This is a genomic window from Pseudomonas sp. B23(2017) (assembly GCF_002113725.1).
Classification (GTDB): Bacteria; Pseudomonadota; Gammaproteobacteria; order Pseudomonadales; family Pseudomonadaceae; genus Aquipseudomonas; species Aquipseudomonas putida_Z.
In genome coordinates this window covers 112717-285373 of the sequence record NZ_NEJM01000007.1, presented here as the reverse complement: position 1 = coordinate 285373, position 172657 = coordinate 112717, and the positions used below count along the sequence as shown (strand labels likewise).

The window sequence follows — 172657 nt, the reverse complement described above, 5'->3', positions numbered from 1 at the left end:
CTGCACATGCAAAGCCCGCCCGGCGCCCAGGCCGAACACGATGGCCCCCACCCCCAGCACGGCAAAGATCCACCCCACTGCCGCCCAGCCCCCGGTCAGGTCATGCACCAGCCCCACCGCAAACGGCCCCATCGACGCCAGGGTATAACCCACCCCCTGCGCCATGCTCGACAGGTTCGCCGCCACATGGGCATCCTTCGAGCGCAGCACGATCAAGGTCAGCGCCAGGGCAAAGGTACCGCCCTGCCCCAGGCCCAGCACAACCGCCCAGCCCCACAGCCCGGAAAGCGGCGCATACAGGCAACCGAACAGGCCGGCCAGGGTAATCAGCATGACCAGCACGATCGCCAGGCGCTGGTCCTTGCCGCGAGTGGCCAGCCAGGGCGCACTGAGCGAACTGACCAGCTGCACGATCACCGACCCCGACAGCACCAGCCCCGCCTCGGTCGGGCTCAGGCCGCGACCGATCAGGATCGATGGCAACCAGCCAAAGACGATGTAGGCCAGTGACGACTGCAGGCCCATGTACAGGGTCACCTGCCAGGCCAGCGGATCACGCCACAGCCCACGCACGCGATAGGCCACCTTGTGCAGGCCATGACCTTGGCGGGCCTGCGGCAGCCATACCAGCATGGCCAGCAGAGCCGGCAACATCCAGAAGCCAAGCCCCAGCGCCCAGCTGCCGTCGAAATGCTGGGCCAGGGGCACCGTGGCGCCAGCCGCCATGGCGGCGCCCAGGCACAACGCCATGGTGTACACGCCGGTCAGCGTGCCAGCGTGCTGCGGGAAATCGCGCTTGACGATGCCCGGCAGCAGCACGCCAATGATGCCAATGCTGGCCCCCGCCATGAGGCTGCCGAGGAACACCCCGGCAGCCCCCAGGCTACTGCGCACGACAATGCCGAGCGCCAGGGTGGCGAGGATGCCGAGGATCACCCGCTCGCTGCCAAAGCGCCGCGCCAGCATCGGCGCCAAGGGGGCGAACAGGCCCAGGCACAGCACTGGCAAGGTGGTCAGCAAACCGGCCTGCGAGGCGCTCAGCCCCAGGCCTTCGGACACCTGGCCCAGCACCGGCGCCATGCTCGACAATGCCGGGCGCAGGTTCAAAGCCACCAGCACCAGGCCGAGCAACAACAGCCAAGGCCGCTGTATCTGTACCGGCTGCTGTTGGACCTTCTCGTCGTCAGCCTCGGCGTCGATCAGCAACTCTTCGAGGTCCCGCTCGCTCGGTGGGGTGTTACGGGTGATGGAATCAGCCATGGCCTTCTCGGAGTCAGGATTCGATAAGGGTACGGCTCAGGCGCTTGGCCTGCTCCGCATCGCGTTGCTCGATGGCGGCAAGGATCTGCCCATGCAGGTCGAACGTGGCCTGGCAGCGCGGCACGGTCGCCATGTTGTGCTGCAGCGCGGCAGCCACCACCCCGGAAAAGTACCGGTACAGCTCACTCAAGGCCGGGTTGTGGGCGGCATCGACCAGCCGCTGGTGAAACACCAGGTCGCAGGCCACATAAGCATCGATATCACCGTGAAAATGCCCGGCACTGTTGGCCAGGGCATCACGCAGCGCCTGCAGATCGGCGTCGGTTCGGCGCAGTGCGGCCAGGCCGATGGCCTCGGCTTCGAGGATGTGCCGGGTTTCACGGGCCTGCTCGGGCGTGCAGCGTGACATTGCCTGCACCGCCTGCAGCGGGTCCTGGGCCGTGCGCAGGTAGCTGCCGTCGCCCTGGCGGATCTCCACCAGGCCACTGAACGCCAGCACACGCATGGCCTCGCGTACGGTGTTGCGGCTTATGCCCAACTGCAGGGCCAGTTCCGGCTCGGTCGGCAAGCGCTGGCCAACCTGCCAGTCGCCCAGCACGATGCGTTCGCGCATGCGCTCGACGGCCAGTTCGACCAGGGAGCGCTTGGTCAATTCGGTACTCATGCTACTCAACCAATCATCCGATGAATTGGCGCAGCATACCGGTGGGCAAAGTGTTTGTCATTGAAGAGAGCAGCAATTAGAAACCTGGCGCGATTTTTTGTAGGAGCGGCCTTGTGTCGCGATAGGGCCGCAAAGCGGCCCCAGCAGTTTTTGCATGTGCGCTGAAATCCAGGGGCCGCTTTGCGGCCCTATCGCGACACAAGGCCGCTCCTACAAGGACCGCGCAGGGCAGTGGATGGCGTCAGTTCAACGCATCGAGCAGCGCCTGGTTCATCTCTGGCGTACCGATGGTGATGCGCAGGAACTGGGCAATGCGCGGCTGCTTGAAGTGGCGCACGATCACGCCCTGCTCGCGCAGGCGTGCAGCCAGCTCACCGGCATCTTGTTGCGGATGGCGGGCAAAGATGAAGTTGGCCGCCGACGGCAGCACTTCGAAGCCCTTGGCCTGCAGCTGCCCGACCAACACCTCGCGGCTGTCGATCACCTTGCGGCAGGTTTCCTCGAAGTACTCGCGGTCCTCGAACGCCACCGCCGCGCCGACGATCGCGGCACGGTCCAGCGGGTAGGAGTTGAAGCTGTTCTTGATCCGCTCCAGCGCCTCGATCAGGTCCGGGTGCCCCACCGCCAGGCCAACCCGCAGCCCGGCCAGCGAGCGCGACTTCGACAGGGTCTGGGTGACCAGCAGGTTGTCGTAGCGGTCCACCAGGCTGATCGCCGTTTCGCCACCGAAGTCGATGTAGGCTTCATCGACCACCACCACCGAATCACGGTTGGCCTGCAGCAACTGCTCCACCGCCTGCAGCGGCATCAGGCAACCGGTCGGCGCGTTGGGGTTGGGGAAGATGATGCCGGCATTGGGCTTGTTGTAGTCCTCGATGCGGATCTGGAACTGCTCGTCCAGCGCCACCTGCTCGAAGGCGATACCGTACAGGCCGCAGTAGACCGGGTAGAAGCTGTAGCTGATGTCAGGGAACAGCAGCGGTGCGTCGTGCTGGAACAGGCCGTGGAAGATGTGCGCCAGCACCTCGTCCGAGCCGTTGCCGACGAACACTTGTGCCGGGGTCACGCCGTAGTACTCGGCCACCGCCTGCTTCAGCCGGTCACCGTTCGGGTCCGGGTACAGGCGCAGGTTGTCGTTCAGCTCGCCGCGCATGGCCTCCAGCGCCTTGGGCGACGGGCCGTAGGGGTTTTCGTTGGTGTTCAGCTTGACCAGGCGGGCCAGCTTGGGCTGCTCGCCCGGCACGTAAGGCACCAGGTCCTTGACGAAGGGGCTCCAGAATCGACTCATGCTCAGTTCCCCTTCTCTTGGGTCAGGATGCGGTATTCGGCGCTGCGGGCGTGGGCGGTCAGCGACTCGCCACGGGCCAAGACCGAGGCGGTGTGGCCCAGCTCGGACGCGCCCTGCTCGGAGCAGAAAATGATCGACGAACGCTTCTGGAAGTCATACACCCCCAGCGGCGACGAGAAACGCGCGGTGCCGGAGGTCGGCAGCACGTGGTTGGGCCCTGCGCAGTAGTCGCCCAGCGCTTCGCTGGTGTGACGACCCATGAAGATCGCGCCAGCGTGGCGGATGTGCGGCAGCCAGGCCTGCGGGTCGGCCACCGACAGTTCCAGGTGCTCGGGTGCGATGCGGTTGGCCACTTCCATGGCCTGCTGCATGTCACGCACCTGGATCAACGCACCACGGCCATTGATCGACTTCTCGATGATCTCGGCACGTTCCATGGTCGGCAACAGCTTGTCGATGCTCGCGGCAACGCGGTCGAGGAAGGCGGCGTCCGGGCTGACCAGGATGGCCTGGGCATCTTCGTCGTGCTCGGCCTGGGAGAACAGGTCCATGGCGATCCAGTCCGGGTCGGTCTGGCCGTCGCACACCACGAGGATTTCCGACGGGCCGGCGATCATGTCGATACCCACCTGGCCGAACACGTGGCGCTTGGCGGTGGCAACGTAGATGTTGCCCGGGCCGACGATCTTGTCCACCTGCGGCACGCTTTCGGTACCGTAGGCCAGCGCGGCAACAGCCTGGGCGCCACCGACGGTGAACACACGGTCGACACCGGCGATGCAGGCAGCCGCCAGCACCAGCTCGTTGACCTCGCCACGCGGGGTCGGCACCACCATCACCACTTCGGCCACACCGGCGACCTTGGCCGGAATGGCGTTCATCAGCACCGACGACGGGTACGACGCCTTGCCACCCGGCACATACAGGCCGGCGCGGTCCAGCGGGGTGACCTTCTGGCCAAGCACGGTGCCGTCGGCCTCGGTGTACTGCCAGGAATCCTGCTTCTGCCGCTCGTGGTACATGCGCACACGGTTGGCAGCCTTTTCCAGGGCTTCGCGCTGGACCGGGGTAATGCGGGTCAGGGCCAGTTCCAGGCGCTCGCGACCGAGGATCAGGTCATCGATGGACTTGGCATCGACACCATCGAAACGCTGGGTGAATTCCACCAATGCCGCATCGCCACGCTCGCGCACGGCCTTGATGATGTCGAGCACGCGCTGGTTGACCGCGTCATCGGACACACTTTCCCAGCTCAGCAGATGATCCAGATGTCGGGCGAAATCCGGATCAGCAGCGTTGAGACGGGCAATTGCAGTGGACACGGTCATGGCGAGGGCCTCGATTATTAGCGAATGCTCAGGCGCCCTAGGCTACCAGTCCATCCGCGCGGGCACCCGAGAAAAATGGCTATGACGCGGATAGACGGGCGCGGCAGCGAAGGCCGCGCGCAGTCGGTAGAGAGTCAGCCGCGGTGTCGCGATTCGACCGCTCCGCGCAGCGTGTCGATCAGGCTCTGGATACGGGCGTGCTGCATTTTCATGGAGGCCTTGTTGACCACCAGGCGCGAGCTGATCGTGGCGATCAGTTCCTGGGGCTCCAGACCGTTGGCACGCAGGGTGTTGCCGGTGTCGACCACGTCGATGATCTTGTCGGCGAGGTTGATCAGCGGTGCCAGTTCCATCGAGCCGTACAGCTTGATGATGTCGACCTGGCGGCCCTGTTCGGCGTAATAGCGTTTGGCTACGTTGACGAACTTGGTAGCCACGCGCAGACGGCCCTTGGGCTCGGGTGCGCCGACCACGCCAGCGGTCATCAGCTTGCAACGGGCAATCTGCAGGTCCAGGGGCTCATAAAGGCCCTGGCCGCCGTACTCCATCAGCACATCCTTGCCGGCCACACCCAGGTCGGCGGCACCATGCTCGACATAGGTCGGCACGTCGGTGGCACGCACGATCAGCAGGCGCACATCGTCCTGCGTGGTGGGGATGATCAGTTTGCGGCTCTTGTCCGGGTTCTCGGTCGGCACGATACCGGCCTCGGCCAGCAATGGCAGGGTATCGTCGAGAATACGGCCTTTGGAAAGCGCGATGGTCAACATTGGAACGTCGGTCCTTAAGCGGCTACTGCCGGCCGGGCGTCGAGCCCGACCGCATTTGATTCATTGTGGGAGCGGGCTTGCCCGCAAAGCAACCATCGCGGTGCATGGCACCGGCTCTGCCGGTATTCGCGGGCAAGCCCGCTCCCACACGGTATGCCGAAGGGCTACTAGCCCGGTACGCGACGGATCTTCGCGCCCAGCATCTGCAGTTTTTCTTCGATGCACTCGTAACCACGGTCGATGTGGTAGATGCGATCGATCAGGGTATCGCCTTCGGCTACCAGCGCCGACAGCACCAGGCTGGCGGAAGCACGCAGGTCGGTGGCCATTACCGGGGCACCCTTCAGCGCCTTGACGCCAGTGACGATGGCAGTGTTGCCTTCGACCTGGATCTGCGCGCCCATGCGGTGCATTTCGTAGACGTGCATGAAGCGGTTTTCGAAGATCGTCTCGATCACTGCACCGGTGCCTTCGGCAATGGCGTTGAGCGAGATGAACTGCGCCTGCATGTCGGTCGGGAACGCCGGGTACGGGGCGGTACGCAGGTTGACGGCTTTCGGCCGCTTGCCGTGCATGTCCAGCTCGATCCAGTCTTCGCCAGTGTTGATGTCGGCGCCGGCTTCCTTGAGTTTTTCCAGTACGGCTTCAAGGATGGTCGGATCGGTGTCCTTGACCTTGACGCGGCCGCCGGTCACGGCAGCGGCAACCAGGTAGGTGCCGGTCTCGATACGGTCCGGCATCACGCGGTAGTTGGCCGAGTGCAGGCGCTCGACGCCATCGATGGTGATGGTGTCGGTACCAGCGCCCTGAACCTTGCCGCCCATGGCGTTGATGAAGTTGGCCAGGTCGACCACTTCCGGCTCGCGCGCGGCGTTCTGCAGCACGCTGCGGCCCTTGGCCAGGGCAGCGGCCATCATGATGTTCTCGGTACCGGTCACGCTCACGGTGTCGAAGAAGAAGTGCGCACCGCGCAGGCCACCCTCAGGCGCCTTGGCCTTGATGTAGCCGGCTTCGACTTCGATCTTCGCGCCCATGGCCTCGAGGCCACGGATGTGCAGGTCGACCGGGCGCGAGCCAATGGCGCAACCGCCAGGCAGGGCCACTTCGGCCTCACCGAAACGGGCGACCATCGGGCCCAGCACCAGGATCGAGGCGCGCATGGTCTTGACCAGCTCGTAAGGCGCGACCAGGGTCTTGATGGTGCGAGGGTCGATCTCGACCGCCAGCTTTTCGTCGATCACCGGTTCGATGCCCATGCGGCCGAACAACTCGATCATGGTGGTGATGTCGTGCAGGTGCGGCAGGTTGCCCACGGTGACCGGGCCGTCGGCCAGCAGGGTCGCCGCCAGAATCGGCAGGGCTGCGTTCTTCGCGCCCGAAATGCGGATCTCGCCATCAAGGCAAGCGCCGCCAGTAATAATCAGTTTGTCCATTGGAATCTCGCCGCCACGTTGGCTCAGGTGCGCTCAGCCCAGGCTGCGCTGCTGAAAAATTTCATGGTTACCGCATGGATGCTGCCATTGGCGATCCACGGATTCAGGTGAGCATAGATCGCCTGCTGGCGTTTGACCGGGCTCAGGCCAGCCAACTCGTCGCTGATCACGTTCAACTGGAAGTTGCAGCCTTCGCCTTCAACTTCGACCCGGGAACCCGGCAATTTCTCTTCAAGGAAGCTTTTAACTTCTACGGCCTGCATGCTCAACCTCAATCGGCGCCCGATGCGCACGGGTCGGCCATCATACAAAAAAGCCCCTCGCCTGCGAAGCCCAACGAGGGCTTCGCTAACCGAGGGGCCATCATCCGTGCCAGGCCATCAGGTTGCCAGCACTTCATCGAGGTCATAGACCTCGGCAATTTCCCGCATGTCGTCGGGCATGCTGCGCACCTGGCAACCCTTGCCGGCGGCCTGGGCATCACGCATGAATGCCAGCAGCAACGACAGGCCGACACTGGTAGAGCGCTGCACTGCCGAGCAATCGAGCACCAGCTGCGCCTCGCGGCAGGCCGCGATCAGCGCCTTGCCCTGCTTGCGCAGGGCCGGCCCGCTGCGGTAGTCCAGCACGCCGGCCAGGCGCAGCACGCCCGGCTCGGCCATGCTTACACCGGCCTCACTCATTTGACGGTCTTCTCTGGCGAGTTGTCGGCGGCCTGCTTGGCCTTGGCCACTTCGCCGGCCCAGCCGTCGATGGTCTTGTCCAGGTCGTTGCCATTGCGCTGCATGGCGTCGGCGAACTGGTCGCGGAACAGCTTGCCGATGTTGATGCCGTTGACGATCACGTTACGCACCTTCCACTCGCCGCCGATGTTTTCCAGGGTGTACTGCACCGGATACACGGCACCGTTGTTGCCGGTGACCTTCATGCCAACGCTGGCGCGCTTGCCGTCATCAGCCTTGGCCGGGTCGACGGTGATGCCCTGGTTGTTGTACTCGAGCAGGGCATTGCCATAGAACTGCATCAGGCTGCGCTTGAAGTTTTCCTGGAAGCGCTGCATCTGCTCGGGGGTAGCCTTGCGCGAGTACTTGACGGTCATGATGCTTCTGGAAATACCGTCAGCGTCCACCACCGGGCCGAGGATGCGGTTCAGCGCATCGTAGAAGGCGTTGGGGTTGGACTTGTACTGTTCCTTGTTGGCCTTGAGGTCGCCCAGCAGTTCAGTGGTGGTGCCCTGAACCACATCGTGAGGCGTCTGCGCAGCCATGGTCAGCAGGGGGAAGGCCGCCAGCAGGACCAGCAGGCCACGTCGCAGGATGGAAATCATGGAAACTCCTTAATTAGCCGGTTGCGCTTCTTTCGGTTCCTTGCCAACGGAGTTGAGCAGGAACTTGCCAATCAGATCTTCCAGCACCAGCGCCGACTGGGTGTCGTGGATGGTCCCGCCGTCCTTGAGCACCTGGTCCTCACCGCCCACGCTGATGCCGATGTACTTCTCGCCAAGCAACCCGGCGGTCAGGATCGAGGCAGTGGAGTCGGTCGGCAGGTTGTCCACCGACTTGTCCAGCTGCAGCGTCACCCGACCGGTGTAGGAATCACGGTCCAGATCGATGGCGGTAACCTTGCCGATGGTCACACCGGCCATGGTCACTTTAGCTCTGACCGTCAAACCGGCGATATTGTCGAAGTAGGCATAAACTTTATAGGTATCGCTGCTCGGGCTGGCCGACAGCCCGCTGACACGCAGGGCGAGCAGCAGCAGCGCCAGGATCCCGGCCAGGAGGAACAGGCCGACACCGATTTCCAGGGTGCGGTTTTGCATCAGAAATCTCCAAACATCAAGGCGGTCAGAATAAAGTCCAGACCCAGCACTGCCAACGAGGCATAGACCACGGTCTTGGTGGTGGCACGGCTGATCCCTTCTGAGGTGGGCTCACAGTCGTACCCCTGGAATACGGCGATCCAGGTCGTGACGAAGGCAAATACCAGGCTCTTGATCAGCCCGTTGAGCACGTCGTCGGTGAACGAAACACTGTTCTGCATGTTGGCCCAGAACGAGCCCTCGTAGACGCCCAGCCAGTCCACCGCCACCCACGAGCCACCCCAGATGCCGACCACGCTGAAGATCAGCGCCAGCAACGGCAGCGAGATGAAACCGGCCCACAGACGCGGCGCGACGATGTACTTGAGCGGGTCGACGCCGATCATTTCAAGGCTCGACAACTGCTCGGTGGACTTCATGTTGCCGATTTCTGCGGTCAGCGCCGAACCGGCACGGCCGGCGAACAGCAATGCCGTCACCACCGGGCCGAGCTCACGCAGCAGGGTCAGGGCAACCATCTGCCCCACTGCCTGCTCCGAGCCGTACTTGGTCAGGATGCTGAAGCCCTGCAGCGCCAGCACCATGCCGATGAACACGCCGGACACGACGATGATCGCCAGCGACAGCACGCCCACCGAATACAGCTGCTTGACCAGCAGCTGGAAGCCGCCACCGATGCCGCCACGGCCGATCAGCGCATGGAACAGGAACAGACAGGAGCGCCCCAGCACCGCCAGCACGTCGATGGCCGAGCGCCCCAGCAGGCGGACACGTTCGAGTAAGGATTTTCTGCGCATCAACGCGCTCCCAGCAGGTCGGCGCGGTAGTCAGGCGCAGGGAAATGGAAAGGCACCGGGCCGTCCGGGTCGCCCTTCATGAACTGGCGAATGCGCGGGTTGTCCGAGCCCATCAGCTCGTCAGGCGTACCCTGGCCCAGCACCTGGCCATCACCTACCACATAGATGTAGTCGGCGATGCTGGCGGTTTCCGCCAGGTCGTGGGAAACGACGATGCTGGTGATACCCAGGGCGTCGTTGAGCAGGCGGATCAGACGCACCAATACACCCATGGCGATCGGGTCCTGGCCGACGAACGGTTCGTCGTACATGAGGATCTGCGGGTCCAGGGCAATCGCCCGGGCCAACGCCACTCGGCGTTTCATGCCACCGGACAGCTCGTCGGGCATCAGGTCGATGGCTCCGCGCAGCCCCACGGCCTGCAGCTTCATCAGCACGATATCGCGGATCATCTCGTCCGACAGCTGGGTGTGCACGCGCAGCGGGAACGCGACGTTCTCGAACACATCGAGATCGGTGAACAGCGCGCCGCTCTGGAACAGCACCCCCATTTGCTTGCGGGCGTCGAACAGGTCGCTGCGCGACAGCGTCGGCAGGTTTTGCCCGGCAACCCAGACCTCACCGCTGGAGGGGCGCAACTGCGCGCCCATCAGGCGGAGCAACGTGGTCTTGCCGCAACCCGATGGCCCCATGATACCGGTGACCTTGCCGCGCGGGATGCGAATGTCGACGTTGCTGAAAATGCTGCGCGAACCGCGTTTGAAGGTAACCCCCTTCAACTCGACCGCGTAGGCGCTATCCACACTCATCTAGACTCCTTGCTAGTGCAGCCTCGTCCTAATGGACGTCGGCCTCCATCTGGAAGGCACAAGCGCCCCTGGCAGGCCGAATAGCGGCGAACTATAGCACCGCTGACAGCGCCGCCCCAAGGTCGGCTAACGAGTCGTTCAGCCCTGCGACAGGCTGGCGAGACATTCACCACGGCAATCGAAAGCGTGAGGGTTTCTTTCATTGCAGCTATAATCGCCGCCTTTTCATCAGGCATTGCTTTTTCGACATGAGCCAATCCAGCGAGCTGATCCAATCCGCCCAACGCACCCTGCGCCTGGAACTCGAGGCCGTAGAGGCCCTGCTGGCGCGCATCGACGACAATTTCGTCAAGGCCTGCGAACTGATCCTGGCCAGCAAGGGCCGGGTCGTCGTGGTCGGCATGGGCAAGTCCGGGCACATCGGCAACAAGATCGCCGCCACCCTGGCCAGCACCGGCACGCCGGCGTTTTTCGTGCACCCGGCCGAAGCCAGCCATGGCGACATGGGCATGATCACCCGCGATGATGTCATCCTTGCCCTGTCGAATTCCGGCAGCACCGCCGAAATCGTCACCCTGCTGCCGCTGATCAAGCGCCTGGGCATCAAGCTGATCAGCCTGACCGGCAACCCGGACTCGCCCCTGGCCCAGGCTGCCGAGGTCAACCTCGACGCCCGCGTCGAGCAAGAGGCCTGCCCGCTGAACCTGGCCCCCACCTCCTCCACCACCGCATCGCTGGTGCTGGGCGACGCGCTGGCCATTGCCCTGCTCGAAGCCCGCGGCTTCACCGCCGAGGACTTTGCCTTCTCGCACCCGGGTGGTGCACTGGGCCGCCGCCTGCTGCTCAAGGTGGAAAACGTGATGCACGCCGGCGACGAACTGCCCCAGGTGCCCCGCGGCACCCTGCTCAAGGACGCACTCCTTGAAATGTCCCGCAAAGGCCTGGGCATGACCGTGATCGTCGAAGCCGATGGCAAGCTGGCAGGGATCTTCACCGACGGCGACCTGCGCCGCAGCCTGGACCGCAACATCGACGTCCACACCACCCTGATCGACCAGGTAATGACCGTGCACGGCAAGACGGCCCGCGCCGAAATGCTTGCGGCCGAGGCCCTGAAGATCATGGAAGACCACAAGATCGGCGCCCTGGTGGTGGTGGACCGCGAGGACCGCCCCACCGGCGCCCTGAACATGCACGACCTGCTGCGCGCCGGCGTGATGTAAAGGAGCGATGGAATGAACCAGGACCTCATGCAACGCGGCAAGAACATCAAGCTGGCAGTGTTCGACGTGGACGGCGTGCTCACCGACGGGCGCCTGTACTTCCTCGAGGACGGCAGCGAGTTCAAGACCTTCAACACCCTCGACGGCCAGGGCATCAAGATGCTCATGGCCTCGGGCGTGACCACCGCGATCATCAGCGGGCGCAAGACCCCGGTGGTCGAGCGCCGGGCGAAGAACCTCGGCATCCCGCACCTGTACCAGGGCCGCGAGGACAAACTGGTGGTGCTGGACGGCCTGCTCGCCGAACTGGGCCTGAGCTATGCTCAAGTGGCCTACCTGGGCGACGACCTGCCCGACCTGCCGGTAATCCGCCGGGTCGCCCTGGGCATGGCAGTGGCCAACGCCGCGCCGTTCGTTCGCCAGCACGCCCATGGCGTGACCCAGGCACGTGGCGGCGAAGGCGCGGCCCGTGAATTCTGCGAACTGATCATGCAGGCCCAGGGCACCCTGGACGCTGCCAACGCCAACTACCTGTAAGGCTGCCCATGTTCAGCAAGAAAGCCCGCAACATTGCGCTGCTCGCAGTGATCGCCGCCCTGCTGGTGGCGATCGGCTACTGGAATGTCAGCCCGGAAAGCTTCCTCGACAAGCCGGTGACCCAGGTCGACGAAAGCGCCATCGACTACTACGCGGTCAACGCCCACAGCGTGCAGTTCCTGCCCGACGGCAAATTGCAGTACGAAATGACCGCCGACAAGGTCGAACACCTCAAGGCCAGCGAAATCACCCTGCTGACCACGCCGGACCTGCACCTGTACCGCGGTACCGAATACCCGTGGCATGTGCAGAGCACCCGCGCCGAAGTCAACCCGGACGGCAGCGAAGTCGAACTGATCGACAACGTACGGGTCGCCCGCACCGACGAAAAGCAGCGCGAAATGATCATTACCAGCTCACGCATGACCGTGTTCCCGCAGAAGCAATATGCGCAGACCGAGCAAGCCGTTAGAATCGACGGCGCCGGTGGCACAACTACGGGCAAAGGAATGAAAGCGTATTTGAAAGAAGGCAAGATGGACTTGCTCTCTAACGTAAGAGGACAGTATGAGGCTCGTTAAAACCCTCCCCCTTTTGCTCAGCCTGAGCGCAGCACTGGGAAGCGCGAGCGCCCTCGCCCTGCCGAACGACCGTGACCAGCCTATCCGCATCCAGGCCGACAACGCCCACCTGGACGACAAGCAGGGCGTGGCCACCTACACCGGCGACGTGATCATCACCCAGGGTTCGATGATGATCAAAGGCAACACCGTGACCATCACCCGCTCCGCCTCCGGCGACATCGACGTGGTGACCTCGGTGGGCAACCTGGCCTACTTCGAGCAGCAGCAGAGCGCAGCCAAGCCAGACAAGATGAAAGGCTGGGCGGTGACCATCCAGTACCAGTCGCAGAAGGACATGGTGATCCTCACCGACCGCGCCAAGGTCGAGAACGAGGGCAACACCACCGAAGGCGAGAAGATCGTCTACAACACCCAGACCCAGGTGGCAACCGCCGGTCGCGGTGGCAACGTGACCTCGCCGCGTCAGCGTATCGACATGGTGATCCAGCCCAAGAAGAAGGCCGAGTAAATGGCAACCCTCAAAGCCCAGCACCTGGCCAAGAGCTACAAGGGGCGGCAAGTCGTACGTGACGTCAGCCTGTCGATCGACAGCGGCCAGATCGTCGGCCTGCTCGGCCCCAACGGCGCCGGCAAGACCACCTGCTTCTACATGATCGTCGGCCTGGTCCAGGCCGATCAGGGGCGCGTGCTGATCGACAACCTCGATGTCAGCCACCAGCCCATGCACGGTCGCGCCCGCGCCGGCATCGGCTACCTGCCGCAGGAAGCCTCGATCTTCCGCAAGCTGTCGGTGGCCGACAACATCATGGCCATCCTCGAGACCCGCAAGGAGCTCGACCGCGACGGCCGGCGCAAAGAGCTGGAAAGCCTGCTGCAGGAGTTCCACATCAGCCACATTCGCGACAACCTCGGCATGAGCCTGTCCGGTGGTGAGCGCCGCCGCGTGGAAATTGCCCGCGCGCTGGCGACCGCACCCAAGTTCATCCTGCTGGACGAACCGTTTGCCGGTGTCGACCCGATTTCGGTCGGCGACATCAAGCAGATCATCCATCACCTCAAGGCCAAGGGTATCGGTGTACTGATCACCGACCACAACGTGCGTGAGACCCTGGATATCTGCGAAACCGCCTATATCGTCAACGATGGCCGGCTGATCGCCGAAGGCGACGCCGAAACCATCCTGGCCAACGACCTGGTCAAAGAGGTTTACCTGGGCCACGAGTTCCGGCTCTGAGCCCGGCACGCGCCTGGAGTACTGGCAAATCGCCCTGAAACCCGGGGTAAAGTGTTACGGTGCTCTAGGCAAACGCTACAATTTAAGGCATAAAACTTGCTTGATCTGGCGCCCCGGCGCCCTCGTGTAGTGGATGGCGCATGCGCGCCGGCGAACAAGGTATTAAGCCCCAGCCATGAAACCATCGCTCGTCCTAAAAATGGGCCAGCAACTGACGATGACACCGCAGTTGCAACAGGCCATCCGCCTGCTCCAGCTCTCCACCCTGGACCTCCAACAGGAAATCCAGGAAGCGCTGGAGTCGAACCCGATGCTCGAACGTCAGGAAGACGGCGACGACTTCGACAACAGCGACCCGATGGCGGACAACGCCGAGAACAAGCCGGCCGCCGAAGTCCAGGACAACAGCTTCCAGGAAAGCACCACCAGTGCCGACACCCTGGAAGACGGTGAGTGGAGCGAGCGCATCCCCAACGAACTGCCGGTCGACACCGCCTGGGAAGACATCTACCAGACCAGCGCCAGCAGCCTGCCGAGCAACGACGACGACGAGTGGGACTTCACCACCCGCACATCGGCCGGCGAAAGCCTGCAAAGCCACCTGCTGTGGCAACTGAACCTGGCTCCGATGTCCGACACCGACCGCCTGATCGCCGTCACCCTTATCGACAGCATCAACGGCCAGGGCTACCTGGAAGACACCCTCGAAGAAATCTGCGCCGGTTTCGACCCGGAGCTGGATATCGAGCTGGACGAGGTCGAAGCGGTGCTGCACCGCATCCAGCAGTTCGAGCCAGCCGGCGTTGCCGCCCGCACCCTGGGCGAATGCCTGTTACTGCAACTGCGCCAGCTGCCCGCCAGTACCCCGTGGATGGCCGAAGCCAAGCGCCTGGTCACCGACTTCATCGACCTGCTCGGCAGCCGTGACTACAGCCAGCTGATGCGTCGCATGAAAATCAAGGAAGACGAGCTGCGCCAGGTCATCGAACTGGTACAAAGCCTCAACCCGCGCCCCGGTTCGCAAATCGAGTCCAGCGAGCCCGAGTACGTGGTGCCCGACGTCATCGTGCGCAAGGACAGCGACCGCTGGCTGGTGGAGCTGAACCAGGAGGCCATTCCGCGCCTGCGCGTCAACCCGCAGTACGCCGGTTTTGTGCGCCGGGCCGACACCAGCGCCGACAACACCTTCATGCGCAACCAGCTGCAGGAAGCGCGCTGGTTCATCAAGAGCCTGCAAAGCCGCAACGAAACCCTGATGAAGGTGGCCACGCAGATCGTCGAGCACCAGCGCGGCTTCCTCGACCACGGCGACGAAGCGATGAAGCCGCTGGTACTGCATGACATCGCCGAAGCGGTGGGCATGCACGAGTCGACCATTTCGCGGGTAACCACGCAGAAATACATGCACACCCCGCGTGGCATCTACGAACTGAAATACTTTTTCTCAAGCCACGTCAGCACCTCCGAAGGCGGAGAATGCTCGTCTACGGCGATCCGCGCGATCATCAAGAAACTGGTTGCGGCGGAAAATCAGAAAAAGCCATTGAGTGACAGCAAGATCGCTGGTTTACTGGAGGCACAAGGCATCCAGGTAGCCCGTCGCACCGTCGCCAAGTACCGCGAGTCACTCGGCATCGCACCGTCGAGCGAGCGCAAGCGACTGATGTAGCCCCTGAGATGTGCCACAGCGTTTGTGGGGCAGGTGCAAGACCTGCCTCTTTATGCACGGGCAACAAAGGAGAAGCTGTATGCAAGTCAATATCAGTGGACAGCATGTAGAAGTCACCCAGCCACTGCGCGATTATGTGCTTGAAAAGCTCGCTCGCGTGGAAAGTCACTTCGACAAGATCACCAACGTGCAGGTCATCATGAAAGTCGAGAAGCTGCAGCAGAAGGTCGAGGCGACCTTGCAGATTCCCGGCGGCGAAGTGGTTGCCAACGCCGAACACGAAGACATGTATGCAGCGATCGACGCCTTGGCCGACAAGCTCGACCGCCAACTGAAAAAACACAAGGAAAAACAGCAAAGCCTGCTGCAAGGTGCAGCTGCCCGCTGATCCCCCTCATCCATGATCCGACTTGAAACCATCCTGACCCCCGGCCGTTCCCTCGTGAACGTGCCGGGCGGCAGCAAGAAGCGCGCCCTGGAAAAGGTCGCCACCGTCATCGCCGATCAAGTGCCCGAACTGGAGATGCAAGACGTCTTCGAAAAACTGGTCGCCCGGGAAAAACTCGGTTCGACCGGTTTCGGCAACGGCATCGCCATCCCGCACTGCCGGCTTGAAGGATGTTCCGCTCCGGTCAGCGCCCTGCTGCACCTGGAAGCCCCTATCGACTACGACGCCATCGATGGCGCGCCGGTGGACCTGCTGTTCGTCCTGCTGGTGCCAGAAGCCGCCACCGATGCCCATCTGGAACTGCTGCGCCAGATTGCCAGCATGCTCGATCGCAAGGAGGTCCGTGATCGCCTGCGTGCGGCCACCAGCAGCGAGGCCCTGTTCCAGGTTGTCCTGGACGTACAGAACGAGCACTGAACATGCGCCTGATCATCGTCAGCGGCCGGTCCGGCTCCGGCAAGAGCACCGCCCTCGATGTCCTGGAAGACAACGGTTTCTACTGCATTGACAACCTGCCCGCCGGGCTGCTGCCACAGCTGGCGGAAAATGCACTGATCAATACCGAGTTGCTGCAACCCAAGGTCGCCGTGTCGATCGACGCGCGCAACCTGCCCAGCCACCTGACGCGTTTCCCCGAGTTGCTCGAAGAAGCCCGCGCCCGGCATATCCAGTGCGACGTGCTGTACCTGGATGCCGACGAAGACATGCTGCTCAAGCGCTTCTCGGAAACCCGCCGGCGCCACCCGCTGACCAACGCCAACCGCTCGCTCGCGGAAGCGATTCGGGTGGAAAGCGAATTGCTGGGGCCGATTGCGGACCTGGCCGACCTGAAGATCGATACCACCAGCCTGAACCTGTACCAGTTGCGTGATTCGATCAAGCTGCGCCTGCTCAACCAGCCCGAGCCTGGCACCGCGTTCCTGGTCGAGTCGTTTGGCTTCAAGCGCGGAATGCCGGTCGATGCCGACCTGGTGTTCGATGTGCGCTGCCTGCCCAACCCCTACTGGAAACCCGAGCTGCGTGAGCATTCCGGCCTCGACCAACCGGTAATCGACTACCTGGCCGCACAGCCAGATGTCGAAGAGATGTTCAACGACATTTCCAGCTACCTGCTCAAGTGGCTGCCCCGCTTCGCCGCCAGCAACCGTGCCTACGTCACCATTGCCATTGGCTGCACCGGCGGTCACCACCGCTCGGTGTACATCACCGAACGCCTTGGCCAGCTGCTGCAGCAATCCCTGAAAAACGTCCAGGTCCGCCACCGCGACCTCTAGCCCAAGGATCCGCCCCACGATGCCCGCCCGTGAAATCACCATCATCAACAAGCTGGGTCTGCATGCCCGGGCGGCAGCCAAGTTCGTCGGCGTTGCCGGCCGCTTCCCCTGCCAGGTCAGGGTTGGCCGTGCGCCGGACAAGCTGGTGGATGGCAAGAGCATCATGGCGGTGATGATGCTGGCGGCCGGCAAAGGCACCCAGGTGCACCTGCATACCGAAGGCGAGCAGGACGTTGATGCCATGGATGCGCTGGTCGAGCTGATCAACAACTTCTTCGACGAAGGCGAATGAATTTCGCTGGCTCATTCGCAAGCGGTACGCGTACCCTGTGGGAGCGGCTTTAGCCGCGAAGAAACCAACGCGGTGCATGGCACCGGCTGCGCCGGTGTTCGCGGCTAAAGCCGCTCCCACAGAGTCCCCGCTAATTCAATGAGTCATGTGCCGCTCCCACAGCGAAGCCGGTGAACACCCCATCATCCGGCGCAAACCGATGCACAGCCCCAAGCTGGCCAGGCCAGGTCCAACCAGGCGAAGCCGCGCGCCAATAGCAGCGCAGTGCCTGCCAGCAACAGCAAAGTCCCAAGCGCCAGGCGAAACAGGCGAAACAGGCGAAACAGGCGCACACGGCTGACAGACATCATCTGGGAGCGCATACCGGGGAAACTCACTTCAGGGTTTCGAGGTAGCGGCGCTCCACTTCCGCCCAGTCAATGACGTTGTAGAAGGCACCGATGTATTCCGGACGACGGTTCTGGTACTTCAGGTAGTAGGCATGCTCCCACACGTCCAGGCCGAGGATTGGCGTGTTGCCGTGCATCAGCGGGCTGTCCTGGTTGCCGCTGCTTTCCACTACCAGGGTTTTCTGCGGGGTCAGGCTGAGCCAGGCCCAGCCACTGCCGAAGCGGGTCAGCGCAGCCTTGGTGAAGGCCTCCTTGAAGGCATCGAAGCCGCCCAGTTGGGCGTCGATGGCCTGCGCCAGAGCGCCCTGCGGCTCTCCCCCGCCCTGCGGTGACATCACGGTCCAGAACAGGCTGTGGTTGGCGTGCCCGCCGCCATGGTTGGTCACCGCACCACGCAGATTTTCCGGCAGTTGCCCGACCGCGCCGAGCAGTTTTTCCACCGGCCACTCAGCCCACTCGGTGCCTTCGATGGTGGCGTTGAGGCCATTGACGTAGGTCTGGTGGTGCTTGGTGTGGTGGATTTCCATGGTCTGCGCGTCGATGTGCGGTTCCAGCGCAGCGTAGGCGTAAGACAGTGCAGGCAAGGTATGGGGCATATCAGTGAATTCCGTAGGCATGGGTTGGGCGATGACCAACACGGCCACCGCTGGCGCTTGGGCCGTGACTCAGTGTCAGATACCACCGGCGGTGAGCTTCTCCGGGTCCAGCAGCGCTTCCAGCTGGTCACGCGACAGGTCGGTGTGCTCCAGCGCCACGTCGATGATCGGACGGCCCTGCTTGTAGGCGGTCTTGGCGATTTCGGCGGCCTTGAGGTAGCCGATGATCGGGTTCAGCGCCGTGACCAGAATCGGGTTGCGTGCCAGGGCTTCCTTGAGCTTGCTTTCGTTGACCTTGAAGCTGGCGATGGCCTTGTCGGCCAGCAGGCGGCTGACGTTGGCCATCAACTCGATGCTTTCCAGCAGGTTGCGGGCGATCACCGGCAGCATCACGTTCAGCTCGAAGTTGCCGGACTGGCCAGCGATGGCGATGGTGGCGTCATTGCCGATCACCTGGGCGGCGACCATGGCGGTGGCCTCCGGAATCACCGGGTTGACCTTGCCCGGCATGATCGAAGAGCCCGGCTGCAGGCCTTGCAGCTCGATTTCGCCCAGCCCGGCCAGCGGGCCAGAGTTCATCCAGCGCAGGTCGTTGGCGATCTTCATCAGCGCCACGGCGGCAGTCTTGAGCTGGCCGGACAGGGCCACCGCGGTGTCCTGCGAGCCGATCAGGGCGAACAGGTTCTGCCCGGGGGTGAACTCGACCTGGGTCAGGCCGCTGAGCTGGCGGGCGAAACCGGCAGCGAACTGTGGGTGGGCGTTGATGCCGGTGCCCACGGCGGTGCCACCCTGGGCCAGCGCCTGCAGGCTCGGCAGGGTCGCTTCGATGTGTGCCTTGGCGCCATTGATCTGCGCCCCCCAGCCATCCAGCACCTGGCTCATGCGCACTGGCATGGCGTCCATCAGGTGGGTGCGGCCGGTCTTCACGTACTGATGCACCTGCGCCGACTTGGCCTCGATCACCTGTACCAGGTGCGCCAGGGCTGGCAGCAGTTGCTCGTGCAGGGCCAGGGCGGCGCTGACGTGAATGGTGGTCGGGATGATGTCGTTGCTGCTCTGGCCGCAGTTGACGTGGTCGTTGGCGTTGACGGCCTCACCCAGCACGCGGCTGGCCAGAGTCGCGATCACCTCGTTGGCGTTCATGTTCGAGCTGGTGCCGGAGCCGGTCTGGAACACGTCCACCGGGAAATGCTGGATGAAGTCACCCGCCAGCAGTTGCTCGACTGCGGTTACGATGGCCTGGCCCTGCGCGGTCGACAGCTGTTCCAGTTCGACGTTGGCCTTGGCCGCGGCAGCCTTGGCCAGCAGCAGCGCACGAATGAACTGGGCCGGCATGCGCTGGCCGCTGATCGGGAAGTTGTCGACCGCGCGCTGGGTCTGGGCACCGTACAGGGCCTGGGCCGGCACCTGCAGTTCGCCCATGCTGTCACGCTCGATACGGGTATCACTCATCATCAAATCCTTGCATCAGTTCATCGGGAGAAATCGACGGCAGCAGGCGGCAATTGGCCAACTGCAGGGCGTAGGGCTGCCAGCGCTGGTTCTGGGCCTCGCGGTCGAGGTTGCGCAGGTCCAGCAATGGGCGCCAGGCCTGGTCCAGGCACAGGCAGCGCCAATGCCAGGGCAGCATGCGGTCGCAGGCGGTATCCAGCAGCAGGCGGAAGGAGGTCAGCGCCACCGTCCATGGCGAGACCTCGGTGCAGCACACCAGGTAACGGCCTTCAGCCAGGTAATGCTCGATCAAGCGCGGCTCGTCGGGCTCGAGCGCACAGCGGATGCGTCGGCTGAGCCAGCGCCAGTTTTCCAGGTAGGGCAGTTCGCGGAGGACGGGTTTCATGAACATCATCGCCGGGTTACTGGATAATGATATTCATTATTAAGTGATAAATAGAATCACTTCAAGAGAAAGATGATGAAACAAAAAACCCGGCATGGGGGCCGGGTCTTCGGTTTCATTGAAAATTCTCTATAGCCTGCACCGGCCTCTTCGCGGGTAAACCCGCTCCCACAGGAATCGCACAGGGCTCAAGTCTGGTGCAGCACCTGTGGGAGCGGGTTTACCCGCGAAGAGGCCGGTACAGGCTGTGGATCAGCTACCCGCCACAGTCATCCGCTCGATCAGCACCGACCCGGTGTGAATGTTGCTGCGGGTCTCAAGATCGCTGCCAATCGCGACAATCTGCTGGAACATGTCTTTCATGTTCCCGGCAATGGTCACTTCCTGCACCGCGTGCTGAATCTCGCCATTCTCTACCCAGAACCCTGCCGCGCCACGGGAATAATCCCCCGTCACCATGTTCAGGCCATGCCCCATCAACTCGGTCACCAGCAGCCCGCGGCCCATGCGCCGGATCAGCGCCGCCTGGTCTTCGACACCATGGCTGACGAACAGGTTGTGCACGCCGCCGGCGTTGGCCGTGCTTGGCAAACCCAGCTTGCGCCCGGAATAGGTACCCAGCAGGTACGACACCAGCTCACCCTTGTCGACGAACGGCTTGGCATAGGTAGCCAGGCCATCGCCGTCGAATGCGGCACTGCCCAGTGCCCGCGGAATGTGCGGGCGCTCGTCGAGGGTCAGCCAGGTGGGGAACAGGCGCTGGCCGATGGTCCCCTCCAGGAACGACGACTTGCGGTACAGGTTGCCGCCGGAGATGGCCGACAGGAAGCTGCCGAACAGGCCACCGGCCAGCTCGGCCGAGAACAGCACCGGCACCTCGCAGGTCGGCACCGGCCGCGCACCCAGGCGGCTGGCGGCACGCTGGGCAGCGCGCACGCCGATGCTACGCGGGTCTGCCAGCAGGTTGCCCTGGCGGTTCACGTCGTACCAGTAATCACGCTGCATCTGGCCGTCGCCTTCGGCGATCATCACGCAGCTCAGGCTGTGCCGGGTCGAGGCGTAGCCACCGATGAAACCATGGCTGTTGCCATACACGCGGCAGCCCTGGTGGGTATTGAGGGTGGTGCCGTCGGCATTGAGGATACGCGGGTCGGCGTCGAACGCCGCCGCCTCGCAGGCCAGGGCCATCTCGATGGCCTTCTCCGGCTCGAGGCTCCAGTCGTGGTACAGGTCCAGGTCCGGGATCTCGCGGGCCATCAACGCTGCGTCGGCCAGGCCGGAACATTCGTCCTCGGAGGTATGCTTGGCAATCGCCAAGGCCGCGGCGACGGTTTCGCGAATCGCTTCCGGGCCACTGGCCGAGGTGCTGGCCGAGCCTTTGCGCTGGCCCACATAGAGGGTGATGCCAAAGCCCTGATCGCGGTTGAACTCGACCGTTTCGACCTCTCGCTGGCGTACCGTGGTGGACAGGCCCTGCTCCAGCGACACCGCCACTTCGCAGGCACTGGCCCCCTGGCGGCGCGCTTCGGCGATGATCGCCTCGACCTGCTCCTGCAATGCTGGCAGGTCCTTCGGACCTACGCTCTGGACTGCACTCATGGTTCTCTCCACTCAAATTCTGCGTTCGGCGAGGGTCATTCTACGACCGGGCCGGACAAGCGGCCCCCGACTGGTTATCATGGCGGCGATTTCTAGCGGACTGCCACCATGGTTGATTCAAACGACGACGCCTTCGACGGCGAAAAAAGCAAAACCCAGATCAAGCGCGAGCTGCATGCGCTGGTCGAACTCGGCGAGCGCCTTACCACGCTCAAGGCCGATACCCTGGCTCGCCTGCCGTTGACCGACGAGCTGCGCAAGGCCCTGGCCGAAGCCAGCAAGCACACCGCTCACGGTGCCCGCAAACGCCACATGTCGTTTGTCGGCAAGCTGATGCGCGTGCAGGACCTGGATGCCATCCACGCCTTGCTCGAACAGATGGACAGCTCGACCCGCCAGTACAACGAGCGCTTCCACGGCCTGGAGCGCTGGCGCGACCGGTTGATCGACGGTAACGACGAAGACCTCGAGCGCTTCGTCAGCGAATACCCCGACACCGACCGCCAGCAGCTGCGCTCGCTGGTACGCCATGCCCAGCACGAGAAGGCGCGGAACAAACCGCCTGCCGCCGCGCGCAAGGTGTTCAAGTACATCCGCGACCTCGACGAGCTGCAGCGCGGCTTGCGCTGATCACCCTGGGGCCGCTTTGCGGCCCAATCGCGACACAAGGCCGCTCCCACAGTAAGTGCGCAGCCATTTCTGCATGGCGCAATCCCTGTGGGAGCGGCCTTGCGTCGCGAAAGGACCGCAAAGCGGTCCCAGATGGCCATCACGCCCCTGTACCGCCCACGGTAATCGCATCCAGCTTCAAGGTCGGCTGCCCGACCCCCACCGGCACCGACTGCCCGTCCTTGCCGCAAGTCCCTACCCCGCTGTCCAGCGCCAGGTCGTTACCGACCATCGACACCCGGCTCATCGCCTCCGGGCCGTTGCCGATCAGGGTCGCCCCCTTCACCGGCGCGGTAATCTTGCCGTCTTCGATCAGGTAGGCCTCACTGGTCGAGAACACGAACTTGCCGCTGGTGATGTCCACCTGGCCACCGCCGAGGTTGGCGCAGTAGATGCCCTTCTTTACCGAAGCGATGATTTCCTGCGGGTCGCTTTCGCCGGCACGCATGTAGGTGTTGGTCATGCGCGGCATCGGCAGGTGCGCGTAGGATTCGCGGCGGCCGTTGCCGGTCACCGCCATGCCCATCAGGCGCGCGTTCAGCTTGTCCTGCATGTAGCCCTTGAGCACACCGTTCTCGATCAGCGTGGTGCACTCGGTCGGGGTGCCTTCGTCATCCACGCTCAGCGAGCCACGGCGGCCTTCGAGGGTGCCGTCGTCGACGATGGTGCACAGGCTCGATGCCACTTTCTCGCCAATGCGGCCGCTGAACGCCGAACTGCCCTTGCGGTTGAAGTCACCTTCCAGGCCATGGCCGACAGCCTCGTGCAGCAGCACGCCCGACCAGCCCGAACCCAGCACCACCGGCAGGGTACCAGCCGGTGCCGGGATCGCCTCCAGGTTCACCAGGGCCTGGCGCAGCGCTTCGCGGGCATAGCCCATGACCCGCTCTTCGGTGAAGAAGCGGTAGTCGGTACGCCCGCCACCGCCCTGCCCGCCACGCTCGCGGCGGCCATTCTGCTCGACGATGACGCTGACGTTGAAGCGCACCAGCGGGCGCACGTCGGCGGCCAGGCTGCCATCGGCCGCAGCGATCAGGATGCGTTCCCAGACCCCGGCCATGCTCACACTGACCTGCTGGATACGCGGGTCCAGGGCACGGGTGGCGGCGTCGACACGCTTGAGCAGGTCGACCTTTTCAGCACGGCTGAGCACATCCAGCGGGTTGTCCGCCGGATAAAGGGCAGTCACGTCCTGGCTGCGGAAGGCCTGCACCTTGCCGTTCTGCCCGGCACGGGAGATCGAACGGGCGGCACGGGCGGCCGAGGTCAGCGCTTCGAGGTTGATTGCGTTGCTGTAGGCAAAGCCGGTCTTTTCACCGGACTGGGCACGCACGCCCACGCCCTGGTCGAGGTTGAAACTGCCCTCTTTGACGATGCCGTCTTCCAGCGCCCAGGTTTCCGAGATCTGGCCCTGGAAATACAGGTCGGCGGCATCGATGCCGGGGCCGGCCAACTCACCCAGCACGCTCTGCAGGCTGTCCAGGGTCAAGCCGCCTGGGGCCAGGAGCTGCTCGCTGACGGTGGATAACATCTGGCTCATAGTCACTCCGAGGTGTGCGCAGGCCGCAACGCGCCCTGCGAGAAAAAGCGCCGGTGCGATACCACCGGCATGCGCGCCCGGATGGACGCTTGTTCGTCAATGTCGCGCTCGGCGAGCAGTACCGCTTCACCTTGCGCCTGTTCCGCGACGATGCGCCCCCAAGGGTCGACGATCGCCGCATGGCCATGGGTTTCCCGCGGCCCCGGGTGAGTGCCGCCCTGTGCCGCAGCCAGCAGGTAGCACTGGGTCTCGATGGCCCGGGCGCGCACCAGCACTTCCCAGTGCGCTGCGCCCGTTACCGCAGTGAAGGCGGCCGGCGCAGTGATCAGTTCCGCACCAGCGGCGCGCAGTGCGCTGTACAGTTCGGGGAAGCGCAGGTCGTAGCACACGCTCAGCCCCAGCCGCCCCACCGGCGTATCAGCCACCACTACCTGCGCGCCGTGAGCATAGTCGTCAGACTCGCGGTAACGGCCACGGTTGTCGGCAACGTCCACATCGAACAGGTGCAGCTTGTCATAGCGTGCCGCTACCTCACCGTGTTCGTCGATCAACAGCGAGCAGGCATGCGCCTTGGCTTCGGGCTGGCCGACCGGTGGCAATGGCAAGGTACCGGCGACAATCCATAACTTGAGGTCGCGGGCGGTACGTTTCAACCATGGCAGGATCGGCCCTTCGCCCAACGCTTCGGCGCGGCCGATGGCAGCGGCGTCCTTGCGGCCCATGGCGGCGAAGTTTTCCGGCAGCACGGCCAACCGTGCACCGCCAAAGGCGGCCTGCTCCAGCAGGGCACCGGCGCGCTGCAGGTTGGCCAGCACATCGTCCTGGCTGACCATCTGGATTACAGCTGCCTTCATGGGCACTCCTAGCGGGATTTCTCGAAAGGTTTCACAAATGTGATTCTAGGCTCTTTCACCGGACCTTCGACACGGTAGTGCACGCTGGCGAAGCGCGACACGCGGTCGCCGATCAGCCGGTCGACCAGGAACAGCGCCCCGCCCACGGCCGGCGCGCCGACAATCAAGGCCGCCAGCGGCAGGTTGTTGGTCACTGGCAGGCTCACCTGCAGATTGGCATCGACCCGGTCGCGTACCAGGTCCAGGGTACCGTCCAGCTCGAAGTTGCTCGACGGGCCAGTCACGGCGATTGGCTCGCGGGTCACATAGACACCGTTACTGGCCACCAGCAAGCCTTTGACCCGGTCGTAGGCCAGGCCCTTGTCGAACAGGTCGGAGAAGTCCAGGCGCAAGCGCCGCCCGATGGAGTTGAAGTTCAACAGGCCGAACACCCGCAGCGCCTGGGCACTGCCTTCGACCTCGACGAACTGGCCGGTGCGCAGCGCTGCGTCCATGCTGCCAGAGAAGCGCTTGAGGCTCACCGAGGCCGGCGAACCCGGCCAGCGGCCATCCACATCCAGGCGGAAGTCGCGGCTGGTCACGGTCGGGGCAAAGCCCCAGGCCTTGAGCACATCCGCCAGGTTCTTGCCGTCCAGGCGCCCTTTGTACCAACTGCTGGTGCTGCCCGGTTCGCCTTCCCAGCCGCCGCCACCATCGATACGCAGGCCTTTGAAGTCGAGGTCGATGTCGCTGGCGGTCACGCCACGCGCGGTCGGCCGCAGCTTGAGCGAGGCACTGCCGTACAGGTCGTCACCGCGATAGAGCTTGTCGATGCTCAGGTCCAGCGCCGGCACCTTGCGCGGGTCGAACGAGGCCAGCGGGTCGGGGCCCTCCTCTGCCTGTGCCTCGGCCTGCTTTTCAGCAGCGCTGGCGGCGGGCAGGCGCAAGGTCTGCATGCGCACGACCATGGGCGCGCCCTTGGCATCCGGCACCCGGGCGTTGCCGATGACTTCCTTGCTGTCGAGGCGCAAATCCCAGGCGGGGCCACCACGGGCCAGGCGCACCACGGCCTGGTTCAGGTCCAGGCCAAAGGCTTTCAGCTGGCCGATGCTCAGGTCGACGCCTTGCAGGTTCTGCCGCGCGCTTCCGCCCGGGTCGTTACCGGCCAGGCGCGCCGCCTGTTCCTGCCAAGGCCCCAGGTCCAGCGCCTCCAAGTGCCCGCGTACTCGCAGGCCTTGGCCGGCAGGTACCTGGGCGTCACCGGCGCCCAGCAGCAACTCGCCACGGCCCTGCCCCAGCTTCTCGGCCGGCGCGGCGTAGGCAAAGCGGGCAAGGTCGGTGTAGGCGACATCGAAGCGCCGCTCCGGCCCCTGCAGGGTCATGCTGAAACGGGTGTCACGGGTATCGGACGCTGCCTTGCCAAAGGGTGCTGGCAGGTCGATGGCCAGGCCCTTGAGGCTGGAATTGACGCTCAGGCGGTTGTCCCGGCTACCCAGGCTGACCTGCAACTGGTACGGCAGGTCGCCGGAAGCCGGCAAGGCCTGGTTGAACTGCAGCCAGTCGGTCAGTGCCTTGAGCGACACCTGGCCGCTGGCGTTGACGCGTGTCTGCATCTGCCCGGGCTGGCCTTCGGCGGTGATTTGCGCCGTCACCGGCTTGCCGAAGGCCTGCAGGCTGATGCCCTTGCCGCTCAGGCCCTTGTCCAAATCAAAACTGAAGTCACCCTTCAGGCGGCTCAAATCCAGGCTCGGCGGCGCGACCTTCAGCCGCGCATCGTCGGTGGCAAAGTCCACCTGCACTTTCGGCCGCTGCCCGTGGGCCAGCGGAATGTCGAGCTTGACCTTGCCCTTGAGCGGCCCCTCGCCCTCCCAGCCAGCGAAGATCTCGCCAGTGCCGATTGGCGCTTCCTTGAGGATCTTCAGGCCATCGCCCAGGCTGCCGTCGAAGTCGCCATCGAGGTACAGGTGGCTTTGCTGGCCCTGGTCGACATGCGGGATATCGACGCTCACATCACTGACCTTGGTGTCGAGCAGTACGCCACGCTGAGCCTTGATGCGCACACCGCTGTCCTCGATGAACACATCGCCATCAACGTGCTGCACCTGCGGCCAGCCCGGCTGGAAGTCCAGGGCCGCATCACGCACCTTGAAGAACAGGCTGATGCTGCGGGCTTCCGGCGCGACGCCATGGTTCAGCGAGCCCTGGTACTGGAAGTAGCCTTCGTCCACCGTGCCTTTGACGATCGCACTGCGCAGCCATTCGTCGAGGGCTGGGCTGAGCACCTCGGGCAGGTACTTGGCGGTGTAGCGGCCATCGCCTTCGGTCAGGCCGACGCGCAGGTCCATGTAGTCCTCGCGGCCCTCTTCGAACAACAGGCGAATGAGGAAGTCACCGGCGATCTTGCCCTCCTCGCCGAGTACCTTGAGGTAAGGCGCGACCAGGGTGAAACCTTCCTTGTCCAAGGCCCAGGTCAGGCGCGCATTGGCCTTCTGGTAGTGCCAGGGTTTGGCGAAGATCGGGTACAGATGCAGCATGAACGCATCGGTATCAAGGCGCAGTTCGCCATGGCCAAGGTCACCGCTGATGCTGCCGCTGACGTTACCGGCTGCAGGAGCATTGTGATAGGCATCGAAACCGACCTTCTCCAGGTTGGCTTCGAACTGCAGGCGCTGGTCACCCTCGGCCTTGGGCCGGGCCTCCAGGCGCACATTGCGCAGCGCGCCGGTCACCTTCAGGCCATCGACCACGGCCATGACCTTGTCCGGCAGCGGCGCCAGGGCATCGATCAGCGGGGTCAACGGTGTGAGGTCGAGGCGGTCGGCCTGCACTTGCCAGCTTTCCGCGGCAGCGTCCTCGCCTGGACGCTGCTGCAATTGCAGGTGCGACTCCCAACGGGTCTTGCCGACATCCATGGCCAGGGAGTCGACCACCACATCGAAGCCTTGCTCCCGGCGCTGGAACCAGGCGCCCAGGGCCAGGTTGTTCAGCTTGGCCGCCTTGCGCCCGGCATAGGCGCCCTGCAGCTCCGGTGCATTGAGGCGTACGACGGCCTGCTGCAACTGCCCCTTGCGCCAGTCGACCCAGAACTCGCCGCCCGCCCGCAGCGCGTCGGCATGCCACTGGCCCAGCAGGCGTGGTGGCAGCCAACGCGCCCAGTCACTCTGTGGCAGGCTCAGGTAGGCTTCGACCTGGCCGTCGCGCCAGGCGTTGGCCGAGGCACGACTGCGCAGGTTCAGCGACAGGGGCTGGCCATCGGGCAGGGTCGCGCGCAGGTCCAGGGCATGGCGCGAAGCCCCGGCCTGCAGGCCGACACTCACATAAGTCAGGGTCAACGGGTCGCGCTGCCAGGGGTGCAGGGTGACCTGGCTGTCGAACACATCGATGCGGCCCAACTGGCGCAGGCGCTGCAACAACTCGGCGGGGTCGAGCGGCGTATCGTCCTTCTTCGGCAGGCCTTCGAGGCTCCAGGCGCCCTGCTCGTTCTCGCGCAGGATCAGTTGCAGGCCGCCCAACTGAATGCGTGCCAGGCGTACCTCGCGGGCGGTGAGGCTGGCCCAGACATCGGGTACCACCTTGACGTCGTCCAGGCGCAGGGCCGTGGCCCCCTCGCCCAGTTGCAGGTCGCGCACCCGCAGCACCGGTGCCAGGCCGCTCCAGCGGCCTTCCAGGGCACCGACGTGCACGGGCAGGCCCAAAGCCTGTTCGGCCTTGCTTTCCACATCGGCGCGGTACTCGGCCACCAACGGCACCAGTTCGCGGCCGAGGCTGACATACAGCGCCACCAGTACCGCCAGCAGGGCGCAAACGCCCAGCCCCCAGCGGGTCAAGGCGACAAGAACGCGGGTCAGACGTCCCATGGCCATGGCCCTCCAGGTCGTTTATCCATGATGGCCCGTCGTCCCGGTTTTGCCAGCCCGGGCCACCCGCGGCGCGTTTCAGAAGGCCTCAGAGCAGCACCACATCGTATTGTTCCTGCGAATACATCGACTCCACCTGGAAACGAATGGTTCGGCCGATGAAGGCCTCCAGTTCCGCGACGTTACCGGACTCTTCATCCAGCAACCGGTCGACCACCTTCTGGTTGGCCAGCACGCGGTAGCCTTCGGCCTGGTAGGCACGGGCCTCGCGCAGGATCTCGCGGAAGATTTCGTAACAGATGGTCTCGGGGGTTTTCAGCTTGCCACGGCCCTGACAGGCCAGGCAGGGCTCGCACAGCACCTGTTCCAGGCTTTCCCGTGTGCGCTTGCGGGTCATCTGCACCAGGCCCAGCTCGGTGATGCCGATGATATTGGTCTTGGCGTGATCGCGCTCCAGCTGCTTTTCCAGGGTGCGCAGCACCTGGCGCTGGTGCTCCTCGTCTTCCATGTCGATGAAGTCGATGATGATGATGCCGCCGATATTGCGCAGGCGCAGTTGCCGGGCGATGGCTGTGGCGGCCTCGAGGTTGGTCTTGAAGATGGTCTCTTCAAGGTTGCGATGGCCGACGAAGGCGCCGGTGTTCACATCGATGGTGGTCATCGCTTCAGCGGGGTCGACCACCAGGTAGCCACCGGACTTCAGCGGTACCTTGCGCTCCAGCGCGCGCTGGATCTCATCCTCGACGCCGTACAGGTCGAAGATCGGCCGTTCGCCCGGGTAGTGCTCGAGGCGGTCGGCGATTTCCGGCATCAGCTCGCCAACGAACTGCGTGGTCTTCTGGAAGGTTTCCCGCGAGTCGATGCGGATCTTCTCGATCTTCGGGTTGACCAGGTCGCGCAAGGTACGCAGGGCCAGGCCCAGGTCCTCGTAGATGACCGTGGGCGCGCCGCAGGTCTTGATCTGGGTGCCGATCTGCTCCCACAGGCGGCGCAGGTAGCGAATGTCCTGCAGGATCTCTTCAGCGCGTGCACCTTCGGCGGCGGTACGCAGGATGAAGCCACCGGCGTCCTTGATGTTCTCGCTTTCCATGCAGTCGCTGACCACCTGCTTGAGGCGCTCGCGCTCGGCTTCGTCTTCGATCTTCAGGGAAATGCCGACATGGCTGCTGCGCGGCATGTACACCAGGTAGCGCGACGGGATCGACAGCTGGGTGGTCAGGCGCGCGCCCTTGGTGCCGATCGGGTCCTTGGTCACCTGCACCACCAGGGCCTGGCCCTCGTGCACCAGGGCGGTGATGTTCTCTACCGCCGAGCCTTCGCGCTGGGATATTTCCGAGGCATGGATGAATGCCGCGCGCTCCAGGCCGATGTCGACAAAGGCCGCCTGCATGCCCGGCAGCACACGCACCACCTTGCCTTTGTAGATATTGCCGACGATGCCCCGGCGCTGGGTGCGCTCGACATGCACTTCCTGCAGCACCCCGTTTTCCACCACCGCCACGCGCGACTCCATCGGGGTGATGTTGATCAGGATCTCTTCACTCATGGCAGGCTCTCGTCAAAGGTCTTGGATAATGATGGATGGCGTATGCAGTGCTGGCTACCGCTGGTTTGTTACCTCTGGCGTATGCGCGGGCGATTGCCAGCAGGCAATGCCGAATTGGCCGAGCAGTTCGGCCGTTTCACTGAGGGGCAAGCCGACCACCGCCGAGTAGCTGCCGGAAAGGCCGGTGACGAACACCGCGCCCAAGCCCTGGATGGCATAGCCGCCGGCCTTGTCCGCGGGCTCGCCGCTGGCCCAGTAGCGTTGCGCTTCCTCGGCACTGATCGCACGGAAGCGCACCTTGCTGGTGACGCACAGGCTGTGCACGCGCTGGCCATCGCTCAGGGCGACCGCGGTCAAAACCTGGTGCTCGCGGCCCGAAAGGTTGGCCAGCATGGCCAGGGCATCTTCGCGGTTTTCCGGTTTGCCGAGAATACGACCATCGAGCACCACGGCAGTGTCTGCACCCAGCACCACAGCCCGATTTTCCAGGGCCGCGGTGTGGCTATTCGCGGGCGCGCCCGCTCCCACAGGGACGGCGCTGCCCTCCAGGCCATCATCGGACCTGTGGGAGCGAGCATGCCCGCGAATGGCCTGCACTGGATGTTCCAGGCTGGCCAGGCCGGCGGCAGCCTTGGCCCGGGCCAGGCGCTCGACGTAGGCCGGGGCGCTTTCATCAGGCAATGGGGTTTCATCGATGGGGGCACTGACGACGCTGAACGGTACACCGATCTGGGTCAGCAGTTCACGACGACGGGGCGAGCCGGAGGCCAGGTATAGCGGGGTCATGCAGACATCTCCCTGTCAGTCGCGGCGGCGCCGTCAGTTGATATGCAAGCGTCGGCGCAGGTCGCGCAGGGCGAAGCTGATCCACGGCCAGAGCAAGGCACTGATCACCGCCGACCAGACCAACGCCAGGGTGGGCAGGCGGTTGCCGGTCAGCGCGCTGAGCCACAGCTGGATCAGCTGGGCAATGCCGAAGATCACCAGGATCACCAGACTCTGCTGCCACATGGGGAACATACGCAGGCGCTGCTGCAACGACAGCACCAGGAAGGTGATGAGGGTAAGGATCAGCGCGTTCTGCCCCAGCAGGGTGCCGTACAGCACATCCTCGGCCAGGCCCAGCACGAACGCGGTGGTCATGCCGACCTTGTTCGGTACGGCGAGGGTCCAGAACGACACCAGCAAGGCCAGCCACATGGGCCGGAACACTTCCATGAACTGCGGCATGGGCGAGACGCTGAGCAGCAGGCCGATGGCGAAAGTCAGCCAGATGACCCAGCCGTTGTTGCGGCGTGATGCAGCCATCATTGCCTCCGGGTGTGAGCGGGTGCGGCAGGCGCGGCAGCCGGCGTGGCAGGTGCGGCCGCCGGAGCTGCAGGCTGCGCAGCCGGGGCTGCCGGGGTCGCTGGTGTGGCCGCTGGTGTGGCCGGCGTGGCAGGGGCGCTGCCAGCTGGTGCGCCCTGCTCGCCCGTCGTGGCTGGCTGGCCTGCGGTCGAGGTGCCCTTGCGGTCAGCCTCTTCCTGGGCAATGGCGGCATCGGTGGCGCGCTGTTCCGGGCTGCGTCGGTCGCTGAACACCAGCAGCATGTAGCGGCTACGGTTGAGCGCGGCGGTGGGGATGGCACGAACGATGGCGAACGGCTGGCCGGAATCGTGGATCACTTCGTTGACCGTGGCCACCGGGTAGCCGGCCGGGAACCGTTGCCCCATGCCGGAACTGACCAGCAGGTCGCCTTCCTTGATGTCGGCGGTATCGGCCACATGGCGCAGCTCCAGGCGCTCCGGGTTGCCGGTGCCGCTGGCGATGGCGCGCAGGCCGTTGCGGTTGACCTGCACCGGGATGCTATGGGTGGTATCGGTCAGCAACAGTACCCGCGAGGTGTAGGGCATCAGCTCGACCACCTGGCCCATCAGGCCACGGGCATCGAGCACCGGCTGGCCAAGAAACACGCCATCACGCTCGCCCTTGTTGATCAGGATGCGGTGGGTGAACGGGTTGGGGTCGACACCGATCAGCTCGGCCACCTCGACCTTTTCGTTGACCAGCGCCGAGGAGTTGAGCAGCTCGCGCAGGCGCACGTTCTGCTCGGTCAGGGCCGCCAGCTTCTGCAGGCGCCCCTGCAGCAGCAGGGCTTCGGTCTTGAGCTTTTCGTTCTCGGCGATCAGTTCGGTGCGGCTGCCGAACTGGCCGGCCACACCTTGCCACGCACGCTGCGGCAGGTCGGTGATCCAGTACGACTCCATGAGTACCAGGCCCATCTGGCTGCGCACTGGTTTGAGCACGTCGAAGCGCGCGTCGACAACCATCAACGCGACCGACATCACCACCAGGACGAGCAGGCGAACGCCCAGCGAAGGGCCCTTGGAGAAAAGCGGTTTAATGGGCCGTTCCTCGTGGACGACTCAGGAGGTCATTGGACATGGGACAACGCACCAGCCTGGTTGCGGGTTGATGGATACGGCGCCCCGAACGGGCGCCAGCCCAGCACATACAGGTAGCACTGTGCGTACTACCTGTAAACCGGGGCTCGTGAACAGCGAGCGGAATCACTCGCTGGAGAGCAGGTCCATCGCGTGCTTGTCCATCATCTCCAGGGCGCGACCACCGCCACGGGCGACACAGGTCAGCGGGTCTTCGGCGACGATCACCGGCAGGCCGGTTTCCTGGGCCAGCAGCTTGTCCAGGTCACGCAGCAGGGCGCCACCACCGGTCAGCACCAGGCCACGCTCGGCGATGTCCGAGGCCAGCTCGGGCGGCGATTGCTCCAGGGCACTCTTGACCGCCTGGACGATGGTCGCCAGGGACTCCTGCAGCGCTTCGAGCACTTCGTTGGAGTTCAGGGTGAAGGCACGTGGTACGCCCTCGGCCAGGTTGCGGCCACGCACGTCGACTTCGCGTACTTCGCCGCCCGGGTAGGCGGTACCGATTTCCTGCTTGATGCGTTCGGCGGTGGACTCGCCGATCAGGCTGCCGTAGTTGCGGCGCACGTAGGTGACGATGGCTTCATCGAAGCGGTCGCCGCCAACGCGGACGGATTCGGCATAGACCACGCCGTTCAGGGAGATGAGCGCGATTTCAGTGGTACCACCACCGATATCGACGACCATCGAACCGCGGGCTTCTTCGACCGGCAGGCCGGCACCGATGGCGGCGGCCATCGGCTCTTCGATCAGGAACACTTCACGGGCACCGGCACCCAGCGCCGATTCGCGAATGGCGCGGCGCTCTACCTGGGTCGACTTGCACGGCACGCAGATCAGCACACGCGGGCTCGGCTGCAGGAAGCTGTTCTCGTGAACCTTGTTGATAAAATATTGCAACATTTTTTCGCAGACGCTGAAGTCGGCGATGACGCCGTCCTTCATCGGACGAATGGCAGCAATGTTGCCAGGCGTACGGCCCAGCATGCGCTTGGCTTCGGTACCGACGGCGACGACGCTTTTCTGGTTGCCATGGGTACGGATGGCAACAACCGAGGGCTCATTCAGGACGATACCGCGCTCACGCACGTAAATAAGGGTGTTGGCAGTACCCAGGTCGATGGACAGATCGCTGGAAAACATGCCACGCAGTTTCTTGAACATGGGAAAGTGACCCTGGGGAAAGCGTGGGTAAAAAAGTGCGGCAAACTCTAACAATGGCAGGGATTTTGGGCAAGGAGCCAATATGTTAAATTGGCTGTTTTTCCGAGCACGCCAGCAGAATTTCGCGGCCGTTAGACCGCCAGAAAGCTGACATGTTCCTCACTGCGGACCCAAATTCCGGTCTTTGTTTCCCCTGGAGATCCCCATGGCGCTTGAACGCTGCGACGTGGAAAAGATCGCCCATCTGGCCCGTCTGGGCCTGAATGATGGCGAACTGCCACGCATTACTGACGCACTGAACAGCATTCTCGGGCTGGTCGACCAGATGCAAGCGGTCGACACTACCGGCATCGAGCCACTGGCCCACCCCCTGGAGGCCAGCCAGCGCCTGCGTCCCGACCAGGTCACCGAAAGCAACCAGCGCGACGCCTACCAGGCCATCGCGCCGTCGACCGAAAGCGGTCTGTACCTGGTTCCCAAAGTCATCGAGTAAGGGATAGAGCCTGCCATGCATCAATTGACCCTGGCCGAGATCGCCCGCGGACTCGCCGACAAGTCGTTTTCCTCCGAAGAGCTGACCGGCGCCCTGCTGGCGCGCATCAAGCAGCTCGACCCGCAGATCAACAGCTTCATCAGCGTCACCGAAGACCTGGCCCTGGGCCAGGCGCGTGCCGCCGACGCCCGTCGCGCCGCCGGCGAAACCGGCGCGCTGCTGGGTGCCCCGATCGCCCACAAGGACCTGTTCTGCACCAACGGCGTACGCACCAGCTGCGGCTCGAAGATGCTCGACAACTTCAAGGCGCCGTATGACGCCACCGTGGTTGCCAAGCTGGCCGAAGCCGGCATGGTCACCCTGGGCAAGACCAACATGGACGAATTCGCCATGGGTTCGGCCAACGAATCCAGCCACTACGGCGCGGTGAAGAACCCATGGAACCTCGAGCACGTCCCGGGCGGCTCGTCGGGCGGTTCGGCCGCGGCAGTGGCTGCGCGCCTGCTGCCAGCCACCACCGGCACCGACACCGGCGGCTCGATCCGCCAACCGGCGGCACTGACCAACCTCACCGGCCTCAAGCCGACCTACGGCCGCGTGTCGCGCTGGGGCATGATTGCCTACGCCTCAAGCCTCGACCAGGGTGGCCCGCTGGCCCGTACCGCCGAAGACTGCGCCCTGCTGCTGCAAGGCATGGCCGGTTTCGACGCCAAGGACTCCACCAGCATCGAAGAACCGGTGCCGGACTACAGCGCCAACCTGAATGCTTCGCTGCAGGGCCTGCGCATCGGCCTGCCGAAGGAGTACTTCGGTGCCGGCCTCGACCCACGCATCGCCGACCTGGTCCAGGCCAGCGTCAAGGAGCTGGAAAAGCTCGGCGCGGTGGTCAAGGAAATCAGCCTGCCGAACATGCAGCACGCCATCCCGGCCTACTACGTGATCGCCCCCGCTGAAGCCTCGTCCAACCTGTCGCGCTTCGACGGCGTGCGCTTCGGCTACCGCTGCGAAAACCCGAAAGACCTCACCGACCTGTACAAGCGTTCGCGTGGCGAAGGTTTCGGTGTCGAAGTGCAGCGCCGCATCATGGTCGGCACCTACGCCCTGTCGGCCGGCTACTACGACGCCTACTACGTGAAGGCGCAGCAGATCCGCCGCCTGATCAAGAACGACTTCATGGCCGCCTTCAACGACGTCGACCTGATCCTCGGCCCGACCACGCCAAACCCGGCCTGGAAGCTCGGCGCCAAGAGCAGCGACCCGGTCGCCGCCTACCTGGAAGACGTCTACACCATCACCGCCAACCTGGCGGGCCTGCCGGGCCTGTCGATGCCGGCCGGCTTCGTCGATGGCCTGCCGGTCGGCGTGCAGCTGCTGGCGCCATACTTCCAGGAAGGCCGCCTGCTCAACGTCGCGCACCGCTACCAGCAAGTGACCGACTGGCACACCCGCGCCCCCAACGGCTTCTGAGGAATTCACACATGCAATGGGAAGTTGTGATCGGGCTGGAAATCCACACTCAGCTCGCCACCCAGTCGAAGATCTTCTCCGGCAGCGCCACCACCTTCGGTTCCGAACCGAACACCCAGGCCAGCCTGGTTGACCTGGGCATGCCTGGCGTACTGCCGGTGCTGAACCAGGAAGCCGTGCGCATGGCGTGCATGTTCGGCCTGGCCATCGATGCCGAGATCGGCAAGCGCAACGTGTTCGCGCGCAAGAACTACTTCTACCCGGACCTGCCCAAGGGCTACCAGATCAGCCAGATGGACCTGCCGATCGTCGGCAAGGGCCACCTGGACATCGCCCTGGAAGACGGCACCATCAAGCGCATCGGGGTAACCCGCGCGCACCTGGAAGAAGACGCCGGCAAGAGCCTGCACGAAGATTTCAGCGGCTCCACCGGCATCGACCTGAACCGTGCCGGCACCCCGCTGCTGGAAATCGTCTCCGAGCCTGACATGCGCAGCGCCAAGGAAGCCGTGGCCTACGTCAAGGCGATCCACGCGCTGGTGCGTTACCTGGGCATCTGCGACGGCAACATGGCCGAAGGCTCGCTGCGTTGCGACTGCAACGTGTCGATCCGCCCGAAAGGCCAGGCCGAGTTCGGCACCCGCTGCGAGATCAAGAACGTCAACTCGTTCCGCTTCATCGAGCGCGCGATCAACAGTGAGATCCAGCGCCAGATCGACCTGATCGAGGACGGCGGCAAGGTGGTACAAGAAACCCGCCTGTACGACCCGAACAAGGACGAGACCCGCTCCATGCGCAGCAAGGAGGAAGCCAACGACTACCGTTACTTCCCCGACCCGGACCTGCTGCCGGTGGTGATCGAGGACAGCTTCCTCGAAACCGTCCGCGCCGGCTTGCCGGAACTGCCGACGCAGAAGGTCGAGCGCTTCCAGAACCAGTACGGCCTGTCGGCCTACGACGCCAACGTGCTGGCATCCAGCCGCGAACAGGCGGACTACTTCGAGGAAGTGGTGAAGATCGGTGGCGATGCCAAGCTGGCAGCAAACTGGGTCATGGTCGAGCTGGGCAGCCTGCTGAACAAGCTGGGCATCGAGATCGACCAGGCGCCGGTCAGCGCCACACAGCTGGGCGGCATGCTGCTGCGTATTCGCGACAACACCATCAGCGGCAAGATCGCCAAGACCGTGTTCGAGGCCATGGCCGCCGGTGAAGGCGATGCCGACAGCATCATCGAAAGCAAAGGCCTGAAGCAGGTCACCGATACCGGTGCGATCGACAAGATGCTCGACGAAGTGCTGGCGGCCAACGCCGAGCAGGTCGAACAGTACCGCGCAGCCGACGAGGCCAAGCGTGGCAAGATGTTCGGCTTCTTCGTCGGCCAGGCGATGAAAGCCTCCAAAGGCAAGGCCAACCCGGGGCAAGTGAACCAATTGCTCAAGGCCAAGCTCGAAGGGTGATTGTTTTACCCCTGTAGTCCTGCGAGGGCTTCGCCCTCGTTCGCGGCTAAAGCCGCTCCCACAGGTACAGCGCCGCTCGCCAGTGCAGCGCCGTACCTGTGGGAGCGGCTTTAGCCGCGAATGGCCGCACCGGAGCATTCGAATTGCTAAAGCGATCCCTGAGCACCCTCGCCCTCTTCTCCCTGCTGGCCGGCTGCGCCAGCCAGGACATCGACGTCGACCCCGACGGTTACGACAAGACCGGCACCGCTTCCTATTACGGCGCGCGCCACCACGGCAAACGCACCGCCAGCGGCGAACCGTTCAACCAGCATGGCCTCACCGCCGCCCACCGCAGCCTGCCCTTCGGCACCCGGGTACGGGTTACCAACCTGGCCAACCAGCGCAGCGTCGTGGTGCGCATCAACGACCGCGGCCCACATACCCGCGGCCGCCTGATCGATCTTTCACGTGCCGCCGCAGAAAAAATCGGCATGATCCGTAGCGGAACCGCGCGCGTGCGAGTACAAGGGCTTAGCGACTGACGCGACAGGAGTCCGACCATTTTCGACCTGGCTACCCTTCCCACCTTCAGCCTCTTGCAACTGGGCATCGCCTTGCTGTTGCTGGTCGGCGGTGCCGAACTGCTGGTACGCGCAGCCCTGCGCCTGGCCCAGCGCCTGCACGTACGCCCGCTGATCATCGGCCTGAGCCTGGTGGCCTTCGGCAGCACTGCCCCGCAAATGACCGTGAGCCTGCAGGCCGCCTACCAGGGCGCGCCGGACGTGGCGGTGGGCAGCGTGATCGGCAGCAACATCTTCAACGTACTGGTCATTCTCGGCCTGGCCGCACTGATCATCCCGCTGCGCGTGTCGCGGCAACTGGTGCGCCTGGACATTCCACTGATGATCATCGCCAGCGGCCTGGTCTACGGGTTATCCGCCAACGGCCACCTGGGCCGGGTCGAAGGGGTGTTGCTGCTGACCGGGCTGGTCGGCTACCTGGCTATGCTTTGGCACCAGTCGCGCCACTACGCCCGCACCTACCCCGCTCCGGCCACCGTCACCAGCAGCACCGGGCGCTTCTGGTCGGGCACGCTGCTGCAGGTGCTGGCCGGCCTGGGCCTGCTGAGCCTGGCGGGTCACTTGTTGCTGGAAGCTGCCGTGGAGGTGGCCACCGACCTGGGGCTGTCCGAGCGCATCATCGGCCTGACCGTCGTTGCCATCTGCACTTCCCTGCCGGAACTGGCCGCTGCGCTGATCGCCGCCCTGCGCGGTGAACGGGAAATCGCCGTGGGCACGGTGATAGGCAGCAACCTGTTCAACCTGCTGGCGGTGCTGGGCCTGACAGCACTGGTCACTCCCGAGCCGCTGTCGATCTCGCCCAACGCCTTGGCCTTCGACCTGCCGGTAATGCTGGGTGTTGCTGCGCTGAGCCTGCCGGTGTTCTATTCCGGTTACCGTATCACCCGCGCCGAAGGCCTGGTGTTTCTCTGCCTGTACCTGGCCTATGGGCTGCACGTGGCGGCGTTCACCATGGGCATGCCACTGGCCGGCCGCCTGGAGCGGTTGATGCTGTTCTACGTACTGCCGGTGCTCGCCATGGTGTTGCTGTACACCACCGCACGAGCCTGGCGTCGCCAACACTAAGGAAAACAACATGGCTGATAGCAAGAAAACCGGCGAACAGATTCGGCGCCAGGTGATGGGCGATGCGTTCGTCGACCGCGCCTTGGGCAATGCCACCGACTTTACCCAACCGCTGCAGGACTTCGTCAACGAACATGCCTGGGGCAGCGTGTGGGCCCGCGACGGGCTGCCGTTGAAAACCCGCAGCCTGATTACCCTGGCCACGCTGACCGCACTCAAGTGCCCGCAAGAGCTCAAGGGGCATGTGCGCGGGGCGCTGAACAATGGCTGTACGGTGGAGGAGATTCGCGAAGCGCTGCTGCATTGCGCGGTGTATGCGGGGGTGCCGGCGGCGATTGACGCGTTCCGTGCGGCACAGGAAGTGATCGACAGTTATCAATAGGTAGCCTGTACCGGCCTCTTCGCGGGTAAACCCGCTCCCACAGGTACTGCACAGGTTTCAGTGCCTGTGGAGCCCCTGTGGGAGCGGGTTTACCCGCGAAGAGGCCGGTACTGTGTTACCTATCTGGCCTGGCGAGCCTTCTTCATCTTGAAGGCCACCCACAGCACCAGGATCCACCCCGGAATCAGCATCACCGAGATGCGAATCGGCGGGGTCAGGTACATCACCACCAGGATCAGCACGATGAACGCCAGGCACAGGTAGTTGGTGACCGGGTGCCCCCAGCTTTTGTAGAACGGGGTAATCCCGGCCGCCAGCTTGGCCTTGCGGAACTTCAGGTGGGTGATGCTGATGCTCGCCCAGTTGATCACCAGCGCCGACACCGCCAGGGCCATCAGCAAACCAAAGGCTTCACCCGGCATCAGGTAGTTGATCAGCACGCACAGCCCGGTGGCGAAAGCCGACACACCCAGCGCGGTCAGCGGCACGCCGCTACGGCTTACCTTCAGCAACTGACGCGGTGCGTCGCCCTGGCTGGCCAGGCCAAACAGCATGCGGCTGTTGGCGTACACGCAGCTGTTGTACACCGACAGTGCGGCCGTCAGCACCACGATATTGAGGATGGTCGCCACCAGGTCACTGTCCAGTTCGTGGAAGATCATCACGAACGGGCTGCCACCCTGCACCACCTTCTGCCACGGGTAAAGCGACAGCAGCACCGCCAGGGCACCGATATAGAAGATGAGGATGCGGTACACCACCTGGTTGGTGGCCTTGGGGATGCTCTGACGCGGGTTGTCGGCCTCGGCGGCGGTAATGCCCACCAGCTCCAGGCCACCGAACGAAAACATGATCACTGCCAGTGCCATCACCAGGCCGGAGACGCCGTTGGGGAAGAAGCCGCCGTACTGCCAGAGGTTGGCCACGCTGGCGTCCGGGCCGCCATGGCCGCTGGTCAGCAGCCAGGCGCCGAAGCCGATCATGCTGACGATGGCCACCACCTTGACCAGGGCGAACCAGAACTCCATCTCGCCGTAGACCTTCACCTGGGTCAGGTTGATCAGGTTGATCACCACGAAGAAGATCGCCGCCGTGGCCCAGGTGGGGAAGCCGGGCCACCAGTACTGCACGTAGATACCCACCGCTGTCAGTTCGGCCATGCCGACCAGTACGTACACCACCCAGTAGTTCCAGCCCGAGACGAAGCCGGCGAACTCGCTCCAGTACTGGTGGGCGAAGTGGCTGAAGCTGCCGGCCACCGGCTCTTCCACCACCATTTCGCCGAGCTGGCGCATGATCAGGAAGGCCATCAGGCCGGCAATGGCGTAGCCCAGCAGGACGGAAGGGCCGGCCAGCTGGATGGTCTGGGCGATGCCCAGGAACAACCCGGTACCGATGGCCCCGCCCAGCGCGATCAGCTGGATATGGCGATTCTTCAGCCCGCGCTGTAACCGCTCGGGCGTGCTCTGGTCTTGCATGAAGTGTCCTTTAGCTCAGTGAGGCTGTGTTTTTTGTGTTGTTTGCAGTCAAGGATCTAGATCCATCCGCCCCACTGCAAGATGAAAATACCAATGTTGGTGGTGATCGCCGCCATTAGCGTGGTAATCACGATGATCGAGGCCGCCAGCTCATGGTTGCCGTTGGCCGCCCGCGCCATGACGTAGCTGGCCGCTGCGGTCGGGCTGCCGATGTACAGGAACAGGATGCCCAGCTCGGCCCCGCGGAAGCCGCATAGCCAGGCACCGAGTGTGCCGAGCAGCGGTAGCCAGACCATCTTCACCAGGCTGGCGTCGATGGCCAGCCTGCCACTGTCGCGCAGTGCCGCCAGCGACAGCGTGCCACCGATGCAGATCAGCGCCAGCGGCAGGGTCATCTGCGCCAGGTAGTCGCCCGAGGTCAGCAGCCAGTTGGGCAGCGGCACCTGGCCGTACGCCATGGGCGTGGCCACCAGCACACTGATGATCAGCGGGTTGCTGAGGATGCTCTTGCAGATGCTCCACGGGTCGGACTTCAGGTCCGGGCTGTACACCGCCAGCACCACTGCCGACAGCGAGTTGTACATGAGGATGACCAGGCCGGCGAGCACCGCACCCAGGGAGATGCCGTAGTCGCCATAGAGACTGGCGGCCAGGGCCAGGCCGATCACGCCGTTGTTGCCGCGGAATGCGCCTTGGGTATAGATGCCCCGGTCGGCCAGCGGGCTGCGCCAGATGGCCAGGCCCCAGGCAATGGCGAAGCCGGCCAGGGTGGCGACGATGAAATAGAGAAGGACCCCGGGTTTGACCGCCGTGGCCAGGTCGGCGTGATAGATACCGAGGAACAGCAGCGCCGGCATGCACACGTTGAACACCAGCTGCGAGGCGACGCGGTTGAAATTGTCGTCGATCAGGCGGATACGTTTGAGCAGCACGCCCATGAACAGCATGGCGAAGACCGGGGCCGTGATGTTCAGTGTCTGGATAAGAAGGGCGAGCATGCGCAAGCGATCCTGGAGGGGGTTGCCGTTAGGGGGCTAATGATACGCCAACGGCCGGGACTTGCGGGGATCGCGGGGTGATAAAGAGAAGTTTCTGTCAGTTACGGCCCTTTCGCGGGTAAACCCGCTCCCACAGGTACTGCACAGGTCTTGAGGCTTGTGAAATACCTGTGGGAGCGGGTTTACCCGCGAAGAGGCCGGTACTGCCAGTACTGAATCAGCGCCGAACCGGGCGCTTCTGCAGTTTGCGCTGCAAGGTCCGCCGGTGCATGCCCAGCGCCCGGGCGGTGGCCGAGATATTGCCTTCGTGCTCGTTCAGCACCCGCTGGATGTGTTCCCACTGCAGGCGGTCGACCGACATCGGGTTTTCCGGCACCAGGGTGTCCAGGTCGGTGTGCTCCGACAGCAGCGCCGCCAGCACATCATCGGCATCGGCCGGCTTGCACAGGTAGTTGCAGGCACCGCGCTTGACCGCTTCCACCGCGGTGGCAATGCTCGAGTATCCGGTCAGGATCACCACGCGCATTTCCGGGTCCAGTTCCAGCAGCTTGGGCAGCAGCACCAGCCCGGAGTCGCCGTCCATCTTCAGGTCCAGCGTGGCGTAGTCCGGCAGGTCCTGCTGGGCCAGGATCAACCCTTCTTCGGCAGAGCTGGCGGTGCTCACGCGGAAACCGCGGCGGCTCATGGCACGGGCCATGACCCGGGTGAAGGTGGCATCGTCATCCACCAGCAGCAGGTGCGGCAGCTCTTCGCCTTCGACCTGGTTTTCTTCGCTCATCATTCATCTCCTCGCTTGCCATAGGGCAGGCGCAGTTCGGTCAGGGTGCCACCCTGTTCATGACTATAGAGTTTCACCGAACCGCCCGCACGGGTCACGCTGGCCTTGCTCAAGAACAGGCCCAGGCCGAAGCCTTTGCCTTTGGTGGTAATGAAGGGTTTGCCGATGGCTTCGGCGATGGCCGGCGGCACGCCGGGGCCATGGTCACGGATGCTGATGACGATGTCATGGGCGTCCCAGTCCAGGCGCACTTCAAGGTCATCGGGGCAGGCATCGGCGGCATTGTTCAACAGGTTCAACAGCGCCTGGGTCAGGTCCGGCGGCGGGGTCAGGCGCGGCACCTGGCCGTCACGCAGGCGCTGGAAGCGGTAGCTGGCTTCCGGGCGCATCAGGTGCCAACGGTTGAGCGCTTCGTCCAGCCAGGCCGTCACATCCTGCTCCACCACGGCCAGGCGGCGGTTGGCTTCGGCGGCGCGTACCAGCTGTTGCAGGGTTTCCTTGCACAGCTTCACCTGGTCCTGAAGGATCTGCAGGTCTTCCTGCAGCAGCGGGTCGGCGTGGTCCTGGCGCATTTCATTCAGCAGCACGCTCATGGTCGCCAACGGCGTGCCCAGCTCATGGGCGGCACCGGCGGCCTGGGTGGCCACGGCCAGCAGCTGCTCGTCGCGCAGGCTTTCTTCACGCCGCTCGGACCGCAGCTGCTCCTGGCGGCGCAGCTCTTCGGCCATGCGCGCGGCAAAGAAGGTGATCACTGCGGCGGCCAGGGCAATGCTCAACCACATGCCATAGACCTGCATCTTGTCCCGCGCCATTGGCAGGCCTTCGAGCGGGTAGAACTGCACCAGCAGCAGGCTGTAGGCGGTCAGGGCAATGCCCGAGAGAATCAGCGAATACAACCACGGCAGGGTCACCGCGGCGATCGCCAGCGGCACCAGGTAATACGACACGAACGGGTTGGTCGAGCCGCCGGAGTAATACAGCAAGGCACTGTGGATCAGCAGGTCGCAGGCCAGTTGCAGGGCGTACTCCAGCTCGGTGACCGGCAACGACAGGCGCAGGCGCAGGGCCGTGAAGGCGCACAGCAGCGAAGACAAGGCCAAGGTGCCGGCCAGCGACAGCCAGGGCAAGGGCAGCAGTTCGGTCCAGTAGGCGACGCCCACGGAGCCGGCCTGGGCAGCCAGGACCAGGACCCGAATGACGGTCAGGCGCCAGAGGTTCTGGCGAGTAGCGGACAGCGGTTGTACGGCGGCGAGCATGAGCTCTCCTGATGAGTGCTCCAGAAAAATCGGCTGGAGTATACCGAAGCCAGGCGCCTCGCTGCAGCGATGCGGCAAAGCGCCACACTTTGTCACAGGTTGATGATGGCACTTTTGAACCCACTACACTGTTGCCGGTCTGATGGGCCATGCGTGGAATGGATGACCACAACCCACGCCTTATATTGCCAAGGAGTACCACATGCAAATCCCACGTCGCGGCACCGCCCTGATCCTGTCCTGCGGCCTGCTCGCCAGCCTGCCGGCGCTGGCTGCCGATGAGCCGCGCTACAACCAGGTCTCGCTGCGTGCCGAAGTCAGCAAGGAAGTGGCGCGTGACCTGATGGTCGTTACCCTGTACAGCGAAGCGCAGAACACCGACCCGGGCAAGCTTGCCAAGCAGATCACCGAAACCATGAACAAGGCCGTACAGCAGTCACGCCAGGTCAAGGACGTGAAGATCAGCCAGGGCAGCCGCAACAGCTACCCGGTGTATGACAGCAAGGGCCAGAAGATCACCGGCTGGCGCGAGCGCGCCGAGTTGCGCCTGGAAAGCGCCAACTTCCCGGCCTTGTCGCAGCTGACCGCCGACCTGCTGCAAGAGCTGAAGATGGGTGGCATGGACTTCTCCATCGCCCCGGCCACGCGCAAGGCCAGCGAGGATGCACTGCTCAAGGATGCGGTGGATGCCTTCAAGGCGCGCGCCCAGCTGGCTACCGAAGCGCTGGGTGGCAAGGGCTACAAAGTGGTCAGCCTGAACCTCAACAGCAGCGGTTACCCACGCCCGTACCTGCGCAGTGCACCGATGGCGATGAAGGCCATGGGGGCTGATGAGTCGGCACCGGCGCCGGATATCGAGGCCGGGACCAGTGAAGTGAGCATGAATGCCGATGGCCTGATCGAAGTGCAGATGCCTTGAAGAGTCCTCGAAACACCTGTGGGAGCGGGCTTGCCCGCCCTCATGGAACTGCACATAACACATTGAATTAGCAGGGACCCTGTGGGAGCGGCTTTAGCCGCGAACACCGGCGCAGCCGGTGCCATGCACCGCGTTGGATTCTTCGCGGCTAAAGCCGCTCCCACAGGGTACGCGGATCGCTTGCGAGTCCAGTTGTTTGTCAAATCAGGATTTTCGGAAATTTCCTACGCACCAAATAGGTGCTTCCTACACTAACCCCGCCTCGAAACATCCCGCAAAAAGCCATCATTTTGCCTGCGCAAACGTTTAACTTCCCTGGAAGTTATATCAATGCGACATCCATGTACGACCGTACCACTTTTCTGGCGTCAACTATCCCTCCGCATATTGCATTGGGAACAGCCCCTGCATAAGTATCCGCAGGTCGGCTCACGAGGCCACCTCAATCGAAAAATGACAACAATGAGGCCACCATGCTCAAACACGCAGTCATTCCGTTCCTGCTAGGCGCAGGCTTGCTCTCCGGCGCACCGTCGGCCCTCGCCGCGTCCAACCTGGTGTTCTGCTCCGAAGGCAGCCCGGCCGGCTTCGACCCAGGCCAATACACCACAGGGACTGACTTCGACGCCTCGGCCGAGACCGTGTTCAACCGCCTGACCCAGTTCGAACGTGGCGGCACTGCAGTCATCCCGGGTCTGGCGACCAAGTGGGAAGTCTCCGACGACGGAAAGACCTACACCTTCCACCTGCGCGAAGGGGTCAAGTTCCACACCACCGACTACTTCAAACCCACCCGCAACTTCAACGCCGACGACGTGCTGTTCACCTTCAACCGCATGCTCGACAAGAACCACCCGTTCCGCAAGGCCTACCCCACCGAGTTCCCGTACTTTACCGACATGGGCATGGACAAGAACATCGCCAAGCTGGAGAAGCTCGACGAGCACACGGTCAAGTTCACCCTCAACGAAGTCGACGCCGCGTTCATCCAGAACCTGGCCATGAGTTTCGCCTCGATCCAGTCCGCCGAATACGCCGACCAGCTGCTCAAGGACGGCAAGGCCGCCGATATCAACCAGAAGCCGATCGGCACCGGCCCGTTCGTGTTCAGCAAGTACCAGAAGGACGCGCAGATCCGCTTCAAGGGCAACAAGGACTACTGGCAACCCGATGACGTGAAGATCGACAACCTGATCTTCGCCATCACCACCGACGCCTCGGTGCGCATGCAGAAGCTGAAGAAGAACGAATGCCAGGTCACCCTGTTTCCGCGCCCGGCCGACATCCAGCCGCTGAAGCAGGACCCCAAGCTGCAGATGCCGCAACAAGCCGGCTTCAACCTCGGCTACATCGCCTACAACGTGATGGACAAGGTCAAGGGCAGCAACGAGGCCAACCCGCTGGCCCAGCTGAAAGTCCGCGAGGCGCTGGACATGGCCGTGGACAAGAAAAAGATCATCGAGTCGGTCTACCAGGGCGCCGGCCAACTGGCGGTCAACGCCATGCCGCCGACCCAATGGTCCTATGACGACAGCATCAAGGACGCCTCGTTCGACCCTGAGAAAGCCAAGCAGCTGCTCAAGGAAGCCGGCATCAAGGAAGGCACCGAAATCACCCTGTGGGCGATGCCCGTGCAACGCCCGTACAACCCCAATGCCAAGCTGATGGCCGAGATGCTGCAATCCGACTGGGCCAAGGTCGGCATCAAGGCGAAGATCGTCAGCTATGAATGGGGCGAGTACATCAAGCGCTCCAAAGGCGGCGAACAAGGCGCCATGCTGATCGGCTGGAGCGGTGACAACGGTGACCCGGACAACTGGCTGGGCACCCTGTACGGCTGCGACGCCATGAGCGGCAACAACTTCTCCAAGTGGTGCTACAAGCCCTACGACGACCTGATCAAGCAGGCCAAGGCCACCTCCGACCAGGCCAAGCGCACCGAGCTGTACCAGCAGGCACAGCACATCCTCAAGGAGCAGGTGCCGATCACCCCGATCGCCCACTCCACCGTGTACCAGCCCATGAGCGCCAAGGTGAAGGACTTCAAGATCAGCCCGTTCGCGCTGAACTCCTTCTACGGCGTCAGCGTGGACAAATAGGCTAGCCAAGGCACCCGTCGAGCGGCGGGTGCCCCGCCATCCTCGTACCCTTTCATGTCGTCCCGCCGCCATCCGCAGCGGGGTCGGCGACCTGTTGCCGCCATTCGTACCCTGAGGCGGTGCAAACAGACGTAAAAGGACTTTCCATGCGCCATACCACCCGCCTTTCCGCCCTGCTGGCCCTGGGCCTGATCAGCCAGTCGCCGGCCCTGCTGGCCAACAATCTGGTGTTCTGCTCCGAAGGCAGCCCGGCCGGCTTCGACACCGCCCAGTACACCAGCGCCACCGACAACGATGCCGCCGAACCGCTCTACAACCGCCTGGTCGAGTTCGAACGCGGCGGCACTGCCGTGCACCCTGCCCTGGCGACCCGCTGGGAGGTGTCCGAAGATGGCCTGCGCTACACCTTCCACCTGCGCGAAGGGGTGAAATTCCACAGCAACAAGGCCTTTGCACCGAGCCGCGACTTCAACGCCGACGACGTGCTGTTCACCTTCAACCGCATGCTCGACAAGAACCACCCGTTCCGCCAGGCCTACCCGACCGAGTTCCCCTATTTCATCAGCATGGGCCTGGACAAGAACATCGCCCGTGTCGAAAAGACCGACCCACTGACCGTGGTGTTCACCCTGAACAAGGTCGATGCCGCGTTCATCCAGAACCTGGCCATGAGCTTCGCTTCCATCCTGTCTGCCGAATACGCCGAACAGCTGATGGCCAGCGGGCGCCCCAGCGACATCAACCAGCAACCGATCGGCACCGGCCCGTTCGTGTTCCAGCGTTATCAGAAGGATTCGCAGATCCGCTACAAGGGCAACAAGGCCTATTGGTCACCGCAGGACGTGAAGATCGACAACCTGGTGTTCTCGATCAACATCGACCCTTCGGTGCGCATCCAGAAGCTGCGCCGCAACGAATGCCAGGTCACCCTGCACCCGCGCCCCGCCGACCTGCCGGCGCTCAAGGCCGACAGCAAACTGCAGGTGCTGCAGCAACCTGGCTTCAACCTCGGCTACATCGCCTACAACACCCAGCACCCACCGTTCGACCGCCTGGAAGTGCGCCAGGCGATGGACATGGCAGTGAACAAGCAGGCGATCATCCAGGCCGTGTACCAGGATTCCGGCCAGCTGGCCGTCAACGCCATGCCGCCGACCCAGTGGTCCTATGACGACAGCCTCAAGGATGCCCCCTTCGACCCGGAAAAGGCCAAGCAGCTACTGCAGCAGGCCGGGGTCAAGCCGGGCACCGAGATCACCCTGTGGGCCATGCCGGTGCAGCGCCCGTACAACCCCAACGCCAAGCTGATGGCGGAAATGCTCCAGGCCGACTGGAGCAAGCTCGGCTTCAAGGTGCGCATTGTCAGCTACGAATGGGGCGAGTACCTCAAGCGCATGAAAAGCGGCGAGCACGATATCGCCCTGATCGGTTGGACCGGGGACAACGGTGACCCGGACAACTGGCTGGGCACCCTCTACAACTGCGATGCCATCGGCAGCAACAACTACTCGCTGTGGTGCGATCCGCAGTACGACAGCCTGGTCAAGCAGGCCAAGCAGGTCACCGACCGCACGCAGCGCACCGCCCTGTACCAGCAGGCCCAGCAGCGGCTCAAGCAACAGGTGCCGATTACCCCGGTGGCGCACTCCACGGTCAACCAACCGCTCAGCGTCAAGGTTTCCGAGTTCAAGGTCAGCCCGTTCGGGCGCAACGACTTTTCCGGTGTGAGTGTTGATTGATCTTTAGCCCTCAAGGGCCTCTTCGCGGGTAAACCCGCTCCCACAGGTACGGCGCACATGCCGAAACCTGTGGTGCCCCTGTGGGAGCGGGTTTACCCGCGAAAGGGCCGGCACAGCCAACACAACGCCCCGATTCTGCCCGGTGACCCCGGGCAACCCTGGCAACACCGCAGCAGGAAGCCCGGCCCACAAGGCCAGGCAATAACTAGAAGAACAGAAAGGGAGCTTTAACCTTGAGACTATTCACCTTGACCGCACTGGCGTTATCCATCAGTGCCTTATCCACCGTGACCCAGGCCGACCCGCAAAGCCAGGAATACGTGCCCATCACCCTGAAAGGCAGCAGCGAGCAGGAGCAGGCCAGCGGCTTCATCGACGGCCAGAGCCTGTCCGGCAGCACCCGCAACTGGTACGCCCGCGAGCGCGCCACACGCGCCCCGCTGTGGAAGTACTACAAGAGCGACGGCACCCGCCACGACACCCACAGCCGCGAGAACTGGGTGCAGGGCACCATCCTCAACTACAGCTCCGGCTTCACCCAGGGCACCGTCGGCTTCGCCGTCGAAGCTGCCGGCTACAATGCCATCGCCCTGCAACAGAACCGCGAGGACGTCGCCGGCCCCAACAACCGCACCCTGACCCACAGCGACGGCGACCCGGTCGGCCAGTGGAGCAAGATGGGCCTGGCCAACGTCAAGGCGCGGGTGTCCAACACCACCCTCACCGTCGGCCGCCAATCGGTGGACACGCCGATGATTGCCTACATCGGCAACCGCGCCCTGCCCTCGAGCTTCCAGGGCGCGTTCCTGCACAGCGCCGAATTCGACAACCTGAGCTTCGACCTGGGCACCTTCGACCGCGTCTCGCCCCGTACCGAACAGAGCCTCAGCAAGTTCCGCACCGAGTACAGTGCCACTGGCGTGGAAACCGACCGCGCCAGCACCGCCGGCATCAACTACCAGCCGTTCAAGAGCCTGAGCACCAGCCTGTACGCCACCAAGGTCGACGACTTCTGGAACCAGTACTACTTCGGCGCCAACCACGTGCTCGGCGACAGCGCAGTGCTCAGCCTGAGCACCGGCCTGAACTACTACAAGACCGTCGACGCCGGCAGCAAGAAGATGGGCGATATCGACAACGACACCTACAGCCTGTCGTTCGGCCTGACCCACCAGGCCCACACCCTCAGCGCCTCCTGGCAGCAGGTCAACGGCAACGAGTACTTCGACTACCTGCACGAAACCAACGGCATCTACCTGGCCAACTCGCTGCTGTCGGACTTCAACGGCCCCAACGAGAAATCGCTGCAGATTTCCTACGTGCTGAACATGGCGCCGTACGGGGTGCCGGGCCTGAAGTTCAACCTGTACAACGCCCGCGGCTGGGGCATCGATGGTACCCATTACCGCGGTACCGCCTACGACGTGAACGGCCTGGATGGCGAAACCCACTACGAGTGGGGCTTCGGCACCAGCTACGCAGTACAGAGCGGGCCGCTGAAAGACACCAGCATCCGTGCCACCTACACCGCGCACCGCGCCAGCAAGGCTCAGGGCGATGGCAGCCTGGATGAGTTCCGGGTGGTTACCACCATTCCATTCAACATTCTCTGACCGCCGGCGCCACGGCCTGCTTCGCTGCGGGCCGTGGCGGCTACGCTGGAATCAATGCAAGCAGGGAGTTTCAACCCATGCAGAGAGCTTTCATGAAATCGCGGCCACTGCGCCTGGCCCTGGCCGCACTGCTTCTGGGCGGTGCCACGCAACTGGCGGCCAAACCATTGGTGGTGTGCACCGAGGCCAGCCCGGAAGGGTTCGACGTTGTCCAGTACACTACGGGGGTCACCTTCGATGCCACCTCCGAAGCGCTGTTCAACCGCCTGGTCGACTTCAAGCCTGGCACCACCGACGTCCAGCCGGCCCTGGCCGAACGCTGGGACATCTCACCGGACGGCCTGACCTACACCTTTCACCTGCGCCAAGGGGTGAAGTTCCACAAGACCGACTACTTCACGCCCACTCGCGAATTCAACGCCGATGACGTGCTGTGGAGCCTGCGCCGTCAGCTCGACCCGGCGCACCCGTGGCACGACAAGACCAGCGTCGGCTACCCGTACTTCGAAAGCATGTCCTTCAAGAGCCTGCTCAAGTCGGTGGAAAAGACCGATGACCACACCGTGGTGATCACCCTCACCCGCCCGGAAGCACCGTTCCTGCGGGACATGGCCATGGGCTTCACCTCGATCTACTCCGCCGAATACGGCGACCAGTTGCTCAAGGCCGGCAAGACCGCCGAGCTGAACAGCAAGCCGATCGGCACCGGCCCGTTCATCTTCCAGCGTTACAACAAGGACGCCCAGGTCCGCTTCAAACCCAACCCGGACTACTTCCGCGGCAAGCCCCCGGCCGACGCCCTGATATTCGCCATCGCCACCGACAGCAACGTGCGCCTGCAAAAGCTGCGCGCCAACGAATGCCAGGTGGCGCTATACCCCAAACCGGAGGACGTGCCGACGATCAAGGCCGACCCCAAGCTCAAGGTCGCCGAGACCGAAGCGCTGGTTACCGGCTATATCGCCATGAACACCCAGCACAAGTACCTCAGCGATGTGCGCGTGCGCAAAGCCATCAACATGGCCTTTGACCGCCAGACACACGTCGACCAGCTGTTTGGCAAGGACAACGCGCTGGTGGGCGTGAACCCGTACCCGCCGACCATGCTCGGTTACAACACCACCAACCAGAACCCGCCTCGGGACCTGGCCAAGGCCCGCGCCCTGCTCAAGGAAGCTGGCGTACCGGAAGGTACCGTGATCACCCTGTTCACCCGCAACGGCGGCGGCATGACCAACCCCAACCCCCGCCTGTCCGCCGAGATGCTGCAGGCCGACCTGAAACAGGTCGGCCTGAAGCTGGATATCCGCGTGATGGAGTGGGCCGAAATGCTGCGTCGTGCCAAGAACGGCGAAGCCGACCTGGTCTCCACCGGCTGGGCAGGCGACAACGGTGACCCGGACAACTTCCTCACCCCGCTGCTGAGTTGCGAGGCCGCCAAGAACGGCGAGAACTACGCCCGCTGGTGCAATCCGCAGTTCCAGGAACTCATCACGCGCGCACGGCAGATGACGGATGACAATGAGCGCCGATGGGTCTATGCCGAGGCTTTAAGGGTGTACGATGACGACCAACCCTGGATCAGCATGGCCCACCCCAAGGTGTTCGCCGCCATGCGTGACAACGTGGAGGGCTACGTGATCAGCCCTCTGGCCAACAACAACTTCGCCACCACCAAGGTGAAGTAGAACAACAACGACCGCCGGCAACCCACACGGGGACCGGCGGCACCCCGTAGCGTGCTGCTAGCCGCACGGCCTGATGAGGTAACCCAGACAATGTTGAGCTTTATTGCCCGGCGCCTTGGCCTGCTGATACCGACCTTTTTCGGTATCACCTTGCTGACCTTCGCGCTCATACGCCTGATCCCCGGCGACCCGGTGGAAGTGATGATGGGCGAGCGCAGGGTCGACCCCGAAATGCATGCCCAGGCCATGGAGCGCCTGGGGTTGAACAAGCCGCTGCCGGTCCAGTACCTGGACTACGTCGGCAAGCTGGCCCAGGGTGACCTCGGTGAATCGCTGCGCACCCGCGAGAGCGTGTGGAGCGAGTTCCTCACCCTGTTCCCGGCCACCCTGGAACTTGCCTTTGCCGCCCTGTTGTTCGCAGGCATCGTCGGCCTGCTGGCCGGGGTGATCGCTGCGCTCAAGCGCGGATCGCTGTTCGACCACGGGGTGATGGGCATTTCCCTGGCCGGTTACTCGATGCCGATCTTCTGGTGGGGCCTGATCCTGATCATGTTCTTCTCGGTAAGCCTGGGCTGGACCCCGGTGTCCGGGCGCATCGACCTGCTCTACGACATCGAGCCGAAGACCGGCTTCATGCTCATCGACACCCTGCTCAGCGACGAGGAAGGCGCGTTCAAGGACGCGGTGATGCACCTGATCCTGCCGGCCATCGTGCTCGGCACCATCCCGCTGGCGGTGATTGCCCGCATGACCCGCTCGTCGATGCTCGAAGTGCTGCGCGAGGACTACATCCGCACCGCCCGCGCCAAAGGCCTGTCGCCGGCCCGCGTGGTGTTCGTGCACGGCCTGCGCAACGCGCTGATCCCGGTACTGACCGTATTCGGCCTGCAGGTCGGCACATTGCTGGCCGGTGCGGTGCTGACCGAAACCATCTTTTCCTGGCCGGGCATCGGCAAGTGGCTGATCGAAGCCATCGGTGCCCGTGACTACCCCGTGGTCCAGAACGGCATCCTGTTGATCGCCTGCCTGGTGATCCTGGTCAACTTCGTCGTGGATATCCTCTACGGCCTGGCCAACCCACGCATCCGTCATCAGCGCTGAGGCCTTCGCCATGACTAGCCCGATTCCGAAATCCGTCACACCGGTCAGCCCGGTGGACCAGAGCCTGCTCTACCCCTCGCCATACAAAGAATTCTGGCAAGCCTTCGCCCGCAACAAAGGCGCGGTGATGGGCCTGGCCTTCATGTGCCTGGTGGTGTTCTGCGCGCTGTTCGCGCCGTGGGTCGCCCCGCATGACCCGAGCGAGCAATACCGCGAATTCCTGCTGACCCCACCAGTGTGGCTCGAAGGTGGCAGCTGGCAGTTCATCCTCGGCACCGACGAGCTGGGCCGCGACCTGCTTTCGCGGCTGATCCAGGGCGCGCGACTGTCGCTGCTGATCGGCCTGTCGTCGGTGGTGATGTCGCTGATCCCTGGCATCCTGCTGGGCCTGCTGGCCGGTTTCTTCCCGCAACTGCTCGGCCCGTCGATCATGCGCCTGATGGACGTGATGCTCGCCCTGCCCTCGCTGCTGCTGGCAGTGGCCATCGTCGCCATCCTCGGCCCAGGCCTGATCAACACCGTGATCGCCATCGCCATCGTGTCGTTGCCATCCTACGTGCGCCTGACCCGCGCCGCCGTGATGGGCGAGCTGAACCGCGACTACGTAACCGCCGCACGCCTGGCTGGTGCCGGGCTGCCACGGCTGATGTTCGTCACCGTGCTGCCCAACTGCATGGCACCGCTGATCGTGCAGGCCACCCTCAGCTTCTCCTCGGCCATCCTCGACGCCGCCGCCTTGGGCTTCCTCGGCCTTGGCGTACAGCCGCCGACCCCGGAGTGGGGCACCATGCTGGCTTCGGCCCGTGACTACATCGAGCGCGCCTGGTGGGTGGTGAGCCTGCCCGGCCTGACCATTCTGCTCAGTGTGCTGGCAATCAACCTGATGGGCGACGGCCTGCGCGATGCGCTGGACCCGAAACTCAAGAACGCCGCCTGAGGAGAACGCCATGTCACTGTTGCAGATCAACAACCTGAACGTGCGCTTCGGCGACGCCAATGCGGTACCGGTGGTCGATGACCTGGACCTGACGGTGGAGGCCGGCGAGATCCTGGCCATCGTCGGCGAATCCGGCTCGGGCAAGTCCGTGACCATGATGGCCCTGATGGGCCTGATCGACGCCCCCGGGCGCATCACCGCCGACTCGCTCACCTTCGACGGCACCGACATGCTCAAGCTCAGCGGCCGCCAGCGACGCAAGGTGGTGGGCAAGGACATCGCCATGGTCTTCCAGGACCCGATGACCGCGCTCAACCCCAGCTACACCGTGGGCTACCAGATTGAGGAAGTGCTGCGCCAGCACCTGGGCCTGAAGGGCAAGGCCGCGCGCCAGCGTGCCCTGGAGCTGCTGAAAAAGGTCGAGATCCCGGCTGCGGAAAGCCGCCTGGACGCCTACCCGCACCAGCTGTCCGGCGGCATGAGCCAGCGCGTGGCGATTGCCATGGCGATTGCCGGCGAGCCCAAGCTGCTGATTGCCGACGAACCCACCACTGCGCTGGACGTGACCATCCAGGCGCAGATCATGGAGCTGCTGGTCAACCTGCAGAAGGAGCGCAACATGGCGCTCATCCTGATCACCCACGACCTCGCCGTGGTCGCCGAAACGGCCAGGCGGGTGTGCGTGATGTACGCCGGCCAGGCCGTGGAAGTGGGCCAGGTGCCGGAGCTGTTCGACGTGCCCGCCCACCCCTACAGCGAAGCGTTGCTGGCGGCGATCCCCGAGCACAGCATCGGTGCCGAACGCCTGGCCACCCTGCCCGGCATCGTCCCCGGCCGCTACGACCGCCCCGTGGGTTGCCTGCTGTCACCGCGCTGCCCGTACGTGCAGGACAACTGCCGGCGCCAGCGCCCGCCCCTCGATCCCCAGGCCCATGGCCTGGTGCGTTGCTTCTACCCGCTGAACCAGGAGGTGGCGTGATGGCCGTCGTTCTATCCGCCCGGGAGCTGACCCGGCATTACGAAGTCTCCCGCGGGCTGTTCAAGGGCCACGCCCTGGTCCGCGCGCTGAATGGCGTGTCGTTCGAACTGGAGGCCGGCAAGACCCTGGCCGTGGTCGGCGAGTCCGGCTGCGGCAAGTCGACCCTGGCCCGCGCACTGACCCTGATCGAAGAGCCGTCGTCCGGCTCGCTGCAAATTGCTGGCACCGAAGTGAAAGGCGCCAGCAAGAGCGAGCGCAAGCAACTGCGCCGCGACGTACAGATGGTGTTCCAGAGCCCCTACGCCTCGCTCAACCCACGGCAGAAGATTGGTGACCAGCTGGCCGAGCCGCTGCTGATCAACACCTCGCTGAGCAAGGCCGAGCGGCGAGAAAAGGTGCAGAAGATGATGGAACAGGTCGGCCTGCGCCCCGAGCATTACCAGCGCTACCCGCACATGTTCTCCGGCGGCCAGCGCCAGCGTATCGCCCTGGCCCGGGCAATGATGCTTCAGCCCAAGGTGCTGGTGGCGGACGAACCGACCTCGGCGCTGGACGTGTCGATCCAGGCCCAGGTACTGAACCTGTTCATGGATTTGCAGAAGGAGTTCAATACCGCCTACGTGTTCATCTCGCACAACCTGGCGGTGGTGCGGCATGTGGCCGATCAGGTGCTGGTGATGTACCTCGGCCGGCCGGCGGAGATGGGGCCGAAAGAAGATATCTACGAAAGGCCGTTGCACCCGTATACCCAGGCGCTGCTGTCGGCGACGCCGGCGATTCACCCGGACCCTTTGAAGCCGAAGATCCGCATTGCCGGGGAGTTGCCCAACCCGCTGAACCCACCGGATGGGTGTGCGTTTCACAAGCGTTGCCCGTATGCGACCGAGCGGTGTGCCAAGGAGGTGCCGGCACTCAGGCAGGTGAGTACCCGGCAGGTGGCTTGTCACTATGCCGAGCAGTTTCTTTAGCCTTTTAGATTGCCGGGGCTGCGTTGCAGCCCATCGCGACACAAGGCCGCTCCTACAAGGGACCGCGATCTCCTGTAGGAGCGGCCTTGTGTCGCGATGGGCCGCAAAGCGGCCCCAAAAATCTCAATGCATGAAGAACCAGATCAGGATAATCACCGGAATCGGCACCCCAATCATCCAAAGCAGTATCGAGCGCATGGCCTTTCTCCTTGTTCGATGTTGAACAGACCGGTGCACTCGCCATGCCATCCCTATCAAAAAAACACTCTCAACCGAATCAACGGCTTACTGCCCAAGCCGCTTGGCAAAACCGTGCAATATGCCGGATCCGCACCCTTGCAGCTGGGTGTTCTGCAATGCACTATCAGGCTCATGACCGCCACCACCCTCCCCGACGGCCCCGAGCAGACCCCGCTCACCGCCGACACCGTGCTGCGCTACCACCTGTGCTGGAAGCACCGTGACCTGGACGGCGTCATGGCGCTCTACCACCCCGACATCCAGTACCACGACTTCTTCCAGAACCGCGTGCTCAGCTACCAGGAACTGCGTGACTACGTGCGCGCCTGCCTGCCCCATGAAGCCGGCGAAGATATCGTGCACAGCGACCGCATCCGCGTCGACGGCTGTACCGCGTTCATCCAGTACCAGGTCACGGTCCAGGGCGGCGACGGCCTGGTGGCGTTCCAGTCCAGCGAGGCGATTACCGTGAAGGACGGCCTGATCTGGCAGGTCAACGAGTACGCCACGCTGGTCCGCCGGAGCAGCAGTGGCCATGCCAGCAGCGGCCCGCGCCCGGCCACCAGCCGCCTGGGCCTGTCACCCCGACAGCTGTCGACCATGGCCCAGGACCTGGAACACTACTTCCAGCGCCAGCGCCCCTACCTGGACCCGGAGCTGGACCTGCAGCAGGTGGCCGACGCCAGCGGCTACAGCCGCAACCAGATCTCCTACCTGCTCAACCAGGTGCTCGGGCAAAGCTTCTACCGCTACGTCAACCAGGCCCGCCTGCAGCACTTGATGGCCAGCCTCGACGACGACAGCATCGAAGCCACGATCGACGAGCTGGCGTTCAATGCCGGTTTCAACTCGTTGTCGGCGTTCTACAAGTGTTTCCGCGAACACACCGGGCTTACGCCCAAGGCGTACCTTAAGCAAATTTCCCTGCGTGCACGCACGTAGGACAGCCGCCCGCCGACACCACTAGGATCGCCCACAGACCTTGACGGATGTGGAGCCGAACCCGATGCAACCCCTGCGCACGCTCAGCCTGTGGATGGACCAGCTCGACGAGCCGTTGTGCGCCCGCCCGGCCCTGCGCGAGGACCTGGACGCGGATGTATGCATCATCGGCGCTGGCTACACCGGCCTGTGGACCGCCTACTACCTCAAGCGCCAGGCGCCACAGCTGAACATCGCGGTAATCGACGCCAACATCGCCGGCTTCGGCGCCTCGGGGCGCAACGGCGGCTGGCTGATGGGCAACCTGCTCGGCGAAGACCGCCTGCTGGCCACGCTGTCGCCGCAACAGCGCCGCGCCAGCATCGACCTGCTGCATGACATCCCCGATGAAGTACACCGCGTGCTGCATCGCGAGAGCATCGACTGCGACTACCGCAAAGGCGGCGTGCTGTACTGCGCCGCGCGCTACCCGGAACAGGAGCGCAGCCTGCGCGCCTACCTCGACGACCTTTATCGCCAAGGCATGACCGAGGACGACTACCGCTGGCTACGCCCCGAACAGCTTGACGCTCAGTTGCGGGTCAGCAATGCCTATGGCGCCATCTACAGCCCGCACACCGCAACCATCCAACCCGCCAAGCTGGCGCGTGGCCTGGCCCGGGCGGTAGAGGCGCTGGGCGTACCCATCTACGAAAACACCCCAGCCATCGACTGGCAGCCGGGTGAGGTGCGTACCCCGTTGGCGCGCATCCGTTGCCAATGGATGGTACCCGCCGTGGAGGGCTACGCCGCCAGCCTGCCGCCACTGGGCAAACATCAGCTGCCGGTACAGAGCCTGTTGGTGGCCACCGAACCACTGCCGGAGGCCACCTGGGAACAGATCGGTCTGAACCAGGGCCAGGCGTTCAGCGAAAGCAGCCGCCAGGTCACCTACGGCCAGCGCACCGCCGACAACCGCCTGGTATTCGGCGCCCGTGGCGGCTACCGCTTCGGTGGCCGCCTGCGCGAAAACTTCAACCTCGACGAACAGGAAATCGAGCTGCGCCGCTACCTGTTCAGCGAGTTGTTCCCGCAGCTGAAGCACGTGCGTATCACCCATTCCTGGGGCGGCAACCTGGGCATGGCGCGGCGCTTCCGCCCGCACATGCTCTGCGACCGCCAACGCGGCATCGCCCTGGCGGGCGGCTACGGCGGCGAAGGCGTCGGCGCCACCAACCTGGGCGGGCGCACCCTGGCGGCGCTGATCCTGAACCAGCACAACGAACTGACCGCGCAACCCTGGGTGCTCGACAACCGCCCGCTTTCAAGCCTGGCCAGTTGGCCACCCGAGCCCTGCCGCTGGCTGGGCTACAACGCAATCATCCAGAGCTTCGTCCACGAGGACCGGACCCTCGCCAACCCCGCCAGCGCGCCTTGGAGGCGGCGCCTGGCCAGCAATCTTGCAGACTTCATGGAAGGCTTCATGCACTGACCTCCCTTTCCCCAACACAGGATTTACCGGTCATGAGCATCACCCATTTCAAGAACACCAACAGCGCCGTGCTCGATAGCTCCAACCCCGTTGCGGTACCACTCGGCGAGCCCGTGGCGGTAACGTCGGTCACCTGTGTGGAGCGCAGCGACGGCGTCGAAACCGGCATCTGGGAGTGCACCCCCGGGCGCTGGCGTCGGCAGATCGTGCAGCAGGAGTTCTGCCATTTCACCAAGGGCCGCTGCACTTTCACCCCTGACGGTGGCGAGCCGCTGTCCATAGAAGCCGGAGACGCACTGATGCTACCGGCCAACAGCACAGGCACCTGGGACATCCAGGAGACCGTGCGCAAGACCTACGTCCTTATTTTCTGATCCGCTGATCGCCTGCCTTCGATAACAACACACAAAGCAAGGTAACCCCGACATGCGCACGCTCCTTCTCGCCCCCCTGATGCTGGCCGCCAGCGTGGCCGGTGCCGCCGAAACGGTGAAGATCTACAACTGGTCCAGCTACGTTGCCCCCGACACACTGAAGAACTTCCAGCAAGCCAGCGGTATCGTGCCCACCTACGACGTTTACGACAGCAACGAAACCCTCGACGGCAAGCTGATGACCGGCAACTCCGGCTACGACGTGGTGTTCCCGTCCAACCACTTCATGGCCCGTCAAATCCAGGGCAAAGCCCTGAAGCAGCTGGACAAGTCGCAGCTGCCCAACTGGCACAACCTCAACCCGGTGTTGCTCAAGGCACTGGAGGTCAATGACCCGGGTAACCAATACGGCTTCCCGTACCTGTGGGGCAGCACCGGCATCGGCTACAACGTCGACAAGGTCAAGGCGGTGCTCGGCGACAGCGCGCCAATAAACTCGTGGGACCTGATCTTCAAGCCTGAGTACATGAGCAAGCTGAAAAGCTGCGGCGTCGCCGTGCTGGACAACGGCCCCGAGCTGTTACCGATCGCCCTGCACTACCTGGGCCTGCCGCACCACAGCCAGAACCCGGCGGACTACGACAAGGCCAAGGCGCTGCTGATGCAGGTGCGGCCATACATCAGCTACTTCCACTCATCGAAGTACACCGGCGATCTGGCTAACGGCGATATCTGCGTGGTGGTGGGTTTCTCGGGGGATGTGTTGCAGGCGAAGAATCGTGCCGAGGAGGCGAAGAACGGGGTGAACGTGGGGTATTCGATACCCAGGGAAGGCGCACCGATGTGGTTCGACATGGTTGCCATGCCGGCCGATGCACCGGATGAGAAGGCCGGGTATGCCTACATGAACTACCTGCTGCAGCCGGAGGTGATGGCCAACATCAGCAACCATGTGCAATACGCCAACGGCAACCTTGAGGCGGACGGGCTGGTGGATCCGGCGATGAAGGGTAATACGATGGTTTACCCGAGCGAGGAAGTGATGGGCAAGCTGTATGCGCTGGAGGCGATGCCGGCCAAGATCGACCGTATTCGCACGCGGATCTGGACCAGTATCAAGGCAGGAAACTGAGTGCGGCCGTAACGCGGTCACTGTGGGAGCGGGTTTACCCGCGAATGCGATGTTGAATTCACCGACGCATTCGCGGGTAAACCCGCTCCCACAGGGGGCAGATGCAAGCTTTCCGAATCAGTGGTGCTCGCGGGTAGCGCGGAACTTGATGTCCGGCCAGCGCTCTTCCATCAGCGACAGGTTGACCCGGGTCGGCGCCAGGTAGGTCAGGTGCCCGCCACCGTCGATGGCCAGGTTCTCCATGGCCTTGTTCTGGAATTCCTCGAGCTTCTTCTTGTCGTCACAGCCGATCCAGCGGGCCGACCATACGGTGATCGGCTCGTAGGCGCACTCGACCTTGTACTCTTCCTTCAGGCGGCTGGCGACCACGTCGAACTGCAGCACACCGACTGCACCGAGGATGATGTCGTTGCTGCGCTCTGGGAAGAACACCTGGGTAGCACCTTCTTCGGCCAGCTGTTGCAGGCCCTGGCGCAGCTGCTTGGATTTCAGTGGGTCCTTCAGGCGCACGCGGCGGAACAGCTCCGGGGCGAAGTGCGGGATACCGGTGAAGCCCAGCGCCTCGCCTTCGGTGAAGGTGTCGCCGATCTGGATGGTGCCGTGGTTGTGCAGGCCGATGATGTCGCCGGCATAGGCCTCTTCCAGCTGCTCGCGCTCGGAGGAGAAGAAGGTCAGCGCATCGCCGATACGCAGGTCCTTGTTGATCCGCACGTGGCGCATCTTCATGCCCTTCTCGTACTTGCCCGAGCAGATACGCATGAAGGCGATGCGGTCGCGGTGTTTCGGGTCCATGTTCGCCTGGATCTTGAACACGAAACCGGTGAACTTCTCTTCCACAGGCTCCACGGTGCGCTCGTGGGCAACACGGCCCAGCGGGCGCGGCGCCCAGTCGACGACGGCGTCAAGCACATGGTCGACACCGAAGTTGCCCAGCGCGGTACCGAAGAACACCGGAGTCAGCTGGCCGTTGATGAACTCTTCCTGGTTGAACTCGTGGCAGGCGCCCTGCACCAGCTCCAGCTGTTCGACGAACGAATCGTACTGGTCGCCCAGGTGGGCACGGGCTTCGTCCGAGTCCAGCTTCTGGATGATCTTGGCTTCGGTGCGCTCGTGGCCGTGGCCCGGGGTGTAGACCACGATGTAGTCACCGGTCAGGTGGTACACGCCCTTGAAGTCGCGGTAGCAACCGATCGGCCAGGTGATCGGCGCGGCCTTGATCTTCAGCACGGCTTCGATCTCGTCCAGCAGCTCGATCGGGTCGCGGATGTCGCGGTCGAGTTTGTTGATGAAGCTGACGATCGGCGTGTCGCGCAGGCGGCACACGTCCATCAGGGCGATGGTACGTGGCTCTACACCTTTACCGCCGTCGAGCACCATCAGCGCCGAGTCCACCGCGGTCAGGGTGCGGTAGGTGTCTTCCGAGAAGTCTTCGTGGCCGGGGGTGTCGAGCAGGTTGATCATGTGCTCGCGGTACGGGAACTGCATCACCGAGGTGGTGATGGAGATGCCGCGCTGCTTCTCCATTTCCATCCAGTCGGAGGTGGCGTGGCGGTCGGACTTGCGCGACTTCACGGTACCGGCGACGGCAATGGCCTTGCCCATCAGCAGCAGCTTCTCGGTGATGGTGGTCTTACCGGCGTCGGGGTGGGAAATGATTGCGAAAGTGCGGCGCTTCGCGACTTCGGCGGCCTGGTTGGTCATGGGAAATCGCCTGACTGGGGGATTTAAAAGGGGCGATATCATACCTGAAGTTGGGCCGGGACCAAAATTTGCTGAACCGGCGGTGCCTGTTCCGGCCTCTTCGCGGGTAAACCCGCTCCCACAGGTATCACACCGTCTTTGAAACCTGTGCAGGACCTGTGGGAGCGGGTTTACCCGCGAAAGGGCCCGCCCAGAGGCCACAAATTCGCCAGGCAATCGCTTTATCACGACAAATGGCCCAAGAGCAGTTATTTCAACGCCTACAGCACATTAACCCGCTGCTTTTTCTCGTCAATTTTCCAACCAACCAGTGATTAACGCTGGCCAAATGCCGCCCCAGATGGGAACCTTTACGCCCACGGAGACGTCCACTCCCCTGCAACCCGCTTCGGTTGGGGAGCTGGTTTCATCAGCATTTTCGGGCCCGACGGGGTTCGGCTCATGGCCTGATCGCAGCCTTCGGCCTGCATCACGCTGCTACTCGCGAACACACCACCCGCCGCCAGGACTGGCCGGCAACCAAGAAGTGTGCTCGCCGACTACACAAGGAGTCCGCCTGTGGCTGAACGCTACGGAAAAGGGCTGTTGGGATGGGCCGCCGTGCTCGTCATCCTGGCCCTGCTGGTCCACTGGATCGGCATCGACACGATCGCGCGGTATCGCGACGATCTTGGGTTCTACCTGCAAGCGCACCTGGTACTGGTGCTGGCTTCGATGGCGGCGGCGCTGGCCGTGGGCATCCCCGCCGGCATTGCGTTAAGTCGACCGCACCGGGTCGACAAAGCCGAGCGCTTCATGCAGTTGTTCAACGTTGGTAACACCATCCCTCCCCTGGCCGTTCTGGCCATCGCCCTGAGTATCCTGGGCATCGGCGCCGGGCCCGCGATCTTCGCGCTGTTCCTCGCCTCCCTCCTGCCCATCGTGCGCAACACCTACGAGGGCCTGAAAAACGTCCCCGCCTCGCTCAAGGAAGCCGCCACCGGCATCGGCATGACCCCGCGCCAGCAACTGTGGCAGGTGGAGCTGCCCAACGCCGTGCCGATCATCGTTGGCGGTGTGCGCGTGGCCCTGGCGCTGAACGTCGGCACCGCACCGCTGGCGTTCCTGATTGGCGCCAACAGCCTGGGCAGCCTGATCTTCCCCGGCATCGCCCTGAACAACCAGCCACAGCTGCTGCTGGGGGCTGCCTGCACTGCACTGCTGGCGCTGGCGCTGGACGCGGCGGTGAGTTTTTCCAGCAAGCGCTGGCTGGAACGTGGCCTGGCCCAATAAAGATAGGGAACGTATGAACAAGAGAATCGCCTTGCTGCTGGGCGCGGCCCTGCTGTTCGCAGGATTTGCCCAGGCGGCGGACAAACCGCTGATCCGCATCGGCGCGCGGGTGTTCACCGAACAGACCGTACTCGCCGAAATCACCGCGCAATACCTGCGCGCCAACGGCTATGATGTGCGCGTCACCACCGGCCTTGGCAGCAATATCGCGCGCCAGGCCCAGGAAACCGGCCAGCTCGACCTGATGTGGGAATACACCGGCGTGTCGCTGGTGTCGTACAACCATATCGACGAGCGCATGCCCAGTGCCGAGGCAACCTTCGCCAGGGTCAAGGTGCTGGATGCCAAGAAGGACCTGATCTGGCTGACCCCGTCGAAGTTCAGCAACACCTACGCCCTGGGCCTGCCCAAGCAGGTGGCCGAGGCCTATCCGCAGGTCAACACCATCAGCGACCTCAACCAGGTACTGCGTGACGAAAGCCACCGCAACCACCTGGTGGCGCTGGACACCGAGTTCGCCAACCGCCCCGATGGCCTGGTCGGCCTGCGCGAGATGTACGGCCTGCCGCTGGACCGCCGCAATATCCGCCAGATGGACGGCGGCCTGGTGTACACCGCGATGCGCAACAACCAGGTGTTCGCCGGGCTGGTGTACACCACCGACGGCCGCCTGAACGCCTTCGACCTCAAGCTGCTGGAGGACGACAAGCACTACTTCCCCGACTACACCGCCGCGCCGGTGGTGCGCAAAGCCGTGCTCGACGCCAACCCGCAGCTGGCCGGCCTGCTCAAGCCACTGGCCGAACAGCTGGATGACGCAACCATGCGCCAGCTCAACGCCAAGGTCGATGTCGAGCACCAGAACCCGACTGCCGTGGCCGCCACCTTCCTGCGTGAGCACCCACTGAACAGCGAGGGCCAGCCATGAACCTGATCGATACCTTCAACCACCTGGACTGGGCCCAGGTGCTGCAACTGACCTGGCAGCACATCATGCTGGTCGGCGTCGCCGTGGGCCTGGCGATCGTCGTCGGCGTACCGCTGGGCATCCTGATGACCCGGTTCCCGGCCGTCGCCGGCCCATTGCAGGCCAGCGCCACGGTGTTGCTGACCATCCCCTCGATCGCCCTGTTCGGCCTGCTGCTGCCGTTCTACTCCAAGTTCGGCCAGGGCCTCGGGCCGCTGCCGGCGATCACTGCGGTGTTTCTCTACTCACTGCTGCCGATCATGCGCAACACCTACCTGGCCCTGACCAACGTCGAGCCCGGCATCCGTGAAGCCGCGCGCGGCATCGGCATGACCTTCGGCCAGCGCCTGCGCATGGTCGAACTGCCCATCGCCGTGCCGGTGATCCTCGCCGGCGTGCGCACCGCCGTGGTGATGAACATCGGCGTGATGACCATCGCCGCCACCATCGGCGCCGGCGGCCTTGGCGTACTCATCCTCACCTCCATCAGCCGCAGCGACATGTCGATGCTGCTGGTCGGCGCCGTGCTGGTCAGCCTGCTGGCGATCATCGCCGACCTGCTCCTGCAAACCCTGCAACGTGCCCTGACTCCAGAAGGACTGCGCTCATGATCGAACTGAAGAACCTCAGCAAAACCTTCAACGTCAACGGCAAGGACGTCAAAGCCGTCGACTCGGTAAGCCTCACCGTCAACGAAGGGGAAATCTGCGTATTCCTCGGCCCCTCGGGCTGCGGCAAGAGCACTACCCTGAAAATGATCAACCGCCTGATCACGCCCACTTCCGGCCAGGTGTTCATCAATGGCGAAGACACCACCGGGCTGGACGAGGTCACCCTGCGCCGGCACATCGGCTATGTCATCCAGCAGATCGGCCTGTTCCCCAACATGACCATCGAGGAGAACATCACCGTGGTGCCGCGCCTGCTCGGCTGGGACAAACAGAAGTGCCATGAACGCGCCCGCGAGCTGATGCACATGATCAAGCTGGAGCCCAAGCAGTATCTGCAGCGCTACCCGCGCGAGCTGTCCGGCGGACAGCAGCAGCGTATCGGCGTGATCCGCGCCTTGGCGGCGGAAGCGCCGGTGCTGCTGATGGACGAGCCGTTCGGCGCGGTCGACCCGATCAACCGCGAGATGATCCAGAACGAGTTCTTCGAGATGCAGCGGGCATTGAACAAGACCGTGATCATGGTCAGCCATGACATCGACGAAGCGATCAAGCTGGGCGACAAGATCGCCATCTTCCGCGCCGGCAAGCTGTTGCAGCTGGACCACCCGGACACCTTGCTGGCGCACCCGGCGGACGAGTTCGTCAGCAACTTCGTCGGCCAGGACAGCACCCTCAAGCGCCTGCTGCTGGTGCGTGCGGAGGATGCGGCAGACAACGCGCCATCGGTAAGCCCGCAGACGCCGGTGAGCGATGCGCTGGAGCTGCTGGACGAGCACGACCGCCGCTACGTGGTGGTGACCGATGCGCAGAACAAGGCACTGGGCTACGTGCGCCGGCGTGACATGCATCGCCAGCAAGGGACTTGTGGCGACTTCCTGCGGCCGTTCAATGCCACGGCGTCGCATGATGAGCATTTGCGCATCCTGTTGTCGCGGATGTACGAGTTCAACCGGGCGTGGCTGCCGGTGCTGGATGCCGAGCAGGTGTTCCTGGGCGAGGTGACGCAGGAGTCGATTGCGGCGTACCTGAGTTCGGGGCGCTCGCGGGGGGCCAAGACCAGCATTGTCTCGCCGGCCGAGGCGGTGATTTCGTAAACGCCGGGGGCGCGCTGCGCCCCTTTCGCGACGCAAGGCCGCTCCTACAGCAGATCGCGTTCCTGTGTAGGAGCGGCCTTGTGTCGCGATGGGCCGCAAAGCGGCCCCGGCAATCTAGGCTCAAAACCCAGGTAATGGATTGCCTGTGCCGGCCTCTTCGCGGGTAAACCCGCTCCCACAGGGTCGATGCAAGGCTAAAGACCTGCGCGGTACCTGTGGGAGCTGGTTCACCCGCGAAGCAGGCGACGCGATGTCAGAACCCTACACTGGCCTGCACATAGAAGGTCCGCGGCTCACCCACATAGATGCCGGCATTGTTGTCGCTGGAGCGGGTGAAGTACTGCTTGTCGAACAGGTTCTTCACCCCCGCCGCCAGCTTCAGGTTGGACATCTGGGGCCCGAACTCATACCCGCCACGGGCATGCCAGGTCACGTAACCCGGAATATCACCGTACTGCCCATCCGCACTGGGCTCGGTGATGTAGTCGCCGTTGAAGCTGCCATCGGCATTGATCCCGGTACCCGGCGCGCGCTGCTTGGATTGGGCGTAGGCATCCAGGTTCCAGGTCCAGTGGTTGACCGCGTAACGCACCCCGGCAGTAGCCACCTGGCGTGAATAGAACGGCAGGTCACGGCCCTCGAAGCCAGGAATGTCCCCTTCATAAGTAGCGCGGGTATAGGTATAGCCACCGCTCACCGACAACCCTTCCAGGCGCGGGTCCAGCCCGTCCAGGTCATAGCGCACCGAGGCCTCGATACCCTGGTGCTTGGTCGCGCCGAGGTTGGTCCAGCCCACGTCGTTGCTGATGTACTGCAGTTCGTCATCGAAGTCGATGTAGAACGCCGTCAGCTCACCGGCAAAGCCGCCATTGTCATAGCGGGTACCGATCTCGTAGGTCTTGGCCTTTTCCGGCTCCAGGCCATTGGCCGTGCTGTCGCCAGTACCACCCTGGCCCAGCTGGAAGTACTGCAGGCTGCCGAACGAGGTCTCGTAGTTGGCGAACACCTTCCACGCATCGGAGATGTGGTACATCACGCTCAGCGCCGGCAGTGGCTCGTTGCTGGTGATGCTGCGCTTCTTCTCCGGCACCGGCTGGCCGTTGGCACCGAGCACCGGGCGGTCGCGCCAGTCGGTGTTGATATGCTCGAAGCGGATACCTGGGGTGATGGTCCAGTTACCCACGTCGATCTTGTCGTCGATGTAGTAGGCGCTGGCCTCGGTACCACCGCTGCGGTCCTGGAACACATGGCCGTCGGAGGTCGGGGTCGGCGTCGGCACGTTGTCGATCAGCGCCAGGCGGGTCGACTGCTCACGCATCGCTTCCTTCAGGTAGCGGTAGCCCACGCTGACTTCCTGGGTGGTCGGGCCGGCGAAGAAGATCCGCGACAGCCGCGGCTCGATGGCAAAGGTATGGTAGTTGCGCGGGTACGACGACAGGGTCTTCATGTCGCGCGAGGCAATGGCGCTGCCGCGGAAGCTGTCGGTGTAGTAGGTCAGCACTTCGAACTGGGTGGCGTCGTCGAGCTGGCGCTGCCACTTGAACGACACGTCCTTGCGCCGGCCGGCGAAGTAGTCGTAGTCGCGCAGCGACTGGTACGGGTTGCTGTCGTATTGCGCCTGGGTCAGGCCGCCAGGCATGTCGGCTCGGCCGTCGTAGTAGTGGAAGTTGAGCCAGAACTCGTCAACGTCGGTCGGCGCCCAGTGGGTCTTGAGGATGACGTCGTCGATGTCGTTGCCGTTGTTGCTTTCACGGTAGCCGTTGCCATTCACCCCGGTGTACAGCAGCGCCACGCCCATGCCGTTGTCCGCCGTGCCGCCGACGAAGGCCGACTCGGTGTGTTTCCAGCCACCATGCTGGGAGGTTTCCAGGGTGGTGGACAGCTCGGCCGAGGCCTTCTCCGGGATAGCCCGGGTAACGAAGTTGATCACCCCGCCGACGTTCTGTGGGCCATAACGCACGGAGCCGGCGCCACGCACCACGTCGATGCTGTCGAGGTTGCCCGAGGAAATCGGCGCCATCGACAGCTGCGGCTGGCCATAGGGCGCGAAGGCGGCCGGGATGCCGTCGATCAGCACCGTGGAGCGTGGCGACAGGCGCGAAGTCAGGCCGCGAACACCCACGTTCAGCGACAGGTCGCTGCCGCCGGTGCCGTTGGAGTCCTGCACCTGCACGCCCGGGATGCCGCGCAGCACGTCGCGCACGTTCATTGCGCCCTTCTCCACCATCGCTTCGCGGCGTACCACGGTGCGCGCGCCGGGGTGGTTCTGCACCACGCTCTGCTGGGCATCGCCCAGCCAGTCACCCACCACCTTGATGTCGGTGGGCGCCAGCTCCAGGCTGCCGGTGGTGAGGGTGCCATCGGCCTGGGCCGGCTTGACCACCACGGTGCCCTGGGACATCTCGTAGGTCAGGCCGCTGCCTTGCAGCAGCTGCTGCAGCGCCTGCTCGGGCGCCAGCTGGCCGGACACCGCCGGGGCCTGCTTGCCGGCCACCAGCTCGGGGCTGAAGAACAGCTGCAGGTTGGTCTGCTGGCCCAGCTGGTTCAGCGCCGAAGCCAAGGGTTGGGCCTGGATCTGGATGGTGCTGCCGGCCTCTGCGGCCTGACTGTTGACGGCCACGGCGCTGACCGCCAGGGCCAGCGCCAAGGCGCGGAAGCGTGGGAAGGGCTTGTTGTTGTTCACGTCGTCGAAACTTCCTGGAATACGGAATAAACGCCAACCGCATGCAAATGGAAATGCTTGGCAGTTGCAGCTGGCGGGGAAGACGAACGAGCGGAAAAAAACCTGAATCTATTTCGCGATTATTTCGCGCGAGCCATCTTCATGGGCCTTGATGGCCACCGGCAGGATGCTCGGCAAGGCACGCAGCAGCGCGTCGGTGTCGTCGGTGCTGAAGGTGCTGGACAGCCGCAGCTGCGAGACTTTGCCGGGGGCGACCCGCAGCGGCTGGCTGCGGTAGCGCGAGGCTTCGGCCACCACCTCGGCCAGGGTGGCGTTGTCGAACACCAGCCTGCCTTGGCGCCACGCAGTCAGAGCGCCGGTATTCACCGCATAGGGCGCCGCCACCTGGCCTTGTGCATCTATATGCGAGCCCTGGCCCGCCGTGAGCTGCGCCAGCGAGGCGCCCTTGCCCTGCACACGTACCGAGCCCTGCTCCACCGCCACGCGGGTGCTGGCCGGGTCCAGGCGGACGTCGAAACGGGTACCGGTGACAGTCACGCTGCCCTGGGCGGTGTCGACCACGAACGGCCTGCCACTGTCGTGGGCGACGGTGAACATCACCTCGCCCGCCATCAGCCGGACATGCCGCTGGCCGGCGCTGAAAGCGACCTGCACTTGCGTGCTGCCGTTGAGTTCAAGGTGCGAACCATCCGGCAGTTCGACCTGGCGGCGTTCGTTGAAGGCGGTCTGCAAGCTGCCCTGGTGATTCAGTTGCTGGTAGTGCCAGCCGCCCCAGCCCAGGCCCAACGCCAGTGCGGCCACGCTGGCGGCCAAGGCCTGGCGCACGAAGCGCCGACGTGGCAACTGGCGTACCGGTGCCGGCTGGCACAGCGCTTCCAGGCGCTGGCGCGGGATGAAGTCGGTGGCCTGCCACAGACGGGCGAGCTGCTGGTACTCATCACGGTGCCGTGCATCGCCTTCCAGCCAGACGTGCAGCTGCGCCTGCAGCCCGGCATCGCGAGGCGCATCCTGCACCCGGGCGAACCACGCGGCCGCCTGCTCGCGGACGGTATCGGTACCGTGCTGTTTCATCGAAAAGGTCTCCTGACTCATCATGCCGACACATCCAGGTGCTCACGCAGATGCCGGAGCGTGCGGATCATATACTTTTCGACCATGTTCTTGCTCAACCCCATGCGCTCGGCGATCTCGGCCTGGGTCAGGCCTTCGAGCTTCTGCCAGATGAACACCTGCCGGCAATTGAGCGGCAGTTCGGCCAGCGCCCGCTCGACACTGTCGGCCAGCTCCAGCGCATGCACGTAGGCCTCGGGGTCGCCACTGCCGGCCACGCCTTCGTCGAAGGCTTCCAGCTCCAGGGCCTGGCGGCGGTCCTCGCGCCGGAAACCATCCACGGCAATATTGCGGGCGGTCTGGTGCAGGTAGGCGCGTGGCTGCTCGACCTGCTCGCGCGGGTTTTCCAGTACCCGGACAAAGGCATCGTGGGTGAGGTCCTCGGCCTGCTGTCGACTGCGCAACTTGCGCGTCCAGGTGCCGATCAGCTCATGGTAGTGGTCGAGGAAGCCTTTGGGTCCGGACACGGTCGGGGTCATCAGGGAGGCAGACAAGGGTGCGAATAGTAATGTTTCGCATCAAACACGGCAATTCCGCCAGTCGGTAACAAAAAATTTATCGTCTTTTTCATGCACGGCGGTGCCAGCGAAATGTGGCCATAAATATGAACACCTGAGGCCCTTTCGCGGGCACGCCCGCTCCCACAGGAACCGCGAGATGCCTGTGGGAGCGGGCGTACCCGCGAAGGAGCGAACGCGCTCCATTCCACTATTTTTTACGCTTGAAACACTCCGGGGAACATCAGCCGGTCACATGGGTCGGTTATTCAAATGGCAGGTCGTCGATCCGCGTCGATCACGCCCGGATTGCCTGTTGATTCTGCATTCTTCACGCCCTAAAGTGCGCGCCGAACGTCCATGCTGGAAACGATCCATCCGGCTCAAGTACTGAGTAGGCGAACCAAAGTGGGGATACGGAGGACGTTCAGTTTGCAGCCACTTAAATTTTCAGTTTGCCCATGGAGTCCCTGAGCATGTCGATCCAGGTCGAAGACTATTTCGCGCGTGACACCTTCCAGAAAATGAAGGCGTTCGCCGACAAGCAGGAAACCCCGTTCGTACTCATCGACACCCAGATGATCAGCCAGGCCTATGACGACCTGCGTGCTGGTTTCGAATTCGCCAAGGTGTACTACGCGGTCAAGGCCAACCCGGCCGTGGAAATCATCGACCTGCTCAAAGAGAAAGGTTCGAGCTTCGACATCGCCTCGATCTACGAGCTGGACAAGGTGCTGGGCCGCGGCGTCAGCGCCGACCGTATCAGCTACGGCAACACCATCAAGAAGTCCAAGGACATCCGCTACTTCTACGAGAAGGGCGTGCGCCTGTATGCCACCGACTCGGAAGCCGACCTGCGCAACATCGCCAAGGCCGCGCCGGGTTCGAAGGTGTACGTGCGTATCCTCACCGAAGGCTCGACCACTGCCGACTGGCCGCTGTCGCGTAAATTCGGCTGCCAGACCGACATGGCCATGGACCTGCTGATCCTCGCCCGCGACCTGGGCCTGGTGCCTTACGGCATTTCCTTCCATGTTGGCTCGCAGCAGCGCGACATCAGTGTGTGGGATGCTGCCATCGCCAAGGTCAAGGTGATCTTCGAGCGCCTGAAGGAAGAAGACGGCATCGAGCTGAAGCTGATCAACATGGGTGGCGGCTTCCCGGCCAACTACATCACCCGGACCAACAGCCTGGAAACCTACGCCGAAGAGATCATCCGCTTCCTGAAGGAAGACTTCGGTGACGACCTGCCGGAAATCATCCTCGAGCCGGGCCGTTCGCTGATTGCCAACGCCGGCATCCTGGTCAGCGAAGTGGTCCTGGTTGCACGCAAGTCGCGCACCGCCGTCGAGCGCTGGATCTACACCGACGTGGGCAAGTTCTCCGGCCTGATCGAAACCATGGACGAAGCCATCAAGTTCCCGATCTGGACCGAGAAGAAAGGCGAGGCCGAAGAAGTGGTCATCGCCGGCCCGACCTGCGACAGCGCCGACATCATGTACGAAAACTACAAGTACGGCCTGCCGCTGAACCTGGCCATCGGCGACCGTCTGTACTGGTTGTCGACCGGTGCCTACACCACCAGCTACAGCGCAGTGGAATTCAACGGCTTCCCGCCGCTGAAGGCTTACTACCTGTAACGCAAGACGGGGCCGCAAGGCCCCGTTTTCATTTGTGCTTTCCTGTACCGGCCCTATCGCCGGCACAGGCAACCTCAGTTCCCTCGCCGTTCGATCTCCTCGGCATACCGCGCCGCAAAGGCCATCAACACCGGCCCCGCCCCCTGCAAGGTCACCAGCGCGCTGCGCAGGAAATTCATGTTCCCCTCGACCCGCGCCCGCTCCAGCCAGGGCCCGGCTTCCGCCACCTGCCCGCGCTCGACCAGCACCAGCCCCAGGCTGAACATGCCTCGAAAGTCCCCCGCCTCGGCCGAACGCCGATACCAGCGCACCGCCCGTGTCGGATTGGGCGCCGTGGCGATGCCTTGCTCCAGGTAACGCCCGTACAGGTTCATCGACTTGGCATGCCCCATGTGCGCGGCCTTCTCGTAGCACATCAGCGCCTGCGCCTGGTTGGCCGGTATTCCGCGCCCGGTGGCCAGCAGGTTGCCCAGGTTGTACAACCCCCAGTCCAGCCCGGCATCGGCCGCTCGCGCATAGTGGATGGCCGCCTGTGCCTGGCTTGGCTCACCGCCCCAGCCATGCTCCAGGCAACGCCCCAGCATGTTGTGCGCCATGGCACTGCCGCCCTGCGCGGCGATGCCGAACCAGCGCCTGGCCACGGCGGCATCCGCCTGAATGCCGCGCCCGTCGAGCAGGATCTGCCCCAGCAGCAACTGTGCCTCCACCGCGCCCTGCCCGGCCGCCGCCAGGATCGCCTGGGCGGCCTTGCCAGGGCTTTCTTCCAGCATGGCCTGCAAACCGGCCACATCAACCACTTCCTCACGCCGCAACTGATAGGACACGGCTCAGACCTCGGCCCAGCGGCGCAGCAGGTTGTGGTAGGTGCCGGTCAGCTGTAGCAGTGATGGATGATCCGGCACATCGGCAGTCAGTTGCTGGATGGCATTGTCCATCTCGAACAGCAACGCCCGCTGGCTGTCCTCGCGCACCAGGCTCTGGGTCCAGAAGAATGCGGCGTAACGCTGGCCACGAGTAACCGGGTTGACCTTGTGCAGGCTGGTGCCGGGGTACAGCACCAGGTCACCGGCGGCCAGCTTGACCTGCTGCACGCCATAGGTGTCCTGGATCACCAGCTCGCCGCCGTCGTAGCTGTCCGGATCGCTGAGGAACAGTGTGGAAGAAAGATCGGTACGCACCCGCTCCGGGCTGCCCTTGGGCTGGCGCAGGGCGTTGTCGATGTGGAAGCCGAAATTGCCGCCTTCGCGGTAGCAGTTGATCAGCGGCGGGAACACCTTGTGCGGCAAGGCTGCAGACATGAAGCGCGGGGTCTGCCACAGGCGGTCGATCAGCGCACTGCCGATCTCCTTGGCCAGCGGGTGGCCTTCCGGCAACTGCAGGTTGTGCTTGGCCTTGGCCGACTGGTAGCCGGCCGTGATCTTGCCGTCGGCCCAGTCGGCCTGCTCCAGCGCCTCGCGGATACGGGCCAGTTCATCGGCGTGAAACAGGCCGGGGATGTGAAGCAGCATGGCGGCAGCACCGTTGGAAAATGTAAAGGCGCCAATGATATTGATTCCCTTTTGCGCTTCACAAGCCCCATTCGCCGCTTAAGACGTTTCAGCTTGATGAAACCGTAAAGGCAAATTGTAAAGATTGTAAATTCTTCACGAATGGTAACGACTCTCAATTGTGAGTCACAATTGCTTACATTAAGATCCGCGGCCTTAACACCTTGGGGAAGGTCCTTAGCAATGCGCCAGTACGTACCATCTGCAGTGAGTTCACCACGCCTGATCGTGTCTGCCATCGGCGTCGCCCTCAGCGCTTCGTCAGCCTATGCCGCTGACCCGGCCGCCAGCAGCGCTATCACCCTCGACGCCACCAGCGTCAACGGCAAGGCTGAACAGGCCAGCACCGATTACAAGGTCGACAAGGCCTCTTCGCAGAAGTACACCGCACCGCTGGTAGATACCCCGCGCTCGATCACCGTGATCCCGCAGCAAGTGATCAAGGACACCAGCGCCCTGACCCTGCAGGATGCACTGCGCACCGTGCCGGGCATCACCATGGGTGCCGGCGAAGGTGGCAACCCCTCCGGCGATCGCCCATTCATTCGCGGCTTCGACAGCCAAAGCTCGATGTACCTGGACGGCGTGCGCGATACCGGTTCGCAAACCCGCGAAATCTTCGCCATCGAGTCGGTGGAAGTGGCCAAGGGCCCGAACTCCTCGATCGCTGGTCGCGGTGCTGCTGGTGGCACCATCAACATGGTCAGCAAGCGTGCGCACCTGGGCAACTCGCTCGACGGCGCCTGGACCTGGGGCAGCGATCAGACCCAGCGCTACACCCTGGATGGCAACTATCAGTTCAGCGACAGCGTCGCTGGCCGCCTGAACCTGATGACCCACAAAAGCAACGTCGCCGGCCGCGATGAGGTCAACTACGACCGCTGGGGCGTGGCACCTTCGCTGGTGTTCGGTCTGGGCACCGATACCCGCGTGAGCCTTGACTACTACCACGTGGAAAGCGACGACCTGCCGGATTCGGGAATTCCCTACAGCCTGCGCTCCGGCAGCTCGGCCGCTCGCACCTCGGCCAACCCGGACAAACCGACCCACGGCGGTGGCAGCAGCAGCAACTACTACGGCCTGGTCGGTCGCGATTTCTCCAAGAGCCGTGCAGATATCTCGACCATCAGCATCGAGCACGACCTGAGCGACTCGCTGACCTTCAAGAACACCTTGCGCCATGGCAACACGCTGCAGGATTACATCTACAGCCAGCCAGACGACAGCAAAGGCAACATCCTCAACGGTGAAGTCTGGCGTCGCCCGAACAACCGTGTCGCCAACACCCGCACGACCACCAACCAGACCGACCTGTATGGCGATTTCTACGTTGGTGGCATGAAGAACAGCTTCTCCACCGGTATCGAACTCAGCCGGGAAACATCGGTGAAATCGGGCTACGACGTCACCGGTTTCGGCGCTGGCAACTGCTCGAGCGCAACAGGCCAGATCTCCGGTGTCTGTACCTCGTTCCCGAACCCCAATCCGCATGAAGAGTGGGACGGCACCATCAGCCGCACCGAAGCCGGTGCCGATACTTCTGGCAACACGCGCGCCATCTACTTCACCGACACGCTGGAGCTCGACCCGGCCTGGTTGCTGACCATGGGCCTGCGTTACGACCACTTCGACACCAAGGTCAAGACCAAAGCGGCCAACGGTTCTACCAGCTTCAAGACCGAAGACACCAGTGAGTTCGTCACTGGCCAACTGGGCCTGACCTGGAAGCCTGCCGAGAACGGCAGCATCTATGTGTCCTATGCCACCTCCGCCACCCCGCCTGGCGCCTCGCTCGGCGAAGGTTCCGACGGCAACGCGCTGGTCACGGCCACCACCACCAGCGAGCTGAAACCGGAAAAAACCACCAACTACGAAATCGGTACCAAGTGGGATCTGCTCGACGAACGCCTGGCGTTGACCGCGGCCATTTTCCGCACCGAGAAGGAAGACGCTCGTGTACTGGTGGATAACAACACCTACCAGAACATCGGCAAGACCCGTGTCGATGGCCTGGAGCTCAGCGCCAGCGGCAAGCTGACCGACGCGTGGCAAGTATTCGCCGGCTACACCTACCTGGATGCCAAGCTCGTCGACGGCGGCGCGCAGCGGGTCGGCACGGTGTTCATCGATGGTTACAACGATGGCAACCAGCTGCCTAACACGCCGAACAACAGCCTGACCCTGTGGACCACCTACAACGTCACGCCGAAGCTGACCATTGGTGGTGGTGCCTTCTACGTCGATGAAGTGTTCGGCAACACCACCAACAGCGTGATGGTCGACTCGTACTGGCGCTACGACGCCATGGCCAGCTACAAGCTGACCAAGCACGTCGACCTGCAGTTGAACGTGCAGAACCTCACCAACGAGGTCTACTACGACAAGGCCTACAGTGGGCACTATGCCAACCAGGCCGCCGGGCGGACTGCGCTGTTGACCACCAGCTTCCACTTCTGATGCCGGGATGGGGTTGATCTGTTGAATGGGCTGCGCCTGTGCCGGCCCTTTCGCGGGTGAACCCGCTCCCACAGAGATATCACTGGACCTGAGGTCAGTGCAGTACCTGTGGGAGCGGGTTCACCCGCGAAGAGGCCGGTACAGACAACACAAGCCTGACTGACGAGCCCACCCTGCCCCGTTCATTCCCGTGAGCGGGGCATTTGCGTATCAAGGCATAATGCACGCCGCGCAGTGTGCGGCAGAAACACAAGGTGATCATGTGGTGAAGAAGACGCTGTTCCAATTGCACTGGTTCTTTGGCATCACCGCTGGCCTGGTGCTGGCCTTGATGGGTATCACCGGGGCCTTGTACTCGTTTCAGGAAGAACTGCTGCGCGCGCTGAATGCCGATGTCCTGAAGGTCCAGGTGCGCCCGGAGGGCGTGCTGCCCCCGGCCGAACTGGTCCAGCGGGTCGAGGCCCAGCAGCACGACAAGGTGGCGATGCTGTGGGTCGATGTACGCGAAGGCAACGCCGCACGCGTCTTCTTCACCCCACCACCAGGCGAGCGCCGTGGCCAGTTGCGCTATGCCGACCCGTACACCGGCGAACTCAAGGGAGAAGTGGCTGGGCAAGGCTTCTTCAACCTCATGCTCAACCTGCATCGCTTCCTGGCCATGGGCGACAGCGGCCGGCAGATCACCGGTGCCTGCACCCTGATGCTGGTGTTCTTCTGCCTCTCCGGCCTGTACCTGCGCTGGCCGCGCAAGGCGCTGGACTGGCGCACCTGGCTGACCTTCGACTGGGCCAAGAAAGGCCGCGCCTTCAACTGGGACCTGCACGCGGTGGCCGGCACCTGGTGCCTGCTGTTCTACCTGCTGTTCGCCCTGACCGGGCTGTTCTGGTCCTACGAGTGGTACCGCGAGGGCCTGAACAAGCTGCTGGCCGACGCGCCGGCCGCCGGCCAGCAGCAAAAGCGCGGCGAAGGCCGGGGCCGCCACGGGCCGCAGAAGATCGACAAGAACGCCCCGCCGCTGGTGGTCGACTACGACGCGATCTGGGCCAACCTCAAGGACGCTGCCGGCCCGGGCCTGGCCATGTACAACCTGCGCCTGCCACCGGTAGGCGGCCAGCCGGCCAACCTGTTCTACCTGCTGGACAACGCCGACCACCCACGTGCCTTCAACACCCTGGTACTGGACCCGGCCAGCGGCCAGGTGAAAAGGCATGACCGCTACACCGACAAATCCTTCAAGGCCCAGTTGCTGCAGAGCGTCTACGCCCTGCACGTGGGCGAATACTTCGGCCTGCCGGGGCGCATCATCGTCACCATCGCCAGCCTGACCATGCCGCTGTTCTTCGTCACCGGCTGGCTGCTGTACCTCGACCGCCGTCGCAAGAAGCGCCAGGTACGTGCCGCCCGTGGCAACGTCACCAGCAACACCACCAGCGGCGACAGCTGGCTGATCGGCTTTGCCAGCCAGAGCGGGCTTGCCGAACAACTGGCCTGGCAGAGCGCCGGGCAGCTTCAGGCCGCCGGCCTGCCCGTGCAGGTACGCGCCCTGGCAGAACTGGGTGAAAGCGACCTGCGCCAGGCCCGCCGTGCGCTGTTCGTGGTCAGCACCTTCGGCGACGGCGAAGCCCCCGACAGCGCCCGCGCCTTCGAGCGCAAAGTGCTCGGCCAACCTTGGGCGCTGAACAACCTCAGCTATGCCCTGCTCGCCCTCGGTGACCGCCAGTATCCGCACTTCTGCGGCTTCGCCCGCCGCCTGCAGGCATGGCTGGGTGAACGCGGTGCCAGCAGTGCGTTCAGCCCAGTGGAAGTGGACAACGCCGACCAGGCCGCGCTGCAGCAGTGGCAGCAGCAACTGGCGCAACTGACCGGCGCCCAGCCAGTGGCCGCCTGGCAGCCGCCGAGTTTCGGCAACTGGTCGCTGGTGCGCCGCGAACTGCTCAACCCGGGCAGCCAGGGCCAGCCGGTGTACCTGCTGGGCCTGCGACCGGAACAGCCCGCCAGCTGGGAAGCTGGCGACCTGGTGGAGATCCTGCCGCTCAACGGCCAGCCGAGGATCGACGCCTTCCTCGATGGCATGGCGCTGGACGCCGGGGCCAAGGTGCAAGTGAATGGCCTGAGCGAAACCCTCGCCCAGGCCCTGGCCGGCCGCCAGTTGCCGACCCGTCGCGATCACCTGATCGGCCTACAGCCGCAAGCACTGGTCGACGCACTGGTGCCGATCGGCAGCCGCGAGTACTCGATTGCCTCGATCGCCAGCGATGGCGTGCTGGAGCTGATCGTGCGCCAGGAGCGCCATGCCGATGGCAATCTGGGCCTGGGTTCCGGCTGGCTGACCGAATACCTGCCGCTTGACGGTACGCTGAGCCTGCGTTTGCGGCGCAACAGCAGCTTCCACCTGCCGGAAACGGCTGCACCGCTGGTGTTGATTGGCAACGGTACCGGCCTGGCCGGCCTGCGCAGCTTGCTCCGCGCGCGGGTGAATGCTGGCGAGCAGCGCAACTGGCTGCTGTTCGGCGAGCGTAACCGGGCGCATGACCTGCTGTGCGGCAACGAGCTGCAAGGCTGGCTGGACAACGGCGACCTGGCACGCCTGGACCTCGCATTTTCGCGGGATCAGGCCGACAAGGTGTATGTGCAGGATGTGTTGCTGCAGCAGGCTGAAGAGTTCAAGCGCTGGGTCGCGGATGGTGCCTGTGTGTATGTATGTGGCAGCCTGCAAGGCATGGCTGCCGGGGTGGATGCGGCGCTCACCGGCATCCTCGGGGAAGCGGTAGTGCAGCAGCTGATCGAGGATGGGCGGTATCGGCGGGATGTGTACTGATCGGAAACTGATGTAACCAGCACCGGCCTCTTCGCGGGTAAACCCGCTCCCACAGGGTCCTCACAGATTTTGAATACTGTGCGGTACCTGTGGGAGCGGGTTTACCCGCGAAGAGGCCGGTACAGACTGTCAGTGCAGCTCGAAGGTGTCAGCATCCAGGTTGGCCGGGAACTTGGCCCGGTAGGCCGCCAGCTCCGCCGCGCTCAACACCGCGGTGAACACCCCGTCGGCCTCCCCGGCACTGAGCAGGCTCTCGCCCTGGAAGTCCAGCACCTGGCTGTCGCCGGAATAGGCAAAGCCCTTGCCGTCGGTGCCCACCCGGTTCACCGCCGCCACATAGCACAGGTTCTCGATACCCCGCGCCGGCAACAGGCGGTTCCAGTGCTGGCGGCGCGCAGCCGGCCAGTTGGCGGTGTATAGCAACAGGTCGGTGTCCTGGGCATCACGGCTCCACACCGGGAAGCGCAGGTCGTAGCAGATCAGCGGGCGGATCCGCCAGCCCTTGAGCTCGAACTGCACCTGGCGCTCGCCCGGGGTGTAATGCTTGTGCTCACCGGCCATGCGGAACAAGTGGCGCTTGTCGTAGTGCAGGATCTCGCCATCCGGCCGGGCCCACAGCAGGCGGTTGCGGTGGCTGCCATCGGCGGCCTGGATGATCACGCTGCCGGTAATTACCGTGTTGTACTTCTTCGCCTGGGCCTTCAGCCATTTGTAGGTCGGGCCGTTTTCCGGCTCGCACAGGCTTTCCGATTGCATGGAAAAACCGGTAGTGAACATTTCCGGCAGGATCACCAGGTCCACCTCGCCCACCTGCTCCAGCAGCACTTCGAAGTGCGCATAGTTGGCCTCGCGGTCGTGCCAGGCCAGGGTGGTCTGCACCAGGGCGACTTTCAGGTTCGGCAGTGTACTCAGATCGCGCATAGTTTTTCCGCTGCCTGACGCAGCGTCTCCTCTCGTTTGGCAAAGCACAGGCGGACCAGGCGTTGCTCGGGGATGGGTTGCTGGTAGAACACCGACACCGGGATGGTCGCCACGCCGTGCTCACGGGTCAGCCACAGCGACATGTCGACATCGTTCAGGTCCGGGCGGATCTGCGAATAGTCCACCAGCTGGAAATAGGTACCCGCCGTGCGGGTGAAACGGAACCGCGAACCCTCCAGCAAGCCGCAGAACAAGTCTCGCTTGGCCTGGTAGAAGGCCGGCAGTTCATCGATATGCTCGGGGTGCTCAGCCATGAAATCGGCCAGGGCGCACTGCAGCGGGGTCACCCCGCAGAAGTTGACGTACTGGTGTACCTTGCGCAGCTCGGCACTCAGCGCCGGCGGGGCGATCACATAGCCGGTCTTCCAGCCGGTGACGTGATAAGTCTTGCCGAACGAGCTGACCACGAAGGCGCGCTGGTACAGTTGCTCGTGGGCCAACACGCTGGCATGGCGTACACCGTCATAGACCAGGTGCTCGTAGACCTCGTCGCTGACCAGGTAGATATCGCGGTCAGCGATAAGCCGGGCCAGTTGGTCCAGGTCTTCTCGGGTAATCAGCGCACCGCTGGGGTTGTGCGGTGAATTGAGGATCACCATGCGCGTGCGCGGGCTGAGGGCATCGCTGAACTTCTGCCAGTCGATGCGGAAATCGCCGTCGCTCAGCTGTACATGCACGCAGCGCCCACCGGCCAGTTCCACGGACGGCTCGTAGCTGTCGTAGCAAGGGTCGAAGACGATTACCTCGTCACCGGCATGCACCACTGCCTGGATGGCGCAGAAGATCGCCTCGGTGGCGCCAGGGGTGATGGTCACTTCCTGGTCGGCATCCACCTGCGCGCCATACAGCCGCGCGACCTTGGCCGCCACCTGCTGGCGCAGGGCCGGCAAGCCGGTCATCGGCGAATACTGGTTATGCCCGGCGGCCACATGCCGGCCGACTGCATCGAGCAGCGCCTGCGGGCCATTGAAGTCGGGGAAGCCTTGCGACAGGTTGAGCGCGCCCGTCTGCACGGCGAGCTGGGACATGGTGGTGAAGATGGTCGTGCCGACATTCGGCAGTTTGCTGCGGATCATGGAGCCCTCTTTCCTGGGGTGTATCCGGCACGGGGTGGAGTCCGAGCATAGCGGATCGAGCGGTCAGGAAAAAGGTTGAAACAATAGGGGGATTTGCGCTGGATCAAAGGGCCTCTTCGCGGGTAAACCCGCTCCCACAGGTACTGCACAGAATTCGAAAACTGTGGAGACCTGTGGGAGCGGGCAAGCCCGCGAAGAAGCTGACGCGGAATCAGCGCTTGTCGCGGCGCTTCTTCTCGGCCTTCTTGTGGTGCGACATCAGGCGGCGCTTCTTGTTGACCTGGCGATCAGTGAGGGTGTTCTTCTTGCCCTCGTACGGGTTCTCACCGCCCTTGTACTCGATGCGGATCGGCGTACCGACCAGCTTCAGCACGCGGCGGTAGGTGTTCTCCAGGTAACGCGAGTACGACTTCGGAATCTTGTCGGTCTGGTTGCCGTGGATCACGATCAGCGGCGGGTTGGCACCACCAAGGTGGGCATAGCGCAGCTTGATGCGGCGGCCGTTGACCAGCGGCGGCTGGTGCTCGCTCACGGCATCTTCGAGGATCTGCGTCAGGCGGCTGGTCGGCCAGCGGGTTACCGCCGACTTGAACGCGGCCTGCACCGACTTGTACAGGTGGCCCACGCCGGTGCCGTGCAGGGCGGAGATGAAGTGGATGTCGGCGAAATCGACGAAGAACAGCCGGCGCTCCAGCTCGGTCTTCACGTAGTCACGCTCGCCCGGCTCCATGCCGTCCCACTTGTTCAGGGCGATGACGATGGCACGGCCGGCTTCCAGGGCGAAGCCCAGCAGGTTCAGGTCGTGGTCCACCACGCCTTCGCGGGCGTCCATGACGAAGATCACCACGTTGGCGTCCTTGATCGCCTGCAGCGTCTTCACCACCGAGAACTTCTCGACTTCCTCGTGGATCTTGCCGCGCTTGCGCACGCCGGCGGTGTCGATGAAGGTGTACTTCTCGTCATCGCGCTCGAACGGGATGTAGATACTGTCGCGGGTGGTGCCCGGCTGGTCGTACACCACCACGCGCTCTTCGCCGAGCATGCGGTTTACCAGGGTCGACTTGCCGACGTTGGGGCGGCCGATGATGGCGATCTTGATGCCATCCTTCTCGCTCGGGCCCGGGATGCGCACCGCTTCCTCGCCTTCGGCGACTTCGGCATCCAGCGCTTCCTCGACCTGGTCGCGTGGCAGGTGGCCGAGCACGGCCTCCATCAGCGCATTGATGCCGCGGCCCTGGGAGCCGGCCACCGGGATGGCGTTGCCCATGCCCAGCGGCGAGAACTCGGCGCGTGCCACATCGGCATCGATGTTGTCGATCTTGTTGGCAACCAGGATCGCTTCCTTGTTCCGCTTGCGCAGGTGCTCGGCGATCATCTGGTCGGCAGCGGTCATGCCGGCACGGGCATCGACCAGGAACAGCACATAGTCGGCTTCTTCGATGGCCATGAGCGACTGCTCGGCCATCTTCTCGTCCATGCCCACTTCGTCACCGGTTATACCGCCGGTGTCGATCAGGATGAAGGAGCGACCCTGCCAGCTGGCATCACCATACTGGCGGTCACGGGTCAGGCCCGACAGGTCACCGACGATGGCATCGCGGGTCTTGGTCAGGCGGTTGAACATGGTGGATTTGCCGACGTTCGGGCGGCCCACCAGGGCGATTACGGGAACCATTCGGCTCTCCACTCTTGAATTCTTGAAAATGCAAAGGCCGCTGCAAGGCAGCGGCCGGAGTTCGGGCGGCGTGTCCTACGCCGCGGCTTGAAGCCCGCCAAGGCTTCAAGCATAGCTTCAGCGGATGGTCAGTGCCTCGAGCTTGCCGCTGTTGCCGAAGACGTAGATGGTGTCGCCGACCACAAGTGGGCGGGCACGCAGGCCATCACTGTCGATACGCTCACGGCCGACGAAGCGGCCATCGACCTGGCTCAGCAGGTGCAGGTAACCCTCGAAGTCGCCCACCGCCACGTAGCTGGAGAACACTTCAGGCGCGGTCAGCTGGCGGCGAGCCATGGTGTCGTTGGTCCACAGGGCGCTGGACGAGCGCTCGTCGACGCTTTCGACAGTACCGGAAGCTTCGCTGACATAGACGTTACCGTAGCCCTGGGCGACACCCACGTAGCTGGAGGCATCACGCTGCCACAGCACGCGGCCGCTTTCCAGGTCCAGGCCCGCGACGCGGCCCTGGTAGGTGCTGACGTACAGGGTACCACCCGACAGCAGCAGGCCGCCGTCGATATCGACCACGCGGTCCAGCTCGGAACGGCCCTGCGGGATTGCCACACGGCTTTCCCACACCGGCACGCCGTTGTTGATGTCCACCGCCACCACCTTGCCGGTGGACAGGCCGGCGACGGCCAGGCGGTTGGTGGCGATCGGCGCGCCGGTGCCACGCAGGGTCAGCACGGCCGGGGTGTTTTCGTAGATCCAGCGACGGTCGCCAGTGGCGGCATCCAGGCCGATCAGGCGATCGTCCTGGGTCTGCACTACCACCACCTCACCGTTGTTGGCAGGCGGGGCCAGCACTTCGCTGGTCACGCGGGAGCGCCAGCGCTCCTCACCGGTGCTGGAGTCCAGGGCGATGACTTCACCCTTGAGGGTACCGATCATGACCAGGCCGTAGCCCACGCCTACAGCACCGGATACCGGCAGATCGAGGTCCTTCTTCCACACCACGTCGCCGGTGATGCGGTCGAGGGCGAAGACTTCGCCGTTGACGTCGGAGGCGTAGATACGGTCGTTCTCGATGGCAGGTACCAGGGTGTTGTAGGTCTCGCCCTGGCCGTCACCGATCGAACGGCTCCACTGCTTCTTCAGCACCACTTCCTCGGTGAACTTGGTCAGCTCGGCCGGAGGCAGTTCCTTCTTGCTGTTGCTGCTGCAACCTGCGGCCAGTACGGCCAGGGTCAGCACTGCTGCATGTTTCCAACCGATCACTTACGCGTCCCCTTTGGCCAAGTCATCCAGCTTCAATTGCAGGCCACCGACCGCCGCCTCATCGGACAACGCAGCCTTGGCTTTCTCGTAAGCGCTGTGCGCGTCGTCGGCGCGACCCAGTTGCACCAGCAGGTCACCTTTCAACTCTTCGCGGCTGGCCAGGAAGGCTTTGTCGGCGTCGCCGTCGAGCAGCTTGAGGGCGTCCTCGGCCTTGTTCTGGGCAGCCAGCACACGAGCCAGGCGCTGACGCGAAATTTCGCCCAGGGTGGCATCGGCCGGCTTGTCCAGCACGCTCTTCAGCTCGGCAGCAGCGTCGTCGAGCTTGCCGGTCTCGACCGCGACCTTGGCCACGAACAGGCTGCCGTACTGGGCGTAGGCGGTACCGCCGAACTCGCTCTTGAGCTTGCCGGCCAGTTCCGCGACCTTGGTCGCGTCAGGCTGGCCAGTCGGCGTCAGGCTGGTCTCCAGCAAGGCCTGGTACAGCTGCGAGGCACCTTGCGACTGATTGTTCTGGTACTTGTGCCAGGTATTCCAGCCCAACACCACCACGCCAGCCAACAGGGCACCGGTCAGCAGCGGCTTGCCGTTGCGGTTCCACCAGTCCTTGACCCCTGCCAGTTCATCATCGGTACTCGACACCCCAATACTCCTTTTCGCCTATTCGCTTGTTGAACCGCGTTACGCCTGAGCGATCGCGGTTTCCAGGTGCTCAGCCAGAGCATCCCAGGCAATGTTCTGTTGTTCGCCCTGACCACGCAGGGGCTTGAAACCGATCTCTTGCTTGGCCAGTTCGTCGTCGCCGAGGATCAGGGCGAACAGCGCGCCGCTCTTGTCGGCTTTCTTGAACTGGCTCTTGAAGCTGCCACCGCCGGCGTTGACTGCCAGGCGCAGGCCCGGCAGGCGGTCGCGCAGGCCTTCGGACAGGCGCAGGCCGGCCAGTTCCGCCTGTTCGCCAAAGGCGCACAGATAGACGTCGATCTGGCGGCTGATGGACTCGGGCACCTTGCCCAGGGTTTCCAGCAGCAGGATCAGGCGCTCGATGCCCATGGCGAAACCTACGCCCGGGGTCGGCTTGCCGCCCATCTGTTCGACCAGGCCGTCGTAACGGCCGCCGGCGCAGACGGTGCCCTGGGCGCCGAGCTTGTCGGTGACCCACTCGAACACGGTCTTGCTGTAGTAGTCCAGGCCACGCACCAGCTTGGTGTTGATCACGAACGGAATGCCGGCAGCGTCCAGGCGGGCCTTGAGGCCCTCGAAGTGCACGCGCGACTCTTCGTCCAGGTAGTCTTCCAGCTTCGGCGCACCGACCAGCACCGCCTGGGTGTTCTGGTCCTTGCTGTCGAGGATGCGCAGCGGGTTGCTCTGCAGGCGGCGCTGGCTGTCTTCGTCCAGTTGCTCCAGGCGCGCCGAGAGGAACTCGACCAGCGCATCACGGTAGCGTGCACGGGCTTCGCTGGTGCCCAGGCTGTTGAGTTCCAGCTTGACCGCGTCCCGGATGCCCAGCAGGCCCCACAGGCGCCAGGTCAGCATGATCAGCTCGGCGTCGATGTCCGGGCCGTCCAGGTTGAACACTTCCACGCCAATCTGGTGGAACTGGCGGTAGCGGCCCTTCTGCGGGCGCTCGTGGCGGAACATCTGGCCGATGTACCACAGTTTCTGCACCTGGCCGTTGCCGGTGATGCCATGCTCGAGCACGGCACGCACGCAGGCGGCAGTGCCTTCGGGGCGCAGGGTCAGCGAATCGCCGTTGCGGTCCTCGAAGGTGTACATCTCTTTTTCGACGATGTCGGTCACTTCACCGATGGAACGCTTGAACAGCTCGGTGAACTCGACGATCGGCGTGCGGATCTGGCTGTACCCGTAGGTGTCCAGCAGGCCGGCCACGGTGCCTTCGAAGTAGCGCCACAGCGGCGACTGTTCTGGCAGGATGTCGTTCATGCCACGGATGGCTTGCAGCGATTTGCTCACGAAAAGTCCTTACGAATTCTGTGTGTCAGCCACGGACGATCAGCGCCGCGTCGGCTTCGGCCTTTTCGGCCGCTTTCTGGCGGATGAGCTTTTCCAGCTCATCGACCAGGTTGTCGTTGGTCAGCTTCTGCGCCGGCTTGCCGTCGATGTAGATCAGGTTCGGCGTGCCGCCGGTCAGCCCCACATGGGCCTCCTTGGCTTCGCCCGGGCCGTTCACCACGCAACCGATCACCGCCACGTCCAGCGGCACCAGCAGGTCTTCCAGGCGCCCTTCCAGCTCGTTCATGGTCTTGACCACATCGAAGTTCTGCCGCGAGCAGCTCGGGCAGGCGATGAAGTTGATGCCGCGCGAACGCAGGTGCAGCGACTTGAGGATGTCGTAGCCGACTTTCACTTCTTCGACCGGGTCGGCCGCCAGCGAGATACGGATGGTATCGCCAATGCCTTCGGCCAGCAGCATACCGAGGCCGACAGCGGATTTCACCGTCCCCGAACGCAGGCCACCGGCTTCGGTGATGCCCAGGTGCAGCGGCTGCACGATCTGCTTGGCCAGCAGGCGGTAGGCTTCGACGGCCATGAACACATCGGAGGCCTTGACGCTGACCTTGAAGTCCTGGAAGTCCAGACGGTCGAGGTGCTCGACATGGCGCAGGGCCGACTCGACCAGCGCCGCCGGGGTCGGTTCGCCGTACTTCTTCTGCAGGTCCTTTTCCAGGGAGCCGGCATTGACGCCGATACGGATCGGGATGCCCCGGTCGCGGGCGGCATCGACCACCGCGCGCACACGGTCTTCACGGCCGATGTTACCCGGGTTGATACGCAGGCAGTCGACGCCCAGTTCGGCCACGCGCAGGGCGATCTTGTAGTCGAAGTGGATGTCGGCGACCAGCGGCACGCTGACCTGCTGCTTGATGCGGCCGAACGCCTCGGCGGCGTCCATGTCCGGCACCGAGACGCGCACGATGTCCACGCCGGCATCGACCAGGCGCTGGATTTGCGCCACGGTGGCGGCCACATCGTTGGTGTCGGTGTTGGTCATGCTCTGCACCGCGATGGGGGCATCACCACCCACCGGTACATTGCCGACCCAGATTTTGCGGGATTCGCGACGTTTGATCGGAGATTCGCCGTGCATGATTACTGTCCCAACTTCAGGCGAGCGGTCTCGCCACTGGTGAACGGGGCAACATCGACGGCCTGGCCGTTGTAGCTGACCTGGGCGCCACGGGCAAAGCCCAGGCGTACCGAGAACGGCGGCTTGCCGGTCAGCTCGAGGTTGTCCCCCTTGCGCTTGATGGCGCTGAACAGCACCTTGCCGTTGCCGTCGGTGACCTGGGTCCAGCAATCGGCGACGAACTGGATGGCTACCTTGGCGCTGCCAGCCGGCACTGCGGCGGGGGCGGCAGGCTCGGCAGTGGCCACGGCCGCTACCGGCGTAGCAGGTGCAACAGCCGCCGGGGCCGGAGCCGGGGCAACCGGTGCTACCGGCGCAGGCGTGGCAGCAGGGGCGCTGGCGACCGGTGGCACAGGCGCCTGCTGGGCCGGTGCCGGCACTGCGGCAGCGGTAGCGGCAGGTGCCGGGCTTACCGGTGCCGGTTCGGCGGCGGCAGGCTGCTCGGCAGCGCCCTGCTCCAGCGGCAGCGGCGCGCTCTCGGGCTGCTGCCCAGCGGAAACAGCCTGGTCTTCAGGCTCATCGAGCGGGTGAATCTGGGTGGTACCGTCGGCGCTTTCGACTTCGACGTGCTCCAGGGCGATCTTGGCCAGGTCCTTGCCACGCAGGCTGCCCTGGTCCTGCCACCAGACGAAGCCGCCGCCGACCACGGCCACCAGCAGCAGCAGGCTGACGCCGCGCAGGATATTGTGCGACAGGCGCACCGGCTCTTCGATACGGCCCAGCGAGTGCACGTCGCTGCCTTTGGCGTGGGTGCCGGTGTAACGGTCGAAGGCCTCCACCAGGGCAGCCTGGTCCAGGTCCATCAGCTTGGCATAGGCGCGGATATAACCACGGGCGAAGGTATGCCCCGGCAGCTTGTCGAAGGCGCCGGTTTCCACGTGGTTCAACGAACTGACAGTGAGGTTGAGCTTGCGGGCCACCTCGGCTTGTGACCAGTCCCGGTTCTCACGGGCCTGACGCAAAAGCTCACCGGGGTTCTGGCCAGGCGCTACTGCTACTTCGGGATGCGCGGCTTTCATCGTTGCTCCGACAGGTATTGCTGATATTCCGGCGTACCGGGATAAAGTCGTTGTAATTGCTGGCCCAGCTCGGCCAGTGTGCCCTGCTCGCCGAATACCCTGGCAAGGCGGCTGCCCAGCAGCAGGCTACGGGCATCGTGGTCGCTCAACTGGCTGAAACGATCGTAGTAGTCCCGGGCCGGCACATAATGCCTGTTTTCGTAGGACAACTCAGCCATTTCCAGCAACGCTTTCGGTTGCCGCTGGTTGAGTTGCAAAGCTTTCAGCAGATACGCATGCGCCTGGTCGCGGCGCTCGAGCTTCAGAGCCGTCAGGCCCAGGTTCTCGTACACGCGTGAGCGCTCAGGATACAGGGTATCGGCGCTGGCCAGGCGAAACATCTGCTCGGCCTCGGCAAATCGCCCCTGAGCATAAAGGAAACTGCCGTAATTGTTGCGAATTCGGGTGTCGCCCGTGCGTGCCTGCAGCGCCTTGCGAAAGTGCGTTTCGGCCAGCGCCGGCTCGCCTTCGGCCTGGAAGACCAACGCCAGGGCGGCGTGTGCATCGGCATCACCGCCATCCAGGGCCAGGGCCTTGCCCAGCGGCGCCTTGGCCTGCTCGGTCAAACCCTGTTGCAAATAACCCAGCCCAAGCTGCACATAGGCCCGCCCCGCCTCTGCCCTGCCCTGGCGGCTGGCCAGGGGGTCGCTCGCGCCGCCCGACACGCAGCCGGCCAGCAGCGAAAGCGCAAGGATCGACAGCGCGGCGCGCAGGCTCATGGGCAAGGTCCCGGTCAGTGGCTGGCGGGGCTGTCTTGCAGCTCGGCGTCCGCGGACAGCTGGCGCACAGCGATGTAGCGCTCGCTGCGGCGGGTGCGGTCGTTGACCTGGCCGACCAGCTGACCACAGGCAGCGTCGATGTCATCACCACGGGTGGTACGGGTGGTGACGTTGAAGCCACCGTGGTGCAACAGGTCCTGGAAGCGGCGGATGGCGTTGTTGCTCGGCCGCTCGTAGCCGGAGTGCGGGAACGGGTTGAACGGGATCAGGTTGATCTTGCATGGCACGTCGCGCAGCAGCTCGATCATTTGCGCAGCATGCTCCGGCTGGTCGTTTACATCCTTGAGCAGGGTGTACTCGATGGTCAGCACGCGCTTGCCACCCAGGGTGGACATGTAGCCCATGCACGATTCCAGCAGCATCTTCAGCGGGTACTTCTTGTTGATCGGTACCAGCTTGTTGCGCAGTTCGTCGTTCGGTGCGTGCAGCGACAGGGCCAGCGACACGTCGATGTGCTTGGCCAGCTCGTCGATCATCGGCACCACGCCCGAGGTGGACAGGGTGACGCGACGCTTGGAAATGCCATAGCCCAGATCTTCCATCATGATCTTCATGGCGGCGATGACATTGTCGAAATTCAGCAGGGGTTCGCCCATGCCCATCATGACCACGTTGGTAATGGCGCGGTCGATCTTGGCCGGAACGGTCCCGAAGGATTTGTTGGCAAGCCACACCTGGCCGATCACTTCGGCGGCGGTGAGGTTGCTGTTGAAGCCTTGCTTGCCGGTGGAGCAGAAGCTGCAGTCCAAGGCACAGCCGGCTTGCGACGACACGCACAGGGTGCCGCGATCGTCGGTGGGGATGTAGACGGTCTCGACGCAGCTGCCGGAGGCAACGCGGACCACCCACTTGCGAGTACCGTCGGCGGAAATGTCTTCACTGACCACTTCCGGGCCCCGAATCTCGGCAACGGCCTCGAGCTTTTCGCGCAAGACCTTGCCGACGTTCGTCATGGCGGCGAAATCATCGACGCCAAAATGGTGAATCCATTTCATCACCTGACCGGCGCGGAAGCGCTTCTCCCCGATAGAGTCGAAGAATTGTTCCATTTCCGGCAGGGTCAGACCCAGCAGGTTGATTTTGCCAGTAGATGTCGTCATGGATTCACCCTCACCCGTAAGCTTTCGCTTAGCGAGTGGTTACCTCGGTAGCAGCGAAGAAGTAAGCGATTTCGCGAGCAGCAGCAGCTTCGGAGTCCGAACCGTGAACGGCGTTGGCGTCGATCGACTCGGCGAAGTCAGCACGGATGGTGCCTGGAGCAGCTTCTTTAGGGTTGGTAGCGCCCATCAGCTCACGGTTCAGAGCGATGGCGTTTTCGCCTTCCAGAACCTGAACAACGACCGGGCCGGAAGTCATGAAGGCAACCAGGTCACCGAAGAAGCCACGAGCGCTGTGCTCGGCGTAGAAGCCTTCGGCTTCGGCTTTGGACAGTTGCTTGATTTTCGAGGCAACGATTTTCAGGCCAGCTTCTTCGAAGCGAGTGGTGATCTTGCCGATGACGTTTTTGGCAACGGCGTCAGGCTTGATGATCGAGAAAGTACGTTGAACAGCCATGGAAAACTCCAGAATATGAGTGTTACGAAAAATTAAACCCGCGAATTATACGCGGGTTCCGGGGGATTGCCTAACCTGCAGATGACGCTTAGTCGGCTTCATCGATCCAGGCGGCCTGGATTGCCTCGAGCACTTTCTCACCGCCGCGTGACGGATCGTCGCTGAATTCTGGCAATGCCAGCACCCAGCTGTGCAGGTCGACGAAATTCACATAACGAGGATCGACTTCCGGCTTGCTTTCTGCAAGCTGGATGGCGATCTCAAGTACATCAATCCATTTCAGGCTCATGGGGCAAACCTCAGTGCGGCGCTTCGGCGGCGTGGTTGAGCGAATACTTGGGGATCTCGATGACCAGGTCCTGGTCAGCGACGACCACCTGGCAGCCGAGGCGCGATTGAGCCTCCAGGCCCCAGGCCTTGTCCAGCATGTCCTCTTCCAGTTCGTCGGCTTCTTCGAGCGAGTCGAAGCCCTTGCGCACGATGCAGTGGCAAGTGGTGCAGGCCTTGACGCCGCCGCAGGCGCTTTCCATCTCGATGTGATGGTCGTGGGCCAGCTCCAGGATGTTGGTCCCGGGCTCGACTTCCACGGTCAGCCCCTCGGGGCAGAACTTCTCGTGCGGCAGGAATGTCACCAGCGGCATCGGTTACTCCTCGATCTCATTCAGGTTGCGCCCGGCCAGTGCGGCTTTGACCGTCGAATCAAGGCGACGGGCGGCAAATGCGTCGGTCACCTGCGACAGACGCTTGGTCTGTTGCTCGATGGCTGCGCCATCGGTGCCGGCCAGCAAATCACGTAGTTCTTGCATCTGGAATTCGATGGCGTCGCGCTCGTCACTGCTGAGCAGGCGCTCGCCGTCGGCGTCCAGGGCGCCCTGTACCGCTTCGAGCAGGCGCTCGCCGTCCACCTGGTGCTCGCGCAGCTGGCGGGCCTGCTTGTCGGAACCTGCGTGTTCGAAGGAATCCTTGAGCATGCGGGCGATTTCGCCGTCGGTCAGGCCGTAGGACGGCTTGACCTGGATGCTGGCTTCCACGCCCGAGCCCAGTTCGCGGGCGGCGACGCTGAGCAGGCCGTCGGCGTCGACCTGGAAGGTGACGCGGATTTTTGCCGCACCGGCGACCATGGCCGGGATGCCACGCAGCTCGAATCGCGCCAGCGAGCGGCAGTCGCTGATCAGCTCGCGCTCGCCCTGCAGCACATGGATCATCATGGCCGACTGGCCATCTTTATAGGTGGTGAACTCCTGGGCACGCGCCACCGGGATGGTGGTGTTGCGCGGGATCACCTTCTCCATCAGCCCGCCCATGGTCTCGAGGCCAAGCGACAGCGGGATGACATCCAACAGCAGCAGTTCGCCACCTTCGCGGCGGTTGCCGGCCAAGGTATCGGCCTGGATGGCGGCACCGATGGCCACCACCTGGTCAGGGTCGATCGAGGTCAGCGGGGTGCGGCCGAACAGTGCTCCGACGGCTTCACGCACACGCGGTACGCGGGTCGAACCACCGACCATGACCACGGCGCTGACTTCTTCCAGCTCGATACCGCTGTCACGCACGGCGCGACGGCAGGCCTTGAGGCTGCGGGCAACCATGGGCTCGATCATGGCTTCGAAGCCGGCGCGGCTCAGCTCGCCCTGCCAGGCGCCATGGCTGACGCTGACCACGTCGGCGTCGGTCAGGGCTTCCTTGGCGGCGCAGGCGGTCTGCAACAGCGCGCGCTGGGTGGCCGGGTCCAGGTCGGACGACAGCCCGGCCTGCTCGATGATCCAGCCAGCGATGGCGTGGTCGAAGTCGTCACCACCCAGGGCGGTATCGCCACCGGTGGCCAGCACTTCGAATACGCCGGCAGTCAGGCGCAGGATGGAAATGTCGAAGGTACCGCCGCCCAGGTCATAGATGGCCACCACGCCTTCGGCGTTCTGGTCCAGGCCATAGGCCACGGCAGCGGCGGTCGGCTCGTTGAGCAGACGCAGCACGTTCAGGCCGGCCAGGCGCGCAGCGTCCTTGGTGGCCTGGCGCTGGGCATCGTCGAAATAGGCCGGCACGGTGATCACCGCACCCACCAGCTCACCACCGAGGGTGGCTTCGGCACGCTCGCGCAGCACCTTGAGGATATCGGCGGACACTTCCACCGGGCTTTTCGGCCCCTGCACGGTGTCGATGAACGGCATGTGCGACTCACCGCCAACGAAGCGGTACGGCAGCTGCTCGCCCAGTTGCTTGACGTCGGCCAGGCCGCGCCCCATCAGACGCTTGACCGACAGCACGGTGTTCAGCGGGTCGCTGGAAGCGGCATCGCGTGCAGCCTGCCCCACTTCGTTGCGCCCTTCGAGGTAGCGCACCGCGGACGGCAGAATGACATTGCCCTGCGCGTCGGGCAGGGGCTCGCTACGGCCGCTGCGCAGTGCGGCGACCAGGGAGTTGGTGGTACCCAGGTCGATCCCCACCGCCAGGCGGCGCTGATGCGGCTGAGGGCTTTGACCGGGTTCGGCAATCTGCAGTAGGGCCATGCTTATCTGAATACCTTAGGTGCCATCACGGGCAGCACCGGGTTAATCGTCGAGGCGCTCTTCCAGTTGGCGCACTTCTTGGGCGAGCTTGTCGAGGAACTGCATGCGGCGCATCAGGCGTTCAGCCTTGTCGCGCTCGCCTGGGGCGTCCCAGCAGGCGGCAAAGTCCTCGTTCAGCGTGTCCTGGGCAACCTTCAGGCGCTTCTTGAACACGGCCACGCCATCGAGGTCGGCTTCGTCCTGCAGCTCTTCGAGCTCTTCACGCCACTGCATCTGCTGCAACAGGAAGTCAGGGTCGTGGACCGTGACCTCCTGAGGCACTTCGTGGCCGCCGATGGCCAGCAGGTAGCGGGCGCGACGCGGCGCGCTGCGCAGTGTCTGGTAGGCGTCGTTGAGGGCCGCGGACTTTTCCAGCGCCACGCGCTGCTCGCGCTCGGAGGCGTCGGCAAAGCGGTCGGGATGGACTTCGCGGGCCAGCTCGCGATAGCGAGTGGCCAGCTTGTCGAGATCCAGGCGGAAGCTTGGCTGGAGGTCAAACAATGCGAAATGACAAGGAGTACCCACAGCCAGCCTCAAACGTTGAAGCTTTCGCCGCAGCCACACTCACCGCGCACGTTGGGGTTGTTGAACTTGAAGCCTTCGTTCAACCCTTCCTTGACGAAGTCCAGTTCGGTGCCATCGAGGTAGACCAGGCTCTTGGGATCGATGATCACCTTGACGCCATGGTTCTCGAACACCTGGTCTTCGTCCGCCAGCTCGTCGACAAACTCCAGCACGTAGGCCAGGCCCGAGCAACCGGTGGTGCGCACGCCCAGGCGAATGCCTTCGCCCTTGCCGCGCCCTTCCAGGGAACGCCGCACGTGGTTGGCGGCGGCTTCTGTCATGCTGATAGCCATCAGGACTCCTTACCTCGCAACAGGCGACTTAGATCAAGCCTTTCTTCTGCTTGTAATCGCGTACGGCTGCCTTGATGGCATCTTCGGCGAGTACCGAGCAGTGGATCTTGACCGGCGGCAACGCCAGTTCTTCGGCCAGCTGGGTGTTCTTGATGGTTTCGGCTTCGTCCAGGGTCTTGCCCTTCATCCACTCGGTGGCGAGGGAGCTGGAAGCGATGGCCGAACCGCAGCCGTAGGTCTTGAACTTGGCGTCTTCGATCACGCCCTGCTCGTTGACCTTGATCTGCAGGCGCATCACGTCACCGCAGGCCGGCGCGCCGACCATGCCGGTACCGACGTCCGGGTCTTCGGCGTTCATCTTGCCGACGTTGCGCGGGTTTTCGTAGTGGTCGATGACCTTTTCACTGTATGCCATGGTGCAATTCCTTCCTCATCAGGGAGCCGCTCTTGCCGGCGACTGCTTAGTGGGCGGCCCACTCGATCTTGGAGATGTCAACGCCGTCTTTGTACATGTCCCACAGCGGCGACAGCTCACGCAGTTTGTTCACCGCCTCGCAGACTTTCTGCGCGGCGTAGTCGACTTCTTCTTCGGTGGTGAAGCGGCCGAAGGAGAAGCGGATCGAGCTGTGCGCCAGCTCGTCGTTGCGGCCCAGGGCGCGCAATACGTAGGACGGCTCGAGCGACGCGGAGGTGCAGGCCGAACCGGACGATACGGCGATGTCCTTCAGCGACATCAGCAGCGATTCGCCTTCGACGTAGTTGAAGCTCAGGTTCAGGTTGTGTGGTACGCGGGCAGTCTTGCTGCCGTTGACGTACAGCTCTTCGAGGTCCGAGACCTGCTTGAAGAAGCGGTCGCTCAGGGCCTTGATGCGTACGTTTTCCGCGGCCATTTCCTGCTTGGCGATGGCGAAGGCTTCGCCCATGCCGACGATCTGGTGGGTAGGCAGGGTGCCCGAACGCATGCCGCGCTCATGGCCACCGCCGTGAATGATGGCTTCCAGGCGTACGCGCGGCTTGCGGCTGACGTACAGCGCGCCGATGCCTTTCGGGCCGTAGACCTTGTGCGCCGAGAACGACATCAGGTCGACCTTCAGCTTCTGCAGATCGATTTCGACCTTGCCGGCCGACTGCGCGGCGTCAACGTGGAACAGCACGCCGCGCGAGCGGGTCAGTTCACCGATGGCGGCGATATCGTTGATCGAGCCGACTTCGTTGTTCACGTGCATCAGCGAAACCAGGATGGTGTCGTCGCGCAGCGCCGCCTCGACCATGGCCGGGGTGACGATGCCGTCTTCGCCTGGCTCGAGGTAGGTGACTTCGAAACCTTCACGCTCCAGCTGGCGAGCGGTATCCAGGACCGCCTTGTGCTCGATCTTGGAGGTGATGATGTGCTTGCCCTTGGTCTGATAGAAGTGCGCGACGCCCTTGAGTGCGAGGTTGTCGGACTCGGTGGCACCGCTGGTCCAGACGATTTCGCGCGGATCGGCGTTGATCAGTTCGGCAACCTGGCGACGACCGTTCTCGACCGCTTCCTCGGCTTTCCAGCCAAAGACGTGGGAGCGCGAAGCCGGGTTACCGAAGTTCCCGTCGACCAGCAGGCAGTCGGCCATCTTCTGGGCCACGCGTGGGTCGACCGGGGTGGTCGCGGAGTAATCGAGGTAGATCGGCAACTTCATTTGTCTCTCCTATCAGGCGGTGGCGTCGCTCGTCGTCCCGGTGGGATCAATCGACGGCGGACGTCTCAATCTTGTCCAGCTGGGCGGTTCGGCCTGCGACACGACGCAGGTCCTGGCGCTGGGCAACTTCCTGCACCTCACGGCGCATGACGAGGTCGGCCAGGCTTATACCGCTGAGGAATTCATGGATCTGCTGGCTGAGGTCGCACCACAGGTGGTGGGTCAGGCAGGTGTCACCGGCATGGCAGTCCCCGAGGCCCTGGCAACGGGTGGCATCGACCGATTCGTTGACCGCATCGATGACCTGGGCCACCTGGATGGTTTCCATGCCCCGCGACAGCTGGTAGCCACCGCCTGGACCACGCACGCTGGAGACCAGGCTGCTGCGGCGCAGCTTGGCGAACAGCTGTTCCAGATAAGAGAGGGAAATGCCCTGGCGCTCGGAAATGTCGGCCAAAGACACCGGCCCATGCTGCGCGTGCAACGCCAGGTCGAGCATGGCGGTCACGGCGTATCGGCCTTTGGTAGTCAGTCGCATGGCTATTGGGTACCACGGGAGTTACAGGATGTGAGCGAGTATGCGATTCCCGAGCATTTAAGTCAACTATTAGACCTAGTGCTTTAGTCGGGTTTGCATCGGGGAGGCGGGCGCGATTGTAGCAGACAGGGGGCGTGAGCACACGCCCCGTATGTCACCATGATTTCAGCGCGGCGCAATCAATGCGACTGAGTGTCGCGCTGAGCCACCTGGGCAACTTCCGTGAAGTCATCTTCCGGCAGGGCTGGCAGTTCCTTGGCGCAGTAATCGCTGCCCATCTTGGTCAGGGCGCCGCACATGCCCTCCAGCCGCTCGTCGACTGCCTGCAGGTGGTCGAGCATCTGGCCGATGGCACGGGCCACCGGGTCGGGCATGTCGCCACTTACACCATAGGCATCGAAGCCGATCTTCTCGGCCATGGCCTTGCGCTTGGCCTCGACCTCATTGTCTTCGCTCTTGACGATGATGCGCCCAGGGATGCCGACCGCCGTGGCGCCGGCCGGCACCGCCTTGGTCACCACCGCATTGGAACCGATCTTGGCCCCGGCACCGACGGTGAACGGGCCCAGCACCTTGGCCCCCGCCCCTACCACCACGCCGTTTTCCAGGGTGGGGTGGCGCTTGCCTTTGTTCCAGCTGGTGCCGCCCAGGGTCACGCCCTGGTAAAGGGTGACATCGTCGCCGATCTCGGCGGTTTCGCCGATGACGATGCCCATGCCGTGGTCGATGAAGAAGCGCCGGCCGATGGTGGCGCCGGGGTGGATCTCGATGCCGGTCAGCCAGCGGCCGAAGTTCGACACCAGGCGGGCCAGCCACTTGAAATCACGCTTCCACAGGGCATTGCCCAGGCGGTGCAGCCAGATGGCGTGCATGCCCGGGTAGCAGGTCAGCACCTCGAAGGCGTTGCGTGCAGCCGGGTCACGGTGGAATACGCTTTGAATATCTTCACGCAGGCGTTCGAACATCTGTCAGTCCTTCCGTTTATGCGGCTCGCCCCGGACCACTTTCTGGGTCTCGGTGAGGATGCCGCGCAAAATGCTCATTTCCGAACGTTCGACCGCCACCCGCCCATACAGCCGGCGCAGGCGCGGCATCAGGTGCTTGGGCTTTTCGGGGTCGAGAAAGCCGATACCGACCAGGGTCTTTTCCAGGTGGTCGTAGAACAGCTCCATTTCGTCCATGGTCGCCAGCTCGCTGGCGTCAACCTTCTCGACCTTGCCCGGCGCTGCACCGGCGGCCAGCCAGGCCATGCGCACCTCGTAGGAGAGCACCTGGACAGCGGCGGCCAGGTTCAGCGAGCTGAAGTCGGGGTTGGAGGGAATGTGCACGTGGAAGTGACATCGCTGCAGTTCTTCGTTGGTCAGGCCGGCGTGTTCACGCCCGAACACCAGGGCGATTTCCTCGCCACCATTGGCATGCTCCACCGCCTTGGCCCCGCACTCGCGCGGGCCGATCAGCGGCCAGGGGATGCTCCGCTCGCGGGCGCTGGTGCCCATCACCAGGTTGCAGCCGACCAGCGCCTGCTCGAGGCTGTCGACCACCTGGGCGTTGTCCAGCACATCGTCGGCACCCGAGGCTCGGGCGCTGGCATCCACGGCGGGGAACTCTTTCGGCTGCACCAGCACCAGACGCGACAAGCCCATGTTTTTCATGGCACGTGCAGCGCCGCCGATGTTGCCGGGGTGGCTGGTATTGACCAGAACAACACGAATATTTTGCAGCAAGGTGTTGTGCTCACAGATGCAGGAATCAGGGCCTTCGATCTTACAGAACCGACAGACGTAACGCCATGAAAGCAAATGTGACACTTCTGCCGCCAAAGTTTTCTGCTAGAATGATCGGCTTTCTTCTTTAACATCTCCAGGTGACCCGCCCATGCAGCCTATGCTGAATATCGCCCTGCGCGCCGCTCGCAGCGCCAGTGAACTGATTTTCCGCTCCATCGAACGCCTGGATAGCATCAAGGTCGATGAGAAAGAGGCCAAGGACTACGTCTCCGAAGTCGATCGCGCCGCCGAGCAGAGCATCGTCAACGCCCTGCGCAAGGCCTACCCGAACCACTCCATCCAGGGCGAGGAAACCGGCCTGCACGCGGGTAGCGGCGAAGAAGGCAAGGATTACCTGTGGATCATCGACCCGCTGGATGGCACCACCAACTTCCTGCGTGGCATCCCGCACTTCGCGGTCAGCATCGCCTGCAAATACCGTGGCCGCCTTGAGCACGCCGTGATCGTCGACCCGGTTCGCCAGGAAGAGTTCACCGCCAGCCGTGGCCGTGGCGCCCAGCTCAACGGTCGTCGCCTGCGTGTCAGCTCGCGCACCAGCCTGGAAGGCGCCCTGCTGGGTACCGGCTTCCCGTTCCGTGACAGCCAGATGGCTGACCTGGACAACTACCTGGGCATGTTCCGCGCCCTGACTGGCCAGACCGCCGGCATCCGCCGCGCCGGCTCCGCCAGCCTGGACCTGGCCTACGTGGCCGCCGGCCGTTTCGACGCCTTCTGGGAGTCGGGCCTGTCCGAATGGGACATGGCGGCCGGCGTGCTGCTGATCCAGGAAGCGGGCGGCCTGGTGAGCGACTTCAACGGTGGCCACGACTTCCTCGACAAGGGCCATATCGTTGCGGGCAACATCAAGTGCTTCAAGGCCGTGCTGACTGCTATCCAGCCGCACCTGCCAGAGAACATGAAGCGCTAAGCGCGGATTGCCGGCAAACAAAAAAGCACCCCTCGGGGTGCTTTTTTTGTGCCTGTAGAAGCCATGCGCAATCGGCTTTTTGTGGGAGCGGCCTTGTGTCGCGAAAGGGCTGCATAGCAGCCCCGGCGATCTCTAAAGGTTCACAGACCCAGGGGCCGCTGCGCGCCCCTTTCGCGACACAAGGCCGCTCCCACAAAAAGAGCAGACCCCATGCGGCCTTACTGCCCGGCTTCGCTCAGGATCAGCTTGCCATTCTTGTCCAGCGGAATGGTCGACCCGGGCTCGTGATCCATCTTCACCTGCCCCACCTTGTCGCCAATGGTGTACTTCACGTTGTAGCCCACCACTTTCTCACTGATGTCGTTGACCGTATTGCAGCGGGTTTGCGTGGTGGTGTAGGTGTCACGCTCCTGCATGCCTTCCTGCACCTTGTTACCGGCATAACCACCACCGACCGCACCGGCCACGGTGGCGATCTTCTTGCCGCTACCACCACCAATCTGGTTACCCAGCAGGCCACCGGCAATGGCGCCCACCACGGTACCTGCGATCTGGTGTTGGTCCTTGACCGGCGCCTGCCGCGTCACGGCGACGTCCTTGCAGACCTCACGGGGGGTTTTTACCTGTTGTTTGATCGGTTGCACGTCGGTGACCTGCGCATACTCAGGCCCCTTGTTGACCAAGCTGTAGGTCGCGACAGCACCTCCGGCAGTCACACCGACAGCACCCAGTACCGCACCCACAAGCATTGATTTGTTCACATGAACCTCCTGATCATAACCCGCGGGTCCGACCCGCCTTCTCCCAGCCTTGGAGTAAAAAAAAAGGCGCGAGTTCAACACTCGCGCCTTTTTGGCCGCCAAACGGCGTGGAGCACGCCTTACGGACGGTCGTCCACACCGTCGGTCTTGGCCGGCGGGATCAGGTCTTCACTGCTCAGGTTCAGCCAGATCAGTACCACGTTGGCGATATAGATCGACGAATAGGTACCGGCCATGACGCCGATGAACAGGGCCAGCGAGAAGCCGAACAGGTTGTCGCCACCGAAGAACAGCAGCGCGGCAATGGCCAGCAAGGTCGAAACCGAGGTGGCGATGGTCCGCAGCAGGGTCTGGGTGGTGGAAACGTTGATGTTCTCGATCAGCGAGGCCTTGCGCATGACGCGGAAGTTCTCGCGCACCCGGTCGAACACGACGATGGTGTCGTTCAGCGAGTAGCCGATGATCGCCAGTACCGCCGCCAGCACCGTCAGGTCGAAGGTGATCTGGAAGAACGACAGGATACCCAGGGTCACCACCACGTCGTGGATCAGCGAGACGATCGCGCCCACGGCGAACTTCCACTGGAAGCGGAAGGCCAGGTAGATAAGGATGCCGCCCAGTGCCAGGAGCATGCCCATGCCACCCTGGTCGCGCAGCTCCTCACCCACCTGCGGGCCTACGAACTCGACACGCTTGACCTTGGCCGGGTTGTCGCCACCGGCCTTCTGCAGGGCTTCAGCAACCTTGTTGCCCAGCTGTGGGTCATCACCCGGCATGCGCACCAGCAGGTCGGTGGTGGCGCCGAAGCTCTGCACCACCGCCTCGTGGAAGCCGGAATTGACCAGCTCGGCACGCACCGCCTTGAGGTCGGCCGGGCGCTCGTAGGTCAGCTCGATCAGCGTACCGCCGGTGAAGTCCAGGCCGAAGTTCAGGCCCTTCTGCCACCAGCTGAACAGCGCCAGCACGGTGAGGAGCACGGTAATGGCGAACGCGACATTGCGCACGCCCATGAAGTTGATGGTTTTCATCGCAGCTCCCTCAAACCCACAGCTTCTTGATGTCACGCCCGCCGCAGGTCAGGTTGACCATTGCACGGGTCACCATGACGGCGGTGAACATCGAGGTGAAAATCCCGAGGGACATGGTGACCGCAAAGCCCTTGACCGGGCCGGTACCCATGGCGAACAGGATGCCGCCGACCAGCAGGCTGGTCAGGTTGGCGTCGATGATCGCGGTGTAGGCGCGGTTGAAGCCTTCATGAATGGCGCGCTGCACCGACATGCCGGCGTTCAGCTCTTCGCGGATACGCGAGAAGATCAGCACGTTGGCGTCCACCGCCATACCCATGGTCAACACGATACCGGCAATACCCGGCAGGGTCAGGGTCGCGCCCAGCAGCGACATCAGCGCCAGCAGCAGGACCATGTTGCCCGCCAGGGCGATGGTGGCGATCACACCGAAGGCGCGATAGATGGCGATGATGAACAGCGAGACGAACAGCATGCCCCACAGCGATGCATCGATACCCTTGGTGATGTTGTCGGCACCCAGGCTTGGGCCGATGGTACGTTCTTCAGCGAAGTACATCGGCGCAGCCAGGCCACCAGCACGCAGCAGCAGGGCCAGTTCGGACGATTCGCCCTGGCCGTTCAGGCCGGTGATGCGGAACTGGCTGCCCAGCGGCGACTGGATGGTCGCCAGGCTGATGATCTTCTTCTCTTCCTGGAAGCTCTGTACGGCAACGTCCTTCTCGACGCCGTCGACGGTCTGCTTGACGTAGCGGGTGACCGGCTTCTGCTCGATGAAGATCACCGCCATGCTGCGGCCGACGTTGCTGCGGGTAGCGCGGGTCATCAGCTCGCCACCGTGGCCATCCAGGCGGATGTTCACCTGCGGGCGACCTTGTTCGTCGAAGCTGGCCTGGGCGTCGGTTACCTGGTCACCGGTGATGATCAGGCCGCGCTCGACCGCGGCGGAACGGCCGCCCTCACGGAACTCGAACACCTCGGTAGTGGCCTTGGAAGCGCCCGGCTCGGCACCGAAGCGGAACTCCAGGTTGGCGGTTTTACCCAGGATACGCTTGGCTTCGGCAGTGTCCTGCACGCCTGGCAGCTCGACCACGATGCGGTTGGCGCCCTGGCGCTGTACCAGCGGCTCGGCCACACCCAGCTCGTTGACCCGGTTGCGGACGGTGGTGAGGTTCTGCTTGATCGAGTATTCGCGGATCTCGGCGACTTTCGCCTGGGTCAGCGCCAGACGCAGCACCGCGAGCTCGTTGCGCTCGGTGGTGGTCAGGTCGAAGTCATTGAAATTCTTCCGGATCAGGGCACGAGCCTGTTCGCGGGCAGCATCGTCAGCGAAGCCCAGCATGATGCCGCCATCCTGCTGAGGCAGGCTGCGGTAGCGGACGCGCTCTTTGCGCAGCAAGGTCTTGACCTCGCCTTCGTAGACTTTCATGCGGGCGTTCATGGCCTTGTCCATGTCCACTTCCAGCAGGAAGTGCACACCACCGGACAGGTCCAGGCCCAGCTTCATCGGGCTTGCGCCCAGGTTGCGCAGCCATTGCGGGGTAGTCTGGGCCAGGTTCAGGGCCACGACGTAATCATCGCCCAGTGCCTTGCGCACTACATCCTTGGCTGGCAGCTGGTCTTCCTGATTGGTCAGGCGGATCAGCCCGCTGCCTTTCTCACCCAGGCTAGCGCCCTTGACGGCGATCTTGGCATCGCCCAGCGCCTTGCTGACGCGGTCGAGGTCGGCCTGGTTCACCTGCAGCGCCGAGCTGGCACCACTGATCTGTACCGCCGGATCATCCGGGTAGAGGTTGGGAGCGGAATAAATGAAACCGACCACCAGTACCAGCACGATCAGTGCATATTTCCACAGAGGGTATTTGTTCAGCATCACGCCGCCCGTTCAAGACGCGGGGCGCGTTGCGCGCCCCGACTGGAAAGAAAAACCGGTAACTCAGATAGCCTTGAGCGTACCTTTTGGCAGGGTGGCCGCGATGGCACCCTTCTGGAACTTCAGCTCGACGTTGTCGGAAACTTCCAGTACCACGAAATCATCGGAAACCTTGACGATCTTGCCGGCGATGCCGCCGTTGGTGACAACTTCGTCACCCTTCTGCAAGTTGCTCAGCAGGTTCTTCTGCTCTTTTGCACGCTTGGCCTGCGGGCGCCAGATCATCAGGTAGAAGATGACCAGGAAACCGACCAGGAAAATCCACTCGAAGCCGGTACCGGCTGGGCCGGCGGCGGGTGCTGCGGCGTCCGCGTATGCGGCGGGGATCAAGAAGCTCATTGGGCACTCCTAATGTAATTTTCTAATAATGGATGCGGACAGTCAGTCCAAAGGCGGCACAGGAAGCCCGCGCTTGGCGTAGAAGGCGTCGACAAAGGCGGCCAATTTACCCTGTTGAATAGCCTCGCGTAAACCGGCCATCAAGCGCTGGTAATGGCGCAAGTTGTGGATGGTATTCAGCATGCTGCTCAGCATTTCGCCGCACTTGTCCAGGTGATGGAGATAGGCGCGGGAGAAGTTGGTGCAGGTGTAGCAGTCACAGGTCGGATCCAGCGGCGAATCATCGTGGCGATGGAACGCATTGCGGATCTTGATCACCCCTGTATCGACGAACAGATGACCGTTGCGCGCGTTACGCGTCGGCATCACACAGTCGAACATGTCGACGCCGCGGCGCACACCCTCAACGAGATCTTCCGGTTTGCCTACCCCCATAAGGTAACGAGGTTTGTCAGCAGGCATCTGACCCGGCAGGTAATCCAGCACCTTGATCATTTCGTGCTTGGGCTCGCCCACCGACAGGCCACCGATGGCCAGGCCGTCGAAGCCGATGTTTTCCAGGCCTTCCAGCGAGCGCATGCGCAGGTCCTGGTACATGCCACCCTGGACGATACCGAACAGCGCCGCGGTGTTGTCGGCGTGGGCGTTCTTCGAGCGCTGGGCCCAGCGCAGCGACAGCTCCATGGACGCGCGCGCCACATCGTGCTCGGCCGGGTACGGGGTGCACTCGTCGAAGATCATCACCACGTCCGAGCCCAGGTCACGCTGCACCTGCATCGACTCTTCCGGGCCCATGAACACCTTGGCGCCATCGACCGGCGAGGCGAAGGTCACGCCCTCTTCCTTGATCTTGCGCATGGCGCCCAGGCTGAACACCTGGAAGCCACCGGAGTCGGTGAGGATCGGGCCTTTCCACTGCATGAAGTCGTGCAGGCCGTTGTGCTTCTTGATCACCTCGGTGCCCGGGCGCAGCCACAGGTGGAAGGTGTTGCCCAGGATCATCTCGGCGCCGATGGCCTCGATGTCGCGCGGCAGCATGCCCTTGACCGTGCCATAGGTGCCCACCGGCATGAACGCCGGGGTTTCCACGGTGCCGCGTGGGAAGGTGATGCGGCCACGACGGGCCTTGCCGTCGGTGGCCAGCAGTTCGAAGGACATTCGACAGGTGCGACTCATGCTTGATCCTCGGGCCCGCGTGGCGCCGGATTGCGGGTGATGAACATGGCATCACCGTAACTGAAGAAGCGGTACCCCTGCTCGACCGCCGCCGCGTAGGCGGCCATGGTCTCGGGGTAGCCGGCGAAGGCCGAGACCAGCATCAGCAGCGTGGACTCCGGCAGGTGGAAATTGGTGACCAGCGCGTCGACCACATGGAACGGCCGGCCTGGGTAGATGAAGATGTCGGTGTCGCCGCTGAAGGCCTTGAGCACGCCATCGCGCGCGGCGCTCTCCAGCGAACGCACGCTGGTGGTGCCGACTGCGATTACCCGGCCACCACGGGCGCGGCAAGCCTCGATGGCATCGACCACCTCCTGGCTCACTTCAAGCCACTCTTTATGCATGTGGTGGTCTTCGATCTTGTCGACCCGCACCGGCTGGAAGGTGCCCGCGCCCACGTGCAAGGTGACGAAGGCACGCTCTACACCCTTGGCGGCAATCTTCTCCAGCAACGCCTCATCGAAGTGCAAGCCTGCGGTCGGTGCGGCGACTGCACCGGCTCGTTCGGCGTACACAGTCTGGTAGCGCTCACGGTCGGCGCCCTCGTCGGGGCGGTCGATGTACGGCGGCAGCGGCATGTGGCCGACACGGTCGAGCAGCGGCAGCACCTCTTCGGTGAAGCGCAGCTCGAACAGCGTGTCATGGCGCGCGACCATTTCGGCCTCGCCGCCGCCATCGATGAGGATGACCGCGCCTACCTTGGGCGCCTTGCTGGCGCGCACATGGGCCAGCACCCGATGGCTGTCGAGCACGCGCTCGACCAGCACTTCCAGCTTGCCGCCGGAAGCTTTCTGGCCGAACAACCGCGCCGGGATCACCCGGGTGTTGTTGAACACCATCAGGTCGCCGGGGCGCAGGTACTCGAGCAGATCGGGGAATTGCCGGTGCGCCAGCGCGCCGCTCGGTCCATCGAGGACCAGCAGACGGCTGCCATGGCGCTCGGCCAGTGGGTGGCGGGCGATCAGGGAATCGGGGAGTTCGAAGGAAAAATCGGCGACGCGCATGATGATGTTCGGTTCGGCAGGGCCGGGAAGTTTAGCCCAATGTGTGAAAATTGACCATGAAAGCCGATTGACCGACCAGCGGTGGCTCTCTATACTGCGCGCCACATGCCCTGATGGCGGAATTGGTAGACGCGGCGGATTCAAAATCCGTTTTCGAAAGGAGTGGGAGTTCGAGTCTCCCTCGGGGCACCAAGATCCGGAAAAAACCGACCTTATGGTCGGTTTTTTTTTCGCCTGCGATTTGGGCGCGCCGACCTGTGGGAAACCGCCCAGCCCTTTGAGCTGCGCTGTCGCACAGGGAGCAATGTTCGAGAGCGTGTCACATTCCCAGCAGCAAAAGCATCATGTCGCCAGGATAAAGTCCGTCTGATCGATACCTGCACTGTCAACACCGACTAGGCGAATCGTGTCCACCCCAATCCCGACCACTGTGTCCGCTCCGTCAGCCGCAATGCTCACGTTGGCCGCGAACGTCTCGCTGCTGATCCCCAGCCCCGCTATATTCAGCAAGTCCTGCCCTCCGGCCGGATTGATATCGAAGCCCTGGATCGAGTCGTTGCCGAAGTCCGCCGCAGCAAACACGAAGGTATCGTTACCAAGGCCGCCGATGAGCATGTCGTTGCCCAGCCCACCGACGAACAGATCGTCACCCGCACCGCCAACCAGAGTGTCGTTGGCCAGGCCACCCAACATCGTGTGATTTGCCGCCGCAGCATCGTAGGCCAGCTCACTGCCGCTGCCCTCGGCGTTCGCCTGCAAACCCGCCGCCGCGTATTGGCCATTCATCGCGACGTGTGTCAAATGAGCACCGTCGCTCAGGGTCAGCATGCCGCCGGTGCCTGTGTCATTCGCCGCATAGGTGATCTGCGTATTGGCGCCGAACGCAACATCGCCGAAGGCCAGCTTGTCACCCGCGGCAAAACCGCTGATGCTGCCGCTGAACGCCGTCGACTTCTCAAGCTTGAGCATTCCGGCCGCGCCGCTGTCGAATGTCACATGCTGATCGGAGGCAGCACCGAACTCAAGGATCGCCGAACCGCTGATCGTCGCCCTTCCCGCGCCACTGGCATCGGCGTGGACAGTGATGTTGCCATCGTTCGCCCACAGGCTGCCGCTGTTGATGAGCGCACTTTCAATCACCAAGCCGCCGCTGCCGTTGGCTTGCAGCACACCTGTGTTGATGACGGCGCTACTACCGGTATCGATCACCAGCGCATTGACGCCGCTGGCCAGGATCTGGCTCGAGTTGACCAGCATCATCTGCCCCGCGCCCAATTGGCCGGCACCCGAGATGGTGTTGTCGGCATTGGTGAGCACCGTGTCCGCGCTGCCACCAAAGATCATGTTCTGCGCGCTGTCGGACAGCACCACTTGCCCGCCACCGCTCAACGTCGCACCACGGAACAGAATCTCGAGATCGGTCCCGCTGCCGGTGGAGCCGAGCGCTATGGTGCCGCTGTTGTCGATGCGGCCACCGAACGGCATGATCGCGCCGTCGGCAATGGTGATGGTGCCCGTATTGGTTGTAATCGGGTCCACATCGAACATTAGGTTGGCCGCGCTCAACGCCGCCGCATCCACGCCGTTGACCGTAATCGTCTGGTGATCGCTGATGCTTAGCACGGCATTGCCGCTCGCGTCGTTGGCGATAGTCACATCCGCAAAATCGTTGACGCCTGTGAAGCCGATCAAATCGATCTTGTCCGCCGCCGCGTCGAAACTGTAAATGACGTTGTCGCCGATCGGCTGGGCGAACACGAAGGTGTCGGCACCGGACGAGCCAGTCAGGTTGTCGTCGGCGGACAAGGCGAAGATCGGTGCACCTGGGGCATAGATTTCGACGTTGTTGTACACATAGGCGCTGGCGCTGCTGCCGTCGCTGTTATTCCAGTACATGTTGACATCGAGCACCAACGCACCGGCGAATTCGCTTGGAGTTGTCACAGTCAATGCGCCGGGATCGCTGGTCTGCACGGTCCAGGTGCCATCGCCATTGTCGGCTCCTGCATTGAATACCCAACCCAAAGGAGCACCGCTGATGGTCACCGTCACAGGGCCGCTGATATCGGCCCGTGGAACGTTGAGGGCCAGATTGACGGGTTCGCCGGCAACGCCTGCCGGAAGGTTTGCACTGCTCCCGGCCGCACCAGAATTACCCGCCAGATCGGTGTAGCTGTTCGCGGCAACGTCGACTTTTATGCTACCGCCCAGGGTTCTGGTCAGTGTTGCCGTGTAGGTATCGCCGTCAACCTGGGTAAAGTTACTGAAGGTGCCGCGTGGCGTTCCGCTCGTTGTCGTCATCGCTACATCAGACAGGCTGAAACCGCTCACCGTCTCACTGAACTGGAATGTGACCGTCGACGTTGCCCCCACCGAACTGCCCAACGCAGTTCCTGTCACTATCACCGTTGGTGCCACGGTATCGACGGGCGTCTCAACGACGTTCTGCACGTTCACCGTAATCGACTGCGTGTCGATTCCGCCATTGCCGTCTGACACCTGAACGTCCACAACGTAGGCGTTGTCGCCGTCGGTACCACCGACATCCTGGGGATTCTCGTAATCGGGTGCAGAGTTGAACGTCAGCACCCCGCTCGAACTGATCGAGAACTTGCTGAAGTCCGTCCCGGCCGTGTTCAGCAGCGAGTAGCTCAACGTCTGCGCCGGCAGATCGGCATCGGTCGCCACCACCGTGGTAACCGCGGTGGTGTTCTCCGCCACATTGACCGAAGCCGTCGCACCACCACCGTTGGAGGTGACCACCGGGGAGTTGTCGTTGACGCCTGTCACGGTTACCGCGATTGCCTGGTCGTCAAACAGCGTGCCGTCCGACGCCCGTACAATCAGGTCATAAACGTTGTTCGTTCCCGAATCAGTCGGTGCTTCGAAGTTGGGTGCAGAAACAAAGCTCAGCACGCCTGTGCCCGAAACGATCGAGAACTTCGCGGCATCCGCTCCGCCGACGATGCTGTAGCTCAGCGTTTGTGCCGGAAGATCAATATCGGTCGCCGCCACTGTCGAGACCGCCGTGGTGTTCTCCGCCACGTTGATCGAAGCCGTCGCACCGCCACCGTTGGAAGTGATCGTCGGTGCGTCGTTGCTGCCGGTGACGGTGATGGTCACCAGTTGGGTATCTACGCCGCCCAGGCCGTCGCTGACCTGCACCGTGAACACCTCGTTGTGACTCTCGCCGGCCTTCAGCGACTGCACGGCACTGGCAACGCCATCGCTGCCGTTGGCCAGGGTGTAGGTCCATTGGCCGCTGTTGTCGACGGCGATCGAACCGTAGGTGCCGGTATTTGACCCGGCAATGCTCCAGGTCCCCGTGGCGTCGTGATCGATATCGGTCGAGCTGAACTGGCCGCTGACGCTGAGGGTGGTGTCCTCCTTCACGGCGCCGGCATCATTGCCGGCGGCGAAGCTGAGCACCGGCGCGTCGTTGCTGCCGGTAACGGTGACGGTCACCAGCTGGGTGTCGACGCCGCCCAGGCCATCGCTGACCTGCACCGTAAACACCTCATCGTGACTCTCGCCGGCCTTCAGCGACTGCACGGCACTGGCAACGCCATCGCTGCCGTTGGCCAGGGTGTAAGTCCATTGGCCGCTGTTGTCCACGGCGATCGAGCCGTAGGTGCCGGTATTTGACCCGGCAATGCTCCAAGTAGCGGTGGCATCGTGATCGATATCGGTCGAGCTGAATTGGCCGCTGACGCTGAGGGTGGTGTCTTCCTGCACGGTACCGGCATCATTGCCGATAGCGAAGCTGAGCACCGGTGCGTCATTGCTGCCGGTGACGGTGACGGTCACCAGCTGGGTGTCGACGCCGCCGAGGCCGTCGCTGACCTGCACCGAAAACACCTCGTTGTGACTCTCGCCGGCCTTCAGCGATTGCACGGCACTGGCAACGCCATCGCTGCCGTTGGCCAGGATGTAGGTCCATTGGCCGCTGTTGTCCACGGCGATCGAACCGTAGGCGCCCGTTGGCGAGCCATTGATGCTCCAGGTGGCCGTGGCGTCGTGATCGATGTCGGTCGAGCTGAATTGGCCGCTGACGCTGAGGGTGGTGTCTTCCTGCACGGCGCCAATATCGTTGCCGGTGGCGAAGCTGAGCACCGGTGCGTCATTGCTGCCGATGACGGTGATCGTCACCAGTTGGGTGTCGACGCCGCCGAGGCCATCGCTAACCTGCACGCTGAACACCTCATCGTGACTCTCGCCGGCCTTCAGCGATTGCACGGCACTGGCAACGCCATCGCTGCCGTTGGCCAGGATGTAGGTCCATTGGCCGCTGTTGTCGACGGCGATCGAACCGTAGGCGCCCGTTGGCGAGCCATTGATGCTCCAGGTGGCCGTGGCGTCGTGATCGATGTCGGTCGAGCTGAATTGGCCGCTGACGCTGAGGGTGGTGTCTTCCTGCACGGCGCCAACATCGTTGCCGCTGGCGAAGCTGAGCACCGGTGCGTCATTGCTGCCGGTGACGGTGACGGTCACTAGCTGGGTGTCGACGCCGCCCAGGCCGTCGCTGACCTGCACGCTGAACACTTCGTTGTGACTCTCGCCGGCCTTCAGCGACTGTACGGCACTGGCAACGCCATCGCTGCCGTTGGCCAGGGTGTAGGTCCATTGGCCGCTGTTGTCCACGGCGATCGAGCCGTAGGTGCCCGTTGGCGAGCCATTGATGCTCCAAGTAGCGGTGGCGTCGTGATCAATGTCGGTCGAGCTGAACTGGCCGCTGACGCTGAGGGTGATGTCTTCCTGCACGGCGCCAACATCATTGCCGGTGGCGAAGCTGAGCACCGGTGCATCGTTGCTGCCGGTGACGGTGATCGTCACGGACTTGGTCACTGTCGCCCCGAAATCGTCAGTCAGCGTGACCGTGAACACTTCGGTCTTGGTCTGGCCCTCAGCCAAGTACTGCGCCGCGCTGTTGTTCAGCGTATAGGTCCAGCCCACGGTGCCCGCCGCGTCGCCGGTGCTCTCGTCGCTGACATTGGCCACCAGCGTACCCAGCGCACCGGATGGCGCGCTCACGCTGGTCACATGGGCGTCATCGGCCAGGTCCACATCGCCGAAGGCGAAACTGCCGCTGGCCACCGTGGTGCCGTCTTCGGTCACCGCACCGTTTTCGATTTCCGCCGCCGACACCGTTGGCCCGTCATTGGTGCCGGTGATAGTGATAGTCACATTCTGCGTTGCCGACGAACCATGCCCATCACTGATAGTGACCAGGTAGGTTTCGGTGACTGTCTGTCCCTGGGCCAGGTACTGCGCCGCCGTATTGCTCAGGTTGTACGTCCATTGCACTGATCCGTTGGCCGCATTCGCGGCTTCGCTTACCGCCGAGAGCACGAACGTACCAAGATGAGTAGTGTTGCCCTGCGCCGCCGCGAAAGTCGCCAAGTGCGTGTCACTCAGGTCGACGTCGTTAAAGACAATCGTGCCGCTGGTCGTCAGCGAGTCGGTCGTGTTCGCAGTGGTATCGGCGTCTTCGGTCACTGTGCCGGCCTGCGCGCCAAGGCTGATTGTCACACCATCATTCACGCCCGAAAACTGCACTGTCGCGGTGGCCCAACTGAGCGTTCCATTGCCGAGACGTATCGCATAGGTAAAGCTGTCCGTCAGCAACTCGCCAGTAGCAAGCGCCTGGAGTTGTGCCTTGAAAGCAGAGGTGAAGGTAGCGGCGTCGTAGCCGACCTTACCGTCCGAAGTGATCCAGATCTTTGCACCATTCAAACTGGTGTCAGAACTCGTCGCCTCAGCCCTCGCCGAATCCTGAGTCAGGAGATCGGCCGGAGCATAAGTCTTGGTGGAAGTAGAAAGACTGTCCGCATTGTCGATTGACCAGAGTGTCTTCGCGTTACCGCCGAGGTCATTGGACATGACGTCCCAATACATGATCCCCAGCAGATTTTCAGTGGTTGTGAAGACGTCGTCCTTCGCCTGCGGCGTGTTGGAAAACGACGTAACGGTCCCGCCACTGGTAGTTGTAGTGCTAGCCATGTCTTTCTCCCTAGAGTGTCACCCTGAGTGAAAAACCGCTGCGGGCCGCTATCAGCCACGAGCCGATTCTTCCTCCAACCACGAACACCTCAATCCATCGGTACCAGCCGGCTGGCCAGCAACTTCACGCCCACCCCAGTCCTGCCGCCCTGCGGTTCAATGCGCACGATTTGTCCTTGCGCCTTGAACTTCATGGGGCCGCCGGGGGTGTCGAGTTCGATCTCGAAGTCAATCACGCTACCCACCTGCTGCTCGTAATCGGTTTCGAAATACAAACCGGAGGCGCTGATGTCACGGGTGACACCGCTACCCCCGCCGATTAGTTGCAGCGACAGGGTGACTTGTTCTCGGGGCTCAATTCGGTGTGCGTCCTTCATGACGGCAGTCTAAAAACGACTGCTGTTTTCTACATGAGCGCGCTATCCCTTTTTTCTAGGAGTCAATCCGCCCTAAAACCGTGCTTCCATAGGACAAATGTCATGGGAGGGATTGCCTGATGCGTTATGGAAAAAGGCGACAGGCAGCAACGATTGCTATCCTGATCAGCTAACACAACCCGCTTAAAGAGGCAGCGAGCCGCATGCCAATTCAGGTCCTGTTAGTCGCTCTACCGCTCGTAGCCTGGGGCCTCGAGCGTCTGGTCGAAAGCGCTCAACCGAGGTTGGCGCTGGCGGGTTCGACAGCGTCGGTGGCGCAATACCTGCTTTCGCTGCACCAATACGCACCGGATGTGGTGGTATTGGACCTGGACAGCGAGGACGGTATCGAGTCGCTGGCCGACCTGCACAGCCGGACCAAAGCCAGAATTCTGGTAGTGACAGGGTCGAGTGACTCGGCACTGCATGACAGTGCAGTGCTGGCGGGCGCACGTGGCGTGGTGGATAAACGGGAATCGGCATCGGCCTCAATATTGCTCAAAGCCATAGAAAAAGTGCATGAAGGCGAACTGTGGATTGACCGCAACGCGACCAGCCGTATCTTCCTTGAACTGGCGCGCAAGAAAACCGAGCGCGATTTTGATCCGGAGCAACACAAAATCGCCAAGCTGACGCGCCGCGAACAGCAAACCATTGCATCGTTGGCCAAAGACCCCTCTGCCCCTGGCAAGTTGGTGGCCGAGAAGCTGCACATCAGCGAGCACACGCTGCGCAACCATTTGACATCGATTTACAGCAAGCTGGGCCTGACGAACCGCGTGGATCTCTACGCCTACGCACACAAGCATGGGCTTTCCACAGGCGACTGAGAGCTGCGGCAACACGCCCGATCTACGCCATCCATCGCCTGCACAGGACCACGGAGGGATGCACTGCATCCGTCCAATCGGCGGGGGTCGCTGGTCAGCCCCGTTTCTGTGAGGGCATTGAAATCGAAGATATCGTTGCGGCTCCGCCGGTGGGAACATCCTTGCCCATACCACCTTGTGAGGAGCAACTGCCTTGCACAATATCCAAAAGCTTGCACCATCCCTGTAGGAGCGGGTTTACCCGCGAAGAGGCCAGTTCAACCAGCGCAAAAGGACCTGCCATGCACCTGACCCACCGCCCCGTCCAGCCCAGCGACATCCCCGTCATCTGCACCTTCCCGCAGAGCCCGGACGAGCTGTTCTACATGTTTCCCAAAGCCACCCATCCCCTCACCCCCGCCCAGTTGACCGACGCCATCGCCCAGCGCAGCGGCTCCACGGTGGTGGAAGGCAACGGCGCCATCATGGCCTTCGCCAACTTCTACAAGGCCGAACACGGCGGCGTGTGCGCCCTGGGCAACGTGGTCGTGGCCCCCAGCGCCCGTGGCCATGGCGTGGCGCGCTACCTGGTAACTGCCATGATCGGACTCGCTCGCCAGCACTACGCCGCCCGGGAGGTCTGGGTGTCGTGCTTCAATCACAACACCGCAGGCTTGCTGCTTTATCCACAGCTGGGCTTCGTGCCGTTCGGCATCGAGGAACGGCAGGCGTGGGATGGCACGCGGGTGGCATTGGTGCAGATGAAACAGCTGATGTAACGTAAGCGCTCCATGAACCCCACATTCAAAGCGCTTACCTGATCCCCGATGCTGTGCTCCCGATTTCTTTCTGGAGTTCGCCGACCATGATGCGACCCGACGCCAAAGTCAAAAAAGTGTACCTCTACCCCAAGCCCGTCGACTTCCGAAAGTCCATCGATGGCCTGGCTGCGCTGGTCGAAATCGTCCCGATGCAGATTCGCGTCATCAAACATGTTCGCAAGGTTTATGGCTGCCGCGACTGCGAGTCAGCGCCCGTAACGGCGGACAAGCCTGCCTAGGTGATCGAGAAGAGCATGGCTAGCCCGAGTGTGCTGGCCATGCTGCTCACCACCAAATACGTAGACGGCCTACCGCTTCATCACTTCGAAAAAGTGTTGGGGCGCCACGGTATCGATATCCCGCGCCAAACCCTGGCACGCTGGGCGATTCAATGCAGCGAGCACTTTCAGCCGCTGCTGAATCTGATGCGCGAAAGCCTGTTAGACAGTCGAATCATCCACTGTGATGAAACCCGTGTTCGCGGGCACGCCCGCTCCCACGGTGTCCCTGCTAACTCAATTAGTTATGTGCAGTTCCATGAGGGTCCGGGCTGACATTGATGCGCTTTCCGGGCATATCTGCAATCAGCGCCAGCGATCCAGCTGCCCCTGGGCACGGCTGCTGAAAGTCGTCAGCAGCTCGCTCAATGTATGCGGTGACGGTTCGGCAGTGCGGGTCACCGCATACAAGGTAATCGGCAGCGCCGGGGCCAGCGGCCTGATCGCGGTCGCCCCAGGCGCCGCGCCAAGTGCGGTGAAGGGATCGATCACCGCCAGCCCAGCACCGGATTCGACCATCGCCCTGGCCAGTGAATAGGTTTGCACCGCGATGCTCACCCGTGGCGGCGGCTCCACCGCCTTGAGGTAGCTTTCGAGGCGCACCGACAGCGGGTCGGCGCTGGACAGCCCGATCATGGGCGCACCGGCCAGTGCCGCCAACGGCAGCGGCTTGCCTTCATCTTCCAGCGGCCAATAACCTGCCGGTGCCAATGCCACCAAAACTCCGCTGGCCAGCGCCTGAGCCTTGAGCGCAGGGTGATCTGGCTGTTGCAAGGTCAGGGCGACATCGATCTCCCGCATCAACAGGTTCTGCACCAGTTCGCGACTGTGGGCGCTGGACAACTCGCAGGCGATATCCGGATAACGCTGGGTCCATTCATGAATGGCCGGCGGCAGCAGCGACAGGGCCAGTGCCGGGGTCGCACCGATCCGCAGGCTGTGGCCTGGCGCGCGACGCAGGCTTTGCGCAAGGCGTCGCACCCCTTGCAGGCTCTCCGTGACCTTGTCGACCTCACGCTCCAGTTCCAGCGCTTCGGGCGTGGGCTGCAGCTTGCCGCGCACCCGCAGGAACAACGGGAAGCCCAGTTGCTGCTCGGCGTGCTGTAGCACCTTGGTCACGGCAGGTTGGGAAACGTGCAGCAACTGTGCGGCACCGCTGACCGAGCCGGTCTGGCGGATGGCCTGGAAAATCTCGATATGGCGAAGGCGCATGGCAAGTCCATAACCTTTGTTTATGGCTCAGCGATCTTTATTCATTTTTCGCCACCTGTCACCTGGCCCTAACCTCAGCCTCGTTCCAACAAAGAACAAGGACTGACATGGCTCAGCATGTATGCATCATCGGCGGTGGCGTCATTGGCCTGTCAACCGCTTATGCACTGGTACGCGACGGCTTTGACGTGACGCTGATCGAGGCTCGCGATTCGTTGGGCAGTGAAACCAGCTTCGCCAACGGCGGCCAGCTGTCCTACCGCTACGTGGCGCCCCTGGCCGACGCCGGTGTGCCATTGCAGGCACTTGGCTGGATGCTGCGCGGTGAATCGCCGCTGCGATTGCGCCCGCGCTTCGATCGTGCGCAGTGGCGCTGGATGGCAGCATTCCTGGGTGCTTGCCGCTCCTCGGTCAACCGCGCCAACGCCGGCCATCTGCTGCGCCTCGCGCTGATGAGCCAGTCGACCTTGCAAGCCTGGCGTGAGGAGGACGGCCTGGGTGGTTTCAACTGGCGACGCAACGGCAAGCTGGTCACCTTCCGCAAGGCCAGCAGCTTCGAGCATGCGCGCAAGAACCTTGCCGCACCCCAGCAACAACAGGTGCTGTCGCAAACCGACTGTGCCCGTCTGGACCCAGCGCTGGCAGAGGCGCCCTTTGTCGGCGCCATCTATACCCCGGATGAAGAAGTCGGCGATTGCCACAGCTTTTGCCAGCAACTGGCGGCGCGCTTGCAGGCGTCGGGACGCTGCAAGTTCCGCCTGGGCCAGGCGGTGTCCGGAATTCGCCATGCGCATGGCGTGGTGAATGCGATTGAACTGGACGACGAAGTGCTGCCGGTGGAGCACCTGGTGGTTGCGGCCGGCCATCGCAGTGCGTTGCTGGCACTGCCGGGCATCGACCTGCCGCTGTATCCGCTGAAGGGTTATAGCCTGACAGTACCGATCGGCGCCCAGCACCGGGCGCCGGACCTGAGCATCACCGACTACGACCGCAAGATCGTCTACGCCCGGATAGGTGAACAGTTGCGCGTGGCGGCGATGGTCGACATTGTCGGTTTCGATCCGTCTCTGGACCCCAAGCGCCTGGCCTTGCTCAAGCGCCAGGCCCGCGAGACCTTCGCCAATGCCGGTAATTACGACTACGCCATCGAATGGGCCGGCATGCGTCCGGCCACGCCTAGCGGCGTGCCGCTGCTGGGCGCAACGGCGTATCGCAACCTGTGGCTGAACCTCGGCCATGGTGCGCTGGGCTTTACCCTGGCCTGCGCCAGCGCACGTCTGCTGAGTGAACTGATCGGCCAGCGCCGCCCCTCCATCGACCTGCAGGGTTTCACCGCCCATGTGGCTGGTGGAAATAACCGTACTGCAGCATGTCTCTGATCCCCTCACCTACAACGGAGAATAACAATGCGAAAAATCACGTTGATCGGCTGCACCCTTGGCCTGTTGCTAGGCACCCAGGCCCATGCTGACGAAGCAGCGCTGGGGCCTACCCTGAGCAAGATTGCCAGAGCCAACAGCATTACCTTGGGCTATCGCGATGCTTCAGTACCGTTCTCCTATGTGGGCGACCATTCGGGGCAACCCATGGGCTACTCGGTAGACCTGGCGAACAAGATCGTCGAGCGGGTACAGCAGAAGCTGGCATTGCCCCAGCTCAAGGTGAAATACAACCTGGTGACATCGCAAACCCGCATTCCGCTGGTGCAGAACGGTACCGTTGATCTGGAGTGCGGCTCGACCGGCGTCACCGCAGAGCGCCAGAAACAGGTGGCGTTTTCCTATGGGTTCATCTATGTCAAAGGCCAGTTGCTGACGGCCAAAGACAGCGGGATCAAGAGTTTCGCCGACCTGCGCGGCAAGAATGTGGTGACCACCGCCGGCACCACCAACGAACGCTATCTGAAAAGCTACAACGTCGATAACAAGATGGACATGTACGTGATCAGCGCCAAGGACCACGGTGAGGCCTTCCAGATGTTGCAGTCCGGTCGGGCGGCGGCGTTCTACATGGACGATGCGCTGCTTTACGGCGAACGCGCCAAGGCTCGCGATCCGCACAACTGGGTGGTGGTCGGGGAAGAGCAGTCGCGGGAAATCTACAGCTGCATGGTGCGCAAGGATGACCCGCAGTTCCTCGCGCTGGTGAACGCGTCGCTGGGCGAGCTGTACAGCTCAGGGGAAATCAACGGGATCTACCAGCGCTGGTTCGAACAGCCGATTCCGCCTAAAGGCTTGAACCTGGAGTTCCCGATGACCAGCGAACTCAAGGCCATCTTTGCCAAGCCGGTGAGTGACCCGGTGGAGTAGCATCCAGACGACCAGCCCCTCTGGCTCACGGCCTCGCAAAGTACTGGAGGCAATGGCCTCGGCCGCTCCGACCGCGCCCCGTTGCCAGCGCAGGAATGACCTGCCATGAAGCTGACCAACCGCCCCGTTCAGCCCTCCGAAATCCCTGTTCTGCTAGCGGGGAACTACATGGGGCTGAACGAGGAGGTCGACACCCAAGGCACGAATGACTTTCAGCACAGTGTCAAAGCGTGGTTTTGCGCCTGGACTGAGTGCCTTGTACAGACTTTCCCTTCCCAACCCACTCTCGGTGGCGATCTGCGTTATTCCCCGTGCGCGAGCGATATGGCCAAGTGCCCGAATTATTTCCTCGGTATCGCCATCTGCGAGGACCTGACTAAGGTACTCAGTGATGGCCTCATCACTACTCAACAAGGCCGCCATATCAAACGGGATCAACTTTTCGCTCATTTCACACCCATTCAAGTGTTGAAGCGGCCCACTCTGTCGCCTTACCCCTTATATGGGAACTCAGGCATTTCCCATAGCGGGGTCAGACTTTTCTCTTCACGGTCATAAAAAACCTGCAACATTCAACACCCGAACCTTCGCCGCGCCTCGACGTCCGATCCTGCATCACCCGCGTTTCGAGGTACCCCCGCGTGAAAGACATCATCACCCGCAAGTACCGCCTGGTCGTGAAGACCGTCGGCTACATCGGCTGGTCGCTGTTCTGGCTGCTGATCTGGGATGTGCTGGTCACCATCGATTTCATGCTGTTCTTCAACAGCAAGTTCACCCTGCCACTGATCCCGTTGACCTTGCTGGGCTCGGCGCTGGTGGTGCTGGTGAGCTTTCGCAACAGCAGCGCCTACAACCGCTGGTGGGAGGCGCGCACATTGTGGGGGGCGTTGGTGAACAGTTCACGCAGCTTCGCGCGGCAGGCGCTGACCCTGATCGATGACCCGGATGATGGCCTGAACCCGATAAAGGCTACCTTGCTGCGTCGGCATATCGCCTATGTGAACTGCCTGGCGGCACACTTGAAGGGTGAGCGCTGCCCGGATGAACTGATGGCATTCATACCGCCAGCGGAATTCGAGCGGCGCAACCGTTCGAACAATTTCGCCAACGACATCCTGAGTGGTTCGGCGGCGTTGCTGGCGCGAGAATACCAGGCCGGGCGGCTGGACAGCATTCGCCTGGCAAGGCTGGAGTCGACGCTGGTGGACCTGTCCAATGCCCAAGGTGGCATGGAACGGATCGCCAATACGCCGCTGCCCTACCCTTACGTGTACTTTCCGCGGCTGTTCATCACCCTGTTCTGCCTGATCGTACCGGTGGGGCTGGTGGAATCGCTGGGCTGGTTCACGCCGCTGGCTTCGACGGTGGTGGGCTTCATGCTGCTGGCCATCGAGCGGATCGGGACGGATTTGCAGAGCCCGTTCAGATTCAGTGAACACCAGATCCAGATGGACAGCATTTGCGAGACGATCGAGCGGAACCTGGAGTCGATGCAGCGGGAGGCGCAGTGTGGGGAGTTGGCTTAGTGCCAGACCTCAACGGCCCTATCGCCGGCAAGCCAGCTCCCACAGGGGCCGTGGAATCCTGTGACCTTGCACCGTACCTGTGGGAGCTGGCTTGCCGGCGAAAGGGCCGCAACGCGGCCCCAGCTATCCATCAGGCCCGCACATAACGCTGGCGCAACACATCACTCAACGCATCCACCAGTAACACCAGCACCAGCATCCCCATGATCACCGTGCTGGCCTGGGCCTCCTGGAACAGGCTCAAGGTGGTGTACAGCATCTGCCCCAATCCACCTGCACCGACAAACCCCAGCACGCTGGCCATGCGGATATTGTTCTCCCACCGATACAGGCTATAAGCCAGCAACTGCGGCCACAGATTGGGCAAGGTGCCAAAGCAGAATGCCGCCACCTGGCTACCGCCCTGCAAGCGGATGGCCGCCGCCGGCTCCGGCGGTGCGTTCTCCAGCGCCTCGGCAAACAGCCGCCCCAGCACGCCAGCGGTGTGCAGCGCCAACGCCAGGGTACCGGCGTTCGGCCCAAGCCCGGCCGCCAGCACCGTCAGTGCGGCCCACACCAGTTCCGGGATGGCCCGCAGGGCATTCAGCAACAACCGCGCACAGGCCTGCAGCGGCCAACCGAACCGGCCAGCGGCCGGCAGCGCCAACAGCATGCCCAGCAGCATGGCCAACAAGGTGCCCAAGCCCGACATGGCCAGGGTTTCCAGCGCCCCGTGCGCAACCGCGCGCAGGTGCCCGGCAGACAGGTCCGGGGGCAGGAAACGCCCGGCATATTCGCCCATCTGCCCCAGCCCGCCGTTGCCGACCAGCGCCTGCAAGTCCAGCTCCAGGTATGTGAACGATGCCATCACCGCAGCCACGATGGCGCCTAACACCAGCCAATTGATGACCCGGTTCATGCCAGCCTCCAACGCAGGAAGCGGCTGAGCAGGTCGGCCAGCATCACCAGGACCAGGAACGTCAGCAGCATGCTTGCCACTTCCGCTCCAGCGAACATGCGCATCGACAGGTCGATCTGCTGCCCCAGCCCACCAGCACCGACAAAGCCCATCACCACCGAGGCACGTACAGCGCACTCCCAGCGGTACACGGTGTAGGACACCACTTCGGACACCGCACTGGGCAGGATGCCGTAGAAAAACGCAGCCAGGCGGCCACTACCCGCCTGCAGCAAGGCATGCGCCGGGCGCTGGTCGACCGACTCGAAGATCTCGGCATAGACCTTGCCGAGCATGCCACTGTAGGTGATGGCAATGGCCAGTACGCCCGCCGTCGGCCCCAGCCCCACGGCCCGCACGAACAGCAACGCCCAGACGATTTCCGGCACACTGCGCAGGAAAATCAGCAACCAGCGCACCGGCAGGCGCAGCAACCGCGACCATAACCCGGCGCGACCGCCACGGGAGGCTGCGCGCAGCGACAGGGCACGGCTGGCCAGCAACCCGGCAGGGACCGCCAGCAGCAACGCCAACGCCATGCCGGCCGTGGCCACGGCCAGGGTCTGCAGGGTGGCTTCATACAGCAGCGAAAGGAAGTCGGCATCGTGTGCCGGTGGCCAGAAGGCACTGGTGAAACTGGCGATCTGCTGGCGATTCTCTGCCTGCAGCAGCACCCCGGGGTTCAGTTCGCTCAACCGGATACCAGGCCATAGCACCGCCACCGCCAGCAGGGTCAGCAGCAACCGCGGCAGCAGCGCCGGGTCGCGGGCATCAAGCTTCAGCATCGCGGAATCTGCACGGTCAGGGTCGGCCCCTGGCTTGGCGGTGAAGCCAGTTGTTCGTTGGCGTACAGCGCATCCAGCAACTGCTCGGTCACCGCTTGCGCCGGGCAGTCGAACGCCACCTGCCCTTCGCGGATACCAATCACCCGCGGGAAGTGCGCCAGCGCCAGGTCCACGGCGTGCAGGCTCGCCACCAGGGTCACACCATTGGCCTGGGCGTGGCGGTTTAGCAAGGCCAGGCTGTGGTCGGCCAGCACCGGGTCCATGGCCGACACCGGCTCGTCAGTCAGCAACACCTGCGGCCGCTGGTACAACGCCCGGGCAATACCTACCCGCTGCAACTGGCCACCGGACAATTGCCCGCACTGCACGAACAGTTTGTCGGCCAGGCCCAGCTCGGCCAGGGCTTGGCGCGCCCCCGGCACATCACTGGGGTACAGCAGGTTGAACAGGCCGCGCAGCACACCCCACTGCCCCAGGCGGCCGGCCAGCACCGCCGTCACCACCCGCTGGCGCGGTGGCAAGGGCGGTGCCTGGTGCACCAGGCCTACCCGCGCACGCAGGCGCTGGCGGGCCCTGGCGGACAGCGCCCAGGGCTGTTCGCCGAGCAGCTCCAGGCGCCCGCTGCTGGGCTGGACGGCAGTCGCCATCAGGTGCAGCAAGCTGGACTTGCCCGCCCCCGAAGGCCCGATGATGGCGACGCGCTCACCCTGGCCGATGCTCAGGCTCACGGCATCAAGCGCACGCACCTGGCCATGGCGCAGCCCGGCCCCGTGCAGATGAATAGCCACGTTGGAAGCCACTGTCGATGTCACTTGAGCAGGCCGGCCTCGCGTGCAGCCTGTTCGGTGCCCACGTAGTTCTCAGGTTTGGTCTCGATGAAGCGGCTGGCGGCCTGCAGGTCGAGGATCGCCTTGTGCTCCGGGTTGGCCGGGTCGAGGCCGAGGAAGGCTTTCTTGATCTTCTCTTTCAGCGCCGGGTCCATGTTGCCGCGCACGGTCCAGTTGTAGTCGAAGTAGGTCGGGGTGGTGGCGAACACCTTCACCTTGGCGGTATCGACCTTGCCGGCATCCACCAGCTTCTGCCACACGCTGGCGTTGAGCACGCCGCCATCGACCTTGCCGGCCTGCACCCAGGCCACGGTGGCATCGTGGGCGCCGGAGTAGGCGACGCGGCCGAAGTAGTCTTCAGGCTTGATGTTGTCCTGCTTGAGCATGAAGTAACGCGGCATCAGGCTGCCCGAGGTAGACGAGATGGAACCGAAGGCAAACGACTTGCCCTTGAGGTCGGCCAGGCTCTTCACATCAGGGTTGGCGGTGATGAACTTGGAAGTGAACTGCGCATCCTGTTCACGCTGAACCAGCGGCGTGGCGGCAGGGTCCTTCAGGTGCACCTGCACGAAAGTGAAGCCCCCCAACCAGGCCAGGTCCAGGCGGTTGGAAGCCAACGATTCGACTACCGCCGGGTAATCAGACACCGGCACGAACTTCACCTCCATGCCCAGCTGCTTGGCCAGGTACTCGCCCAAAGGCTTGAACTTGCGCTGCAGTTCAGTCGGTGCTTCGTCAGGGATGGCGCTGACCCGCAGGGTGTCGGCAGCCTGGGCGACAACGGCACAGCAAGACAGCACGAGGCCGGCGGCGAGCGCCAAAGGGCGTTTGAGCATGGGTGTTCTCCGGTTCAATAGCGGGGAAAGGCCGGCTTATGCGCCGACGACGGGAATTATAAGAGGCGCAGGCGCAAAGGCCAGCTTTGCTACAATCGCGCATCAAATTGACCTCCTGAGGTGCACATGAGCGAGCCGATTCGCCTGACCCAGTACAGCCATGGTGCCGGCTGTGGCTGCAAGATATCCCCCAAGGTGCTGGATGTGATCCTCGCTGAAAGCGGCGCCCAGGCCCTGGACCCGAAACTGTGGGTGGGCAACGCCTCGCGCGACGACGCTGCCGTGTACGCGCTGGATGACGAGCGCGGCGTGGTCTCGACCACCGACTTCTTCATGCCGATCGTCGATGACCCGTATGACTTCGGCCGCATCGCCGCCACCAACGCCATCAGCGACATCTACGCCATGGGCGGCGACCCGCTGATGGCCATTGCCATCCTCGGCTGGCCGGTCAACGTGCTGCCGCCGGAAGTGGCCCGCGAAGTGATCCGCGGTGGCCGAGCGGTGTGCGCCGAAGCCGGCATCCCGCTGGCCGGTGGCCACTCCATCGACGCGCCCGAGCCGATCTTCGGCCTGGCCGTCACCGGCGTGGTCAGCAAGCGTCACCTCAAGCGCAACGACACCGCCAGCGCAGGCTGCCACCTGTACCTCACCAAGCCGCTGGGTATCGGCATCCTCACCACCGCCGAGAAAAAGGCCAAGCTGCGCACCCAGGATCAGGGCCTGGCCCGCGACTGGATGTGCACCCTCAACACGCCCGGCAGCCGCTTCGGCAAGCTTGACGGGGTCAAGGCCATGACCGACGTCACCGGTTTCGGCCTGCTCGGCCACCTGGTGGAACTGGCCGAAGGCAGTGGCCTTACCGCACACCTGGACTATGCCGCCGTCCCGCGCCTGCCCAGCGTCGACCACTACCTGGCCGAGGGCTGCATCCCCGGCGGTACCCTGCGCAACTTCGACAGCTACGGCCACAAGATCGGCGCCCTGAGCGACGACCAGAAGCACCTGCTGTGCGACCCGCAGACCAGCGGTGGCCTTCTGGTGGCGGTTACCCCGGAAGGTGAAGCCGAGTTCCTGGCGGTGGCCGCCGAACTGGGCCTGCAGCTGGCGCCGATCGGCAAGCTGGTCGAGCGACAGAGCCACGCGGTCGAGGTGATCTGATGCGCCCCGACTGCACCGACTTCCGCCAGTTGTTCCTCGACGATGTGCCGATGATGGACATGCGTGCACCTGTCGAATTTGCCAAGGGCGCCTTCCCCGGTGCCGTAAACTTGCCGCTGATGAATGACCAGGAGCGGCAAAAGGTCGGCACCTGCTACAAGCAGAAAGGCCAGGCTGAAGCCATCGTTCTGGGCCACAAGCTGGTCAGCGGTGAGATCAAACAGGCACGTCTGGAGGCCTGGGCAAAGTTCGCCGAGGATCACCCGGAAGGCTACCTGTACTGCTTCCGTGGCGGCCTGCGCTCGCATCTTGTGCAGAAAGTGCTGCGCGATGAGAAGGGCATCGACTACCCCCTCGTCGAGGGCGGCTACAAGGCCATGCGCCACTTCCTGCTGGAGACTACCCAACAGGCGGTCGCGCAATGTGATTTCGTGCTCGTGGGCGGCCTGACCGGCACCGGCAAGACCGACGTGCTGCACCTGCTGGACAACGAGCTGGACCTGGAGGGCTACGCCAACCATCGCGGTTCCAGCTTTGGCAAGCGCGCCACTGCACAGCCAGCGCAGATCGACTTCGAGAACAGGCTGGCCATAGACGTGTTGAAAAAACGCGCCCGGGGTATCGAGCAGTTCGTGCTGGAAGACGAAGGCCGAATCGTGGGCAGCTGCACCGTACCGCTGGAGTTGTACCAGGGCATGCAGCAATACCCGCTGGTGTGGCTGGAAGACAGTTTGGCCAACCGCGTGGAGCGTATCCTGCGCGACTACGTGATCGACCTGAGCGCCGAGTTCGTCAGCCTGCATGGTGAAGAAGATGGCCTTCGACTGTTTGCCGAGACGCTTCTGCAGAGCATGGGCAGGATTCACAAGCGCCTCGGCGGCGAGCGCCATCAACGGCTGTCGGAAATCCTGCGCCAGGCGCTGGACGAGCAGCAGCGCAGTGGTTCGGTGGAGTTGCACCGGGTCTTCATCGAAAGCTTGCTGAGCGAGTATTACGACCCGATGTATGCCTACCAGCGTGCAGCGAAAGCAGAGCGTATCGAGTTTGCCGGGGATGCGGTGGAAGTGCGCGAGTACCTCAAGGCCCGGGCGCTGCGCGAACCGCGCAAGTAGAAGCGCGGTGGATGGCACCGGCGTTGCCGGTGTTCGCGGGTAAACCCGCTCCCACAGGTACAGCGTGATCCCAAAGCCTGCGAAATACCTGTGGGAGCGGGTTTACCCGCGAAGAGGCCAGTACAGACAACCTCACTGCCCAGGGCTGAGCACCCGCTCCACCTCCGCCGCGCGGTCGCGGGTCATGTCCATCACACAGGTCCCACCTTCCAGCTGCGCCATGGTCCCGCCACTGGTCTGCACATGGAACCCGCAATTGTCATCGCGGTAGGCAAGCCAAATACTTGGTCATAAACCCTGCTTGTGGGTATCACAGCGTCTGTGGCTGTTCCGGCGGCATCAGTACCTTGCCCGGTTCGAAGCGCAGCGACGGCATCTGCGTTGCCGCATACAACGCCACGCCAAGCGCCGCGATCAACACCACATCCAGCCAGCTCCAGCCCGGCATGTCGTCGGCGCTACGTGCCCTCCAGCAATGCCAGGCCTGGCCCACACAAAACACCACCATCGCCGCCAGCCACAGGTAGAAACCGGCACCGAAACCGGCCAGCTCATGAAATTCATAGCTCTGATTGTCCGGCAGGCGGTCAATTCCAAAGCTGCTGGCCGCCAGATACACAGCCACCAGCCCGACCAGCAATGCCAGCCGGCGAAAGCGTCGATGAGCAAGGACCGCCAGGGCCAGCAACGGGTTGGCAAACCACTGGTACAGACCGAAGGGCATGCCCCAGGGCCCATACAACAGCATCTGCAGGGCCGGCATGTGGCGGTCGCCACTCATCAGCGCGCCATCGAAGAACAGTGCGAGCAGATACAGCAGCAGGCTGAAACTCAGGTAGAAAACGGGCAAAAGATTTACTTCCTAGGCAACCGGGGGCTCTAGCAGAAGGCCATAAATACCCGAATCGGACAACTCGCCGGCAACGCACCAACGCGCACGCAATGTGCCTTCCAGTACGAAGCCCTGGCGCTCCAGAGTGCGTGCCGAACCTTGGTTGCGCGGGTCGATCTCGCCTTCCAGGCGGCGCATGTGCAGGGTGTGGGCGAGGTAGTCGATGAAGCAGGTCAATGCTTCGTCCATGTAGCCCCTGCCCTGCACCGCGCTGGCGAGGCAGTAGCCGATTTCACCACGGCGGGATACATCGTCGATGTTGAACAGCTGGACCATGCCGATCAGTTCGCCGTTGTCACGGCGGTACATGCCAAGCTTGAGCTGGTCGCCATTGGCATAGGCTTCGCGGTCGGCGGCCAGGGCGCTTTCGGCTTCGGCCAGGTTTTGCCAAGGTGCATGGTGCCAGTAGCGCATGACCTCGGGGTCGGCCATGATCGCCAGCCATTGCGCGGCATCGGCATGGCGCATGGGGCGCAATTGCAGACGCGGGCTGTCGAGGCAGAGGTCACTGGGGAAACTGCGGGGTGGGGTCACGCCGGATCTCCTGTCCATTGCTGAGGAGATGACAGTTTAACGTCAAGCGATCGGTTCAAGCATCCCGGGGCTGCTTTGCAGCCCTTTCGCGACACAAGGCCGCTCCCACGGTTAATCACTGCGCATGAGGCCTGTGGAGACCTTGTGGGAGCTGGCTTGTCGTGGCGACGAACCGCGTCGATGGGCCGCAAAGCGGCCCCAAAAATCGTTCAGGCGCCCCGATTCAATCCCAGTTCCATGTCATTGACCAACGCCTTGGCCATGGCACTGAGAATACGTGCCGCGCTGCCGGCGATCTTGTCGCCCTCCATCTCGGCCTCTTCGTTCAAATGCTTGATACAGCCGATCAGCACCGACAATTCATCGAATGCCAGATCAAGCGGTACACCCGGCTCTATCCGGTACAGCTCAAGGAATTTCTCCGCACCTACGGTGGTGCGGGATTTGAGGTGGTCGCTCATGCCTGGGCCTCCTGCGCCTTTATGTGGGCTAACAAGGCGTGCAACAGGGCAGTTTGCGTCGACATGTTTTCGAGAAGAGTGGAACGCAGGTCCGGGGCTTCTGCGTCGAGGTATTGGAGGATGGTGTTGGAGAGAATGTCCATGACCTGGGTAGCCTGGGACTTCGCGGCTTGGTAAGTAAGGTCAGTAATGGGTGGATCAGGTACAAGTTTTTTCATAGTCATCTCGGAAATATTTTCAGAGGCAACCACTCGCATCCTTCTCACAGATAAGGTGGCAGCCGTACGCGAGGTGAGAAGACCAGTGTCCGAGGCACCGGCCAGACCGAAGTCTGCACGCGCACGGCTGCCATAACTGGCAAGCCATCTCGAAACACCGGGCTTCTCACACCCGATCGCCAATTGTGACGACGCCGAAACGTTATCTCTGAGGTAGCTACTTGCCTATCAGACGGCATCCGACTGAGGCCGTAGGATAATTCCTAATCCCTGGCAACCTGAAGCATTTGGTTGCAAGCTCAGAATCTTCTTACAGCTGATGGCCCTTTCGCGGGTAAACCCGCTCCTACAGGGTACGGTGATACCTGTGGGAGCGGGTTCACCCGCGAAAGGGCCGGTACAGGCTAACGAAATACGATCAGGCCACCTCAGCCCCATCATCCGGCCAATGCGGCTCGTTGGCCCCGGGCGGGGTCAGCGGTGGCAGGCCATACGCCGCCCGCGCATCGTCGCAGCTGGGGTTATGCACCCCACCCTCCCACGACGCCTCGAACTCGCGGCAGGGGCTGGAACGGTTGGCGTAGATGGTGCACGCCACCTCCTGGCCGATCTCCCCCTGCAGGCTGATGCAGCGGCAGGGTTTGGCATCGGTGCCGATCATGGCAACACGGGTGGGGTTGATCTGTACCACCAGGTCGTCCGGTACAAGGCCCCCGGCAGACTGGCATTCGCCCCAGAAAAAGGACACACGGAAGTACCCGCAGCAGGCGCCGCAGTCAAGGCAAGGGTTGTATTCGGACATGATGGCACGAAGGGAAGGTTGTTGTTATCGGGGCTGGCCCGCGGCGCCATTTTCAATCCAAGCCGGGGCGGCTGGATAGAGGGGGAATGCAAAAATATTTGCCGCTGATCCGGCAATTGAACACAGGCGACCAACGTCTTCCCCGGCCGCCCGTTCAATTTAGCGTAATGCCTTGTAGGTGGTGACATCCCAGCGCTGCTGGCCAAGGCCCTCGGTCGGCTCATAGCCATCACCACACACCTTGCTGAAGGGAATGCAGGCCTCGCCGCAATACACCAAGCGGTCGTCATCTTCGCCCTCGGTAAGTACGGTATACGACTCGCTACGCATGGCCTTGTAACGCCCTTCGGCAGCGGCCATGACCATGTGATATCGCATCAACTGGCGGTCACTCAGGGACAGGCGCTTGTCCAGTTGCACACCCCAGCGGGTCAGGCAGACCTCGGCAAAATGGCGAACGATCAACCCCGGCTCCGCCAGTACCTTGCCGTCACCCGCACCGTCGACGGAGGCGTTGCCCACCAGCGTGGCATGCCGGCCTGGCATGGGGTAGATGCACATCCGCGTATCCGGTTCGACCGAGGGGATCACACAGGCGAAACCTTTCGATCGTTCGTCCCGCGAATAGAAACCCACGTACTCGCGGACATTGCCCGCCAGGGTTACCCGCTGGCTTTGCAGGTTGCCGATGCCTGGCACCGGGTCGATGACGAAGATATTGACGGGTATATGCCGTAATACAGGGTCCTGCGCCATGGCGTTGGCCAGCATGTGGCAACTGATGCCTCCCCTGCTCCAGCCCACAAGGTTCACCTGGGTCGGCAAGCGCGGCTTGCGGAACAAGCTGATGATGCGCTCCTGCAACTCCTGCGGTGTTGGATGGCGCTCGCCGTAGTCGTAGGTGCGCCAGAACCAGGAGGCTGTGGAAGAAACATCCGGAACGGGTACGCCAGCATTCTTGAGGCGCTCGTACTCCTCCTCGCTCAGCTTGGTGCGCTGCCAGCTGCTTTCACCCTTGATCAACTGCAGCACATGGTTGACGTTCTCTTCCCACCCGCGGCCGAACAACTGGCCGGTCCAGTTGAAGTAGCCGCCGGGCTCGACGAACAGGTTGTCGTCCTGGAGGTTGCCGCTGCCGGGGCCGTCAACGGCGATCCAGTGGGCAAATTCGCGGCCCTGGTCATTGCTGGCCAGGGTCGAGACCAGCTCGCCATTCCAGAAGTTGGGGTTGGCGTCGTCGAAGCGGTGGGAACCGGTGCCGCAGAAATAGGCGGTGAAGACACTCATTTGTGGGTCTCTGTGGTGAGAAATGAGTGCAGAAAAATAGGTAGGCAGTTCGGTGGAGTGCAGGCGGAAAGTTCGCCCTTGAGTCAGTCGGGGCTGCTTTGCAGCCCATCGCGACACAAGGCCGCTCCTACAGGGACCGCGCAGGATTCGAAAACTGCGCGGTCCCTGTAGGAGCGGCCTTGTGTCGCGATGGGCCGCAAAGCGGCCCCAACAGCTTATTTGCGGGCCACCCCATCAGCCCGGAACATCTGCCGGATCCCGCGAATCGCCTGGCGAATACGGTCCTGGTTCTCGATCAGGGCAAAGCGCACATGGTCATCACCATAATCACCAAAGCCGATCCCCGGCGACACGCATACCTTGGCCTCGGCCAGCAGCTTCTTGGAAAACTCCAGCGAGCCCAGGTGCGCGTACTCCGGCGGGATCTTCGCCCACACGTACATCGAGGCCTTGGGGTTCTCGACCATCCAGCCCAGCTCGTGCAGCCCTTTGACCAGCAGGTTGCGGCGCTGGCGGTACTGCTCGGCGATGTCGCGCACGCACTGCTGGTCGCCTTCCAGTGCTGCGATGGCAGCCACCTGCAGCGGGGTGAAGGTGCCGTAGTCGTGGTAGCTCTTGATCCGCGCCAGGGCACTGACCAACTCGGGGTTGCCGACCATGAAACCGATCCGCCAGCCGGCCATGTTGTAGCTCTTGGACAGGGTGAAGAACTCCACCGCGATGTCCTTGGCCCCCGGCACCTGCATGATCGACGGGGCTTTCCAGCCGTCGTAGACGATGTCGGCGTAGGCCAGGTCATGCACCACCAGCACGTTGTACTGCTTGGCCAAAGCCACCACGCGTTCGAAGAAGTCCAGCTCCACGCACTGGGCGGTGGGGTTGGACGGGAAGCCGAGGATCATCATCTTCGGCTTGGGGATCGACTCGCGGATGGCCCGCTCGAGTTCGTTGAAGAAGTCCACACCCGGCACTAGCGGCACCGAACGCACCTGGGCACCGGCAATCACCGCCCCGTAGATATGGATCGGGTAGCTGGGGTTGGGCACCAGCACCGTGTCGCCCTGGTCGAGGGTGGCCAGCATCAGGTGTGCCAGGCCTTCCTTCGAGCCGATGGTGACGATGGCTTCGCTTTCCGGGTCGATGTCGACCTCGTAGCGTTCCTTGTACCAGTTGGAGATGGCCCGACGCAGGCGCGGGATGCCGCGGGAGGTGGAGTAGCCGTGGGTGTCCTCACGCTGGGCGACCTGCACCAGCTTCTCGACGATGTGCGGCGGGGTTGCGCCATCGGGGTTGCCCATGCTCAGGTCGATGATGTCCTCGCCACGGCGGCGGGCAGCCATCTTGAGCTCGGCAGTGATGTTGAAGACGTAAGGGGGGAGACGATCGATGCGCGCAAAGCGGCGCGGCGAACCTGGGTTGGCCATGGTTTCCTCTGAGTACGTAAGCGCCCGGAACCGTCCGAGCGACGCTGGCCGATGTAGCGGCCTGAATCAGAAGATAGTGCCGATACAGGATGTCTGTAAAGGACAATTTCCTGTTTTGTTATATTTTTTCAGATGTATTTTTTGAAAATATGAATTTTATGTTTTCAGGTTCGACCTCTTCGCGGGTAAACCCGCTCCCACAGTGAGCGCGCTACGCTCGAAATCCAGGAAAACACCCATAAAAAAACCCCGGCACAGTGGCCGGGGTTTTCGTGAAACAGGCAGCAGTATCAGCGTGCGTATGTCATCAGCACGTCCGCAGCGGTCTGGCTGTCCACACCCATCATCACGCTCAGGGCAGTGACGGTGAGGATGGAGAAGCCGAACACCTTGCGGGCCCACTTGCTGTCGTCCTCGGCCTTGTAGCCACCCCAGGCCATGTACAGCCAGTACAGGCCCATGGCTGCTGCCACGGCCAGGTAGCCGAGGCCGGCGTAACCGCCGAGGGTAAGCATCAGGGTCGCGAGCACGAAGGCCAGCACGTACAGCACGATCTGCTTCTTCGCCGCGAGGATGCCACGTGCCACCGGCAGGACCGGAATGTTGGCAGCGCTGTAATCCTTGAAGCGGAAGATCGCGATGGCGAAGCTGTGCGGCATCTGCCACAGGCTGAACATCACCAGCAGGGTAACCGCAGCCAGGTCGAAGCTGTTGCTCACGGCGCAATAGCCGATCACCGGAGGCATGGCACCAGACAGGCTGCCGACCAAGGTGCCGTGCACCGATTTACGCTTCAGCCACAGGCTGTAGAAACCGACGTAGACGATGAAGCCGATCAGCGCACAGAACGCCGACAGCGGGTTGGCCTGGACATACAGCAGGCTGAAACCCGCCACCCCGAGCAGGGTGGCGTAGATCAGCGCGAGGGGCAGCGACATGCCGCCCTGGACCATGACGCGGTTCTTGGTGCGCTCCATCTTGTGGTCGATGTCACGGTCGATGCAGTTGTTGAACACGCATCCGGACGCAACCACCAGCGAAGTACCGATCACCACCGCCAGGAACAGGGCGAAATCCACATGGCCCTTCGAGGCAAGGAAGAAACCGCCTGCCACGGAAAGCACGTTACCGAAAATGATCCCCGGTTTGGTGATTTGGATAAAGTGCTTAACGGACATGCAGTCTTACCTCACTTGGCCAACATTTCGAAGTGGATGCTGAACATGATCCACAGCGACAGGCCGACAAGCAGAGCGATCACCAGGGTGGTGAACAGGAACGTCGAAACGTTGTTGCGTTGCTCTTTCGAGCGGTCCATGTGCAGGAAGTACACGAGGTGCACTACTACCTGGATCACGGCCATGGCAACAATGATCAGAACGGTCAGGTTCTTCGGCAGGCTTGGCGACATGGCCAGGCCGAACGGGATCGCAGTCAGGATGATCGACAGGATGAAGCCGATCATGTACGACTTGACGCTGCCGTGGTTACCTTCGTGATGAGTGTCGTGTGCGTTAGCCATTACAGAACTCCCAGCAGGTAGACGACGGTGAATACGCAGATCCAGACCACGTCCAGGAAGTGCCAGAACAGGCTCAGGCAGCTCATGCGGGTCTTGGCGGTCGGCGTGATGCCGTGCTTGTTGATCTGGTACATCATGATTGCCATCCAGATCAGGCCGGCGGTCACGTGCAGACCGTGGGTACCTACCAGGGCGAAGAAGCCCGACAGGAAGCCACTGCGCTGCGGGCCGAAGCCTTCGGCGATCAGGTGATGGAATTCGTAGATTTCCATCGCGATGAAGCCTGCACCGAACAGGAAGGTCACAGCCAACCAGCCCAGTACGCCAGCTTTCTTGCCATCGAACATCTTCAGCATGGCGAAGCCGAAGGTGATCGAGGACAGCAGCAGGAACAGCGTTTCAACAGCTACGAAATCGAGCTGGAAGATGTCATGACCCGACGGGCCGCCGGCAAAACTGCCGGACAGCACCGCGTAGGTGGCGAAGAGCGACGCAAACAGGATGCAGTCGGTCATCAGGTACAGCCAGAAACCGAGTACGGTCATCTGGCCCGAGTCGTGGTGGTGGTCGTCATGCCCATGGTCGTGACCATGAGCAGCACCGTGCATTACTTGACTGGACATTGATTACACCCGCTCAAACGATTCGACACGTGCGCCGGCAGGCAGAGCACCTGCTTTGGCCAGCGCTTTCATGCGCTCGCCTTCGATGCGCGCCACTTCTTCGGCCGGAACCATGTAGCCCTGGTCGTCACGCGCAGCGTGGCGAACGAAGACAGCGATGGTTGCAACCAGGCTCGCGCCAACCAGCCACCAGATGTGCCAGATGAAGGCGAAGCCGAAGACGGTCAGGAACAGGCCCATGAACAAACCGGTGGCGGTGTTGCTCGGCATGTGGATCGCTTCGTACTTGGCCGCAGGCTTGTAGGCGACACCGGCTTCCTTGGCTTCGTGCCAGGCGTCCAGGCCAACCTTCTCAGGCATGTGGGCGAAGTTGTAGAACGGAGGTGGCGACGAAGTCGACCATTCCAGGGTACGGCCGCCCCATGGGTCGCCGGTCACGTCCAGGTTCTGGTTGCGGTCGCGAACCGATACGTACAGCTGGATCAGCTGGCAGGCGATACCGAACAGGATCAGCACGGCGCCGACAACGGCTACGTACAGGTAGGGTTCCCACAGTGGGTTGTCGGAGTGGTTCAGACGACGGGTCATGCCCATGAAGCCCAGGGCGTACAGCGGCATGAACGCTACGTAGAAGCCCGAGATCCAGAACCAGAAGGCAGCCTTGCCCCACTTCTCGTTCAGGGTGAAACCGAAGGCTTTCGGGAACCAGTAGGCGAAGCCGGCGATGTAGCCGAATACCGCACCACCGATGATCACGTTGTGGAAGTGAGCAATTACGAACAGGCTGTTGTGCAGCACGAAGTCAGCACCTGGAACAGCCAGCAGAACGCCAGTCATGCCACCGATGGAGAAGGTGATCATGAAGCCCAGGGTCCACATGATCGGCGCGGTGAAGCGCAGACGGCCCTGGTAGATGGTGAACAGCCAGTTGAACAGCTTCACACCGGTCGGAATGGAGATCAGCATCGTCGCCAGGCCGAAGAAGGTGTTGACGCTGGCGCCGGCACCCATGGTGAAGAAGTGGTGCAGCCATACGGCGAAGCCCAGCACGGCGATGGCGCCCGATGCGTAGATCATCGAGTGGTGGCCGAACAGACGCTTGCCGGAGAAGGTGGAGGTAACTTCCGAGAACACACCGAAGGCCGGCAGGATCAGGATGTAGACCTCAGGGTGACCCCACGCCCAGAACAGGTTGACGTACATCATCGGGTTCCCACCAAGCTCGTTGGTGAAGATGTGGAAGTCCAGATAACGGTCAACAGTCAGCAGAGCGAGTGCAGCGGTCAGGATCGGGAAGGAAGCCACGATCAGCACGTTGGCCCAGGTGCAGGTCCAGGTGAAGATCGGCATGTCCATCAGCTTCATGCCAGGTGCGCGCATCTTCATCACGGTGACGAGGAAGTTCACGCCGGTAAGCGTCGTACCCAAGCCTGAGAGCTGTAGCGCCCAGATGTAGTAGTCGACACCCACCCCAGGGCTGTACTGAATGCCCGCGAGCGGCGGATAGGCAACCCAGCCGGTCTTGGCGAATTCACCAACGCCCAGCGAGATGTTGACCAGCAGCACGCCTGCCAGCAGCAGGTAGAAGCTCAGGGAGTTCAGGAACGGGAAGGCAACGTCACGTGCACCGATCTGCAGAGGAACCGCCAGGTTCATCAGGCCGGTGAAGAACGGCATCGCCATGAAGATGATCATGATCACACCGTGAGCGGTGAAGATCTGGTCATAGTGTTCAGGCGGCAGGTAGCCTTCGGAGCCACCGGTAGCGGCAGCCAGCTGGGTACGCATCATGATGGCGTCGGCAAAGCCGCGCAGCAGCATGACCATCGCGACGATGATGTACATCACCCCGATTTTCTTGTGGTCGACAGTCGTCAACCACTCGCTCCACAAGTAGGTCCACTTGCGGAAGTAGGTGATAGCACCGACGACAGCGATACCGCCGAGCGCGATCATGGCAAGCGTCACCATGACTATCGGCTCGTGATAGGGTATCGCCTCCAGGCTTAGTTTACCGAACATCTCTTACTCCTCTGCACCGGCAGCTGGTTGCATACTCGATTCCACACCCTTGGTAGTGGCCAGATCTTTGCTGCCTGCTTCTTCGTGGCTCGGACGACCGCGGTTCATGCCTTCGTACTTGTCGACGATCAGCTGGAACTGGTCTGGCGAAGCCTCGCTATACAGCGCGACTGGGTTGTTTTCGCTTGGTTTGGCCAAGGCGTCGTATTCGGCCTTGTCCAGCTTCTTCGGCGACTGCTTGACCTCGGCGACCCACTTGTCGAAGTCTTCCTGAGAGGTGGCAGTAGCCTTGAATTTCATGCCGGTGAAGCCAGCACCGCTGTAGTTGGCGCTGATACCGTCGAACTCGCCGTTTTCGTTGGCGATCAGGTGCAGCTTGGTGGTCATGCCGGCCATGGCGTAGATCTGGCCGCCCAGGCCCGGGATGAAGAACGAGTTCATCACGGCGTCGGAAGTGACGCGGAAGTTGACCGGAGTGTTAGCCGGGAAGACGATCTTGTTGACCGTGGCAATGCCCTGCTCCGGGTAGATGAACAGCCACTTCCAGTCCAGCGCGACCACGTCGATCTGCACCGGCTTCACATCGGAATCCAGCGGACGGTACGGGTCCAGCTTGTGGGTGGAGTGGTAGGTGAAGTAGCCCAGGGCGATGATGATCAGGATCGGGATGATCCACACCGCGGCTTCGATCTTGGTCGAGTGCGACCAGTCAGGGGTGTAGGTGGCAGCCTTGTTGGAAGCACGGTACTTCCAGGCGAAAACCACGGTCATGATAATGACAGGAATCACCACCAGCAGCATCAGGCCGGTAGCGATCAGGATCAGGTTCTTTTGCTCAATGCCGACCTGACCTTTCGGGTCGAGCAGGGTCCAGTTGCACCCACTGAGTAAAAGCATGCCTAAAAAGGGCAATATGCCAAACAGTCTGGGGTAACGCTTTTTACTCATCTCACGACCTCTAGATCAGCTTGCTTCAATGCAATTTGTGTTTTGGTAGCCAACACTTCGTCCTGCCAAGTGCGGCATTTCGCGCCCGTACTCGCTCCTGCCCGGGGTCCGACTGCAGGACCTTGGCGTCAAGCGGGTTAGCGGTGCTTATGGTTTCGTAGGCAACAGGCCTGTACTTCAGACCAAGTCCATTTGGTGCGGGAAAACGCGGAGGGGGGTCCGCCCGGTATCGCCGTTGGGCGAAACTTGACGAAGTCAGCAAAAAGGAGCGCTGGGGCTTCCTTCAATCCTGCGACTTGCAAGCAGTGCCGAACGGAAATTGGGGGCGATTGTAGATAGGTCGCCAACCCTTGACTATGACTTATTGAGCAACAGTCCTTTACAGAATCTGCAACAATACTGCTCAAAAATTCAACTTCGCGACAGTTTGTCGCACCCCGCTTGATAGGCCCCAAAGCCGCATTCTGCAAGGCCTCTGGGTTGATCTGGATCAAGCGGTGAGCGAATTTTCCCTCTTCTCATGCGGCGTAAAAGACCCCATGCCATTCGGGACTTTTGTCTAAGCCTGGCGTCGGTTGCGGTAGATCCCGAGCGGAACCAGGACGACCGTCAGGACGAACGCCACCAGCGCCCATTGCGCCAGCGACAGACCGAGGATCGGCGGGTACGGCGTGCTGCAGAAGCCGTCGACCTGGAACACCAGCGGCCAGAGCTTGGCCAGCGGCAGGTCGTCCACGATCGGCTGCAGGGTGTCGATACCGCAACTGACCATGGGGTTGGCGAGTATATACACATGGTTGCCGGCCGCAACGATTCCGCCAATGGCGCTGAGTACCACCAGTGCCTCGAAGAAGGTCAGGCTGCGGCGCCCGGGCATCGCCGCGGCGATGAAGGCGAACACGGCGATGAACAACAGTGCATAACGTTGCAGGATGCACAGCGGGCATGGTGCCTCGCCCAGGACTATCTGCATGTAGAGGGCGCCACCGATCAGCGAAAGGCAGATCAGGCCCAACAGTACCAGAAAGCGCCGTTCCCGATTCAGGCGCGATGTTTGTTCGTTCATTGCCGGTTCCTTCGATGGATAGTGGCAGCGTGATCCGCCTGCCTGGCGCAAGTCTACACGCTGGGCAGGGCCTTTGAGCGTGCCGAGGAAGCGGCGTGATAGCGCTGCGCAGGGCTATCCGGTGTGGCTGAGACCGGCCGCAACGACGTCGGTTCAACGCCGGGCGGCAAAAAAACGGCTACCCGGGTGCCGCGCAGGGGCAAGCCCCTCGACACCCGGGAGTGAAGGATACCGTGATTAAAGGAGGATTAAAGATGAAAGCTGCACAGCCGCTTTCATCTCTCCTTATATATAGGCAGGAAGGTGAGGTGCGGCCCAGCCGCTGGCAAGCCAGCCCCCAGGCGACAAATGCGATCGACCGTTTCGTTCTCGATTACCCACGGGCGGGAGCAGTGTTGCAAGGGAGCTGGCTTGCCAGCGGCTGGGATGAATACGCTGTAAGCCTGTACCGGCCTCTTCGCGGGTAAACCCGCTCCCACAGGGATCGCGCAGGCTTTGAAATCTGCGCGATCCCTGTGGGGCTGGCTTGTTGAAAACCACAGAATTTCCCACAGCCCCCCACAAGTTTTGAAACCTGCGCGGTCCCTGTGGGAGCGGGTTTACCCGCGAAGAGGCCAGTGCAGGCGCTACATCACTCCAGCGCAGCCGCCGGCCCGAAGAACTCGTAGCGGCTCTGCTGCTCTGGCACACCCAGGCCCTTCAGCTGGCGCTTGACCGCCGCCATGAAGCCCTTGGGCCCCAGGAAGTAGGCATCCACGTCTCGCTCTTGCGGCAGCCACTCGGCCAGCAGGTCTTCGCTCAGCAGGCCCACGGCATCAGCCGCGGCACCACCCTGCGGTTCTGCATAGCAGTAGAAGCGCTTGAGCTGCGGGTGACGCTCGGCCAGCTCGTCGATCCAGTCGCGGAAGGCATGCACGGCGCCGTTACGGGCGCAGTGAATGAAATGCACCTCACGCTGGGTTTGCAGTGCCGCCTGCAGCATTGGCAAGGTCGGGGTAATACCCACGCCACCGCTGATCAGCACCAGCGGCTTGTCGCTCGCTGCCAGGGTGAAATCGCCAGCCGGCGGGAACAGCTGCAGGGTATCGCCCACCGTCAGCACATCGTGCAGGTAGTTGGAGACCTTGCCACCCGCCTCGCGCTTGACGCTGATGCGGTATTCCTTGCCGTCGCACAGTGCCGACAGGGAGTAGTTGCGGCGCTGCTCGGCGCCGTCGATGTCCAGCTTCAGGCCGATGTACTGGCCAGGCTCGGCCTTGAGCACCGGCTTGCCATCCACAGGGGCAAAGTAGAACGAAACGATTTCGCTGCTTTCCTGCTCACGGCGCACCAGGCGGAATTCGCGGGTACCGCGCCAGCCGCCTTCGGCTTCTTCCTTCTGTTTATAGAGGTTCTCTTCCGCACCGATCAGGATGTCGGCCAGCTGGCCATAGGCCGCGCCCCAGGCGTCGATCACGGCGGGGGTGGCGATTTCCTTGCCCAGCACTTCTTCGATGGCGCGCAGCAGGCAGCTGCCGACGATCGGGTAGTGCTCCGGCAGAATCTGCAAGGCAACGTGCTTGTTGATGATCTGGCCGACCAGGCCGCCAAGCTGCTCCAGCTGGTCGATGTGGCGGGCATACATTAGCACGCCGTTGGCCAGGGCTCGCGGTTGGTCACCGCTGGCCTGGTGGGCCTGGTTGAACAGCGGGCGCACTTGCGGGTACTCGCTGAGCATCATCTTGTAGAAGTGGGTGGTCAGCGCTTCGCCGCCGCTTTCCAGCAGGGGGACAGTGGCCTTGATGATTGCACGTTGTTCGGCATTGAGCATTGCAACAACTCCTGAGCCTGTGGCTTCAAATGACTGCCCGAGCTGTTACATCAATCATGCCAACTTTTATCTCCAGCAAAATCAGGGGTTTGACGCAGGTCATGTCAAAACGACCCACCTCGACGTATAGTCATATCGACCCACAGGAGTCCATATGACCACGAAGCCCCTGCTCACCACCCTGCTGCCCCTGGTCAGCGACCTTTCCCGCGACCTGCCCGACCAGGAACGCTATCGCCGCCTGCTGCAGGCCATGCGTGGGTTGCTGCCCTGCGATGCCGCCGCGCTGCTGCGCCTGGACGGCGAGTGGCTGGTGCCGCTGGCAGTGGACGGCCTGAGCCCCGATACCCTGGGCCGGCGCTTCCGGGTCAGCGAGCACCCTCGCTTCCAGATCCTGCTCAGCAGCGCGGAACCCACCCGCTTCGCCAGCGACTCCGAGCTGCCCGACCCTTACGACGGCCTGGTCAACGCCCCCGATGCCAACCTGGAGGTACATGACTGCATGGGCTGCCCGTTGATGGTCGACGAGCGCCCTTGGGGCCTGGTTACCCTCGATGCCCTCACCCCCGGGCAGTTCCAGAGCCTGGAGCTGGGCGCCCTGCAGGCCTTCGCCAGCCTGGCCGCCGCCACGGTCACCGTGGCCGAGCGCATCGAGCACCTGGCCCTGCGCGCGGAAGACGAACACCACCGCGCGGAGATCTATCGCCAGGCCAGCGGCCAGGACAAAGAGCTGATTGGCCAGAGCCCCGCGCACAAGCGCCTGGTGGAGGAAATCCGCCTGGTCGGTGGCAGCGACCTGACCGTGCTGATCACCGGTGAGACCGGCGTCGGCAAGGAGCTGGTGGCCCAGGCCCTGCACCAGGCCAGCAACCGCGCAGACAAACCGCTGGTCAGCCTCAACTGTGCCGCCCTGCCCGACACCCTGGTGGAAAGCGAACTGTTCGGCCATGTGCGCGGTGCCTTCACCGGCGCCCATGGCGAGCGCCGCGGCAAGTTCGAGTTGGCCAATGGCGGCACACTGTTCCTCGACGAAGTCGGTGAGCTGCCACTGACGGTGCAAGCCAAGCTGTTGCGCGTACTGCAGAGCGGCCAGTTGCAGCGCCTGGGTTCGGACCGCGAACACCGGGTGGATGTGCGCCTGATCGCAGCCACCAACCGCGACCTGGCAGCAGAAGTGCGCACTGGCAACTTCCGCGCCGACTTCTACCACCGCCTCAGCGTATACCCGCTGCATGTGCCGCCGTTGCGCGAACGTGGGCGCGATGTGTTGCTACTGGCCGGCTACTTCCTCGAACAGAACCGTTCGCGCCTGGGCCTGAACAGCCTGCGCCTGAGCAGCGAGGCCCAGGCCGCGCTGCTGGCCTACGACTGGCCAGGCAACGTGCGTGAACTGGAACACCTGATCGGCCGCTCGGCGCTCAAGGCGCTGGGCCAACATTCCGAAAGGCCACGCATCCTCACCCTGGAAGCCATCGACCTGGACCTGCGCGCAACGGCAACGCCCGGCACCCCGCCCTCCCCTGCTGTGCCCTTGCCGGCGGCACCGCTACCCGAGGGGGGCCTGCGCGCAGCCGTCGACGACTACCAGCGCCAGGTGATCGAGGCCTGCCTGCAGCGGCACGAAGAAAACTGGGCAGCGGCTGCCCGGGAACTCGGCCTGGACCGCGCCAACCTTAGCCGCCTGGCCCGTAGGCTCGGGCTGCGCTGATTGAAACCAGCGCGGTACCTGTGGGAGCGGCTTTAGCCGCGAAGAATCCAACGCGGTGCATGGCACCGGCTGCGCCGGTGTTCGCGGCTAAAGCCGCTCCCACAGGGTCCAGAGCATTCCTTGGCTCGGTGCAAAATGACTAAAGCCAAGCCCGAACAGGCCGATAACCGGTTATCCCCTGTTCCCCACGAAGGTCACCATGGCCACGCAAAATGCCCGCGCGGATTCGCTGTCCCTGCTGCTGTTCACCCTGCGCAGCGGCAAGTTGATGGCAATCAACCTGCTCAAGGTCAGCGAGATAATTCCCTGCCCGCCACTGACCAAGCTGCCCGAATCGCACCCCCACGTGAAAGGCGTGGCGACCCTGCGCGGTAATCCGCTGTCGGTCATCGACCTGTCCCGCGCCATCGGCGAACGGCCGCTGGCCGACCCGGATGGCGGCTGCCTGATCGTCACCGAGATCAGCCGCTCGCGCCAAGGCCTGCATGTACAGGCGGTCAGCCGCATCGTGCATTGCCTGAGCACCGACATCAAACCACCACCCTACGGCTCGGGCAGCCGCTCGTTCATCACCGGCGTGACCCGGGTCGACAACACCCTGGTGCAGGTGCTGGACATCGAAAAAGTCATCCACGCCATCGCCCCGCCGGTGCCCGAGCAGCCTCACGGCACCTTGAGCGAGGAAGATGCCAGCCTGCTGGCCGCCGCCAACATCCTGGTGGTGGACGACAGCCAGGTGGCCCTGCAGCAGTCGGTGCACACCCTGCGCAACCTCGGCATCGAATGCCATACCGCACGCAGCGCCAAGGACGCCATCAACGTGCTGCTTGAACTGCAAGGCACCGCGCAGGAAATCAACGTGATCGTCTCCGACATCGAAATGAGCGAAATGGACGGCTACGCCTTCACTCGCACCCTGCGCGAAACCCCCGATTTCCAGCATCTGTACATACTGCTGCACACCTCGCTGGACAGCGCCATGAGCAGCGAAAAGGCGACCCAGGCCGGGGCCAATGCCATCCTCACCAAGTTCTCCTCGCCGGAGCTGACCGATTGTCTGGTGGTGGCGGCGCGCGCCGTGGTGTTCGCCGAGCGCTGATATATTCGGAGACAAACTCCCCGGCTTGCCGCCGGGGTCGAGTCGGGCATAATTCGCGCCCCTCGCAAGTAACTTGCCGGAATCGCGTATGAAGTTTCTCAGCTCTATCCTGATCAGTTGCGCCCTCTTCAGCGGTATCGCCCAGGCCTCCAGCAGCCAGGCCTGGAACGAGCAGCGCCAGCAGATGCTCAAGGCCTGCCTGGCCGCCAGCCAGTTCAAGGATGCCCACGCCCGCAGCAAGCCCGCCGAGTTCGATGACCAGGTCGGCATGAGCGCGCTGCTGATCGAAGGCGTCTACCCCCAGAAGCACATGCAGCAGCGCACCGGCACCGAACTTTGCCTGTACGACCGCCAGCACCAGCGCGCCTTCGTCAGCGAGTGGAGCCCGGAAGCCAAGTGACCGACAGCCTGCGTTTCGCCTGTACCGGCTGCGGCAAGTGCTGTACCGGCCACCACGTGCCCTTGACCCTGGCCGAAGCGCGCCGCTGGGCGGACAACGGCGGCCAGGTGGTGGTGCTGATCGAAGCCTTCGTGGCAGACGGCCCTGGCATGCCGGTAGAACAGCGTGATCATGTGCTGCGTCGCTCCCATCCCGTGCCCTGCGGCGACGGCGAGGCGCGCGTTTCGGTGACCTTCGCCGCCTTCAACCCCGGGCGCTGCCGCAACCTCGACGACAACGACCTGTGCACCATCTATGACGAGCGGCCGCTGGTCTGTCGCATCTACCCGGTGGAAATCAACCCGCATATCCCGCTGCGGCCAGGCAGCAAGGACTGCCCGCCGGAAGCCTGGCAACAGGGGCCGGAGCTGATTCACGGCAGGCAACTGGTCGATGCCGGGCTGGAGGCGCTGGTGCAGGCCTCGCGCCAGGCCGACCGCGATGACATCGCCGCCAAGGTGGCGGTGTGCCAGGCGCTGGGCATGACCACCAGTGCGCTCAAGGGCAACGGGTTTACTGCCTACTTGCCTGACATGGGCGCGTTGAGCGCGGCCCTGGCCCAGGTACCGGAGGTTGGCCGGGCACAGTGGGCCCTGCATGTGGAGGACGCGGCGCTGGTGGCGAGCTTGCAGGAACATGGTTTGCGCACCACCAACGAGCCCCCGGTGTATTACGCCTTCATCAGCTTCTAGCTATGCCCTCGACGGGGCAACTGTCCTGTCCAGATCTATAAACCGGCGCCATCCCTGTGGGAGCGGCTTTAGCCGCGAACACCGGCGCAGCCGGTGCCAGGCACCGCGTTGGATTCTTCGCGGGTAAACCCGCTCCCACAGGGTACGCGGATCACCCGGCTGATCAGTTCTCTGCGCGACAGCGCAGCGCAAAAGGCGAACGATCTCCTGCGGTGCAGGCAAAACTGACAGCGCTGTCAGCCAGCGGTCACGCTGCCGACCCGGTTCGGGGGCTATAAGATTGAATACAGACAACCATTCCCCTCTGGCCAAGGTGCCCGCACCGATGCGACGTCCGTCCCGCCCTGTCATCCTCGCCGCCCTGGCACTCCTGGTCCTGGCGGTAGCGGGTATCTGGTTCGGCCAGCGCCAGCCAGCACCTGCCGCCCGTGCGCAAACCGCCATACCGGTGCGCGTGGTCAGTGTCGTCCAGCAGAACGTGCCGCGCTATGCCAGCGCCATCGGCTCGGTGCTGTCGCTGCACAGCGTCGAGGTGCGCCCGCAAGTGGAGGGGGTACTGACCCAGGTGTTGGTCAAGGAAGGCCAGTGGGTGAAGGAAGGCGACCTGCTGGCCACCCTCGACGACCGCGCCATCCGCGCCAACCTCGACCAGGCCCGTGCCGAACTTGGCCAAAGCCAGGCACAGATCCAGGTAGCCAACGTCGACCTGCAGCGCTACCGCCTGCTGAGTACCGACAACGGCGTTTCGAAGCAGACCCTCGACCAGCAGCAGGCCCTGGTCAACCGCCTGCAAGCCACGGTCAAGGGCAACCAGGCGGCCATCGCCAATGCCGAGGTGCAGCTGTCGTACACGCAGATCCGCTCGCCAGTGACCGGCCGAGTGGGTATTCGCAACGTCGACCCCGGCAACCTGGTGCGCACCAGCGATACCCGCAGCCTGTTCAGCGTCACCCAGATCGACCCGATCGCCGTCGAATTCGCCCTGCCGCAGCAAATGCTGCCAACCCTGCAAAGCCTGCTGAAGGCGCCCACCCCGGCACTGGTGCAGGCCTACATGGATGCCGACGGCGAACGCAGCCTGCTCGGCGAAGGCCACCTGGCACTGATCGACAACCAGATCTCCGCCACCACCGGCACCGTGCGGGTAAAAGCCGAGTTCGACAACAAGGACGGCCGCCTGTGGCCGGGCCAGCTGGTCACCATCCGCCTGCGCACCGCCGTGGAAGAAAACGCCCTGGTGGTACCGCCGCCTGTGGTACAGCGCGGCGTCGACGGGCACTTTGTCTACCGCCTGGACGGTGACAAGGTCACCAGTGTGCCGGTCAAGGTGCTTTACCAGGACAGCGGGCTGAACATCATTGCCGGGGTCAAGCCGGGCGAGCGCCTGGTGCTCGATGGCCAGTCGCGGCTCAAGCCCGGTTCGCGGGTCGAGGTGGCCCCCGACGCCCCTGTCCCCTCGGAAGTGGCCGACCGCCGGAGCCAGCCATGAACACGCGCAACGGTGTTTCGGCCTGGTGCATCGACCATCCCATCGCCACCCTGCTGCTGACCTTCGCCCTGGTGCTGCTGGGGGCCATCGCCTTCCCGCGCCTGCCGGTGGCACCACTGCCGGAAGCCGACTTCCCGACCATCCAGGTCACTGCCCAGCTGCCCGGCGCCAGCCCGGAAACCATGGCCTCGTCGGTGGCCACGCCGCTGGAAGTGCAATTCAGCGCCATCCCCGGCATGACCCAGATGACCAGCAGCAGCGCACTGGGCTCGACCAACCTGATCCTGCAGTTCACGCTCGACAAGAACATCGACACCGCCGCCCAGGAAGTGCAGGCGGCCATCAACACCGCCACCGCGCGCTTGCCGCAAGACCTGCCCAACCCGCCGACCTGGCGCAAGGTCAACCCGGCCGACAGCCCGGTGCTGGTGCTGACGGTCAGCTCCAGCCAGATGCCTGGCAACGACCTCAGCGACTACGCCGAAACCCTGCTCGCGCGCCAGCTGAGCCAGATCGACGGGGTCGGCCTGATCAACATCACCGGGCAACTGCGCCCGGCGATCCGCGTGCAGGCGCAACCCGAGAAACTGGCCGCCATCGGCCTGACCCTGGCCGACCTGCGCCAGGCCATCCAGCAGACCAGCCTGAACCTGGCCAAGGGCGCGCTGTACGGCGAACACAGCGTGTCGACCATCGCCGCCAACGACCAGTTGTTCCACCCCGACGACTACGCCCAGCTGATCGTCTCCTACCGTGACGGTGCACCGGTGCACCTGAAGGACGTGGCCAAGGTGATCAATGGCGCCGAGAACGCCTATGTCAAAGCCTGGTCCGGCGACCAGCCCGGGCTGAATCTGGTGATTTTCCGCCAGCCTGGCGCCAACATCGTCGATACCGTGGACCGGGTACTGGCTGCCCTGCCCAAGCTGCAGGAGATGCTGCCAGCCTCGGTCGAAGTGTCGGTGCTGCAGGACCGCACCCAGACCATCCGTGCCTCGCTGCATGAAGTGGAGCTGACCCTTATGATCGCCGTGGCCCTGGTGATCGGGGTGATGGCGCTGTTCCTGCGCCAGTGGTCGGCGACCATGGTGGTGTCCAGCGTGCTCGGCGTATCGCTGATCGCCAGTTGCGCGCTGATGTACATCTTCGGCTTCAGCCTGAACAACCTGACCCTGGTAGCCATCGTCATCTCGGTGGGCTTCGTGGTCGACGATGCCATCGTCGTAGTGGAGAACATTCACCGCCACCTGGAGGCCGGCGATGACAGCCGCACGGCGGCGCTCAAGGGCGCCGGGGAAATCGGCTTCACCGTGGTGTCGATCAGTTTCTCGCTGATCGCCGCGTTCATCCCGCTGCTGTTCATGGGCGGCGTGGTCGGCCGGCTGTTCAAGGAGTTCGCCCTTACCGCCACCGCCACCATCCTGATTTCGGTGGTGGTTTCGCTGACCCTGGCGCCAACCCTGTGCGCACTGTTCATGCGCCGCCCGCCCGGAGAGCACAAGGGCGGCTTCGGCGAGCGGCTGGTCAGGTGGTACGAAAAGGGCCTGGACCGCGCCCTCGCCCACCAGCGCCTGACCCTCGGCATGTTCGGCCTGACCCTGGCCCTGGCAGTGGCCGGTTACGTGGGTATCCCAAAGGGCTTTTTCCCGCTGCAGGACACTGGCTTCATCCTCGGCACCAGCGAGGCGGCGGCGGATGTGTCGTACCCGTCGATGATCGAGAAGCACCAGGCGCTGGCCAAAATCATCGAGGCCGACCCGGCGGTGCGCGCGTTCTCCCACTCGGTGGGCGTCACCGGCAGCAACCAGACCATCGCCAACGGCCGTTTCTGGATCGCCCTCAAGCCGCGTGGCGAACGCGATGTATCGGCCAGCGAACTGATCGACCGGCTGCGACCCAAGCTGGCCCAGGTACCAGGCATCGTCCTGTACATGCGTGCCGGCCAGGACATCAACCTGAGCTCCGGCCCGTCGCGCACCCAGTACCAGTACGTGCTCAAGAGCAACGACGGCATGGCGCTGAACCTGTGGACCCAGCGCCTGACCGAGCGCCTGCGGGAAAACCCGGCGTTCCGCGACCTGTCCAACGACCTGCAACTGGGCGCCAGCGTCACCCGCATCGATATCGACCGCCAGGCCGCGGCACGTTTCGGCCTGACCACCACCGACGTCGACCAGGCGTTGTACGACGCCTTCGGCCAGCGGCAGATCAGTGAATTCCAGACCGAGACCAACCAGTACAAGGTGATCCTCGAACTGGATGCCCGCCAGCGCGGCAAGGCCGAAAGCCTCAACTACTTCTACCTGCGCTCGCCACTGACCAACGAGATGGTGCCGCTGTCGGCAGTAGCCCATGTGGCACCGCCCAGCGCCGGGCCGCTGTCGATCAGCCACGATGGCCTGTTCCCGGCAGCCAACCTGTCGTTCAACCTGGCCCCCGGCGTGGCCCTGGGCGATGCGGTGACCATCCTCGAGCGCACCCAGCGCGAGCTGGGCATGCCCGACTCCATCAGCGGCAACTTCCAGGGCGCGGCCCAGGCCTTCCAGAGTTCGCTGTCGAGCCAGCCGTGGCTGATCCTGGCAGCGCTGGTGGCGGTGTACATCATCCTCGGCGTGCTGTACGAAAGCTTCGTCCACCCGCTGACGATCATCTCCACCCTGCCCTCGGCCGGCCTCGGCGCACTGATCCTGTTGTGGGCCATGGGCCAGGACTTCAGCATCATGGGGCTGATCGGTGTGGTGCTGCTGATCGGTATCGTCAAGAAAAACGGCATCCTGCTGATCGACTTCGCCCTCGAAGCCCAACGCCGCCAGGGCCTGACCCCGGAGCAGGCGATCCACCAGGCCTGCCTGACGCGCTTCCGGCCGATCATCATGACCACCCTGGCCGCCTTGCTCGGCGCGGTGCCGCTGATGTTCGGCTTCGGCACCGGTTCCGAACTGCGCCAGCCACTGGGCATCGCCGTGGTTGGCGGCCTGCTGGTGAGCCAGGCGCTGACGCTGTTCACCACCCCGGTCATATACTTGGCCCTGGAGCGCCTGTTCCACCGCCGCCAGGCCGCCCGTGCGGCGGCGCCCAGTGCCAGTTAGGACAAGACCATGCGTGTGCTGATCATCGAAGACGAAGAAAAAACCGCCGACTACCTGCATCGCGGCCTCAGCGAGCAGGGGTTTACCGTCGACCTGGCGCGGGACGGCATCGATGGCCTGCACCTGGCCCTGGAAGGCGACTACGCGGTGATCGTGCTGGACGTGATGCTGCCTGGCCTGGACGGGTATGGCGTGCTGCGCGCCCTGCGCGCTCGCAAGCAGACACCGGTCATCATGCTGACCGCCCGTGAACGGGTCGAAGACCGTATCCATGGCCTGCGCGAGGGTGCCGACGACTATCTGGGCAAGCCGTTTTCCTTCCTCGAACTGGTCGCCCGCCTGCAAGCCCTGACCCGCCGTAGCAGCAACCATGAACCGCTGCAGGTGCAGGTGGGTGACCTGTGGATCGACCTGATGGCGCGCAAGGCCACGCGCGCCGGCCAACGCCTGGAGCTGACGGCCAAGGAGTTCTCGCTGCTCAGCGTGCTGGCCCGCCGACAAGGTGAAATCCTGTCGAAGACGGCGATTGCCGAGCTGGTCTGGGACATCAATTTCGACAGCGACGCCAACGTCGTCGAAGTGGCGATCAAGCGCCTGCGCGCCAAGCTCGACGGGCCTTTCGACAACAAGTTGCTGCACACCATCCGAGGCATGGGCTATGTCCTGGAAAACCGTGCGGGGTAATTCCATCGCACTGCGCCTGTCGGCGCTGTTCATCCTGGTGGCGCTGGGCGTGTTTTTGCTGATCGGCTCGGCGCTGTACCGCCAGGTCGACCGCAGCCTCGACCTGCTGCCGCAGGCCGAGCTGGATGCGCGCTTCAGCGTGCTCGAGTCCACCCTCAACCGCTTCGGCACACCGGAGCACTGGGTCAAGATCAACAACAAGCTCAACCTGCTCAGTGAAGAGGACAAGCGCATTCGCTTCTGGGTGGTCAGCAGCAACCCGGCCTACGAATACGGCCACCCCAGCGAGCTGGTCCGCGCATTCGCCGAAGGCGCGCAGGGCATGCGCGACCTGCGCCTGCCCGACCGGCCCTACCCTTACAAGGTGCTGGTCAGCGAACTGCCGGCCCTGGGCGAGCGGCCGCCGCTGCGCTTTCTGATCGGCATCGACACCGAAACATTCTGGCAGGCGCAGCACAGCCTGCTGGTGGCGATTGTCGGGCTGGCGGTGCTCGGCGTGCTGCTGGCCTCGCTGCTGGGCTACTGGGTGGCGCGTATCGGCCTGCGCCCGCTGCTGGCATTGTCCGTTGAGGCCCAGGCCCTGGCCCCTCCGCGCCTGGACGGGCGCCTGCAGACCCACGCCCTGGCCCCGGAACTGGCGCAGTTCGCCGGCGCCTTCAACGCCGCGCTCGACCGGGTAAGCCAGGCCTACTCGCGGCTGGAGGCGTTCAATGCCGACGTCGCCCACGAACTGCGCTCGCCGCTGACCAACCTGATCGGCCAGACCCAAGTGGCGCTGACCCGCGGACGCAGCGCCGAGCATTACTTCGAAGTGCTGCAATCGAACCTTGAGGAGCTGGAGCGCCTGCGCAGCATCATCAACGACATGCTGTTCCTGGCCAGTGCCGACCAGGGCAGCAAGGCCACGGCCCTGACCCAGGCCTCGCTGGCCGAGGAAGTGGCGACCACCCTCGATTACCTGGACTACATTCTCGAAGACGCTCAGGTCAGCGTGAGCGTGAGCGGCGATGCCCGGGCGCCCATCGAAAAGGCCCAGCTGCGCCGGGCGCTGATCAACCTGCTGAACAACGCCGTGCAGCACACCGCACCGCACCAGGTGATCAAGGTGCAGATCGATGCCGGGCCGCAGCAGGTCAGCATCGCCGTGAGCAACCCGGGGCCGGCGATCGACGATGAGCACCTGCCGTTGCTGTTCGAACGCTTCTACCGGGTGGATGCGGCACGTAGCAACAGTGGTGGGGGTAACCATGGGTTGGGGTTGGCGATCGTCAAGGCGATTGCGCTTATGCATGGTGGGGAGGTGTTCGTGCGTAGTGCCGCTGGGGCCAATACCTTTGGTATCTGGCTACCCACCCATGCCTGACAGGAGGTCGCGGTCGATGTGGGAGCGGCCTTGTGTCGCGAAAGGGCTGCGCAGCAGCCCCGACAAATGCTGCCCTGGCACAGAACCTGGGGCCGCTTCGCGCCCCTTTCGCGACACAAGGCCGCTCCCACAAAAGTAAAGACCGCTTAGGCCCTCTAGCATGCGGGTTTGCGGCGAAAGTCCAATTGCTTTTCCTGCGATAGTTACCTTTTACGCAACAGTGCTTATCGCGCTTCGCTCTGTTTCAAGTGCATTGAAAGGACTAACTTTACCCCCGTCCTCATTAGCACTTGCACCGCAAGAAGGTAGTTTCAAATGTCCAACAGTATGGGTATTGCCAGCGTCTTCGTCCTGTCTTCCCTGTTGTTGTCGCCCCTGGCCATGGCCGAAGAATCCAATGCTTTCGTCACCCGTAATGCTGAGTTCGCCGCGGTCCACCAAGAGGCCCGCGAAGCCGTAGCCGCACAGCAGGCCGACGCCGCCAAAGACGCAAACCAGACAGCTTCCAAGGTTTCTGTCGATGCCAATGCCGACAGCTGATCAAGCGCTGTCGCTGCTCCCGTTTTCCCTTGGCTACGCCATGGGCACCACCGGTGCCGATATGTTAGCCTTTTAAAGCCGCTGCCGATCAGCGGCTTTTTTTATGTGCTTCAACTATCAGCCAAGCTGTAACGTCCACCTATAAAAAAGACGCACATTCGAAAATAAAAACTGCCCCACCGCCAGACCCAAGGAGCTAGTACCGGTGCCTTCCGCGTTTCGTTTTACCCCGTTGTTCATTGCGTTGACTGCAACGATCCCTTTCGCCGCCCAGGCAGATGAAGACAAGGCTGATGGCTTCATCGAAGGCTCGTCCTTCAACCTGCATTTCCGTAATGCCTACTTCAACCGCGACAACCACAACGCCGGCGTGCGCGACACCCGCGAGTGGGGCCAGGGCGCGGTTGCACGCTTCGAGTCGGGCTACACCCCAGGTGTGGTCGGCTTTGGCCTGGACGCCCACGCCATGCTGGGCCTGAAACTCGACGGTGGCGGCGGCCATGCTGGCACCAGCATCCTGCCGACCCACCAAAAGAACGAAGACGAACTGGGTGCTGCCCCGCACTCGTTCTCCACCGCCGGTGCCGCAGTCAAGCTCAAGGCGTTCGACACCGAGCTGAAAGCCGGTGACCTGTTCCTCACCAACCCGGTGATCGCCGGCGGCGAAACCCGCATGCTGCCGCAGACCTTCCGTGGTGTGAGCCTGACCAACACCAGCATCGACGGCCTGCTGCTCGAAGGCGGCCAGGTGAGCTTCACCAAGCCGTACAACCAGAGCGGCCACCGCCGCATCGACACCTACTACGGTTCGCTGGGCGAGCACGACAAGAGCAAGCACCTGAACTGGGCCGGCGCGTCGTGGAGCGGTACCCCGAACATCACCGCCAACCTGTATGCGGCCGAGCTGAAGGACATCTGGAACCAGTACTACGCCGATTTCGACTACACCTATGTGGTCAACGACCTGGTCAGCCTGAACCCGGGCGTGCACTTCTATCACACCCAGGACACCGGCCAGGCCCTGCTGGGCAAGATCGACAACAACACCTATAGCGTGCATTTCACCGTCAACGCCGGGTTCCACAGCGTCACCGCCGCCTACCAGCGGGTCAATGGCAACACGCCGTTCGACTACATCAACCTGGGCGACAGCATCTACCTGGACAACTCGCGCATGTACTCGGACTTCAACGCACCGAACGAGCGCTCGTGGAAGCTGCAGTACAACTATGACTTCGCTGGTGTGGGCATCCCTGGCCTGACCACGGTGCTGTCGTATTCGCGCGGTGAAGCCGACCTGACCAAGGCCACCCAAGACACCACCCACTACGACTACTACCGTGCCGATGGCAAGAACGCCATGCACTGGGAGCGCGACCTGGACGTGAAGTATGTGTTCCAGGAGGGTGACCTGAAGGACCTGTCGGTGCTGGTGCGCTACGCCACCCACCGTGGCAGCCAGGGTTATGCGTCGATCGACAGCAACAGCGACAACGATGAACTGCGGGTGATCGTGGATTACCCGTTGAACGTGTTCTGATCCAGGCCCGCAAGCTAGACATCCAACCTGTGGGAGCGGGCGTGCCCGCGAACACCGGCGAAGCCGGTGCCATGCTCCGCGGCGCCTGCTTCGCGGGCATGCCCGCTCCCACAAGGTTCGCGGTCAGTCCAGAATAAGGTACACCGTGATTCCGTCGGACAAATCTTGTCCGACAATCCCCGCTTCCCTAGAATGTCGCCGCCGCGAATGGCCCTGCCCACGCAGTAGCGAGCATGACCACCCGATTACCGCGTTTCGCACACTACAGGTCGCACCCCGAGCTGATCCTCAATCTGGGCAGTTGCCTTGCCGTGCTCGCCATCGTGGCCATCGTCAGCTACCTGCTGGCGCGCGAGCGCGACAATGTCGAGCTGTCGGCAATTCGCTCGTCCAACAATATCGTCCAGCTGATCGAAAGCGACATCCTGCGCAACGTCGAACTCTACGACCAGTCGCTGCAGGGCCTGATCTGGGCGGTCGGACGCAAGGAGCTGCCGGAAATCCCCGGCCCGCTGCGCCAACGCCTGCTATTCAATGAAGCCTTCGTCGACCGCAAGCGCGGTGACGTGCTGTGGCTGGACAAGCAAGGCAATGTGGTGGGCGACTCCACCAGCAGCGTGCCACGCAAGGCCAACTTCGGCGACACCGGGGTATTCCAGGCGCACCTGCACAACCCCAACCTCGGCCTGCTGGTGGGCCCGCCATTCAAGGCCAAGCTGGGCGACCTGGACTGGTGCATCAGTTTCAGCCGGCGTATCTCCGACGCCAATGGCGAGTTCACCGGCCTGGCAGCGGGTGCACTGCGCCTGTCGTACTTCAGTGAGCTGTTCCAGCGCCTGGACATTGGTGATGACAGCAGCATCAACCTGCTCAACACCGACGGCCAACTGCTGGCTCGCCAGCCCAGCCGCACGCAAGACCCAGGGATCGGCAGCAACTATGCCGAGCGGCCCAATTTCAAACGCATTCTCAGCGAGCAGAGCGGCAGCTTCACCGCCCGCTCCAGCCGCAACGGCAAACCACGCATGTACACCTTCGCCCGGGTCGCGCAGCTGCCGCTGATCGTACTGGTGGTGCATTCGGCCGAAGACGTGTTCGAGTCCTGGCGCCGCACTGCGATCCTGGTCAGCGTGGCCACCGGGGTGCTCTGTGTCGGCATCCTCTCGCTGACCCTGCTGCTGGGCCGCGAACTGCGCCGCCGCCAGGAAGCCGAACAGGGCCTGGCGACCCTGGCTGCCACCGACAGCCTGACCGGCCTGGCCAACCGCCGCCGCCTGGACCAGGTACTGCGCCAGGAGTGGGCCCGCGCCCAGCGCAACCGCGAGCCTTTGGCGGTGCTGATGGTGGACGTGGACCATTTCAAGGCGTTCAACCAGCGCCACGGCCATGCCGGTGGCGACCATGCCTTGCGCGAAGTGGCCAGGACCATTGAGGAATGCATCCGCCGCCCGGCCGATCTGGCAGCGCGTTACGGTGGGGAGGAATTTCAGGTGGTGCTGCCGGAAACCGACCTGGCCGGTGCGCAGCTGCTGGCCGAGCGCATCCGCGCCAGTGTCGAGGCGCTGGCGCCGTTTGCCGATGATGCCCACTCGGTCACGGTGAGCATCGGCATCGGCCTGTCAGGCACCCAGCACGATCTGGCGAGGGTGCTGGGTGCTGCGGACGAAGCGCTCTACCGGGCCAAGGCCAAAGGCCGCAACCGGGTAGAGGGGCCTGCCGACTAGGCGCGGGCGCGGGCGGCGTTGCGCAGGGCCCTGACCTGGTCATGGTTGCGCTGTACACCTTGCAGCTGTTTTTCCACCAGGGTGTAGGTCTGGTCGCTGGCGGTGCGGCCCAGCTTCACCAGTTTCTCGCGGGCTTCCTTGTAGGCTTTGAGGGCATGGTCCTCGCCCCGCTCCACCTCGTTCAGCACCGCTTCCTCATCCTTGCCGGTGACCATCGCCTTGAGGTTGACCCAACCCCGATGCAGGTCACCGCTGATGCTGGTGGAGGTTTCCGGGTCGCCACCCAGGCGACGCACCTCGCTCTGCAGTTCGCCGGCCGCATTGGCACACTCACCGGCACGTTGAACGAAGAACGCTTTCAGTTCGGGGTTCTTCACATCATCGGCCGAGGCCTTGAAGCCTTTCTCGCCATCCTTGCTGTACTCGATCAGGTCGTTCAGCACGTCGATCACATCTTTGTTGGGATTGCTCATGGCACAAACTCCTTGGCAGGTGATAGTCATCTGTAATGGAGCAGCGTTCGTGCCAAGCCTTTAATCTCGATAAAACCCTTCTAAATCAATTAGATACAAATATCCGAGCCAAACCTGAAAACGGCGTTCTGCATGATTGCCGCTTGGGCCTTCGTGCAGATTGCAGTATGGTCGGCGCTTTTCAACAGCCAGGTGCGCCGATGATGAAGCCGGAAACCCTCGAACTGCTGGTGACCCGCACCATGCCGTTTGGCAAGTATCAGGGGCGAATCATTGCCGACCTGCCGGGGGATTATCTGGCCTGGTTTGCGCGCAAGGGTTTCCCGGCGGGGGAATTGGGTGGGTTGCTGGCGCTGATGCACGAGATCGATCACAACGGGCTGGGTGATCTGCTTGTGCCGTTGCGGCAAAAGCACGGGCGTTGACCTGTTCAGGCCTCTTCGCGGGTGAACCCGCTCCCACAGAGACCGCGCCGGACCTGATGCCTGTGCAGTACCTGTGGGAGCGGGTTCACCCGCGAAGAGGCCAGTAAGGCCCGCTGAAATCTCTAACCCTTCACCGGCGCTACCGCCAACTCCACCCGCTCGCTTTTCTTGATCACCGCATACACCACCGCCGTCAGCAGGCTACCCGCCACGATCGCCAACAAGTACAGCAGCGCATGGTTGATCGCATTGGGGATCAGCAGCACGAACAGGCCGCCATGCGGCGCCATCAGCTTGCAGCCGAAGTACATCGACAATGCCCCGGTCAATGCCCCGCCGGCCACGCTGGCCGGGATCACCCGCAGCGGGTCCTTGGCGGCAAACGGGATCGCCCCTTCGGAGATGAAGCACAGCCCCAGCGCCAGGGCCGCCTTGCCCGCTTCACGCTCGCTCTGGGCAAACTTGCGTCGGGCCAGGAAGGTGGCGATACCCAGGCCAATCGGCGGCACCATGCCGGCGGCCATGGTCGCCGCCATCGGCGCATAGCTCGACGAGGCCAACAGCCCCACCGAGAAGGCATAGGCGGCCTTGTTGATCGGCCCGCCCAGGTCGACGCACATCATGCCGCCCAACAACAGGCCCAAGAGGATGGCATTGGTGGTACCCATGCTGTCGAGAAAATGCGTGAGCCCTTCCAGCATCGCCGCCACCGGCTGGCCGACCACGTAGATCATCACCAGGCCGGTGAACAGGCTGGCCAGCAGCGGAATGATCAGGATCGGCTTGAGTGCCTCCAGGCTGCTGGGCAGGCGCGCCCAGCGGGCAATGGCCTTGGCGCTGTAGCCGGCGAGGAAGCCGGCGACGATACCACCGATGAAACCGGCGCCCAGGGTGCTGGCCAGCAGGCCGCCGATCATGCCAGGCGCCAGACCCGGGCGGTCAGCGATGGACCAGGCGATATAGCCCGCCAGCAGCGGCACCATCAGCTTGAATGCAGCCTCGCCGCCGATCTGCATCAACGCCGCCGGCAAGGTGCCCGGTTCTTTATAGGCCTCGATACCGAACACGAACGACAAGGCAATCAGCAGGCCGCCAGCCACCACCATCGGCAGCATGAACGACACGCCGGTGAGCAGGTGCTTGTATACCCCGGTCTTCTCGCCCTTCGCTGGCGTGCTCGCCGCTGCAGCATCGCTGCTGTTTTCCACCTTGGCTTCGGCCAAGGCCTTGTCCAGGGTGGCACGGGCCTGCTTGAGGGCGATACCGGTGCCACAACGGTAGATGCGCTTGCCGGCGAAACGCGCGGTGGGCACTTCGATGTCGGCGGCCAGCAGCACAACATCGGCTGCTGCGATGGCTTCGGCGGACAAGGGGTTGCGCGCACCGACCGAACCCTGGGTTTCGACGGTGAGCTGGTAGCCCAGTTGCTGCGCGGCCTGCTGCAAGGCTTCTGCGGCCATGAATGTATGCGCGACGCCAGTCGGGCAAGCCGTGACGGCGACGATGCGTGCGCCTGCGCTGCCAGCTTCGGCCGCAAGGCCTGGCACCGCGGCCAGCAGCCGGGCGCTGGCCGCAGCCTCATCGAGGAAGCCTTCGCGGTCGGCCAAAGCCTGGGACGGCGTGCTCTGGTACACGCGCTTGCCGACGAAACGCGCCAGGTCCACCGGGCCGGTGCTGACCACCAGCACCCAGTCGGCTTCGGCGATCTGCGCGGCGCTCAGCTGCCGCTCGGGGTGGCCGGCATCCTGCACTTCGACGCTGGTGCTCCAGCCCCGCCGCTGGGCAGCGGCGGACAGCAAGCGCGCGCTCAGCACGCTCGACACCTGGCCGTTGGGGCAGGCAGTGACAATGGCAATGTTCATCGGCAACCCTCTTGTTGTTCTGTCAGTTGCACGGCGGCTTCCAGACGCGCCAGTTGCTCGCGGTCACGGATGCCGAAACCAACCTGGGTAACAGCCTGTGCTGCGATCGCGGTGGCACGGGTCAAGGTCTGCGCCGGGGCTTCGCCCTGCAGCAGGCCGTGGACCATGCCGGCCACCAGCGAATCACCTGCGCCCACCGTGCTGGCGACCTGCACCTTGGGCGGGCAAGCATGTACGGCATGGTCATGGGTAAACCAGCTGACGCCCTGCTCGCCCGCCGACACCACCACGTGTTCGACGCCACTGGCCAGCAGGCGCTCGGCAGCAGCGCGCTGCTGCGCCGGGTTATCCACAGCCAGGCCAAGCACCTCGCCGAGCTCTTCGGTATTTGGCTTGACCAGCCAGGGCGAGCTCTGCAGGCCGGCACGCAGGGCTTCGCCGCTGCTGTCCAGGGCCACCTTGAGGCCTTGCGCCTTGAGCTGTTCGAGCAACTGGCGGAACCAGTCGGCACTGATCCCGCGCGGCAGGCTACCAGCCACCACCACCGCGTCGTGGCCCGGGGCAATCTGCGCCAAGCGGCGAAGCAATGCACTGCGTGCCGCTTCGTCGACTTCCGGGCCTTGGCCGTTGATGTCGGTGACACGGCCATCAGCCTCGACCAGCTTGATGTTGCTGCGGGTTTCGCCCGGTACGCGGACAAAACAGTCGACGAAGCCGCGCCAGTCGATCAGCGCTTCGAAGGGCTGCAGGTTGTCACGCCCGAGGAAGCCGCCAACAGTGACGCTGTGCCCCAGGTCGGCCAGTACCTGGGCAACGTTCAGCCCCTTGCCCGCGGCGTGGCTGTGCTGCTCCTGGCTGCGGTTGACCTGCCCCGGGCGCAGGGTATCCAGGCCGATGGTGATATCCAGCGCCGGGTTCAGGGTGAGGGTGAGGATCTTGGCCATTCAGTAACGCTCCACCAGCGCGCGAACCGCTGCGGCGCTGTCCTGTTGCAGGGCCTCGCGCGCCAGGGCGCGGGCCGTCTGGTGATCGGCCTGGCGGACCAGGGCCTTGACTTCGGCAATGCTGCGCGCGGCGACGCTGAGTTCGTCCACGTCCAGGCCCAGCAGCACGGCCACCGCCTGCGGGTCGGCCGCCAGCTCGCCGCACACGCCCACCCACTTGCCATGGGCATGGGCGGCGCGCACGGTCATGTCGATCAGGCTGAGCACCGCCGGGTGCAGGCCGTCGGCCTGGGCCGAGAGGCTGGGGTGGCCACGGTCGATGGCCAGGGTGTACTGGGTCAGGTCGTTGGTGCCGATGCTGAAGAAGTCCACTTCGCGCGCCAGCTGTGGTGCCAGCAGCGCTGCCGAGGGCACTTCGACCATGATACCCAGTTGCAGATCGGCTACCGGGATCTCGGCGCGCAGGCGCTCGACCATGGCACGCGCCTCGCGCCATTCATGGACCTGCCCGACCATCGGGAACATGATGCGCAGCGGGCGCTGGTCGGCCGCGCGCAGCAAGGCGCGCAGCTGGTCCTCCATCACCTGCGGGCGCTGCAGGGTCAGGCGTACGCCGCGCACACCGAGGAACGGGTTTTCCTCGGCAGCGATCGGCCAGTACGGCAGCGGTTTGTCACCGCCGACATCAAGGGTGCGTACCACCAGCGGGCGCCCGCCGAGGCCATCGAGCACGCGGCGGTACTCGGCTTCCTGGGTCGCTACGTCCGGGGCCTGGGTGTGGGCCATGAAAATCAGCTCGGTGCGCAGCAGGCCCACGCCTTCGGCGCCCTGCTCCACTACCTTGGCGATGCCGTTGCTCTCGCCGATGTTGGCAAACACCTCGACCGCGTGACCATCACGGGTGACCGCCGGCTCGAAGCGGTTGGCCCAGGCGGCCTGCAAGCGCTGCTCGCGCAGGTCGCGTTCGGCCAGGGCCCGTTGCAGTTCATCCGCCGGCGGCGCCACGCTGACCACGCCACGCTGGCCATCGAGCAGCAACGGCGTGCCACTGTCCAACAGCAGTATCGACGCCCCCGCGCCCACTACCGCCGGAATGCCCAGGGCACGGGCGACGATGGCGCTGTGGGCGGTGGCGCCACCCTGGGCGGTGACGATACCGGCGACGCGGCTCGGGTCCAGCCGGGCGACATCGGACGGGCCGACTTCGGTCATCACCAGCACGTAGGGTTGCTCGGGTTCAGCCTGGGCCTGCACGCCACACAACTGCGCCAGCACGCGGCGGCCGATGTCACGCAGGTCGGCAGCGCGTTCGGCGAGCAAGGCATCGTGTAGCGACTCCTGCTGGCGCGCCGCCGCCTCGATCACTGCCATCCAGGCTGCCGCGGCGCTTTCGCCCTGGCCCAGGCGCTGCTCGACATCATCGGCCAGCGCCGGGTCGGCGAGCATTTCCTGATGGGTGACGAAGATTTCGCCAATGGCCTTGTCGCTGCGCTGGACCAAGGCCTGCAGCTCGCCATTGACAGTCGCAACGGCTTCACGCAGCTTCTGCCGCTCCAGGGCGCAGGACTCGCCGCGCAGGGGGTAGTCGAACTCACGCTCGACACACACATGCGCCGGGCCACTGGCAATGCCGGGCGCAGCACCCACGCCGTGGATGCGGCTACCAGCTGCGGGCGCTTGCAGCACTTCAGCCGCTGCGCCGGCTGCAGTCGCCGCGCTCTGTGGCAGTGGCTCCACCTCTTCGCCCAGGCCTTGTTCGATGGCGGCCAGCAGCACCGGCAAGGCATCGGCGGCGATGGCTGGCTCAGCCACCAGTTCCAGCGCCTGGCCACGTCGGGCGCCGAGGCTGAGCAGCTTGCTCAGGCTCTTCACCGACACCGCTGGCTGCGCGCTGTCGACCAGGCGTACACGGATTTCCCCGTCGAAACCTTTGGCCAGTTGCGCCAATACCTTTGCCGGGCGGGCGTGCAAACCGTGCGGGTTGGCCAGCACGACCCGCGCACTGGGCCAGTCCACCGGCGCCTCTCCGCCCAGCACTTCAAGCACCGCGCGGCTGCTGGTGGCCTGGTAGAGCATCTGCCCACGGCCTTCGATCAGCACTTCGCACAGGCGCTCGAGCAAGGCCTGGTGGGCAGCACCGAGGCTGGCCAGGCAGAACAGGCCGTTGAGCGGCTGGTCGCGGTAACGCAGCGGCTGCTGCGGGGTGATGAAGGCCAGGCCCGGCTGGCGCACCTGGCGCTCGCTGTGCAGCCACCAAAGGCCCTCACCCAGCGGCAGCGGCTCGGCCTGCTGCAGCACGGCGGCAAAACCGCTGTCGACGCAGTCGGCGCGCTGCAACAGGCGGGCGCCGCGCCATGCCAGTTCATCGAAGTCTTCGGCCGCCAGGTTCAGGCCGACCAGTTGTGCATCCAGCGCCAGTTCCTGCGGCGCGCCCTGCAACAGTTTCAGCAACGCCTCGGCGGAGCCGGCGCGGCGCAATGCTTCGGCCAGGTCGGTCTCGCCCAGGGCACGGGTCAGCAGTTGCAGCAGGCGCAGGTGCTCGTCGGAACGGGCGGCGATGCCGATGGCAAGGTAGACCATCTGGCCATCGCCCCAATCCACACCCTCGGGAAACTGCAACAGGCGTACGCCGGTGGCGTACACCAGGTCACGGGTCTGCGGCGTGCCATGGGGGATGGCAATGCCCTGCCCAAGGAAGGTGGAGCCTTGTGCCTCTCGGGCCTGCAGCCCTTGCAGGTATCCCTCGGCGACCAGGCCATCGGCGACCAACCGGTCGGCCAGCAGGCGCAATGCCTCGGCCTTGTCGGCGGCCTTCTGGCCCATGGCTATCTGCTCCTTGGCGAGCTCGAGCATGACCTTCTCCTTTTGCAGTTCCCGGTCGGGTACTGGAGTATTGTTGTGAAATTCACTTGAACGGCCAGTTCAACAGCCTTGCACGGATGGCAGCCGAGGCAGAAAATTCGGCAGCTGAAACGATTAATCTGACCAGACGGCCACGTTACTCGATAATCTGCCGAGGAAAAAGCCCCATCCTGTCGGACAATTGCGACAATGGTCGTCTGCGCGTGGCGCCCTCGCCGGGTCAAACTACCCGGTCAGGGCTCACAGCCAGCCCCGGTAATAACAAGGAAAATTCGGTGAAACTCAGCGATATCGCCCGTCTGGCCGGTGTGTCCGTGACCACTGCCAGCTACGTCATCAATGGCAAGGCCGAACAGCAGCGCATCAGCAACAGCACTGTCGAGCGGGTACGCGCGGTGGTCGAGGCCCACGGCTTCACCCCCAACCCGCAGGCCGCTGGCCTGCGCAGCCGGCATACCCGCACCCTGGGCTTCATTCTCCCGGATCTGGAGAACCCCAGCTACGCCCGCATCGCCAAGCAGCTCGAACAAGGCGCCCGCGCCCGCGGCTACCAGTTGCTGATCGCCAGCAGCGACGACCAGCCCGACAGCGAGCGCCAGTTGCAGCAGCTGTTCCGCGCCCGCCGTTGCGATGCACTGTTCGTCGCCAGCTGCCTGCCGCCAGAGGACGACAGCTACCGCGAACTGCAGGACAAAGGCCTGCCGGTGATCGCCATCGACCGCCGCCTGGACCCTGCGCACTTCTGCTCGGTGATCAGCGACGACCGCGATGCCAGCCGCCAACTGGCCGCCAGCCTGCTGAGCGCCGCCCCGCGCAGCATCGCACTGATCGGCGCGCGCCCCGAGCTGTCGGTCAGCCAGGCACGTGCCGGCGGCTTCGACGAAGCCCTGCAAGGCTATGCCGGCGAAGTTCGCCGCTATCAGGGCGAAGCGTTCAGCCGTGAGTGCGGCCAGCGCCTGATGCAACAGTTGATCGACGACCTTGGCGGCCTGCCGGATGCCCTGGTGACTACCTCCTACGTGCTGCTGCAAGGGGTGTTCGACACCCTGCAGGCGCGCCCTGCCGACTCGCGCCAGCTGCAGCTGGGTACCTTTGGCGACAACCAGTTGCTCGACTTCCTGCCGCTGCCAGTCAATGCCATGGCCCAGCAGCATGGCCTGATTGCCGCCACCGCCCTGGAACTGGCACTGGCCGCGATCGAGGACAAACGCTACGAACCTGGCGTGCATGCTGTCGGTCGAACGTTCAAGCAACGCATTACAGCGGCCTGAACATGCGCCTGATCGACACCCACACCCACCTGGACTTCCCCGACTTCGACGCCGACCGCCCGCGCCTGCTGGCCAACGCGGCGTCGCGCGGGGTTGAGCGGATGGTGGTGCTGGGGGTGTACCAGGCGAATTTCCAGCGGGTGTGGGACCTGGCCTGTGCCGACCAGCGCCTGTTCGCCGCGCTCGGCCTGCACCCGATCTACCTTGACCAGCATCGCCCGGAGCACCTGGCGCAGCTGCGCGAGTGGCTGGAGCGCCTGCACGGCGACCTACGGCTATGTGCCGTGGGCGAGTTCGGCCTGGACTATTACCTCGAAGACCTGGACAAGGCCCGCCAGCAGGTGCTGTTCGAAGCGCAACTGCAGATGGCCTGCGACTTCGAACTGCCCGCCCTGCTGCACGTGCGCCGCAGCCATGCGCAGGTGATCGCCACGCTCAAGCGCTTCAAGCCGGCGCGGGCGGGGGTGATACATGCGTTTGCCGGCAGTTACGAAGAGGCCCGCGAGTACATCAAGCTGGGCTTCCGGCTTGGGCTTGGCGGTGCGGGTACCTGGCCGCAGGCCCTACGGCTGCGCAAGACCCTGGCGCGGTTGCCGCTGGACAGCGTGGTGCTGGAGACCGATGCGCCGGACATGGCGCCGGTCATGTTCCCCGGGGTGAGGAACAGCCCGGAGCACCTGCCGGAGATTGCCGAGGCGCTGGCGCAGGTGATGGGTGTGGAAGTTGGCGAACTGGCTGAGGCCAGTAGTCGCAACGCTTGCGAGTTGTTTCGCTGGTAGCAGCTTTGTGCCCGTGCCGGACTCTTCGCGGGTAAACCCGCTCCCACAGGTACAGCGCTACCCTCAGGATTTGCACGGTCCCTGTAGGAGCGGCCTTGTGTCGCGAAAGGGCCGCAACGCGGCCCCGGCAATCCATGCGGCGAAGCTGAAAACCTGGGGCTGCTACGCTCCTGCAAGGAACCGCGCCTGGCTTCAGATCAGACAAGCACCGTCCACAGCGCAAACCCGGCATACCACAGCACCGCACAACGCAGCAGCAGCTCCCACAGGCTGTCCAGCCGCCCCAGCCCGCGCTGGCTGCCTTCTTCCTCGGGAATGTCATCGGCAATGCGCCCGACCCGGGCCACCAGGTGTGCGGCGCTGATGTGCCAGTTGAGCACCTCGTGCAGCATCACTCGCGTGACCGCGAGGAAGTTGCCGACCAGGGCAAAACTCAAGGCCAGCACCCGTACCGGCAGCCAGTCCATGATATGCCTGAGCTGCTCGGCACGAGCCTTCAACGTCGGTTGCTTGCTGTGTTCGCCACACAGCGCCAGCAGGCGGTAGGCCAGGGCTGCACCCGGGCCCAGCACGAAGTACCAGAAGATCACCGCGAAAAAGCCCTGGTACACCTGCCACAGCAGGTTGCCCTGCACCCGCACCAACAGGCTGTGCGGTTCGTCGGCCGCCAGCCCCAGGTCGCGCTCGGCCACATGCAAAGCGGCCTGGTCATCACCACGCCGCCAGGCATCGCGGAACGGCCCCAACGATGCCTTGGCATCGCCGCGGCCCAGGCTGTAGATCAGCACCAGCAGGTGCACCGGCAATGCCAGCAAGCCATACGCCACCGGGTCCAGCACATGCAGCAGCAACACCAGCAGCGCTACCGGTGCCAGTACCAGGATGGCCAGCGTCCACCACGGGTGCACCTTGCCGCTGCGCTCCAGGCGCACCAGTTCGCCAAGGAAGAACCCATCGCGCTGCACCTGATGGCGCAGGGCCGAGAACTTCTCGACCCAGAGCGCCAGCAACAACACCAGAAAACTCATGCCTTGTCCTCGTTTTGCTGCAGCGCCTGTCGGTAGCGCGGCCAGTCGAAGGCCGGGCCGGGGTCGGTCTTGCGCTGCGGGGCAATGTCGCTGTGGCCCTGGATGCGGCCCAGGTCGATGGCCGGCCAGGCACCGCGGATGTGCCGGGTAAGTTGCTCCAGTACCGTGTACTGGGCATCGGTATAAGGCAGATCGTCGGTGCCTTCCAGTTCGATGCCGATGGAGAAATCGTTACAGCCTTCACGCCCGTCGAAGCACGACACACCGGCGTGCCAGGCGCGGTCGAGCAACGACACGAACTGGGTCACCGCACCATCACGCTCGACGAACAGGTGTGCCGACACGGTCAGGTGGTTGATGCTGGCGAAGTACGGGTGTTCGTCTGGGTCCAGGCGGTTCTGGAAGAATTGCTGGACCTTGCCGGTGCCGAAACAGGCAGGCGGCAGGCTGATGTTGTGGATCACCAGCAGGGAAATCGATTCGCCTTCGGGGCGGGTATTGAAGTTCGGCGAGGGGCAGTGGGTGATTCCGATTCCGTGGAACCAGCCAGTGGCACGGTCCAATTGCATGGGGCAGATCCTGAAAACGCCGTGAACAGGTCAACAGTATGCCCTGCGACCAACGGCGTTTGCATGTGAATCATTGTAATGCTGTGGGAGCGGGCGTGCCCGCGAACACCGGCGCAGCCGGTGCCATCCACCGCGGCGCTTGTTTCGCGGGCACGCCCGCTCCCACAGAGATCGTGCCAGCTTGCAGATATTGCGCAAGACAGTTGTGCCTACCGCCGCAGCCTGTCGAGCACCGCCTCCAGTGCCCGCTCGAACAACAGCCCGTCATCCAGCACTCGCACGTCGCCTCGGTGCAGTGCCTGGGCCAGGCTGGCACCATTCCATTCGCGCACTTTCATGCCGGTGCGGTTGGCGAACACCAGCCGGTCGCTGCTGTCGATGCGCGCCACCAGCTTGCAGCGCAACGGTTCGTCCTCGTCCAGCACCTCGACCCAGGTACCGATACGCAGGCGCTGCACCTGGCGCAGCGCCACAGCCTGCCCATCGGCAAACTGCAACGGAGCACAAGCGGGTTCTTCAGCAATCGCCAGGACGATGTCCTCGTCAACCAGCACCTCGCTCAGGGGTTGGCCCTCACCACCGGACGCCACCGCGGTACCCGCGCAGGCACGCACATGCAGTTGCTCCAGTTGCAGGAAGAATTCGCGGGTCGCTGCCGAATCCAGGGCCACGCTGGACAGGCCATCGCGCAGTGCCTTGAGCAGGCCCGGTACCTGCTGCAGCAAGGCATGTGGCTCATGCGGCGGGGTGATGCTGGCCAGCAGCGTGTCCATCGTCTGCAAGGCGTCTCGCCAGGCCTGGGATGCCTCGCCCTGCTTGAGCCAGGCCAGTAGCAGTACCTGGCTCCAGGCCTGCACCAGCATCTGTACCACCACCTGCGGCAATAACCGGCCGCGCAGCCGCTGGTTGAGTGCATGCTGCACCTGCTGCCTGGCCTGCAGGGCTCGGGCACGCCCTTCTTCGGCGTCGCGGGTACGTTGTTCAAGCAGCTCGTTGCGCCGCCGCTCGTCCTGGTTGAAAGCGAGGAAGTCTTCGAGCAGTTCGGCGAACAGGCTGGCATCTTCGGCAAAATCATTGAGCAGGCGCTGGACGATACGCTCCACCCGCAGGTGCAGGCTGTCGCGCATGCCGTCGCTGCCGCATTCCCAACCGATTGCCGCGCCAGCGATCTCGTTGAGCAGGCGGCGGGCCGGGTGGCTGGCCCGACTGAACAGCCCCTTGTCCAGCAGGGCTACCTTCAGCAGCGGAATATGCAGGCGCCCGATCAGCGCACGCAGGCTGGCCGGCAGGTTGTCGTCGGCCTGGATGAAGGCGAACAGCAGCCCAACCAGGTTGATCATGTCCTCGTCGGCCACATCGATGCGCCGGCGTGTGCCGCTGCGCACGCTGACCCGCAGCAGCAGTTGTTCAAGCTGTTGGCCAAGCTCGAAATCATCGGCCTCGTGGGTAGCGGGCACGTAGTGCTGCAAATGCGAAAGCAGGCGCAGCAGGTCGGCGGTGCTGATTGGCTGGGCGGCGGCCACCGCCTGCAAACGAGGCGCGAACTGCCCGCGCGCCGGGGCCAGCAGTGTTTGCAACGAGGCAAAGAACGCCTGCCCTGCCGCGTCCGCGCCCACCTCGTGCCCCAGGTTCGCCGGCCCGCGTCGTGCGTTCATGCGCCGGTCTTCGGCACGCCGGCGCGGTGCCGTTGGCAACTCGGGCAACACACCGGCAGCGGCCAGCAACTGGTTGGCTTCGCCATAGATCACATCGGCATCGCGCAACACATAGCGCTCGAACAGTTTCAGCAGGACCAGCTTGACCCGCAGGCAAACCCCCAGGTTGCGGCCAGCGTCGAGGAAGTAGCCGCACAGCGCTGCGGGCCCCAGCGGGTTGTGCTGCTCGTGCAGGGGGCGGTCGAGCAGTACCTGCAAGCGCAGGCCCAGTTGCTGCAGGGCAATGCCGTCGCGTGACAGCACCCGCGCGACCATGCCTTCGATCGCGGCGGCCCGCTCCACCTGGGCCTTGCTGCGCAGGTTGCCCGGCTCGACCAGGTGCGCCAGCAGGTCGACCTGGCCGATACGGGCAAAGGCATCATAGAACGTGTCGAGAAAACCGCGCTCGATGCTCTTGCGCTTCAGGCGCAAGTCGCGCATGGCCTCGAAGTACAGGTTCTGGTCACTGCGGTCGAAGGCCTTGTCGGCCATCTCGAAGAGGGTGTCGTCGGCGTTGTCGAACAAGTCCTGCAGGCCCTGACGCAACTGCAAGGCGGCCTTGTCCCGCACCTGCAGGAGCAACACCGGAAGGCAAGGCAGAGGCGCACGCCCGCCTCGATCGATGGCTGCCGCCAAGGGCACCACCTTGCCTTCTTTTTGCATCCTGTACTCCTTGCAGGGTGTCTCGCCCGAAGGGGCTGAAGATCGTCAAAGTCATGACGCCAAATACTGGTCACCATTATCGGTAAAAACCCGCACAGCTGCCAGCGCCGTTTCACTGGCTGGCTAATGACCCTGATTTACCCCGCTTGCTCACACCGGCCGACCAAAGGTCATCGCCAAGGCGACTGTACACACCGGCCCCCTGCCCTATAATCGCCGGCATCTAGCTTGTGGAGCCGACCATGCCGAACCTACGCCTTGCCGACCTGACCGCTGAAATCGAAGCCAACGTGCGCCGTGCGCTGTTGGAGGACATCGGCAGTGGCGATATCACCGCGCAGTTGATCCCGGCCGAGCGCCTGGCCAAGGCGACCATCATTACCCGCGAAGACTGCGTGATCGCCGGCACCGCCTGGGTCGATGCCGTGTTCCGCCAACTCGACCCGCGCGTGGCCGTGCACTGGCAGGTGGCCGATGGCGAGCGCGCCACGGCCAACCAGCCGCTGTTCCATCTGGAGGGCCCCGCGCGTTCGCTGCTCAGTGGTGAGCGCAGTGCACTGAACTTCCTGCAGATGCTGTCGGGGGTCGCCACCCGTGCGCGCTTCCTGGCCGACCTGGTGGAAGGCACCCAGGTGCGCCTGCTGGACACCCGCAAGACCCTGCCGGGCCTGCGCCTGGCGCAAAAGTATGCAGTGACTTGCGGCGGTTGCGACAACCACCGCATCGGCCTGTACGACGCCTTCCTGATCAAGGAAAACCACATCGCCGCCAGCGGCGGCGTGGCCGCGGCCGTGGCGGCGGCGCATCGCATTGCGCCAGGCAAGCCGGTGGAAATCGAAGTGGAAAGCCTCGACGAACTGCGCCAGGCACTGGCCGCAGGTGCCGACATCATCATGCTCGACGAGCTGAACCTGGAAGAGATGCGCGAAGCAGTGCGCATTACCGCGGGCAAGGCCAAGCTGGAAGCCAGTGGCGGGGTCAACGAGACGACCTTGCGGGTGATTGCCGAGACTGGGGTGGACTACATCTCGATTGGTGCAATGACCAAGGATGTGAAGGCGGTGGACCTGTCGATGCGGTTGAGCCTGTGAGCTGATCGCAGGCATGAAAAAACCGGCCTCACGGCCGGTTTTTCATTGGGGGCGCTTTGCGCCCCTTTCGCGACACAAGGCCGCTCCTACAGGGATCGCATATCCCTGTAGGAGCGGCCTTGTGTCGCGATGGGCTGCGCAGCGGGCCCGGCGATTCAGAATCAGAACGAAGCGTTGGCCAGCCCGTCCAGGTAACGCTCGACATCCAGCGCCGCCATGCAGCCCGCACCGGCCGAGGTAATGGCCTGGCGGTAAACGTGGTCAGCCACGTCACCGGCGGCGAACACGCCCTCGACGTTGGTGGCGGTGGCATTGCCTTCACGGCCACCGTTGACCACCAGGTAGCCGTCCTTGAGGGTCAGCTGGCCTTCGAACAGCGAGGTGTTCGGGGTGTGGCCAATGGCGATGAACACGCCGTCGACCTTGATTTCGTCGCTGCTGCCGTCGTTGTTCTTCAGGCGCGCACCGGTCACGCCCATGTTGTCACCCAGCACTTCGTCCAGGGTGGCGTTGAGCTTGAGCTCGATCTTGCCTTCGGCCACACGGGCGTGCAGCTTGTCGACCAGGATCTTCTCGGCGCGGAAGGTATCGCGACGGTGTACCAGGGTCACCTTGCTGGCGATGTTGGCCAGGTACAGTGCCTCTTCCACGGCAGTGTTGCCGCCGCCCACCACGGCAACCGGCTTGTTGCGGTAGAAGAAGCCGTCGCAGGTGGCGCAGGCCGAAACACCCTTGCCCATGAAGGTTTCTTCCGACGGCAGGCCCAGGTAGCGGGCGCTGGCGCCAGTGGCGATGATCAGCGCGTCGCAGGTGTACTTGCCGCTGTCACCCTGCAGGGTGAAGGGCTTGTTGGCCAGGTCGACGGCGTTGATGTGGTCGAAGACGATTTCGGTTTCGAAACGCTCGGCGTGCTCCTGCATGCGTTGCATCAGCGCCGGGCCGGTCAGGCCATGGGGGTCGCCCGGCCAGTTGTCGACTTCGGTGGTGGTGGTCAGCTGGCCGCCGGCCTGCATGCCGGTGATCAGCAGCGGCTTGAGGTTGGCACGGGCGGCATACACCGCGGCGCTGTAACCGGCAGGGCCGGAACCGAGAATGATGACGCGCGAATGACGTACTTCAGACATGTCGAACTCCTGTCGAGCGGGCCGCAGGGCCGGCATCGGTGCACCGGCTGCGCCAGCAGGAAAATTAAAAAGGACCCACGCAGCACTTGGGGAAGGCTACAACGCGCAGGCCCGGAAAGCGGAAAGTTGAGCGCACTGTAGCGAGGTCGCAAAGATTAAGGAAATATCCTTCGACAATCCACCTCATAGGCATCGTCTATTCAGCGATTTCATCGATAGCCAAGCCCTGCTGCTTTTGTTACAGCCCGTTTCCCACCCGCTGCCCGCCTTTCGTCGGCGCGGCAAACTCGGTAAGGTCAGCGCGTTTTCCTTCTCTGCGGAGTCTCTCGATGCAAGCCCCTGTCCTCTCTGGCCCCCAGTACCTGCGCGAAGGCCTGAAACTGGTGCTGAGCCCCAACCTGCGGTTGTTCGTGCTGCTGCCGCTGGCGGTCAACCTGCTGCTGTTCGGCGGCCTGATCTACTTCGCCGGGCATCAATTCGACCTTTGGCTTGATGCCCTGATGCCGACGCTGCCGGATTGGTTGAGCTTCCTCAGCTACATTCTCTGGCCGCTGTTCGTTGCCTTGTTGGTGCTGATGGTGTTCTTCACCTTCACCTTGGTAGCCAACATCATTGCCGCGCCTTTCAATGGTTTCCTGGCGGAAAAGGTCGAGGTGGTTGTGCGTGGGCAGGACAACTTCCCGGCATTCAGCTGGGGCGAACTGGTGGCCATGGTGCCACGGACCTTCGGCCGTGAAATGCGCAAGCTGGGCTACTTCCTGCCACGGGCAATCGGCCTGTTCATCCTGTCGCTGATCCCGGTGGTCAACGTGGTGGCGGCGCCGCTTTGGCTGATCTTCGGGGTGTGGATGATGGCTATCCAGTACATCGACTACCCGGCGGACAACAACAAGATGAGCTGGCAGGACATGCTCGCCTGGCTGCGCCAGAAACGCTGGCAGAGCCTGGGCTTTGGCGGCATTACCTACCTGGCGTTGATGATCCCGCTGGTGAACGTGCTGATGATGCCGGCGGCGGTGGCCGGGGCCACGTTGTTCTGGGTGCGGGAACGGAACTGATCCCTCTCGGACCTTGCGCGGCCTCCTGTGGGAGCGGCCTTGTGTCGCGAAAGGGCCGCAGAGCGGCCCCAGGATATCAGCACTAATGCACAAATTGCTGGGGCCGCTTTGCGGCCCTTTCGCGACACAAGGCCGCTCCCACAAAGAAGCAGACCGCGTCTGATCCTGGTCCTACTGCCCCAACCGGCTGGAAAACTGCCCCACCACATCCACCACCCGCTTGGCCCCGTCCTGGATCTCGACAATCACGCTCCCTGTCTCGTCCGCCAGCGCCAGCCCCTGCTCGGCCTGGCGCTTGCTGGTGTCGATGATCGCCACTGCCGCCTGGGCCAGTTGCTCGTTCTGCTGCACCACCCGGGCGATTTCCTCGGTGGCGGTGCTGGTGCGCGAGGCCAGCTGGCGCACTTCATCGGCAACCACGGCAAACCCCCGCCCCTGCTCGCCGGCGCGGGCCGCTTCGATGGCAGCGTTCAGCGCCAGCAGGTTGGTCTGCCCGGCAATGTCGCTGATGGTCTTGATGATCGAGCCAATCACCCGCGATTGGGTATCCAGCGCCTGGATGCCCTCTGCCGCCTCTTGCATCGAAGCTTCCAGCCCGCGCATCACGCTGACGCTCTGGGTGACCACATCGGTGGCCTTGCGGGCGCTGGCATCGGTACCCAGCGAGGTGTTGTAGGCAACATCCGCCGCCTCGGCCACCGCCTGCTCCTGGTTGACCTGCTCGGTGATGACGGTGGCGAATTTGACCACCTTGTACAGCACGTCATGGGCATCGAAGATGGGGTTGTACGAAGCCTCCAGCCAGACCACCCGGCCATGGGCATCGATACGTTTGAAGCGGTCGGCAACGTACTCGCCACGGCGCAGCTTGTCCCAGAACGCCTGATAGCCGGCCGAGTTGGCCTCCTCCGGCTCGCAGAACATGCGGTGATGCTTGCCACGGATCTGCTCCAGGCGGTAACCGACGGTGCCCAGGAAGCGTTCGTTGGCGGTGAGCACGGTGCCATCGAGATCGAACTCGATCACGGCGGTGGAGCGCATCAGCGCCTTGATCAGGCTTTCGTGCTCGCGGGAGGTCTCGATGGTGCGGGTAAGGTCGCTGGAGTGCAGCGTGAAATACTTGATGCGCCCCTCGCTGTTCTTGACCGGCTGCAGGATCGACCGTAACCAGGCCTCCTGGCCATTCCCGCGCAGCAGGCGGAATGCACCGTTCAGGTGTTCACCGCGGCTGATCGCGCCTTTCATGCGCTGGTAGAAATCCAGCGTCTTCACATGGGCGGGGACGATGTCCTCGATGTTGCGCCCAAGCAATTGTTCGGCACGGTAGAGCATCTCGCTCTCGAAGTTGCCGTTGACCATCTCGATCCGCCCCTGGGGGTCGAGTTGCAGTACCAGCATCTCGCTGTCGAGGCTACTCTTGACCTGTTCGATGGACATCAGGTCTTCGCGCAACTGCCGGATTTCTTGCTTGAGCTTGTTGTTGAACATCACCGCTCTCCTGGAGCGCATCGTCGAATGCATCTTCATCGGCTGCCGGTGCCCCCTCTTGAGCACCCTTGCAAGGAAAAATTCACAAGGCGAAAAGCGTCAGCGATCAGGCGTCATCTGTACGTCACATGGCAGTCACATTGGCGCAATCCAGCAGGCGGACACTTTTTGTCATGAATACACCCGCCCTACGCATTACCCTGGTCAGCGAAACCTTCCCACCCGAGATCAACGGCGTGGCCAATACCCTTGGCCGGCTCAGCGAAGGGTTGCGCCAACGCGGCCATGAGATCGAAGTGGTGCGCCCGCGCCAGGCCGGTGAAGCACCACTGCACAACGACCCGAACCTGATGCTGTGCCGTGGCTGGCCCCTGCCTGGTTACCCGGGCTTGCAATGGGGCGAGGTGTCGATGCACAAGCTGTTGCGCCGCTGGCGACGGCAGCGCCCGGATGTGCTGTACATCGCCACCGAGGGGCCGCTTGGGCTCAGCGCACTGCGCGCGGCCCGGCGCCTGGGGGTAGCGGTGGTAAGCGGCTTCCACACCAACTTCCCGCAGTATTCCGGCCAGTACGGGTTGGGCCTGCTGACGCGCCTGCTCACCAACTACCTGCGCTGGTTCCATCGGCGCACGGCGACCACCCTGGTACCCAGCCTAAGTCAGCGCCTGGAGCTTGAACGCCGCGGTTTCGAACGCCTGGAGCTACTGGCCCGGGGGGTCGATGCCTGCCTGTTCAACCCGGCCCGGCGCAGCCCCGCGTTACGGGAAAGCTGGGGGCTCGGCCCGGACGACATCGCCGTGCTGCATGTCGGGCGGCTGGCGGCAGAAAAGAACCTGGGTTTGCTGCGGCCAAGCCTGGAGGCCCTGCAGAAAACTTATCCACACAAACGCCTGCGCCTGATCATGGTGGGTGACGGCCCGCAGCGTGCCGCCCTCGAACAGCAGGTACCGGATGCCGTGTTCTGCGGCGCCCAGCGAGGCGAGCTACTGGCCGAACACTATGCCAGCGGTGACCTGTTCCTGTTTCCGAGCCTGACCGAAACCTTTGGCAATGTGGTGCTCGAAGCCATGGCCTCGGGGTTGGCGGTGGTCGCCTATGACGAGGCGGCCGCCGCGCAGCATATTCGCCATGGCCATAGCGGTGCGCTGGCCATGCCGGGGGACCAGGCGGCGTTCATCGATGCAGCCTGCTGGTTGCTGGAGGAAGAAGAGACGTTACGCCGGGTGCGCCTGAATGCGCGAAAGCATGCCAGTCGCCAGGGCTGGCCGGCGATTGTCGAGCAGTTCGAGGGGTATCTGCATGCAGCCCGGAACCAGGCTGCGACTTCACCAGCTTCGAGGCTGGGTGCTACGCGATCTGTGTAGGAGCGGCCTTGTGTCGCGATCGGGCTGCAGAGCAGCCCCTCGATAGTTGCGACAATGCTGATATCCGGGGGCCGCTATGCGGCCCGATCGCGACACAAGGCCGCTCCTACAGAGAAACCGCGTCAGGCGCTTCAGGCCAAGGCTTTCTCGATAGCCTGTACCACCGCCGGATCATCCGGTGCCGTGCGCGGCGAAAAACGCGCCAGTACCCGCCCGTCCTTGCCTACCAGGAACTTCTCGAAGTTCCAGGTAATGTCCCCCGGGAACTCCGCCCCCTCACCCGCCAGCAGGCGGTACAGCGAGTGGCGCTGCGGCCCGTTGACCTCCAGCTTGCCGCCCAGCGGGAAGCTCACCCCGTAGTTGAGGCTGCAAAACTCCTGGATTTCCTTTTCGCTGCCAGGCTCCTGGCCGGCAAACTGGTTGCACGGCAGGCCAAGCACGTTGAAGCCCTTGTCCTTGTAAACCTGGTAGAGGTTCTCCAGGGCCTTGTATTGCGGCGTGAGACCACACTTGGAGGCAACGTTGACCACCAGCACCACTTGGCCCTTGAACGGTGCGAGGGGCAGCTCCCCGCCGTTCAACGCGTCCAGTTTCAGGTCGTGAAATGCACTCATGATGAATCCCCTCTCAGGTTCCCGGTTGCCGCGCAGGTGAATTCCGCCCACTAAAAAGGCGCTCGTCCAAACCGTCCACCTCCCGTAGGAAGGCAAATCGGCTTGCCCGAGCGCCTGGCGACTTTCTGAGCTTAGCGCAGAAAATCAGTGGTGATGGCCACCTTCACCGTGGATGTGGCGGTGAGCGATTTCTTCGTCGCTGGCATCACGCACGTTGACTACCTTGACCTGGAAGGTCAGGCGCTGGCCGGCCAGCGGGTGGTTGCCGTCGACGGTCACGTCGTCGCCGTCGATGTCGCGGATGGTGACGATCTGCATCTGGCCATCCGGCGCCGAAGCGTGGAACTGCATGCCCACTTCCAGCTCGTCGACACCTTCGAACAGGCTGCGGTTCAGGGTGCTGACCAGCTCGGCCAGGTATTCGCCGTAGGCATCTTCCGGCTCGATGGAAACGTTCAGCTCGTCACCGGCCTGCTTGCCTTCCAGGGCTTTTTCCAGGCCCGGGATGATGTTGCCGGCACCGTGCAGGTAAACCAGCGGCGCACCGCCGGCGGAGCTGTCGATGGTCTCCCCGGCGTCGTTGGTCAGGGTATAGTCGATGGAGACAGCCTTGTTGGCGGCGATCAGCATGGGGCAAGACCTTTTGCAAAAGTATGTAGAGCGGACAAGTGTAACCAAGCCATCGCCCGATTGCGAACGCACTGCGGACGAGCAACGGCCCATCAGTCGGATCACCGGCTTCCACCAGGACGAAGAGGGCCACTGGGTGGCCGAACTGTCCTGCGGCCACACCCAGCACCTGCGCCACCAGCCGCCGTGGCAGGCACGCCCCTGGGTGCTCGACCCGGCCCAGCGCGCGCAGCGTATCGGCCAGCCTTTCGCTTGCGGCTGGTGCGCACAAGGGGCCGATAGCGCTACCCTTGGCCGTTAATTTCTTGCACCGCTTATTTCGAGAAGCACGCATGCAGACATTTTTCATTGCGCCGACCGATTTCGGTGTCGGCCTGACCTCCATCAGCCTGGGCCTGGTGCGCACCCTGGAGCGCGCCGGGCTGAAGGTCGGCTTCTTCAAGCCGATCGCCCAGCCCCACCCGGGTGACACCGGCCCCGAACGCTCCACCGAGCTGGTCGCCCGCACCCACGGCATCAAGCCCCCGGTGCCGCTGAGCCTGGCCCATGTCGAGCGCATGCTCGGCGATGGCCAGCTGGACGAGTTGCTCGAAGAAATCATCCGCCTGTACCAGCAAGCCTGCATCGGCAACGACGTGGTGGTGGTCGAGGGCATGGTGCCCACACGCCACGCCAGCTATGCGGCGCGGGTCAACCTGCACCTGGCCAAGAGCCTGGATGCCGAGGTGATACTGGTATCTGCACCGGAAAACGAAGTGCTCAGCGAGTTGTCCGGCCGGGTCGAACTACAGGCCCAGCTGTTCGGCGGCCCGCGCGACCCGAAGGTGCTCGGGGTAATCCTCAACAAGGTGCGCACCGACGAAAGCATGGCGGACTTTTCCACCCGCCTGCGCGAACACTCGCCGCTGCTGCGCGGCAACGACTTCCGCCTGCTGGGCTGCATCCCCTACCAGCCCGAACTGAACGCCCCGCGCACCCGTGACGTGGCCGACCTGCTCGGTGCCCAGGTGCTCAATGCCGGTGACTACGAGCAGCGGCGCATGAGCAAGATCATCATCTGCGCGCGCACCGTGGCCAACACGGTACCGCTGCTTACCTCGGGTACCCTGG

General features: G+C 63.6%; 157 protein-coding genes, 1 tRNA gene and 4 pseudogenes (1 of these 162 cut by a window edge). 66 read left to right on the top strand and 96 right to left on the bottom strand.

All coding sequences use genetic code 11. The annotated features are described in order from the left end of the window. From CAG46_RS14415 to CAG46_RS14360, 12 genes are all read right to left on the bottom strand, one after another. A partial coding sequence (locus CAG46_RS14415; protein WP_085707966.1) for an MFS transporter occupies nucleotides 1-1260 on the bottom strand: 1260 nt, incomplete at its 3' end. Between the two features lie 13 nt (nucleotides 1261-1273). Next, nucleotides 1274-1924, bottom strand: coding sequence for a FadR/GntR family transcriptional regulator (locus CAG46_RS14410; protein WP_025337831.1), 651 nt, complete (start codon nucleotides 1922-1924; stop codon nucleotides 1274-1276). Nucleotides 1925-2165: 241 nt separating this feature from the next. Continuing rightward, nucleotides 2166-3212 (bottom strand): histidinol-phosphate transaminase, encoded by a 1047-nt coding sequence (gene hisC, locus CAG46_RS14405; protein WP_051096612.1) that lies wholly within the window; start codon nucleotides 3210-3212, stop codon nucleotides 2166-2168. A gap of 2 nt (nucleotides 3213-3214) precedes the next feature. After that, a complete protein-coding gene (gene hisD / locus CAG46_RS14400; protein WP_025337829.1) occupies nucleotides 3215-4540 on the bottom strand; it encodes a histidinol dehydrogenase in 1326 nt (441 codons plus the stop codon). Between the two features lie 134 nt (nucleotides 4541-4674). Continuing rightward, nucleotides 4675-5310, bottom strand: coding sequence for an ATP phosphoribosyltransferase (gene hisG, locus CAG46_RS14395; RefSeq protein ID WP_003257924.1), 636 nt, complete (start codon nucleotides 5308-5310; stop codon nucleotides 4675-4677). Nucleotides 5311-5477: 167 nt separating this feature from the next. Next, entirely contained in the window at nucleotides 5478-6743 is a 1266-nt protein-coding gene (gene murA / locus CAG46_RS14390) for a UDP-N-acetylglucosamine 1-carboxyvinyltransferase (protein ID WP_085616790.1), read from the bottom strand. A gap of 23 nt (nucleotides 6744-6766) precedes the next feature. Further along, nucleotides 6767-7006 (bottom strand): BolA family protein, encoded by a 240-nt coding sequence (locus CAG46_RS14385; protein ID WP_003255121.1) that lies wholly within the window; start codon nucleotides 7004-7006, stop codon nucleotides 6767-6769. A 117-nt stretch (nucleotides 7007-7123) separates the two neighbouring features. Then, nucleotides 7124-7426: a lipid asymmetry maintenance protein MlaB gene (locus CAG46_RS14380; protein WP_025337827.1), complete on the bottom strand. Its 303-nt coding sequence runs from the start codon at nucleotides 7424-7426 to the stop codon at nucleotides 7124-7126. Beyond that, nucleotides 7423-8070, bottom strand: coding sequence for a phospholipid-binding protein MlaC (locus CAG46_RS14375; protein WP_025337826.1), 648 nt, complete (start codon nucleotides 8068-8070; stop codon nucleotides 7423-7425). The genes CAG46_RS14380 and CAG46_RS14375 overlap by 4 nt, the downstream gene beginning before the upstream one ends. A gap of 9 nt (nucleotides 8071-8079) precedes the next feature. Beyond that, a complete protein-coding gene (gene mlaD, locus CAG46_RS14370) occupies nucleotides 8080-8565 on the bottom strand; it encodes an outer membrane lipid asymmetry maintenance protein MlaD (protein ID WP_003257921.1) in 486 nt (161 codons plus the stop codon). After that, a complete protein-coding gene (mlaE, locus tag CAG46_RS14365; protein ID WP_025337825.1) occupies nucleotides 8565-9362 on the bottom strand; it encodes a lipid asymmetry maintenance ABC transporter permease subunit MlaE in 798 nt (265 codons plus the stop codon). The genes mlaD and mlaE overlap by 1 nt, the downstream gene beginning before the upstream one ends. Continuing rightward, on the bottom strand, nucleotides 9362-10171 hold the full coding sequence (locus tag CAG46_RS14360; protein WP_012270662.1) for an ATP-binding cassette domain-containing protein: 810 nt from the start codon (nucleotides 10169-10171) through the stop codon (nucleotides 9362-9364). Before CAG46_RS14360 ends, mlaE begins: the two co-directional genes overlap by 1 nt. A 248-nt stretch (nucleotides 10172-10419) precedes the next feature. Between CAG46_RS14360 and CAG46_RS14355 the strand changes: the two genes are divergently transcribed. The 10 genes from CAG46_RS14355 (at nucleotide 10420) to CAG46_RS14310 (ending at nucleotide 17432) form a co-directional block, all read left to right on the top strand. Continuing rightward, nucleotides 10420-11394, top strand: coding sequence for an SIS domain-containing protein (locus tag CAG46_RS14355; protein ID WP_003257920.1), 975 nt, complete (start codon nucleotides 10420-10422; stop codon nucleotides 11392-11394). 12 nt (nucleotides 11395-11406) lie between these two features. After that, nucleotides 11407-11931, top strand: a complete 525-nt coding sequence (locus CAG46_RS14350) for an HAD family hydrolase (protein ID WP_024086339.1) — start codon at nucleotides 11407-11409, stop codon at nucleotides 11929-11931. Nucleotides 11932-11939: 8 nt separating this feature from the next. Further along, complete coding sequence (gene lptC, locus CAG46_RS14345; protein ID WP_025337824.1) at nucleotides 11940-12512, top strand: LPS export ABC transporter periplasmic protein LptC; 573 nt, start codon at nucleotides 11940-11942, stop codon at nucleotides 12510-12512. After that, nucleotides 12499-13023, top strand: coding sequence for a lipopolysaccharide transport periplasmic protein LptA (gene lptA / locus CAG46_RS14340; RefSeq protein ID WP_015269063.1), 525 nt, complete (start codon nucleotides 12499-12501; stop codon nucleotides 13021-13023). The genes lptC and lptA overlap by 14 nt, the downstream gene beginning before the upstream one ends. After that, nucleotides 13024-13749 carry an LPS export ABC transporter ATP-binding protein gene (gene lptB / locus CAG46_RS14335; protein WP_015269062.1) on the top strand — a complete coding sequence of 242 codons (726 nt, stop codon included), beginning with the start codon at nucleotides 13024-13026 and terminating at the stop codon, nucleotides 13747-13749. A 175-nt stretch (nucleotides 13750-13924) separates the two neighbouring features. Then, nucleotides 13925-15418: an RNA polymerase factor sigma-54 gene (locus CAG46_RS14330; protein WP_015269061.1), complete on the top strand. Its 1494-nt coding sequence runs from the start codon at nucleotides 13925-13927 to the stop codon at nucleotides 15416-15418. 79 nt (nucleotides 15419-15497) lie between these two features. Continuing rightward, nucleotides 15498-15806: a ribosome hibernation-promoting factor, HPF/YfiA family gene (gene hpf, locus CAG46_RS14325; protein ID WP_003255135.1), complete on the top strand. Its 309-nt coding sequence runs from the start codon at nucleotides 15498-15500 to the stop codon at nucleotides 15804-15806. Between the two features lie 12 nt (nucleotides 15807-15818). Further along, nucleotides 15819-16283, top strand: a complete 465-nt coding sequence (gene ptsN / locus CAG46_RS14320; protein WP_016713139.1) for a PTS IIA-like nitrogen regulatory protein PtsN — start codon at nucleotides 15819-15821, stop codon at nucleotides 16281-16283. Nucleotides 16284-16285: 2 nt separating this feature from the next. Continuing rightward, entirely contained in the window at nucleotides 16286-17140 is an 855-nt protein-coding gene (rapZ, locus tag CAG46_RS14315) for an RNase adapter RapZ (protein WP_085587488.1), read from the top strand. Nucleotides 17141-17159: 19 nt separating this feature from the next. Next, complete coding sequence (locus CAG46_RS14310) at nucleotides 17160-17432, top strand: HPr family phosphocarrier protein (RefSeq protein ID WP_023660775.1); 273 nt, start codon at nucleotides 17160-17162, stop codon at nucleotides 17430-17432. 373 nt (nucleotides 17433-17805) lie between these two features. On the opposite strand, the gene CAG46_RS14300 is transcribed toward CAG46_RS14310, so the two are convergent. The 4 genes from CAG46_RS14300 to pmbA all read right to left on the bottom strand — a co-directional run bounded on the left by CAG46_RS14300 (nucleotide 17806) and on the right by pmbA (nucleotide 21853). Then, nucleotides 17806-18417 carry a superoxide dismutase gene (locus CAG46_RS14300; protein ID WP_085616794.1) on the bottom strand — a complete coding sequence of 204 codons (612 nt, stop codon included), beginning with the start codon at nucleotides 18415-18417 and terminating at the stop codon, nucleotides 17806-17808. A 75-nt stretch (nucleotides 18418-18492) separates the two neighbouring features. Then, nucleotides 18493-19869 (bottom strand): lyase family protein, encoded by a 1377-nt coding sequence (locus CAG46_RS14295; protein ID WP_085616796.1) that lies wholly within the window; start codon nucleotides 19867-19869, stop codon nucleotides 18493-18495. Next, a complete protein-coding gene (locus CAG46_RS14290) occupies nucleotides 19862-20263 on the bottom strand; it encodes a FagA protein (protein ID WP_085616798.1) in 402 nt (133 codons plus the stop codon). Before CAG46_RS14290 ends, CAG46_RS14295 begins: the two co-directional genes overlap by 8 nt. A 243-nt stretch (nucleotides 20264-20506) precedes the next feature. Next, nucleotides 20507-21853 carry a metalloprotease PmbA gene (pmbA, locus tag CAG46_RS14285; protein WP_085616800.1) on the bottom strand — a complete coding sequence of 449 codons (1347 nt, stop codon included), beginning with the start codon at nucleotides 21851-21853 and terminating at the stop codon, nucleotides 20507-20509. Between the two features lie 108 nt (nucleotides 21854-21961). Here pmbA and yjgA point away from each other — a divergent pair, with 108 nt between their 5' ends. Further along, on the top strand, nucleotides 21962-22483 hold the full coding sequence (yjgA, locus tag CAG46_RS14280) for a ribosome biogenesis factor YjgA (protein ID WP_025337817.1): 522 nt from the start codon (nucleotides 21962-21964) through the stop codon (nucleotides 22481-22483). Nucleotides 22484-22622: 139 nt separating this feature from the next. Here the strand turns inward: yjgA and tldD are convergent, their stop codons facing one another. The 8 genes from tldD to mreB all read right to left on the bottom strand — a co-directional run bounded on the left by tldD (nucleotide 22623) and on the right by mreB (nucleotide 33885). Beyond that, nucleotides 22623-24062, bottom strand: a complete 1440-nt coding sequence (gene tldD, locus CAG46_RS14275; protein WP_025337816.1) for a metalloprotease TldD — start codon at nucleotides 24060-24062, stop codon at nucleotides 22623-22625. A gap of 2 nt (nucleotides 24063-24064) precedes the next feature. Next, complete coding sequence (locus CAG46_RS14270) at nucleotides 24065-24916, bottom strand: carbon-nitrogen hydrolase family protein (RefSeq protein WP_075043863.1); 852 nt, start codon at nucleotides 24914-24916, stop codon at nucleotides 24065-24067. Nucleotides 24917-24924: 8 nt separating this feature from the next. After that, nucleotides 24925-28758, bottom strand: a complete 3834-nt coding sequence (locus CAG46_RS14265; protein ID WP_085616802.1) for a YhdP family protein — start codon at nucleotides 28756-28758, stop codon at nucleotides 24925-24927. Nucleotides 28759-28840: 82 nt separating this feature from the next. Next, on the bottom strand, nucleotides 28841-30298 hold the full coding sequence (gene rng / locus CAG46_RS14260; RefSeq protein WP_013971067.1) for a ribonuclease G: 1458 nt from the start codon (nucleotides 30296-30298) through the stop codon (nucleotides 28841-28843). A gap of 54 nt (nucleotides 30299-30352) precedes the next feature. After that, nucleotides 30353-31084 carry a nucleoside triphosphate pyrophosphatase gene (locus CAG46_RS14255; protein ID WP_085616804.1) on the bottom strand — a complete coding sequence of 244 codons (732 nt, stop codon included), beginning with the start codon at nucleotides 31082-31084 and terminating at the stop codon, nucleotides 30353-30355. 33 nt (nucleotides 31085-31117) lie between these two features. After that, the gene (gene mreD / locus CAG46_RS14250; protein ID WP_015269051.1) at nucleotides 31118-31606 is read right to left on the bottom strand and encodes a rod shape-determining protein MreD; all 489 of its coding nucleotides are present in this window, start codon (nucleotides 31604-31606) and stop codon (nucleotides 31118-31120) included. Further along, on the bottom strand, nucleotides 31606-32622 hold the full coding sequence (mreC, locus tag CAG46_RS14245) for a rod shape-determining protein MreC (RefSeq protein WP_350013044.1): 1017 nt from the start codon (nucleotides 32620-32622) through the stop codon (nucleotides 31606-31608). The genes mreD and mreC overlap by 1 nt, the downstream gene beginning before the upstream one ends. A 225-nt stretch (nucleotides 32623-32847) precedes the next feature. Next, nucleotides 32848-33885 carry a rod shape-determining protein MreB gene (mreB, locus tag CAG46_RS14240; protein ID WP_003255163.1) on the bottom strand — a complete coding sequence of 346 codons (1038 nt, stop codon included), beginning with the start codon at nucleotides 33883-33885 and terminating at the stop codon, nucleotides 32848-32850. A gap of 205 nt (nucleotides 33886-34090) precedes the next feature. On the opposite strand from mreB, the gene gatC reads away from it, so the two are divergent. The 6 genes from gatC (at nucleotide 34091) to CAG46_RS14210 (ending at nucleotide 39312) form a co-directional block, all read left to right on the top strand. Continuing rightward, nucleotides 34091-34378: an Asp-tRNA(Asn)/Glu-tRNA(Gln) amidotransferase subunit GatC gene (gene gatC, locus CAG46_RS14235; protein ID WP_003255165.1), complete on the top strand. Its 288-nt coding sequence runs from the start codon at nucleotides 34091-34093 to the stop codon at nucleotides 34376-34378. Between the two features lie 15 nt (nucleotides 34379-34393). Next, nucleotides 34394-35845, top strand: a complete 1452-nt coding sequence (gene gatA / locus CAG46_RS14230; RefSeq protein WP_024086328.1) for an Asp-tRNA(Asn)/Glu-tRNA(Gln) amidotransferase subunit GatA — start codon at nucleotides 34394-34396, stop codon at nucleotides 35843-35845. An 11-nt stretch (nucleotides 35846-35856) separates the two neighbouring features. Continuing rightward, nucleotides 35857-37302 carry an Asp-tRNA(Asn)/Glu-tRNA(Gln) amidotransferase subunit GatB gene (gatB, locus tag CAG46_RS14225; RefSeq protein ID WP_085616808.1) on the top strand — a complete coding sequence of 482 codons (1446 nt, stop codon included), beginning with the start codon at nucleotides 35857-35859 and terminating at the stop codon, nucleotides 37300-37302. A 143-nt stretch (nucleotides 37303-37445) separates the two neighbouring features. Further along, the gene (locus CAG46_RS14220; RefSeq protein WP_025337810.1) at nucleotides 37446-37826 is read left to right on the top strand and encodes a septal ring lytic transglycosylase RlpA family protein; all 381 of its coding nucleotides are present in this window, start codon (nucleotides 37446-37448) and stop codon (nucleotides 37824-37826) included. A gap of 60 nt (nucleotides 37827-37886) precedes the next feature. After that, the gene (locus tag CAG46_RS14215; protein WP_085616861.1) at nucleotides 37887-38930 is read left to right on the top strand and encodes a calcium/sodium antiporter; all 1044 of its coding nucleotides are present in this window, start codon (nucleotides 37887-37889) and stop codon (nucleotides 38928-38930) included. Nucleotides 38931-38940: 10 nt separating this feature from the next. Next, complete coding sequence (locus CAG46_RS14210; protein ID WP_046615782.1) at nucleotides 38941-39312, top strand: carboxymuconolactone decarboxylase family protein; 372 nt, start codon at nucleotides 38941-38943, stop codon at nucleotides 39310-39312. A gap of 119 nt (nucleotides 39313-39431) precedes the next feature. Here the strand turns inward: CAG46_RS14210 and CAG46_RS14205 are convergent, their stop codons facing one another. The 4 genes from CAG46_RS14205 to CAG46_RS14190 all read right to left on the bottom strand — a co-directional run bounded on the left by CAG46_RS14205 (nucleotide 39432) and on the right by CAG46_RS14190 (nucleotide 43822). Continuing rightward, nucleotides 39432-40790 carry an amino acid permease gene (locus CAG46_RS14205; RefSeq protein WP_085616810.1) on the bottom strand — a complete coding sequence of 453 codons (1359 nt, stop codon included), beginning with the start codon at nucleotides 40788-40790 and terminating at the stop codon, nucleotides 39432-39434. Nucleotides 40791-40846: 56 nt separating this feature from the next. After that, complete coding sequence (locus tag CAG46_RS14200; protein WP_075043854.1) at nucleotides 40847-41788, bottom strand: AEC family transporter; 942 nt, start codon at nucleotides 41786-41788, stop codon at nucleotides 40847-40849. Nucleotides 41789-42005: 217 nt separating this feature from the next. Continuing rightward, nucleotides 42006-42566 carry a response regulator transcription factor gene (locus CAG46_RS14195; RefSeq protein WP_025337806.1) on the bottom strand — a complete coding sequence of 187 codons (561 nt, stop codon included), beginning with the start codon at nucleotides 42564-42566 and terminating at the stop codon, nucleotides 42006-42008. After that, nucleotides 42566-43822: an ATP-binding protein gene (locus tag CAG46_RS14190; RefSeq protein ID WP_025337805.1), complete on the bottom strand. Its 1257-nt coding sequence runs from the start codon at nucleotides 43820-43822 to the stop codon at nucleotides 42566-42568. The genes CAG46_RS14195 and CAG46_RS14190 overlap by 1 nt, the downstream gene beginning before the upstream one ends. A 202-nt stretch (nucleotides 43823-44024) precedes the next feature. Between CAG46_RS14190 and CAG46_RS14185 the strand changes: the two genes are divergently transcribed. The 13 genes from CAG46_RS14185 to CAG46_RS14125 all read left to right on the top strand — a co-directional run bounded on the left by CAG46_RS14185 (nucleotide 44025) and on the right by CAG46_RS14125 (nucleotide 60024). Then, nucleotides 44025-44741 (top strand): SIMPL domain-containing protein, encoded by a 717-nt coding sequence (locus CAG46_RS14185; RefSeq protein ID WP_015269044.1) that lies wholly within the window; start codon nucleotides 44025-44027, stop codon nucleotides 44739-44741. 473 nt (nucleotides 44742-45214) lie between these two features. Beyond that, on the top strand, nucleotides 45215-46840 hold the full coding sequence (locus tag CAG46_RS14180; protein WP_025337804.1) for an ABC transporter substrate-binding protein: 1626 nt from the start codon (nucleotides 45215-45217) through the stop codon (nucleotides 46838-46840). 146 nt (nucleotides 46841-46986) lie between these two features. Then, nucleotides 46987-48579 carry an ABC transporter substrate-binding protein gene (locus tag CAG46_RS14175; protein WP_085616812.1) on the top strand — a complete coding sequence of 531 codons (1593 nt, stop codon included), beginning with the start codon at nucleotides 46987-46989 and terminating at the stop codon, nucleotides 48577-48579. A 233-nt stretch (nucleotides 48580-48812) separates the two neighbouring features. Next, nucleotides 48813-50192, top strand: coding sequence for an OprD family porin (locus tag CAG46_RS14170; RefSeq protein WP_085616814.1), 1380 nt, complete (start codon nucleotides 48813-48815; stop codon nucleotides 50190-50192). Nucleotides 50193-50269: 77 nt separating this feature from the next. Further along, a complete protein-coding gene (locus tag CAG46_RS14165) occupies nucleotides 50270-51880 on the top strand; it encodes an ABC transporter substrate-binding protein (RefSeq protein WP_178080705.1) in 1611 nt (536 codons plus the stop codon). Nucleotides 51881-51970: 90 nt separating this feature from the next. Then, nucleotides 51971-52981 (top strand): ABC transporter permease subunit, encoded by a 1011-nt coding sequence (locus CAG46_RS14160; protein ID WP_012316108.1) that lies wholly within the window; start codon nucleotides 51971-51973, stop codon nucleotides 52979-52981. Nucleotides 52982-52991: 10 nt separating this feature from the next. After that, the gene (locus CAG46_RS14155; RefSeq protein ID WP_025337799.1) at nucleotides 52992-53918 is read left to right on the top strand and encodes an ABC transporter permease subunit; all 927 of its coding nucleotides are present in this window, start codon (nucleotides 52992-52994) and stop codon (nucleotides 53916-53918) included. Between the two features lie 10 nt (nucleotides 53919-53928). Continuing rightward, complete coding sequence (locus tag CAG46_RS14150) at nucleotides 53929-54897, top strand: ABC transporter ATP-binding protein (protein WP_085616818.1); 969 nt, start codon at nucleotides 53929-53931, stop codon at nucleotides 54895-54897. Beyond that, the gene (locus CAG46_RS14145) at nucleotides 54897-55865 is read left to right on the top strand and encodes a peptide ABC transporter ATP-binding protein (protein WP_024086321.1); all 969 of its coding nucleotides are present in this window, start codon (nucleotides 54897-54899) and stop codon (nucleotides 55863-55865) included. Before CAG46_RS14150 ends, CAG46_RS14145 begins: the two co-directional genes overlap by 1 nt. Before the next feature lie 372 nt (nucleotides 55866-56237). Then, nucleotides 56238-57047, top strand: a complete 810-nt coding sequence (locus tag CAG46_RS14140; protein ID WP_085616820.1) for a nuclear transport factor 2 family protein — start codon at nucleotides 56238-56240, stop codon at nucleotides 57045-57047. 64 nt (nucleotides 57048-57111) lie between these two features. Then, a complete protein-coding gene (locus CAG46_RS14135) occupies nucleotides 57112-58518 on the top strand; it encodes an FAD-binding oxidoreductase (protein WP_085616822.1) in 1407 nt (468 codons plus the stop codon). Between the two features lie 32 nt (nucleotides 58519-58550). Further along, the gene (locus CAG46_RS14130) at nucleotides 58551-58892 is read left to right on the top strand and encodes a cupin domain-containing protein (RefSeq protein ID WP_085616824.1); all 342 of its coding nucleotides are present in this window, start codon (nucleotides 58551-58553) and stop codon (nucleotides 58890-58892) included. 52 nt (nucleotides 58893-58944) lie between these two features. Next, nucleotides 58945-60024: a polyamine ABC transporter substrate-binding protein gene (locus tag CAG46_RS14125; RefSeq protein WP_085616826.1), complete on the top strand. Its 1080-nt coding sequence runs from the start codon at nucleotides 58945-58947 to the stop codon at nucleotides 60022-60024. A gap of 117 nt (nucleotides 60025-60141) precedes the next feature. On the opposite strand, the gene CAG46_RS14120 is transcribed toward CAG46_RS14125, so the two are convergent. Next, nucleotides 60142-61725: a peptide chain release factor 3 gene (locus CAG46_RS14120; RefSeq protein WP_003257876.1), complete on the bottom strand. Its 1584-nt coding sequence runs from the start codon at nucleotides 61723-61725 to the stop codon at nucleotides 60142-60144. A 558-nt stretch (nucleotides 61726-62283) separates the two neighbouring features. Between CAG46_RS14120 and CAG46_RS14115 the strand changes: the two genes are divergently transcribed. From CAG46_RS14115 to CAG46_RS14100, 4 genes are read left to right on the top strand one after another with little or no spacing between them, the layout of a single operon-like run. Further along, nucleotides 62284-62997 (top strand): ABC transporter permease, encoded by a 714-nt coding sequence (locus CAG46_RS14115; RefSeq protein WP_085616828.1) that lies wholly within the window; start codon nucleotides 62284-62286, stop codon nucleotides 62995-62997. A 13-nt stretch (nucleotides 62998-63010) separates the two neighbouring features. Continuing rightward, nucleotides 63011-63925, top strand: coding sequence for a glycine betaine ABC transporter substrate-binding protein (locus tag CAG46_RS14110; RefSeq protein WP_085616830.1), 915 nt, complete (start codon nucleotides 63011-63013; stop codon nucleotides 63923-63925). Beyond that, nucleotides 63922-64575, top strand: a complete 654-nt coding sequence (locus CAG46_RS14105; protein WP_085616832.1) for an ABC transporter permease — start codon at nucleotides 63922-63924, stop codon at nucleotides 64573-64575. The genes CAG46_RS14110 and CAG46_RS14105 overlap by 4 nt, the downstream gene beginning before the upstream one ends. Continuing rightward, a complete protein-coding gene (locus CAG46_RS14100; protein ID WP_046615796.1) occupies nucleotides 64572-65729 on the top strand; it encodes a betaine/proline/choline family ABC transporter ATP-binding protein in 1158 nt (385 codons plus the stop codon). Before CAG46_RS14105 ends, CAG46_RS14100 begins: the two co-directional genes overlap by 4 nt. A gap of 253 nt (nucleotides 65730-65982) precedes the next feature. On the opposite strand, the gene CAG46_RS14095 is transcribed toward CAG46_RS14100, so the two are convergent. From CAG46_RS14095 to CAG46_RS14085, 3 genes are all read right to left on the bottom strand, one after another. Further along, nucleotides 65983-68412 (bottom strand): TonB-dependent siderophore receptor, encoded by a 2430-nt coding sequence (locus CAG46_RS14095; protein ID WP_085616834.1) that lies wholly within the window; start codon nucleotides 68410-68412, stop codon nucleotides 65983-65985. A gap of 108 nt (nucleotides 68413-68520) precedes the next feature. After that, nucleotides 68521-69483 (bottom strand): FecR family protein, encoded by a 963-nt coding sequence (locus tag CAG46_RS14090; RefSeq protein WP_085616837.1) that lies wholly within the window; start codon nucleotides 69481-69483, stop codon nucleotides 68521-68523. 20 nt (nucleotides 69484-69503) lie between these two features. Continuing rightward, nucleotides 69504-70001, bottom strand: coding sequence for a sigma-70 family RNA polymerase sigma factor (locus CAG46_RS14085; RefSeq protein ID WP_013971037.1), 498 nt, complete (start codon nucleotides 69999-70001; stop codon nucleotides 69504-69506). A gap of 494 nt (nucleotides 70002-70495) precedes the next feature. Here CAG46_RS14085 and CAG46_RS14080 point away from each other — a divergent pair, with 494 nt between their 5' ends. Beyond that, nucleotides 70496-71659 carry a type III PLP-dependent enzyme gene (locus CAG46_RS14080; RefSeq protein ID WP_025337787.1) on the top strand — a complete coding sequence of 388 codons (1164 nt, stop codon included), beginning with the start codon at nucleotides 70496-70498 and terminating at the stop codon, nucleotides 71657-71659. A gap of 74 nt (nucleotides 71660-71733) precedes the next feature. Here the strand turns inward: CAG46_RS14080 and CAG46_RS14075 are convergent, their stop codons facing one another. Together CAG46_RS14075 and CAG46_RS14070 are read right to left on the bottom strand one after the other, a co-directional pair. After that, nucleotides 71734-72483 carry a tetratricopeptide repeat protein gene (locus CAG46_RS14075; protein ID WP_085616839.1) on the bottom strand — a complete coding sequence of 250 codons (750 nt, stop codon included), beginning with the start codon at nucleotides 72481-72483 and terminating at the stop codon, nucleotides 71734-71736. Between the two features lie 3 nt (nucleotides 72484-72486). Then, a complete protein-coding gene (locus tag CAG46_RS14070) occupies nucleotides 72487-73167 on the bottom strand; it encodes a Fe2+-dependent dioxygenase (RefSeq protein ID WP_075043838.1) in 681 nt (226 codons plus the stop codon). Nucleotides 73168-73389: 222 nt separating this feature from the next. On the opposite strand from CAG46_RS14070, the gene CAG46_RS14065 reads away from it, so the two are divergent. Then, complete coding sequence (locus CAG46_RS14065) at nucleotides 73390-75663, top strand: TonB-dependent siderophore receptor (protein WP_085616841.1); 2274 nt, start codon at nucleotides 73390-73392, stop codon at nucleotides 75661-75663. 262 nt (nucleotides 75664-75925) lie between these two features. Then, on the top strand, nucleotides 75926-78481 hold the full coding sequence (locus CAG46_RS14060) for a sulfite reductase flavoprotein subunit alpha (RefSeq protein WP_085616843.1): 2556 nt from the start codon (nucleotides 75926-75928) through the stop codon (nucleotides 78479-78481). A gap of 129 nt (nucleotides 78482-78610) precedes the next feature. Here CAG46_RS14060 and CAG46_RS14055 read toward each other — a convergent pair whose 3' ends face one another. The 21 genes from CAG46_RS14055 to trmJ form a co-directional block, all read right to left on the bottom strand. Beyond that, on the bottom strand, nucleotides 78611-79402 hold the full coding sequence (locus CAG46_RS14055; RefSeq protein ID WP_015269022.1) for an amidohydrolase: 792 nt from the start codon (nucleotides 79400-79402) through the stop codon (nucleotides 78611-78613). Beyond that, entirely contained in the window at nucleotides 79390-80538 is a 1149-nt protein-coding gene (locus tag CAG46_RS14050; protein WP_085587448.1) for a pyridoxal phosphate-dependent aminotransferase, read from the bottom strand. The genes CAG46_RS14055 and CAG46_RS14050 overlap by 13 nt, the downstream gene beginning before the upstream one ends. A gap of 211 nt (nucleotides 80539-80749) precedes the next feature. Beyond that, entirely contained in the window at nucleotides 80750-82213 is a 1464-nt protein-coding gene (gene der / locus CAG46_RS14045; RefSeq protein ID WP_025337780.1) for a ribosome biogenesis GTPase Der, read from the bottom strand. 117 nt (nucleotides 82214-82330) lie between these two features. Further along, nucleotides 82331-83473, bottom strand: coding sequence for an outer membrane protein assembly factor BamB (bamB, locus tag CAG46_RS14040; RefSeq protein WP_085616845.1), 1143 nt, complete (start codon nucleotides 83471-83473; stop codon nucleotides 82331-82333). Then, nucleotides 83474-84112, bottom strand: a complete 639-nt coding sequence (locus CAG46_RS14035) for a tetratricopeptide repeat protein (RefSeq protein ID WP_015269019.1) — start codon at nucleotides 84110-84112, stop codon at nucleotides 83474-83476. It abuts the gene before it with no gap. A gap of 39 nt (nucleotides 84113-84151) precedes the next feature. Further along, nucleotides 84152-85441, bottom strand: a complete 1290-nt coding sequence (gene hisS / locus CAG46_RS14030) for a histidine--tRNA ligase (protein ID WP_085616847.1) — start codon at nucleotides 85439-85441, stop codon at nucleotides 84152-84154. Nucleotides 85442-85466: 25 nt separating this feature from the next. After that, a complete protein-coding gene (gene ispG, locus CAG46_RS14025; RefSeq protein WP_003257869.1) occupies nucleotides 85467-86576 on the bottom strand; it encodes a flavodoxin-dependent (E)-4-hydroxy-3-methylbut-2-enyl-diphosphate synthase in 1110 nt (369 codons plus the stop codon). A gap of 2 nt (nucleotides 86577-86578) precedes the next feature. Next, on the bottom strand, nucleotides 86579-87634 hold the full coding sequence (locus CAG46_RS14020; protein ID WP_085616849.1) for a RodZ domain-containing protein: 1056 nt from the start codon (nucleotides 87632-87634) through the stop codon (nucleotides 86579-86581). Continuing rightward, nucleotides 87631-88392, bottom strand: a complete 762-nt coding sequence (gene pilW, locus CAG46_RS14015) for a type IV pilus biogenesis/stability protein PilW (RefSeq protein ID WP_085616852.1) — start codon at nucleotides 88390-88392, stop codon at nucleotides 87631-87633. The genes CAG46_RS14020 and pilW overlap by 4 nt, the downstream gene beginning before the upstream one ends. Nucleotides 88393-88406: 14 nt before the next feature. After that, complete coding sequence (gene rlmN, locus CAG46_RS14010) at nucleotides 88407-89552, bottom strand: 23S rRNA (adenine(2503)-C(2))-methyltransferase RlmN (RefSeq protein ID WP_075043830.1); 1146 nt, start codon at nucleotides 89550-89552, stop codon at nucleotides 88407-88409. A gap of 28 nt (nucleotides 89553-89580) precedes the next feature. Beyond that, complete coding sequence (gene ndk, locus CAG46_RS14005; protein ID WP_011532343.1) at nucleotides 89581-90006, bottom strand: nucleoside-diphosphate kinase; 426 nt, start codon at nucleotides 90004-90006, stop codon at nucleotides 89581-89583. Nucleotides 90007-90094: 88 nt separating this feature from the next. Continuing rightward, nucleotides 90095-90295 (bottom strand): Fe-S cluster assembly protein IscX, encoded by a 201-nt coding sequence (iscX, locus tag CAG46_RS14000; protein ID WP_025337774.1) that lies wholly within the window; start codon nucleotides 90293-90295, stop codon nucleotides 90095-90097. A 10-nt stretch (nucleotides 90296-90305) separates the two neighbouring features. Next, nucleotides 90306-90647 (bottom strand): ISC system 2Fe-2S type ferredoxin, encoded by a 342-nt coding sequence (gene fdx, locus CAG46_RS13995; protein WP_025337773.1) that lies wholly within the window; start codon nucleotides 90645-90647, stop codon nucleotides 90306-90308. 3 nt (nucleotides 90648-90650) lie between these two features. After that, the gene (hscA, locus tag CAG46_RS13990; RefSeq protein WP_085616854.1) at nucleotides 90651-92513 is read right to left on the bottom strand and encodes a Fe-S protein assembly chaperone HscA; all 1863 of its coding nucleotides are present in this window, start codon (nucleotides 92511-92513) and stop codon (nucleotides 90651-90653) included. Nucleotides 92514-92555: 42 nt separating this feature from the next. Next, nucleotides 92556-93077 (bottom strand): co-chaperone HscB, encoded by a 522-nt coding sequence (gene hscB, locus CAG46_RS13985; protein ID WP_015269012.1) that lies wholly within the window; start codon nucleotides 93075-93077, stop codon nucleotides 92556-92558. A gap of 8 nt (nucleotides 93078-93085) precedes the next feature. Continuing rightward, entirely contained in the window at nucleotides 93086-93409 is a 324-nt protein-coding gene (iscA, locus tag CAG46_RS13980) for an iron-sulfur cluster assembly protein IscA (RefSeq protein ID WP_003257854.1), read from the bottom strand. A gap of 28 nt (nucleotides 93410-93437) precedes the next feature. Then, the gene (gene iscU, locus CAG46_RS13975) at nucleotides 93438-93824 is read right to left on the bottom strand and encodes a Fe-S cluster assembly scaffold IscU (RefSeq protein WP_003248539.1); all 387 of its coding nucleotides are present in this window, start codon (nucleotides 93822-93824) and stop codon (nucleotides 93438-93440) included. A 46-nt stretch (nucleotides 93825-93870) separates the two neighbouring features. Beyond that, on the bottom strand, nucleotides 93871-95085 hold the full coding sequence (locus tag CAG46_RS13970; protein WP_013971017.1) for an IscS subfamily cysteine desulfurase: 1215 nt from the start codon (nucleotides 95083-95085) through the stop codon (nucleotides 93871-93873). A gap of 46 nt (nucleotides 95086-95131) precedes the next feature. Then, the gene (gene iscR, locus CAG46_RS13965) at nucleotides 95132-95623 is read right to left on the bottom strand and encodes a Fe-S cluster assembly transcriptional regulator IscR (protein ID WP_008092572.1); all 492 of its coding nucleotides are present in this window, start codon (nucleotides 95621-95623) and stop codon (nucleotides 95132-95134) included. 179 nt (nucleotides 95624-95802) lie between these two features. Further along, the gene (cysE, locus tag CAG46_RS13960) at nucleotides 95803-96588 is read right to left on the bottom strand and encodes a serine O-acetyltransferase (protein WP_046615813.1); all 786 of its coding nucleotides are present in this window, start codon (nucleotides 96586-96588) and stop codon (nucleotides 95803-95805) included. A gap of 3 nt (nucleotides 96589-96591) precedes the next feature. Beyond that, nucleotides 96592-97347, bottom strand: a complete 756-nt coding sequence (trmJ, locus tag CAG46_RS13955) for a tRNA (cytosine(32)/uridine(32)-2'-O)-methyltransferase TrmJ (protein WP_031325634.1) — start codon at nucleotides 97345-97347, stop codon at nucleotides 96592-96594. 151 nt (nucleotides 97348-97498) lie between these two features. Here trmJ and suhB point away from each other — a divergent pair, with 151 nt between their 5' ends. Continuing rightward, complete coding sequence (gene suhB / locus CAG46_RS13950; protein ID WP_025337769.1) at nucleotides 97499-98317, top strand: inositol-phosphate phosphatase; 819 nt, start codon at nucleotides 97499-97501, stop codon at nucleotides 98315-98317. Nucleotides 98318-98535: 218 nt separating this feature from the next. On the opposite strand, the gene CAG46_RS13945 is transcribed toward suhB, so the two are convergent. The 6 genes from CAG46_RS13945 to queA all read right to left on the bottom strand — a co-directional run bounded on the left by CAG46_RS13945 (nucleotide 98536) and on the right by queA (nucleotide 104600). Continuing rightward, nucleotides 98536-99078 (bottom strand): glycine zipper 2TM domain-containing protein, encoded by a 543-nt coding sequence (locus tag CAG46_RS13945; RefSeq protein ID WP_013971012.1) that lies wholly within the window; start codon nucleotides 99076-99078, stop codon nucleotides 98536-98538. Between the two features lie 119 nt (nucleotides 99079-99197). Continuing rightward, nucleotides 99198-100106 carry a protein translocase subunit SecF gene (secF, locus tag CAG46_RS13940; protein WP_025337768.1) on the bottom strand — a complete coding sequence of 303 codons (909 nt, stop codon included), beginning with the start codon at nucleotides 100104-100106 and terminating at the stop codon, nucleotides 99198-99200. A 10-nt stretch (nucleotides 100107-100116) separates the two neighbouring features. Continuing rightward, on the bottom strand, nucleotides 100117-101979 hold the full coding sequence (secD, locus tag CAG46_RS13935; protein ID WP_085616856.1) for a protein translocase subunit SecD: 1863 nt from the start codon (nucleotides 101977-101979) through the stop codon (nucleotides 100117-100119). A gap of 63 nt (nucleotides 101980-102042) precedes the next feature. Further along, nucleotides 102043-102378 (bottom strand): preprotein translocase subunit YajC, encoded by a 336-nt coding sequence (yajC, locus tag CAG46_RS13930; protein ID WP_003259111.1) that lies wholly within the window; start codon nucleotides 102376-102378, stop codon nucleotides 102043-102045. A 42-nt stretch (nucleotides 102379-102420) separates the two neighbouring features. Continuing rightward, nucleotides 102421-103536, bottom strand: coding sequence for a tRNA guanosine(34) transglycosylase Tgt (gene tgt / locus CAG46_RS13925; RefSeq protein WP_013971009.1), 1116 nt, complete (start codon nucleotides 103534-103536; stop codon nucleotides 102421-102423). 14 nt (nucleotides 103537-103550) lie between these two features. Then, nucleotides 103551-104600, bottom strand: a complete 1050-nt coding sequence (queA, locus tag CAG46_RS13920; protein ID WP_025337765.1) for a tRNA preQ1(34) S-adenosylmethionine ribosyltransferase-isomerase QueA — start codon at nucleotides 104598-104600, stop codon at nucleotides 103551-103553. A gap of 107 nt (nucleotides 104601-104707) precedes the next feature. Between queA and CAG46_RS13915 the strand changes: the two genes are divergently transcribed. Continuing rightward, nucleotides 104708-104792, top strand: a tRNA-Leu gene (locus tag CAG46_RS13915). A 150-nt stretch (nucleotides 104793-104942) separates the two neighbouring features. Here CAG46_RS13915 and CAG46_RS13910 read toward each other — a convergent pair. Both CAG46_RS13910 and CAG46_RS13905 read right to left on the bottom strand, forming a co-directional pair. Then, nucleotides 104943-110600, bottom strand: coding sequence for an S-layer family protein (locus tag CAG46_RS13910; protein WP_085707965.1), 5658 nt, complete (start codon nucleotides 110598-110600; stop codon nucleotides 104943-104945). Nucleotides 110601-110689: 89 nt separating this feature from the next. Continuing rightward, entirely contained in the window at nucleotides 110690-110977 is a 288-nt protein-coding gene (locus tag CAG46_RS13905; RefSeq protein ID WP_085617459.1) for a PilZ domain-containing protein, read from the bottom strand. Between the two features lie 203 nt (nucleotides 110978-111180). Between CAG46_RS13905 and CAG46_RS13900 the strand changes: the two genes are divergently transcribed. The 3 genes and pseudogenes from CAG46_RS13900 to CAG46_RS28985 all read left to right on the top strand — a co-directional run. Next, a complete protein-coding gene (locus tag CAG46_RS13900; RefSeq protein ID WP_085617457.1) occupies nucleotides 111181-111846 on the top strand; it encodes a response regulator transcription factor in 666 nt (221 codons plus the stop codon). A 281-nt stretch (nucleotides 111847-112127) separates the two neighbouring features. Further along, nucleotides 112128-112604, top strand: a complete 477-nt coding sequence (locus CAG46_RS13895) for a GNAT family N-acetyltransferase (protein WP_085617455.1) — start codon at nucleotides 112128-112130, stop codon at nucleotides 112602-112604. A gap of 176 nt (nucleotides 112605-112780) precedes the next feature. Then, a pseudogene (locus tag CAG46_RS28985) lies at nucleotides 112781-113128 on the top strand (transposase); the annotation flags it as partial. 102 nt (nucleotides 113129-113230) lie between these two features. On the opposite strand, the gene CAG46_RS13885 reads toward CAG46_RS28985, so the two are convergent. After that, nucleotides 113231-114136: a LysR family transcriptional regulator gene (locus tag CAG46_RS13885; RefSeq protein WP_085617453.1), complete on the bottom strand. Its 906-nt coding sequence runs from the start codon at nucleotides 114134-114136 to the stop codon at nucleotides 113231-113233. Nucleotides 114137-114243: 107 nt separating this feature from the next. Here CAG46_RS13885 and CAG46_RS13880 point away from each other — a divergent pair, with 107 nt between their 5' ends. Together CAG46_RS13880 and CAG46_RS13875 are read left to right on the top strand one after the other, a co-directional pair. Then, the gene (locus CAG46_RS13880) at nucleotides 114244-115515 is read left to right on the top strand and encodes a D-amino acid dehydrogenase (protein WP_085617451.1); all 1272 of its coding nucleotides are present in this window, start codon (nucleotides 114244-114246) and stop codon (nucleotides 115513-115515) included. 27 nt (nucleotides 115516-115542) lie between these two features. After that, nucleotides 115543-116445, top strand: coding sequence for a transporter substrate-binding domain-containing protein (locus tag CAG46_RS13875; protein WP_085617449.1), 903 nt, complete (start codon nucleotides 115543-115545; stop codon nucleotides 116443-116445). Between the two features lie 153 nt (nucleotides 116446-116598). Here CAG46_RS13875 and CAG46_RS13870 read toward each other — a convergent pair whose 3' ends face one another. After that, nucleotides 116599-116895 carry an addiction module antidote protein gene (locus CAG46_RS13870; protein ID WP_085617447.1) on the bottom strand — a complete coding sequence of 99 codons (297 nt, stop codon included), beginning with the start codon at nucleotides 116893-116895 and terminating at the stop codon, nucleotides 116599-116601. A 191-nt stretch (nucleotides 116896-117086) separates the two neighbouring features. Between CAG46_RS13870 and CAG46_RS13865 the strand changes: the two genes are divergently transcribed. Then, nucleotides 117087-117974 carry a bestrophin family protein gene (locus CAG46_RS13865; protein ID WP_075043821.1) on the top strand — a complete coding sequence of 296 codons (888 nt, stop codon included), beginning with the start codon at nucleotides 117087-117089 and terminating at the stop codon, nucleotides 117972-117974. A 130-nt stretch (nucleotides 117975-118104) separates the two neighbouring features. On the opposite strand, the gene phnE is transcribed toward CAG46_RS13865, so the two are convergent. From phnE to CAG46_RS13845, 4 genes are read right to left on the bottom strand one after another with little or no spacing between them, the layout of a single operon-like run. Then, complete coding sequence (gene phnE / locus CAG46_RS13860; protein ID WP_085617445.1) at nucleotides 118105-118872, bottom strand: phosphonate ABC transporter, permease protein PhnE; 768 nt, start codon at nucleotides 118870-118872, stop codon at nucleotides 118105-118107. Beyond that, nucleotides 118869-119696: an ABC transporter permease gene (locus CAG46_RS13855; RefSeq protein ID WP_075043819.1), complete on the bottom strand. Its 828-nt coding sequence runs from the start codon at nucleotides 119694-119696 to the stop codon at nucleotides 118869-118871. Before CAG46_RS13855 ends, phnE begins: the two co-directional genes overlap by 4 nt. Continuing rightward, entirely contained in the window at nucleotides 119690-120484 is a 795-nt protein-coding gene (locus CAG46_RS13850; RefSeq protein ID WP_085617465.1) for a phosphonate ABC transporter ATP-binding protein, read from the bottom strand. The genes CAG46_RS13855 and CAG46_RS13850 overlap by 7 nt, the downstream gene beginning before the upstream one ends. Before the next feature lie 20 nt (nucleotides 120485-120504). Beyond that, nucleotides 120505-121359, bottom strand: a complete 855-nt coding sequence (locus CAG46_RS13845; protein ID WP_085617443.1) for a putative selenate ABC transporter substrate-binding protein — start codon at nucleotides 121357-121359, stop codon at nucleotides 120505-120507. Nucleotides 121360-121485: 126 nt separating this feature from the next. Here CAG46_RS13845 and selD point away from each other — a divergent pair, with 126 nt between their 5' ends. Continuing rightward, the gene (gene selD / locus CAG46_RS13840; RefSeq protein ID WP_085617441.1) at nucleotides 121486-122520 is read left to right on the top strand and encodes a selenide, water dikinase SelD; all 1035 of its coding nucleotides are present in this window, start codon (nucleotides 121486-121488) and stop codon (nucleotides 122518-122520) included. After that, nucleotides 122520-123632 (top strand): tRNA 2-selenouridine(34) synthase MnmH, encoded by a 1113-nt coding sequence (gene mnmH / locus CAG46_RS13835; protein ID WP_085617439.1) that lies wholly within the window; start codon nucleotides 122520-122522, stop codon nucleotides 123630-123632. Before selD ends, mnmH begins: the two co-directional genes overlap by 1 nt. Nucleotides 123633-123764: 132 nt before the next feature. Here mnmH and CAG46_RS13830 read toward each other — a convergent pair. From CAG46_RS13830 to hmpA, 15 genes and pseudogenes are all read right to left on the bottom strand, one after another. Then, a pseudogene (locus tag CAG46_RS13830) lies at nucleotides 123765-123911 on the bottom strand (lysozyme inhibitor LprI family protein); the annotation flags it as partial. 31 nt (nucleotides 123912-123942) lie between these two features. After that, complete coding sequence (locus CAG46_RS13825) at nucleotides 123943-124482, bottom strand: hypothetical protein (RefSeq protein WP_085617437.1); 540 nt, start codon at nucleotides 124480-124482, stop codon at nucleotides 123943-123945. Nucleotides 124483-124494: 12 nt separating this feature from the next. Continuing rightward, entirely contained in the window at nucleotides 124495-125058 is a 564-nt protein-coding gene (locus tag CAG46_RS13820; RefSeq protein ID WP_008093840.1) for a GNAT family N-acetyltransferase, read from the bottom strand. Nucleotides 125059-125267: 209 nt separating this feature from the next. Next, a complete protein-coding gene (locus tag CAG46_RS13815) occupies nucleotides 125268-125519 on the bottom strand; it encodes a DUF3077 domain-containing protein (RefSeq protein WP_085617435.1) in 252 nt (83 codons plus the stop codon). Beyond that, nucleotides 125516-125770, bottom strand: a complete 255-nt coding sequence (locus CAG46_RS13810; RefSeq protein WP_085617433.1) for a hypothetical protein — start codon at nucleotides 125768-125770, stop codon at nucleotides 125516-125518. The genes CAG46_RS13815 and CAG46_RS13810 overlap by 4 nt, the downstream gene beginning before the upstream one ends. Nucleotides 125771-126155: 385 nt before the next feature. Continuing rightward, nucleotides 126156-126539 (bottom strand): YkgJ family cysteine cluster protein, encoded by a 384-nt coding sequence (locus tag CAG46_RS13805; RefSeq protein ID WP_003259127.1) that lies wholly within the window; start codon nucleotides 126537-126539, stop codon nucleotides 126156-126158. A 159-nt stretch (nucleotides 126540-126698) separates the two neighbouring features. Then, nucleotides 126699-127826, bottom strand: a complete 1128-nt coding sequence (locus tag CAG46_RS13800) for a hypothetical protein (protein ID WP_085617431.1) — start codon at nucleotides 127824-127826, stop codon at nucleotides 126699-126701. Nucleotides 127827-128041: 215 nt separating this feature from the next. Beyond that, on the bottom strand, nucleotides 128042-129250 hold the full coding sequence (gene alaC / locus CAG46_RS13795; RefSeq protein WP_025337748.1) for an alanine transaminase: 1209 nt from the start codon (nucleotides 129248-129250) through the stop codon (nucleotides 128042-128044). A gap of 290 nt (nucleotides 129251-129540) precedes the next feature. Then, nucleotides 129541-130428, bottom strand: coding sequence for a heme o synthase (gene cyoE, locus CAG46_RS13790; RefSeq protein WP_025337747.1), 888 nt, complete (start codon nucleotides 130426-130428; stop codon nucleotides 129541-129543). Nucleotides 130429-130439: 11 nt separating this feature from the next. Continuing rightward, a complete protein-coding gene (gene cyoD, locus CAG46_RS13785) occupies nucleotides 130440-130772 on the bottom strand; it encodes a cytochrome o ubiquinol oxidase subunit IV (protein WP_003259128.1) in 333 nt (110 codons plus the stop codon). Next, complete coding sequence (cyoC, locus tag CAG46_RS13780) at nucleotides 130772-131395, bottom strand: cytochrome o ubiquinol oxidase subunit III (protein ID WP_025337745.1); 624 nt, start codon at nucleotides 131393-131395, stop codon at nucleotides 130772-130774. The genes cyoD and cyoC overlap by 1 nt, the downstream gene beginning before the upstream one ends. Before the next feature lie 3 nt (nucleotides 131396-131398). Then, the gene (cyoB, locus tag CAG46_RS13775; protein ID WP_025337744.1) at nucleotides 131399-133417 is read right to left on the bottom strand and encodes a cytochrome o ubiquinol oxidase subunit I; all 2019 of its coding nucleotides are present in this window, start codon (nucleotides 133415-133417) and stop codon (nucleotides 131399-131401) included. Between the two features lie 3 nt (nucleotides 133418-133420). Then, complete coding sequence (gene cyoA, locus CAG46_RS13770) at nucleotides 133421-134365, bottom strand: ubiquinol oxidase subunit II (protein ID WP_015268993.1); 945 nt, start codon at nucleotides 134363-134365, stop codon at nucleotides 133421-133423. Between the two features lie 559 nt (nucleotides 134366-134924). Further along, nucleotides 134925-135431 (bottom strand): disulfide bond formation protein B, encoded by a 507-nt coding sequence (locus tag CAG46_RS13760; protein ID WP_085617429.1) that lies wholly within the window; start codon nucleotides 135429-135431, stop codon nucleotides 134925-134927. Between the two features lie 631 nt (nucleotides 135432-136062). After that, nucleotides 136063-137241 (bottom strand): NO-inducible flavohemoprotein, encoded by a 1179-nt coding sequence (gene hmpA, locus CAG46_RS13750; protein ID WP_085617425.1) that lies wholly within the window; start codon nucleotides 137239-137241, stop codon nucleotides 136063-136065. A gap of 154 nt (nucleotides 137242-137395) precedes the next feature. Here hmpA and norR point away from each other — a divergent pair, with 154 nt between their 5' ends. From norR to CAG46_RS13690, 11 genes are all read left to right on the top strand, one after another. Further along, nucleotides 137396-138949, top strand: coding sequence for a nitric oxide reductase transcriptional regulator NorR (norR, locus tag CAG46_RS13745; RefSeq protein WP_085617423.1), 1554 nt, complete (start codon nucleotides 137396-137398; stop codon nucleotides 138947-138949). Between the two features lie 199 nt (nucleotides 138950-139148). Next, nucleotides 139149-140048, top strand: coding sequence for a chemotaxis protein (locus CAG46_RS13740; protein WP_075043807.1), 900 nt, complete (start codon nucleotides 139149-139151; stop codon nucleotides 140046-140048). 88 nt (nucleotides 140049-140136) lie between these two features. Beyond that, nucleotides 140137-140448, top strand: a complete 312-nt coding sequence (locus tag CAG46_RS13735; protein WP_025337739.1) for a hypothetical protein — start codon at nucleotides 140137-140139, stop codon at nucleotides 140446-140448. Further along, nucleotides 140445-141179 (top strand): YkgJ family cysteine cluster protein, encoded by a 735-nt coding sequence (locus CAG46_RS13730; protein ID WP_085617421.1) that lies wholly within the window; start codon nucleotides 140445-140447, stop codon nucleotides 141177-141179. Before CAG46_RS13735 ends, CAG46_RS13730 begins: the two co-directional genes overlap by 4 nt. Before the next feature lie 325 nt (nucleotides 141180-141504). Then, complete coding sequence (locus tag CAG46_RS13720; RefSeq protein WP_085617417.1) at nucleotides 141505-142668, top strand: efflux RND transporter periplasmic adaptor subunit; 1164 nt, start codon at nucleotides 141505-141507, stop codon at nucleotides 142666-142668. Next, nucleotides 142665-145757 (top strand): multidrug efflux RND transporter permease subunit, encoded by a 3093-nt coding sequence (locus tag CAG46_RS13715; protein WP_085617415.1) that lies wholly within the window; start codon nucleotides 142665-142667, stop codon nucleotides 145755-145757. The genes CAG46_RS13720 and CAG46_RS13715 overlap by 4 nt, the downstream gene beginning before the upstream one ends. 9 nt (nucleotides 145758-145766) lie before the next feature. Next, entirely contained in the window at nucleotides 145767-146441 is a 675-nt protein-coding gene (locus CAG46_RS13710; RefSeq protein ID WP_025337735.1) for a heavy metal response regulator transcription factor, read from the top strand. Then, complete coding sequence (locus tag CAG46_RS13705; RefSeq protein WP_085617413.1) at nucleotides 146416-147804, top strand: heavy metal sensor histidine kinase; 1389 nt, start codon at nucleotides 146416-146418, stop codon at nucleotides 147802-147804. Before CAG46_RS13710 ends, CAG46_RS13705 begins: the two co-directional genes overlap by 26 nt. A 315-nt stretch (nucleotides 147805-148119) precedes the next feature. Further along, on the top strand, nucleotides 148120-148344 hold the full coding sequence (locus CAG46_RS13700; protein WP_085587397.1) for a hypothetical protein: 225 nt from the start codon (nucleotides 148120-148122) through the stop codon (nucleotides 148342-148344). Between the two features lie 205 nt (nucleotides 148345-148549). Beyond that, a complete protein-coding gene (locus tag CAG46_RS13695) occupies nucleotides 148550-149884 on the top strand; it encodes an OprD family porin (protein ID WP_085617411.1) in 1335 nt (444 codons plus the stop codon). 233 nt (nucleotides 149885-150117) lie between these two features. Further along, nucleotides 150118-151608, top strand: a complete 1491-nt coding sequence (locus tag CAG46_RS13690) for a GGDEF domain-containing protein (protein ID WP_085617409.1) — start codon at nucleotides 150118-150120, stop codon at nucleotides 151606-151608. On the opposite strand, the gene CAG46_RS13685 is transcribed toward CAG46_RS13690, so the two are convergent. Further along, entirely contained in the window at nucleotides 151605-152081 is a 477-nt protein-coding gene (locus CAG46_RS13685) for a PA2169 family four-helix-bundle protein (protein WP_025337730.1), read from the bottom strand. The genes CAG46_RS13690 and CAG46_RS13685 overlap by 4 nt on opposite strands. Nucleotides 152082-152284: 203 nt before the next feature. Here CAG46_RS13685 and CAG46_RS13680 point away from each other — a divergent pair, with 203 nt between their 5' ends. Next, nucleotides 152285-152506: a DUF3820 family protein gene (locus CAG46_RS13680; RefSeq protein ID WP_015268980.1), complete on the top strand. Its 222-nt coding sequence runs from the start codon at nucleotides 152285-152287 to the stop codon at nucleotides 152504-152506. A 122-nt stretch (nucleotides 152507-152628) separates the two neighbouring features. On the opposite strand, the gene CAG46_RS13675 is transcribed toward CAG46_RS13680, so the two are convergent. The 3 genes from CAG46_RS13675 to ptsP are packed head-to-tail and all read right to left on the bottom strand — an operon-like array spanning nucleotide 152629 to nucleotide 158165. Beyond that, nucleotides 152629-154368 carry a PTS fructose-like transporter subunit IIB gene (locus tag CAG46_RS13675; protein WP_085617407.1) on the bottom strand — a complete coding sequence of 580 codons (1740 nt, stop codon included), beginning with the start codon at nucleotides 154366-154368 and terminating at the stop codon, nucleotides 152629-152631. Beyond that, nucleotides 154365-155312 carry a 1-phosphofructokinase gene (gene pfkB / locus CAG46_RS13670; RefSeq protein ID WP_025337728.1) on the bottom strand — a complete coding sequence of 316 codons (948 nt, stop codon included), beginning with the start codon at nucleotides 155310-155312 and terminating at the stop codon, nucleotides 154365-154367. Before pfkB ends, CAG46_RS13675 begins: the two co-directional genes overlap by 4 nt. After that, on the bottom strand, nucleotides 155313-158165 hold the full coding sequence (gene ptsP, locus CAG46_RS13665) for a phosphoenolpyruvate--protein phosphotransferase (protein ID WP_085617405.1): 2853 nt from the start codon (nucleotides 158163-158165) through the stop codon (nucleotides 155313-155315). Between the two features lie 284 nt (nucleotides 158166-158449). On the opposite strand from ptsP, the gene cra reads away from it, so the two are divergent. Then, complete coding sequence (gene cra, locus CAG46_RS13660) at nucleotides 158450-159445, top strand: catabolite repressor/activator (protein ID WP_025337726.1); 996 nt, start codon at nucleotides 158450-158452, stop codon at nucleotides 159443-159445. A 2-nt stretch (nucleotides 159446-159447) separates the two neighbouring features. After that, nucleotides 159448-160224 carry a TatD family hydrolase gene (locus tag CAG46_RS13655; RefSeq protein WP_085617403.1) on the top strand — a complete coding sequence of 259 codons (777 nt, stop codon included), beginning with the start codon at nucleotides 159448-159450 and terminating at the stop codon, nucleotides 160222-160224. A gap of 197 nt (nucleotides 160225-160421) precedes the next feature. Here CAG46_RS13655 and ampE read toward each other — a convergent pair whose 3' ends face one another. From ampE to CAG46_RS13635, 3 genes are all read right to left on the bottom strand, one after another. Next, nucleotides 160422-161252 carry a regulatory signaling modulator protein AmpE gene (gene ampE / locus CAG46_RS13650; RefSeq protein WP_085617401.1) on the bottom strand — a complete coding sequence of 277 codons (831 nt, stop codon included), beginning with the start codon at nucleotides 161250-161252 and terminating at the stop codon, nucleotides 160422-160424. Continuing rightward, nucleotides 161249-161821, bottom strand: a complete 573-nt coding sequence (ampD, locus tag CAG46_RS13645; protein ID WP_025337723.1) for a 1,6-anhydro-N-acetylmuramyl-L-alanine amidase AmpD — start codon at nucleotides 161819-161821, stop codon at nucleotides 161249-161251. Before ampD ends, ampE begins: the two co-directional genes overlap by 4 nt. A 209-nt stretch (nucleotides 161822-162030) precedes the next feature. Beyond that, nucleotides 162031-164178 (bottom strand): DUF1631 domain-containing protein, encoded by a 2148-nt coding sequence (locus CAG46_RS13635; protein ID WP_085617396.1) that lies wholly within the window; start codon nucleotides 164176-164178, stop codon nucleotides 162031-162033. Between the two features lie 242 nt (nucleotides 164179-164420). Between CAG46_RS13635 and nadC the strand changes: the two genes are divergently transcribed. Further along, nucleotides 164421-165269 carry a carboxylating nicotinate-nucleotide diphosphorylase gene (gene nadC, locus CAG46_RS13630; protein WP_046616049.1) on the top strand — a complete coding sequence of 283 codons (849 nt, stop codon included), beginning with the start codon at nucleotides 164421-164423 and terminating at the stop codon, nucleotides 165267-165269. A gap of 161 nt (nucleotides 165270-165430) precedes the next feature. On the opposite strand, the gene trxB is transcribed toward nadC, so the two are convergent. Beyond that, complete coding sequence (trxB, locus tag CAG46_RS13625; protein WP_025337720.1) at nucleotides 165431-166393, bottom strand: thioredoxin-disulfide reductase; 963 nt, start codon at nucleotides 166391-166393, stop codon at nucleotides 165431-165433. A 329-nt stretch (nucleotides 166394-166722) separates the two neighbouring features. Here trxB and cysZ point away from each other — a divergent pair, with 329 nt between their 5' ends. Further along, on the top strand, nucleotides 166723-167451 hold the full coding sequence (cysZ, locus tag CAG46_RS13620) for a sulfate transporter CysZ (protein WP_085587379.1): 729 nt from the start codon (nucleotides 166723-166725) through the stop codon (nucleotides 167449-167451). 171 nt (nucleotides 167452-167622) lie between these two features. On the opposite strand, the pseudogene CAG46_RS29335 reads toward cysZ, so the two are convergent. Beyond that, nucleotides 167623-167982: pseudogene (locus CAG46_RS29335) on the bottom strand (methyl-accepting chemotaxis protein); the annotation flags it as partial. A 228-nt stretch (nucleotides 167983-168210) separates the two neighbouring features. After that, nucleotides 168211-168810 (bottom strand): annotated as a pseudogene (locus CAG46_RS29330) (PAS domain-containing protein); the annotation flags it as partial. Nucleotides 168811-169112: 302 nt separating this feature from the next. Here CAG46_RS29330 and CAG46_RS13610 point away from each other — a divergent pair. Continuing rightward, nucleotides 169113-170303, top strand: a complete 1191-nt coding sequence (locus CAG46_RS13610) for a glycosyltransferase family 1 protein (RefSeq protein WP_085617392.1) — start codon at nucleotides 169113-169115, stop codon at nucleotides 170301-170303. Between the two features lie 131 nt (nucleotides 170304-170434). Here CAG46_RS13610 and CAG46_RS13605 read toward each other — a convergent pair whose 3' ends face one another. Then, nucleotides 170435-170917, bottom strand: a complete 483-nt coding sequence (locus CAG46_RS13605) for a glutathione peroxidase (protein WP_025337716.1) — start codon at nucleotides 170915-170917, stop codon at nucleotides 170435-170437. Between the two features lie 144 nt (nucleotides 170918-171061). Further along, on the bottom strand, nucleotides 171062-171547 hold the full coding sequence (locus tag CAG46_RS13600; RefSeq protein WP_003259610.1) for a peptidylprolyl isomerase: 486 nt from the start codon (nucleotides 171545-171547) through the stop codon (nucleotides 171062-171064). Here CAG46_RS13600 and CAG46_RS13595 point away from each other — a divergent pair. Next, nucleotides 171546-171848, top strand: a complete 303-nt coding sequence (locus tag CAG46_RS13595) for a DUF3565 domain-containing protein (RefSeq protein ID WP_015268965.1) — start codon at nucleotides 171546-171548, stop codon at nucleotides 171846-171848. The two genes, CAG46_RS13600 and CAG46_RS13595, sit on opposite strands and share 2 nt — an antisense overlap. Nucleotides 171849-171879: 31 nt before the next feature. Next, a protein-coding gene (gene pta / locus CAG46_RS13590) for a phosphate acetyltransferase (RefSeq protein ID WP_085617390.1) crosses the window boundary here: on the top strand, nucleotides 171880-172657 show its start. It continues 1310 nt past the right edge of the window; 778 of the gene's 2088 nt are visible here — the first part of the coding sequence; it begins with the start codon at nucleotides 171880-171882; its stop codon lies off the right edge, out of view.

What these genes read in the sequence shown, in the direction of transcription:
- CAG46_RS14410 (WP_025337831.1), bottom strand. Translation starts at nt 1,924, where the DNA reads ATGAGTACCGAATTGACCAAGCGCTCCCTGGTCGAACTGGCCGTCGAG.
- hisC (WP_051096612.1), bottom strand. Translation starts at nt 3,212, where the DNA reads ATGAGTCGATTCTGGAGCCCCTTCGTCAAGGACCTGGTGCCTTACGTG.
- hisD (WP_025337829.1), bottom strand. Translation starts at nt 4,540, where the DNA reads ATGACCGTGTCCACTGCAATTGCCCGTCTCAACGCTGCTGATCCGGAT.
- hisG (WP_003257924.1), bottom strand. Translation starts at nt 5,310, where the DNA reads ATGTTGACCATCGCGCTTTCCAAAGGCCGTATTCTCGACGATACCCTG.
- murA (WP_085616790.1), bottom strand. Translation starts at nt 6,743, where the DNA reads ATGGACAAACTGATTATTACTGGCGGCGCTTGCCTTGATGGCGAGATC.
- CAG46_RS14385 (WP_003255121.1), bottom strand. Translation starts at nt 7,006, where the DNA reads ATGCAGGCCGTAGAAGTTAAAAGCTTCCTTGAAGAGAAATTGCCGGGT.
- CAG46_RS14380 (WP_025337827.1), bottom strand. Translation starts at nt 7,426, where the DNA reads ATGAGTGAGGCCGGTGTAAGCATGGCCGAGCCGGGCGTGCTGCGCCTG.
- CAG46_RS14375 (WP_025337826.1), bottom strand. Translation starts at nt 8,070, where the DNA reads ATGATTTCCATCCTGCGACGTGGCCTGCTGGTCCTGCTGGCGGCCTTC.
- mlaD (WP_003257921.1), bottom strand. Translation starts at nt 8,565, where the DNA reads ATGCAAAACCGCACCCTGGAAATCGGTGTCGGCCTGTTCCTCCTGGCC.
- mlaE (WP_025337825.1), bottom strand. Translation starts at nt 9,362, where the DNA reads ATGCGCAGAAAATCCTTACTCGAACGTGTCCGCCTGCTGGGGCGCTCG.
- CAG46_RS14360 (WP_012270662.1), bottom strand. Translation starts at nt 10,171, where the DNA reads ATGAGTGTGGATAGCGCCTACGCGGTCGAGTTGAAGGGGGTTACCTTC.
- CAG46_RS14355 (WP_003257920.1), top strand. Translation starts at nt 10,420, where the DNA reads ATGAGCCAATCCAGCGAGCTGATCCAATCCGCCCAACGCACCCTGCGC.
- CAG46_RS14350 (WP_024086339.1), top strand. Translation starts at nt 11,407, where the DNA reads ATGAACCAGGACCTCATGCAACGCGGCAAGAACATCAAGCTGGCAGTG.
- lptC (WP_025337824.1), top strand. Translation starts at nt 11,940, where the DNA reads ATGTTCAGCAAGAAAGCCCGCAACATTGCGCTGCTCGCAGTGATCGCC.
- lptA (WP_015269063.1), top strand. Translation starts at nt 12,499, where the DNA reads ATGAGGCTCGTTAAAACCCTCCCCCTTTTGCTCAGCCTGAGCGCAGCA.
- lptB (WP_015269062.1), top strand. Translation starts at nt 13,024, where the DNA reads ATGGCAACCCTCAAAGCCCAGCACCTGGCCAAGAGCTACAAGGGGCGG.
- CAG46_RS14330 (WP_015269061.1), top strand. Translation starts at nt 13,925, where the DNA reads ATGAAACCATCGCTCGTCCTAAAAATGGGCCAGCAACTGACGATGACA.
- hpf (WP_003255135.1), top strand. Translation starts at nt 15,498, where the DNA reads ATGCAAGTCAATATCAGTGGACAGCATGTAGAAGTCACCCAGCCACTG.
- ptsN (WP_016713139.1), top strand. Translation starts at nt 15,819, where the DNA reads ATGATCCGACTTGAAACCATCCTGACCCCCGGCCGTTCCCTCGTGAAC.
- rapZ (WP_085587488.1), top strand. Translation starts at nt 16,286, where the DNA reads ATGCGCCTGATCATCGTCAGCGGCCGGTCCGGCTCCGGCAAGAGCACC.
- CAG46_RS14310 (WP_023660775.1), top strand. Translation starts at nt 17,160, where the DNA reads ATGCCCGCCCGTGAAATCACCATCATCAACAAGCTGGGTCTGCATGCC.
- CAG46_RS14300 (WP_085616794.1), bottom strand. Translation starts at nt 18,417, where the DNA reads ATGCCCCATACCTTGCCTGCACTGTCTTACGCCTACGCTGCGCTGGAA.
- CAG46_RS14295 (WP_085616796.1), bottom strand. Translation starts at nt 19,869, where the DNA reads ATGAGTGATACCCGTATCGAGCGTGACAGCATGGGCGAACTGCAGGTG.
- CAG46_RS14290 (WP_085616798.1), bottom strand. Translation starts at nt 20,263, where the DNA reads ATGATGTTCATGAAACCCGTCCTCCGCGAACTGCCCTACCTGGAAAAC.
- pmbA (WP_085616800.1), bottom strand. Translation starts at nt 21,853, where the DNA reads ATGAGTGCAGTCCAGAGCGTAGGTCCGAAGGACCTGCCAGCATTGCAG.
- yjgA (WP_025337817.1), top strand. Translation starts at nt 21,962, where the DNA reads ATGGTTGATTCAAACGACGACGCCTTCGACGGCGAAAAAAGCAAAACC.
- tldD (WP_025337816.1), bottom strand. Translation starts at nt 24,062, where the DNA reads ATGAGCCAGATGTTATCCACCGTCAGCGAGCAGCTCCTGGCCCCAGGC.
- CAG46_RS14270 (WP_075043863.1), bottom strand. Translation starts at nt 24,916, where the DNA reads ATGAAGGCAGCTGTAATCCAGATGGTCAGCCAGGACGATGTGCTGGCC.
- CAG46_RS14265 (WP_085616802.1), bottom strand. Translation starts at nt 28,758, where the DNA reads ATGGCCATGGGACGTCTGACCCGCGTTCTTGTCGCCTTGACCCGCTGG.
- rng (WP_013971067.1), bottom strand. Translation starts at nt 30,298, where the DNA reads ATGAGTGAAGAGATCCTGATCAACATCACCCCGATGGAGTCGCGCGTG.
- CAG46_RS14255 (WP_085616804.1), bottom strand. Translation starts at nt 31,084, where the DNA reads ATGACCCCGCTATACCTGGCCTCCGGCTCGCCCCGTCGTCGTGAACTG.
- mreD (WP_015269051.1), bottom strand. Translation starts at nt 31,606, where the DNA reads ATGGCTGCATCACGCCGCAACAACGGCTGGGTCATCTGGCTGACTTTC.
- mreC (WP_350013044.1), bottom strand. Translation starts at nt 32,622, where the DNA reads ATGTCGGTCGCGTTGATGGTTGTCGACGCGCGCTTCGACGTGCTCAAA.
- mreB (WP_003255163.1), bottom strand. Translation starts at nt 33,885, where the DNA reads ATGTTCAAGAAACTGCGTGGCATGTTTTCCAGCGATCTGTCCATCGAC.
- gatC (WP_003255165.1), top strand. Translation starts at nt 34,091, where the DNA reads ATGGCGCTTGAACGCTGCGACGTGGAAAAGATCGCCCATCTGGCCCGT.
- gatA (WP_024086328.1), top strand. Translation starts at nt 34,394, where the DNA reads ATGCATCAATTGACCCTGGCCGAGATCGCCCGCGGACTCGCCGACAAG.
- gatB (WP_085616808.1), top strand. Translation starts at nt 35,857, where the DNA reads ATGCAATGGGAAGTTGTGATCGGGCTGGAAATCCACACTCAGCTCGCC.
- CAG46_RS14210 (WP_046615782.1), top strand. Translation starts at nt 38,941, where the DNA reads ATGGCTGATAGCAAGAAAACCGGCGAACAGATTCGGCGCCAGGTGATG.
- CAG46_RS14205 (WP_085616810.1), bottom strand. Translation starts at nt 40,790, where the DNA reads ATGCAAGACCAGAGCACGCCCGAGCGGTTACAGCGCGGGCTGAAGAAT.
- CAG46_RS14200 (WP_075043854.1), bottom strand. Translation starts at nt 41,788, where the DNA reads ATGCTCGCCCTTCTTATCCAGACACTGAACATCACGGCCCCGGTCTTC.
- CAG46_RS14195 (WP_025337806.1), bottom strand. Translation starts at nt 42,566, where the DNA reads ATGAGCGAAGAAAACCAGGTCGAAGGCGAAGAGCTGCCGCACCTGCTG.
- CAG46_RS14190 (WP_025337805.1), bottom strand. Translation starts at nt 43,822, where the DNA reads ATGCTCGCCGCCGTACAACCGCTGTCCGCTACTCGCCAGAACCTCTGG.
- CAG46_RS14185 (WP_015269044.1), top strand. Translation starts at nt 44,025, where the DNA reads ATGCAAATCCCACGTCGCGGCACCGCCCTGATCCTGTCCTGCGGCCTG.
- CAG46_RS14180 (WP_025337804.1), top strand. Translation starts at nt 45,215, where the DNA reads ATGCTCAAACACGCAGTCATTCCGTTCCTGCTAGGCGCAGGCTTGCTC.
- CAG46_RS14175 (WP_085616812.1), top strand. Translation starts at nt 46,987, where the DNA reads ATGCGCCATACCACCCGCCTTTCCGCCCTGCTGGCCCTGGGCCTGATC.
- CAG46_RS14165 (WP_178080705.1), top strand. Translation starts at nt 50,270, where the DNA reads ATGCAGAGAGCTTTCATGAAATCGCGGCCACTGCGCCTGGCCCTGGCC.
- CAG46_RS14160 (WP_012316108.1), top strand. Translation starts at nt 51,971, where the DNA reads ATGTTGAGCTTTATTGCCCGGCGCCTTGGCCTGCTGATACCGACCTTT.
- CAG46_RS14155 (WP_025337799.1), top strand. Translation starts at nt 52,992, where the DNA reads ATGACTAGCCCGATTCCGAAATCCGTCACACCGGTCAGCCCGGTGGAC.
- CAG46_RS14150 (WP_085616818.1), top strand. Translation starts at nt 53,929, where the DNA reads ATGTCACTGTTGCAGATCAACAACCTGAACGTGCGCTTCGGCGACGCC.
- CAG46_RS14145 (WP_024086321.1), top strand. Translation starts at nt 54,897, where the DNA reads ATGGCCGTCGTTCTATCCGCCCGGGAGCTGACCCGGCATTACGAAGTC.
- CAG46_RS14140 (WP_085616820.1), top strand. Translation starts at nt 56,238, where the DNA reads ATGACCGCCACCACCCTCCCCGACGGCCCCGAGCAGACCCCGCTCACC.
- CAG46_RS14135 (WP_085616822.1), top strand. Translation starts at nt 57,112, where the DNA reads ATGCAACCCCTGCGCACGCTCAGCCTGTGGATGGACCAGCTCGACGAG.
- CAG46_RS14130 (WP_085616824.1), top strand. Translation starts at nt 58,551, where the DNA reads ATGAGCATCACCCATTTCAAGAACACCAACAGCGCCGTGCTCGATAGC.
- CAG46_RS14125 (WP_085616826.1), top strand. Translation starts at nt 58,945, where the DNA reads ATGCGCACGCTCCTTCTCGCCCCCCTGATGCTGGCCGCCAGCGTGGCC.
- CAG46_RS14120 (WP_003257876.1), bottom strand. Translation starts at nt 61,725, where the DNA reads ATGACCAACCAGGCCGCCGAAGTCGCGAAGCGCCGCACTTTCGCAATC.
- CAG46_RS14110 (WP_085616830.1), top strand. Translation starts at nt 63,011, where the DNA reads ATGAACAAGAGAATCGCCTTGCTGCTGGGCGCGGCCCTGCTGTTCGCA.
- CAG46_RS14105 (WP_085616832.1), top strand. Translation starts at nt 63,922, where the DNA reads ATGAACCTGATCGATACCTTCAACCACCTGGACTGGGCCCAGGTGCTG.
- CAG46_RS14100 (WP_046615796.1), top strand. Translation starts at nt 64,572, where the DNA reads ATGATCGAACTGAAGAACCTCAGCAAAACCTTCAACGTCAACGGCAAG.
- CAG46_RS14090 (WP_085616837.1), bottom strand. Translation starts at nt 69,483, where the DNA reads ATGAAACAGCACGGTACCGATACCGTCCGCGAGCAGGCGGCCGCGTGG.
- CAG46_RS14085 (WP_013971037.1), bottom strand. Translation starts at nt 70,001, where the DNA reads ATGACCCCGACCGTGTCCGGACCCAAAGGCTTCCTCGACCACTACCAT.
- CAG46_RS14080 (WP_025337787.1), top strand. Translation starts at nt 70,496, where the DNA reads ATGTCGATCCAGGTCGAAGACTATTTCGCGCGTGACACCTTCCAGAAA.
- CAG46_RS14070 (WP_075043838.1), bottom strand. Translation starts at nt 73,167, where the DNA reads ATGCTGCTTCACATCCCCGGCCTGTTTCACGCCGATGAACTGGCCCGT.
- CAG46_RS14065 (WP_085616841.1), top strand. Translation starts at nt 73,390, where the DNA reads ATGCGCCAGTACGTACCATCTGCAGTGAGTTCACCACGCCTGATCGTG.
- CAG46_RS14055 (WP_015269022.1), bottom strand. Translation starts at nt 79,402, where the DNA reads ATGCGCGATCTGAGTACACTGCCGAACCTGAAAGTCGCCCTGGTGCAG.
- CAG46_RS14050 (WP_085587448.1), bottom strand. Translation starts at nt 80,538, where the DNA reads ATGATCCGCAGCAAACTGCCGAATGTCGGCACGACCATCTTCACCACC.
- der (WP_025337780.1), bottom strand. Translation starts at nt 82,213, where the DNA reads ATGGTTCCCGTAATCGCCCTGGTGGGCCGCCCGAACGTCGGCAAATCC.
- ispG (WP_003257869.1), bottom strand. Translation starts at nt 86,576, where the DNA reads ATGCACGGCGAATCTCCGATCAAACGTCGCGAATCCCGCAAAATCTGG.
- CAG46_RS14020 (WP_085616849.1), bottom strand. Translation starts at nt 87,634, where the DNA reads ATGAAAGCCGCGCATCCCGAAGTAGCAGTAGCGCCTGGCCAGAACCCC.
- pilW (WP_085616852.1), bottom strand. Translation starts at nt 88,392, where the DNA reads ATGAGCCTGCGCGCCGCGCTGTCGATCCTTGCGCTTTCGCTGCTGGCC.
- rlmN (WP_075043830.1), bottom strand. Translation starts at nt 89,552, where the DNA reads ATGACGACATCTACTGGCAAAATCAACCTGCTGGGTCTGACCCTGCCG.
- ndk (WP_011532343.1), bottom strand. Translation starts at nt 90,006, where the DNA reads ATGGCTGTTCAACGTACTTTCTCGATCATCAAGCCTGACGCCGTTGCC.
- iscX (WP_025337774.1), bottom strand. Translation starts at nt 90,295, where the DNA reads ATGAGCCTGAAATGGATTGATGTACTTGAGATCGCCATCCAGCTTGCA.
- fdx (WP_025337773.1), bottom strand. Translation starts at nt 90,647, where the DNA reads ATGCCGCTGGTGACATTCCTGCCGCACGAGAAGTTCTGCCCCGAGGGG.
- hscA (WP_085616854.1), bottom strand. Translation starts at nt 92,513, where the DNA reads ATGGCCCTACTGCAGATTGCCGAACCCGGTCAAAGCCCTCAGCCGCAT.
- iscA (WP_003257854.1), bottom strand. Translation starts at nt 93,409, where the DNA reads ATGGCTATCAGCATGACAGAAGCCGCCGCCAACCACGTGCGGCGTTCC.
- iscU (WP_003248539.1), bottom strand. Translation starts at nt 93,824, where the DNA reads ATGGCATACAGTGAAAAGGTCATCGACCACTACGAAAACCCGCGCAAC.
- CAG46_RS13970 (WP_013971017.1), bottom strand. Translation starts at nt 95,085, where the DNA reads ATGAAGTTGCCGATCTACCTCGATTACTCCGCGACCACCCCGGTCGAC.
- iscR (WP_008092572.1), bottom strand. Translation starts at nt 95,623, where the DNA reads ATGCGACTGACTACCAAAGGCCGATACGCCGTGACCGCCATGCTCGAC.
- cysE (WP_046615813.1), bottom strand. Translation starts at nt 96,588, where the DNA reads ATGTTCGAACGCCTGCGTGAAGATATTCAAAGCGTATTCCACCGTGAC.
- suhB (WP_025337769.1), top strand. Translation starts at nt 97,499, where the DNA reads ATGCAGCCTATGCTGAATATCGCCCTGCGCGCCGCTCGCAGCGCCAGT.
- secF (WP_025337768.1), bottom strand. Translation starts at nt 100,106, where the DNA reads ATGAAAACCATCAACTTCATGGGCGTGCGCAATGTCGCGTTCGCCATT.
- secD (WP_085616856.1), bottom strand. Translation starts at nt 101,979, where the DNA reads ATGCTGAACAAATACCCTCTGTGGAAATATGCACTGATCGTGCTGGTA.
- yajC (WP_003259111.1), bottom strand. Translation starts at nt 102,378, where the DNA reads ATGAGCTTCTTGATCCCCGCCGCATACGCGGACGCCGCAGCACCCGCC.
- tgt (WP_013971009.1), bottom strand. Translation starts at nt 103,536, where the DNA reads ATGTCCTTCGAACTGCTGGCCACCGACGGCAAGGCCCGTCGTGGCCGC.
- queA (WP_025337765.1), bottom strand. Translation starts at nt 104,600, where the DNA reads ATGCGCGTCGCCGATTTTTCCTTCGAACTCCCCGATTCCCTGATCGCC.
- CAG46_RS13910 (WP_085707965.1), bottom strand. Translation starts at nt 110,600, where the DNA reads ATGGCTAGCACTACAACTACCAGTGGCGGGACCGTTACGTCGTTTTCC.
- CAG46_RS13905 (WP_085617459.1), bottom strand. Translation starts at nt 110,977, where the DNA reads ATGAAGGACGCACACCGAATTGAGCCCCGAGAACAAGTCACCCTGTCG.
- CAG46_RS13900 (WP_085617457.1), top strand. Translation starts at nt 111,181, where the DNA reads ATGCCAATTCAGGTCCTGTTAGTCGCTCTACCGCTCGTAGCCTGGGGC.
- CAG46_RS13895 (WP_085617455.1), top strand. Translation starts at nt 112,128, where the DNA reads ATGCACCTGACCCACCGCCCCGTCCAGCCCAGCGACATCCCCGTCATC.
- CAG46_RS13885 (WP_085617453.1), bottom strand. Translation starts at nt 114,136, where the DNA reads ATGCGCCTTCGCCATATCGAGATTTTCCAGGCCATCCGCCAGACCGGC.
- CAG46_RS13880 (WP_085617451.1), top strand. Translation starts at nt 114,244, where the DNA reads ATGGCTCAGCATGTATGCATCATCGGCGGTGGCGTCATTGGCCTGTCA.
- CAG46_RS13875 (WP_085617449.1), top strand. Translation starts at nt 115,543, where the DNA reads ATGCGAAAAATCACGTTGATCGGCTGCACCCTTGGCCTGTTGCTAGGC.
- CAG46_RS13870 (WP_085617447.1), bottom strand. Translation starts at nt 116,895, where the DNA reads ATGAGCGAAAAGTTGATCCCGTTTGATATGGCGGCCTTGTTGAGTAGT.
- phnE (WP_085617445.1), bottom strand. Translation starts at nt 118,872, where the DNA reads ATGAACCGGGTCATCAATTGGCTGGTGTTAGGCGCCATCGTGGCTGCG.
- CAG46_RS13855 (WP_075043819.1), bottom strand. Translation starts at nt 119,696, where the DNA reads ATGCTGAAGCTTGATGCCCGCGACCCGGCGCTGCTGCCGCGGTTGCTG.
- CAG46_RS13845 (WP_085617443.1), bottom strand. Translation starts at nt 121,359, where the DNA reads ATGCTCAAACGCCCTTTGGCGCTCGCCGCCGGCCTCGTGCTGTCTTGC.
- selD (WP_085617441.1), top strand. Translation starts at nt 121,486, where the DNA reads ATGAGCGAGCCGATTCGCCTGACCCAGTACAGCCATGGTGCCGGCTGT.
- mnmH (WP_085617439.1), top strand. Translation starts at nt 122,520, where the DNA reads ATGCGCCCCGACTGCACCGACTTCCGCCAGTTGTTCCTCGACGATGTG.
- CAG46_RS13815 (WP_085617435.1), bottom strand. Translation starts at nt 125,519, where the DNA reads ATGAGCGACCACCTCAAATCCCGCACCACCGTAGGTGCGGAGAAATTC.
- CAG46_RS13805 (WP_003259127.1), bottom strand. Translation starts at nt 126,539, where the DNA reads ATGTCCGAATACAACCCTTGCCTTGACTGCGGCGCCTGCTGCGGGTAC.
- CAG46_RS13800 (WP_085617431.1), bottom strand. Translation starts at nt 127,826, where the DNA reads ATGAGTGTCTTCACCGCCTATTTCTGCGGCACCGGTTCCCACCGCTTC.
- alaC (WP_025337748.1), bottom strand. Translation starts at nt 129,250, where the DNA reads ATGGCCAACCCAGGTTCGCCGCGCCGCTTTGCGCGCATCGATCGTCTC.
- cyoE (WP_025337747.1), bottom strand. Translation starts at nt 130,428, where the DNA reads ATGTCCGTTAAGCACTTTATCCAAATCACCAAACCGGGGATCATTTTC.
- cyoD (WP_003259128.1), bottom strand. Translation starts at nt 130,772, where the DNA reads ATGGCTAACGCACACGACACTCATCACGAAGGTAACCACGGCAGCGTC.
- cyoC (WP_025337745.1), bottom strand. Translation starts at nt 131,395, where the DNA reads ATGTCCAGTCAAGTAATGCACGGTGCTGCTCATGGTCACGACCATGGG.
- cyoB (WP_025337744.1), bottom strand. Translation starts at nt 133,417, where the DNA reads ATGTTCGGTAAACTAAGCCTGGAGGCGATACCCTATCACGAGCCGATA.
- cyoA (WP_015268993.1), bottom strand. Translation starts at nt 134,365, where the DNA reads ATGAGTAAAAAGCGTTACCCCAGACTGTTTGGCATATTGCCCTTTTTA.
- CAG46_RS13760 (WP_085617429.1), bottom strand. Translation starts at nt 135,431, where the DNA reads ATGAACGAACAAACATCGCGCCTGAATCGGGAACGGCGCTTTCTGGTA.
- hmpA (WP_085617425.1), bottom strand. Translation starts at nt 137,241, where the DNA reads ATGCTCAATGCCGAACAACGTGCAATCATCAAGGCCACTGTCCCCCTG.
- norR (WP_085617423.1), top strand. Translation starts at nt 137,396, where the DNA reads ATGACCACGAAGCCCCTGCTCACCACCCTGCTGCCCCTGGTCAGCGAC.
- CAG46_RS13740 (WP_075043807.1), top strand. Translation starts at nt 139,149, where the DNA reads ATGGCCACGCAAAATGCCCGCGCGGATTCGCTGTCCCTGCTGCTGTTC.
- CAG46_RS13735 (WP_025337739.1), top strand. Translation starts at nt 140,137, where the DNA reads ATGAAGTTTCTCAGCTCTATCCTGATCAGTTGCGCCCTCTTCAGCGGT.
- CAG46_RS13720 (WP_085617417.1), top strand. Translation starts at nt 141,505, where the DNA reads ATGCGACGTCCGTCCCGCCCTGTCATCCTCGCCGCCCTGGCACTCCTG.
- CAG46_RS13715 (WP_085617415.1), top strand. Translation starts at nt 142,665, where the DNA reads ATGAACACGCGCAACGGTGTTTCGGCCTGGTGCATCGACCATCCCATC.
- CAG46_RS13710 (WP_025337735.1), top strand. Translation starts at nt 145,767, where the DNA reads ATGCGTGTGCTGATCATCGAAGACGAAGAAAAAACCGCCGACTACCTG.
- CAG46_RS13705 (WP_085617413.1), top strand. Translation starts at nt 146,416, where the DNA reads ATGTCCTGGAAAACCGTGCGGGGTAATTCCATCGCACTGCGCCTGTCG.
- CAG46_RS13700 (WP_085587397.1), top strand. Translation starts at nt 148,120, where the DNA reads ATGTCCAACAGTATGGGTATTGCCAGCGTCTTCGTCCTGTCTTCCCTG.
- CAG46_RS13690 (WP_085617409.1), top strand. Translation starts at nt 150,118, where the DNA reads ATGACCACCCGATTACCGCGTTTCGCACACTACAGGTCGCACCCCGAG.
- CAG46_RS13685 (WP_025337730.1), bottom strand. Translation starts at nt 152,081, where the DNA reads ATGAGCAATCCCAACAAAGATGTGATCGACGTGCTGAACGACCTGATC.
- CAG46_RS13680 (WP_015268980.1), top strand. Translation starts at nt 152,285, where the DNA reads ATGAAGCCGGAAACCCTCGAACTGCTGGTGACCCGCACCATGCCGTTT.
- CAG46_RS13675 (WP_085617407.1), bottom strand. Translation starts at nt 154,368, where the DNA reads ATGAACATTGCCATTGTCACTGCCTGCCCCAACGGCCAGGTGTCGAGC.
- pfkB (WP_025337728.1), bottom strand. Translation starts at nt 155,312, where the DNA reads ATGGCCAAGATCCTCACCCTCACCCTGAACCCGGCGCTGGATATCACC.
- ptsP (WP_085617405.1), bottom strand. Translation starts at nt 158,165, where the DNA reads ATGCTCGAGCTCGCCAAGGAGCAGATAGCCATGGGCCAGAAGGCCGCC.
- CAG46_RS13655 (WP_085617403.1), top strand. Translation starts at nt 159,448, where the DNA reads ATGCGCCTGATCGACACCCACACCCACCTGGACTTCCCCGACTTCGAC.
- ampE (WP_085617401.1), bottom strand. Translation starts at nt 161,252, where the DNA reads ATGAGTTTTCTGGTGTTGTTGCTGGCGCTCTGGGTCGAGAAGTTCTCG.
- ampD (WP_025337723.1), bottom strand. Translation starts at nt 161,821, where the DNA reads ATGCAATTGGACCGTGCCACTGGCTGGTTCCACGGAATCGGAATCACC.
- CAG46_RS13635 (WP_085617396.1), bottom strand. Translation starts at nt 164,178, where the DNA reads ATGCAAAAAGAAGGCAAGGTGGTGCCCTTGGCGGCAGCCATCGATCGA.
- nadC (WP_046616049.1), top strand. Translation starts at nt 164,421, where the DNA reads ATGCCGAACCTACGCCTTGCCGACCTGACCGCTGAAATCGAAGCCAAC.
- trxB (WP_025337720.1), bottom strand. Translation starts at nt 166,393, where the DNA reads ATGTCTGAAGTACGTCATTCGCGCGTCATCATTCTCGGTTCCGGCCCT.
- cysZ (WP_085587379.1), top strand. Translation starts at nt 166,723, where the DNA reads ATGCAAGCCCCTGTCCTCTCTGGCCCCCAGTACCTGCGCGAAGGCCTG.
- CAG46_RS13610 (WP_085617392.1), top strand. Translation starts at nt 169,113, where the DNA reads ATGAATACACCCGCCCTACGCATTACCCTGGTCAGCGAAACCTTCCCA.
- CAG46_RS13605 (WP_025337716.1), bottom strand. Translation starts at nt 170,917, where the DNA reads ATGAGTGCATTTCACGACCTGAAACTGGACGCGTTGAACGGCGGGGAG.
- CAG46_RS13595 (WP_015268965.1), top strand. Translation starts at nt 171,546, where the DNA reads ATGGGGCAAGACCTTTTGCAAAAGTATGTAGAGCGGACAAGTGTAACC.
- CAG46_RS13600 (WP_003259610.1), bottom strand. Translation starts at nt 171,547, where the DNA reads ATGCTGATCGCCGCCAACAAGGCTGTCTCCATCGACTATACCCTGACC.